At 70.8% G+C, this 226,121-nt stretch carries 202 protein-coding genes, 2 tRNA genes, 2 pseudogenes and 1 riboswitch; of the genes and pseudogenes, 112 read left to right on the top strand and 94 right to left on the bottom strand.

Annotated features, from left to right (window positions below; translation table 11 throughout):
* The first annotated feature begins 43 nt into the window (after window positions 1-43).
* Window positions 44-1,852, top strand: coding sequence for a glycoside hydrolase family 15 protein (locus ACFOYY_RS01355; protein WP_386187000.1), 1,809 nt, complete (start codon window positions 44-46; stop codon window positions 1,850-1,852).
* Between the two features lie 80 nt (window positions 1,853-1,932).
* On the top strand, window positions 1,933-2,910 hold the full coding sequence (gene bla / locus ACFOYY_RS01350) for a class A beta-lactamase (RefSeq protein ID WP_386186997.1): 978 nt from the start codon (window positions 1,933-1,935) through the stop codon (window positions 2,908-2,910).
* 152 nt (window positions 2,911-3,062) lie between these two features.
* Here the strand turns inward: bla and ACFOYY_RS01345 are convergent, their stop codons facing one another.
* The 3 genes from ACFOYY_RS01345 to ACFOYY_RS01335 all read right to left on the bottom strand — a co-directional run bounded on the left by ACFOYY_RS01345 (window position 3,063) and on the right by ACFOYY_RS01335 (window position 5,641).
* Window positions 3,063-3,701, bottom strand: coding sequence for a maleylpyruvate isomerase N-terminal domain-containing protein (locus tag ACFOYY_RS01345; protein WP_352010474.1), 639 nt, complete (start codon window positions 3,699-3,701; stop codon window positions 3,063-3,065).
* A gap of 84 nt (window positions 3,702-3,785) precedes the next feature.
* On the bottom strand, window positions 3,786-4,730 hold the full coding sequence (locus ACFOYY_RS01340) for a sugar kinase (protein ID WP_386186994.1): 945 nt from the start codon (window positions 4,728-4,730) through the stop codon (window positions 3,786-3,788).
* A 104-nt stretch (window positions 4,731-4,834) separates the two neighbouring features.
* A complete protein-coding gene (locus tag ACFOYY_RS01335) occupies window positions 4,835-5,641 on the bottom strand; it encodes an IclR family transcriptional regulator (RefSeq protein ID WP_352010476.1) in 807 nt (268 codons plus the stop codon).
* 156 nt (window positions 5,642-5,797) lie between these two features.
* Between ACFOYY_RS01335 and ACFOYY_RS01330 the strand changes: the two genes are divergently transcribed.
* The 5 genes from ACFOYY_RS01330 (at window position 5,798) to ACFOYY_RS01310 (ending at window position 11,432) form a co-directional block, all read left to right on the top strand.
* Window positions 5,798-7,060, top strand: coding sequence for an extracellular solute-binding protein (locus tag ACFOYY_RS01330; protein WP_352010477.1), 1,263 nt, complete (start codon window positions 5,798-5,800; stop codon window positions 7,058-7,060).
* Complete coding sequence (locus tag ACFOYY_RS01325; RefSeq protein ID WP_386186989.1) at window positions 7,057-8,016, top strand: carbohydrate ABC transporter permease; 960 nt, start codon at window positions 7,057-7,059, stop codon at window positions 8,014-8,016. The genes ACFOYY_RS01330 and ACFOYY_RS01325 overlap by 4 nt, the downstream gene beginning before the upstream one ends.
* On the top strand, window positions 8,013-8,852 hold the full coding sequence (locus ACFOYY_RS01320; RefSeq protein WP_362773804.1) for a carbohydrate ABC transporter permease: 840 nt from the start codon (window positions 8,013-8,015) through the stop codon (window positions 8,850-8,852). Before ACFOYY_RS01325 ends, ACFOYY_RS01320 begins: the two co-directional genes overlap by 4 nt.
* Window positions 8,849-10,423 (top strand): beta-N-acetylhexosaminidase, encoded by a 1,575-nt coding sequence (locus tag ACFOYY_RS01315; RefSeq protein ID WP_386186985.1) that lies wholly within the window; start codon window positions 8,849-8,851, stop codon window positions 10,421-10,423. Before ACFOYY_RS01320 ends, ACFOYY_RS01315 begins: the two co-directional genes overlap by 4 nt.
* A gap of 181 nt (window positions 10,424-10,604) precedes the next feature.
* Complete coding sequence (locus tag ACFOYY_RS01310; RefSeq protein ID WP_352010735.1) at window positions 10,605-11,432, top strand: DUF4253 domain-containing protein; 828 nt, start codon at window positions 10,605-10,607, stop codon at window positions 11,430-11,432.
* Between the two features lie 18 nt (window positions 11,433-11,450).
* Here ACFOYY_RS01310 and ACFOYY_RS01305 read toward each other — a convergent pair whose 3' ends face one another.
* The 4 genes from ACFOYY_RS01305 to ACFOYY_RS01290 all read right to left on the bottom strand — a co-directional run bounded on the left by ACFOYY_RS01305 (window position 11,451) and on the right by ACFOYY_RS01290 (window position 16,520).
* Window positions 11,451-12,758, bottom strand: coding sequence for an alpha/beta fold hydrolase (locus ACFOYY_RS01305; RefSeq protein WP_352010481.1), 1,308 nt, complete (start codon window positions 12,756-12,758; stop codon window positions 11,451-11,453).
* A 78-nt stretch (window positions 12,759-12,836) separates the two neighbouring features.
* Complete coding sequence (locus ACFOYY_RS01300; RefSeq protein ID WP_352010482.1) at window positions 12,837-13,490, bottom strand: response regulator transcription factor; 654 nt, start codon at window positions 13,488-13,490, stop codon at window positions 12,837-12,839.
* Window positions 13,487-15,472 (bottom strand): ATP-binding protein, encoded by a 1,986-nt coding sequence (locus tag ACFOYY_RS01295; protein ID WP_386186980.1) that lies wholly within the window; start codon window positions 15,470-15,472, stop codon window positions 13,487-13,489. The genes ACFOYY_RS01300 and ACFOYY_RS01295 overlap by 4 nt, the downstream gene beginning before the upstream one ends.
* 127 nt (window positions 15,473-15,599) lie before the next feature.
* Entirely contained in the window at window positions 15,600-16,520 is a 921-nt protein-coding gene (locus ACFOYY_RS01290; protein ID WP_386186977.1) for a lytic polysaccharide monooxygenase, read from the bottom strand.
* Window positions 16,521-16,785: 265 nt separating this feature from the next.
* A riboswitch (cyclic di-AMP (ydaO/yuaA leader) is annotated at window positions 16,786-16,936 on the top strand.
* Between the two features lie 245 nt (window positions 16,937-17,181).
* Here ACFOYY_RS01290 and ACFOYY_RS01285 point away from each other — a divergent pair.
* The gene (locus tag ACFOYY_RS01285) at window positions 17,182-17,802 is read left to right on the top strand and encodes a hypothetical protein (protein WP_362773790.1); all 621 of its coding nucleotides are present in this window, start codon (window positions 17,182-17,184) and stop codon (window positions 17,800-17,802) included.
* 275 nt (window positions 17,803-18,077) lie between these two features.
* On the opposite strand, the gene ACFOYY_RS01280 is transcribed toward ACFOYY_RS01285, so the two are convergent.
* The 4 genes from ACFOYY_RS01280 to ACFOYY_RS01265 all read right to left on the bottom strand — a co-directional run bounded on the left by ACFOYY_RS01280 (window position 18,078) and on the right by ACFOYY_RS01265 (window position 21,194).
* The gene (locus tag ACFOYY_RS01280) at window positions 18,078-18,461 is read right to left on the bottom strand and encodes a roadblock/LC7 domain-containing protein (protein ID WP_362909203.1); all 384 of its coding nucleotides are present in this window, start codon (window positions 18,459-18,461) and stop codon (window positions 18,078-18,080) included.
* 70 nt (window positions 18,462-18,531) lie between these two features.
* Window positions 18,532-19,113 (bottom strand): hypothetical protein, encoded by a 582-nt coding sequence (locus ACFOYY_RS01275; protein WP_352010487.1) that lies wholly within the window; start codon window positions 19,111-19,113, stop codon window positions 18,532-18,534.
* A gap of 151 nt (window positions 19,114-19,264) precedes the next feature.
* Window positions 19,265-20,476, bottom strand: a complete 1,212-nt coding sequence (locus ACFOYY_RS01270; RefSeq protein WP_362773784.1) for a DUF4032 domain-containing protein — start codon at window positions 20,474-20,476, stop codon at window positions 19,265-19,267.
* Window positions 20,477-20,549: 73 nt separating this feature from the next.
* A complete protein-coding gene (locus ACFOYY_RS01265) occupies window positions 20,550-21,194 on the bottom strand; it encodes a class II aldolase/adducin family protein (RefSeq protein ID WP_352010489.1) in 645 nt (214 codons plus the stop codon).
* A gap of 330 nt (window positions 21,195-21,524) precedes the next feature.
* On the opposite strand from ACFOYY_RS01265, the gene ngcE reads away from it, so the two are divergent.
* The 4 genes from ngcE (at window position 21,525) to ACFOYY_RS01245 (ending at window position 25,186) form a co-directional block, all read left to right on the top strand.
* Entirely contained in the window at window positions 21,525-22,982 is a 1,458-nt protein-coding gene (gene ngcE / locus ACFOYY_RS01260) for an N-acetylglucosamine/diacetylchitobiose ABC transporter substrate-binding protein (protein ID WP_352010490.1), read from the top strand.
* 6 nt (window positions 22,983-22,988) lie between these two features.
* Window positions 22,989-23,900 carry a carbohydrate ABC transporter permease gene (locus tag ACFOYY_RS01255; protein ID WP_362773780.1) on the top strand — a complete coding sequence of 304 codons (912 nt, stop codon included), beginning with the start codon at window positions 22,989-22,991 and terminating at the stop codon, window positions 23,898-23,900.
* Window positions 23,900-24,778 (top strand): carbohydrate ABC transporter permease, encoded by an 879-nt coding sequence (locus ACFOYY_RS01250; protein WP_362773777.1) that lies wholly within the window; start codon window positions 23,900-23,902, stop codon window positions 24,776-24,778. Before ACFOYY_RS01255 ends, ACFOYY_RS01250 begins: the two co-directional genes overlap by 1 nt.
* Before the next feature lie 117 nt (window positions 24,779-24,895).
* Window positions 24,896-25,186 (top strand): 4a-hydroxytetrahydrobiopterin dehydratase, encoded by a 291-nt coding sequence (locus ACFOYY_RS01245; RefSeq protein WP_352010493.1) that lies wholly within the window; start codon window positions 24,896-24,898, stop codon window positions 25,184-25,186.
* Between the two features lie 55 nt (window positions 25,187-25,241).
* Here the strand turns inward: ACFOYY_RS01245 and ACFOYY_RS01240 are convergent, their stop codons facing one another.
* The gene (locus ACFOYY_RS01240) at window positions 25,242-25,463 is read right to left on the bottom strand and encodes a hypothetical protein (RefSeq protein ID WP_352010494.1); all 222 of its coding nucleotides are present in this window, start codon (window positions 25,461-25,463) and stop codon (window positions 25,242-25,244) included.
* Between the two features lie 138 nt (window positions 25,464-25,601).
* Window positions 25,602-26,249, bottom strand: a complete 648-nt coding sequence (locus ACFOYY_RS01235) for a GntR family transcriptional regulator (protein WP_352010495.1) — start codon at window positions 26,247-26,249, stop codon at window positions 25,602-25,604.
* Window positions 26,250-26,359: 110 nt separating this feature from the next.
* Here ACFOYY_RS01235 and ACFOYY_RS01230 point away from each other — a divergent pair, with 110 nt between their 5' ends.
* The 9 genes from ACFOYY_RS01230 to ACFOYY_RS01190 all read left to right on the top strand — a co-directional run bounded on the left by ACFOYY_RS01230 (window position 26,360) and on the right by ACFOYY_RS01190 (window position 38,037).
* On the top strand, window positions 26,360-28,399 hold the full coding sequence (locus ACFOYY_RS01230) for a beta-galactosidase (protein WP_386186965.1): 2,040 nt from the start codon (window positions 26,360-26,362) through the stop codon (window positions 28,397-28,399).
* Window positions 28,396-29,727: an aminomethyl-transferring glycine dehydrogenase subunit GcvPA gene (gcvPA, locus tag ACFOYY_RS01225; protein WP_362773769.1), complete on the top strand. Its 1,332-nt coding sequence runs from the start codon at window positions 28,396-28,398 to the stop codon at window positions 29,725-29,727. The genes ACFOYY_RS01230 and gcvPA overlap by 4 nt, the downstream gene beginning before the upstream one ends.
* Window positions 29,724-31,283 carry an aminomethyl-transferring glycine dehydrogenase subunit GcvPB gene (gene gcvPB / locus ACFOYY_RS01220; RefSeq protein ID WP_386186961.1) on the top strand — a complete coding sequence of 520 codons (1,560 nt, stop codon included), beginning with the start codon at window positions 29,724-29,726 and terminating at the stop codon, window positions 31,281-31,283. Before gcvPA ends, gcvPB begins: the two co-directional genes overlap by 4 nt.
* Window positions 31,280-32,428 carry an ATP-NAD kinase family protein gene (locus ACFOYY_RS01215; RefSeq protein WP_386186958.1) on the top strand — a complete coding sequence of 383 codons (1,149 nt, stop codon included), beginning with the start codon at window positions 31,280-31,282 and terminating at the stop codon, window positions 32,426-32,428. The genes gcvPB and ACFOYY_RS01215 overlap by 4 nt, the downstream gene beginning before the upstream one ends.
* Window positions 32,425-33,192: an SDR family NAD(P)-dependent oxidoreductase gene (locus ACFOYY_RS01210; protein WP_352010500.1), complete on the top strand. Its 768-nt coding sequence runs from the start codon at window positions 32,425-32,427 to the stop codon at window positions 33,190-33,192. Before ACFOYY_RS01215 ends, ACFOYY_RS01210 begins: the two co-directional genes overlap by 4 nt.
* A gap of 103 nt (window positions 33,193-33,295) precedes the next feature.
* Window positions 33,296-34,612 (top strand): ABC transporter substrate-binding protein, encoded by a 1,317-nt coding sequence (locus tag ACFOYY_RS01205; protein WP_352010501.1) that lies wholly within the window; start codon window positions 33,296-33,298, stop codon window positions 34,610-34,612.
* A 2-nt stretch (window positions 34,613-34,614) separates the two neighbouring features.
* Window positions 34,615-35,556 carry a carbohydrate ABC transporter permease gene (locus ACFOYY_RS01200; RefSeq protein ID WP_386186953.1) on the top strand — a complete coding sequence of 314 codons (942 nt, stop codon included), beginning with the start codon at window positions 34,615-34,617 and terminating at the stop codon, window positions 35,554-35,556.
* A gap of 13 nt (window positions 35,557-35,569) precedes the next feature.
* On the top strand, window positions 35,570-36,424 hold the full coding sequence (locus tag ACFOYY_RS01195; protein ID WP_386186950.1) for a carbohydrate ABC transporter permease: 855 nt from the start codon (window positions 35,570-35,572) through the stop codon (window positions 36,422-36,424).
* Window positions 36,424-38,037 (top strand): amylo-alpha-1,6-glucosidase, encoded by a 1,614-nt coding sequence (locus ACFOYY_RS01190; protein WP_386186947.1) that lies wholly within the window; start codon window positions 36,424-36,426, stop codon window positions 38,035-38,037. Before ACFOYY_RS01195 ends, ACFOYY_RS01190 begins: the two co-directional genes overlap by 1 nt.
* A gap of 9 nt (window positions 38,038-38,046) precedes the next feature.
* On the opposite strand, the gene ACFOYY_RS01185 is transcribed toward ACFOYY_RS01190, so the two are convergent.
* Window positions 38,047-38,631, bottom strand: a complete 585-nt coding sequence (locus ACFOYY_RS01185; RefSeq protein WP_386186944.1) for a TetR family transcriptional regulator — start codon at window positions 38,629-38,631, stop codon at window positions 38,047-38,049.
* A 217-nt stretch (window positions 38,632-38,848) separates the two neighbouring features.
* Between ACFOYY_RS01185 and ACFOYY_RS01180 the strand changes: the two genes are divergently transcribed.
* Window positions 38,849-39,583, top strand: a complete 735-nt coding sequence (locus ACFOYY_RS01180; RefSeq protein WP_352010506.1) for an SDR family NAD(P)-dependent oxidoreductase — start codon at window positions 38,849-38,851, stop codon at window positions 39,581-39,583.
* Window positions 39,584-39,602: 19 nt separating this feature from the next.
* Here the strand turns inward: ACFOYY_RS01180 and ACFOYY_RS01175 are convergent, their stop codons facing one another.
* On the bottom strand, window positions 39,603-40,985 hold the full coding sequence (locus ACFOYY_RS01175; RefSeq protein ID WP_386186940.1) for a serine hydrolase: 1,383 nt from the start codon (window positions 40,983-40,985) through the stop codon (window positions 39,603-39,605).
* Between the two features lie 185 nt (window positions 40,986-41,170).
* On the opposite strand from ACFOYY_RS01175, the gene ACFOYY_RS01170 reads away from it, so the two are divergent.
* Complete coding sequence (locus tag ACFOYY_RS01170; RefSeq protein WP_386186937.1) at window positions 41,171-42,934, top strand: sensor histidine kinase; 1,764 nt, start codon at window positions 41,171-41,173, stop codon at window positions 42,932-42,934.
* Window positions 42,935-42,965: 31 nt separating this feature from the next.
* On the opposite strand, the gene ACFOYY_RS01165 is transcribed toward ACFOYY_RS01170, so the two are convergent.
* Window positions 42,966-43,787 carry a spermidine synthase gene (locus ACFOYY_RS01165; RefSeq protein WP_352010509.1) on the bottom strand — a complete coding sequence of 274 codons (822 nt, stop codon included), beginning with the start codon at window positions 43,785-43,787 and terminating at the stop codon, window positions 42,966-42,968.
* Window positions 43,788-43,876: 89 nt separating this feature from the next.
* Here ACFOYY_RS01165 and ACFOYY_RS01160 point away from each other — a divergent pair, with 89 nt between their 5' ends.
* Genes ACFOYY_RS01160 through ACFOYY_RS01150 form a run of 3 tightly spaced genes read left to right on the top strand, consistent with a single transcriptional unit; the run spans window position 43,877 to window position 46,574 of the window.
* Entirely contained in the window at window positions 43,877-45,454 is a 1,578-nt protein-coding gene (locus tag ACFOYY_RS01160; protein WP_386186934.1) for a penicillin-binding transpeptidase domain-containing protein, read from the top strand.
* 54 nt (window positions 45,455-45,508) lie between these two features.
* Window positions 45,509-46,183 carry a PAQR family membrane homeostasis protein TrhA gene (gene trhA / locus ACFOYY_RS01155; RefSeq protein ID WP_386186931.1) on the top strand — a complete coding sequence of 225 codons (675 nt, stop codon included), beginning with the start codon at window positions 45,509-45,511 and terminating at the stop codon, window positions 46,181-46,183.
* A 10-nt stretch (window positions 46,184-46,193) separates the two neighbouring features.
* A complete protein-coding gene (locus tag ACFOYY_RS01150) occupies window positions 46,194-46,574 on the top strand; it encodes a PPOX class F420-dependent oxidoreductase (protein ID WP_352010512.1) in 381 nt (126 codons plus the stop codon).
* A gap of 48 nt (window positions 46,575-46,622) precedes the next feature.
* On the opposite strand, the gene ACFOYY_RS01145 is transcribed toward ACFOYY_RS01150, so the two are convergent.
* The gene (locus ACFOYY_RS01145; RefSeq protein WP_386186927.1) at window positions 46,623-47,828 is read right to left on the bottom strand and encodes a M20 metallopeptidase family protein; all 1,206 of its coding nucleotides are present in this window, start codon (window positions 47,826-47,828) and stop codon (window positions 46,623-46,625) included.
* A gap of 116 nt (window positions 47,829-47,944) precedes the next feature.
* Here ACFOYY_RS01145 and ACFOYY_RS01140 point away from each other — a divergent pair, with 116 nt between their 5' ends.
* The gene (locus tag ACFOYY_RS01140; RefSeq protein WP_352010514.1) at window positions 47,945-48,511 is read left to right on the top strand and encodes an HdeD family acid-resistance protein; all 567 of its coding nucleotides are present in this window, start codon (window positions 47,945-47,947) and stop codon (window positions 48,509-48,511) included.
* Between the two features lie 113 nt (window positions 48,512-48,624).
* Window positions 48,625-49,926, top strand: a complete 1,302-nt coding sequence (gene lat, locus ACFOYY_RS01135; protein ID WP_386186923.1) for an L-lysine 6-transaminase — start codon at window positions 48,625-48,627, stop codon at window positions 49,924-49,926.
* Window positions 49,927-50,605: 679 nt separating this feature from the next.
* On the opposite strand, the gene ACFOYY_RS01130 is transcribed toward lat, so the two are convergent.
* From ACFOYY_RS01130 to ACFOYY_RS01100, 7 genes are all read right to left on the bottom strand, one after another.
* Window positions 50,606-50,845 carry a helix-turn-helix domain-containing protein gene (locus ACFOYY_RS01130; protein WP_352010516.1) on the bottom strand — a complete coding sequence of 80 codons (240 nt, stop codon included), beginning with the start codon at window positions 50,843-50,845 and terminating at the stop codon, window positions 50,606-50,608.
* Between the two features lie 158 nt (window positions 50,846-51,003).
* Window positions 51,004-51,079, bottom strand: a tRNA-His gene (locus tag ACFOYY_RS01125).
* A gap of 75 nt (window positions 51,080-51,154) precedes the next feature.
* Window positions 51,155-51,757, bottom strand: coding sequence for an oligoribonuclease (orn, locus tag ACFOYY_RS01120; RefSeq protein ID WP_386186919.1), 603 nt, complete (start codon window positions 51,755-51,757; stop codon window positions 51,155-51,157).
* Window positions 51,758-51,779: 22 nt separating this feature from the next.
* Window positions 51,780-53,093, bottom strand: coding sequence for a DUF2510 domain-containing protein (locus ACFOYY_RS01115; protein WP_386186916.1), 1,314 nt, complete (start codon window positions 53,091-53,093; stop codon window positions 51,780-51,782).
* A gap of 54 nt (window positions 53,094-53,147) precedes the next feature.
* On the bottom strand, window positions 53,148-54,527 hold the full coding sequence (locus ACFOYY_RS01110) for a hypothetical protein (RefSeq protein ID WP_386186913.1): 1,380 nt from the start codon (window positions 54,525-54,527) through the stop codon (window positions 53,148-53,150).
* Between the two features lie 18 nt (window positions 54,528-54,545).
* A complete protein-coding gene (locus ACFOYY_RS01105; RefSeq protein WP_386186910.1) occupies window positions 54,546-56,249 on the bottom strand; it encodes a serine/threonine-protein kinase in 1,704 nt (567 codons plus the stop codon).
* A gap of 152 nt (window positions 56,250-56,401) precedes the next feature.
* Complete coding sequence (locus ACFOYY_RS01100; RefSeq protein ID WP_352010521.1) at window positions 56,402-57,046, bottom strand: pyridoxamine 5'-phosphate oxidase family protein; 645 nt, start codon at window positions 57,044-57,046, stop codon at window positions 56,402-56,404.
* Window positions 57,047-57,114: 68 nt separating this feature from the next.
* Between ACFOYY_RS01100 and pdxR the strand changes: the two genes are divergently transcribed.
* Window positions 57,115-58,533: a MocR-like pyridoxine biosynthesis transcription factor PdxR gene (gene pdxR / locus ACFOYY_RS01095; RefSeq protein ID WP_362773715.1), complete on the top strand. Its 1,419-nt coding sequence runs from the start codon at window positions 57,115-57,117 to the stop codon at window positions 58,531-58,533.
* Here the strand turns inward: pdxR and ACFOYY_RS01090 are convergent.
* Window positions 58,448-59,626 carry a DegT/DnrJ/EryC1/StrS family aminotransferase gene (locus ACFOYY_RS01090; protein ID WP_386186905.1) on the bottom strand — a complete coding sequence of 393 codons (1,179 nt, stop codon included), beginning with the start codon at window positions 59,624-59,626 and terminating at the stop codon, window positions 58,448-58,450. The genes pdxR and ACFOYY_RS01090 overlap by 86 nt on opposite strands.
* Window positions 59,627-59,633: 7 nt before the next feature.
* On the bottom strand, window positions 59,634-60,716 hold the full coding sequence (locus tag ACFOYY_RS01085) for a GNAT family N-acetyltransferase (protein ID WP_352010524.1): 1,083 nt from the start codon (window positions 60,714-60,716) through the stop codon (window positions 59,634-59,636).
* 378 nt (window positions 60,717-61,094) lie between these two features.
* Between ACFOYY_RS01085 and ACFOYY_RS01080 the strand changes: the two genes are divergently transcribed.
* A complete protein-coding gene (locus ACFOYY_RS01080; RefSeq protein ID WP_352010525.1) occupies window positions 61,095-62,462 on the top strand; it encodes a GH39 family glycosyl hydrolase in 1,368 nt (455 codons plus the stop codon).
* Here the strand turns inward: ACFOYY_RS01080 and ACFOYY_RS01075 are convergent.
* From ACFOYY_RS01075 to ACFOYY_RS01030, 10 genes are all read right to left on the bottom strand, one after another.
* Window positions 62,434-63,648 (bottom strand): DUF418 domain-containing protein, encoded by a 1,215-nt coding sequence (locus ACFOYY_RS01075; RefSeq protein WP_362773710.1) that lies wholly within the window; start codon window positions 63,646-63,648, stop codon window positions 62,434-62,436. The two genes, ACFOYY_RS01080 and ACFOYY_RS01075, sit on opposite strands and share 29 nt — an antisense overlap.
* Window positions 63,649-63,759: 111 nt before the next feature.
* Entirely contained in the window at window positions 63,760-66,555 is a 2,796-nt protein-coding gene (locus ACFOYY_RS01070; RefSeq protein WP_386186900.1) for a hypothetical protein, read from the bottom strand.
* Window positions 66,556-66,595: 40 nt separating this feature from the next.
* Entirely contained in the window at window positions 66,596-67,936 is a 1,341-nt protein-coding gene (locus ACFOYY_RS01065; RefSeq protein WP_386186897.1) for a lipopolysaccharide biosynthesis protein, read from the bottom strand.
* Between the two features lie 34 nt (window positions 67,937-67,970).
* Window positions 67,971-68,765: a polysaccharide deacetylase family protein gene (locus ACFOYY_RS01060; RefSeq protein ID WP_352010529.1), complete on the bottom strand. Its 795-nt coding sequence runs from the start codon at window positions 68,763-68,765 to the stop codon at window positions 67,971-67,973.
* Window positions 68,766-68,770: 5 nt separating this feature from the next.
* Window positions 68,771-69,712 (bottom strand): glycosyltransferase family 2 protein, encoded by a 942-nt coding sequence (locus tag ACFOYY_RS01055; protein WP_362773702.1) that lies wholly within the window; start codon window positions 69,710-69,712, stop codon window positions 68,771-68,773.
* Window positions 69,713-69,714: 2 nt separating this feature from the next.
* The gene (locus tag ACFOYY_RS01050) at window positions 69,715-70,455 is read right to left on the bottom strand and encodes a glycosyltransferase family 2 protein (RefSeq protein WP_362918594.1); all 741 of its coding nucleotides are present in this window, start codon (window positions 70,453-70,455) and stop codon (window positions 69,715-69,717) included.
* A 239-nt stretch (window positions 70,456-70,694) separates the two neighbouring features.
* Complete coding sequence (locus tag ACFOYY_RS01045) at window positions 70,695-71,822, bottom strand: GNAT family N-acetyltransferase (RefSeq protein ID WP_352010532.1); 1,128 nt, start codon at window positions 71,820-71,822, stop codon at window positions 70,695-70,697.
* Entirely contained in the window at window positions 71,819-72,190 is a 372-nt protein-coding gene (locus tag ACFOYY_RS01040) for a hypothetical protein (protein WP_352010533.1), read from the bottom strand. The genes ACFOYY_RS01045 and ACFOYY_RS01040 overlap by 4 nt, the downstream gene beginning before the upstream one ends.
* Window positions 72,191-72,613: 423 nt before the next feature.
* Window positions 72,614-74,386, bottom strand: a complete 1,773-nt coding sequence (locus tag ACFOYY_RS01035) for a substrate-binding domain-containing protein (RefSeq protein WP_352010534.1) — start codon at window positions 74,384-74,386, stop codon at window positions 72,614-72,616.
* A 174-nt stretch (window positions 74,387-74,560) separates the two neighbouring features.
* Window positions 74,561-75,220: a cation transporter gene (locus ACFOYY_RS01030; protein ID WP_362773694.1), complete on the bottom strand. Its 660-nt coding sequence runs from the start codon at window positions 75,218-75,220 to the stop codon at window positions 74,561-74,563.
* Window positions 75,221-75,342: 122 nt separating this feature from the next.
* Here ACFOYY_RS01030 and ACFOYY_RS01025 point away from each other — a divergent pair, with 122 nt between their 5' ends.
* The gene (locus tag ACFOYY_RS01025) at window positions 75,343-76,113 is read left to right on the top strand and encodes a DUF4184 family protein (RefSeq protein ID WP_352010536.1); all 771 of its coding nucleotides are present in this window, start codon (window positions 75,343-75,345) and stop codon (window positions 76,111-76,113) included.
* Window positions 76,106-76,975, top strand: coding sequence for a TrmH family RNA methyltransferase (locus tag ACFOYY_RS01020; RefSeq protein ID WP_386186889.1), 870 nt, complete (start codon window positions 76,106-76,108; stop codon window positions 76,973-76,975). Before ACFOYY_RS01025 ends, ACFOYY_RS01020 begins: the two co-directional genes overlap by 8 nt.
* A gap of 157 nt (window positions 76,976-77,132) precedes the next feature.
* Here ACFOYY_RS01020 and ACFOYY_RS01015 read toward each other — a convergent pair whose 3' ends face one another.
* Both ACFOYY_RS01015 and ACFOYY_RS01010 read right to left on the bottom strand, forming a co-directional pair.
* A complete protein-coding gene (locus tag ACFOYY_RS01015; RefSeq protein ID WP_386186886.1) occupies window positions 77,133-78,029 on the bottom strand; it encodes a D-alanyl-D-alanine carboxypeptidase family protein in 897 nt (298 codons plus the stop codon).
* 114 nt (window positions 78,030-78,143) lie between these two features.
* A complete protein-coding gene (locus ACFOYY_RS01010) occupies window positions 78,144-78,677 on the bottom strand; it encodes a DedA family protein (protein WP_386186883.1) in 534 nt (177 codons plus the stop codon).
* Between the two features lie 174 nt (window positions 78,678-78,851).
* Between ACFOYY_RS01010 and ACFOYY_RS01005 the strand changes: the two genes are divergently transcribed.
* A complete protein-coding gene (locus tag ACFOYY_RS01005; protein WP_362918585.1) occupies window positions 78,852-79,394 on the top strand; it encodes a hypothetical protein in 543 nt (180 codons plus the stop codon).
* Here the strand turns inward: ACFOYY_RS01005 and ACFOYY_RS01000 are convergent.
* From ACFOYY_RS01000 to ACFOYY_RS00990, 3 genes are read right to left on the bottom strand one after another with little or no spacing between them, the layout of a single operon-like run.
* On the bottom strand, window positions 79,384-82,764 hold the full coding sequence (locus tag ACFOYY_RS01000; protein WP_386186880.1) for a BTAD domain-containing putative transcriptional regulator: 3,381 nt from the start codon (window positions 82,762-82,764) through the stop codon (window positions 79,384-79,386). The two genes, ACFOYY_RS01005 and ACFOYY_RS01000, sit on opposite strands and share 11 nt — an antisense overlap.
* A 53-nt stretch (window positions 82,765-82,817) precedes the next feature.
* Window positions 82,818-83,879, bottom strand: coding sequence for a lysylphosphatidylglycerol synthase transmembrane domain-containing protein (locus ACFOYY_RS00995; protein ID WP_362918581.1), 1,062 nt, complete (start codon window positions 83,877-83,879; stop codon window positions 82,818-82,820).
* Window positions 83,880-83,913: 34 nt separating this feature from the next.
* Window positions 83,914-84,705, bottom strand: a complete 792-nt coding sequence (locus ACFOYY_RS00990) for a PIG-L deacetylase family protein (RefSeq protein WP_362773676.1) — start codon at window positions 84,703-84,705, stop codon at window positions 83,914-83,916.
* Window positions 84,706-85,335: 630 nt separating this feature from the next.
* Between ACFOYY_RS00990 and ACFOYY_RS00985 the strand changes: the two genes are divergently transcribed.
* Window positions 85,336-86,451 (top strand): glycosyltransferase family 4 protein, encoded by a 1,116-nt coding sequence (locus tag ACFOYY_RS00985; protein ID WP_386186875.1) that lies wholly within the window; start codon window positions 85,336-85,338, stop codon window positions 86,449-86,451.
* 839 nt (window positions 86,452-87,290) lie between these two features.
* Here the strand turns inward: ACFOYY_RS00985 and ACFOYY_RS00980 are convergent.
* On the bottom strand, window positions 87,291-87,686 hold the full coding sequence (locus tag ACFOYY_RS00980; RefSeq protein ID WP_352010545.1) for a hypothetical protein: 396 nt from the start codon (window positions 87,684-87,686) through the stop codon (window positions 87,291-87,293).
* A gap of 132 nt (window positions 87,687-87,818) precedes the next feature.
* On the opposite strand from ACFOYY_RS00980, the gene ACFOYY_RS00975 reads away from it, so the two are divergent.
* Window positions 87,819-89,159: an APC family permease gene (locus tag ACFOYY_RS00975; protein WP_352010546.1), complete on the top strand. Its 1,341-nt coding sequence runs from the start codon at window positions 87,819-87,821 to the stop codon at window positions 89,157-89,159.
* Between the two features lie 304 nt (window positions 89,160-89,463).
* Here the strand turns inward: ACFOYY_RS00975 and ACFOYY_RS00970 are convergent, their stop codons facing one another.
* Window positions 89,464-90,648, bottom strand: coding sequence for a hypothetical protein (locus ACFOYY_RS00970; RefSeq protein WP_362773667.1), 1,185 nt, complete (start codon window positions 90,646-90,648; stop codon window positions 89,464-89,466).
* A gap of 246 nt (window positions 90,649-90,894) precedes the next feature.
* On the opposite strand from ACFOYY_RS00970, the gene ACFOYY_RS00965 reads away from it, so the two are divergent.
* The 3 genes from ACFOYY_RS00965 (at window position 90,895) to ACFOYY_RS00955 (ending at window position 93,786) form a co-directional block, all read left to right on the top strand.
* Window positions 90,895-91,263 carry an STAS domain-containing protein gene (locus ACFOYY_RS00965; protein ID WP_352010548.1) on the top strand — a complete coding sequence of 123 codons (369 nt, stop codon included), beginning with the start codon at window positions 90,895-90,897 and terminating at the stop codon, window positions 91,261-91,263.
* Window positions 91,264-91,350: 87 nt separating this feature from the next.
* A complete protein-coding gene (locus ACFOYY_RS00960) occupies window positions 91,351-92,319 on the top strand; it encodes a GlxA family transcriptional regulator (protein WP_352010549.1) in 969 nt (322 codons plus the stop codon).
* Window positions 92,320-92,430: 111 nt separating this feature from the next.
* Entirely contained in the window at window positions 92,431-93,786 is a 1,356-nt protein-coding gene (locus tag ACFOYY_RS00955) for a DJ-1/PfpI family protein (protein WP_386186870.1), read from the top strand.
* 14 nt (window positions 93,787-93,800) lie between these two features.
* Here the strand turns inward: ACFOYY_RS00955 and ACFOYY_RS00950 are convergent, their stop codons facing one another.
* Window positions 93,801-94,898 carry an ROK family transcriptional regulator gene (locus ACFOYY_RS00950; protein ID WP_386186867.1) on the bottom strand — a complete coding sequence of 366 codons (1,098 nt, stop codon included), beginning with the start codon at window positions 94,896-94,898 and terminating at the stop codon, window positions 93,801-93,803.
* Between the two features lie 45 nt (window positions 94,899-94,943).
* On the opposite strand from ACFOYY_RS00950, the gene ACFOYY_RS00945 reads away from it, so the two are divergent.
* Window positions 94,944-96,113, top strand: a complete 1,170-nt coding sequence (locus ACFOYY_RS00945; protein WP_386186864.1) for an MFS transporter — start codon at window positions 94,944-94,946, stop codon at window positions 96,111-96,113.
* A gap of 4 nt (window positions 96,114-96,117) precedes the next feature.
* Here ACFOYY_RS00945 and ACFOYY_RS00940 read toward each other — a convergent pair whose 3' ends face one another.
* Entirely contained in the window at window positions 96,118-96,864 is a 747-nt protein-coding gene (locus tag ACFOYY_RS00940) for a hypothetical protein (RefSeq protein WP_386186861.1), read from the bottom strand.
* Window positions 96,865-96,997: 133 nt separating this feature from the next.
* On the opposite strand from ACFOYY_RS00940, the gene ACFOYY_RS00935 reads away from it, so the two are divergent.
* Entirely contained in the window at window positions 96,998-97,675 is a 678-nt protein-coding gene (locus ACFOYY_RS00935) for a DUF427 domain-containing protein (RefSeq protein ID WP_352010554.1), read from the top strand.
* On the opposite strand, the gene ACFOYY_RS00930 is transcribed toward ACFOYY_RS00935, so the two are convergent.
* The 4 genes from ACFOYY_RS00930 to ACFOYY_RS00915 form a co-directional block, all read right to left on the bottom strand.
* Window positions 97,676-98,101, bottom strand: coding sequence for a type II toxin-antitoxin system VapC family toxin (locus tag ACFOYY_RS00930; RefSeq protein WP_362773639.1), 426 nt, complete (start codon window positions 98,099-98,101; stop codon window positions 97,676-97,678). It lies immediately after the preceding gene.
* Window positions 98,101-98,352, bottom strand: a complete 252-nt coding sequence (locus ACFOYY_RS00925) for a type II toxin-antitoxin system Phd/YefM family antitoxin (RefSeq protein ID WP_362773636.1) — start codon at window positions 98,350-98,352, stop codon at window positions 98,101-98,103. The genes ACFOYY_RS00930 and ACFOYY_RS00925 overlap by 1 nt, the downstream gene beginning before the upstream one ends.
* Window positions 98,353-98,412: 60 nt before the next feature.
* Window positions 98,413-99,132, bottom strand: a complete 720-nt coding sequence (locus ACFOYY_RS00920; protein WP_352010556.1) for a glycosyltransferase family 2 protein — start codon at window positions 99,130-99,132, stop codon at window positions 98,413-98,415.
* A gap of 355 nt (window positions 99,133-99,487) precedes the next feature.
* Window positions 99,488-99,772, bottom strand: a complete 285-nt coding sequence (locus ACFOYY_RS00915) for a hypothetical protein (RefSeq protein ID WP_352010557.1) — start codon at window positions 99,770-99,772, stop codon at window positions 99,488-99,490.
* Between the two features lie 228 nt (window positions 99,773-100,000).
* Here ACFOYY_RS00915 and ACFOYY_RS00910 point away from each other — a divergent pair, with 228 nt between their 5' ends.
* Genes ACFOYY_RS00910 through ACFOYY_RS00900 form a run of 3 tightly spaced genes read left to right on the top strand, consistent with a single transcriptional unit; the run spans window position 100,001 to window position 102,822 of the window.
* Complete coding sequence (locus ACFOYY_RS00910) at window positions 100,001-101,458, top strand: XRE family transcriptional regulator (protein ID WP_352010558.1); 1,458 nt, start codon at window positions 100,001-100,003, stop codon at window positions 101,456-101,458.
* Window positions 101,458-102,363, top strand: coding sequence for a phosphotransferase enzyme family protein (locus tag ACFOYY_RS00905; protein WP_352010559.1), 906 nt, complete (start codon window positions 101,458-101,460; stop codon window positions 102,361-102,363). The genes ACFOYY_RS00910 and ACFOYY_RS00905 overlap by 1 nt, the downstream gene beginning before the upstream one ends.
* A 24-nt stretch (window positions 102,364-102,387) precedes the next feature.
* Window positions 102,388-102,822 (top strand): SRPBCC family protein, encoded by a 435-nt coding sequence (locus ACFOYY_RS00900; protein WP_352010560.1) that lies wholly within the window; start codon window positions 102,388-102,390, stop codon window positions 102,820-102,822.
* A 128-nt stretch (window positions 102,823-102,950) separates the two neighbouring features.
* On the opposite strand, the gene ACFOYY_RS00895 is transcribed toward ACFOYY_RS00900, so the two are convergent.
* Window positions 102,951-103,199: a hypothetical protein gene (locus ACFOYY_RS00895; RefSeq protein WP_362773628.1), complete on the bottom strand. Its 249-nt coding sequence runs from the start codon at window positions 103,197-103,199 to the stop codon at window positions 102,951-102,953.
* A 450-nt stretch (window positions 103,200-103,649) separates the two neighbouring features.
* Between ACFOYY_RS00895 and ACFOYY_RS00890 the strand changes: the two genes are divergently transcribed.
* The 3 genes from ACFOYY_RS00890 to ACFOYY_RS00880 all read left to right on the top strand — a co-directional run bounded on the left by ACFOYY_RS00890 (window position 103,650) and on the right by ACFOYY_RS00880 (window position 106,270).
* Window positions 103,650-104,483 carry an SDR family oxidoreductase gene (locus tag ACFOYY_RS00890; protein ID WP_362773625.1) on the top strand — a complete coding sequence of 278 codons (834 nt, stop codon included), beginning with the start codon at window positions 103,650-103,652 and terminating at the stop codon, window positions 104,481-104,483.
* Window positions 104,484-104,565: 82 nt separating this feature from the next.
* Window positions 104,566-105,045, top strand: coding sequence for a MarR family winged helix-turn-helix transcriptional regulator (locus ACFOYY_RS00885; RefSeq protein WP_352010563.1), 480 nt, complete (start codon window positions 104,566-104,568; stop codon window positions 105,043-105,045).
* Window positions 105,046-105,055: 10 nt separating this feature from the next.
* Window positions 105,056-106,270: an epoxide hydrolase family protein gene (locus ACFOYY_RS00880; RefSeq protein ID WP_386186854.1), complete on the top strand. Its 1,215-nt coding sequence runs from the start codon at window positions 105,056-105,058 to the stop codon at window positions 106,268-106,270.
* 43 nt (window positions 106,271-106,313) lie between these two features.
* Here ACFOYY_RS00880 and ACFOYY_RS00875 read toward each other — a convergent pair whose 3' ends face one another.
* Entirely contained in the window at window positions 106,314-107,288 is a 975-nt protein-coding gene (locus ACFOYY_RS00875) for an aldo/keto reductase (protein WP_386186852.1), read from the bottom strand.
* 316 nt (window positions 107,289-107,604) lie between these two features.
* Between ACFOYY_RS00875 and ACFOYY_RS00870 the strand changes: the two genes are divergently transcribed.
* On the top strand, window positions 107,605-108,363 hold the full coding sequence (locus tag ACFOYY_RS00870; protein WP_386186850.1) for a DUF998 domain-containing protein: 759 nt from the start codon (window positions 107,605-107,607) through the stop codon (window positions 108,361-108,363).
* 109 nt (window positions 108,364-108,472) lie between these two features.
* Window positions 108,473-109,915, top strand: coding sequence for a WGR domain-containing protein (locus ACFOYY_RS00865; protein ID WP_386186846.1), 1,443 nt, complete (start codon window positions 108,473-108,475; stop codon window positions 109,913-109,915).
* 124 nt (window positions 109,916-110,039) lie between these two features.
* Here ACFOYY_RS00865 and ACFOYY_RS00860 read toward each other — a convergent pair whose 3' ends face one another.
* The gene (locus ACFOYY_RS00860) at window positions 110,040-112,376 is read right to left on the bottom strand and encodes a Tex family protein (RefSeq protein ID WP_386186844.1); all 2,337 of its coding nucleotides are present in this window, start codon (window positions 112,374-112,376) and stop codon (window positions 110,040-110,042) included.
* A gap of 86 nt (window positions 112,377-112,462) precedes the next feature.
* Window positions 112,463-114,181 (bottom strand): sialidase family protein, encoded by a 1,719-nt coding sequence (locus tag ACFOYY_RS00855; RefSeq protein WP_386186842.1) that lies wholly within the window; start codon window positions 114,179-114,181, stop codon window positions 112,463-112,465.
* A 155-nt stretch (window positions 114,182-114,336) separates the two neighbouring features.
* On the opposite strand from ACFOYY_RS00855, the pseudogene ACFOYY_RS00850 reads away from it, so the two are divergent.
* Window positions 114,337-115,815 (top strand): annotated as a pseudogene (locus ACFOYY_RS00850) (beta-N-acetylhexosaminidase); the annotation flags it as partial.
* A gap of 138 nt (window positions 115,816-115,953) precedes the next feature.
* Here ACFOYY_RS00850 and ACFOYY_RS00845 read toward each other — a convergent pair.
* Window positions 115,954-116,430 (bottom strand): GNAT family N-acetyltransferase, encoded by a 477-nt coding sequence (locus ACFOYY_RS00845; RefSeq protein ID WP_386187657.1) that lies wholly within the window; start codon window positions 116,428-116,430, stop codon window positions 115,954-115,956.
* A gap of 115 nt (window positions 116,431-116,545) precedes the next feature.
* Between ACFOYY_RS00845 and ACFOYY_RS00840 the strand changes: the two genes are divergently transcribed.
* Window positions 116,546-116,764 (top strand): EF-hand domain-containing protein, encoded by a 219-nt coding sequence (locus ACFOYY_RS00840; RefSeq protein ID WP_362773604.1) that lies wholly within the window; start codon window positions 116,546-116,548, stop codon window positions 116,762-116,764.
* Between the two features lie 185 nt (window positions 116,765-116,949).
* Window positions 116,950-117,351 carry an ATP-binding protein gene (locus ACFOYY_RS00835; protein WP_352010573.1) on the top strand — a complete coding sequence of 134 codons (402 nt, stop codon included), beginning with the start codon at window positions 116,950-116,952 and terminating at the stop codon, window positions 117,349-117,351.
* A 35-nt stretch (window positions 117,352-117,386) separates the two neighbouring features.
* Here ACFOYY_RS00835 and ACFOYY_RS00830 read toward each other — a convergent pair whose 3' ends face one another.
* The 4 genes from ACFOYY_RS00830 to ACFOYY_RS00815 form a co-directional block, all read right to left on the bottom strand.
* Entirely contained in the window at window positions 117,387-117,656 is a 270-nt protein-coding gene (locus tag ACFOYY_RS00830; protein ID WP_386186839.1) for a hypothetical protein, read from the bottom strand.
* Between the two features lie 117 nt (window positions 117,657-117,773).
* Window positions 117,774-118,142, bottom strand: coding sequence for an STAS domain-containing protein (locus tag ACFOYY_RS00825; RefSeq protein WP_352010575.1), 369 nt, complete (start codon window positions 118,140-118,142; stop codon window positions 117,774-117,776).
* Between the two features lie 128 nt (window positions 118,143-118,270).
* Window positions 118,271-119,095, bottom strand: a complete 825-nt coding sequence (locus ACFOYY_RS00820; RefSeq protein WP_386186837.1) for a hypothetical protein — start codon at window positions 119,093-119,095, stop codon at window positions 118,271-118,273.
* 134 nt (window positions 119,096-119,229) lie between these two features.
* Window positions 119,230-119,532, bottom strand: coding sequence for an isoamylase early set domain-containing protein (locus ACFOYY_RS00815; protein WP_352010577.1), 303 nt, complete (start codon window positions 119,530-119,532; stop codon window positions 119,230-119,232).
* Window positions 119,533-119,842: 310 nt separating this feature from the next.
* On the opposite strand from ACFOYY_RS00815, the gene ACFOYY_RS00810 reads away from it, so the two are divergent.
* Window positions 119,843-120,472: a uridine kinase gene (locus ACFOYY_RS00810; protein ID WP_386186834.1), complete on the top strand. Its 630-nt coding sequence runs from the start codon at window positions 119,843-119,845 to the stop codon at window positions 120,470-120,472.
* Window positions 120,473-120,538: 66 nt separating this feature from the next.
* Here the strand turns inward: ACFOYY_RS00810 and ACFOYY_RS00805 are convergent, their stop codons facing one another.
* Together ACFOYY_RS00805 and ACFOYY_RS00800 are read right to left on the bottom strand one after the other, a co-directional pair.
* On the bottom strand, window positions 120,539-120,841 hold the full coding sequence (locus tag ACFOYY_RS00805) for a hypothetical protein (RefSeq protein ID WP_386186831.1): 303 nt from the start codon (window positions 120,839-120,841) through the stop codon (window positions 120,539-120,541).
* Between the two features lie 90 nt (window positions 120,842-120,931).
* A complete protein-coding gene (locus ACFOYY_RS00800) occupies window positions 120,932-121,144 on the bottom strand; it encodes a hypothetical protein (RefSeq protein WP_352010580.1) in 213 nt (70 codons plus the stop codon).
* 115 nt (window positions 121,145-121,259) lie between these two features.
* On the opposite strand from ACFOYY_RS00800, the gene ACFOYY_RS00795 reads away from it, so the two are divergent.
* Window positions 121,260-122,216 (top strand): hypothetical protein, encoded by a 957-nt coding sequence (locus ACFOYY_RS00795; RefSeq protein ID WP_386186829.1) that lies wholly within the window; start codon window positions 121,260-121,262, stop codon window positions 122,214-122,216.
* A 159-nt stretch (window positions 122,217-122,375) separates the two neighbouring features.
* Window positions 122,376-123,287 carry a helix-turn-helix domain-containing protein gene (locus ACFOYY_RS00790; protein WP_386186827.1) on the top strand — a complete coding sequence of 304 codons (912 nt, stop codon included), beginning with the start codon at window positions 122,376-122,378 and terminating at the stop codon, window positions 123,285-123,287.
* On the opposite strand, the gene ACFOYY_RS00785 is transcribed toward ACFOYY_RS00790, so the two are convergent.
* Window positions 123,288-124,094 carry an SAM-dependent methyltransferase gene (locus ACFOYY_RS00785; RefSeq protein WP_386186825.1) on the bottom strand — a complete coding sequence of 269 codons (807 nt, stop codon included), beginning with the start codon at window positions 124,092-124,094 and terminating at the stop codon, window positions 123,288-123,290.
* A 209-nt stretch (window positions 124,095-124,303) separates the two neighbouring features.
* On the opposite strand from ACFOYY_RS00785, the gene ACFOYY_RS00780 reads away from it, so the two are divergent.
* The 7 genes and pseudogenes from ACFOYY_RS00780 to ACFOYY_RS00750 all read left to right on the top strand — a co-directional run bounded on the left by ACFOYY_RS00780 (window position 124,304) and on the right by ACFOYY_RS00750 (window position 136,843).
* A complete protein-coding gene (locus ACFOYY_RS00780) occupies window positions 124,304-125,083 on the top strand; it encodes an SGNH/GDSL hydrolase family protein (protein WP_352010583.1) in 780 nt (259 codons plus the stop codon).
* A 300-nt stretch (window positions 125,084-125,383) separates the two neighbouring features.
* Entirely contained in the window at window positions 125,384-131,407 is a 6,024-nt protein-coding gene (locus ACFOYY_RS00775) for an amino acid adenylation domain-containing protein (protein WP_386186822.1), read from the top strand.
* Window positions 131,408-131,479: 72 nt separating this feature from the next.
* Window positions 131,480-131,659 (top strand): annotated as a pseudogene (locus ACFOYY_RS00770) (MbtH family protein); the annotation flags it as partial.
* Window positions 131,656-133,326: a condensation domain-containing protein gene (locus tag ACFOYY_RS00765; protein ID WP_386186819.1), complete on the top strand. Its 1,671-nt coding sequence runs from the start codon at window positions 131,656-131,658 to the stop codon at window positions 133,324-133,326. The pseudogene ACFOYY_RS00770 and the gene ACFOYY_RS00765, both read left to right, overlap by 4 nt.
* Before the next feature lie 211 nt (window positions 133,327-133,537).
* Window positions 133,538-135,091, top strand: coding sequence for an MFS transporter (locus ACFOYY_RS00760; protein ID WP_386187654.1), 1,554 nt, complete (start codon window positions 133,538-133,540; stop codon window positions 135,089-135,091).
* 313 nt (window positions 135,092-135,404) lie between these two features.
* Window positions 135,405-136,538, top strand: a complete 1,134-nt coding sequence (locus ACFOYY_RS00755; protein ID WP_362909110.1) for an esterase-like activity of phytase family protein — start codon at window positions 135,405-135,407, stop codon at window positions 136,536-136,538.
* A gap of 62 nt (window positions 136,539-136,600) precedes the next feature.
* The gene (locus tag ACFOYY_RS00750) at window positions 136,601-136,843 is read left to right on the top strand and encodes a hypothetical protein (RefSeq protein ID WP_352010588.1); all 243 of its coding nucleotides are present in this window, start codon (window positions 136,601-136,603) and stop codon (window positions 136,841-136,843) included.
* A 39-nt stretch (window positions 136,844-136,882) separates the two neighbouring features.
* On the opposite strand, the gene ACFOYY_RS00745 is transcribed toward ACFOYY_RS00750, so the two are convergent.
* Together ACFOYY_RS00745 and ACFOYY_RS00740 are read right to left on the bottom strand one after the other, a co-directional pair.
* Window positions 136,883-138,391: a GMC family oxidoreductase gene (locus ACFOYY_RS00745; RefSeq protein ID WP_386186814.1), complete on the bottom strand. Its 1,509-nt coding sequence runs from the start codon at window positions 138,389-138,391 to the stop codon at window positions 136,883-136,885.
* Window positions 138,388-139,227, bottom strand: coding sequence for an SDR family NAD(P)-dependent oxidoreductase (locus ACFOYY_RS00740; RefSeq protein ID WP_386186811.1), 840 nt, complete (start codon window positions 139,225-139,227; stop codon window positions 138,388-138,390). Before ACFOYY_RS00740 ends, ACFOYY_RS00745 begins: the two co-directional genes overlap by 4 nt.
* Before the next feature lie 193 nt (window positions 139,228-139,420).
* On the opposite strand from ACFOYY_RS00740, the gene ACFOYY_RS00735 reads away from it, so the two are divergent.
* From ACFOYY_RS00735 to ACFOYY_RS00725, 3 genes are all read left to right on the top strand, one after another.
* Window positions 139,421-140,479 (top strand): ABC transporter permease, encoded by a 1,059-nt coding sequence (locus ACFOYY_RS00735; RefSeq protein WP_352010591.1) that lies wholly within the window; start codon window positions 139,421-139,423, stop codon window positions 140,477-140,479.
* Window positions 140,480-140,622: 143 nt separating this feature from the next.
* A complete protein-coding gene (locus ACFOYY_RS00730) occupies window positions 140,623-141,741 on the top strand; it encodes a sugar ABC transporter substrate-binding protein (protein ID WP_352010592.1) in 1,119 nt (372 codons plus the stop codon).
* Between the two features lie 105 nt (window positions 141,742-141,846).
* The gene (locus ACFOYY_RS00725) at window positions 141,847-143,349 is read left to right on the top strand and encodes a sugar ABC transporter ATP-binding protein (protein ID WP_386186808.1); all 1,503 of its coding nucleotides are present in this window, start codon (window positions 141,847-141,849) and stop codon (window positions 143,347-143,349) included.
* 459 nt (window positions 143,350-143,808) lie between these two features.
* Here ACFOYY_RS00725 and ACFOYY_RS00720 read toward each other — a convergent pair whose 3' ends face one another.
* Window positions 143,809-144,216 carry a nuclear transport factor 2 family protein gene (locus tag ACFOYY_RS00720; RefSeq protein ID WP_352010594.1) on the bottom strand — a complete coding sequence of 136 codons (408 nt, stop codon included), beginning with the start codon at window positions 144,214-144,216 and terminating at the stop codon, window positions 143,809-143,811.
* 83 nt (window positions 144,217-144,299) lie between these two features.
* Between ACFOYY_RS00720 and ACFOYY_RS00715 the strand changes: the two genes are divergently transcribed.
* The 4 genes from ACFOYY_RS00715 (at window position 144,300) to tgmC (ending at window position 147,724) form a co-directional block, all read left to right on the top strand.
* On the top strand, window positions 144,300-144,869 hold the full coding sequence (locus ACFOYY_RS00715) for a TetR/AcrR family transcriptional regulator (RefSeq protein ID WP_352010595.1): 570 nt from the start codon (window positions 144,300-144,302) through the stop codon (window positions 144,867-144,869).
* A 405-nt stretch (window positions 144,870-145,274) separates the two neighbouring features.
* Window positions 145,275-145,607: a putative ATP-grasp-modified RiPP gene (gene tgmA / locus ACFOYY_RS00710; protein WP_386186804.1), complete on the top strand. Its 333-nt coding sequence runs from the start codon at window positions 145,275-145,277 to the stop codon at window positions 145,605-145,607.
* 15 nt (window positions 145,608-145,622) lie between these two features.
* Window positions 145,623-146,597 carry an ATP-grasp ribosomal peptide maturase gene (tgmB, locus tag ACFOYY_RS00705; RefSeq protein WP_386186802.1) on the top strand — a complete coding sequence of 325 codons (975 nt, stop codon included), beginning with the start codon at window positions 145,623-145,625 and terminating at the stop codon, window positions 146,595-146,597.
* Window positions 146,594-147,724: an ATP-grasp peptide maturase system methyltransferase gene (gene tgmC / locus ACFOYY_RS00700; RefSeq protein ID WP_386186800.1), complete on the top strand. Its 1,131-nt coding sequence runs from the start codon at window positions 146,594-146,596 to the stop codon at window positions 147,722-147,724. Before tgmB ends, tgmC begins: the two co-directional genes overlap by 4 nt.
* 179 nt (window positions 147,725-147,903) lie before the next feature.
* Here tgmC and ACFOYY_RS00695 read toward each other — a convergent pair whose 3' ends face one another.
* Window positions 147,904-149,190 (bottom strand): helix-turn-helix domain-containing protein, encoded by a 1,287-nt coding sequence (locus tag ACFOYY_RS00695; protein ID WP_386186798.1) that lies wholly within the window; start codon window positions 149,188-149,190, stop codon window positions 147,904-147,906.
* A gap of 172 nt (window positions 149,191-149,362) precedes the next feature.
* On the opposite strand from ACFOYY_RS00695, the gene ACFOYY_RS00690 reads away from it, so the two are divergent.
* The 3 genes from ACFOYY_RS00690 (at window position 149,363) to ACFOYY_RS00680 (ending at window position 151,136) form a co-directional block, all read left to right on the top strand.
* A complete protein-coding gene (locus ACFOYY_RS00690) occupies window positions 149,363-149,578 on the top strand; it encodes a hypothetical protein (RefSeq protein ID WP_386186795.1) in 216 nt (71 codons plus the stop codon).
* A 1,058-nt stretch (window positions 149,579-150,636) separates the two neighbouring features.
* Complete coding sequence (locus ACFOYY_RS00685; protein WP_352010598.1) at window positions 150,637-150,882, top strand: hypothetical protein; 246 nt, start codon at window positions 150,637-150,639, stop codon at window positions 150,880-150,882.
* A gap of 32 nt (window positions 150,883-150,914) precedes the next feature.
* On the top strand, window positions 150,915-151,136 hold the full coding sequence (locus ACFOYY_RS00680; RefSeq protein ID WP_352010599.1) for a BldC family transcriptional regulator: 222 nt from the start codon (window positions 150,915-150,917) through the stop codon (window positions 151,134-151,136).
* A 401-nt stretch (window positions 151,137-151,537) separates the two neighbouring features.
* On the opposite strand, the gene ACFOYY_RS00675 is transcribed toward ACFOYY_RS00680, so the two are convergent.
* Window positions 151,538-152,527, bottom strand: a complete 990-nt coding sequence (locus ACFOYY_RS00675) for an AraC-like ligand-binding domain-containing protein (RefSeq protein WP_352010600.1) — start codon at window positions 152,525-152,527, stop codon at window positions 151,538-151,540.
* 247 nt (window positions 152,528-152,774) lie between these two features.
* On the opposite strand from ACFOYY_RS00675, the gene ACFOYY_RS00670 reads away from it, so the two are divergent.
* The 3 genes from ACFOYY_RS00670 (at window position 152,775) to soxR (ending at window position 156,663) form a co-directional block, all read left to right on the top strand.
* The gene (locus ACFOYY_RS00670; RefSeq protein WP_352010601.1) at window positions 152,775-154,274 is read left to right on the top strand and encodes an aldehyde dehydrogenase family protein; all 1,500 of its coding nucleotides are present in this window, start codon (window positions 152,775-152,777) and stop codon (window positions 154,272-154,274) included.
* Between the two features lie 450 nt (window positions 154,275-154,724).
* On the top strand, window positions 154,725-156,020 hold the full coding sequence (locus ACFOYY_RS00665; protein WP_386186791.1) for an esterase-like activity of phytase family protein: 1,296 nt from the start codon (window positions 154,725-154,727) through the stop codon (window positions 156,018-156,020).
* 151 nt (window positions 156,021-156,171) lie between these two features.
* Window positions 156,172-156,663 carry a redox-sensitive transcriptional activator SoxR gene (gene soxR, locus ACFOYY_RS00660; protein ID WP_352010603.1) on the top strand — a complete coding sequence of 164 codons (492 nt, stop codon included), beginning with the start codon at window positions 156,172-156,174 and terminating at the stop codon, window positions 156,661-156,663.
* 65 nt (window positions 156,664-156,728) lie between these two features.
* Here soxR and ACFOYY_RS00655 read toward each other — a convergent pair whose 3' ends face one another.
* On the bottom strand, window positions 156,729-158,126 hold the full coding sequence (locus ACFOYY_RS00655) for an MFS transporter (protein ID WP_386186789.1): 1,398 nt from the start codon (window positions 158,124-158,126) through the stop codon (window positions 156,729-156,731).
* 180 nt (window positions 158,127-158,306) lie between these two features.
* On the opposite strand from ACFOYY_RS00655, the gene ACFOYY_RS00650 reads away from it, so the two are divergent.
* On the top strand, window positions 158,307-159,248 hold the full coding sequence (locus ACFOYY_RS00650; RefSeq protein ID WP_386186786.1) for a serine hydrolase domain-containing protein: 942 nt from the start codon (window positions 158,307-158,309) through the stop codon (window positions 159,246-159,248).
* Window positions 159,249-159,255: 7 nt separating this feature from the next.
* On the opposite strand, the gene ACFOYY_RS00645 is transcribed toward ACFOYY_RS00650, so the two are convergent.
* The 4 genes from ACFOYY_RS00645 to ACFOYY_RS00630 all read right to left on the bottom strand — a co-directional run bounded on the left by ACFOYY_RS00645 (window position 159,256) and on the right by ACFOYY_RS00630 (window position 162,987).
* Entirely contained in the window at window positions 159,256-159,948 is a 693-nt protein-coding gene (locus ACFOYY_RS00645; protein WP_352010606.1) for an HAD family hydrolase, read from the bottom strand.
* A gap of 15 nt (window positions 159,949-159,963) precedes the next feature.
* The gene (locus ACFOYY_RS00640) at window positions 159,964-160,602 is read right to left on the bottom strand and encodes a GOLPH3/VPS74 family protein (RefSeq protein WP_386186782.1); all 639 of its coding nucleotides are present in this window, start codon (window positions 160,600-160,602) and stop codon (window positions 159,964-159,966) included.
* Between the two features lie 84 nt (window positions 160,603-160,686).
* On the bottom strand, window positions 160,687-162,096 hold the full coding sequence (locus tag ACFOYY_RS00635) for an APC family permease (RefSeq protein WP_386186779.1): 1,410 nt from the start codon (window positions 162,094-162,096) through the stop codon (window positions 160,687-160,689).
* A gap of 321 nt (window positions 162,097-162,417) precedes the next feature.
* Entirely contained in the window at window positions 162,418-162,987 is a 570-nt protein-coding gene (locus ACFOYY_RS00630; protein WP_386186776.1) for a YceI family protein, read from the bottom strand.
* Between the two features lie 181 nt (window positions 162,988-163,168).
* Here ACFOYY_RS00630 and pabB point away from each other — a divergent pair, with 181 nt between their 5' ends.
* The 6 genes from pabB to ACFOYY_RS00600 all read left to right on the top strand — a co-directional run bounded on the left by pabB (window position 163,169) and on the right by ACFOYY_RS00600 (window position 167,927).
* Window positions 163,169-165,316 (top strand): aminodeoxychorismate synthase component I, encoded by a 2,148-nt coding sequence (pabB, locus tag ACFOYY_RS00625; RefSeq protein WP_386187651.1) that lies wholly within the window; start codon window positions 163,169-163,171, stop codon window positions 165,314-165,316.
* A 141-nt stretch (window positions 165,317-165,457) separates the two neighbouring features.
* Entirely contained in the window at window positions 165,458-165,709 is a 252-nt protein-coding gene (locus ACFOYY_RS00620) for a carbohydrate-binding protein (RefSeq protein ID WP_352010611.1), read from the top strand.
* A 136-nt stretch (window positions 165,710-165,845) separates the two neighbouring features.
* Window positions 165,846-166,109: a hypothetical protein gene (locus tag ACFOYY_RS00615; protein WP_352010612.1), complete on the top strand. Its 264-nt coding sequence runs from the start codon at window positions 165,846-165,848 to the stop codon at window positions 166,107-166,109.
* Between the two features lie 204 nt (window positions 166,110-166,313).
* A complete protein-coding gene (locus tag ACFOYY_RS00610) occupies window positions 166,314-166,616 on the top strand; it encodes a hypothetical protein (RefSeq protein WP_386186772.1) in 303 nt (100 codons plus the stop codon).
* Window positions 166,617-166,710: 94 nt separating this feature from the next.
* The gene (locus tag ACFOYY_RS00605) at window positions 166,711-167,124 is read left to right on the top strand and encodes a phosphatase domain-containing protein (protein ID WP_362909077.1); all 414 of its coding nucleotides are present in this window, start codon (window positions 166,711-166,713) and stop codon (window positions 167,122-167,124) included.
* An 11-nt stretch (window positions 167,125-167,135) separates the two neighbouring features.
* Window positions 167,136-167,927 (top strand): nucleotidyltransferase domain-containing protein, encoded by a 792-nt coding sequence (locus ACFOYY_RS00600; protein WP_386187648.1) that lies wholly within the window; start codon window positions 167,136-167,138, stop codon window positions 167,925-167,927.
* 52 nt (window positions 167,928-167,979) lie between these two features.
* On the opposite strand, the gene ACFOYY_RS00595 is transcribed toward ACFOYY_RS00600, so the two are convergent.
* Window positions 167,980-168,558, bottom strand: coding sequence for a TetR/AcrR family transcriptional regulator (locus ACFOYY_RS00595; protein WP_352010616.1), 579 nt, complete (start codon window positions 168,556-168,558; stop codon window positions 167,980-167,982).
* A 79-nt stretch (window positions 168,559-168,637) separates the two neighbouring features.
* On the opposite strand from ACFOYY_RS00595, the gene ACFOYY_RS00590 reads away from it, so the two are divergent.
* Window positions 168,638-169,051 carry a VOC family protein gene (locus ACFOYY_RS00590; protein WP_362773512.1) on the top strand — a complete coding sequence of 138 codons (414 nt, stop codon included), beginning with the start codon at window positions 168,638-168,640 and terminating at the stop codon, window positions 169,049-169,051.
* Between the two features lie 77 nt (window positions 169,052-169,128).
* Here the strand turns inward: ACFOYY_RS00590 and ACFOYY_RS00585 are convergent, their stop codons facing one another.
* Window positions 169,129-169,965 (bottom strand): helix-turn-helix domain-containing protein, encoded by an 837-nt coding sequence (locus tag ACFOYY_RS00585; RefSeq protein WP_362773510.1) that lies wholly within the window; start codon window positions 169,963-169,965, stop codon window positions 169,129-169,131.
* A gap of 102 nt (window positions 169,966-170,067) precedes the next feature.
* Between ACFOYY_RS00585 and ACFOYY_RS00580 the strand changes: the two genes are divergently transcribed.
* On the top strand, window positions 170,068-171,279 hold the full coding sequence (locus tag ACFOYY_RS00580; protein WP_386186768.1) for a CynX/NimT family MFS transporter: 1,212 nt from the start codon (window positions 170,068-170,070) through the stop codon (window positions 171,277-171,279).
* 67 nt (window positions 171,280-171,346) lie between these two features.
* On the opposite strand, the gene ACFOYY_RS00575 is transcribed toward ACFOYY_RS00580, so the two are convergent.
* The 5 genes from ACFOYY_RS00575 to ACFOYY_RS00555 are packed head-to-tail and all read right to left on the bottom strand — an operon-like array spanning window position 171,347 to window position 177,906.
* The gene (locus tag ACFOYY_RS00575; protein ID WP_386186766.1) at window positions 171,347-173,971 is read right to left on the bottom strand and encodes a family 78 glycoside hydrolase catalytic domain; all 2,625 of its coding nucleotides are present in this window, start codon (window positions 173,969-173,971) and stop codon (window positions 171,347-171,349) included.
* Window positions 173,968-174,957: a serine hydrolase domain-containing protein gene (locus ACFOYY_RS00570; protein WP_362909068.1), complete on the bottom strand. Its 990-nt coding sequence runs from the start codon at window positions 174,955-174,957 to the stop codon at window positions 173,968-173,970. Before ACFOYY_RS00570 ends, ACFOYY_RS00575 begins: the two co-directional genes overlap by 4 nt.
* Window positions 174,954-175,772, bottom strand: a complete 819-nt coding sequence (locus ACFOYY_RS00565; RefSeq protein WP_352010622.1) for a carbohydrate ABC transporter permease — start codon at window positions 175,770-175,772, stop codon at window positions 174,954-174,956. Before ACFOYY_RS00565 ends, ACFOYY_RS00570 begins: the two co-directional genes overlap by 4 nt.
* Window positions 175,769-176,623: a carbohydrate ABC transporter permease gene (locus tag ACFOYY_RS00560; RefSeq protein WP_362773502.1), complete on the bottom strand. Its 855-nt coding sequence runs from the start codon at window positions 176,621-176,623 to the stop codon at window positions 175,769-175,771. Before ACFOYY_RS00560 ends, ACFOYY_RS00565 begins: the two co-directional genes overlap by 4 nt.
* Window positions 176,617-177,906 carry an ABC transporter substrate-binding protein gene (locus ACFOYY_RS00555; RefSeq protein WP_386186762.1) on the bottom strand — a complete coding sequence of 430 codons (1,290 nt, stop codon included), beginning with the start codon at window positions 177,904-177,906 and terminating at the stop codon, window positions 176,617-176,619. The genes ACFOYY_RS00560 and ACFOYY_RS00555 overlap by 7 nt, the downstream gene beginning before the upstream one ends.
* A 167-nt stretch (window positions 177,907-178,073) precedes the next feature.
* Here ACFOYY_RS00555 and ACFOYY_RS00550 point away from each other — a divergent pair, with 167 nt between their 5' ends.
* The 5 genes from ACFOYY_RS00550 (at window position 178,074) to ACFOYY_RS00530 (ending at window position 183,712) form a co-directional block, all read left to right on the top strand.
* Window positions 178,074-179,084: a LacI family DNA-binding transcriptional regulator gene (locus ACFOYY_RS00550; protein ID WP_352010625.1), complete on the top strand. Its 1,011-nt coding sequence runs from the start codon at window positions 178,074-178,076 to the stop codon at window positions 179,082-179,084.
* A gap of 71 nt (window positions 179,085-179,155) precedes the next feature.
* Entirely contained in the window at window positions 179,156-180,739 is a 1,584-nt protein-coding gene (locus ACFOYY_RS00545) for a hypothetical protein (RefSeq protein ID WP_386186760.1), read from the top strand.
* A gap of 277 nt (window positions 180,740-181,016) precedes the next feature.
* The gene (locus ACFOYY_RS00540; RefSeq protein ID WP_352010738.1) at window positions 181,017-181,874 is read left to right on the top strand and encodes a poly(ethylene terephthalate) hydrolase family protein; all 858 of its coding nucleotides are present in this window, start codon (window positions 181,017-181,019) and stop codon (window positions 181,872-181,874) included.
* A 70-nt stretch (window positions 181,875-181,944) separates the two neighbouring features.
* On the top strand, window positions 181,945-182,118 hold the full coding sequence (locus ACFOYY_RS00535; protein ID WP_386186758.1) for a hypothetical protein: 174 nt from the start codon (window positions 181,945-181,947) through the stop codon (window positions 182,116-182,118).
* 1 nt (window position 182,119) lies between these two features.
* Window positions 182,120-183,712, top strand: a complete 1,593-nt coding sequence (locus tag ACFOYY_RS00530) for an AMP-binding protein (RefSeq protein WP_362909060.1) — start codon at window positions 182,120-182,122, stop codon at window positions 183,710-183,712.
* Window positions 183,713-183,800: 88 nt separating this feature from the next.
* Here ACFOYY_RS00530 and ACFOYY_RS00525 read toward each other — a convergent pair whose 3' ends face one another.
* Entirely contained in the window at window positions 183,801-184,808 is a 1,008-nt protein-coding gene (locus ACFOYY_RS00525; protein WP_386186755.1) for a LacI family DNA-binding transcriptional regulator, read from the bottom strand.
* A gap of 206 nt (window positions 184,809-185,014) precedes the next feature.
* On the opposite strand from ACFOYY_RS00525, the gene rhaI reads away from it, so the two are divergent.
* Genes rhaI through ACFOYY_RS00510 form a run of 3 tightly spaced genes read left to right on the top strand, consistent with a single transcriptional unit; the run spans window position 185,015 to window position 189,709 of the window.
* On the top strand, window positions 185,015-186,181 hold the full coding sequence (rhaI, locus tag ACFOYY_RS00520) for an L-rhamnose isomerase (protein ID WP_386186753.1): 1,167 nt from the start codon (window positions 185,015-185,017) through the stop codon (window positions 186,179-186,181).
* Between the two features lie 49 nt (window positions 186,182-186,230).
* Window positions 186,231-188,285, top strand: coding sequence for a bifunctional aldolase/short-chain dehydrogenase (locus tag ACFOYY_RS00515; protein WP_352010631.1), 2,055 nt, complete (start codon window positions 186,231-186,233; stop codon window positions 188,283-188,285).
* A complete protein-coding gene (locus ACFOYY_RS00510; protein ID WP_386186751.1) occupies window positions 188,282-189,709 on the top strand; it encodes a rhamnulokinase in 1,428 nt (475 codons plus the stop codon). Before ACFOYY_RS00515 ends, ACFOYY_RS00510 begins: the two co-directional genes overlap by 4 nt.
* A gap of 325 nt (window positions 189,710-190,034) precedes the next feature.
* On the opposite strand, the gene ACFOYY_RS00505 is transcribed toward ACFOYY_RS00510, so the two are convergent.
* Window positions 190,035-190,727 carry a DUF6348 family protein gene (locus ACFOYY_RS00505; protein WP_362773482.1) on the bottom strand — a complete coding sequence of 231 codons (693 nt, stop codon included), beginning with the start codon at window positions 190,725-190,727 and terminating at the stop codon, window positions 190,035-190,037.
* 276 nt (window positions 190,728-191,003) lie between these two features.
* Between ACFOYY_RS00505 and ACFOYY_RS00500 the strand changes: the two genes are divergently transcribed.
* Both ACFOYY_RS00500 and ACFOYY_RS00495 read left to right on the top strand, forming a co-directional pair.
* Window positions 191,004-191,912, top strand: coding sequence for an ADP-ribosylglycohydrolase family protein (locus ACFOYY_RS00500; protein WP_386186749.1), 909 nt, complete (start codon window positions 191,004-191,006; stop codon window positions 191,910-191,912).
* A complete protein-coding gene (locus ACFOYY_RS00495) occupies window positions 191,909-192,223 on the top strand; it encodes a hypothetical protein (RefSeq protein ID WP_386186746.1) in 315 nt (104 codons plus the stop codon). Before ACFOYY_RS00500 ends, ACFOYY_RS00495 begins: the two co-directional genes overlap by 4 nt.
* Window positions 192,224-192,301: 78 nt before the next feature.
* Here ACFOYY_RS00495 and ACFOYY_RS00490 read toward each other — a convergent pair whose 3' ends face one another.
* Together ACFOYY_RS00490 and ACFOYY_RS00485 are read right to left on the bottom strand one after the other, a co-directional pair.
* Window positions 192,302-192,604 (bottom strand): hypothetical protein, encoded by a 303-nt coding sequence (locus tag ACFOYY_RS00490; RefSeq protein ID WP_352010636.1) that lies wholly within the window; start codon window positions 192,602-192,604, stop codon window positions 192,302-192,304.
* A 554-nt stretch (window positions 192,605-193,158) separates the two neighbouring features.
* Complete coding sequence (locus tag ACFOYY_RS00485; RefSeq protein WP_352010637.1) at window positions 193,159-193,476, bottom strand: hypothetical protein; 318 nt, start codon at window positions 193,474-193,476, stop codon at window positions 193,159-193,161.
* Between the two features lie 320 nt (window positions 193,477-193,796).
* Here ACFOYY_RS00485 and ACFOYY_RS00480 point away from each other — a divergent pair, with 320 nt between their 5' ends.
* From ACFOYY_RS00480 to ACFOYY_RS00470, 3 genes are all read left to right on the top strand, one after another.
* Window positions 193,797-194,174 carry a peptidase inhibitor family I36 protein gene (locus ACFOYY_RS00480; protein ID WP_352010638.1) on the top strand — a complete coding sequence of 126 codons (378 nt, stop codon included), beginning with the start codon at window positions 193,797-193,799 and terminating at the stop codon, window positions 194,172-194,174.
* A 389-nt stretch (window positions 194,175-194,563) separates the two neighbouring features.
* The gene (locus tag ACFOYY_RS00475; protein ID WP_362773471.1) at window positions 194,564-194,881 is read left to right on the top strand and encodes a hypothetical protein; all 318 of its coding nucleotides are present in this window, start codon (window positions 194,564-194,566) and stop codon (window positions 194,879-194,881) included.
* 129 nt (window positions 194,882-195,010) lie between these two features.
* On the top strand, window positions 195,011-195,304 hold the full coding sequence (locus tag ACFOYY_RS00470) for a hypothetical protein (protein ID WP_362773468.1): 294 nt from the start codon (window positions 195,011-195,013) through the stop codon (window positions 195,302-195,304).
* 620 nt (window positions 195,305-195,924) lie between these two features.
* On the opposite strand, the gene ACFOYY_RS00465 is transcribed toward ACFOYY_RS00470, so the two are convergent.
* A tRNA-Arg gene (locus ACFOYY_RS00465) sits at window positions 195,925-195,998 on the bottom strand.
* Between the two features lie 210 nt (window positions 195,999-196,208).
* Between ACFOYY_RS00465 and ACFOYY_RS00460 the strand changes: the two genes are divergently transcribed.
* The 5 genes from ACFOYY_RS00460 to ACFOYY_RS00440 all read left to right on the top strand — a co-directional run bounded on the left by ACFOYY_RS00460 (window position 196,209) and on the right by ACFOYY_RS00440 (window position 203,415).
* Window positions 196,209-197,009, top strand: coding sequence for an aminoglycoside phosphotransferase family protein (locus ACFOYY_RS00460; RefSeq protein ID WP_352010642.1), 801 nt, complete (start codon window positions 196,209-196,211; stop codon window positions 197,007-197,009).
* Window positions 196,993-197,940, top strand: a complete 948-nt coding sequence (locus tag ACFOYY_RS00455; RefSeq protein ID WP_386186742.1) for a cobalamin biosynthesis protein — start codon at window positions 196,993-196,995, stop codon at window positions 197,938-197,940. The genes ACFOYY_RS00460 and ACFOYY_RS00455 overlap by 17 nt, the downstream gene beginning before the upstream one ends.
* Before the next feature lie 230 nt (window positions 197,941-198,170).
* On the top strand, window positions 198,171-199,736 hold the full coding sequence (locus tag ACFOYY_RS00450; RefSeq protein ID WP_362773445.1) for a cobyric acid synthase: 1,566 nt from the start codon (window positions 198,171-198,173) through the stop codon (window positions 199,734-199,736).
* Window positions 199,737-199,739: 3 nt separating this feature from the next.
* Complete coding sequence (locus ACFOYY_RS00445) at window positions 199,740-199,949, top strand: SHOCT domain-containing protein (protein WP_386186739.1); 210 nt, start codon at window positions 199,740-199,742, stop codon at window positions 199,947-199,949.
* Window positions 199,950-200,031: 82 nt separating this feature from the next.
* Entirely contained in the window at window positions 200,032-203,415 is a 3,384-nt protein-coding gene (locus ACFOYY_RS00440) for an NACHT domain-containing protein (protein ID WP_386186736.1), read from the top strand.
* On the opposite strand, the gene ACFOYY_RS00435 is transcribed toward ACFOYY_RS00440, so the two are convergent.
* Both ACFOYY_RS00435 and ACFOYY_RS00430 read right to left on the bottom strand, forming a co-directional pair.
* Complete coding sequence (locus ACFOYY_RS00435) at window positions 203,412-204,449, bottom strand: 1-acyl-sn-glycerol-3-phosphate acyltransferase (protein ID WP_386186733.1); 1,038 nt, start codon at window positions 204,447-204,449, stop codon at window positions 203,412-203,414. The two genes, ACFOYY_RS00440 and ACFOYY_RS00435, sit on opposite strands and share 4 nt — an antisense overlap.
* 14 nt (window positions 204,450-204,463) lie before the next feature.
* Window positions 204,464-205,294: a patatin-like phospholipase family protein gene (locus ACFOYY_RS00430; protein WP_352010648.1), complete on the bottom strand. Its 831-nt coding sequence runs from the start codon at window positions 205,292-205,294 to the stop codon at window positions 204,464-204,466.
* A 108-nt stretch (window positions 205,295-205,402) separates the two neighbouring features.
* Between ACFOYY_RS00430 and ACFOYY_RS00425 the strand changes: the two genes are divergently transcribed.
* A complete protein-coding gene (locus tag ACFOYY_RS00425) occupies window positions 205,403-206,731 on the top strand; it encodes an FAD-dependent oxidoreductase (RefSeq protein ID WP_386186731.1) in 1,329 nt (442 codons plus the stop codon).
* Window positions 206,732-206,746: 15 nt separating this feature from the next.
* Here ACFOYY_RS00425 and ACFOYY_RS00420 read toward each other — a convergent pair whose 3' ends face one another.
* Genes ACFOYY_RS00420 through ACFOYY_RS00390 form a run of 7 tightly spaced genes read right to left on the bottom strand, consistent with a single transcriptional unit; the run spans window position 206,747 to window position 214,177 of the window.
* The gene (locus tag ACFOYY_RS00420; protein ID WP_352010650.1) at window positions 206,747-207,706 is read right to left on the bottom strand and encodes a quinone oxidoreductase family protein; all 960 of its coding nucleotides are present in this window, start codon (window positions 207,704-207,706) and stop codon (window positions 206,747-206,749) included.
* Between the two features lie 57 nt (window positions 207,707-207,763).
* Entirely contained in the window at window positions 207,764-209,509 is a 1,746-nt protein-coding gene (locus tag ACFOYY_RS00415; protein ID WP_386186728.1) for a serine/threonine-protein kinase, read from the bottom strand.
* 40 nt (window positions 209,510-209,549) lie between these two features.
* A complete protein-coding gene (locus tag ACFOYY_RS00410; protein WP_352010652.1) occupies window positions 209,550-210,221 on the bottom strand; it encodes an HAD family hydrolase in 672 nt (223 codons plus the stop codon).
* Entirely contained in the window at window positions 210,211-211,254 is a 1,044-nt protein-coding gene (locus ACFOYY_RS00405) for an ABC transporter ATP-binding protein (protein ID WP_352010653.1), read from the bottom strand. The genes ACFOYY_RS00410 and ACFOYY_RS00405 overlap by 11 nt, the downstream gene beginning before the upstream one ends.
* The gene (locus tag ACFOYY_RS00400) at window positions 211,251-212,114 is read right to left on the bottom strand and encodes an ABC transporter permease (RefSeq protein WP_352010654.1); all 864 of its coding nucleotides are present in this window, start codon (window positions 212,112-212,114) and stop codon (window positions 211,251-211,253) included. Before ACFOYY_RS00400 ends, ACFOYY_RS00405 begins: the two co-directional genes overlap by 4 nt.
* On the bottom strand, window positions 212,102-212,986 hold the full coding sequence (locus ACFOYY_RS00395; protein ID WP_386186724.1) for an ABC transporter permease: 885 nt from the start codon (window positions 212,984-212,986) through the stop codon (window positions 212,102-212,104). Before ACFOYY_RS00395 ends, ACFOYY_RS00400 begins: the two co-directional genes overlap by 13 nt.
* A 3-nt stretch (window positions 212,987-212,989) precedes the next feature.
* On the bottom strand, window positions 212,990-214,177 hold the full coding sequence (locus ACFOYY_RS00390; protein ID WP_352010656.1) for an ABC transporter substrate-binding protein: 1,188 nt from the start codon (window positions 214,175-214,177) through the stop codon (window positions 212,990-212,992).
* A 232-nt stretch (window positions 214,178-214,409) separates the two neighbouring features.
* Here ACFOYY_RS00390 and ACFOYY_RS00385 point away from each other — a divergent pair, with 232 nt between their 5' ends.
* Both ACFOYY_RS00385 and ACFOYY_RS00380 read left to right on the top strand, forming a co-directional pair.
* The gene (locus ACFOYY_RS00385) at window positions 214,410-215,204 is read left to right on the top strand and encodes a GntR family transcriptional regulator (protein ID WP_386186722.1); all 795 of its coding nucleotides are present in this window, start codon (window positions 214,410-214,412) and stop codon (window positions 215,202-215,204) included.
* 68 nt (window positions 215,205-215,272) lie between these two features.
* A complete protein-coding gene (locus ACFOYY_RS00380; protein WP_352010658.1) occupies window positions 215,273-215,539 on the top strand; it encodes a DUF6504 family protein in 267 nt (88 codons plus the stop codon).
* Here the strand turns inward: ACFOYY_RS00380 and ACFOYY_RS00375 are convergent.
* Complete coding sequence (locus ACFOYY_RS00375) at window positions 215,479-216,228, bottom strand: DUF4328 domain-containing protein (RefSeq protein WP_386186720.1); 750 nt, start codon at window positions 216,226-216,228, stop codon at window positions 215,479-215,481. The genes ACFOYY_RS00380 and ACFOYY_RS00375 overlap by 61 nt on opposite strands.
* Before the next feature lie 66 nt (window positions 216,229-216,294).
* Complete coding sequence (locus ACFOYY_RS00370) at window positions 216,295-216,945, bottom strand: response regulator transcription factor (RefSeq protein WP_352010660.1); 651 nt, start codon at window positions 216,943-216,945, stop codon at window positions 216,295-216,297.
* 115 nt (window positions 216,946-217,060) lie between these two features.
* Between ACFOYY_RS00370 and ACFOYY_RS00365 the strand changes: the two genes are divergently transcribed.
* The 8 genes from ACFOYY_RS00365 to ACFOYY_RS00330 all read left to right on the top strand — a co-directional run bounded on the left by ACFOYY_RS00365 (window position 217,061) and on the right by ACFOYY_RS00330 (window position 226,003).
* Window positions 217,061-217,753 carry an ABC transporter ATP-binding protein gene (locus ACFOYY_RS00365; protein ID WP_352010661.1) on the top strand — a complete coding sequence of 231 codons (693 nt, stop codon included), beginning with the start codon at window positions 217,061-217,063 and terminating at the stop codon, window positions 217,751-217,753.
* Complete coding sequence (locus tag ACFOYY_RS00360; RefSeq protein ID WP_386186717.1) at window positions 217,750-219,720, top strand: FtsX-like permease family protein; 1,971 nt, start codon at window positions 217,750-217,752, stop codon at window positions 219,718-219,720. The genes ACFOYY_RS00365 and ACFOYY_RS00360 overlap by 4 nt, the downstream gene beginning before the upstream one ends.
* A gap of 265 nt (window positions 219,721-219,985) precedes the next feature.
* Window positions 219,986-220,882, top strand: coding sequence for an ABC transporter substrate-binding protein (locus tag ACFOYY_RS00355; protein ID WP_386186715.1), 897 nt, complete (start codon window positions 219,986-219,988; stop codon window positions 220,880-220,882).
* A 133-nt stretch (window positions 220,883-221,015) separates the two neighbouring features.
* A complete protein-coding gene (locus tag ACFOYY_RS00350) occupies window positions 221,016-222,491 on the top strand; it encodes a sulfatase family protein (protein WP_386186713.1) in 1,476 nt (491 codons plus the stop codon).
* 63 nt (window positions 222,492-222,554) lie between these two features.
* On the top strand, window positions 222,555-223,286 hold the full coding sequence (locus ACFOYY_RS00345; RefSeq protein WP_352010665.1) for a (Fe-S)-binding protein: 732 nt from the start codon (window positions 222,555-222,557) through the stop codon (window positions 223,284-223,286).
* On the top strand, window positions 223,283-224,704 hold the full coding sequence (locus tag ACFOYY_RS00340; protein WP_386186710.1) for a lactate utilization protein B: 1,422 nt from the start codon (window positions 223,283-223,285) through the stop codon (window positions 224,702-224,704). Before ACFOYY_RS00345 ends, ACFOYY_RS00340 begins: the two co-directional genes overlap by 4 nt.
* A complete protein-coding gene (locus ACFOYY_RS00335; protein WP_386186709.1) occupies window positions 224,701-225,330 on the top strand; it encodes a LutC/YkgG family protein in 630 nt (209 codons plus the stop codon). Before ACFOYY_RS00340 ends, ACFOYY_RS00335 begins: the two co-directional genes overlap by 4 nt.
* Window positions 225,331-225,400: 70 nt before the next feature.
* Entirely contained in the window at window positions 225,401-226,003 is a 603-nt protein-coding gene (locus ACFOYY_RS00330; RefSeq protein ID WP_362773408.1) for a GNAT family N-acetyltransferase, read from the top strand.
* Window positions 226,004-226,121: the final 118 nt, after the last annotated feature.

The following is a 226,121-nucleotide window of genomic DNA, read 5'->3' as shown; positions in this document are numbered from 1 at the left end:
CGTGACCCATGATCCTCACCGGCGGTTGGCGAGGTGCACGTCCTTGAGCACACGACCGATCAGTGACCACGCCATGCTGTCCGACTGCCGTTCGGCGGCCCTCGTCACCTCGGACGGCTCGATCGACTGGCTGTGCCTGCCCCGGTTCGACAGCCCGGCCCTCTTCGCCAGGCTCCTCGACGAGGACGCGGGACACTGGTCCGTACGGCCCGCCTGCCCCGTCGGGGTCGAGCGGGGATACCTGGAACACAGCCTGGTGCTTGAGACCACCTTCCGCGGCCGGGACGGGACCGTGGTCCTGCGCGACGCGCTCGCCCTCGGCCAGGGGGAGCGCGGGCACGCGCTGGGCACCGGGTCGCCGGGCCTGCTGCTGCGCGAGGCGACGTGCGTCGAGGGACGGATGACGCTTGAGGTGGAGTACGCGCCCCGCCCCGAGTTCGGGCTCGTCCAGCCGTTGATGGAGTCCGTGCCCGGCGGCCTGGTCGCGCGGGGCGGCGCGAACGTCCTGACGCTGTCGGTCCCGGTGCCGCTGCGGGTGAGCGGTTCGACCGCGCACGGCACCGTGACGCTTGAGGCGGGCGAGCGCCTGGGCATGGCGCTGCAGGCCAGTTCGGGCTGGGCGCCGGACCCGCCGCGCAGGAGTCAGGAGCGGATCCACCGCCGTATCACGGACACCGTCGCCGGATGGCGCTCCTGGTCGGACACGCACCTGGGCTACCGGGGGCCGTGGGAGCGGGAGGTGGACCGGAGCGGGCGGGTGCTGCGCGCCCTGACCTTCGCCCCGACCGGCGCCATCGTCGCCGCGGCGACCACCTCCCTGCCGGAGAGCATCGGCGGGGAGCGTAACTGGGACTACCGCTACACCTGGGTCCGTGACACCAGCTTCACCCTCCAGGCGCTGGCGACCGCGACGTGCGACGTCGAGGAGGCGGAGTTCTTCACCTTCCTCGCCCGCGCCTCGGCCACCCAGCTTGACCAGGGCGCCGACCTGCAGATCATGTACGGCGTCGGCGGCGAACGCGACCTGAGCGAACGGTCGCTGCCCCACCTGACCGGCTGGCGCGGCAGCGCCCCGGTGCGGGTCGGCAACGACGCCTGGCGGCAGCGCCAGATCGACGTCTACGGCGAACTGCTCGACGCGGCCGGTCTGCTCCACAGGAACGCGCACCGGCCCGACCCGCTGACCCGCGCCTTCCTCGTCGGCGTCGCGGAGACGGCGGCCCGCCGCTGGCAGGAGCCCGACCAGGGGCTGTGGGAGGTGCGCGGCCCCGAGCGGCACTACCTGCACTCCAAGCTGATGTGCTGGGTCGCCATGGACAGGGCCGTGTCCCTGGCCCCGCTCCTGGGGGCGGACGAACGCGTCGCCGCCTGGAAGGAGACCGGGGAGCGCATCCGTGAGGCGATCCTGACGCACGGCTGGAACCCGGAGGTGGGTGCCTTCACCCAGGCCTTCGGTTCACGGGACCTGGACGCCGCCGCGCTCATGCTGCCCATGGTCGGCTTCCTGCCCGGTGACGACCCCAGGGTGTGCGCGACCGTCGACGCCGTCGCCACACGGCTGACCGACGGGCACGGCCTGGTGCGCCGCTACCAGGCGGCCGACGGGCTGCCCGGGGACGAGGGCACGTTCCTGCTGTGCACGTTCTGGCTGGCCCACGCCCAGGCCATGGCGGGCAGGAGCGGCCCGGCCAGGCGGACGTTCGAGACCGCGGCGTCGTACGCCAACGACGTCGGTCTGCTCGCCGAGGAGGTCGACTCGGTGACCGGGGAGCCCATCGGCAACTTCCCCCAGGCCTTCAGCCACATCGGTCTGATCAACGCCGCGGAGGCCGTACGACGCGCGGAGGGATGACCCGGGGCGACACGCCGTCGTCACCTGGAGGGCTCCGCCCCGTGCCGGGCCCGGGGGCCGGGCGGGGGTGAGAATGAGGAATGCGCAACCGCCCCCGCCGCCTCGCCGCGGCCCTGAGGACGACCGCCCCCGTGCTCGCGTTCCTGGCCGGTACCCTCCCGTACGGCCCGAGTGCCGCGTACGGCCAGGTCACCGCCGGCGGCCACCTGGTGGGTGCCTCGGTGGCACGCCCGTCCGCCGAGGCCGACGCCCACCGGAGACTGCGCGCGCTGGAGAGGTCCTTCGGGGGCCGTATCGGCGCCTACGCCCTCGACACGGGCACCGGAAGGACGATCGCCTACCGGGCCGGCGAACGCTTCCCGTTGCTGTCCACCTTCAAGGCGCTGGCGGCGGCGGCCGTACTGCACAAGGCCCGCACCACGAGTCCCGGGCTGATGGAGCGCGTCGTCCACTGGCGGCGCGGTGACCTGAAGCCGAACTCCCCGGTCACCGAGAAGCACGTGAGGGACGGGCTGACCGTCGCGGAGCTGTGCGAGGCGGCCGTCACCCGCAGCGACAACACGGCGGGCAACCTGCTGCTGAGGCGGATCGGCGGCCCGGCCGGGCTGACGGGATACCTCCGCGCGCTGGGAGACCCGGTCTCCCGCCTGGACCGCTGGGAGAGCGAGCTCAACGACTGGAGCCCCGGCGAGAGAAGGGACACCACCACTCCGGCGGCCGTGGCGGGTGACCTGCGGGCGGTCGTCCTCGGGGACGCGCTCGTCGCCGAGGACAGGGCGAGGCTGGAGGGCTGGCTGCGGGCGAACAGGACCGGTGGGGCACGCATCCGCGCCGGGCTGCCCAAGAGCTGGGTCGTCGGGGACAAGACCGGCTCCGGCGCCGCCTACGGCGCCGCCAACGACATCGCCGTCGTCCGCCCCTCCGGGTCGGCCGCGCCCCTGGTCATGGCCGTCTACACCACCCGGCGTGCCTCCGGCGCGCCGTACGAGGAGAAGGTCGTCGCCGAGACCGCCACCGTCCTCGCCCGCGCCCTCGGCAGGCTCCCCGCGTCCCGGTGACCGGCGCCGTACCCGGGCACCGGACAGGGCACCTGGGAGGCGCCCGGACAGGTGCCCGGGAAGAGCCCGGAAGGCGCCAGGAGACGCCCGGGAAGGCGGCCTGAGAAGGCGCCGGGAAGGGCCTGGGAAGCCCCTCCTGGACAGGACAGGTGTCAGAAGGCGGTGATGTTCGACGGGGCGCGTTCGGCGCGGCTGAGGGCGCGCAGGACGGCGGTCGGGCCGTGCCGTCGCGCGGCCACCTTGGACAGCAGGACGATCACCCTGTCCACGACGCTCTCCGGCAGCGGCGGCGTCGGGACGCCCACGCTGACCGCCAGGTCGTCGGAGTGGACGACCAGTTCGACCGTCCTGGTGACCAGGGCGTCGTCGAACGTCAGCGACCACGGCCCCCACCACGGGAAGCGCACCGGCCGCTCCGGTGCGGAGGGCAGCCGTACGGCCAGCTCCTCGACGACCGAGTCGACGTGTTCCGCCAGCGCCCGCGGGCCCTCGGCCGCGATCTGCTCACCGCCCAGGCGGATGGTGACGTTCACCTCGTCGTCGAGGCCGGCGTCCACCCACAGGGAGCGGCCGTAGTGATCGACGAGGGAGACGACCGGCTCCTCGGGCACGGGGTCCTCAAGGAGCCGGGGGACGAGCAGGATCTGGTTGACCATGTGCCCGGCCAGGGCACCGACGCCGAACTCCGGCAGCGCGCTCGGCTCCTCCCACGCCGCGGTGACCGCGGGGTCACGCAGCAGGGCGGCGGCGGAACGCGCCGCGGACAGGAAGTCGTCTCTGATGCCGCTCATTCACGTCCTCCAGATCGGATCTTGTTCGCGTGCCAAGCGTCCCACGGAACCGTCGGCGGGTCAGGGGGCGGGCGCCTCGGACGGTCAGCGGCTGACGGCGTCCGAGGGGGAGAGCAGGGAGAGGTCGTGGCGGCGGGGGAGGCTCTCCCAGTCGCCCTCCGAGGTGACCGCGAACGCCCCGGCCGCGCAGGCGGTGGCCAGGCGCCGTTCCGGGTCGGCCTCCTCCATGGTCTCGGCGAGCCAGGCCGCGGCGAAGGCGTCGCCCGCCCCGACCGGGTCAAGCTCGGTCACCCGGTACGGCTCGGCGTGCCGCAGCACCCCGTCGGACAGTTCGACGGCGCCGAGCGCGCCGCGTTTGACGAGCACGTGGCGGGGGCCGAGGGCGGACAGGGACTTGGCCAGGCGGACCGGGTCGTCGCCCTCGGCGAGGAGGCCGCCCTCGGCCTCGGTGGCGAACAGGACGTCGGTGGAGGCCACGACGTCCCGCAGGGCGGCCGAGGCCTCGGCGGGGCTCCACAGGGCGCGGCGGTAGTTGACGTCGAGCGAGACCGTCACCCCGGCGGCGCGGGCCTCGGCGACCGCGGCGCGCACGGTCTCGGCGGCGGAGGCGGAGATCGCGAGGGTGATGCCGGTGACGTGCAGCACCCGGGCGGAGCGCAACGTCGGCAGGTCGAGGTCGCCAGGGCGGAGCCGGGACCCGGCGCTGCCCGAGCGGTAGTAGCGCACGTCGACCAGTTCGGCGGTCCGCCTGCTCTTGACCATCAGGCCCGTCGGCGCCTCGGGGTCGACGATCATTCCCCGGACGTCCACCCCCTCGCCGGCCAGTGTCGAGCGCAGCAGCTCTCCGAACTCGTCGGCTCCCACCCGGCCGAACCAGGCTGCGCGGCGGCCCATGCGACTGACGCCGATCGCCAGGTTCGACTCGGCGCCACCCACACCGAGGCCGAAGTCGCGGGCGTGCCGGAGCAGCCCGGTACGGCGTGCGGTGAACAGCGCCATGCTCTCCCCGAGCGTCACCAGGTCGATCATCAAAGGTTGGTCCTTTTGGTCTCGTCGGACATGCGGGTGGAGGCGGTCCCCTGCCTCCACGGGCCCGGCGTCCCCCCCCGACGCCGGGCCCCGTCTGTGAACGGTCAGCGGGTCGATCCCAGCTTCCTGGAGATGCGCAGCGCCGTCTCCGCGACCAACGGTCCCAGATCGCGAACCCGGACGGCGGTGATCCTTGAGGTGAGCCCGGAGATGGAGATGGCCGAGGTCACGCTGTCGGCGTGGTTGAAGATCGGCGCCGCGACGCAGCGCACCTCGGGCTCGTTCTCGCGGTCGTCGACGGCGTAGCCCCGCTGCCGGATGCGGCCGAGTTCGGTGCGCAGGCGGTCGGCGTCCACGATGGTGTGGCGGGTCATCCGCGGCATCCCGGCGGCCACGACCCGTTCGACGTCCTCGTCCTGCTGCCAGGCGAGGATGGCCTTGCCGACGGCGGTGCGGTAGACGGGAGCCCTGCTGCCGATCCGCGAGGCCATCCGCACGGTGGCCTCGTTCTCGACCTTGTCGATGTAGACCACCTCGGGAGGGTCGTAGACCACGAGGTGGACGGTCTCCTTGACCTCGGTCATCAGCCGGTGCGACTCCTCGGCGGCGACGGTCCGCAGGTCGAGCGTGGACAGGTAGGCCTGGCCCAGGTGGAGCGAGCCGTGCCCGAGCCGGTAGGCGCCGGTCTTGCGGTCCCGGTCGAGCAGCCTGGTCTCGATGAGCGGGAGGGTCAGCCGGAGCACGGTGCTCTTGGACAGGCCGGTGGCCTCGGCGAGCCGGGTGAGTGAGAGTCCCTGGCCCGCCCCCGCGTGGTCACGGACGTGTTCCAGTACCGCCAGGGCTCGCCGCAGCGAGGCTGACTGGTTGCGTTCCGGCGCAGGTTCGTTCATCACGCCCTCACGTGTGGTCATCAGGCTGAGTCGGGCACGAACCACAAACTATGGGAATTGGAAGTCTTCTTTCCAGTTTGCGACACAAGGTTCTGCAGTGCAGAACAAAGGACATTCCCCCCTTCCGGTGACAGGCGCCCCCTTCTTAGGGTCTGCCGCCAACGGGAGGAGAGACCTGTGAAGATCCTGAACTGGGCCGCCGCGGGTGTGGCCCTGCTGGCCCTGGCCGCGTGCGCGCCGTCGACCGCCCCGGCCGCGAGCGGGGGTGACGAGAAGTCCGGGACCCTGAGGGTGTGGCTGTTCGACGAGCCCAACCGCGCCCCCAAGGAGAAGGTCGTCGGTGAGGCGATCAAGGAGTTCACCGCCGCCAACGCGGGCGTGAAGGTCGAGGTCGCCTACATCCCGACGACCCCCGCCAGACACGAGAAGTTCAAGGGCGCCTTCAACGACCCGGCGAGCGCGCCCGACGTCGCCGAGTACGGCAACACCGACCTGGCCGAGTACGCCGCCGCCGGCGGCTTCTCCGACCTGGGCCCCGACCTGTCGGCCTGGTCCGAGGGCAAGGACGTCGGCGCCGACCTGCTGAAGTCCGCGACCGTGGACGGCAAGGTCTACGGCCTGCCGTGGTACATCGGCATCCGCGCCCTCTACTACCGCACCGACGTCTTCGAGGAGCTGGGCCTCAAGCCCCCGGCCACCCTGGGCGAGCTGACCGAGACCGCCCGCGAGATCCGCAAGAAGAAGCCGGACCTGTACGGCATCGCCGTCGGCGGCGAGTACACCTTCGGCGCCATGCCGTTCGTCTGGGACGCCGGTGGCGACATCGAGAACCTCGCAGGCCCCGAGTCCCGCGCGGGCGTCAAGGCCTACACCGACCTGCTCAGCGACGACGTCTGCCCGCCGCAGGCCTGCGCGAGCCTGACCGGCGGCAAGACCGTCGAGCTGTTCGCCAGCGGCAAGGCGGCCATGGGCATCCTCGGCAACTTCAACCGCGCCGCGGTCGACGCGGGCGCCGCGGCGGGCAAGTACGCCGTGATCCCGCTGCCCGGCTCGAAGGCGGGCACCCCCGCCCCGGCCTTCTCCGGCGGCAACAACCTCGGCGTCATGAAGAACAGCCGGCACCGCACGCTGGCGGTGAAGTTCCTGCAGCTGCTCGGCGGCAAGACCTACCAGACCAAGATGTACGAGGCCATGGGCAACCTGCCCACCCTGACCTCGGCGCGTGACGAACTGGCGGCCAAGGACTCCTTCCTCAAGCCGTTCCTCGACACCGTCGCCGCGGGCACCCGTTTCGTGCCGATCGACCCGGCCTGGGTGAAGATCGACAACCAGAAGGTCATCCCGACCATGCTCCAGAAGATCGCCACCAAGCAGGCCACCGTCGAGCAGGCGACCGACGAGGCCGCGGCGGCGGTGAAGACCGCCTTCGGCCGGTCATGACCTCGGCGACCACCGCGACCGTGGCACCGGGGGCGTCCAAGACGCCGAAGGTACCCGCGGGCCCGGGACTCCGGGCCCGCGGGGGTGGCCGCCTGCGGCCGTGGCTCTACCTGCTGCCGTCCGCCGCGGTGCTGGTGCCGCTGTTCGGCTACCCGCTCTACATGCTCGGCCTGCTGTCGGTCTTCGACTACCGGCAGGCCCAGGTCAGCGGTGGGCAGCCGACCCGGTTCGTGGGGCTGGGCAACTACGCCATCCTGGCCGCCGACGGCCGTTTCTGGTCGGTGCTCGGGCAGACGCTGGTGTTCGCCGCGGCGCTGGTGGTCTCGACGCTCGCGGTCGGCGCGGCGCTGGCCGTGGTGCTCACCAGGGCGGGCAGGGTGCCCCGGCTGCTGCTCTCGCTGGCCGCGATGGCCGCGTGGGCGGCGCCCGCGATGACCGGCTCGACCGTCTGGATGTTCCTGTTCGACGCCGACCTGGGGCTGGTCAACCAGGTCCTCGGCATCGAGGGCTTCAACTGGTTCTACGACCGGTGGATCACCTTCGGCGTCGTCGGCGTCACCGTGGTCTGGCACTCCTTCCCCTTCGTCATGGTGACCCTCTACGCGGGCATCCAGGCCATCCCCGGCTCGGTGCTCGAAGCGGCCTCACTCGACGGAGCCTCGGTCTGGCAGTCCTTCTGGCGGATCATCGTGCCGATGCTGCGGCCGTTGATCACGATCGTCGTCATCCAGTCGATCATCTGGGACTTCAAGATCTTCACGCAGATCTACGTGATGACCAACGGGGGCGGCATCGCGGGCCAGAACTCGGTGCTCAACGTCTACGCCTACCAGACGGCCTTCGGCTCCTCCGAGTACGGCCTCGGCTCGGCGATCGGCGTGGTCATGACGCTGATCCTGCTGGTGGTCACCCTGTTCTACATCCGCGCCATCCACCGCAACGGGGAGAAGCTGTGAGCAGGTCCCGCCTGGTCGCCAACGTCGTGGCGGTGGTCGCGGCGTTCGTCACCTTCTTCCCGATCTACTGGATGGTCCTGTCCGCGGTGAAGCCGGCGGGGGAGATCCAGTCGCTCCAGGTGCGTCCGTGGACCCTGGCGCCGACCCTGGAGAACTTCCAGCGGGTGCTCGACGGGGAGAACTTCGGCCGCTACTTCCTCAACAGTCTCGTCGTCGCCATGTCCGTCGTCGTGCTCTCCGGCGTGGTGGCCTTCCTGGCCGCCGTCGCGGTGACCCGGTTCCGCTTCAGGTTCCGCACCACGGTGCTGATCATGTTCCTGATCGCGCAGATGGTGCCCGTCGAGGCGCTGACCATCCCGCTGTTCTTCCTGATCCGCGACCTGGGTACGGCGGTGCCCGGTGTCGGCCTCAACACACTGGGCTCGCTCGTCCTGGTACACCTGGCCTTCAGCCTGCCGTTCGCGGTCTGGATGATGCGGGGCTTCGTCGCCGCGGTCCCCGAGTCTCTTGAGGAGGCCGCGATGATCGACGGGGCGAGCAGGCCCGTCGTGCTGTGGCGCATCCTGTTCCCGCTGGTCGCGCCGGGTCTGGTGGCGACCAGTGTGTTCTCCTTCATCGCGGCCTGGAACGACTTCGTCTTCGCCAGGACCTTCATCATCTCGGCCACGGGCAACCAGACCCTGCCCGCGGCCCTGCTGGTCTTCTTCAAACCCGACGAGAACGACTGGGGGGGAATCATGGCGGCCTCGACGCTGATGACAATTCCCGTGCTGATCTTCTTCGTGGCCGTCCAGCGCAGACTGGTGGCCGGGCTCGGCGGGGCGGTGAAGGATTGAACGCCCACGGCCTGCTTCCGCGACCGTCCACGGTCAGGCCGGGCCCGGGTGCCTTCACCCTGGTCCCGGAGACCGCGCTCGACGCCCCTCGGGAGCTGGCGTCGGTCGCCGCCTGGCTGCGCGCCACGCTCGGCCCGCCGACCGGCTGCGCGCTGCTGCCGCCGCAGGGGCCCGAGCAGGGGCGCCTCACCCTGGCCCTCGACCCGGACCTGGGGGCCGAGGCGTACCGGCTGCGGGTCACCTCCTCCGGCGTGTGGATCACCGGGGGCGACGCGGCGGGGGTCTTCAACGGCGCCCAGGTGTTCCGGCAGCTGCTGCCGCCCGCCGCGCTGCGGCGCGCCCCCGTCGCGGGCGCGCCGATGACCGCCCCCGCCGTCGAGATCGAGGACCGTCCGGCGTACGGCTGGCGCGGCTGCATGCTGGACGTCGCCAGGCACTTCATGCCCAAGGCCGACCTGCTGCGCTTCGTCGACCTGCTGGCCCTGCACCGGCTGAACGTGCTCCACCTGCACCTGACCGACGACCAGGGGTGGCGTCTTGAGATCGCCAAGTATCCCCGCCTGACCTCGGTCGGCGGCTGGCGCCCGGCGAGCATGCTCGGCTCCCGCCAGCACGAGACCGTCGTCGGACGCCCGCACGGCGGCTTCTACACCGCCGACGACGTGCGGGAGATCGTCGCCTACGCGGCCGAGAGGTTCGTCACCGTCGTCCCCGAGATCGACCTGCCCGGCCACACCCAGGCCGTCGTCGCGGCCTATCCGGAACTGGGGCTGCGGCCCACTGAGGTCCGTACCGGATGGGGGGTCTCCGAGGACATCCTCGACCTCACCTCGCCGGCGGCCCTGGAGTTCTGCCGTGACGTCCTGGACGAGGTCATGGAGCTCTTCCCCTCCTCCCACATCGGCATCGGCGGGGACGAGTGCCCGGGGGACCCGGCCGCGCGCGCCGTCTTCATCGGGGCCGTCGCGGAGCACGTCGCCGCCGCCGGGCGCACGCCGTACGCGTGGGACGAGATCCTGGAGGGCGGTGCGACGCCGGGGACGACGGTGGCGGCCTGGCGCGGGCCCAAGGCGACGACGGTGGCGGCGCGGGCCGGTCACCGGGTGGTCGCCTGTCCTGACATGTCGGTCTATCTGGATTATCGGCAGTCGGAGTCGCCCGATGAGCCCATCCCGATCGGGCCGCCGCTCACCCTGCGGGACGTCCACGCCTTCGACCCCGTCCCCGCCGACATGGACGAGCGGGACCGCCCCCTGGTGATCGGCGCCCAGTGCAACGTCTGGACCGAGCACATGGAGGACGCCAGGGCCGTCGACTACATGGTCTTCCCCAGGCTGTGCGCGTTCGCCGAGGTCGTGTGGGCGGCGGAGCGCACGCCGTACGAGGAGTTCGCCGGGCGGCTGGAGGTCCACACGGCCAGGCTCGACGCGCTGGGGGTCGAGTACCGGCCGAAGGAGGGGCCGAAACCGTGGCAGAGCCGCCCCGACGCGCCCGGCTGGCCGATGAGCAGGGCCGACCGTGAGGCGGTGATCGCCGGGTTCGGCGTCGGCGAGGGGCCCGCCCACCCGTAACGCTTTCCTGTCCGTCACGCGCCCCGCCCTCTTTCGTCACGCGCAGGCGCCTGCGCGAGGGGGCGGGGCGCCCGTCCTATGAGCCCTGTACTGGGCGTTTACCGTCGGTGAGGGGGATAACTGTCGCTCGGCACGCCTGACGCGCCAAAATTGGTCCGTGGTCAGGATCGGATCGGTGGGGATGAGCGATTGCGAGCGTGGGCAACTTCCGCCGCTGCTGGGCCAGCTGTTCGCCGACGGCGGGCAGGGACGCAGCATCGCGGCCGAGTTGCCCCCGGGAGACTTGGTGTGGCCCGACCCCGACTACTCGCAGTTCTCGCTGGACCATCTCCCGGCCTTCTGGCTCAGTGACGAGGCGGTCTCCGCCGACCTGTGGACCAGGCTGCGGGCCGAACACGAGCACTCGGGGCTGTGGCCGGTGCTCCTTGAGGACTCCGTACAGCCGTGGTCGGCCGGGCAGATCGCCCCCGACGCCGCGGCCGAGATCGACAACTACCGCGCGGACGCGTTCATGGCCGAGGTGTGGTCGGACTGGGTGGAACGGGCCCGCGCCGATCAGCTGGACCTGCTGGCCCCCTACGGCCCGCAGTGCCCGGGACCCGCCCCCGCGGGCAGCCTCGTCGCCGATCCCGACGTGGTCGCCGACTGGTACGCCGGGCTGGTCGCCGAGCGCAGGGCCCCGCTCGGCCTGGTGGCCGCGGAGCGGGGCGCGGACGTGCTGGCCGTCATGGGCTGGCAGGGCGCGCTCAACCACAACGAGTGGATGGTCCCGCTGGCCGCCGTCCTGCGCAGCTGGGAGGACAGGTTCGGGGCCAGGGTCGTCGGCCTGGGGTTCAACACCCTGGACCTCAGCGTCGCCGCGCCCCCCGTCACCCCCGAGCACGCCCTGCACGTCGCCGCGGAGCACTGGACGTTCTGCCCGGACAGCGTCACCTACAGCTCGGGCACGCTGATCGACTACGCCGAGCGGATCACGGGGAGGAACGCCTGGTCGTTCTGGTGGGACTGACCGTCCGGGGCGCCCGGGTCACTTCGGAGGCTGCGCCGAGGAGTGGTCGGGCAGCGCGAGCGGCCGGTCGAGCAGGAAGTCCAGCAGCAGCGAGCGGTACACCTTCGGCTGCCCCCGCTCGACGGCATGACCCGCGCCCCGTACGTAGACCAGCCTCGACTCCGGCAGCGTGCGCCGGTAGTCGCGGGTCACCGGCCAGGCGACGTAGTCGCACTCGCCCCGCATGATGAGCGAGGGCACCCGCACTTGGCGCAGGGCGGGCCTGGGGTCGGTGATCCCGGCGAAGTCGGCGTTGGTGACCTGGTTGACGTAGAAGCCCTGCGGGTTGTCGTGCGGCTTGGTCGGCGGGCCCGCCGTGCACCCGGTCCCGTCCTTGCCGGCGAGCGCGAGCCGGTGCAGGTGGGAGTCGGCCTCGGCGTCGGGGACCAGCGCGTGCGCCGCCTCAGGGTTGATCCCCATCAGCGTGAACAGGGCCAGCACCCTCGGCTCCTCGTTCAGCTCGTCGAAACGGGCGCGGTCCTGCGGGGCGACCCGGTCCCAGGGGCTGCCGTAGTTCCCGCCGGGGAAGGCGCCCTCCCAGATCGGTCCCGGCGAGACGAAGACCGCCTTGGCCACGTTGTCCGGGTGGGCGGCCATGTACTGGGCGGTGAGCGAGCCGCCCCACGACTCCCCGACCAGGATCACCCGTTCCGCGCCGATGGTCTTCCTGATCGCGTCGAGGTCGGCGACGTGCCGGGCGACGGTGTAGCCGGAGACGTCGGCGAGCCGGGTCGACCTGCCCGCCCCGAGCTGGTCGTAGGAGTAGACGTCGAAGCCCAGCGCGGCCAGCTCCGCGCCGCTGTCGGGAAGTCCCTCGTCCGGGGTGCCGGGACCGCCGTGCAGGAAGATCACCGGGGTGGGACGGGGCTTGGCGGCCTTGAGGGAGACGTAGGCGATCCTGGAGCCGGTCGGCAGGTCCCAGAACCCGACACCGGCGGGGGCGGGGCCGTGGGCGATCACCGGCAGCGGCCGGAACACCGTGACGGTGGCCGTCCCCGCGACCACGACGGCGACCACGGCCGCGAACACGGCGGAGGCGACCGTACGGCGGCGCGCGCCGTACAGGGCGAGGCAGGGCAGGCCGAGCAGGAACGCGACGATCACGAGCGTGACCAGGCCCGCCGCGCACAGCGCCGGGACCGACGCGGTTGCGGCGGCCGTGCCGAGGAAGGCGGCCACACCGGCGGCGGAGGCGGCCAGGGCGGTGACCACGAGCAGCAGGCCCCCGGCCAGGCGCCGTACGAGCGGCGCCCTGGAGGCGGGCAGGGAAGGGGATGGTTCTGTCATGGAACTCACGCTAGGAACGTCACTCCAGGTGATCGTCCTGCCGGAGAACCGTTTCCCACCCCGCCGCGCGGCGGGGGGTCACCGCGCCCCGGGACGGACCAGACCGGCCTCGTAGGCCGCAATGGTGGCCTGCACCCGGTCGCGGACCCCGAGTTCGGCGAGGATCCGCGCGACGTGGTCCTTGACGGTCGCCGGGCTGATGCCCAGCGCCGCCGCGATCTCGGCGTTCGACAGGCCGCGGGCCACGTGGAGGAGGACCTCCGTCTCACGGGGGGTCAGGCCGGAGAGCCTGGCGGCCTCCTCGGGGCCGGGCCTGCCGGTGAAACGGTCGATCAACCTGCGGGTCACCCCGGGGTCGAGCAGCGCGTCGCCCCCGGCGACCACCCGGACCGCGTCGATGATCCGCCCGGGGTCGGCGTCCTTCAGCATGAACCCCGCCGCCCCCGCGCGCAGCGCCGCGAACACGTACTCGTCCAGGCCGAAGGTGGTCAGGACCACCACCCGCGTCGCCGGGACCTCGGCGGTGATCCTGGCCGTCGCGGCCAGCCCGTCGAGCCCGGGCATCCGGATGTCCAGCACCGCCACGTCCGGGCGCAGGGCCGTGGCCTGCGCGACCGCGGTCTCGCCGTCGGCGGCCTGGCCGACGACCGTCATGTCCGGCTCGGCGTCGAGCACCGCGGTGATGCCGATCCTGACCACCGCCTGGTCGTCGGCGACCGTCACCCGGATCACGCTGGGAACACCTCCGGCAGCCATACCCGAATCCCGTCCTTCGTCTCGGTGACCGTACCGCCCGCGGCGTCCACCATGGCACGCACCTTCCTGGCCTCCCCGGGACCGGAGAGCACCAGGCCGTCGTCGCGGTAGGTCACCGTCACCGTCACGCCGTCGGCCAGCAGCGCCTCGGCCAGACGGTAGGCGGCCACCTCGACCGTCGCGGGCAGCGGACGGCGCCGTCCCTCGTGCTCGACGAAGGCCCCGCGCCTGACGGCCAGCGCCGCGATCCCGGCGACGACCGGGGGAGGTGTGTCGTCCGCCAGGTCGCAGCCGCCGCGAAGCTCGTCGAGGAGCTCCCTGAGCGCGGTGAGCCCGGCCCTGGACTCGGTGAGGACCAGGTCGAGCCGTCCCTGTTCCGACGCCTCGACCACGGCCCGCGCCCGTGCCCCCGCCGTACGGCGCAGCCCCGCGGCGATCCGGTTCCGTTCGGCGCCCGCGGCCTCGGCCGTGCGGCGGTCGAGGCGTTCCCGGTCGAGGGCCTCGGCCCGCCACCGCCTGCGCCTGCGCCCGCCGACCAGCAGCCCCGACCCCCACGCCAGCCCCGTCGGTACGGCCATCCCCGCGCTCAGCGTGGCCCAGACGGCCAGGGGAGGGCCCGTCATGCCCGGGACGAGGGGAAAGGCGGCGAGCCCGGCGACCACGAGCGGGGCGGGCCAGCCGCGGGAGCCGTACGCGCCGACGGTGTACAGCAGCGTCAGCTCGACCCACCAGCACACGAGGACCAGCTGGGCGGAGTGCGGCACGGTCAGCCCCGCCGCGTCGCACGCCAGCCAGGCCAGTAACGTCCCCTGCGCCACGGCCAGGCTCAGCTTCGGCGCCAGCCTGCGCCCGCGCAGCGGCAGGGCGTGCAGGACGAGCAGGACCAGCAGCAGCGTGCCCGAGGCGGGGGAGACGAACGGCCGCGGCGCCTCCGTGGCCAGCAGCCCGAACCCCGCGGGCAGTGCGACCGCCAGCACCACGAGGGCCCAGTCGAGCGCGGCGGCGCCCCGCCAGCCCGCCGTACGGCGTGACCACAGGGGCCGCGGGGGCTCAGGGGACGTAGAGGACGCGGTGGGCGCAGCAGGCCCCGTGGCCGGGGAGGGCAGCGGGAGCGCCGCTCTGACGGCCCATCCGGCCCCCTCGGGGCCCGCGCTCAGCGTCCCTCCCACGGCGCGTACGGCCCTGCCGAGGGAGGCCAGGCCGGTTCCGGTGCCGAGCCCTCCGGCGGCGGGACCGCCCCCGTCGGTGACCGTGACCACCAGGTGTCCCGCGTTCTCCTCGACCCGGACGCGTACGGCGGCGCCGGTGGCGTAACGCATCGCGTTTGTCAGGCTCTCCCTGACGATGCGCAGGGCGAGCGCCGCGGTCCCGGGTGGCGCGGAGGCGGCCGTGCGCCGGTAGTCGGCCCCGGGGTGATGGCCCGCCAGGGCGTCGACGTCGGCCAGCGTCGTCTCGCCGCCGCGCCGGTCGATGCGGGCCAGGCGGTCGAGTTCGGCGACGGCCAGACGGCCCGCCTCGGCGGCGTGGGCGGTCGCCTCCGCGGTCATGACGGGGTCGGCGAGCCGCAGGGCCGCGGCCGAGGCGACCGCGATGCCGGTCAGCCGGTGCGCGGCCACGTCGTGGAGTTCGGCGGCCAGCCGGTCGCGCTCGGTGGTCGCGGCGAGTCTGGGGATGGCGGCCGAGGCGGCGCGGTAGGCGGCGAGCGAGGCCCGGCCCGTCCTGCGCCGCCGGTGGGAGCGGCCGAGGGACCACACGACGGCGGCGGCGCCCGCGGCGAGCGTGCCGAAGCCTGCGGCGTCCCTGAGGCTTCCGTTCACGACGCCGATCGTGATCGCCACCACGAGGGTGACGGCGACGGCCCCGGCCGCCGCGGTTCCCGCCGTGCCGTACAGGGCCAGCGCGTAGAGCGCCGCGACGGTCACCAGCGCGGCCAGGCAACAGCCGAGGGTCAGTGACACGCGCTCACGCTACCGGGTTCGCCCGTGATGTCCGGAAGAACGAGCCTCCCACCGGCCCCGCGCCCGGGAGCCGATGGGAGGGGTTCGCGTGCCCTACGGCCTCACGGCCCGTACGGCGGGTACCGGGTCACACGCGCTGCCAGAGCGCGGGGACGTTGGCGGGCTCCCAGCCGGGCAGGGAGGTGTGCGCCTGCAGGCACCGGTAGGCGGAGCCGCCGTAGGTCACCACGCTCCCGGCGTAGTAGGAGACACCGGCGGCCCAGGGCTGCGCGGGCGGCGTCGCGGTCGTCGTCAGCGTGGGCGTCGAGGTGTGGGAGACGGTCGGGGTGGGGGTCGGGGTGAGCGTCGGCGTCACCGTGGGTGTCGCCGTCGCGGTCGCCGTGGCGGTCGGGGTCGGGGATGGGGTCGACACGTTGCCGAAGGTCACGTCGGAGCAGGTGTAGAACGCCTCGGCGCTGTCCGAGCGCTGCCAGATCGAGTAGACGATGTGGCGGCCGGTCTTCGGGGGCAGCTGGCCCTGGATGACGTACTCGCCGTTGACCTTGGACGGGTTCCTGACCTTCGCCAGCAGGGTGGAGTCCAGGTCCGACCACTTCAGCGGCTGGAGCGGGTCGAAGCCGTCCTTCGTGATGTAGATCTCGAAGGTGCCGGGGTGGTCGGCGGTGTAGGGGTAGCGGAAGGTGTAGGCGCCGCCGCCGGTCGGCATGGCCGTGGAGGGCCAGTCGGTGCGGGCCGCGTCGTAGGCCCGGTACTTGGCGCGTCCGGCGCTGCACAGCTGCCCGTCAGGGATGATCTCCCTGTGCTTTCCGTTGGCGGTGCCGATGTTCAACTCGTCCCAGTCGTAGAGCGGCTGGGTGTCCCATTTGCCGACGGCGGCCTTGCAGGCCGGGGTGTCGGGCGACTCCGGGTTCTCCAGATAGCAGGCGTAGACCCGGCTGACGGGTGTTCCCATCGATCCATGGGCGGACGCAGAACCGGCCATGACCGTCGAGAGCAGGACGGGTACGGCCGCCGCGGCGGCGATCGCACCAAGCTTCCGATTGTTCATGAAGGGCTTCTCCTGGGGGTGTAAGGGCGGAGAACGTGCAGGTCAGGCCCATGATTACGGGTCAATTATTAGGTAAGTTTCCTAACAGTTTCACCGAACTTAACGCCATGGGCGGAGTGGGGTCAAGACCTGGCCAATGTCCCTTTCTTGGGGGTTGAAGGTAGATCTTCTGGGGTTTTCATGGCTTTTGCTTTGCTTTGTCCGTTTGTGGTGGGTAGTGTCCTAGTTGTTCTCGACCGGTGACTTGCCCCTCACGAGAAGGAGCGGTCGGTCGACGTCGAATCCCGAAGCCTCCCGAGGGCGACGGGAGCCGGGGACCCACCTTTTGGGGTGAATCCGCCGCGACAACGCGGCGGTAGGGCAACTCCACCGCCCGAACCCGTCAGCTAACCCGGTAGACGAGATGGAGAGGAGATCCCCTCATGGATCACGTCGTCGCCTACCCACCGGCACGCACCGCCTTCGCGCGGATCGACTGAGACTTCCGCCGCGCCTGACCGCGGCACCCCCGCTCCGCACCGCGCTCCGTGTACGCCCGCCTGTTTCCTGGTGCGGCCTCTCTTCCCTGTGAGCGCTCACGCCCCGTGCCCCACTGATCGCCGAACGTCTTCGGCCCGGCACGAGCGGCTGTCCTGTTCCCTCGTGAAAGAGCCCTGTCTTCATGCGTTTCTCCGCTGCCCTGCGCCATCGTCTGCTCGCCGCCACCCTCCTGAGCGCGAGCGTCCTGACCTCCGCGGGTGTCGTCTCCGCGCTGCCCGCCGCAGCCGACACCGGCACCGGAACCACCGCCACCGCCCCGGCCGCCGCTGAGCCCGTCCTGCTCAAGGGCTCGACCAAGGCCTCCTACTTCTGGGACGACTCCTCCGGCCGCGCCGGTGACACCGGTCTGCCCGCGAGCGGCAAGCCCATGCAGAAGGGCATGATCGCCAGCCCGAGCTGGCCGCTGTTCACCGAGGGCTACGTCCTCTACAACGGCAAGAAGGCCAAGTTCTTCGTCGGCGACCGCGGCCCCGGCGTGCCGTCGAGCAGCGGCGTCATGATCGACCTCGACGCCAAGACCTTCGCCGACCTGACCGGTGGCAGCTTCAACTCCGACACGCTGGGCGTGGACGGTGTCGACGGCCAGGGGCACATCAAGGTCGAGTACGTCATCACCAAGTGGGGCGACGGCGTCGGCAAGAAGAACTACCCCGTGGCCTTCTCCAGCGGAGCCTGGAAGCTCATGGACCACAACCCGGCCACGCCGCCGCAGACCGCCCTGGCCGACGCGCCGCGGCCGTAACCCCTCATCGCGAAATATCCCCCAGCCCCGAAGGCCCCCGACCCCCTTCGGATCCCCGCTTCCTGAGATCCCCGAAGGTCCCGCTCCTCTCCCGGGACCCCTCCTCCGATCCCCCTCGGAGTCCGAGACCCCCTCAGGAAGGACGAGGGCGGGCACCCCGCACAGGTGCCCGCCCTCGTTCCGTGTTCACCGGCCGTGCCGTACGGCCTGCGGGCCGGACCCTCGGTCCCTCCTCGGCGCCGCGTGGTCCCTCGCGGTCGTCCTCGCCGCTCCGGTCACCGGGGCGTCCGGGCGCGGGAGGTGATGGCGGCCAGGTTCTCCGCCGTCCTGCGTCCCTCAAGCCGCAGCAATCCGAGGTTGGACCCCGGGCGGGCGAGGATCGTGAGGACGATCTTCGGGCCCGCGGTGTAGAGGAGCGCGTAGCCGCCGGCCGCGGAGACCAGCGTCTCCTCGAAGGTTCCCCTGCCCGTCATGTCCGCCATCCGGCGGCTGAGGGCCAGCAGCGCCGAGGAGAGGGCGCCGGTCTGCTCGGCGAAACCGCCGTCCAGGTCACTGGCTATCGTCAGGCCGTCCGCGCCGCACACTACGCTTCCGTCCACATCGGGTGTCCGCTCACGTAGCCGGGTCATCTCCTGGCGTACCTCGTCGCGGATTTCCACCGGCACCCTCCTTCTGGTCCGCTTCAGCGTCCGCGGTTTCACGGGCGTCCTCGAAGGCGTCGGACCGGGCTCAGGCAAGTGCCCTCAGCGCGTTCCTCAGCCGGATGAGCAGGTCGACGTCGGCGGGGTCGCCCGCCGTCACGGTCCCCCCGGGAGCCCCGGCGGGAGGTCCCGTCGCGGGCGGGCACGGTGGCCCGGCCGTGTCGAAGCACCCTCGCGGGCCGGACCGGTGCCGTTCCTCACGCGGGAACGGCGGGGCGGTGAGACCCCCGGCACGGGCGGTCAGGTGACCCGACAGGGACTGGAGACGATGCCGCGCCAGGGCCAGATCAGCGTGATGTACATCAAGACGGACATAAATCACGAGCAGGCCGTCGAACACCGTTTCCAATGGTTTTAGTAAATGGTATCCGTCGTCGGTGGTTATGATCACTTCACGGATTCCAGTGGGCTCGCCGGGGAGGCTCACGGCGAGGCCGTCGAGCATCGCCCGTAAGGTCTCGCCGAGCCCCGCGACGGCCCTGCCCGCGCCGGTTTCGCGGGCCGCGCCGCCGCCCGCCACGGCCGTCCCGCCGGTCTGGTCGATCAGCACCGCGTCCAGCGCACCGGGGATGGCCATGGCCTCGGCCAGGCAGCCTTCGATTCCGAGCACGGGGTCCCCCTCGCCAACGACTCCACAACGCCGCCCGGTCAGCGTAGGGAAACCGCTCCGAACCCGGAGCTATTCATGAAAAGTCAGATATGGCGAGGAAAAGAATTCCGCCGGGCGGTAGAAGGTTTGTCAACCGGCGGGGGAACGTTTGCTACTCGTCGGGGAGGAGGGCTTTCTCGTCGGGTTTGTGGACAAGAACATTCTTCACATATGACTCGGTCGAGGCGGGCAGTCCGACGTCCTGCCCGGCTTTCTCGGAGATGAACCAGCGGTGGTCGAGCACCTCGTGGAAGAGCTGGGCCGGCTCCAGTTTGCGCCGCATGTTCGCCGGTACGGCCTCGATCGTCGGCTGGAACACCTCGGCCAGCCACCGGTGGGCCACGACCGCCTCGTCCTCGTGGCGCAGGCCGCGCGCGACCCGGAAGGCGTCGAGGTCGTTGAGCAGCCGCCTGGCCTGGTTCTCCTCGACGTCCAGACCGGTGAGCCTGAACAGCCTGTGCTGGTGGTGTCCCGCGTCGACCACCTTGGGGCGCACGACCAGCCGTCCCGTGCCCGCCTTGCGGCGGACCATCATCTCGGCGACGTCGAAACCGAGGTCGTTCAGCTTGCGGATCCGCTGGTCGATCCGGTGCCAGTCCACCTCCTCGATGATCTCGTCGGAGGTGAGCTCGCCCCAGAGCCTGTGGTAGCGCGCGCAGACCGAGTCGGCGACCTCCTCGGGGTCGATCGAGGAGTGCAGCAGCTCGCCCGCCTGCAGGTCGAGCATCTCGCCGAACAGGTTGACGTGCGCGACGTCGATGTCGTGCAGCCGCTGCCCCTCGCTGATCATGGGGTGCAGCTCCCCGGTCTCCGCGTCGACCAGGTAGGCGGCGAAGGAGTCGGCGTCCCTGCGGAACAGCACGTTCGACAGCGAGCAGTCACCCCAGTAGAAACCGGTCAGGTGCAGCCGCACCAGCAGTACGGCCAGCGCGTCGAGCAGCCGGGTGAGCGTCTCGGGGCGGATGGTGCCCGACATGACCGCGCGGTAGGGCAGGGAGAACTGCAGGTGCTCGGTGACCAGCGCGGAGTCGAGCGGCTCACCGTCGGCGTCGGTCCTGCCGGTCACCACGGCGACCGGCTCGACCGCCGGGGCGTCAAGCCGGTTCAGGTCCCACAGCAGGCGGTACTCGCGTTTGGCGTAGTGCTCGCTGATCTCCTTGATCGCGTAGACCTTCCCGGAGAGCCTGGCGAAGCGCACCACGTGCCGGGAGATACCCCGGGGCAGGGCGACCAGATGGTGGTCGGGCCAGTTCTCAAGAGGGATGTCCCAGGGCAGCCGGATCAGGTCCGGGTCGCTCGGGGTGCCGGTGAGCTGCAGGGGCATCGCGTCGATCCTCACGTCGACAGGGCGGGGACGTCGTCCCCGCGGGGGGCCTGGTGGGAGGCTCGCGGGAGGGTCAGTCCTCGCCGAGGGGGAAGGCGGGAGCCCGGCGGCGCCGTACGACGGCGGAGAGCTGGTCCCCGGTGAGCGTCCTCGGCTCGCCGAGGGCCCTGGCCCGCACGTAGACCTCGCAGAGCCATTCGAGCAGCCTGGCCGCCTCGAAGGCCTGCGGGAGGTCGTCGCCGAGGGTCACCCCGCCGTGGTTGGCCAGCAGTACCGCCTGCCGGTCGCCGAGGGCGGTCATGACGTTCCCGGCCAGCTCGGCGGTGCCGTACGTGGCGTAGTCCGCCACCTTGACCACGCCGCCGAGCAGTGTCGTGTTGTAGTGGACCGGAGGCAGCTCGGTCATGACCGCCGAGACCACGGTGGCGAAGGTCGAGTGGGTGTGCACCACGGCCGTCGTCCCCGTCGCCGCGTAGATCGCCAGGTGCATGGGGGTCTCGGAGGAGGGCGACAGGTCTCCCTCGACGAGGTCGCCCCCGACGCCGACGACCGGGCAGGCCTCGGGTTCGAGCCGGTCCAGGGCCAGACCGCCCGGGGTCACCGCGACCAGGTCGCCGAGACGGACGCTGAGATTGCCCGACGTCCCGAGAACGAGCCCGGTCTCCACGATCCGGCGACCGTGTTCACACAGCAGCCGACGCTGCTCCGCCAGCAACATGCCCCAAAAGTAGGGTCTTGCGGCGGTATGCGGCAAACCGTCATTATCTGGTCTAGACCGGCTCTTCCCAAAGGGTTGCTTCAGGACCTAGATTCTTTACCCACACGCATGTCGCGAGTCAATGGCGATGTGCGAAGTATCGGGTACTGTGTGCAAATCTGCCAAGGTCAGGATTGCTTTGCTGTCTCGTTGCTACCGGATTTGTCGCAGAGACATCACGGCTCGGTCTAGACCGGCTGCGAACCCTTGACGCTGTAGTCCGGGGCTACGTACCTTCAGGCAAACGTTTAGGAAACTTTCCTAATTGATCCCCCGCCCAGGAGGGTTACAATGTCCTACTCGGCCGGTACGCCCGGAGATATCACCCGGCGGCAGATGCTCCGCCGGATCGGCCTGACCGCCCTCGTCGCAGGCCCCGCCGCAGGACTGCTCAGCGCGTGCGCGACCGGGGGCAGCAACGCTCCCGCCGCCACCACCTCCGCGGCCCCCTCCTCGGGCGGTGCGGTCTCCCCGGCCAACCCGTTCGGTGTCGCCGCCAACGCCCCCCTCGAAGTCGTCATCTTCAAGGGTGGTCTCGGCGACAGCTACGCCACCGACGTCCACGAGCCGATGTACAAGAAGGCCTTCCCGCAGGCCACCGTCAAGCACGTCGCCACCCAGCAGATCGCGCAGACCCTGCAGCCGCGCTTCGCCAGCGGCGAGGTGCCCGACGTCATCGCCAACTCCGGCACCGACCTCATGGACACCGGCGCCCTGCAGCAGGAGGGCCAGCTCCTGGACCTCACCGAGCTGTGGGACGCCCCCTCGATGGACGACCCCGCCAAGAAGGTGCGCGACACCGTCGCCCCGGGCACCATCGAGTCGGGTCTCATCGACAACAAGCCGTTCCTGATGAACTACGTGTTCTCGGCCTACGGCCTGTGGTACGACTCGGCCCTGTTCGAGAAGAACGGCTGGACCGCGCCGAAGACCTTCGACGAGTTCAAGGCCCTCTGCGAGAAGATCAAGGCCGCGGGCATCACCCCGTTCGCCTACGCGGGCAAGAACGCCTCCTACTACGCGTACTGGATGATCCTCATCTCCGCTGCGAAGATCGAGGGCAACCAGGTCCTGATCGACATCGACAACCTTGAGGACGGCGTCTGGAAGCGCGACTCGGTCAAGCAGGCCGCCGCCGCCTGGGCCGAGATCGGCAAGTACATGGACAAGTCCTTCGAGGGCCTGATCCACACCGAGGTGCAGACCCGCCAGAACCAGGGCAAGGTCGCCCTCTACCCGTCGGGCTCCTGGCTGGAGAACGAGCAGAAGAGCCAGACCCCCGAGGGGTTCAAGTACGCCCTGACGCCCACCCCCAGCGTCACCGCCGCGGACAAGATGCCCTTCGAGGCCATCCGCGCCGCCGCCGGCGAGGCCTACATCGTCCCCGCCAAGGCCAAGAACCCCAAGGGCGGCCTTGAGTACCTGCGCATCATGCTCTCCAAGGAGGGCGCGCGCGGCTTCACCGAGAAGTCCGGCAACATCACCGTCGTGACCGGTGCCGCCGACGGCCTGGACCTGTCGCCCGGTAACGCGAGCCTCAGCGCCGCGCAGACCGCCGCGGGCCAGAACATCGTCACCTTCAGCGCCTTCGAGAACTGGTACAAGGAGCTGGAGACCGAGCTGCGCAAGCAGACCAACGCCCTCATGTTCGGTCGTATCTCCGCCGACGAGTTCTGCGACAAGATGCAGAAGGCCGCCGACAAGTCGAAGTCCGACTCTTCGATCACCAAGCAGAAGCGGACGGTGTAGTCCCCCATGCGGCATGGCAGGTACCGGTTCATCTTCGGCTTTCTCGCCGCGCCGGTGATCCTCTACGTGGTCTTCGTGATCAGCCCGTACCTACAGGCTTTCTACATCTCGTTGACCAACTGGAAGGGCATCTCGGCGAACCCTCAGTTCATCGGCCTGGAGAACTACACCCGGCTGCTGGACGACGAGGTCTTCTGGGCCGCGGTGCGTCACCATGGTGTTCTGTTGCTTGTCATGCCGCTGGTCACCATTGTGATCGCCCTGTTCTTCTCCTTCCTGCTCAACCTGAGCGGAGGGCAGCGGGGCGGCAAGATGAGCGGGATCTGGGGTTCGAAGGTCTATCGTGTGATCTTCTTCCTGCCCCAGGTCCTGGCGGTGGCCATCGTCGGTGTGCTCTTCCAGGCGATCTACCGTCCCGACGAGAGCGGTGTCCTCAACGGCCTGCTCGATCTGGTCGGCATCGACCCGGTCGGCTGGCTGATCGCCCCCGACCTGGCGCTGTGGTCGATCATCGGCGTGATGGTCTGGCAGGCGGTCGGCTTCTACGTGGTGCTGTTCTCCGCGGGAATGTCCTCCATCCCCAAGGACGTCTTCGAGGCCGCCGAGCTTGACGGCGCGAACCGCGCCACCCTCTTCTTCAAGATCACGCTCCCGCTGCTGTGGGACACCATGCAGGTCGCCTGGGTCTACCTGGGCATCGCGGCCTTCGACGCCTTCGCCCTGGTACAGGTGCTCTCTGTCGACCGGGGTGGTCCGGACAACTCGACCACGGTCCTGCCGCTGGAGATCTGGCGGACCGCGTTCAACTTCTCCAAGTTCGGCTACGCGTCGGCGATGGGCGTGGTGCTCTTCTTCATGACCATCACCTTCGCCGCGCTCACCCTGCGCGTGACCAGGCGCGAGAGGATCGAGTTCTGATGGTTTCCAAGCCCGCCTCCCACGGCAGGCCGAGGCGCAGGCGCAACCCCCTCGGGGCCTTCGGCGCGCTGTCCCACGTGGCGCTGCTCGTCTGGGCGATCCTGATCATCGGCCCGATCCTGTGGACGTTCCTGGGGTCCTTCAAGACCAACGCCGAGATCTTCGGCGACCCCATCACGCTTCCCTCGTCCTACCATTGGGACGCCTGGGGCCGGGCCTTCCAGAAGGCCCACATCGGCCAGTACATGCTCAACACCGTCTTCGTGGTGACCTGCAGCACGGCGCTGACCATGCTGCTCGGCTCGATGGCGGCCTACGTGCTGGCGCGCTACAGCTTCCCCGGCAACCGGGCGATCTACTTCCTGTTCGTCTCGGGCATGACCTTCCCGGTCTTCCTCGCGCTGGTGCCGCTGTTCTTCGTGGTGCGCCAGCTCGGACTGATCGACACCCACTTCGGGGTGATCCTGGTCTACGTCGCCTACTCGCTGCCCTTCACGGTGTTCTTCCTGTCGGCGTTCTTCAAGACGCTGCCCACCTCGGTGGCCGAGGCGGCGATGATGGACGGCTGTTCGCACACCAGGACGTTCTTCCAGATCATGGTGCCGATGGCCAAGCCCGGCCTGATCAGCATCACGATCTTCAACATCCTGGGCCAGTGGAACCAGTACCTCCTGCCGATCGTGCTGCTTTCCGGCAACGTCGAGGACAAGTGGCTGATCACCCAGGGCGTGGCGAACATCTCGACGAACGCGGGCTACGAGGCCGACTGGCCGGGCCTGTTCGCCGCGCTGAGCATGGCGATCATCCCCGTCATGATCGTTTACATCATCTTCCAGCGGCAGATCCAGTCGGGTCTGACCTCGGGCGCCGTCAAGTAACGAACAACAGGCGTGTCCCGCGGACCTCTCCGCGGGACACGCCTTCGGCGTTCTCCCGGCGCGCCGAAGCGCCGTGCGGGCTTGGCGTCGTGACGACCGGCGTGATCTCCTGGACCGATGGACCTGCTTGACGACTCCGCGATCGACCGGAGACTGGCCGACCTGCCCGGCTGGCGGCGCGAGGGTGACGAGATCCGCCGGACGATCACCGCGAAGGACTTCCCCTCGGCCATCCGCATCGTGGACGAGGTCGCCGTGGAGGCCGAGCGGATGAACCACCATCCCGACATCGACATCCGCTGGCGCACTCTCCACCTGGCGCTGTCCACCCACGACGCGGGCGGCCTGACCGACCTGGACCTCACCCTCGCCGCCCGGATCGACGAGATCGCCACGCCGTACAGCTGAGCCGCGGGGGGCGCGGGATGTCGGGCCGCGGGGGCCGCGCCGTCCCCGCGGCGGATCATGACGGGGCGGCGGAGGCCATCCGTTCCTGCTCCGTGAGAAGCTCGTCCAGCGCCTCGGCGTCGTCCGCGTGGACGGTCATGGAGAGGTTCGCGTCCAGCTGGACCCTGGAAAGGGCCCTGGTCAGCCGGGTCGCGTACCACCGGCCGGTGTCGCTGCGCCAGATGGACCACGTTCCGGCGTAGCGTCCGAGGACGCGCTCGACGTCCGTCTCTTTCACGGGTTCTTCCACAGAGGACCGCACTCTGTCACCACCTTCGTGCTTGCCTGTCGCATCCCATGATGGGTTCGCGTCAGATGGGCCGGTAGTGAGAGGCGCTCTCCGGGAGACTGAGAGGCGCTTTCCTGTGAGCGGCTCTCAGGGCGTCTCGGGGATGCGGGACATCATCCGCTCCATGCCGTTGACCCAGTTGTCCCGCAGGGCCGTGGCGGCCCCTTCGAGGTCGCCGGCGATCAGGCACTCGGCGATCCGGCAGTGCTCCTCGGCGGCGCGTTCCATCGGGGTGCTCTCCCCGGCGACCAGGTGTGAGTAGCGGCGCATCCCCGCCTTGACGCTGGTGATCAGGTCGAGCAGCCGCTCGTTGCCGCAGCCGCCGAGCAGCAGGTCGTGCCACTCGTCGTCGTGCCGTTCGATGTCCTGCTGTTCGGCGACGTCGTCGGAGAACCCCTGGGCGAGCCTGAGCAGTTCGGGGGCGGTCCGTCCGAGGTAGGCGGGGTCGGAGCTGTCCAGCGCCAGCGCCTCAAGGGCCGCCACGATGGCGCACAGCTCGCGGAACTCCTTACGGCTCACCGGGGCGAACCGAAAACCCCTGCCCTGGTTGCTCTCCAGCACGCCCTCACCGGCGAGCGTGATCAGCGCCTCGCGCAGCGGCGTACGGCTGACGCCCAGTTCGGCGGCCAGCGCGGCCTCGTTGATGTCCGTTCCGGCCGCGAAGTCCCCTCGGTCGAGCCTGAGCATGAGCTCGTCGCGGATCTGTTCGCGGAGGGGGCGCCGCTCGATCGGCATGGCTCTCCTCGGGATTGATCTTGACCGAAACCTACCACTTGACGCAGTACAAAATACTGCACTATGAATTCTGCATACAAAATAGTACATGGCACAGATTGGAGTTTCGGGTGGGCCTGACCAGGGTTTCCGGTCTGCTGTTCGGCGGGGACTACAACCCCGAACAGTGGCCGGAGCACGTCTGGGACGAGGACGTCCGGCTGATGGCCGAGGCGGGGGTGAACATGGCGACCGTCGCGGTCTTCTCCTGGTCACGCCTGGAACCCCGCCCCGGCGAGTACGACTTCGGCTGGCTCGACCGCGTCATGGACCTGCTCCACGCCAACGGCGTCGCCGCCGACCTGGCCACCGCCACCGCGACCCCGCCGCCCTGGCTGGTCCGCGAGCATCCCCAGGTGCTCCCCGTGGACGCCACCGGCACCCGCCTCGACTTCGGCTCCCGGCAGAGCTACTGCCCGAGCTCCCCGGTCTTCCGCACCGCGACCGTACGGCTGGCCCGCGCCATGGCCGAACGCTACGGCGACCACCCGGCGCTGGCCATGTGGCACATCAGCAACGAGTACGCCGACCACACGCTCGAATGCTTCTGCGAGGAGTCGGCCAGGCACTTCCGCCGCTGGCTGCGCAAACGCCATGGATCGGTCGACGGCCTCAACGCCGCCTGGGGCACCTCCTGCTGGGGGCAGCACTACACCGCGTTCGACCAGGTCAACCCGCCCAGGAAGGCGCCGGGGCCGGTCAACCCCGCGCAACTGCTCGACTGGCGCCGCTTCTGCTCCGACGCGCTGCTCGAATGCTTCGAACTGGAGCGGGAGGTGCTGCGGGAGGTCACCCCGGAGATCCCGGTGACCACCAACTTCATGAGCGTCCTGCACGGCCTGGACTACTGGAAGTGGGCCGGGGCCGAGGACGTCGTCAGCGACGACGCCTACCCCGACCCCGCCGACCCCACCTCGCACGTGACCGTCGCGCTCAGCTACGACCTCATGCGCTCGCTGCGGCGGCAGCCGTGGATCCTGCTCGAACAGGCCGCGAGCGCGGTGAGCTGGCGCGAGGTCAACGCGCCCAAGCCGCCGGGGATGATGCGCCTGCACAGCCTGCAGGCCGTGGCGCACGGCGCCGACGGCGCCATGTTCTTCCAGTGGCGGCAGGCGAAGTACGGGCCGGAGAAGTTCCACTCGGCGCTGCTGCCGCACGGCGGCGTCGACTCCCGGGGCTGGCGGGACACCCTCGCCCTCGGCGCCGACCTCAAACGGCTCGCCGAGGTCGCCGGAACCCCGACCACGGCGCACGTCGCCCTGGTCCTCGGCTGGGACAGCTGGTGGGGTCTTGAGGCCCCGGAGTCGATGCCGTCCAACCGGCTCAGGCTCAAGGAACTCCTGCAGGCGTGGTACGGACCGCTGCACGCCGCGGGCGTCGCGGTCGACCTGGTCCCGCCGCTGGGCGACCTGTCCGGCTACCGCGTGGTGATCGCCCCCAACCTCTACATGTGCACCGGGGAACAGGCCGCCTGGCTCGAAGCCTTCCCCGGCCACCTCGTCGTCGGCCCGTTCAGCGGCGTCGTCGACTCCGACGACCAGGTCCACGAGGGCGGCGCCCCCGGCCCGTTGCGCGCCCTGCTCGGTGTGACGGTCGACGAGTTCTGGCCGCTGCCCGAGGGAACGGTCCAACCCCTGCGGCTGGCCGGGCGGGTCGTACCGGCGCGGACCTGGGCCGAGTGGCTGCGCGTCGGGGACGCCTCCGGGGACGCCCTCGGGGGCACCGAGGTGCTCGCCCGCTACGAGGGCGGCGACCTGGACGGACAGGCCGCGATCACCCGGCGCGGCAAGGCCGTCTACCTCGGTTGCCTGCCTGAGGACGTCACCCCGGTCCTGACGGAGGTCCTGGCCGCCGCGGGAGTCGAGCCGGTGGCCGTGGTGCCCGAGGGCGTCGAGGCCACCCGCAGAGGCGACCACCTCTTCCTGCTCAACCACACGACAGACCCGGTGAAGGTGGACCTCGCCGAGCCGGGAACCGACCTGCTCACCGGCCGTGACCTCGCGGGCCCGATCGAGATCCCGGGCCGCGACGCCGTCGTGCTGCGCCTGGCGAACTCCGGCGCCCGCCGTACGGACACGGAGAGCCCGCTGACGAACGAAGGAGAACGGTGACACACCCCTACATCCCGAACGCCGAGCCCGGCGTACGGGCCGAGATGCTCGCCGCCGTCGGCGCCGCGAGCGTCGAGGACCTCTACGCGGACATCCCGGAGGGGCTGCGCCTGCGCAGGCCGCTCGACCTGCCCGCGCCGCTGGCCTCGGAACAGGAGCTGGTCGCCCACATGCGCGCCCTGCTGGCGCGCAACGTCGACACCACCCAGGTGCTCAGCTTCCTGGGGCACGGCTGCTACCCGCACCACGTGCCGGCCGTCTGCGACGAGGTCAACGGCAGGAGCGAGTTCCTCACCGCCTACGCGGGCGAGCCGTACGAGGACCACGGGCGTTTCCAGGCGATCTTCGAGTACGTCAGCATGATGGCCGAGCTGCTGGAGATGGACGTCGTCAACGTCCCCACCTACGACGGCCACCAGGCGGCCGGGACCGCGATCAGGATGGCGGCCCGCTACACGGGTCGGTCCAGGGCGCTGGTCAGCGGAGCCGTCTCCGCCGACAGGATGAGCAAGCTGCGCGACTTCCTCGGCCACGACATCGACCTGGTCGTCGCCCCCGTCGGGCCGGACGGTGAGATCGGCGAGGTCGAGATCGACGAGACCTACGCCGCGATCTACCTGGAGACCCCCAACGTCTACGGCGTCGTGGAGACCAGGGGCCGGGAGCTGGCCGACCTCGCGCACGCGGCGGGCGCCCTCCTGGTCGTCTCCGCCGACCCGATCTCGCTGGGCGTGCTCGCCCCGCCCGCCTCCTACGGCGCCGACATCGCCTGCGGCGACATCCAGTCGCTCGGCATGCACCAGAACTACGGCGGCGGCCAGGCGGGATACATCGCGACCCGCGACGAGGAGCGCCTGGTCGCGGAGTTCCCCTCGCGCCTGTTCGGCATCGCGCCGACCACGGTCCCCGGCGAGTACGGCTTCGGCGACGTCTTCTACGACCGGACCTCCTTCGCCCTGCGCGAGGAGGGCAAGGAGTGGGTGGGCACCGCGGCCGCCCTGTGGGGCATCACCGCGGGCGTCTACCTCGCGCTGATGGGCCCGCAGGGCATGCGCGAGATCGGCGAGACCATCCTGGCCCGCACCCGCTACGCCATGGACCGCCTGGCGGAGGCCGGGGCCACGGTGCCGCACTCCGGCTCCGTGCACTTCCGCGAGTTCACGATCGAGGTGCCGTCCTGCGACGCGCTCCTGGCCGTGCTCCGGGAGCACGGCATCCTCGGCGGCGTCCGCCTGGACGACCGCACGCTGCTGGTCTGCGTGACCGAACTGCACTCGAAGGACGACATCGACCGGCTGGCGGCAGCCGTACGGGAGGGGCTGGCATGAGTGGGCACGCGGGAGAGCCGTTCGCCGAGCTGCCGGTCGCGCCGAAGCCGCCGCTGCGCCGCTTCCACCAGGCCCGCTGGGACGAGCCGATCATCTTCGAGCAGTCACGGCCGGGACGCAGGGGCGTGGCCGTACCGGCCGCCGGGGTGCCCGCGGTCGAGCTGCCCGCCTCGGTACGGCGCGCCGAGCCGCCGAGGCTGCCGGAGATGTCGCAGCTGCACGTGCTGCGGCACTACGTCAGGCTCTCCCAGGAGAACCTGGGCGTCGACCAGGCCATCGCCGTCGGCCAGGGGACCTGCACGATGAAGTACAGCCCCAAGGTCAACGACCGGTTCGTCAACGACCCCAGGATCGCCGAGCTGCACCCCCTCCAGCCGGAGGACACCGTGCAGGGCGTCCTGGAGATCTACTGGCGCCTCGAACGGATGCTCGCCGAGATCTCCGGCATGCACCGGGTCTCGCTCCAGCCCGCCTCAGGGTCGGCCGCGATCTACGCCAACGTCGCGATGATCCGCGCCTACCACGCCTCCCGGGGCGAGGCGGAACAGCGCGACCAGGTCATCACCACGATGTTCTCCCACCCGTCGAACGCCGCCTGCGCCAAGGCCGCCGGGTACGAGGTCATCACGCTGCTGCCCGACGAGAACGGCTACCCGGACATCGAGGCGCTGCGCGCCGCCGCCGGGCCCAGGACCGCGGCCCTGCTGATCACCAACCCCGAGGACACGGGCATCTTCAACCCGCGTATCGAGGAGTTCGTCAGGATCGTGCACGAGGCCGGTGGCCTGGCCTGCTACGACCAGGCCAACGCCAACGGGCTGCTGGGCGTCACCCGCGCGGCCGACGCCGGGTTCGACCTGTGCCACTTCAACCTGCACAAGACTTTCTCGACCCCGCACGCCTGCGGTGGCCCGGCGGCGGGGGCCAGCTGCGTCTCCGAGGCGCTGGCGCCCTTCCTGCCGTCCCCGACCGTCGAGTTCGACGGCGAGGGCTACCGCCTCGACGACGACCGGCCGCTGTCCGTCGGCAAGATGCGGCCCTTCCTGGGCGTCACCCCCAACGTGGTGCGCGCCTACGCCTGGATCATGGCGCTGGGCGCCGACGGGCTGCGCGAGGTCGCCGAGACCGCGGTGCTCAACAACAACTACCTCATGCGCAAGGTGCTGGACATTCCCGGCGCGGGCGCTCACTGGGACAGGAACCGCCTCGAACAGGTCCGCTACTCCTGGCAGGGGCTGTTCGAGGAGACGGGCGTGCACTCGGAGGAGATCGGCGTGCGCGCCGCCGACTTCGGCGTGCACTACTGGACCAGCCACCACCCCTTCCTGGTCCCCGAGCCCTTCACCCTCGAACCCACCGAGTCCTACTCCAAGGAGGACCTCGACGAGTACGCCACGATCCTCGCCCACGTCGCCGACGAGGCCCGCCGCGACCCGGAGTTCGTCAAGGGAGCCCCCTACAACCAGACGATCCACAAGATCGACCCCGCCTCGCTCGACGACCCCAAGCAGTGGTCGCCGACCTGGCGCGCCTACACCCGCAAGCATCTGACATGACGTCCGTACGGCCCGGCGCCCCCGGCTTCACGGTCGGCCTGCTCGTCAACCCGGTCGCCGGGATCGGCGGCCCGGCCGGGCTCAAGGGCAGCGACGGCGAGCGGGCCCAGCGGCTCGCGCTGGCCAGGGGCTCCTCCCCGAAGGCGGGGGAGCGGGCGGCGCAGGCCGTACGGGCGCTGCTGGCCAGGCGGCCCGGCACGCCGATCCTGACCGTCGCGGGGCCGATGGGGGAGGACAGCGCGCGGGCCGCGGGAGCCGACCCCCGGCTGGTGCCGTTCGTTCCCGGCGCCCCCTCCGGGGGCCGGGACACCACGGCGGCCGTCGAGGCCATGCGGGAGGCGGTCGACCTGCTGCTGTTCGCCGGAGGAGACGGCACCGCGCGGGACGTGCTCGACGGGGCGCCGTCGTGCCCGGTGCTGGGCGTCCCGGCCGGGGTGAAGGTCTACTCCGGCTGCTTCGCCCTCAGCCCGGCCACCGCGGGGGCCATGGCCGCCGAGTTCGCCGGCGCCCGCGAAACGGCCGAGGCCGAGGTCGTCGACCTCGACGAGGACGCCTACCGGCGGGGCGAGGTCGGCCCCAGGCTGTACGGGGTCCTGCGCGTGCCCGCGGCCAGGGAACGCCTGTCCGGCCGCAAGCTGGGATCGGCCGCCTCCCCGGGCACGACGGAGGCCGTCGCGGCCGAGGTCGTCGCCCGCATGCGGCCCGGCGTCCGCTACGTCCTGGGCCCCGGCGCCACCACCATGGCCGTCGGCGGGCGGCTCGGCCTGGCCACCACCCTGCTGGGCGTGGACGTGGTCCAGGACGGCGCGCTGGTCGCCGCCGACGTGACAGAAGGGCAGCTCCTCGACCTCGTGGACGGGCGGGAGACCCACGCCGTCGTCTCGGTGATCGGGGGGCAGGGATTCGTGCTCGGCCGGGGAAACCAGCAGATCAGCCCGGCCGTACTGAGAAAGGTCATGGCCTCCGGCGGGCTCGTCGTCCTGGCGACCCAGCGCAAGCTCGCCGGGCTCGGCGGACGACCGCTGCTGGCCGACACCGGAGACCCCGCGACGGACGCCCTCGTCGAGGGCTACGTCCCCGTCATCACCGGGCACCGCGAGAGCGCGCTGTACCGGATTCGATCCGCCACCGAGGAGTTCCGATGACCATCATGACCAACGCACTGAGCGGCAAGGTCGCCATCGTCACCGGCGGCGCGTCCGGCATCGGCGCGGCCACCGCGCTGCTGTTCGGCCGCCAGGGCGCGGCCGTCGTCGTGGCCGACATCGACGGCCAGGGCGCGGAGCGGGTCGCGCGCGAGATCGAGGCCGCGGGTGGCAGGGCCGTCGCCGTCGAGACGGACGTGGCCGCCGAGGCCGACTGCGAGCGGGCCGTACGGACCGCCGTCGAGACCTTCGGCGGGCTGCACGTGGTGTTCAACAACGCCGGGATCATCCGCCGCGCCACCGCGCTCGAACTGACCGCCGACGAGTGGGACCGCGTCATGGCGGTCAACGTCCGCTCGGTCTTCCTCATGTGCAAGCACGCCATCCCCGCGATGAGGGACGGCGGCTCGATCGTCAACACCGGCTCGGGCTGGGGCCTCAAGGGCGGCGGCGACGCCCTGTCCTACTGCGCCTCCAAGGCCGCCGTGGTCAACATGACCCGCGCCCTGGCCATCGACCACGCCAAGGCCGGAATCCGCGTCAACTCCGTCAACCCCGGCGACACCGACACCCCGATGCTCCGCGAGGAGGCCAGGCAGCTGTCCGAGGACTGGACGGCCTTCGCCGCCGACGCCGCCGACCGCCCGATGGGCCGTGCGGGAACCCCCGACGAGATCGCCCAGGCCGTCCTGTTCCTGGCGAGCGACGCCGCCAGCTACGTCACCGGCGCGGCGCTGGTCGTCGACGGTGGCGGCCTCGCGTGACCTTCCGCAGGGCCCTTCGCGAGGCCTGATCGCCCACAAAGCCTGATTTTTCGTGAGAAAAGCACCCCCACCCCCCCGCAAGGAAAGCTCCAGGAGGCACACCGTGTCCTTTTCCCCGTCCAAGAAGTTCCTGGCCGCGGCGGCCCTCGTCGCGACCGCCGCGACCGCGGCGTGCAGCGGCAGCGGTGGCGGTGGTGGCGGCGGGGCCGCGACCGGCGGCGCCGCGGAGGGAGGGAAGGTCACCATCAGATGGTCGACCTGGGGCTCGGCCGAGGACGTCGCCCTCTTCAAGGGCTTCAACGACGACTTCATGAAGCGCCACCCGAACATCGTGCTGAAGATGGAGACCGTCCCCAAGTACGAGGACTACCACCCCAAGCTGCTGACCCAGCTCACCTCGAAGACCGCCCCCGACGTCTTCTTCGTCGGCGACGACAACGTGGGCAAGTTCGTCGCCGCCGGGGTGCTCGCCCCGCTCAACGACAAGCTCGCCGGCCCCGACAGCAAGAGCAAGCCGGAGGACTTCTTCGAGGGCATCTACGGCGGCGCCAGGAAGGACGGCCAGATCTACGGCGTCCCCAACGACACCAACCCCGAGGTCCTCTGGTACGGCAAGAAGGCCCTCAAGGACGCCGGCATCACCGAGGACCCCGCCGAGCTCAACGCCGCGGGCAAGTGGACCATGGCCAAGTACCTGGAGATGAACGCCAAGCTCAAGGCGGCGGGCAAGGCCGGGTCCATCTTCTGGAACTGGTACGGCTCCACCTACAGCGTCATCGGCGGCTTTGGCGGCAAGGTCTGGGACGGCGGGAAGTTCGTCGCCACCACCGACCCCAAGTCCCGCCAGGCCCTGGAGACCCTCGCCAAGGGCTACGCCGACAAGACCTTCCTTTCGGCCGACGTGCTGCCCGCGAGCAACGGCGCCAGCACCCAGTTCCTCAAGGGGACCGCGGGCTTCTACGCGGGCGGACGCTGGATGATCGACTCCCTGCGCAAGGGCGGTGACCTGCCCAACTACGACATCGTGCCGTTCCCGTCCGAGACGGGCCAGCCGATGCCCGGCGCGGTCGCCGCCTCCTACCTGTCGCTGAACAAGGACTCCGCCAACCCCAAGGAGGCCTTCACCTTCCTGAGCGAGTTCGTCAGCAAGGAGGGCCAGCTCCTGCGGCTCAAGGGCGGCGGCGCCGTACCGTCCGTGAAGGGGGCCGAGCAGGTCGTGCTCGAAGGCGACTACCCCGCGCACGCCCAGACCTTCCTCGACGTCCGCGACACCGGCTTCGCCAACTACCCGGAGGAGGTGGCGATCCCCGGCCTCACCAAGGACATCAACGACCACCTGCTGAAGGTCTGGACGGGCAAGGTCCCCTTCGAACAGGGCATGACCGAGCTGCAGGCACTCGTCGACGGCAAGATCGGCTAGCGGTGGCAGGCGTCGTCACCGAGACGCGCCCCACCGCGAAACCCGGCTCCGCGCGCGCGGCGGCGCGCGTGCGGAGCCGGGACGGCTGGTGGGCCGCGTTCTTCCTCGCCCCGCAGGTCGTCGGCCTGCTCGCCTTCCTGGTCCTTCCCCTCGGCTTCGCCGTCGTGCTCGCCTTCATGAAGTGGGACGGGCTCGGCGAGAAGTCCTGGGTCGGCTTCGGCAACTTCGCCGCGCAGCTGTCCGACCCCGCCTTCGGCACGGCCGTCTGGAACACCGTCGAACTCGCCTTCCTGACCGTTCCGTTCGGTCTCGGCCTCGCACTGCTCATCGCCGTCGCGCTCAACCACGTCAGGGGCAAGACCCTCTACCGGGTCGTCTACTTCATGCCGGTCGTCACCAGCTCGGTGGCGGTCGCGGTGATGTGGCAGATCATCCTGGCCGGAGGCGACTACGGCGTGCTGAACAGGACCGTCCAGGACTGGTTCGGGATCACGCCGCCCGACTGGCTCGAAGACCCGAACTGGGTGATCGTCGCCATCGCGGTCGTGACCATCTGGTCCTCGCTCGGCCTCAACGTCGTGATCTTCCTGGCCGGGCTGCAGACCATCCCGCCCTCGCTGACCGAGGCCGCCCGCATCGACGGGGCAGGGCCGATCAGGGTCTTCCGCTCGGTGACCCTGCCCATGATCTCCCCGACCCTCTTCTTCTCGACCGTGGTCGCGGTGATCAGCTCCTTCCAGGCGTTCGACCAGATCTACGTGCTGGTCGACCCCGACCACAACGACGGCGCCCGCACGATCGTCTACCAGGTCTACGACCTGGGCTTCAAACGGTTCGAGTTCGGGATGAGCAGCGCCGCCGCGCTGATCCTGCTCGCGCTGACGCTGCTGGTCACCCTCGTCCAGTTCGGAGTGCAACGGCGCTTCGTCCACTACGACTCGTGAAAGGGGGACGTCCATGTCCGTGATCCCCACGGGTGTCTCCCTGCCCCGCCGCCTGGGCGGGATCGCCCTGCACGTCGCACTCGCCGTCGGCGGGCTCGTCATGCTGTTCCCGTTCGTCTGGATGCTGCTGACGTCGTTCAAGGGCACGCACCAGATGCTCAACGCGCCCCTGGACTGGCTGCCCAACCCCTGGCGGGCGCAGAACTACCCCGACGCCTTCGGCGCGCTGCCCTTCGCCCAGGCCTACTGGAACAGCTTCTACATCGCGGTCCTCAACGTGGCGCTGACCCTGCTGACCTCGGCGATGGCCGCCTACGCCTTCGCCAGGATCCGCTTCAGGGGCTCGGGGCTGCTGTTCGGGCTCTTCCTGGCGACCCAGATGGTGCCGGCGCAGGTGACGATCGTGCCGCTGTACCTGATGCTCTCCAAGCTCGGCTGGATCGACTCCCACCTGGCGCTGATCGTGCCCGGCTACGTCAACCCGTTCGCGGTCTTCCTGCTGCGCCAGTTCATCAGGGCGGTCCCGATCGAGCTTGAGGAGGCCGCCCGTCTCGACGGGGCGGGCCGCTGGACGATCTTCTGGCGGATCGTGCTGCCCAACGTCAGGCCCGGCATGGGCGCGCTCGGCATCATCGTCTTCCTCGCAAGCTGGAACAGCTTCTTCTTCCCGCTCATCTTCCTGAACTCGCCCGAGCTGGCCACCGTCCCGCTGCTGGTCAGCCAGTTCGCCGGACAGCACGGCGCGACCGAGTACGGGCTCACCCTCGCCGCCTCGGCCATCTCGGTCGTCCCGATGATGATCGCCTTCCTGATCGGCCAGCGGCGCATCCTCAACAGCATGGCCATGTCCGGCCTGGGAGGACGCTGATGACGTTCGAGCTACGTGACCTGGGGCGGACCCCCTTCACCGACCGGGGCTCCCGGCTGCTGGTGATGCCCGCCGACGACGGCTCCCTGTGGATCGCCCGCGCCGAGTACGAGACCCGGCTGGCGGACACGACCGTGCTGACCGGCCTGCGGCTGTTCTCCGGCGCCGTCGAACTGCCCGTACGGGGGGCCCACGCCGACCGTCTCACCTTCGAGGGCGGCGTCGAGCTGGTGTTCGCCGACGCGGAGACGCTGGTGCTGACCGGCTCCGGCGCACGGGCCGTCTGGGACGGCGGCGGGGGAGCGGTCGAGGGGACGCTGGTCCTGACCGGAGCCTCCACACTCGACGGCCCCACCCTGCTCGAACGGGCCGCGTCACGGTGGCGGGAGTGGTTCGGGCGGATGCCCGCCGTACCCGATGACCTGCGGGAACGGGCCGAACAGGCGTGGTGGACGCTCGGGGTGAACCTGCTGCCCATCGCTCAGGCGCGGGGCAGGCTGGGCGTCGTCCCCTCCAAGTTCGGCTACGTCGGCGTCTGGAACTGGGACGCCTGCTTCCACGCGGTCGGCCTGCGCCACGGCGCCCCCGAACTGGCCCGTGACCAGATCCGCATCCTGCTCGGTCACCAGCGCCCCGACGGGCTCGTCCCCGACGTGGTGCACGACCTGGGCGTGCTCGCCGAGACCACCGACCTGCCCCGCTCCGACCACGCCCGCCTGGCCCAGCACGTCGGTACGGCGGTCGGCGGGCCGGACCCGGGTGAGGCCGGGCAGCCGATCGGCGGCGTCGTGCCGGTCACCAAACCACCGCTGCTTGCCTGGGCCGTCTGGAAGATCCACGAAGTGGCGCCTGACCCGGGTTTCCTCGCCGAGGTCTACGAGCCGATCGCCCGCTCCCACGAGTGGTGGCTGACCGTCTCCGACCCCGACGGGGACGGGCTGGCCGAGTATCTCCACCCCTACTCGTCCGGCCTGGACGACAGCCCGATCTGGGACCACGGCCCCAGGGCCGAACCCCCCGACCTCAACTCCTACCTCGCCCTGCAGGCGGACCGGCTCGGCGACATCGCCGAGGCGCTCGGCCGTACGGCGGAGGCGGCCGGGTGGCGGGAGCGGGCCGCCGGGCACGTCGAACTGCTCGTCGCCAGGCGCTGGAACGGCGAGCGCTTCACCACCCTGGCCAAGACCTCCCGGGAGGTCGAGGTGGCCTGCCGTACCCCGCTTGAGCTGATGCCGCTGTTCACCGGCCGCCTGCCCGAGGCGATCGCGGAGAGGCTCCTCGCCGACCTGCTCTCGCCGAGCTTCTGGGCCGAACGCCCGGTGCCGACGGTCGCCTTCGACGACCCGGACTTCGACCCCGACGCGATGTGGCGCGGGCCGGTGTGGCTCAACGTCAACCACCTGCTCGTCGAGGGGCTGCGCCGCTCCGGCTTCGCCGAGGCCGCCGACGAGCTGGCCGTACGGACGCTGCGGATGGTGAACGACGGCGGCGGCCTGTACGAGTACTGGAACCCCCTCACCGGCGGCCGGGCCTGCCGGGCCACCCAGGGCTTCGGCTGGTCCAGCGCCCTCTTCCTCGACCTGGCCACCACCCACGGCACCTCGGCGACGTGAAGGTCGCGGCTACTCCGGCAGGACGCCGGTCAGGAGGTCGTCGAGTCCAGCCTGGACGCCGTCAAGGGTGAGGTCTCGCCGGTAGGCGAGCAGGTTCGCGGCCAGCGGGGCGAGCAGGGCGTCGGCCAGGAAGGACGGGTCGCGGTCGGGCCGGGCGTCGGCGATCAGGATCGCCAGGTGGCGGTGGTAGGCGTGGTAGGCCCCGCCGAAGCGGGCGAACGGTCCGGTGGTCTCCGCCACGAGCAGCAGGTCGAGCTGGTCGACCGTACGGCGGGCCAGCGCGCGCAGGAAGGCGCGGATCCGTTCGGCGGCGGGCGCGCCGGGACCGAGCGGGGGCGGGCCGCTCAGATAGGTCGTCTGGAACTCCCGCTCCCGCCGGTCGATGAGCGCGTGGGCGAGGCCGGACCTGTCGCCGAAGCGGCGGTAGAGCGTGCCGACGCCGACACCCGCCGCGGCGGCCACGTCCGCCATCGCCAGTGCCTCGACGCCCCGGGTCGCCACGATCTCCTCCGCGGCGGCGAGGATCTTCGCACGGTTGCGCGCCGCGTCCGCGCGCCTGTCGCCCGGCCGGTCACCCGTGACCGGCCCGCCCACGGCCGAGCCGCCCGCGGACGGGGCGTCCGCAGCCGAACCACCGGCGGACGGGGTGTCCGCGGTTGAAGCGTCCGCGGCCGGGGGATCCCCGGCTGGGGGGTCCGCTGCTTGAGGTCGTCGGCTCCGAGGCACCCCCCAACCCTATCGACTTGCGATCCGGAATCGATTCCGCCTAGTCTCTGAAACGGAATCAATTCCGCATTGAGGGGGCAATGTCATGCTCAACGGACGGGTGGCGCTCGTCACCGGAGGCAGCCGCGGCATCGGTGCGGCGATCGCACGCAGGCTGGCGGCCGAGGGCGCGGACGTCGCGATCACCTACGCCCGCGCCGGGGAGAAGGCGCGGGAGGTGGTGCGGGAGATCGAGGCGGCCGGTGGCCGGGGCCTCGCCGTACCCGCCGAGGCGACCGACGCGACGGCGCTGGCGGAGGCGGTCGAGCGCACCGTCTCCACACTGGGCGGGCTGGACATCCTGGTGAACAACGCCGGGATCGCCCCCTACGGCCCGATCGAGGACTTCACCCTGGAGGAGGTGGACCGGACGCTGGCCGTCCACGCGAGGGCGTCGTTCCTGCTGGCCCAGGCGGCGGTCCGGCACATGGGGGACGGCGGGCGGATCATCAGCATCGGCAGCAGCCTGGTCGAGCGGGTGACCTCGCCCGGCTGGACGCTGTACTCGATGAGCAAGTCCGCGCTCATCGGGTTCACCAAGGGGCTGGCCCGTGACCTCGGGCCCCGGGGCATCACCGTCAACCTCGTCCACCCCGGCTCGACCGACACCGACATGAACCCGGCGGACGGGCCGGACGCGGAGGAGGAGCGCTCCTACACGGCGCTCGGCCGCTACTGCGATCCCGACGACATCGCCGCGACCGTGGCGCACCTGGCCGGGCCCGGCGCGCGCAACATCACCGGAACCTCCGTCACCGTGGACGCCGGGACCACGGCCTGACCGCGGTCCCGGCGACAGGCTACCTGGACCCGACCAGGGAGAAGGAGCCCTTGACGAGGGAGACCATCTGGGGGGCGACCCGCTCCTCGGGGAGGGCCTTCCTCTTGTCGTAGGCCAGCGCGGTGACGACGTAGGTCTTCCCCGAGGCCGAACGCCCGAGGTAGGCCAGGTCCAGCAGGCCGGGCTCCGAGCCGCCCTTGAACCAGACGGTCGGCCACTTCTTGGCGTCGAGGCCCAGGCCGTCGAAGCCGGACAGCGTCTCGTTCAGGGTCTTGGAGTTCAGCCTGCTCAGGCCCACGTAGGCGCGGCAGATGTCACGCGGGGAGCCGAACCACTCGATCGTGTCGACCTCGCGGGGCGTGGTCCACGGCTTCATGCCGGAGCCGTCCTGCTTGGCGACGACGTCACGCAGGTACTTCCGCTTCTTGGCGGTGCTGAGGCCCAGGTAGGTCCTGGCCTGCCGGGGGTGGTCGATCCCCTTGAGCAGGAAGAGCTCCCTGGTGGTCAGGAAGGGGATGTTCAGCTTGGGGTGGTCGGACCACTGGCGGACCTTGGCCTCGACGGCCCTGCGGCCGACGGTGTGGATGAGGATGTCGGCCGCGGTGTTGTCGCTGATCGAGATCATCAGCTTGGCGGCCTCGCGCACGGTGACCTTGCTGTTGTCCGGGCGCTCCCACAGGCCGCCCTCGCTGGGGCTCTTCCACTCCGGCTTGATCGTGAGCTCGGTGTCCCAGCTGAGCTTGCCGTCGCGGACCTTCTCGGCCACCGCGCCCAGCACGTAGAGCTTGAAGATCGAGCCGAGCGGCCTGGGCTTGTCCACGTTCACGCCGTGCACGACCTGGCACCGTCCCCGGGAGTCGATCTCGGCGGCGAGGAAGCCGACGTTCGGTGCGACCGAACGCATCCGGGTGTCCAGCTCCCGCCAGTTCTTCGGGCCGGGCGGCAGGGGCTGCGGCTGTTGGACCCGCAGGCTGTTGATCTTCCCGTCGTCGTCCACGGAGAGCGTGACGACGTAGTCCTCGCCGCCGAGCTTCGCCGTGCCGTACAGCGACGTGGGGTCGGCCTCGTTCAGGGTCTGCAGCGTCAGCCCCTTGAGTGCGGCGACGAACTTGTTGATCTCGGCGGGGGGGACCTCCTGCAGGAAGCCGGCCGCGAAGTGCTCCCGCAGCTCGCTCTCGGGCAGGGGGGCGCGGGACAGCGCGTCGAGGAGCCAGGTCAGCTGCCTGCCCGCCGGGGTGTCCGGGATCCGGGGGGCGGCGGCGACCGTCAGAGCGGTCTCGGAAAGGGTTACGGAAGAGGTGGCGGCCACGCTCTGCCCTCCGGCGGCCACGGTGCTCACCGGAACGACGGTCGCGGCGAGGGCGAGGGCGAGCATGCGCGTCGATCTGAACGGCGGTCTCACGAGGATCTCCTTGGTGGGAGGCGGGTTCTTCCGGCCGCACCCTCGGCGGCCTCGATTCGAAGGTAGGGACGGCGGGACCTGCGGGAACACCCGGCCGTCCTCCGTTTCCCGAGGTGAGGCAGACTGCATCGGATGTGTGGACAACCTCATGGACGGCGCCCCGTCCCGGGCGGCAGGCTGCGGTCATGACCCGTGTGATTCCGCCCGCCGCCCTCGCCGGGGCGATGGCCGCCGTGGCCGCGGGTGGCATCGTCGCCGGCGGGGTGCTGGAGACCGGCTTCCCCGTGCCGCTGAGCGTGTGGGCGTTCGTCGCCGTATGCCTGATCACGCCCACGGTCGGCTGGCTCATCGCGGCCAGACGGCCGGACAACGTCTACGGCTGGCTGCTGCTCGCCGCCGCCGACTGCCTGGGGCTCGGCGCGTTCGGGGCGGGCCTGCTGATCAGTGACCCCACGCTGCGGGGACCACTGGCCGTCGTCGCCGTCGTGCTGAGCTCGCTCTTCACCGTCTTCTACGGGCTGACCTGGGTCTTCGTCCCGCTGCTCTTCCCCGACGGCCGCCTGCCCTCACGCCGCTGGCGGGTCGGGGCGTGGATCGCGGCGGTGGCGATCACGGTCCACTGGGCGGGTCTTCTGCTGGGCGCGGACGCGGTCTACGAGTCCATTTTCGCCAGGGGCAACCCGATCGGTCTCAAGGGCACACCCGGCCTGGTCGCCGCCCTGGCGGGTGCGGTGGGGCAGGGGGTGGTCTACCTGGTCGCGCTGGCCGTGCTGGTCTCCCTGGTACTGCGCTGGTGGCGTGCCGACGTCGCGGGGCGCCGCGTGCTCCGCTGGATGATCGCCGGGCTCACGGGCACCCTGGGCGGGTTCCTGCTGATCACGTTCTTCGGGCCCAGCGATTACGGCGCCGGCCTGGGGCTGGGGTTGTTCACCTCCATCGCCGCGCTGCCCATCGTGATCACCATGACCGTGTTCAGGCACCAGCTCCTCGACATCAGGATCGGCATCAGGGGACACCGGATCTTCCTGGTCTTCGACCTCAGACCGACGGTCGACGAGCTGCTGACCGAACTCGGCCCGTCGCTTGAGGAGACCGAGCCGGTCGAGCAACTGGGCAGGCTGGCGGGGGCCGTACGGGCGGGGCTGGAGACCAGCTGGGCGGCCGTGGAGCTGGCGGACGGCACGCGGGTCGTCGCGGGCGAGGAGGACGGCGAGGCCGCGCTCACGGTTCCCGCCGGGCTCGGGCGCATCGTGTGCGGCCCGAAGACGGTGGGGCGGCTGACCTCGGAGGACCGCAGGCTGCTCGGGGCGCTGGCGGTGCCGGTCGGCCTGGCGATCCAGAGCGTGGGGCTGGCCGCCAGGCTGGTCAACGCCCAGGAGGCCGAGCGGCGGCGGATCGAGCGCAACATCCACGACGGGGTGCAGCAGCAGCTCGTTGCGCTGATCGCGGGCCTGGAGCTGGCGCGGGCGACGGGTGGGGACGCGCGGACCATGACCCTGCTGCGCGAGGAGGCCAGGCAGACCCTGACCGACCTGCGGGAGCTGGCGGCGGGCATCCATCCGTCCGTGCTCAGCCAGGGCGGGCTGGTCGAGGCGGTCGAGGAGCGCTGCTCACGGCTGCCGACGACCACCACGGTGATCGCGGACCCCGGGCTGCGCGCGCGCCGCTTCCCCGACGAGGTCGAGGGCGCGCTGTACTTCACGGTGAGCGAGTCCATCGCCAACGCGCTCAAACACGCCTCCGCCTCCAGGATCGAGGTACGGCTGTCGCTGGAGGAGGGGAGGCTGCAGGCCGTGGTCTCCGACGACGGCAGAGGGTTCGAACCGGCCACGGCGGACCGCGGGGGACTGGCCGCGCTCGCGGACCGGATGAACGCCCTCGGCGGTGGGCTGAGGCTGGCCAGCGCCCCGGGGGAGGGCACGGCGGTACGGGCCTGGGTGCCCGCCTGAGTTCTCCGGCCGGAGGCCCCGGCCGACGGTCTCAGCCGAAGACCTCGGGCGGCGGCACCGGCACGACCACCGGGTCGCCGTCACGCAACGGCCTCGCCCCGGCGACGAACCTGGTCAGCTCCTCCCCGGACAGGCAGCGGGCCACGGTCAGGCCGCTCGCGGCCCTGCGGGTCAGGTCGGCGTACGGCAACGCGACGCGGGAGGCGGCGACGATGAGGTTGCCGAAACGCCGCCCCCGCATGATGCCGGGCTCACCGAGCAGGGCGACATGACCGAAGGAACCGCCGATCGTGGCCAGCACCCTGCGCGCGAAGGCGAGCCCCTTGCCGTCGGCGACGTTGACGACCAGCGTCCCCGCGGGCCGCAGGACGCGCGCGACCTCGGCCATGTACTCGACGCTCGCCAGGTCGAGCGGCATCGTGGCGCCGCTGAACGCGTCGAGCACGAGCAGGTCGGCCGAGGCGTCGGGCAGGGCGGCGGTGGCCGTACGGCCGTCGAGGATCCTGACCTTGAGCCGGGGCACCGACTTGAGCCTGAGCTGGTCCCTGACCAGCTGGACCAGACCGGCGTCCGGTTCCACGACGATCTGCCGGGACCCGGGCCTGGTCGCCGCCACGTAGCGGGGCAGGGTGCACGCGCAACCTCCCACGTGCACGGCGTCGAGAGGTCCCTCGGGAAGCAGGTCGACCACGACGGCCATCAGCTGGACGTACTCGAAGTCGAGGTAGGTGGGGTCCTCCAGGTCGACGTAGGACTGGGGCACGCCCTCCTTGGAGACGACCCACCCCGAGGGCCTGTCCAGGTCCTCCAGCAGGTCGACCTCGCCGAAGCTCACCGGATAGCGGCCGGGCATCGGCCCCTCCGGTTTCCGCCTGATCACTTTTGCCCCACTTTCCACTTCTGTTCCTGTACAACCGAGAGGACACATCTGGGAGAAACCGTATGCGTACTCGACCGGTCCTCGTGCTCGTCGCCGTCGTGCTCATCATGATCGGCGCGGGCGTCTACGTGCTGCTGCGGCCGACCGGCGCGCAGGTGCGCGCCGTGGGCCCGGGGCCCGAGGAGACGGGCCGCGCCTACCTGGCCTCCTGGCAGGACGGCGACCTCAGCGAGATGGGCCGGATGGTCGTCTCGCCGCCCGCCGACTTCGCCCAGCGGCACCTGGACTTCGCCCAGGACCTGGACATCGAGTCGGTGAGACTCGTCCCGGGCACGCTGGTGCGCGGGGACGGCCTGCACGCGGAGTTACCCTTCCACGGCGTCAGGAAGGTCAGGAACCTCGGCGACTGGCCGTTCGAGTCGACGTTGCGGATGGTCCTGCGCGAGGGCCGCTGGAGGGTGGTGTGGCTGCCGGAGACGCTCCACCCGGCGCTGGCGGGCGGCGGCAGGATCGCCTTCAAGGAGATCCCCGCGCCGGAGACCGAACCGGTCACCGGTTCGGGGGCGCCGCTGCCGCAAGACAGCGGGGCGGAGGGCTACCGCGGGCTGTTCGGCGCGGGAGCCGAGGAGACCACCGGCTACGCCCTTGAGGCGACGGCGGCGGACGGGAGCAAGAGGGAACTGGCCGTCTTCCGGCCGACGCACGTCAAAAAGCTCAGGACGAGCCTGTCCCGCCCCGTCCAGGCCGCCGCGGCGCGGGCGCTCGACGGTGTCGACCACCCCGCCGCCATCGTCGCGGTACGGCCAGGCACCGGGGAGGTCCTGGCGGTGGCCGACCGGCTGGGCGAGGGCAACGGCGGGCAGAGCGCCTTCCGCGGGCTGTATCCCCCCGGCCCCGCGTTCAAGGTGGTCACCGCGACCGCCCTGCTCTCCGAGGGGCTCACCCCGGCGACACGGGTCGGCTGCCCGCGGACCTACACGCCCCCCAAGGGCAGGATCTTCCGCAACGCCGCCGACCACCCGGCCTCGGAGGCGGTCACCCTGACGACGGCCTTCGCGCTGTCGTGCGACACGGCCTTCGTCGAGCAGGCGGCGGCCCACCTGCCCTCGAACGGCCGGGGCCTGGTGCGGGCGGCCGAGCTGTTCGGCTTCAACGCGGAGGTGCCCGGCCTCGGCGAGTCCTGCGGCAGGATCACGCCGCCCGGCGACGTCGACGAACTGGCCTCGGACGCCATCGGGCAGGGCTCGGTCGTGGCGAGCCCGCTGTGCATGGCGCTGGTCGCGGCGGCCGTACAGGACGGTTCCTGGCACGGGCCGGTGCTGGTCCCCAGTCGGTCGTCGCGGGTGCGGCAGGTCTCCCGGCGGGCCTCGTTACCGGAGGCCACGGTCACCGCCCTGCGGTCCATGATGCGGGCGGCCGTCGCCGACACCACCGGGACCTCCGACGGCGCCGTGTCCGCCGACGGAACCCGCGGCCTCCCTCCGGGTACGGCGGGCAAGGCGGGCACCGCGCGGGCGGCGGACGGGCGGGAACACGCCTGGTTCGTCGGCTACCGGGGCGACCTGGCCTTCGCCGTCCTCGTCGAGAACGGCGGGGAGGCGGCGGTCCCCGTCGCGGCCAGGTTCCTCAGAGCCCTGTGACGATGTCGGGCAGATCACAACCTACGGAGACGTAACCTACGCTAGCGTAGGTTCATGGTCACGACCACCGCCGAGGGCCTCGCTCTCCCCGGGGCCGCCAAGCCCCGCCTGCGGGGCTGGTTGCACGCCGGAGCCCTGCCCGTCTCCCTCATCGCCGGATTCGTTCTCGTCGCCCTGGGGCCGACCCTCCAGGCCCGGCTGGCGGCGGCCGTCTACGCCGTCACCTCCGGCCTGCTCTTCGGCGTCTCGGCCACCTACCACCGGAGCACCCTCTCCCCGCGCCTGGCCGGGGTGCTGCGCCGCCTCGACCACGCCAACATCTTCCTGATCATCGCGGGCACCCACACGCCCTTCGCGATGCTCGCCCTCGACGGCCCGGCCAGGACCGCGGTCCTGGCCGTGGTCTGGACGGGAGCCCTCGCGGGCGTGCTGTTCAAGATGCTGTGGACCTCGGCCCCCCGCTGGCTGTCCACGGCGCTCTACATCGCCCTCGGCTGGACGGCCGCCCTCGTCCTCCCCCAGCTGCTCGCGGGCGCCGGGGCCGTCGCGGTCGCCCTCGTCCTGACCGGCGGCCTGCTCTACACCGCGGGCGGAGTCGTGTACGGCACACGCCGCCCCGACCCCTCGCCCCGCTGGTTCGGCTTCCACGAGGTCTTCCACGCCCTCACCGTCGCCGCCTACCTCGTGCAGTACGCCGCGGTCTTCCTGGTGGTCTACACGGCGGCGTAGGGTGCCGTACATGACGACGATCAAGGAGCTCGCGGCCGAGCGCTATGTCTCCGTGACGACCTTCAGGAGGAACGGGGCCGCGGTTCCCACCCCCGTGTGGGTCGCGCCGGACGGCGAGGGGCTGGTCGTCTGGACGGTCGCCTCCTCGGGCAAGGTCAGACGCCTGAACGCCGATCCGCGCGTCGTCCTGGCGGCCTGCGACGTGCGGGGCAACACGCGGGGCGAGCAGGTCGAGGGACGGGCCTCGGTGCTGCCCGCGGAGGAGACCGAGCGGGTGCGCCGGCTGATCCTGCGGAAGTACGGCCTGTTCGCCAGGGTCCTGATGATCGTCAGCAGGTTCCGCAGGGGCGAGCACGGAACGGTCGGTGTCCGGATCGTCGGCGAGGCCTGAACCGGTCACAAGAAGGCGGCCGGTCCAGGCCACTGTTTGAGCCGCTGCTCAGACCGTGGCACCGGCCAGGCGGCGCGCCGCGAGTTCGGCGTAGAGCGCGGCCCCGTCGGGCAGCACCGCGTCGTCGAACTCCGCGTCCGGGGCGTGGTTGTAGGCGGCCCGCTCCGGATCACGGTCGGCCGGGCACGCGCCGAGCGCGACGAACACCGAGGGGATCTGGTCGCAGACGTAGGAGAAGTCCTCGGAGCCGGTGAACGGGTTCGCCGCCTGCCGGAAGCGCTGCTCGCCGTAGACCTCCCTGACGGTCTCGGCGACGAAGCAGGCCTCGCCGGCGTCGTTGACCGTGACCGGATAGATCCCCTGGTAGTCGGCCTCGACGTCCAGCCCGTGGGCCGCGGCGATGCCCCTGACCAGAGTGACCGTCCGTTCCTGGAGCCGCTCCCGCGCGGACGGGGAGAACGACCTGATCGTCACCGCGAAGCGGGCCTCCTCGGGAATCACGTTGCTGACCGTGCCCGCGTGGAAGCTGCCGACGGTGACCACCACCGGGTCGAAGACGTCGAAGCTCCGCGTCACCATGGACTGCAGCGCCAGGACCATCTCGCACGCGGCGGGGACGGGGTCCTTGGCGCGGTGCGGCGTCGAGCCGTGACCGCCCGCGCCGCGCACGGTCACCGTCAGCTCGTCGATGGCCGACATCATCGGGCCACCCTTGGTGAGGAACGTCCCCTGCGGAAGCATCGCGCTGGTCACGTGCAGGGCGTAGGCCGCGACAGGACGTTCGCCCGCCGCGTCGAGCGTTCCCTCCTCGATCATGAGTTTGGCCCCGTCGTGCCCCTCCTCGCCGGGCTGGAACATGAAGACCACGTTCCCGGCGAGCCGGTCGCGCCCCGCGGACAGCAGGTGCGCGGCCCCGGCCAGCATGGTGGTGTGCAGGTCGTGACCGCAGGCGTGCATCCTGCCCTCGAACCGCGAGGCCGTCACCCCGCCCGCCCCGGGGCGTTCGGAGACCGGCAGGGCGTCCATGTCACCCCGCAGCAGGACGGTCGGGCCGGGAAGGGCTCCGCGCAGCACCGCGGTGACGGAGCTGAGCCGTTCGCCGAGCCGTACCTCCAGAGGGAGACCGGAGATCGCCTCCAGCACCTTCTCCTGGGTGCGCGGCAGGTCGAGGCCCAGCTCGGGCTCCCGGTGCAGGGAGCGCCTGAGGCGGACCAGCTCGTCCCGCATGTCGGCGGCGGATTCACGAAACGACATCGATCATTCCTTCTGGCGGCTCGACGAATTGATCGCACGATAACCCGATTTAACCGGCCGGTGGTCTCGTCTTGTCCTGTTGCCGGATAGGAATCCCCGAGGAACGGGGAGGTCACATGGAAGAGCTGGCACGCACCTGGTGGGTGTATCTGGTCCGTGGTGTCTGCGCGATCCTGTTCGGCGTGCTGGCGCTGATCTGGCCCGCCATCACCGTCCTCGCCCTGGTCGTCGTCTTCGGCGCCTACGCCATCGTGGACGGTGTCTTCGCCCTGTTCGGCGCGGGCAGGGGAGCGGGCCTCGGTTCCCGGGGATGGATGATCTTCTACGGCGTCGTCAGCATCCTGACGGGCGTCGCGGTCTTCGTCTGGCCGGGCATCACGGCCCTGGTCCTGCTGTTCTTCATCGCGGCCTGGGCCGTCGTCACCGGCGTCCTGGAGATCGTGGCGGGGATCAGGCTGCGCGGGACCGCGGCGAACGAGTGGATGTTCGTCATCAGCGGCGCGCTCTCGGTGCTGTTCGGCGTCCTGCTGTTCATCCGGCCGGCTCCTGGCGCGCTGGCCCTCGTCTGGCTCATCGGCATCATGGCCATCCTGTACGGCATCGCCCTGGTGGCGCTGTCCTTCCGGATCAAGGGGCTCGCCTCCCGGTGGCGAGGGCCCTCGGGAACCCCTCGCGTCGTGTGATCCAGGACAATCTCCCGAAAAATCAGCTTCTCCGCGTAATGTCTCCATATAGAAGTGTCATTTACGGGGAATAATCCCTTCGAATCGCTATGGGGGAGACCTGTGGAGGGGACATGGACGTGCACGACCGCCTCGCTCGACATCTGCTCGTGGACGGCTACCGGCTGGTCCTCGACCTCGACCGGAGCAAGGGCTCCCGGCTCGTCGACGCCCGGACGGATCGCCGCTACCTGGACTTCTACACCTTCTTCGCCTCGGCGCCACTGGGCCTGAACCCCTTCGACGACGACCCCGAGTTCCTGGCCCTGCTCGGCAGGATCGCCGCCAACAAACCCGCCAACTCCGACCTCTACACCGGCCACCTCGCCGACTTCGTCGAGACGTTCGACCGCGTGCTCGGCGACCCGGAACTCCCGCACCTGTTCTTCGTCGAAGGCGGGGCCCTGGCCGTGGAGAACGCGCTGAAGTGCGCCTTCGACTGGAAGAGCCGGCGCAACGAGGCGGCGGGCCGTCCCAGGAGCCTCGGCACCAGGGTGCTTCACCTCACCCGCGCCTTCCACGGCCGCAGCGGCTACACCCTCTCCCTGACCAACACCGACCCGGTCAAGACCGACCGCTTCCCGATGTTCGACTGGCCCAGGATCGAGGTGCCCGCCATCCACTTCGGGAACGTCGAGGCGGCCGAGGCGCGGGCGCTGGCCCAGGCGCGGGCCGCCTTCGAACGTCACCCGCACGACATCGCCTGCTTCATCGCCGAGCCCATCCAGGGCGAGGGCGGCGACAACCACATGCGCCCCGAGTTCCTGCAGGCCATGGAACGCATGTGCCACGAGTACGACGCCCTGTTCGTCATGGACGAGGTGCAGACGGGCGCCGGGGTCACCGGGACCCCGTGGGCGCACCAGCAACTCGGCCTGCGCCCCGACATCGTGGCCTTCGCCAAGAAGATCCAGGTCGGCGGGATCATGGCCGGCCGCAGGGTCGACCAGGTGCCCGACAACGTGTTCCGCGTCAGCGGCCGGATCAACTCGACCTGGGGTGGCGGCCTGGTCGACATGGTCCGTTCCCGCAGGATGCTGGAGATCATCGAACGCGACGACCTGATCACCCGCGCGGGCGAACTCGGTCAGGACCTGCTCACCTCGCTGCAGAAGATCCAGGCCCGCTTCCCCGGCCTGGTCCGCAACGCCAGGGGGCGCGGCCTCATGTGCGCCTTCGACCTGCCGGACACGACCGCCCGCGACCGCCTGGTCGCCAGGCTCAGGCGCGAGGAGGGCGTGCTGGTCCTGCCCTGCGGCGACCAGTCGGTACGGCTGCGCCCCGCCCTCTCGGTGACCGCCGAGGAACTCGCCGAGGGCACGAACGCCCTCACCAGAGCCCTGGAGGCCTCCCAGGACCTTCGCCTCTCCGCGTGATGGTGTCTCTTTGCGCCCTGCCTCTTTGCGACGCCTTCGGCGTCGCGGGCTTGGGCGCCCCGAGTCGGCGCTTTCCCTCGTCACTCCGTCGCTTCGCTCCCGCGTTCCTCAGTCCAAGCACCGACGCGCCCAAGCCGTGTCTCTTTGCGCCGCTGTGTCTCTCTGCGCCGCCTTCGGCGTCGCGGGTTCGGGCGCTTCGAGCCGACGCTTTCCCTCGTCGCTCATCCGCTTCGCTCCTTCGCTCCTCAGTCCAAGCGCCGGCGCGCCCGAACCGTGTCTCTTTGCGACGCCTTCGGCGTCGCGGGCTTGGGCGCTTTCGGGTCGGTGTCTTCCCTCGTCGTTCGTCCGCTGCGCTCCCTCACTCCTCAGTCCAGACACCGACGCGCCCAAGCCGAAACCCCTCACCCACGGCACCGGGAAAGCACAAGATCAAACCCTCACTCCGGGCGTCGGAAAGGTCGGACCGGCTCTTCGGCCCCAAGCGTGAGGAGTTTCGGCTTGGGCCTTACCGGTGCCGTGCGTGAGGAGTGTCCGGCTTGGGCGCGCCGACGCTTGGACTGAGGAGTGAGGGAGCGAAGCGGATGAGCGACGAGGGAAAGCGTTGGCTCAGGGCGCCCAAGCCCGCGACGCCGCCAGGCGTCGCAAAGAGACACAACGTCGCAAAGAGACACAGCGCGACCTAGTCCTGGGGGGTACGGCTGCGCCACAGTCCTATGGCCGTCATCCGGGAGTCGGCGCCGAGTTTGGCGTAGATCCGGTTGACGTGGTTCTTCACCGTCTTCTCGCTGAGGAACAGGTGCTGGGCGATCTGCGAGTTGGAGCAGCCGGTGGCGATCAGCTCCATGACCTCGGTCTCACGCCTGCTCAAGCTCGCCGCGACTGTGGGTTCGGCGTCGAACGGTGCGTCGTCGACTCTCATACGGCCTCCGTTGCAGCAACACGTTCAGGTCGCCGAAACCCCCCGTCTAACGGCGTAGCGATAGCAGCGAGCATAACCCGCGACATCCGTCTTTGGTGGACAAGTCCGGAGTGATGAAAAACGCAGAACGGCCGGTCCTTGGGGACCGGCCGTTCTCATGGGGTGAGCGAAGGGACTTGAACCCTCGACATCCAGGACCACAACCTGGCGCTCTGCCAACTGAGCTACGCCCACCATGTCTGCCGCAGCAGCACATGAAAAGTGTAGCGGTCTTTGGGAGTCGTTTCGCCCCTGGTTTTCGCGCGTCGCTCAGGTAGCGGTGGCCGAGATCGTCTCCGCGAGCTCACGGGCCGTCGCGGAGTCGGGTCCCGGCTGGGGCACGAAGACCGCCGCGCGGTAGTAGCGCAGCTCGCGGATGCTCTCGGTGATGTCGGCCAGCGCGCGATGACCGCCCTGCTTCTCCGGCGAGGCGAAGTAGACGCGGGGGTACCACCGCCGGGCGAGCTCCTTGATCGAGGACACGTCGATCATCCGGTAGTGCAGGAACGTGTCGACGGCCGGCATGTCGCGCGAGATGAACGAACGGTCGGTGGCGATGGAGTTGCCGCACAGCGGGGCCCGCTTGGGCTCGGGGATGTGCCCCTTGATGTAGTCAAGGACCATGGCCTCCGCCTCGGCCAGCGTGACGCCCGTGCTCAGCGTCTCCAGCAGACTTGAGGCGGTGTGCATCTCACGGACGATCTGCGACATCTGCTCCAGAGCCTCGGGCGGAGGCTTGATGACCACGTCAACGCCCTCGTCGAGCTGGTTCAGCTCACCGTCCGTGACCACACAGGCCACCTCGATCAGCGCGTCTCGGCCGAGGTCGAGCCCGGTCATCTCACAGTCGATCCAGACCAGCAGGTCACTCATAGCCTTCAGGGTAGTACTCCCGTCAGGAGACCTTGAGCGACTTGACCACCCGGTCGGCGAGGGAAGTGTCCAGATTGTCGGGGATGGAAAGGTACATAAGCGCGGGCCTCCTGCCCTCGCCCCGGTCCACGATCACGAAGGCGGCCCGTTCCTTCTTCCACTTCCAGCCGTTGGCCTTGGACTGGGCGGAGAAGTCGAGGTCGAACATGAACAGCCAGCCGTCCCGGCCGCTCACCTTGATCGCCTCGTCCTTGACGACCTTCCGATCGTGTTCGGGGCTGTAGTAGGCCGCCTCGGTCGCGTGCAGCAGTGTCGCGGCGATCCCGCGCATGCTGGGGACCCCGTCATAGCCGTATTTGTCGGGGAGCTCACCGGTGAGGATGTTGCCGAGCCACCTGCCGCCCTTGCCGTCGTAGTCGTCCTGGGCGACCGCCAGGGTCCCGCTGTTCCAGGTGAAACCGAGCGGGTCGGTGCCCGCGTTCGCGGGGATCTGCCAGGGGGAGCCGGGGAAGGCGTAGGACATGCCGCTCACCGGGTCCTGGATGCGCCCGTTCTGCGGCCGGGGGAAATCGGACGCCTCCGGCGCGGGAGTCTCCTGCGGAGGCTCGGTGGTCTCGGGCTCGGTCGGGAAGGGGGTGGGCTCCTGCGTGGGTACGGCGGGCGGCAGGGTCGGGTCGTCCGCGGTCGGCCTGGACGTGGGGTTCGCCAGGAACATGACCGCGGCCACGACGACGGCCACCAGGATCACGACTCCGCCGCCTCCGAGGATCCAGGGCCACGGGCTGCTCTTACGCGGAGTGGTCCCCGGCGGGAGGCTGTACCCCCCGGCGGGCAGCTGCATCGTGTTACCGCCCCCGGGCCCGCCGCCCCAGGAGGGCTGCCCCTGCGGTGCCTGGCTCTGCGCCCCGTTCCACTGCGCGGTCTGGCCCACCCCCTCAGGGGGTCCCGAGGGGGGTCCCGAGGGGGGTGAGAAGGAGGGCGTCTGGCCGGACGGCGCCGCGAAGGGGCTGGTCTGCGGCCCGGTGGGCCCGGCCGCGGGACCGGTGGGCCCGCCGGGAACGGGGGGACCGGCAGGCGGTCCGGCGGGCTGGGCGGGGGACTGGGCGGGCTGGGGGGCGGGTTGGGCCGGAGGCTGGGCGGCGGCGCCGGTCTGCGGGTGCGTGGGCTGGGGGAACGGGCCGGTCTGCCCCGTCGGCTGGGCGAGGGGCGCGGCCTGCCCCTGGGGAGAGGTGTCCCTGGGGTGCGTGGCGTCGGTCCACTGGTTGCCGTCCCACCACCGCAACAGCGGTGAACCGTAGGGGTCGGGGTACCAGCCGGCAGGGGTCTGCGTGGTCATGGCCGTCAGAGTAGTAAGAACCGGTTAGCAGTGCATTGCGGTGGCTTGGGAGGCTTAGGGGCACTTGTAGGTGAAACTTGCCTTGTCCTGAACCTTCTGCCCCCCGGCCAGCGGGGAGAGCAGCCGCAGCGTCGCCGTTCCACGGAAGCGGCCCTCGCCCTTGACCGTCCACTCCAGGCTCACCTCGTGCGAGGCCGCCCCGGAGGGAACGGTGTCGGTCTGCTCGATCGGGGTCTTGCGGTCGCTGCGCCGCCACTCGTAGCGGATCTCCCCGCCGGAGCCGTTCGTGGCGAAGACACCCGTGATCCTGACCGTCGCGTCGCACGCCTGCTGCTTCTTCGGCGCGCTCACCTCTACGCCGGTGACCGCGAGCGGGGTCGCCGAACCGCGCAGCAGCCAGACCGCCAGGACACCGACGACCATCAGCGCGAGGACCGCGGTGGCCAGCGCCGTACGGCGGCGCCTGCGTCTGGCGGCGGTCCCGAGCGCCCGCAACCCGTCGGAGGGCTGTTCGGTCCGTTGCCGGTCACGGCCCGCCCGCCAGATCTGCGCCGCCGTGGTCTCCGGCGGCACACCGGGACCGAAGCGCATGACGACGTTCTCCTGGGCGGCGGTCGGCACGTCGGCCCGCAGCAGCGTGACGACCTCGCCCTCGTCGGGGACGGGCATCGGCGGAACGTTCGCGGGTAGGAGGCCGGGGGCGGGGCGCAGCCGTACGGCCTGGGCGAGACCGTTCCTGGTCAGAGAGCCCGCGGGCAGCGTGTCCTGCCCGGAGAGCAGCACGTCACGGGCCCGGCCGAGCCCGTCCGTGTCGGCGACGGCCGCGGCCCGCTCGAACAGGGCGGCGGCTCCGGGGTCGGCGGCGGCCCAGTTCGCGGCCAGGCCACGGGCGAGCGCGGCCCAGGCGGCCGCGTCACGGCCGGGGTGGGCCGGGCGTCCGTGCAGCGCGTCGGCCAGCCCCCGTTCGGCGAGCAGGGCGGATCCGTCGGCGGAGATCACCACGGTGTCCGGGCGCAGCGCCCCGTGGGCGAGCCCCGCGGCGTGCAGGGCGAGCAGGGTCCGCGCGGTCTCCAGCAGCACGACGGCCGCCTCACCCGCACCGGGACCAGGAGCGCCTGCGGGCGCGACGAGCAGGTCGGCGAGGGTGGGGCTGACCGGCTCGCCGGTGAGCAGCCAGATCTCCCGCCCGGCCGAGACCAGGTCGGTGACCGGGACCAGCCCGGTCAGGCCCGCCTGGATCAGCGCGCGTTCGGCGAGCACCGCGGCGACCAGCCGTTCCCGCGCCGCCGGGTCCGAGGTGAAACGCGGGTCGAGCCTGAGCGCGCCCGCCTGCCGTCCGCCGGGCGCGGTCGCCGACGACCACGTTCCCGGTTCACCGGTACGGCTCTCGCCGGTCAGCAGGAACCCTGCGACGTTCCCCCGTTCGATGTCCATGACCTGTTCCGCCGTTCTCTAGCGCCCGCGCCGCCTCCGGTGGCGACCGGCCATCCCGCGCCTCACCGCCAGTGTGATGGGCACGGTGCCGCTCGTCACCAGGCCGAACGCCAGCAGCGTCACCGGGGAGGTCTCGGGAGGCGTCGGAGACGCGCTCAGGCTCGGAGGCGTCCCCCCGTCTGTCGAGGTCTCCGTCGGCGACGGGCTGCTCGGCGTCGGCGTCGGGGTCGGAGTCCTGGTGGGCCTGGGGGACGGCGACGACGGGGAGGCCGTCTTGGTCGGCGTGGGGGTCGGCGTCGGCGTCTTGGACGGGGCCTTGGTCGGAGTGTCCGAGGTGTCGATGGAGGAGGTCTCCTCCTCCTCCTCGGAGGTGGTCGGCGTGGGCTTCGGAGCCGGGCTCTTGGTCGGCTTCCTGGTACGGGTCGCCGACGGCTTCGGCGTGGGTTTGGGCGACTTGGACGGGACGGCCGCCTGGGTCGGCTGGACCGGTGGGGGAGGCGCGGCGGTCGTCGCGGCGGGAGTCGGAGTGGGGGCGGGGCTTGAGGCCTTGTGCGTGGGTTTCTTCGACGGCGTCGGAGTGGGGTCGTCGGGCTGGTTCTCGGGAAGCAGCGACTCGTCCGTCTCGGGGGGTGCCGAGTAGACCAGGCTCTGCGGCGTGATCGCGGTGCTGCTCGCGGAGTTGACCAGCACGGCGGTCACCCCGCCGATCACCGCGACGCACCCGACGCCGACCAGGATCTTGACGCCCATCTTGCCCAGGGACGACGACGCCCTGCGGCGCGCGCCGCCGCTTCTGAGGTTCGTCTCGGCGACGGAGGAGGAACCGGTGCCGGTCTTGGGGGCCTCGACAGGGAACAGGGCGGGCAGGAGCGCGGCGAGACCGGCCAGGCGGCGGCGCCCCTTCTCCTGCCAGTCGCTCCCGTAGGCGTCGGCGGCGACGGCCTCCAGTTCGGTGATGAAGGCGGCGGCGGTCGGCGGCCGGTCCGCGGGATGCTTGGCGAGTCCCCGCTCGACCAGGCCCTGCAGCGCGGGCGGCACCTCCTCGATCGGCGGCGGCGTGACCTGGTGCTGCCTGGCCAGCGCGGCGACGTTCGACGCCCGGAACGGCCGGGCGCCCGTCAGGCACTCGAAGAACACGGCCGTCGCGGCGTAGACGTCGGTCGAGGGGCCGGAGGGTGAGCCCGTCCACTGTTCGGGGGCCATGTAGGGAGGCGTGCCCGCGGGGGTGTCCCCGTCGCCCGAGCGGATCGCGATGCCGAAGTCGACGAGCTTGCTCGTCCCGTCCGCCTCGACCATCACGTTTTCCGGCTTGAAGTCGCGGTGCACGACGCCCGCCATGTGCGCGGTCGACAGGCCGAGGAGGGCTCCCTTGAGCACGACCAGCGCCGCCTCAGGCCCGGTCGGCCCCTCCGAGCGCAGGATCGCCCGCAGCGGGACGCCGTTGACCAGCTCCATGACGATGGCGGCGCCCTCACCGGTCTCCACGTAGTCGTAGAGCCGTACGGCGTGCGGGCTGTCCAGGGTGTTGAGCACCCTGGCCTCGTGCCGGAAACGCGCGACGAACCCGACGTCACCCCTGAGTTCGTCGGACAGGTACTTGATCGCGACCTGCATGCCGTCGACCTCGTGCCGCGCCATCACCACGCGTCCGCCGGCACCGGCTCCCAGTTCGCGTATCTCGGTGTATCCGGGGACTCGCCAGCCTGATGACGTGCCGTACATGCGGTCTCCTCAGTTGCTTGGGCCCCCACCCACAACAGGCGAACCGTAGCTTAGCCGGAGATCGCGAAAATTTACTCATGAATCACAAATCAGTCTCGGAAGGCTGGGAGGCCCGGTAGGTCGCGGCGAACGGCCCCCGTTCGCCCGCCTTCCTACCGTCCCGGCGCGGGCCGGGAGGAGACATGCTCGGGCACCTCGACCTCGGACGTCATGGCCGGATCGGTCTCCGGCGCGCCCCACGACAGGCGCAGCGGCAGCACCCCGGCCCAGACCGGCAGCGCGTAGTCCTCGGGCTCGTCGCTCGGCGGCCCCTGCCGTACCTTGACCGACGCCTCGGTCAGGGAGAGGGCCACCACGGCGGTCGCGGCGAGCTCCTTCCTGGTCGGCGTGCGAGCCGCGTCCCACTGGCCGGGGGCGAGCTGCTCGGTGATCGCGCGCAGGCCCGCGAGGCGCTCGTCCTCGTCGAGCACGAGACGCGGGCGGCCGTAGATCATCGCGGACCGGTAGTTCATCGAGTGGTTGAAGACCGACCTGGCCAGCACCACGCCGTCCACGTGCGTCACCGTCACACAGACCTCGCCGGTGCCGCGCAGGGAGACCGAACCGGTCGAGCCGTGCAGGTAGAGGGTGTCGCCGACGCGCCCGTAGCCGGTCGGCACCACCCGGGGAGCTCCGTCTACCACGACCCCCAGGTGACAGATGAGCCCGGCGTCGAGCACGGCGTAGAGATCATCGCGGGAGGTGCGGCCCCGCTCCTTGGAACGGTTGAGCGTGGTGCGTGAGGTCGTGGAGAGCATGCCCCCTACCCTAGGAAGAAGTGGATATCGAAACCACGTCCACTTCGTGTCGCCTCTGGGAGACCACTTTGCCGCGCATCCCCGTTGACCTGCCCCTGTCGGTTGACCGCCAGGCTCCCGCCGCACTCATGACCCAGCTCGGCGACCTGCTGCGCACCGCGATGCGCGACGGCACGCTCAAGTCCGGGGAGCGGCTGCCCTCCTCCCGGGCCCTGGCCCGCCAGCTCTCGGTCAGCAGGACCGTCGTGACCGAGGCCTACCAGCAGCTCTACGCGGAGGGCTGGCTCGAAGGCCGCCACGGCTCCGGAACCTACGTGGTCGATCTGGCCCCGCGCGAGCCGGAGGTCCCGGTGGACCCCTCGCCCGTCTCCGCCCCCACGCGGGAGGCCCCCGCCGGGCCCGTGATCGACCTGCGCCCGGGCAAGCCGTGGGTGCGTGACTACGACCGGGCGGCCTGGCGCAGGGCGTGGCGCGCCGCCGCCGACCTGCCGCCGGGGAGCAACCCCGACCCGTACGGCCTGCCCAGGCTCCGCCGGGCGCTGGCCGAGCATCTGCGCAGGACCAGGGCGGTCGCGGCCGGTCCCGAGAACGTCATGGTCACCCGGGGGACGGGCAACGGCCTCGACCTCGTCGCGGCGACCCTGCTGCGGCCCGGCGACCGGGCGGGCGTCGAGGACCCCGGCTACCGGGTCGCCAGGAACGTCTTCGCCGCGCGGGGCGCCGACGTCGTGTCGTGCCCGGTCGACGAGGACGGCGTCATCGTCGAGGCCCTCCCCGACGACCTGCGTGTGCTGTACACCACCCCGGCCCACCAGTACCCCCTCGGCGGTCGTCTGCCCGTCCCGCGCAGGGAACGCCTGCTCGCCTGGGCCCGCCGTACCGGGGCGGTCGTGGTCGAGGACGACTACGACGCCGAGTTCCGCTACGACGTCGCCCCGCTGCCCGCCCTGTACGGCCTCGGACCGGAGCGGGTCGTGCTGCTCGGCACGCTGTCGAAGTCCCTGGCCCCCGACGTCGGCGTCGGCTGGCTGGTCGCCTCGCCGGGCCTGCTCGCGGCGGTCGCCGAGGTCCGGGCCGACCTGGGAGACCGTACCAGCGGCCCGACCCAGCAGGCGATGGCCGTACTGCTCGAACGCGGAGACCTCGACAGGCACCTGCGCCGGATGCGGCTCGAATACGCCCGCCGCCGGGCGGAGGTCGTCGCCGGCCTCGGCACGCTGGTGACGGGCGACACCGCGGGGCTGCACGTCATGGTCGGGCTGCCCGAGCACGTGGTCGGGCCGCTGGTCGCCGCCGCGGCCGAGCGCGGGGTCCTGCTCAAGGGGATGAACCGCGACGACCACGGCGCCGCCGACAGGCACGGTCTGGTGATCGGCTACGGCTCCGCCTCGCTGCCCGAGGTCAGGCGGGGGGTAGCGGTGATCGCGGAGCTGATCGGGGAGTTGCGGCTCGCGGAGGAGGGGGCGGCGCCGGAGCGAGTTCCCTGACCACGGGCAGCGCGCGGCGGGCCTGGAGCGGATCGACGGGCAGCGCGTGCCGCCCCCACCACCGCGCGACCCCCGGATCGTCGGAGGGCTCCACGAGGCCGGGCAGATAGTCGTCGTAGGGCGGGTCGTAGAGGTAGCCGGTGGCCACCCCGCGCCGCTCCAGTGCCGCGATGGCCGCGTCCCGGTCGGCGACCAGCAGCGGCACCCGGAACAGCGGCTGGTCGAGGTGGGCGAGCACGCCCGCGGCGACCGTGGGCAACTCGGCGAGCGCGCGCACCCCGGCGATCCGCCGGGCCCGCTGCCCGGGCAGCCCGCGCAGCCGTCTCACCTGGTAGCGACGGGAGAGCGGCCCCCGTCTGGTCCGGTAGTCGTGCAGGTCGGCCCTGACCCAGGAGTCGAACGGCGGCAGGTCGGGCACCCGCTTCATGGCCTCGGCGAGTTCCTCCGGGCGCGTGGCGATCCGCAGGCCCTCGCGCTTCTCCTCCAGGCCGAGCGCGCGCATCGCCCACAGCGCGGGCCTGACCAGGCCGAGCCGGACCGTCGAGTGCCTGGCGGCCGAGGTCAGCACCGACCGCGCCTCGGCCACCGGCCGGTACGGCCGCAGCAGCAGGTCACGGGCGATCTCAAGGGGACGCAGGTCGGCCTCGTCCTCGACCGCGATCACCCCGCCGGAACCCGCCCCAGCGTGTTTGGACATGCTGAAGACCCCGGCCACCCCGAACGTGCCGAGCGGCCTGCCCCCGACCGTCGTCTCCATGGCGTGGGCGACGTCCTCGATCAGCGTCTTGCCCGCGAACGCGGCCACCCGGTCGGGCAGGCCGTACAGGTTGGTGGTCAGCACGGCGTCGACGGTGCCGAGATCGACGGAGCCGACGTCGATGTTGCCGTCACTCGGTGAGAGCGGCGCGATGACGGGACGCAGCCCGGCGGCCAGCACCAGGAAGAGGATCTCGTCGGCGGAGATCGGCGACATCAGCAGCCGCTGCCCGGGAAGGCACCAGTGCCGCAGCGCGAGATAGAGGCCGAGCCGGTTGGACGGTACGGCTAAGCAGTGACGCCCCGTTCGCGTGGCCACCAGGCCCTCGGGGGTCACCGGGCGCTCACGACGACAAGGAGGTGCGCAGGCGGCCGAAGGTCTTCAGTGCCCGGTCGGCCGTGGTCCGCAGGACCGGGTTGGCCAGGACGGTTCCCCGTGCCTTACGGACCGGCACGCTGAGCGCCCAGTGGATGCCCGCCCCGGCGCTCGGCCTGGCGATGCGGCCCTCCATCACTTCGTACTCCCCGTTCTTGAGCTTCTCCTTGTACTCCTTCTCGCCGCGTCCCAGGTCGATGACCTCGATGCCCGCGGCGGCCGCCTTCTCCGCCATGGCGAGGTGGTGGATCAGGCCGGGGGAGTACTTGGCGTAGGCGATGTCGTAGGCGGGGAACCAGCCCGCGAGGGTGGTGGCGGTGCGCAGGCCGAAGTGGCCCGCGACCGGCTGTCCGTCGACCCGTAGCACGTCGAAGACCCCCCCGAAGCGTTCGGTGTCGGTGGCGAGCAGCCGTTCGACCAGCTTGACGATCCACGGCCGGGCGAAACGGTCGGTCCTGCCGGTGCGGCGGTACTGGTCGGTCTTCCAGCCGAGCAGCGTCCGCAGCGCCGCACGGTCGGTCGTGGCGTAGTCGTGTTGGATCGCTCCATGGTCCCGTTGAAGCTTACGCGCCTTGTAGGCCGTGGAGCGGTAGGTCTTGCCCGAGTCGCGTTTCACTGTCTCGACGTAGGAGTCGTAGCCGTCGCGCAGGTCGATGATCGGTGACGGGTGACGGGTGTGCCGTCCGGACAGCAGCGGCTGCCCGGCCACCAGGTGGTCGAACTCGAAGACCCCCAGGCCGCATGACCTGATCAGCTCTCGTGGGTCGAGTTCGAGGTCCTTGACGTGGACCAGCCCCTGGGCGTCGGTCAGCCCCGCGGCGACCGGTTTGCCGATGCCCATCGCGTGGCGCTCGAAGGGGAGGAAGCCGACCGTCTCCCGGCCATCCTGCAGGACCGCCACCCGGACCTGTTCCTGCAGCTCGCCGACGATGATCGTGAACTCGGGGGACAGGAAGGGGCTGTCGAAGGCGGGATCCGCGTCCTGAAGGGTCCGCCATCGCTCGATGTCGGACTCCGCCAGTTCGCGAGGATGAACGATAGAGACGTGCATGGGCTCCTACTGGGGTTGCGACTTCCCCGATGCGCCTTCGGGCATGAATGCGCACAGGATATGCGTACTCACAGCGTGCGGCACGGTGCGTAATGTAGCGGTAAAGGATCGGGTCGTAGGTGGTTTTCCCAGGGTTCTCCCAGGATGTAACGTTCCGGGGCTCCATGGGAGAAGGCGCTCCGTACCACCCGTGATGATCACCGTGGGTTACCGGTCAGGTGCCAATCTGCGATAGAAGTTTCAAGTGTTCTGCAAGTCGCGTGGATAGCCTGACGATGCGGCCGATAACGCTTGGCTGTGAGCCGCGTCCTCTCACGGTCACGTCCGCCGTCGCTGTGGAACGCTTCATTGGACCGTGCCCAGGATCGAGGACGAGCGGTGATACCGACTGACGGACCGCGCCGGCGGATTCCGAACTGGCTGATCGCGACGGGAGCGGGAGTCGTCGCTCTCGCGCTCCTGGTCGGGATCGTCGTCATGTCGACAGGGCACGGCAAGCCGAGAGGGCGGGCCGTCGCGATCCCGCCCCCGCAGCCCGCGCCCGCCGTCGAGCAGCCCCCGGACTTCGGCGCCTGGCCTCGCTGGGGCGTCACCCACACCGAGTTCAGCGGCGACGCGGAGCGGGAGGAGGTCACCGAGACGGCCTCGCACCTCCTGGCCCGGGTCCCGCTGGTGCAGAACCAGCACATCATGGGCTGGGGCGCGGACAACCCCGAGCCCGTACGCGGCAAGTACGACTTCCGCAACCTCGACCGCCGGGTGCAGTTCATGGGCCGCTCACAGGCCCTGCCCGTCATCACCCTGTGCTGCGCCCCCGACTGGATGAAGGGCGGCACCGACGGGCGTACCGACTGGAACACCCTGGAGTCGCCGCCGAACCGCGAGAACTTCGACGACTTCGCCAAGCTCGCCGCCACGGTCGCCAGGCGTTACCCCACCGTCGAGCACTTCATGGTGTGGAACGAGTTCAAGGGATTCTGGAACTCGGCCACCAACCGCTGGGACGCCGAGGCCTACACCGAGCTGTACAACAAGGTCTACACGGCGCTGAAGGAGGTGAACGCCGACATCAAGGTCGGCGGTCCCTACATCCCGATCGTCAGCGACAAGAACGGCCGGGGCTCCGAACTCCAGGGTCCCTGGGGCGTGGTCGACCAGCGCGACCTCGACGCCGTCGAGTACTGGATCCGCAACAAGAAGGGCGCCGACTTCATCGTGGTCGACGGCGCCTCCATGACCAGGGACGCCGGGGCCCACCCCGACGACTTCGGCGCACTCGCCAAGTTCGGCGCCGTCACCACCTGGCTCAAACAGAGGAGCGGCGGCCTGCCGGTCTGGTGGGCCGAATGGTACGTCGCGCCGGACAACGCCGACTGGACGGAGGAGCGCAGAACCGCCGTGCAGACCGTCGCCATGATGGAGTTCGCCACCAGCGGCGCGTCCACCGCCCTCTACTGGAATCCGCAACGCAAACCGGGCGAGGACTGCCCCGGCTGCCTGTGGCGTCCGGGCACGGGGGAGGAGCTGCCGATGGCGGGGGTGCTGAGCGGGTTCACCAAGTGGTTCCCCGAGGGCGTCCCCCTGGTACCGCTCACCTCGGCCAATCCCGCGGTGCGGGTGCTGGCCCAGGAACGCCAGTTCGTGATGGTCAACACCACCGACGCCGCCGCGACCACGACGATCGACGGCAAACAGTTCGAGCTGGAACCGTACGAGGTCAGGTGGAGCGGGCGGGATGGAGCCTGACGGCGGGTCTGCGCCAGTTGGTGAACCAGCGCAGCAGCCATTCGACGGGACCGTACCGGTGGCTGCGCAGCCACATCCCGCTGGCGGCCGCCTGGAACGCGAAGATCGCCACGGCGATCGAGGAGACGGCGAGCGGGCTGAGCCGGTCGATCAGGGCGAACCCGTAGCCGGTGAAGATCAGCGAGCAGATCAGCGACTGGCTCAGATAGTTGGTCAGCGCCGTCCGACCCGGCGGCACCAGCACGGAGGTCAGGCGCGGGGCACGGGGAAACACCCGCAGCAGGGTCGCGACGTACGCCGCGGCCAGCAGCGGCGCGGTGATCAGGTCGACCGCCTGGCCGAGCATGTGGTGGACGCTCGTGCCGCCCGACCAGGTCGAGTGCGCGTAGAAGATCGCCCCCAGGATGCCGACCGGGAATCCCACCCACTGGATCTGGCGCAGTGTGGCGGTGTGCCGATCGGAGTCGGCGAGCAGCCGCCGCTTGCCGACGGCCAGCCCCACCAGGCAGGCGGCGAGCACCGCGGGCCCCTGGAAGAGCACCCGGAGCACCACGATCCTGCCGAGCTTGTGCAGGTGATCCGAGATGATCATGGGCACCGAGCTCTGCAGGGCCGCGTCCGACTTGGCCGCCTGCGCGGCACCCCCGGCCACGGTGCCCGAGAGGTCCGTCCCCAGCAAAGCGAGCCCGGCCATCAGGACGAACCCCGTCGCGAGCAGCAGGGTCAGCGCCACCGCGAAGAGCACCGCGGTTCGCGGCTTGATCCTCCGTACGGCCAGCAGCACCAGCCCCACCACCGCGTAGGTGGCCAGGATGTCCCCGGGGAACAGCAGTACGGCGTGGGCCAGGCCGAGCAGGAACAGCCCGGTCAGACGGCGCAGGAAACGCGGCACGAAGGCGGTCCCCGAGGCCGCGGCCGAGTCGAGCTGAAGGGTGAAGCTGTAGCCGAACAGGAACGAGAACAGCAGATAGAACTTGTTCTCGAAGAACACCGTGACGACCCAGCGCACCTCCCAGTCGAGCGGCGCGGAGAAGGCCGGTTCGGCCAGGCCCGCCATACGGTACCCCGAGGCCAGGTAGGCGATGTTGACGACCACGATGCCGAACAGCGCGAACCCGCGCAGGGCGTCCACGGCCGCGATCCTGCGATCCTGGACGGCCATGGTCATGGCCACGACAGGTTTCACCAGGCGATGATGCTCTCCCATGACCATCGAACCGTCCTTCAACGTGCCGCGCGCGTCACGCGCCCCCGGCGATAGTTGGTCGATATACCGGGGGACCCCGGAGGCTCACGCCTATTGGATCTGGTTGAACCCGATGACGATGAAGCGTTCGACAATCACCGCGACCGCCAGCAGGAATGCGGGAACCGCGACAAACAGGATGCGTCGTCCCCTCTTCGAAACACGGCCGGGATCGCGCAGCTTTTGCATCTCATAGACAAACAGTGCAATCCAGGTGACTCCGAGGGCACCGAGGCCGATCGGGGTCATAGGGGACCCACGGTCGCCGAAGCCCGTAAGAGGACGTGGCTGGGGGATCTCGGCGTTCTTCGGATACGTCTTCAGCGTGTACACGGCGGCGTCGGGGCTGTCGAAGACCCGCTTGAGCTCCGGTGACGCGTCGAGGGCGGCCCGGAAACGCTTGCTCCAGTCGGTCGGGAAGCCATGGTTGAGCTGCAGGTAGGCGGCCTGGCCACGGCTCGCGACCAGGTAGGTGTTCGGTGGGGAGACACGGAACTTGTCGATCACGGAGGACAGCTGCTCCGGGTTCTTGTCCACGAGCACCTGCTGGTACTCGATCTTGTCGAAGTCGCGCTCGCCCCACGGGATGGTCGGCGTGACCTCGGGCCCGATGATCGGGACCAGGAACAGCACCCTGCCGCTGGGCTTGTCGTGCCCGTAGACGTAGTGCATCGCCTGGACCTCGTCGCTGGAGACCCGCTCGAACTGCTCGTTGCCGTAGCGGGCGATCAGGAAGGACATCGACAGCGCCATCGCGCACGCGGCGGCGAGCAGCAGTGAGATCCTGCGGGTCAGCAACGGGTCGAGCCTGATGACGCGTCTGCGGGCCGGAACCGCCTCCTCGGGGGCGTCGGCCGTACCGGCGGGCAGGTTCGGGAAGAAGGCGTAGGCGGCGAGGATGCACGCCCCGGGCAGCGCGAACAGGTAGATGCGCAGACCGATCTCGCCGCCGTAGCTCTGCAGCGCGAGGGCGAGCACCGGAACGCACAGCAGGAGCAGGGCGGCCCGGTCGCCGACCCCCCGGCGCAGACGGCGCAGCAGGCCGACCGCGGCCAGCAGCAGGATGACCGCGCAGATGCCCAGACGGGCCAGCAGCACCAGCGTGTGCCTGCTGTCGCTGCCCTCGATCCGGTCGCCGGTGTTGCGCTGGAGGTTCTCCAGGATCCGGCCGAGACCGCCGAACAGTTCCTCGATGTGGCCGCTCCAGAAGGTGACCGTCTGGTAGCTGATCCACGACAGCACGATCAGCCCGAGGAGGAACGGCAGGGCCCAGCTCAGCGAGGAACGCCGCAGCAGGATCAGGCCGGTCAGCGCGCCGAGCATCATGAACGGCGTGATCTGGTGCGAGGCCGTCGCCGTCGCGAACAGGACGATCAGCAGGATGAGCATGATCGAGCGGTCGTAGACGCTGGTCGAGTGGGTCAGTTCGCCCGGGGCCAGCCCGTCCAGCCTGGCCAGCAGCCGCCGGATGCGGCCCTTGGGCGGCGCGGCCGCGTCACGGACCTCCACCTTGCCGAACCAGCGCAGCACGATCGCCACGAAGGCCAGGTAGATCGCGTAGGTGAAGCCCTGCGGCGAGAAGTAGTCCTGGCCGATCCACTGCACGAGGATGAACAGCAGCGCCGCGAACCAGCGGGCCCGGGTCGTCGCGACCACCTGGCGCAGGATCAGCACGAACGGCAGCAGGTAGAGCAGGTTGGACAGCAGTGGCGTCCAGCGCAGGACCAGCGTCAGGTCGGTGACTCCGGCGGCCTTCGTGACGAACGCGACCAGCGCGAAGAACCCCGGCCAGGCGAAACGGGCGTCGAGGATCGGTGAGGACGTCCCGGTGCGGTTGATGAACTCGACGAAGCCCGCGTGGACGTAGGCCGTGTGGAAGCGCGGTGTGTCCTCGATGAGCGCGGCGGCGCCGTGCAACGCGAAGGTGATCACCGCCAGCTGGAAGAGCAGTAGGAACTTGCGGTCGGTGTTCTGCGCGATCGTGACGAAGAACGCCGTGATCATCAGCAGGATCGCGACGAACGAGGTGGCGGGCAGCGCGGAGATCAGCCCGAGACCGTCGATGTGCGACAGGTCGACACCTCGCAGCGGGCCCGGCGTGGCACGCAGGGCCAGCACGTACATGATCAGGCCCTCGACGGTCAGCAGCGGCGGGAGCCACGCCATCGCCGAGCGCGCCAGCCGCTCCGTCAACGGGACGCGGGGCCGGAGCGTGGGCACCGATATGGACGCCGACACCCTGACGTTTCTGGTGGCTTCCGGGTCGGCCTTCTGGGCGGAGCCGGGGAGTCCGGCACGCCGGGCGGCGGGCAGCCGTACCTCGGCGGTCGCCTCCACGTCCTCGCCGTCGGCGCCCTCACCGTCACCGTCACCGTCTTCGCCTGACCCGGAGCCCGGCTCGGGGCCTGGTTCGGGATCCGGCTCGGGCTCGGGGTCCGCCTCGCTCTCGGGGTCGTCGTCGGCGACCCCCGGCAGGTCGACGACCGAGAAGTCGACGACGGAGGAGTCCGTGACCGAGGAACCGAGGACCGAGGTGCCCATGATCGAGGCGATCGCGTCCTCGGAGGACTCCTCGTGCGTGTGGCCGGGGATGCGGAGGACCGCGGTCGGCGAGGGGTCGTCGTCGCCGGAGGCGTCCGGCTCCTCCTGATCCCCGGGCCCCACGTTCTCCTCGGCGTCCTCCAGGCCTCCGGAGCTCCCAGAGCCCTCGGGGTCCTCGAAGTCCTTGGAGTCGCGGTCCTCAAGGCTCTCGGGAGCGGCCGGGGGAGTGGGACTGTCCTCGGGTCCGGCGTGCGTCTCCTCGGAGGCGGGGGAATGCTCCCCCGCCTCTGCGGCCTCCGATTTCACGTCATCACCTGAGCGTTGCCTCACGTCTACATCATGGGGGTTATACGGAGCCGGCCGTGACGACCGTATTTGATCTTTTCCCACCGTTGAGCATTTTGCGAAGGTCGGGGAAGATCAGCGCGGCGATCAGCAGCTCACTCAGCAGCAGCGCGTAGCCAACGGCCTCGATCCCCGCAGAGGGGAACAGCACCAGGGTGCTGGTGAGCACGAGTACGGCCAGGGAGACCTGGACGAACGCGAGCCTGCGAGCCTTCCCCAGGGCCCGCAGGCCGCTCAGATAGATCTCGATCAGCACCCTGGGCAGCACCGCCAGGGCCATCAGCTGCAGCAGCAGTGTTCCCCGGTCGGCGAAGTCCGGGCCGAAGACGCGCAGGATCAGGGGCGCCGCGAGGATCGTCACGATAACGATCGGGACAATGATCATGAAGGCCCGGCGCAGCGCCCTGCGGGAGTTCGACGCGAACCGGTCCCGGTCGAAGGATCCCTCGACGGTCAGTGAGGTGGCCATGTTCATCGCCAGCAGCTCGATCAGCGAGCCCAGCGTGTGGGCCATGGAGAAGAGGCCGAAGGTGACCTCGTCCACCCTGGCCGCGATCAGGACCGGGATCAGGTAGACGCTCGCCAGGATCGACAGCGTGCCCGGGTAGTCTCCGGCGAGGAAGCGGCCCACCTCGCCGAAGGCGAGCGGCCTGGCCGTACCCTCCGTGCGCGCGACGTGCCGGGGGATGACCTTCCTGAACAGCAGGAGGTTGATCGGGATCAGGGCCATCGCGGCCGGGATGATCCATGAGACGAAGATGCCGTCGCGGGGCAGCGCGAACGCCAGGCCCACCAGCATGGCCATCTTGACCAGGCCGTAGCACAGGCTGCTCACCGGCACCCACGTGGCCTTGCGCAGCCCGGCCAGCGTCACGTCCTCCAGCGTGAACACCGACCAGACCAGCGTCGAGGCCAGGAAGAACAGCCCGGGGCCGAGGCCGTCGAGCGAGGCGTAGGTCGGCCCCCACCACGGCAACGTGAGCAGGAACCCGAGCGCGGCGACCACGCCGGTCGCCCCGGCGACCGCGTACGCCCTGACGATGAGCGCGGGCGTGCGCCGTCCGGCCACCGGGATGAAGCGTGCCAGCGCCCCGACGAACCCCAGCGCGGTCAGCGAGGCGAACAGCCGCATGGCGGTGATCAGCGCCTGGCCCCTGCCGAAGTCCGCGGGGCCGTACAGCTGGGCGGCGAGCCACCAGTAGCCCATGCCGAGCACCGCGGTGATCGCGGTGTTGGCCATGAGCGCGTAGCCGTTGCGGAAGAGCGGGTTGCGCAGATCGCGCGTCACCCGCTGCCGCAACCCGGCGAGCCGTCCCTGCGGCTCGTCCGTCGTCGCGCTCATGTGTCGCCTCCCCCCACGTCCGAGGACGTGTTCCTCACGCCAGACCGCGCACCCGGCGCAGGCCGTAGCGGGTCCTCCTGACGACGGCGTAACCCTTCGTCAGGACACGTTGCCTCATGTAGATCAGCGGGACCTGGCTGCCCTCGACGGCCCGGCTGAACATCCCCATCGAGGTGCCCTCGGCCACGGTCAGGCGTGGCAGGGCGAGCACGTCGTGCCTGTCGGCGGCGATGGCGTTGCTCACCGCGCAGGCGGCCCAGTAGCCGGCGCGCCGCACCTCACGCCTGACCCGTCCGCTTGAGTAGCCGTACGGGTAGGCCATGGTCGCGACCGGGGCCCCGATCCTGTCTTCGAGCAGTGCCTTGTTGCGGCGCAGCTCCTGGCGGAGCCGGTCGTCGGGTAACTGGTCGAGCTGGGGGTGGCTGTGGCTGTGGCCGCCGATCTCGATGCCGCACGAGGCGGCCTCCCGGGCCTGGCTCCAGGTCAGCATCGTGTCCAGCGGCCTGCCCGCCGCGTCCTCGCCCGCGTCCCTGACCCACCCGCTGGTCAGGAAGACCGTCGCGGGGAAGCCGAGGCGTTCGAGCACCGGCAGCGCGTGGCTGTGGAAGTCGGCGTAGCCGTCGTCGAAGGTCACCACGACCGGCCGCTCGGGCAGGGAACGCCCGTTGTTCCTGTGCAGCGAGGCGACCATGTCGGCCACGGTCAACGGGGTGAAGCCGTGCTCCTTCAGGTAGGTGAGCTGGTCGGCGAACACCGAGGGCCGTACGGCCAGCGGTTTCGTCTCCGGGTTCGGCCGGTCGGAGATGGAGTGATACATCAGAATCGGCACGCGGATCACGATTTCGCCACCTTCAACCGGAGAGATCCGACGATGTAACCCCAGGTCGTCCAAGTGAGTCCGACCACGATCGCCACAGCCCTGCCGAACCCTGACAAATCGCCACGCAGTACGTCTCCCAGGCCCCGCAGCGCGCCGAGCGGCAGCGCCTTCAGCGCGTGCGCCCGCTCACTCGCCAGTCCGTCCCCGGCGCCGACGTTGTGCGTGACCAGCGCCTTCGACAGGCCCTCCGCGTAACACCTGGACCGGAAGTAGGCGAACCTGGCCCGCGCCTCGGGCACCTTGTGGCCGATCACCGCCGCGGGTTCGAACAGCATCACCGCGCCGGGCATCCGCTGGGAGAGCCGGATGCAGAACTCGGTCTCCTCGCACCCCAGGGGCCTGGGCTTGCGCCCCTGCACACTGCGGCCGATGCCGGTGTGGAACCCGCCGACCTGCCCGACGAGTTCCCTGCGGAAGGCGGCGTTGCCGCCCATGACGTTGCGGATCGGTGACCGCCGGGTGGGCATGCCCCGGTAGGAGCACCCGACGGTCCAGTCGAACTCGCGGGGGAACCAGCCGGGACGGCGTCCCGTCGCCCACAGTGGGTTGGTCAGCCCGCCGACGCCGACGACGGCCGGATCCTGGAAGCCCTCCTCCAGTGCCTCCAGCCACCCCGCCTCCGCCACCGCGTCGTCGTCGAGATAGGCCACGATGTCGCCCGAGGCCGTAGCCGCGCCGGTGTTCTTGCCCCCGGACAGCCCCTTCTCCTGCGTGTTCTCCACCACGATCACATCGGGATACTCCCGCTTGAGCCTCAGTAGCAGGTCCGCGTTGTAGTCGACCACCAGGATGATCTCGTACGGCCTGCGCCGCTGGTTCTCGACCGACGCGACGGCGGCCCGGATGTCCTCCCAGCGCTCCTCGGTGTAGACGCAGATGACGACACTGGTTCTCATGACTACGCGGCGCCCTGGTCCGCCGCCGGGGTGGTGGCCGCAGGCTCGGGAGCGGCGGTGACGGGGTTGTTCCGCCACTCCCTGATGATGGTTCTCAGCACCCGGATCCCGTCCCTTACCGCGTGCAGGTTGCTCTCGCCGTGAATACGGCAGCGCTCGTGGCTGGGAACCTCATGCACCTTGAGCCCGGCCTTGGCCGCCCTGATGTTCATCAGGGTCTCGACCTCGAAACCATCGCAGTCCAGGTTGAGCACGTCCAGGTGACGCGCCCAGAAGGCGTTGTAGCCGTAGCACAGGTCGCTGTAGCTGGTGCCGTAGATCCGGTTGACCAGGCCGGTGAGCACCTTGTTGCCGAACTTGCGGTTGAAGGTCAGGTCGTCGCTGCCCCCGCCGGATGCGTAGCGCGACCCCTTGACGAAGTCGGCCCCGGTGACCAGCGCGCCGACGAACTGGATGATCTCCCGGCCGTCGGTCGAGCCGTCGGCGTCGATCATCACGATGATGTCGCCGGTGCAGGCGGCGAACCCCGCGGCCAGGGCGTCGCCCTTGCCCTTGCCGGTCTGGGTGACGATGCGGACGTTGGGCCGCAGCCGCTTGGCGACGGCCACGGTGTCGTCGACGGAGTTGCCGTCGACGAGGACGATCTCGTCGATCCACTGGGGCAGGGTGGCGAAGACATGCGGAAGGTTCTCCGCCTCGTTCATCGCGGGGACCACGACGCTGACCGTGGGAGAGATGGCCATGTGAGGGGTGATAGGGGTGAACCGCTCAATCGGTGGCATCGCTCGCAGCGGCGGTTTGGCATTGTGCTTGACGATGTCGGGACTCATGAAACATGTCCTTCCGGTTCGGCGGTCGTCATGACGACTGACGGGAGGACCCGGAGCCAGACACAGCCTGAGAGGGCGGCGGGAATGGCGAATGCGGTGAGGGATGCATGGAAGGGTCCTGGCGGGAGTGTTCGCTGTTACCGGGGGTCGGCCTAGCCGACTCCCCATGGTTCCTTGACGACCGCGGAGGCCGATTGGTTCTGCGCTGAGGTGCGCATACGGCCGAAACCTTTCAGCACGCGATCGGCAAACCGATACAGATGGGGTCGATCGAGGACGATGGTGCGGGCCTTGTTGACCGGCGTGCGGCCCATCCAGTGGACCGCGGCCGCGGGGGAGGGGCGGGAGACCCGGCCCTCGGCGACGTACAGGTCGCCGCTCTTCAGCCAGGACTTGTACTCGCGGCCGCCCTTGCCCATGTCCACCTGGCGCAGCCCCGAGCCGGCCGCGTGCTCCGCCATGTGGAGGTGGTGCGTGATGCCCGGGGAGTAACGGGCGTACTCGGTGTCGTAGGCGGGGAACCAGCCGACCAGGGTGTGCGCCGTACGCAGGCCGAAGTGCCCGGCCACGGGGGTGTCACCGGCGTAGAACATGGTCAGCACGCCCGAGAAGCTCTCCGAGCGCATCGCGTGCATCTCGTCGAGCAACCGGACGATCCACGGCTGGGCGAAGCGGTCCACCCGCCCGGTGCGGCGGTACTGGTCCGACTTCCAGTTCAGCAGGGTGCGCAGGGTCGCGGGGTCCGTCGAGTCCCATTCGAAGCGGATCTCGCCCTGCTCACGGCCGAGCTTGCGCTCCTTGTAGCGGACGGTCTTGTAGTTCTTCGGTGAGTTCTGCTTCACCTGATCGATATAGGAGTCGAAACCCGAGCTCAGGTCCATGACCGGCGCGGGCCGTACGTCCGACTGGTGTTCGGCGAAGGTCGGCTGACCGGCGACGAGGTGGTCGAAGTCGAAGACGGAGAGCTTGCATGCGCGCAACAGCTGTTTGGCGTCCAGGACCAGGTCGGGAACCGAGATCAGGCCGTGGCAGGTGGTGAGGAAACCGCCCAGGGGTTTGCCGATGCCGAAGTTGTGGCGCTCGTAGGGAAAGAATCCGACCGTCCGGCCACCGTCCTGGATGACGGCGACCCGGACGTAGTCGCGGAGACGGCCCATGGCCAGGGCGAACTCCACGGAGAGGAAGGGGTTGTCGAGGGACGGATCGGCCCCCTGCAACTCCCGCCATCGGGATATCTCGGACTCCCCGAGGTCACCGGGGCGAACGACGACGATGTTCACCTTGACCTGGCCCCCTGTTCGGTCTGCAAGCTTGCGCTCCCCCGGTACAACACGCGTAACACGTATATGAACCCACCGAGCACCGCGATCGTCGCCACCCCGGCGCGAGGCGACCACTTGTCAAAGGACAGCATGGCCACGGCAAGGAGTACGTTCACGACCAGGCTTGCCGCCGCACCCACTGATAGTGCCGCAAGAGGGTCACGATCACGCAACAGTCCCATCGCCGCGGCACCCGGAGTGACCAAGAGGAACAGCGGAGTGAGGACGATCCGGAGAGGGGTGTCGATTCCGGCCAGCGCGATCACGGCCCCCGCCACGCACGCAAGAGTGAGTGCCCACCCGAGCACCCTGCGATTGGTCGACATCTCCTGACTCCTGGTCGTAGTGGCATGATCGATCACCTATTCATGGGATCAATCACTGCGGACGAACGTCAATGCCGACGTTTGACCTCAGTCCATGGTTTACCGGATCGCAAAGCGATGCGTTGGCGTTATCCAGCGCGGAGTCAAGTGATCATACGATATCCGGTCAGGATTCGGATGTCTCCCTTGGGCCTTTCGCCACGCCGGGAGAGTCTCACGCGCAACCACCGAAGCCCTACGGTGCAGGGCTTTTCGGCCAGATCGGGTGAGCTGGGACAGTTGTGGCAAAGGTGGCTCGGGCGTGTCGGGGGCCGCGCGAGCCGGGGGTGAGAGAAGTGACTCAAATCACGCCCTCCGCGGAGGGTCACCATCCATGCCGATCGTGTGATATGTCCGCCGTACGGCGGTGCCCTCGGAGAGGGGTCAGCAGTGCGGCGCGCAGAGGCGGCGCCGCATTCCCTCAAGGAAGAACGTGCGAACCTGTCCGATGTCCTTGGCGATGTAGGCCTCGCCGCCGGTGGCCCTGGCCAGTGCCTCCATCTGGCGCCTGCCCTTCGGCGCGTCCGGCCCGAAGGCGATGATCAGGATGCTGACCGGCCGCTCCGGGTCGTACTCCCGCTTCAGCCTCCTGAGGATCTCCCGGTCGCCGATGCCGCCCTCGGGGTCGTCGTTGCCCGCGCCGTCCGTCAGGACCACCAAGGTGTTGATCTTGTCGCCCTGGTACTCCTCGTTCATCCGCCGGTAGGCGGCGGCGAGGGTGTCGTTGAGCCCGGTGTCGCCGGTCGCCCTGGCCCTGGTCGCGGCCAGTTTCCGGTTGATCAGGTCCCGGCGCAGGACACCGTCCAGGTTCTCGGTCAGCGGGCCGACCGGGACCGTCTCGCGGTAGTCGACGCCTCGGCCGTCCAGGTTCGTGGAGAACTCCCACACCCCGATCTCGCTCTTGACCGGGAACAGCTTGATGCCCTCGGTGGCGATCCTGGTGATGGCCCGCATCCGCGTCAGGCCCGTCCCCGGCACGGGAAGCGCCATCGTGCCCGAGACGTCCAGCAGGGTGAGCAGCCTGGTGCCGAGGTTCAGCCGGGACCACGAGCGTGACAGCCCGGCGACGGTCGCGGCGTCCGGGAGCGGCAGCGACTTCGGCGCCTGGGCGCGGAAGCCGGAGACACCCAGGAGCGCGGTGCCCGCCCGGCCGTCGGGGGTGCGGAAACCCCGGTCCTGGAGGTCCTTCCCGGCGGCCTCGGTGGTGAGGTCGCGCAGGAACGCCTCGGCCGCGGCGCGCACGGCGGCGTCCCGGGTGGTGACGACCGCCGGGTAGTCGAGGTCGACCGTCCCCTCGGCCGGATACAGCGGGACGGCGGGGACCTGCGGCTTCCTGCCGGTGTCGAAGGCCCACACGCCCTGCTCCGAGGCGACGCCGATCGGGGTCCTGCGGCCCTTGACGCCGAGACTGGCCAGCAGCGCGTCCTGGTCGCGGACGGTGGAGCCGGACAGTGTCTTGAGCGCGCCGACCAGTTCCTCCTGGCCGACACCCGAGGCCGTCGCCGTACCCGAGGCGGCCAGCAGCGCGCCGAGCCCGGCCGCGTTGAGCGAGGGGTCGAGCGCGAGCACCCGCACCCTGCGGCCCGGGCCGTTGGGGTCCGTCACGTTCGCGGCGCCGAGCATGCCCTTCCAGCTCGCCTCGCCGAGGTCGTCCCGCAGTTCCTGGACCGCGGTGCCCGGAGCGGCCAGCACGACGGGGGAGCGGGCGACGGAGGCGCCGGGGGCAGGGAAGGCCGGATCCTTGGCGCGCAGGCCGTTCACCCACAGGGAGGAGTCGGGAATCCACAGGTCCATCGCACCGACCTCGCCTCCGCTGCCCCCCAGGCCGGAGGCCACGGCGGCGGAGGCGGCCCCGGTCACCGTGACGGTCGCGCATCCGCCGCCGGAGTCGCGGGAGGTCCTGGTGAAGCGCCCGGCGATCTCGGAGAGGGCGGGCTGGATGTCGGGGGAGGCGGTCACCCGCAGTGTGACGGGAGTCTGCGCACAGCCGCGGTCCCGGTTGACGATCACGAAGGCGGCGACGCCGAGCAGCACCGCGAGGGCGACGGAGCCCGCCAACGGCACGAGCACCGCGCCCCGTCCGCTTCTGCGCCGCCGCGGCAGGTTGTAGGAGGCGTAGCCGTCGTCGAGCTCATCCGTCCTGTGACGTCCGCTCACGATGCCCTCTTCGCGTTCGATGTCCGGAAACTAGCGGGTCACCTTATACGGAGGTTCTCCACAATGTTCACGGAACTGTACTGGGAACGCTTAAAGTGGCAAAACACCCTTTTTGCTGTGTAAATCCACCTGCGCGATAGAAAACGATCTCTGTGCTGTATGGGAACGGGCCGCTCAGTGGTGGCAGACGTGCCCGCGCCAGGCCTTGCGCCCCTCGTGCGCGGCCACCGCGGCCAGCAGCGTCGCCACGACCGGGTCGGCCCACCGGAACCCGAGGCCGTTCAGCGCGATCCCGGCCAGCACGCCCACGGCCTGCGAGGCGCACAGCAGGTTCTGGGTGCCCTCCCCCGAGGTCGCGGCCGAGCCGAGCCGCGCGCCCAGCCGTCGCTTGGCCACCCCGAGGAACGGCATGGCGAACAGGCTGACCGCCGTGACCACCGCGCCGAGCACGCTGGGCCTGGCCGTGTGCCCCGCCCACAGGTCGTAGACCACGTGAAGCGCCAGGTAGGGGGCCAGCAGCCAGAAACTGATCGCCACCGCCCTGCCCGCCCTGGCCTCGGCGTCCGCCGAGTGGGTCCGCGACCCGGTGAAGCGCCACACGACGATGAGACTGGCCGCGGCCTCGACCAGTGAGAACATGCCCCAGCCGATCAGCGCGACCGAGTGCGCGGCGAATCCGGCGGCGATGCCGAGAGCGCTCTCGACTCCGAGCCAGACGAGCGTCGCCAGCGAGAGGGCGCGTGCGGTACGGGCGTCGCGCAGCCAGCGTGCGCTCTCGGGCGCGGGGGGTGTGCTCCGGCAGGCCGTGGTGGTTCCTGAATCCCCAAATATCACGCCAGGTAACCTACACGCCACTCCCTGTGGTTTCGAGGCGGATTCGTGAGTCGCTCGGTGGCGGACGTGGCGCCATAGTCTCCTGGGGAAGAACGAATCACCGGATCTCAGGAGAAAGCTTCGTGCCGTTCACGCCCAGCCATGTCGCCGCAGTGCTGCCGTTCATCGCCTCGGCGCGGGCCCGCAAGGTCCTCGACCCCTGGGCGCTCGCGCTGGGCACGATGGCACCCGACCTGCCGATCTTTCTGCCCTTCCTGCCGAACTACGGGATCTGGCACTCCATACCCGGCGCCTTCACCCTCGACCTGCTCGCCGTCCTGGTGATGTTCGCCGTCTTCCACGGGCTGCTCCGTGACCCGCTGACCGCGCTGCTGCCCGCCGGTCTTGCGGGAAGGGCGGCCTCGCTGGCCCCGAAACACGACATCGGCCGGCTGCTGCCCGTGGTCGCGGGCGGCGTCGTCGGCTCCCTCACCCACCTGCTGTGGGACTCCTTCACCCACTCCTACAGCATCCGGATCTGGGGCTGGTCCTGGCTGGTCGACCCCCTCGTCGGCCAGATTCCCACCTTCCGTGCGCTGCAGTACCTCTCAAGCGTGGTCGGGCTGAGCCTGGTGCTGTGGTGGTCCTGGCGCGGCCTGGCCCGGATGACCCCGGTCGCGGTGCCCGACCGGCTGAGGCTCTCCACCCCGGTACGGCTCGGCGTGATCCTGGCGGCGGTGGCCGCGACCCTGGGGGGAGCGGCGGTGTGGCCCGTGATCTTCCCGCCGAGGGACGGCACCGAGCTGATCACCAGACTGGGTGCGGGAACACTGGCCGGACTGAGCGTGCTGCTGGTCGTCTACGCCGCGGTGTGGCAGCTCAGAAAGGCCGTGGCAGTATTCCAGGATGCCTGAAGCAGCCGATTCCCACCCCGATCTTCACCGGGACCTTCACCGGGACCCCCGCCTGGCCGACTACGCGAACCTGCGTGACGTCGAACTGCGCAAGAGCCTTGAGGCCGAACACGGCCTGTTCATCGCCGAAGGGGAGAAGGTGATCCGCAGGGCCGTCGCCGCCGGGTATCCGGTGCGCTCGGTGCTGCTGACCCGCCGCTGGGCCGACTCCCTGGCCGACCTGCTCGACGGTCTCGGCGACCGGGTCCACGTGGTCGAGGACCGGGAGATGGAGGAGATCGCCGGGTTCCCGGTCCACCGGGGCGCCCTGGCCGCCATGGACCGCAAGCCCCTGCCCACGGTCGCCGAGACGCTGCGCGGCGGCCCCCGGCGCGTCCTCGTCCTGGAGGACCTGGTGGACCACGGCAACGTGGGTGCGATCTTCCGCTGCGCCGCCGCGCTCGGCGTCCACGCCGTGATCCTGTCGCCCCGCTGCGCCGACCCGCTGTACCGCAGGGCGGTGAAGGTGTCGATGGGTGCCGTCTTCGCGATCCCGTACGCGCGGATGACCAACTGGTACGACGGCCTCGCCGAACTTCGCGAGGCGGGTTTCCTGACCCTGGCACTCACCCCCGACCAGGGCGCGACCCCGATCGACACGGCCGGTACGGCGGACCGGGTCGCCCTCCTGCTCGGCTCGGAGGGCGACGGTCTGTCCTCCCACTGGCTGCACGAGGCCGACCAGCCGGTGTGCATCCCCATGAGCTCAGCCGCGATGAGCCTGGGCGTCGACTCCCTCAACGTGGTCGCGGCGGCGGCCATCGCCTGTCACGGCCTGATGCGCGGCGTCCTCGTCACAGGAACCGGAGACACCCTGGGCTAGGACCTGTTTTGTGGATCTTTCCGCCTACTGCGGTCGTCCAGGCGGCCCCCCGCCGCGTTGTCGTCGTCGCCCATAACTCCGTTATGAGCTCCTCCTCCGCCTTGCGGGGCATCCACCTGGACGATCCTCGCCACGGCGAAGATCCACAAAACAGGTCCTAGGCGTCGCCGCTGAGGGTCCCGCCGTCCTCGCCCTGGTCGTCGCCCGTGCCGGAGACCTGCTCGCCGGCCCAGTCCAGGAGCCGGTTGGCGGTCTGGAAACGGCGCTCGGACTTCGCGTCGCCGAGAATCACCCCGACGAACCGGTGGCCGTCCCGGTCGGCGGCGAACGACAGGCAGTAGCCCGCGGCGCGGGTGTAACCCGTCTTCACACCCAGCGTGCCGGGCGTCTTGCCGAGCAGCTTGTTGCTGTTGGTCCAGGTGTGGGCCCGGTGCAGCTTGGAGGCGGCCACGGTGTAGCGCCTGGTCGAGGTGATGCCCAGCAGCACCGGGTCACCCAGCGCGATCTGGGCCAGCTTGGCCTGGTCCTGGGCGGTCGAGTAGCCGCCGGACGGCTTGGGCAGCCCGTCGGTGTTGGTGTAGCGGGTGCCGGTCAGGCCGAGCGAGCGGGCCGCGGCGTTCATCTTGGCCACGAACTTCTTCTCGCCGGGACCGTAGACGCGGGCCAGCGCGTGGGAGGCGTCCGCCCCCGAGGGGAGCATCACCCCGTGCAGCAGGTCCCGGACGGTCAGGCGTTCCCCGGCGCGCAGCGAGGCGCTGGTCGCGTCGTTCGTCGCGGCGTGCCGTACGTCGTCGGCGTTGATCCGCACGACGTCGTCGAGACCGGCCTCGCGCAGCACGACGTAGGCCGTCATGACCTTGGTCAGGCTGGCGATCGGCACCCGCTTGGTGGCCTGCTTGGCGAACAGCGGCTTGCCCGTGGTCACGTCGAGCAGGTAGGCGACCTTCGCGGCCACCGCGGGAGCGGTCGAGGCCGCGACCGTCCTCGTCGTGGCCTGTGACACGACCGGCGCGGCGTGCGCGGGCACGACGAACCCGGTTGTCACAGCGGACACCGTGGTCACGGTGGCCAGAGCGGTACAGGCGAGAAGACGAATTCCCCCGGTTTGCATGGGGAACATGGTGGCAGAAACCACGCGGAGGTGTGACACAAGCCGTACGGCGCGGCGTCACCCGACGGTGACTTCCTCCTTGGCCCGCCGCGCGTTCCTGCGGTGACGCACGAACAGCGTGACCGCCACGGCCGCCACGAGAAGAGCCGTGCCCGCGAGCAGCGGAGACTCGGCCGCGAGCTTGAGCCAGCCCCACAACAGCGAGTACAGGCCGAAGGACGCGATGGGGACCCAGGTCAGGCAGCCGAGGGCGCTGGCCACGACGTACCACGGGTAGGAGACACGCAGCACCCCCGCGGCCCAGGGCAGCGTGTGCCGCAGGCCGGGAACCCAGAAACAGCCGTAGACGGCCAGCGCGCCCCACCTGCTGACGGCGTTCTCGACCTTGCGGATGCCGTCCTGGCTGATCCGCCTGCCCACCCGGGTGGCGTAGAGCCTCGGGCCGAGCTTCCTGCCGATCCAGTAGTAGGCCTGGAAGGCGCCGAACAGCGCGACCCCTCCGATGAGCACCCAGAGCCACAGGGGCATCCCCAGCACGGAGGCCGAGGTCGGGTCGGGGATGCCTGCCGCGAACGACCGCATTGTGAACATCACCGCCCCGCTGGTTTCCCTGCCGTATGCCGATATTAGGGCAGGCTTACCTGACCTTGTCCAGGGGGTCGGGTGGGAGCCCGTTCAGCCACCGTTGACGCTGCAACCGGACGTCAAGCGGAGATCAACCATCCCGGGCTACAAGTAAGGGGCAGAAACAGGGAGGGAACAGTCATGAGTCCGCGAGGCAGTCTCACGCCGGTGGTGGCCAGTGGAACCGCGAGCGTCGTGAAACTGCTGGTCGCCACGCTCGCCTTCGTCGGAGCCTACGCCGGGATCGAGGTGCCGCGCACCCCCGCGACCACGGTGCGGGCGGTCAGCGCGGACGACGCGTCGGTGGAGACCGTGGAGTTGTCGTCCAAGTCCATGCAGGAGACCACGGCACAGGTCCAGGCGGAGACCACCCTGGCGGAGGGCACGGTCACCGTCACCCCGGCGACCGAGGGCGGCCCGTGCGACAGGCCGTACGAGGCGCGCAGCGTCATCGGCAACCCGCACCCGGAAAGAACCGTCACCTACGGCTGGCGCCTGCAGCGCTGGAGCGAGTCATCCCGCGGCTGGCGCACCTACCTGAGCGGCGGCTCCGGCTTCACCGGAGAGCGTCAGAGCGTCGAATGGCAGCCGAGGATCGCCGGCAACCCCGGCCTGTACCGCGTCACGCTCTCCGTCCCCGGCCGTCCGACCGCGCACAGCGCCAGGTTCCGCGTCAGCTGCTGAGCGAACGCTGCGCCGCCTCGACCCAGCGGGTCACCCCGACCCGCCGGGCGACGGCCAGGGCGTCCTCGTAGTGCGGGCGCACCGCGTCGGAGAAGCCCAGCCTGAGCGCCAGGTCACCCAGGGTCAGCGAGACCGGCCACAACGCGACCACACCCGTCCCCGCGCCCGCGATCCGCTCGGCGAACGGCTTGAGCGTGTCGTAGGCCTCGGTCATCCGCTCCCGGTCGTCCAGCAGCATCCCGGCCAGCGCCCGCCAGACCATCGCCAGCTCGTAGAGGAAGTCAGGGCGGACCGGAGTCTTGACCGCGATGACCGCCCTGGCGTCCCGTGTGTGCCCGGCCGAGGCCAGGGCCACGGCGTAGGCGTCGAGAGTCCACTTGGCCCCCCGCTGATGGGCCTCGGCCAGCGGCTCGACCATGTCGGCGGCCCTGCCGTTGACCAGGTGCAGGCAGAAGGTGGTGATCAGCGGAAGGTCCTGGCGGCCTTCGAGCATGCCGGCCTTCGCGGTCAGCCGCGCGGCGTCCCGGTAGGCGAGCGCCGCCCCCGAGAAGTCACCGGCGATCATCAGGCGCTGCCCGGCGTACCACGCGCCCACGGCGGCGGGGGCGGGCAGGCCGTACTGCCTGGCGAGTCGTTCGGAGGCGGCCACGTGCGCGTCGGCCTCGGCGAACGCGCCGGAGGCCGCGGCGCACTCCATCAGCACCAGATGCGCCAGGGCCTGGACCGAGACCTGGCCGGTCGTCTTGCCGACCTCAAGCAGCTCCCTGCCGATGACCTCGCGCTCCCCGACGGGGGTGATGCCGTACGACTGACGCAGCCGCCCGCTCAGCGCGGTCGCCAGCAGCGCCGGATCACCACTGCGCCTGGCCAGCTCCTCCGCCTCAAGGGAGGCCTGCTCTCCCCTGGAGGTCGCCGACCCCTCAAGTTCGAGCGCCAGGGTGGCCAGCAGGCTCGCCCGCAGCGACTGCTCACCCGCGGGCAGCTCGACCAGCGCCTGCTCGGCGACGTCCACGATCTCCCACGCCGTACGGGTGAAGTCACGGGCCATGCCCTTGTGCGGCACGGCGAGGGAGGCGGCGACCCTGGCGGTCAGCTCCAGGTTGCCCAGCGGCAGGGCGGTGTCCATCGCCTCGCGCCGCCGCCTGCGGGCCGCGGCCATGTCCCCGCACAACGCCAGCGCCTTGATCAGGTTCAGGGTCAGCAGCAGACGCTCACGGGTGCTCTCCGGAGTCGAGGCGGCACCGGACCTGTCGAAGGCGGCGATCGCCTTCTCCCACAGCGAGGCCGCCTCACGGTGGGCGAAACGCCGTTCGGCCTGCTCGGCGGCCAGCCCCGCGTAACGCACCGCCTTGGCCGCGGTCTCCGCGGTGCCCGCCGCGTCGTAGTGGTGGGCGAGCGCGGCCACGTCCCCGGGATGCCTGCGCTCGATCGCAGAGGCGACGGCGGCGTGCAGCCGGGAACGGCGCAGTCTGGAGGCGTCCGAGTAGACGGTGTCCCGGACCAGGTCGTGATCGAAACGCAGCATGCCGGGGCCCGGTTCAGTGACCAGCCCGGCCAGCAGTGCCGCCTCGACGGCGTCGACCACCGCGTCCTCGTCACCCGCGACGTCGACCAGCACGTCCACATCGACGTCACGGCCGATCACCGCCGCCTGCAACAGGATCTGCTGGGCGGTGGCGGGCAGCCTGGCGATCCGGCGCCGCAGCACGTCACGGACACCGGACGGCACACCGGAGATCACCTCGGCCGCCGTCGCGCGGTCGCTCACCGCCTCGGCGTCCAGCAGGCGTACGGTCTCACGGACGAAGAACGGGTTGCCGCCGGTCCGTTCGACGATGCTGTTGACCGCGTCCTCGTCGACCGCGCGCACACAGGTGGCCTTGACCAGCTCGGCGACCGCCTCGGCGTCCAGACCCGTCAGGCCGACCCGCACAGGACCGAGCCTGGCCAGCGCGGCGAGCACGTCCGCCTGCTGGTCGCTCAGCTCACTGTCCCTGCAGGTCACCACGAGCAGCACCCGGCTGGTCGCCAGCAGGCTCGGCAGCGCCCGCAGCAGCGCGAGCGTCTGGTCGTCGGCCCAGTGCAGGTCCTCCAGCGTCAGCAGGATCGGCCGCTCCTTGGCGACGGCCGCCAGGTAACCGCCGACCGCCCGGTGCAGCCGGAACCCGCCGGAGGCCTGGTCCTCGTCGGGCTCGGCCGCGGTGTCGTTCAGCAACGGGGCCAGCAGCGGGGCGTACTCACCCGCCCCGGTGACGTCCACCAGGGTGCGCAGGATCTCCACCCACGCCCAGACGGGCGGGGTGGCGCTGCTGTCGGGGCACGCGCCCGAGGAGGTGCCCCAGCCGTCGTCGGCGAGCTGCCTGGCGAGCCTGCGGACCAGCATCGTCTTGCCCGCGCCCGCGTCACCGCTGATCACGGCCGCGGTGAAACGGCCCGTCCTGGCCGCCGCGGTCATCAGCCTGCTCAGCTCCGCCTCCCGCCCGACGAACGGCTCGGGCTCCAGGGGCGGCAGTTCGGCGGGGGCCGCCGCCGGACGGGGCGGCCAGGTGTCGGCGGGCACCGCCGTACGCTGCCTCGCCGGTGGGACGGCGAGCTGGAGACCGGGGTCCTGGGCCAGGATGTCCGACTCAAGCTTGCGCAGCGCGGGGCCCGGGTCGATGCCCAGCTCGTCGGCGAGGATCGTGCGCGCCCTGCGCAGCGCGGCCAGCGCGTCGGCCTGCCGTCCGCACCGGTAGAGGCCGAGGGCGAGCAGCCGCCAGCCCTCCTCACGCAGCGGATGCTCGGCGGTCAACGCCTCCAGGTCGGGTACGGCCTCCGCGGGCAGCCCCAGACGCAGACTGCTGTCGGCGTGCCGCTCACGGGCCACCAGTCTCAGCTCGGTCAGGCGGTTCACCTCCGCCTCCGCCCACGGCTGGTCGGCGAAGTCGGAGTACGGCGTGCCACGCCACAACCCCAGCGCCTTCTCAAGACGCGCCCGCGCCGAGGCGGGGTCGTCGCCTTCGAGCTGCTCACCGGCGGCGCGGACCATGGCCTCGAACCGCAACGCGTCCACCTGGTCGGGCGCGACACGCAACGCGTAACCCGAGGCGACGGTCACCAGCAGCCGGTTCGGCCCCCCACGCGGACGGCCGGGTTCCAGGACCCGCCGCAGCCGGGAGATGTAGACCTGCAACCCCGACTGCGCGCCCTTGGCCGCGTCGTCATCCCACAGGTCGTAGAGCAGGGAGTCAACGGGGACGACCTGCCCCCGCGCCACCAGAAGCCGGGCGAGGACGGCACGCTGGCGTAACCCGCCCAGATCGAGCTCGTCGTCACCGGAGTGCGCCTCGACCGGGCCGAGGACCCGGAACGCTACGATTTCACCCGCCATGTCAGCCGCCACGCTATGCGGGCCTTCGAATCACGCACAAGGTTTTTCCCAATCTAGCGGCTGATCGGCTCTTTCTCGGGGGCCTGGACCGTGCTCTCACGCCTGCGCAGGAGCGCCCACGCGCCGAGTGCCAGGCCGCCGAAGGGGATTTCGACAGTGTAGGTCCAGAAGCCGAAAAGCAACGCAGCGGCCGTGGCCGAATCGAGCGGGGCCCCGAAGAAGACCAGCGCGCCGACGGTCCCGGCCTCCATGATGCCGGTCCCGCTCGGGGTGACGACGGCGGTGGTCAGCACCCTGGACAGGGCGAAGACCGCGATCGACTGCGCCAGGCCCGGATAGGAGCCGGTCGCCTGGAGACAGCAGACGAGGATCAGCCACTGCAGGCCGAGGAAGAAGATCATGCCCAGGGTGAGTCCCGGCCAGCGGTGCCGTACGACCTCGGAGGTGTCGGCGCGCAACCGGTCGAGGGAGTGGGAGGGGCCGTGACCCGTCGGACGCCACCGGCGGGGAAGCAGCCGGGCGGCTGCGTCGAGAACCCGGCCGAGCAGCGCGGCGGCGGCGTCCCAGTACAGCGCGGCGGCGACCACGACGACCAGCACCAGGATGGACAGCGCACCGATCCAGCCCGCGCTGGTCACCGCCGGGCTGAGCCGCTGCCCGCTGAGCAGCAGCGCCAGGATGCCGACCGCGGGCAGGATGAACCGGAACAGGGTGTTCCAGATGCCGCTGGCCAGCGTCGAGACCACCACGGGCCGTAGCGGGAAACCCCACCCCTTGGTCATCCCGATCGTCATCGCGACCCCGGCGGCGCCGCCGAACGGCAGCAGATTGCTCACCGCGCTGCCGGCCGCGTTCAACGTGAGAGCCTGCAGGTGGGTCAGACCGGGCAGGGAGGCCGTCAGCACGAACGTGTAGGCCAGCAGGCTCGCCAGCCAGACGACGGCCATCAGCGCGATCGTCTGCCAGCTCAACCCGGAGAACTGGGCGCCGATCTGCGACCACGAGACGTGCTTGCCGGTCATCGCCTCGACGATCTGCGGCAGGAAACGCACGAGCGTCGCGGCCAGTGCCAGCGACACGACCGACAGTCCGATCTGAACCCACTTGTTCTTCATGAAACCCCCTCGACCAAGTGTGCCGGTCCGGGGCTCATCCTTTGGGAGGAGCTTCGAACGGATGCCTCAGCCTGGCGCCCTGCGGCAGATCCCGGCGGACGTACCACTCGGTGCCGAAGATGAGCCGGTAGAGCGGCAGAGGCACCTTCAGCATCACCCCGAGCGTCCGGGTGTCCGCCCCCGTCGCCTGGGAGGCGTGCGCCGCCATGCTCGCCCGCTTCTGCCGGGCGAAACGCCGTACCCCGACCCGATGGGTGATCACCGACCCGGGGGAGTAGGCCCGCTCGAAGGAACGGACGTCGAGCTGCGGGAAGAACCGGCTGATCAGACGCAGCCCCTTCAGCAGCGGATCACGGTTGACCGTCGCCTCAAGCACGATCGGGGTGCCCGCGATCTCGGCAGCCCGCGCGCCCACCCGGTTCACCTGAACATGGTCGGGATGCCCGTAGCCCCCCGCCGGGTCGTAGGTCGTCAGCAGGTCGGCCCCCTCCTCGGTGAGGATCTCGGCCAGCCGCCCCGCGGCCTCCTCGACGTCGGCGTCGATGAAGGCGTTCCCCGCGCGCCCCTCGGCGACGCCGCCGTCCGGGGCCAGCCCCGAGTCGCCGTAGCCGAGGTTCACCACCCTGGCGCAGCCGAGCGCGGCGGCCGACCTGTACAGCTCGGCCATTCTGGCGGCCCCCAGGGCCTCACCGGGTCCGAGATCGGCCTGACCGAGCTCCCCCGAGGTCGCGACGACCAGGATCACCCGGTGCCCCTGGGCGGCGAGCATCGCCATGGTCCCCGCGGTCAGCAGGGCCTCGTCGTCGGGGTGGGCATGGAAGAACACGGCTGTGTTTCTTTTGCTCCGCCTGGCGGCGCTGTGTCTCTTTGCGCCGCCTTCGGCGTCGCGGGCTTGGGCGCTTTCGAGTCGGCGCTTTCCCTCGTCGCTCATCCGCTTCGCTCCTTCGCTCCTCAGTCCAAGCACCGACGCGCCCAAGCTGTGTTTCTTTGCGCCGCCTGGCGGCGTCGCGGGCTTGGGCGCTTCGGGTCGGTGCTTTCCCTCGTCTCTGCGTCGCTTCGCTCCTGCGTTCCTCGGTCCAAGCACCGACGCGCCCAAGCCGACACTCTTCACACACGGCACTGGGAAAGCACAAGACATGTTGTCCCGCGCCACCTTCGACGTCGCGGGGCTTGGGCGCTTCGGGTCGGTGTCTTTTCCCTTGTCACTGCGTCGCTTCGCTCCTGCGTTCCTCGGTCCAAGCACCGACGCGCCCAAGCCGTAACCCCTCGTGTGGCACCGGTACCCCCGGACAAAACCTTAGAGGGGGTGACGGGATCCGAGGCATCGGCGGGGTCTTGGGGAGTTCGTGGGGTCCGGGTCGTCGCGGGCGTGGGCGGACGGTGGCCTGAACGGGGGTTCTTCCGTGGGGTCCCGGGGGCGCGGGGTGGGGTGGGGCGGACGCTTTAGGCTGGCACGGTGAGGATCCTCCACGTCAGTGACTGTTACCTGCCGCGTCTGGGTGGGATAGAGGTGCAGGTGGCCGATCTGGTCCGGATGGAGCGGGAGGCGGGCCACGAGGTCGAGGTCGCGACCGCGACGCCGGGGGAGACACTGCGGGGCGTGTATCGGATCGTTGCGAAACTCCCCTTCGACCTGCCTGTTCACCCGTTCGGCGTCGGTCACCTGTTGCGTCTGGTGAAGGCACGACGGCCCGACGTGGTGCACGTTCACATGGGCGCGGTCTCACCGTTCGCCTGGATGGGGGTCCGCGCCGCCGTACGGGCGGGGCTGCCCGTCGTGGTGACCGTGCACAGCATGTGGGATCCGGTGACCCGTGCTCTCTACCGGGGGCTGCGGCTGCTGTTCGAATGGCACCGCTGGGGGCTGGTCGGCACCGCGGTGAGTGAGGCCGCGGCCCGGCCGATCCGCTCGGTCGCGGGGCGCAGGGTGCCGGTCCACGTGGTCTCCAACGGCCTGGACGTCTCGGCCTGGCGCCAGGCCGTTCCCGGCTCCGGCGGCGAAGCCGATCAGGACGCTCCCGTGCACGTCGTGGCGGTCGGACGGCTCGCACCCCGCAAGCAGCCGGTCAGATTGCTCAGGCTCCTCAAGGAGGCCCGCGCCCTGGTGCCCGCCGAGACGCGGATGCGGGCGACCGTCGTGGGTGACGGCCCGGCGCGCTCCCAGATGGAGCGCTATCTGCGGGTGAACGAGATGACGGAGTGGGTCTCGCTTCCCGGCCGCTACAGCCGTGAGCGAATCCGTGAGCTGCTCGCCTCCGCCGACGTCTTCGTCGCCCCCGCTCCCAGGGAGTCCTTCGGACTTGCGGCGCTTGAGGCCCGGGTGGCCGGGGTGCCGGTGGTGGCGCGGGCCCAGAGCGGAGTGGCCGACTTCGTCCGTCCCGGCAAGGAGGGACTGCTCGGCGAGAGCTTCGAGGGTCTGGTCGCCTCGGTGGCCAAGCTGGTACGCGACCGCGGTCTGCGCGAGTCGATCGCGGCCCACAACCGTGAGACGGAACCGGTGCGCTGCTCGTGGCCCGCCGTGCTTGAGGGCTTCGAGCAGTGCTACGCCGAGGCCCGTGCTCTGCGGGGCTGACAACGGGCTGACACCCGGTAAAGAACCCCCTGGATCGGCTTCACTGTCTGGCGCGCGATGCATGTTTATGGCACGCGTCGCACAGTCGGCAGGAGCCTGCCGGACGACAAAGCCCTCACCGGACGGCGGGGGCTCACAGGACACGGCATGAACTCGGCCCGGCCGAGCTCGGGTTCCCGGCCCGGTCGAACTCAGGCTGGGGAAACGCCCTGGGCGCCGACCCGGGCTCACCCGGCCCCCAGAGCCATCGGTTCGGACGCCGATCTCTCAACGGTCCCAACCCGGGTGTCCGACACCAGAGCGTCGTTCTCCGCGTGGGTGTCCCCGTAACGCGCCTCAACCCAGGGCGCCCGGTACTGGAAACGAAGAGTTCGCCCCGTCTTTCCCGGCGTCAAGCGCGAGGAACTCGGCTTTTGTGCTTCCCCGGTGCCAAGTGTGGAGAGCGCCGGTTTGGGCGCGTCCTCGGATCTGGACTGCGGAGCGAGGTGGCGTAACGGACGAACGATGAGGGAAGACGCCGACTCGAAGCGCCCAAACCCGCGCCGCCGAAGGAGCCGCAAAGCAGCACATCTTGTGCTTTACCGGCGCCAAGTGTGAGGAGTTTCGGCTTGGGCGCGTCGGTGCTTGGACTGAGGAACGCAGGAGCGAAGCGACGAAGAGACGAGGGAAAGCACCGACTCAGGGCGCCCAAGCCCGCGACGCCGTCAGGCGGAGCAAAGAGACACAGAGCAAAGGAACACAGCGCCGCCCCGCGCTGCCCCCCGCAGGCGGAGCGGCGCTGTGTCCCTCGGGTGTGCCTCCCTGGGAGCGGGAGGCACGGGGTGGAGAGGTCAATCAGATCAGGAGGAGCAGGCCTTGCCCAGCTTGACGGTGGCTTCCTGGGCGCTCTTGGCCATGTTCTGCACGGTGGCGCCGGCTCCGGCCAGGTCCTTGGGGTCGATCTTGAAGTCACCCCAGGTCTTGGCGAGGTCGTTGAGCGCGGAGGCGAGGTCTCCGTCGGTCTTGCCGGCGAGTTCCTTCAGGTCGGCCGACAGCTTCTGGCTGGCGTCGTTGAACTTGCTGAAGTCGGTGCCGGCGCTGGCGGTGGCGGTGGTGTAGTCCGTGAAGGCCTTGGTCCAGGGCGCCTGGGCGCAGAACTCGGCGTTACCGGACCCGCCACAGGCGGCGGTGAAGGAGAGAAGTGCGGCTCCCGCGACGGTGGCGGCGATACGACGGGAGGAGAGGACGGAGAACATTTCTGCCTTTCATTACTTCTTGTGACAGAGAGAACAGTAGGGGATCTCCTTGCGGCGCACTTTCATGACGCTTACAGGTGGTGCCCGAGTGACGGTGGGTGAGATCAGCCGGAGGGCGGGTAGGAGCGCGGCATGGCTGAGGCGGTGATCGATTCCGGCGCGGCCCAGCACTCGCTCAAGCGGGTGATCGGGCGCCGGGTCCTGTTGCTCTTCGTGGTCGGCGACATCCTCGGTGCGGGGATATACGCCCTGGTGGGGAAGGTCGCCGGATATGTCGGCGGCGCTCTGTGGCTGCCGTTCCTGGTGGCCTTCGTGCTGGCCGCGCTGACCGCGACGGCCTACGCCGAACTCGTCGGGAAGTATCCCCAGGCCGCCGGGGCCGCGCTGTACACGAACAAGGCGTTCAACATCCCCTTCCTGACCTTCGTCGTGGCCTTCGCGGTGCTGATGAGCGGGATCACCTCGGCGAGCGCGGCGGCGCGCGCGTTCGGCGGCAAGTACCTCGGGGAGTTCGTCACCCTGCCGGTGATGGCCGGGGCGTTCGTCTTCCTGGGGCTGGTGACGCTGGTGAACTTCGCGGGCATCTCCGAGTCCATCAAGGTCAACGTGGTCCTGACCGTCATCGAGGCGTTCGGGCTCGTGGTGATCATCGTGATCGGGATCTACGCGCTGCTGTCCGGGGAGGGCGAGCCCGCCCGGGCCCTGGAGTTCCATCCGGCGAACGGCGCCTTCCTCGGTGTCCTCGGCGGTACGGCGCTCGCCTTCTACGCGTTGCTCGGCTTCGAGGACTCGGTCAACCTGGCCGAGGAGTCGAAGGATCCGCAGCGCGACTACCCCAGGGCGCTCTTCGGTGGTCTGGCGGTCGCGGCGCTGATCTATCTGGCGGTGGCGTTCACCGCGACGATGCTGGTGGACGCCAAGACCCTGACCAGTTCGACGGGCCCGCTCCTTGAGGTCGTCAAGGTCGCGGGCCTGGCGTTCCCGCCCAAGCTGTTCGCGCTGATCGCGCTGCTGGCGGTCGGCAACACCGCGCTGATCAACATGATCATGGCCTCACGCCTGGTGTACGGCATGGCCCGAGAGGGCATCGTGCCGAAGGTCTTCGCCTCGGTGCACTCGACCAGGGCGACGCCCTGGGTGGCCGTCCTGTTCACCACCGCGATCGCGGCGGTGCTGGTCGCGACCGGCGATGTCGGCGATCTGGCCGACACGACGGTGCTGCTGCTGTTGCTGGTCTTCGCGCTGGTCAACGTGGCCGTGCTCGTGCTGCGCAAGGATCCCGTCGGCCACGACCACTACCGGGCGCCCAGTTGGATGCCGGCGCTCGGCGCGGTTGTCTGCCTTGTGCTCGCGCTGCCGATCACGGGGCGCGGCGCCGACGTCTACGTGCGGGCGGGTCTGCTGCTCGTCGTCGGGGTGGTGCTCTGGTTCGTCAACAGGTTGTTCCTGTCAGAACGGGAGCGCTCGTCCTGAGGGGGTGCGCAGGTCGAGAGAGACGGGCTGACGTGGCGGCCGAGGCCTTTGGGTGATTCTTATACGTTTCATGTCAGACTCCCTCTTTATTGGAGTTTGGGAGAGAGTACGACATTCCAAGGGCGATTTGGGGTGTCCATGGGTGATCGAATTTGTTTCGGGCCGTCCGGAGAGTGAAAACGGAGCATTCTCCGGATCGCGGGCGGGCCGGGAAGCCCGATGGGGCAGGGGATGTGCACGCCGGTCTCCGGTCTGAAGATCACGGCGAGGCGACAGGTAAAACTTGAAGTCGGAAGGAACGGGCTCAGCGTCTGAGGACGAAATCGTCCTCGTCGTCACCGACGCCGACCGAGCCGACCGCCCACAGCGTGGCCGTACCGGGCACCCGGGTGACACCCGTCCTGGTGACGTGGTCACTGTCCTCGTACTGCTGGTCGGGACGGCGGGGACGCAGGAGCGGGCCGTACTCGCGTGTCCACGCCGTGCCGTCGAAGCGGAGCATGAGCGCCTGCCCCGGATGGTCGGCGTCCACCCCGCTGATCCACACCTCGCCGGGACCGGAGGCGGTGACGCCCTGCAGGGCACCGCGGGCGACCGGCACCTCGGCCCTGGCCCACCGGGTCCCGTCCCAGTGCAGGACCAGCGGCTGCCCCTGCCTGATCCGGGCTCCGTCCCGTACGGCCCCGGCGGGCGCGACCTCGCCGACCGCCCACACGTCGGACGGGGAGACCTGCCAGACCCGCCGCAGCGTGCCACCGGGGATGGCGGGTGTCCGCGACCGCTCCCAGCGGTCGGGGGAGCCGTGCCAGACCAGCGGTGTGCCGTCCTGGGCCGCTCCGACCGCCCAGACGTGCCCCTGCCTGGCGGTGACCGCCTCGAAGGTGCCGCCGCCGGTGGGCACGTTGCGGAAGGCCGTGCCGTCCCACCGGATCAGCACCCCGCCGGACGGGCCGTTCCCGGTGAACCACGCTGTGCTCCCTGTGCCGCCCGTGGCGGCGACGTCCGTCAGCCGGTAGTCCTCCGCGACGCCGAAGGGCCGCCGCGCCGTCCAGCGCCGCCCGTCCCAGCGCGCGGCGAACGCGTTCACCCCGTTGCCCGCGACCCAGACATCCCGGGGACCGGCCACGCTGACGCCCGTCAGGTGGTTGACGTCGTGATCGTTCAGCCCGGTGACCTCGCGCCATCTCACACCGTCCCACCTGGTCACGGCGGGAGTGCCCTCCCTGTCCTCGGCGCCCCTCTGGTAGCCGACCGCCCACACCTCACGCGGCCCGGCCGCCGCCACGTCGAGCAGCGCGGAGCTCGCCGCCAGCTGGGCGGGCCTGACGGCCTTCCAGGCGGGGGAGACCGGCGACGGGTTCCGCTGTGCCGTACGGCTCGGCGGCGGTGCCTGGGACGCGGTGGGGGACGGCTCGGGGGGATGCGCGCCACAGGAGGCCATCAGGGTCACCCCGGCGAGCACGAGCGTGACAGAGCGTAGATGTCCCATGCGGGCATCCTCCCTCAGAGTGCCCTCCGGACGGTGCCGATCCTGAATAGACCTGTCAGCCCTGGGCACCCTGACAGGGCGAGCGAGGACGCGTTCCCCGCCGCCTGGGCCGGGGACGAGGCACGTCAGACGGGACGGTGGGGCAACAGGGGGGGTGCGTCCGGCGGCATGGCCGCCGGGCTCACGGAGGGACCCGTTCCGTGTGAGACAGTTACACGGCTGGGAGAGGTTCGGTACAGAAGGTTGATGATGTTCGCGGGAAAAGAGCCGGAGCCGAGTTTCAGCGCCACGTCCGGGCTGCACGGTACGACGCTCGTGGTGCGGGTGAGCGGGGAGCTGGACCACTACCACACGCCGTTGCTGCGTGCGGAGCTCGGCAGGGCGTGGGAGCTCCTGCAGTCGCCGACCCTCATCCTCGACCTGTCGGCTCTGACGTTCTGCGACTCCTCCGGCATCGGTGAACTGCTCCAGGCCCGTCACCAGGGCCAGCTCGCGGGAGTACGGCTCATCCTCACCGGTGTCCAGGGAAACCTGGCCCGCAGGCTCAACCTGGCGGGCCTGACCCAGGTCTTCGAGGTCTTCCCCTCCGTCGCCGACGCCCTTGAGGCGGCCTGACCGGAGGTTCACGGTGTCCTGATCCGTCCGGTGCGAGGCCCGTACGGCCCTGCCGGGGCCGGGGTGACGGCCGGTAGCGTCGGCGTCGTGGCTGATGAGGGGACCGGAAGTACCGGCAGGGTCGTGGTGCTGGTGCTGCCCGAGGTGAACCTGCTCGACCTGGCGGGTCCGGTGCAGGTGTTCGACACCGCCGCGTTTCTCGGCGCGGGATACCGGATCGAGCACGTCGCCGACGCCGAGCGGGTGGCGACCGCCCAGGGGGTGAGCCTCGCGGGGCTCGGCGCCCTGCCGCAGGTCGCGGCCGGTGATCTGGTGCTGGTCCCGGGCCCCAGGCTGCGTGAGCACCGCGAGCCGTACGTCTCGGAGACCGTGGTCGGCTGGCTGCGTGCGGCGGCCGCCACGGGGGCGCGGCTGGCGTCGGTCTGCACCGGCGCGGTGGCGCTGGGCGAGGCGGGCCTGCTGGACGGGCGCCGCTGCACCACGCACTGGTCGCTGGTCGAGGCGATGCGCGCCAGATACCCGGCGGCGAGGGTGCAGGAGGCGGTGCTCTACGTCCACGACGGCCCGGTCAGCACCAGCGCGGGCGTCTCGGCAGGGGTCGATCTGGCGCTCTCGCTGGTCGAGCGGGACCACGGCCCGGCCCTGACCACGGCCGTCGCCCGTGAACTGGTGGTCTACCTGCGCAGGGACGGCGCGGGGGAGCAGATCAGCCAGTTCCTGAGGCACCGGTCGCACCTGGACTCCGCCGTCCACCGGGTGCAGGACCATCTCGCGGGGAGCATCGACGCCGCGCACACCCTGGCCGAACTGGCCGAGGTGGCGAACCTGTCCCCCCGGGGGCTCAGCCGGGCCTTCACCGCGGCGACCGGGATCACCCCGCTGGAGTACCGGCAGCGGCTGCGGCTCGAACGCGCCATGTCCCTGCTGCGCGAGACCAGCCTGCCGGTCGACGCCGTGGCCGTCCGGTGTGGCTTCCGCGAGGGACGGCACTTCCGCCGCCTGTTCAAGGCCAGGTACGGCGGGCCGCCCTCGGAGTTCCGGCGGGAAACCGGCTGACCGTCCCGGTTCTTCTCGTTCCCCGTCCTTCCGCCGTCACGCGGCGTTCTCGTTCTTCTCGTTCCCGGTTCCCGATCGGGCCGGGACCCCTCACACCTCAGGAGCTTCCGCATGCCTCAACGCGCCAGACTGCTCGTACGGATAGTCCTTTTCATCGCCATCTGGGGTGTTCTCGTTGGTGGAACATGCGCGGCCGGGGTCGTGGTCTCCATGCGGGACAGCTACCCGGGGGCCCCGCGAGCCGTACCCGGGAAGCCTCCGGCGGGAGAGACGCCGCAGGGACGGATCAAGGTCGCGGTCGTGGTCGGGACGAGCGGGTCGGTGACCACCGACGTGCTCGGGCCGTACGAGGTCTTCGCCCGCTCCGATCGGTTCCTCGTCCGCACGGTGGGCGCGCGCAGGGAGCCGGTCCCGTTGTCCGGCGGCCTGCGCCTGCTGCCCGACCGCACGCTTGAGGAGGCGGAGACCGGGGACGCGGTGCCCGACGTGGTCGTGGTTCCGGCCGTGGTCGACCCCGAGGGCGAGGCCGAGGTGCCGCTGCGCGCCTGGATCGCCCGTCGGGCCGCCGCGGGCGCCCGGATCCTGGGCGTCTGCGCGGGCTCCCGGCTGGTCGCGGCCGGTGGCCTGCTCAGGGGACGCGCCGCGACCTCGCACTGGGGGGTCATCGGCGCTCTCCGGAGTGACTATCCGGACACCCGCTGGGTTCAGGGCAGACGTTACGTCGAGGACGGCCCGGTCACCACGACCGCGGGTGTGACCTCCGGCGTCGTCGGCGCGTTGCGGCTGGTCGAACTGCTGGCGGGGGAGGCCGAGGCCCGGCGTGTCGGCGCCGAGGTCGGTTATCCCGGCTGGTCGCCCGGCGCCTCGACCGTGATCCCGGCCGACGAGCCGGCTCTGGCGGACCTGCCCTACGCGCTCAACGCGGCCTTCCCCTGGTTCCGGCCGGTCGTCGGCATCGGGCTGAACCCGGGGGCCGGTGAGATCGACGTCGCCGCGGCGTTCGAGGTCTACGCGGGAGGCTCCTTCGCGGCCCACGCGGTCGCGCTCGCGGGCACCCCGGCGGTCACCACCCGGCACGGCGTGACCCTGGTGGCCGAACCGGCGGACGGTACGGCGCCGGCCCTCTCCCGGCTGGTCGTCCCCGGGGTCGGCGCGGCAGGGCAGGTCGATCCCGCGCTCACCCGTCTGGCCGCCGGGCGTGGGCTGGCCGTCGAACTGCCGCACGCGGGGCGCGCCGCCGCCGAGTCCGGCTTCGACCCGGTACTGCGCGACCTGGCCGTCCACACCGACGTGGCCACCGCCCGCGCGACCGCGAAGTACAACGAGTACCCCGTCGAGCACCTCGCGTTGACCGGTCCCGCCTGGTCGTGGCGGCCGACGCTGTTGTTCCTGCTGACCGCCCTCGGCGCCGGGCTCGTCATCTGGGTTGCCTTCCGCTCTCTCCGTCGTCGCCGTACCGGGCCCTGACCGGAGGGCGGTCGTCACATCGGGGGGTCGCCGGGGGCGTCGCCGAAGACGTCCCGCTGGGCGATGGACAGTGCCGTGAACAGGGCGCCGTTGAGGATCGCGTTGCCCTCGACGGTGCCCGCGCGGACCTGGGTGGGGACCGGCGAGAGCGTGTCGAGGTGCTCGCCGACCCGCGCGGCCAGTTCCTCACCGCCGGAGCGGCCCGTCTCCCCGCCGAGGACCACGAGTCCCGGGTCGAGGACGGCGACCGCGGTGAAGGCCATCCGGGCGATCCTGGCGGCCAGGGTGTCCTGGTCGAGCCCGGCGGCGGCCTTGGCGTCCAGCAGGTCGCAGAAGGAACCCTCGGGGAAGCCGAGCGGCGTGATCTCACCCGCGCCACCCGAGGCGCCCCTGCGCAGCCTCCCGCCGAGGGTGACCGCCGCGCCCACGGCGTCGTCGAGCCAGAGCAGCACGAAGTCCTCGCGTCCCTGCGCGGAACCGGCGCGGTGCTCGGCGACGGCGGCGAGGTTGACGTCGTTCTCCAGGTCGATCCGCGCGTCGATCCTGCGGCGCAACGTCTGGAGCAGGTGCGGCTGCCAGCCGGGCACGCCGTTGTCCACGGCCAGTTCGCCGCTGTGCGGATCGACCATCCCCGGCACGCCGAGGACGACGGCGTGCAGGCTCCGGGAACCGGCCGCCTCGGCGACGGCGTCGGCGATGACCCCGGCCAGGGGGGTGGCCGCCCTGGCGTGCTGGGGGTAGGTGGGCGAGGCGATCAGGGCTCCGTTCCCGGGGCCGATCTCGCGGCTCGCCGAGCCGACCGGGCTTCCGGTGATGTCGGAGACGGTCACGGTGACCGTGTCACGCCGTATGTCGGCTCCGGCCACGTGGGCACGGCCGGCCACGATGCCGTACAGGCGGGCGTTCGGCCCCCGGCGTTCGTCACCGCTCTTGCCGACGACCTCGATGAGCCCGTTGGTCTGCAGGCGTTCGATGAGGTCGGACACGGTCGGGCGGGACAGCCCGGTGAGCGCCCGTAGCTGCGGGGCGGTCAGCGTTCCGTGTTCGAGCAGCAGGTCCAGGGCGAGGCGGTCGTTGATCGCCCTGGCCATCTGCGGAGTCGCGGTCCTCATTTATCCCCTTTTAATCAGGAAGCCTGCCTGTTAGTTTCTCACACCATGCGCAACGACAATCAACGCGCCCGCATCGCGGTCGCGGCGGTGTTCGCCGTCCACGGGGCGGTAGCGGGAAGCATGGCGACCCGCGTCCCGTGGCTGCAAGACCATCTGAGTCTCGATCCCGCCGCACTGGGGATCGCCCTGTTCTGTCCTGCGGTGGGGGCTTTCGTGGCGATGCCGATGGCCGGCCGTCTCGTCCACCGCATCGGCGGGCGCGCCGCCACGAGGATCCTGCTCGCCCTGTGGTGCGTCGCCCTCGCGATCCCCTCCCAGGCCCCCGGGTTCGTCTGGTTGTGCGCGATCTTCCTGGCGTACGGCGCGGCGGCGGGCACGTGCGACGTCACCATGAACGCCCAGGGGGTGATCATCGAGCGGCGCCTGGGACGTTCGATCATGTCGGGGCTGCACGGCATGTGGAGTGTGGGCAGCCTGGCCGGCGCCGGGATCGGGGTCGTCGCCGCCCAGGCCGGGATCGACGCGCGCCTGCACCACGGCGCCGTCGCGCTCGTCCTGCTGGTCGTCGGTTTCGTGGCGAGCCGCGGCCTGCCGGACGTCCGCCCTGAGCCGGGCGAGCAGGCACCGCCCCGCTTCGCCGTACCCTCGCGGGCCATCCTGGCGATCGGCGCGGTCGGGTTCTGCGCGACCTTCGCCGAGGGGGCGAGCATGAACTGGTCGGCCGTCTACGTCACGGACGTCACCGGGGCGGGGCCGGGCATGGCCGCCGCGGCCTACGCGACCTTCGCCCTGGCCATGGCCGTGACCAGGCTGCTGGGAGATCTGATCGTCCAGCGCCTCGGGCCGGTCGCCACCGTACGGGCCGGTGGCCTGCTCGCGGTCGCGGGAGGGACGGTCATCGTCGCGGCGCGCGACCCGCTGCCGGGCGTCGCCGGGTTCGCGCTGTTCGGCCTGGGAATAGCCGTGATCGTGCCGCTGACCTTCGCCGCCGGAGGCAGGGCGACCGCGGCGCCGAGCCAGGGCGTCGCGGGGGTGGCGACGATCACCTATCTGTCGGGGCTGCTGGCCCCCGCGGTGACCGGCTGGGTCGCCCACCTGACGTCGCTTCCCGTCACCTTCGCCGTGCTGTCGGTGATCGTCCTGACGACCGTCGCCACCGCGGGCGCGCTACGCCCCCGGGCCCCTCTGGGAGGCCGGACGGAGGCGGGCGCCTGAGCTCTCAGTGGGCCGCCCGCTCGGCGTAGCCGTTGATCGCTCCGGTCGCCGTGCAGGTCTGGGCCCCGGCGTCGCTGTAGGGCACGATCCGGTAGGGCGCCCAGACCTTCGATCCTCCCCGCCAGACCCGCGCGTACATGCAGCCGCCGTCGGGCCCCTCCCTGAGCGCGATCCCGACCGTCCTCCCCTTCTCCGTCTCCCCCTCGGCGATCTCCCGGACGACCCGCGGGTCCAGGTCCAGCCGCTGTACGGCCTCCCGGACCTTGGCCAGGTCCGGTCTGCCGGGGAGCGTCTCCTGCAACCGCTCATACATCCGGGGAGGAAACCTGGCGTGGGCCCTGAAGCCGAGGGGAGTGGTGGCCGGGCATGTGACCTCCTTGAGGGAGACGTCCGCGAAGAAGTCGGGAAAGGCGTTGCCGGAGGCGACGGCCTCGAAGCAGCCGACGACGTCGGGAACGGCACGGAGCGTCTCACGCCTGCCCTCCCAGACCTTGATCATTCCCTTGCCGGTCACCCTGACCACGGCACGGAACGGGTCCCGCCGGGTCCGCTCGGCGACGGACAGGACCTCGACACCCTCCCGCCGGGTGATGAGGAAGCCGAGATCCTCACTCTCCTTGAACCGGGTGCCCTTCAGAGTCTCGGTCAGGGTGCCGGCCTTCGCCCAGAAGTCCGCCCGTGCGGGGTCGTTCACGCCGCACCCCGTCAGCAGGAGCGCCAGCGCGGCCAGGGGGAGGAGAAGTCGGCGCACAAGATCATGTGTATCCCACGCGGGGAAACCGGTGCGAGACCTGTGCCGGAATAGTCCCGAGACGGTCAGGGTTGGCGGTGGCATGGAACCGGTTACACGTGGGCGTGTCCGTGTGGAGCGGAGCGCGAAGAGAGTGCGGGTCCTCTTCGGGGGCAGGGTGGCCGCCGACACCACCCGGGCACTGCTGGTCTGGGAGGTGCCCTACTACCCGACCTACTACTTCCCCCGGCGGGACGTCGCCGTCGAGCTGGAGCCCAACGGCGGGAGCGCGCACTCGCCGAGCCGGGGCGAGGCGGTGCTGTACGACGTGGCGGGAGTCGCCGACGCGGCCCTCGCCTATCCGGAATCGCCCATCGAGGAACTGCGCGACCACGTGCGGTTCGAGTGGGAGGCGGCCGACGCCTGGTTCGAGGAGGACGAGGAGGTCTACGTCCATCCCCGCGACCCCTACACCCGGGTCGACGTCCTGCCGTCCTCGCGGCACGTGCGTGTCGAGGTGGACGGCGTCGTCGTCGCCGACTCCCACCACCCCAGGATCCTGTTCGAGACGGGCCTGCCGCCGCGTTACTACCTGCCGAAGACCGACGTCCGGCTCGACCTTCTCGTTCCCACCGAGACCGTGACCCGCTGCCCGTACAAGGGGGTGGCGGAGTACTGGAGCGTCAACGGCCGGCCCGACCTGGCCTGGTCCTACCGGACCCCGCTTGAGGAGAGCGGACGTGTCGCCGGGCTCGTCGCGTTCTACGACGAGAAGGTGGACGTCTACGTGGACGGCGTCCTGCAGGAACGCCCGAAGACGAAGTTCGCCTGATCAGGCGGGCGGCAGGTCGAACGGATCGACGAGCGAGACCCCCGTCCCCTCGAAGTCCTTGACGTTGCGGGTGACCAGCGTCCAGCCGTTCACCCTGGCCGTCGCGGCGATCAACCCGTCCGCCGTGGGAATCGGCCGCACGGCGTTCAGCCGCCCCCACTCCTCGGCGACCTCGGGGGTGATCGGGGCGATGCGGTCACCGAACTGCCGCAGCAGTTCGGTGAGCCAGCGTTCCAGCACGGCGGCCTGTGCGGGATCCCTGCGCCTGCGGAGTTCGACCCCGCGGCGGATCTCGCCGACGGTCAGGCTGCTGAGGTGGAGGACAGGGCCGTGCGTGGCGGCGATCCACTCTCTGACCAGGGGATTCCCGTTCCGCTTGCGCGCCTCGGAGACCACGTTCGTGTCGAGGAGGTACCCGGTGCCCATCAGTCGAGGTGAACCGTTCGGGGAAGGTCTCGGTCACGGGGGAACTCGACGTCGTCGTCCCAGTCGGGGGCCGAAAGCAGGAAGCGTCCGAAGTCGGGGGTCTCGCCCCTGAGACGACGGTACTCGGTGATGTCGATGACGACGGCGACCTCCTCCCCGTGCCGGGTGACGGTCTGAGGCCCTTCGCTCAGAGCACGCCGGATGACCTCGCTGAAACGCTGCTTGGCCTCCTGGAGTTGCCATCCGCCCATGGGTGCCTCCGCCGGGATCGACTGTCCAGTCTGTCTAGACGCACATATTAGCCGCCCGGGTCAGACGGAGGCGTGCTCGCGCCGGGGAGAGGCGGTGCGGCGGCGCTCGCGCAGGATGGTCCTGAGCACGCGCAGGCCGTCCCGTACGGCGTGCAGGTTGCTGACGCCGTGGATGCGGCTGCGCTCGTGGCTGGGCACCTCGCGGATCACGAGCCCGGCCTTGGCGGCGCGCACGTTCATCAGCGTCTCGATCTCGAAGCCGTCGCAGTCGAGGTTCAGGACCTCCAGATGACGCGCCCAGAAGGCGTTGTAGCCGTAACACAGGTCGGTGTAGCGGGTGCCGTAGAGACGGTTGGTGATCATCGTGAGGACGCGGTTGCCCAGGGAGCGGGTCCGGCTGATGTCGTCGGAGCCGCCGCCGGGGATGTAGCGGGAGCCCTTGGCGAAGTCGGCGCCCTCGGTCAGGGCGGTCACGAAGGCGACGATCTCCCGCCCGTCCGTCGAACCATCGGCGTCGATCATGACGATGATGTCGCCCTTCGCGGCGGCGAACCCCTCGGTGAGGGCGTTGCCCTTGCCCCTGCCGGTCTGCGTCACGACACGCAGCCCCGGACGGAGCCTCTCGGCGACGGCGACCGTGTCGTCGGTCGAGTTGCCGTCGACCAGTATGACCTCGTCCACCCACTCCGGCAGCGTCGCGAAGACGTGCGGCAGGTTGGCGGCCTCGTTCATGGCGGGGACCACCACGCTGACACTGACGGTGAAGAGAACGCTGCTCATGGCCGCAAGGATGGCCCGGGACCCCTGCAAAGTACTTGAAGTTACCTTGAAAGGGGGACTCAAAAAAGGAGAAATTTCCCTTGAAAGGGGCTCCTAAGGGGAGAGAGGCGACGCGCTCCGCGGCCGTGACCCGTCGCTGCGGCGCGGGGCGGCCGCCGGAGGGCGGCGGTCAGAAGGGGATGTATGGCACTGAAAGGGGTCAAAAAGGGAGGGCTCTGCCCGAGGGAGTGCGCAGGTCGAGCGGAACCGGCTCACGTGGGGGCCGGGGGCGCTGGATGAGGTGGATCCTTTTCACGTTCCCGCTCCTTTCTGGGCTTGATCATCGGGTGTTACCCATGTGGAGCCCAAGAATCACCTATCGACGTATCACATGGAGCACACTGGCCACACGCTCCGCAGCCGTCGCGACGTCCTCGGCCTGACCGATACGCCCCGCCCACGAGAGCCAGAACCACCATTCGCCGTCCTCGTCGTGGGAGGCGAGGACGTCCTCCGTCATGGTGGGGGCCATCGGGTTGACCACGTGGAGGCGGGGATAAGGTCCGTGGGACGACCTCAGGTGCACCTGGAAGGAATGGGCCTCCAGCTGGGAGGCGAGCCGGCGCAGATGGTCGACGGCCTCGCCGCGCTTTGCCGTCATGTGGATCACTCCTGGCGGACGGTGTTGGCTTTAATGTGCAGAGTGCGGTTCGGGGGCATGTGAGGCAATCGGCCTTCGGGCCGGATCGGCGCCGGATCAGTGGAATACCTGGGAAAGTTGTCGCCGTTCCGTGCGTAAACCGCGAATAAAGGGAAAGCAATGCATGAGCATGCTTACGCTGTGCTTCGCTCTCGTTAATCTTGTGTAAACAGCGACGGGGAGGGCGCCGTGGCCCGAGGTGAACATTCTCCCGCGTGTGCGCGCCGCTGGCGTGAGCAGGCCGGTTCCGAGCAGTGGACGCCCTGGCAGACGGCGCAGGCCATCCACGGTTGCTGCGGGGTCAGCCTCCTGAAGGCCCACCGGCTGGCCAGGGGGTGGTCGGCCAGGCAGGCCGTACAGGAACTTGAGGAGATGTGCCTGCGCCAGGACCTGGGGGAGGCCCGGGCCAACATCGACCTCCTCAACGCCTGGGAGAACAAGCGCGCCCGTCCCCGCCCGCAGACCATCGACCTGCTGGCCCGGCTCTACCGGGCCAACGCCGTACGGCTCGGCCTGGCGGGTGACTACTGCGACGACGAGAGCGAGGCCAGGGTCGTCGTGCTCTCCGGGGGTGAGGGGCGCCAGCCGTACCGGGCCGAGGAACGGCGCGAGGGCGACGGCGCGGCTGACGGCAGGAACGACATGGAACGGCGGGCGCTGTTCCACCACGCGCTGCTCGGCTCCCGCTTCGTGATGAACGGGCGGCTGCTGGCCGAGGTCGAACGGACCCGCCAGGAGCTCGACCGCACCCTCGCCCGCGCCACCGTCACCGAGGACCAGCTCGACGCGCTCGACGAGCAGGTGCTCCGCTACCGCCGCGAGTACATCACCAGTGCCCCGCTGCCGATGCTCTACCGGCTGATGCTCGAACTGTGCGACGTGCGCGCGCTCGTCACCGCCCGCCAGCCCGCGATGGCCCAGCGCCGCCTGCTGAGCGCGACCGTGATGCTGGCGTTGCTCTCCGCGGACGCGCTGATGAAGCTCGGCGACACCCGCCAGGCCCACGCCTGGTACGGCACGGCGCGCACCGCCTCCGACGACATGGGCGACCTGCGGCTGCGAGCCCTGGTCAGGGCGCAACAGGCGATGCTGCCCTACTACTACGGGGACCTCGCCGAGACCGTACGGCTCGCCAGGGAGGCCAGGACACTCGCGGGGAACGCGCCCAGCTCTCCGGCGGCCCTCGGGGCGGCGGCCGAGGCGCGGGCGCTGGCCAGGCTCGGCGAGCACAAGGCCGCCAGGGCAGCGCTGGCCGAGGCGGAGCGGATCTTCGCCAGGATGCCTCCCGAGGGGCACGACCACCTGGCCTTCCGCTTCTCCGAACGCCGCCTGCAGTTCTACCGGATCGGCACGCTGATTGAGCTGGGGGAGGAGGTCGACTGGACGCCGGGTCCCTCCGGGGCCTACACCATCGACCCGGTGCTGCTCCTGCTCGACCAGGCCGCGCACATGGCCCGCGGGGGCAAGGCCGACGACGCCTGCCACCTGGCGGAGAAGGCCCTGCTCCAGGTGCCGCCGGAGCACCGCACCTCCATCGTGCTCAGCCGCGCCAGGGTGGTGCTGTCGGAGGTGCCGGAGGGCAGGCGCAGAGCCGCGGCGGTGCGCCGCCTGACAGACCTGGTCGTCGATGCCCTGCCGGTGAGCTGATGGGCCCGCTCGCGGAGGGGGCGTTCCGGGTCCTGCGCGAGGTCTGCGAGGATCTCGGGATCGATCACCGGGACGCCGAACTCCTTCGTGTGCGAAGCAACGCCGTCTTCAAGCTGCGCGGCGGGATCGTGGTCAGGATCGCCACCGCGCCGAACGCGCGGACCAGGCTTCCACTGGTGCTCGCGGTCGCCCGCTGGCTCGCCCAGCAGGGCTTTCCCGCGGTGCGTCCCGCCGACGAGATCTCCGAGCAGCCGGTGACCCACGAGGGCGGCGTCGTGACCTTCTGGCACTACGTGCCCGCGAGCGGCCGTCCGACGACCACCGAGCTGGGAGAGATCCTGCGCAGCCTGCACCTGCTGCCGGTGCCCCCGGTGGCGTTGAAGCGCTTCGCCGATCCGCTGGCCGAGCTGCGGGTGACGGTCGACGGGTCGGCGGTGCTCACCCCCTGCCAGCGGGCCTGGCTGCGCGACCGCATCGCCGAGCTCTCCGAGCGCTGGGCGGGGCTGGACATGGACGGCTCGCCGGTGCTGCTGCACGGGGACGCCTGGATCGACAACCTGCTGCGCTGCACGGACGGTCACGTGGTGCTGTGCGACTGGGACGGCGTCGCGGTCGGACCCCGTGAGTGGGACCTGGTGCACACCTACCACGGTCAGCGCCGGTTCGGGCTGAGCGCGGCCGAGGTGGACGCCTTCGCCGACGCCTACGGCAGTGACCTGCGCTCCTGGCCGGGCTACTCGACGCTCATGGAGATCCGGGACATGTACGCCGTGGGCATCCACATCCGCAACGCCGGGGCCGACCCGTTCTCCCGCAGCGAGCTGCCCCGCAGGCTCGACTCCCTCACCCGAGGTGAGCAACACACCCGGTGGTACATGTCGGAACCGGCTACTGTCTCCCCCTAAAGATCATGATTTGGGGGACATGTCATGCCGAAAGTCACGCTGCACAACACCTTCCATGTGCGTAACACCCCGGCGGCGCTTCGGGCGCACCTGAGCCAGCCGCAGAGCTACGTGGGGCTCTCGCCGCTGGTGGTCGCGGTCAGGGACGTCAGCACGGTGGACGGGGAGACGCGCTACGTCTCGGTCGAGCGGCTCAGGCTGCTCGGTCTCGTCAGGTACGAGAGCCTGGTGAAGGTGACGCTCAGGAGCACTCCGGAGACCGTCGAGGGGGAGGCCGCGGGTCCCGGCGGGGTCAAACTCGGCTACCGGTTCACCCTGCGGGACCGGGACGGCGGGACCGAGGTCGAGGACAGGCTCGTGGTGCAGGCCTGGAACCGTACGCTGCTGGGTCGTGCGGTGCGGAGGGCACGCGAGGCGCAGCTCGCGCGTGCCGGGGTCCTCGTCTCACGCCTGGGCTGAGCCGGTCTCCGGGATCCTCATCGGGCCCTCATAGGGCCCTATGAGAGCCTTCGTGGAGTCGTGGGCCCTCATGGGTCTCCATGGGGTCCTCGCGGGGTCTTCCGTGGGGGCGGAGCCGGGGCGCGGGATCAGTGCGTTCCGCGCCTGCCCAGGCCCGAGGGCTTCAGGGTGTTCGTCCATGAGATGCCCGGCTCGACCTCGCCGGGATCCACCGGTTCTCCCATGCCGGAGCCGGGCCCGGTGGCGGGGGTGGCGGTGGAGACAGGGGCGGAGGCGGTGGGGCCGGCGGCGAGGGCGGGCAGGGGCGCGAGCGCCGCGAGGGCGACTCCCAGGGCGGTGACGGACAGGGCGCGGGCGGGTCTGTTCCCAGGGCGCATCATCACTCCATGAAAAATAGTCCGAAGGTGGAAAAACGCCGCGACATGCTTCCGGGCGCGAGTTCAATACTCCCCTGGTGCTCTTCTTGGTAAACGACACGCAGCCCGTATCAATGTTCGAGTAAAGTGCCACAATTGGCGTGAAAAATAATGATATTTCGTGGCTTTTCGTGGTGATGCTGCCTTTTCTGGGCGGTCCTCTGAGTTCATCGGCCATGACCCTCGCGCCCACCGGTGTGACACCGCGGCCCGGAAGGATCGGGACGTCCCCGGGGGAGGGCGGGCTCAGGAAGGCCGGAGTTGACAGCGGTATACGGCCACCCGTCAAGTGATTCGGGTGAGCGATCTAATGTCTTATGGGGCATGCCGCCGGGGATTTGTCGCTTTCCGCTGAGTCGTCCGGGGGCATGCCTGCCCGGTGGCCGTGAGGGGCGCCAGTACCTTTCAAGCATGACCACCATCGCTGTCACAGGAGTAACCGGCAGGCTCGGCGGGCGTGTCGCCGCCAGGCTCGCCGCCGCGGGGACCAGTCAGAGGCTCGTCGTCCGCGATCCCGCCCGCGCGCCCCGGCTGGACGGGGCCCAGGTCGCGCGGGCGGACTTCGCCGACGGGGAGGCCGCGCGCCAGGCCCTCGACGGGATCGAGACCCTGCTCATGGTCTCGGCCTCCGAGGCCCCCGACCGCGTCGCCCAGCACCGGGCCTTCGTGGACGCCGCGGTCGCCGCGGGCGTCGGCCACCTGGTGTACGTCTCCTTCTACGGGGCCGCCCCCGACGCCACGTTCACCCTCGCCCGCGACCACTGGGCGACCGAGGAGCACATCCGGGCCACGGGGGTGCCGTTCACGTTCCTGCGGGACAACATGTACGCCGACCTGCTGCCACTGATGGCCGGTCAGGACGGTGTGCTGCGCGGTCCCGCGGAGGACGGGCGGGTGTCGGTCGTGGCCCTCGACGACATCGCCGACGCCGCCGTCGCGGTCCTGGGCTCACCCGGCGAACACGCGGGCGCGACGTACGACCTGACCGGCCCCGAGGCGATCACCCTTGAGGAGGCCGCCGCGATCATCACCGAGGTCACCGGGCGTCCCGTCACCTACCACCGGGAGACCGTCGAGGAGGCCTACCGCTCCAGGGAGCACTACGGCGCCCCCGACTGGGAGGTCGACGCGTGGGTCTCGACCTACACGGCCATCGCCAAGGGTGAGCTGGCCGGGATCGGCGACGCCGTACCGCGGCTGACGGGGCATCCGGCGACCCCGCTGGCCACCGCGCTGGCCCGCTGAGTCCCGTGGTTCCCTCGGGAGGGGGTTCGCCCCCTCCCGAAATAGATAAGCAACTTATATAAGTCGGTGATACAGTCCTGCCGTGTCGCCGCACGAGTCATCGGACGGCCTCGACGTCGAGGCCCTCGCCCTCGCCGTGGAGAGGTTCACGGGAGTCTTCATCCGCCTCGCCTCCGTCGAGCGGATGAGCTTCACCACGCTGGGGGTGCTGCACACCCTGGCCGGCAGAGGGCCGTTGCGCCTGTCGGAGCTGAAGGAGAGCGAACAGGTCACCCAACCGGCGATCACCCAGCTCGTCACCCGTCTCGAACGCGACGGCCTGGTCAGGCGGCGGCCCGACCCGACCGACGGCCGGGCCGTGCTCGTGCACATCACCCCCGCGGGCGCCGAGATCGTCCACAGCCGCCGCGAGAACCGGATCGCCAGGCTCGCCGAACTGGCCCGGCACCTGGACGCCGGGCAGCGACGGGCGATCGCCGAGGCGCTGCCCGCGCTGTCGGAGATGTCCGCCCTCGCCGTACGGCCGCCGGACGAACCGCCGCCCGCCGCCGGTGACCGGTGAAAGGAACCGCATGATTCCCCTCGAACCGACCCCGATCCACGTGCCCGACCAGGTCCTGGACGACCTGAGGGTACGGCTGAGCCTGACCCGCCCACCGCTGGAGGAGGACGGCGACTGGTCCTACGGCGTCCCCCGCGGCTACCTGAACGAGCTGGTCACCTACTGGCGCGAGGAGTACGACTGGCGGGAGGCCGAGGCCGCGATCAACGCCTACGAGCACTACCGGGTGACCGTGGACGGCACCCCGGTGCACTTCATGTACAAGGCGGGGGCAGGACCCCGGCCGGTTCCGCTGATCCTCACCCACGGCTGGCCGTGGACGTTCTGGCACTGGTCGAAGGTCGTCGACCGGCTCGCCGACCCCGCGGCCTTCGGCGGCGACCCGGAGGACGCCTTCGACGTCATCGTGCCCTCCCTGCCCGGGTTCGGGTTCTCCGGTCCGCTCCCAGGAAGCCACGACGTCAACTTCTGGAAGGTCGCCGACCTGTGGCACAGCCTCATGACCGGCGTCCTCGGCCACTCCAGATACGCCGCAGGCGGGTGCGACATCGGCGCCCTGGTCTGCGGTCAGCTCGGCCACAAGTACGCCGCCGAGCTGTACGGCATCCACATCGGCTCCGGCCAGAAGCTCACCCTCTTCAACGGCGACCGGGCCTGGGACCTCGCCCAGGGCGCGCCCATCCCCGAAGGGGCGCCCGACTCCGTCCGCGAGCGGATCCTCGCCCTCGACCGGCGCTTCGCGGTGCACCTGGCCGTGCACATGCTCGACTCAGGCACCCTCGCCCACGCGCTGAGCGACTCACCCGCGGGCCTGCTGGCCTGGCTCCTGGAACGCTGGACGGCCTGGAGCGACAACGGCGGCGACGTCGAGACCGTCTTCGACCGGGACGACCTGATCACGCACACGATGATCTACTGGGTCAACAACGCGATCGGCGCCTCGATGCGCTACTACGCCAACGCCAACCGTCACCCCTGGGCGCCCTCCCACGACCGAGAACCCGTCGTCGAGGCCCCGACCGGCATCACCTTCGTCGGCTACGAGAACCCGCCCGGCGTCACCACCGACCGGCGGGTGCGCTCCTTCCTCGACGGCGACCGGGCGGGCTGGTACAACCACGTCAACCTCACCGCCCACGACCGGGGCGGCCACTTCATCCCCTGGGAGATCCCCGGCGCCTGGGTCGACGACCTGCGCCGCACCTTCCGCGACCGCAGGCCCTGAGGCCCGTGCCCGGCACGGGCCCGGGACCGTGCGACGGTACGGCTCAGCCCTCGATCAGTGCCATGCTCGGGTAACGATCACCCTTGACGCTGTCCGGGGGCACGGCCGCGTCGAGCGCGGCGAGCTGGTCGGCGGTCAGGGTGACGTCAACCGACGCCGCGTTCTCCTCCAGATAACGCAGCCGCTTGGTGCCGGGGATGGGGATGACGTCCTCACCCCGGCCCAGCAGCCACGCCAGGGAGAGCTGGGCCGGAGTGCAACCGGCCTCCTCGGCGATCTTGCGGACCTCGGCGGCGAGCTCCTCGTTGCGCGAGCCGTTCTCCCCGGCGAAGCGGGGAAGATACCTGCGGAAGTCGTCGTCGGGAAGCCGGTCGCCCGTGCCGAGGCCGCCGAGCAGTCCCCTGCTGATCGGAGAGTAGGCGACGAGCGCGACGCCGAGCTCCCTGGCCGCGGGCAGGATCTCCGTCTCAAGACCCCGGGTGAACAGCGAGTACTCACTCTGCAGCGCGGCGATCGGGTGCGTGGCGTGGGCCCTCCTCAGGGTGTCCGCGCTCACCTCCGACAGGCCGATCCGGCCGACCTTGCCCTGCGCGACCAGCTCGGCCATCGCCCCGACGGTGTCCTCGATCGGCACCTGCGGGTCACGGCGGTGCAGGTAGTACAGGTCGATGTGGTCCACGCCGAGCCTCCTGAGCGAGGCCTCGGCCGCCTGCCTGACGTAGGCGGGGCTGCCGTCGACCCCGCGCTCCTCGCCCTCCCCTCTGACGACGCCGAACTTGGTGGCCAGCACCACCTCGTCCCTGCGGCCCCTGATCGCCCGGCCGACCAGTTCCTCGTTGTGGCCCCTGCCGTACATGTCGGCGGTGTCGAGGAAGTCGATCCCCAAATCGAGCGCGCGACGGATGACCGCGACCGACTCGGACTCGTCGGCCTGACCGTAGAATTCCGACATCCCCATGCAGCCGAGTCCGATGGCCGAGACCTCCGGGCCGTTCTGACCAAGACGACGCCTGTTCATGTGAACTCCTGTGCCCTGTAGAAGTCGATCAAGTGATCGAGGCCCCTGTGTTCGGGGCGGCCCCGGTGTCCCACGATGTCTCTTCGAGCGCGCTCAAGGTCAAGTCCCGGGTAGCCCCAGCTCTACCCTGAGAAGGGCTACCCTGATGAGGTCTGCCCTACCCTGGGCGGTCTTCTCCCAGTTCAGCGCCCTGGGGTGACGAACGACCCCCTGAAGGTGACCCCACCCCGCCCCGGGGTTCCTCCGGGAAGGCTCAGGGATCACTGGGGACCGTCTCCGGTACTGCGGAACGAGGCCGCTCGCCAAGGTTGAACCCATGGCACGTCAGGCTTTTGCGGGATCGAAGATGCTTGTGGGCGGTTACGTGGCGATCGGCGCCGGGGCCGTGACGATGACGGGACTTCACCTGGTCACCGGGCTCGACCCGGTTCACACGGTGATCAGTGAATACGCCTTCCAGACCGACGGCTGGCTGTTGCCCGTCTCCCTGGGCCTCTTCGCCGCGGCCGCGACCACGTTCGGCGTCCTGCTCGCCCGGCGCGGTGAGGACCGGGGGGCCGCGACGCTGATCGCCGTCTGGGGGCTGTGCATGCTGCTGATCGGCGCCTTCCCCACGGACAAGCCCGGGGTGCCGCTGTCGATGTCCGGTGGCATCCACAGGTACGCGGCGTTCGTGGCCTTCCTGGCGATGCCGCTGGCGGGCCTGATCCTGGCCAGGAGGTACGCGAGCAGCCCGTACTCCCGCCCGGTCCGGCTGCTGAGCCTGGCCTCCCTGGGCGTGCTGGTCCTGGTGGTCGCCCCCTACGTCGTACGGATGTTCGGCATCGACCTGACCAACGACGACATCCCGGCCGGGGTGACCCAGCGGCTGGTCGTGCTCTTCGAGGTCGGGGTGCTCGTGATGCTCGGCCCGGTGCTGCGGGCCTGCCACAGCCGGGAGCGGGCCACCGCCGGGGACACGGTCAGGGCCACCGTCCAGGCCACCGTCCAGGCCACGGCCCCGGCCTCTCCGGCGGGCGTGGCCGTACGGGGTGGCAGGGGGCAGGGCGCGCCCGCTTCCATGGTGCTTCGATAGGCGGTTTTTGAGTGGGTGACCTGCGGTTCAGCGGAAAACATCTGTTTTGTCGCCCATCTGCCGTACGCTCCCGGAAAATCGATCGACCGAATCGACCGAGAGGTGTGGCATGGCGGCGCGGAGCACGTACCTGGAGCTGTCCGAGGACGGCGGAGGCTCCCACAAGTTCTACAAGGTCGTGCACGACGGGCTGCAGGTGACCATCAGCTACGGCCGCATCGGCGACTCGGGCCAGACCAAGATCTCCTCGTTCACGACCGAGGAGAAGGCCGCGGCCGCGGCCGCCAAGAAGATCGCGGAGAAGGTCAGGAAGGGCTACGCCCCGGCCGTGCGCGGGGTGCGGCAGCGCCGCTCGGTCACCCGGCGCAGCGTGGAGAGCGTCCGCTCGACCGCCTCCCAGGCCCCGGTGCTGTGGCGCTTCGCCAGCGGAGCCGCGGCCTTCGGCATCTTCGTCGACTCGGAGCGCTGCTGGGTCGGCAACCAGAACGGCGACGTCTACACCGTCACCCACGGCGGCACCGTCACCGGCCGTTTCCGGCTGCCCGACGGGGTGAAGTGCATCGTCGCCGACGACTTCTGGATCTACGCGGGCGCCGACGACGGCAAGGTCTACGACCTCAGCGGGAAGGTGCCCAGGGTCGCCTACGAGATCGCCGACGACGTCGACATCTACTGGCTGGACATCCACGACGGCGTGCTCGGCGTGTCGGACAGGGCGGGCCGGATCACGACGATCGACCACGAGGACGAGTTCCAGTGGGCACGCAAGGGGCGGGGCGAGTACGCCTGGATGGTCCGCTGCGACGACGACGCCGTCTACCACGGTCACTCCACCGGCGTGGCACGCTACGACGCCGCCGACGGCAAGCCGGTCTGGGAGACCGGTGTCGCGGGCGCGGTGCTGTTCGGCTGGCAGGAGGCCGACTCGGTCTACGCGGGCACCGGCCGGGGCGCCGTGCACAGGCTCGCCAAGTCGGACGGCAGGACCGAGGCGGTCTACCGCTGTGACGCCACCGTCTTCTCCTGCGCGACCGCCCCCGGCGGCCGGTACGTCTTCGCCGGCGACAACCACTCCTCGATCTACTGCTTCGACCAGAGCGGCGAGCGCCTGTGGAAGCTGGGTACGGGCTGCGGCTCGGCCTTCTCCATGCAGTACCTCGACGACCGCCTCTACATCGTGACCACCGACGGCACCCTGGCCTGCATCGACGCCACCGAGGAGGCGATCAGGGCGGCCCAGGCGGGCACCGTCCCCCAGGCGGTCGACGTCAAGGCCGCCGCGAGCCTGGCCGCGGTCGAGCCGGTCGCGACGCTGGAGACCGTGGTGTTCGACGCCGTCACGGACGCCGCGGGCGGCGTGGTCGTCGAGTGCTTCAGGGAGGGCGACCGGCTGCGGGTGCGGGTCGTCAGCGAGGGCTACGACCCGCGCTGGAACGTGCAGTTCCCCAAGGAGGTGCGCGAGGCGGGTGCCCGCTACCTCGTCGAGGGCGTCCGCCAGTCGGCGCGGGGCGGCTTCTACCGTGCCTACGGCGACATCAGGCGCCTGCTCTGACCTCACCGCCCGCGGGCCTGGCGAGGAGACGCAGCGGGCCCGCGGGAATCAAACAGCCGCGGACTCGGCGGGAAGGACACAGCGGGCCCGGCGGAAGAGCCGCCGGGCCCGCGTCGCCGTACGGCTAACGCCCTGAGTCGGAGCCGCCGAGACCGGCCCGGCGCAGGGCGTCGGCCATCGCGCCGCCCGGCGCGCTCCGCCGGTCGCCGCCGCGCTCCTGCCGCTGTCGGCCGCCGCCGTTCTCCCTGCCGCCACGCTGACGGTCGCCACCCTGCCCCCTGGGGGCGCCGCCCTTCGCGGGCCCCTGGGCGGGCTCGTCCTCAAGGCGGAGGGTGAGCGAGACGCGCTTACGCGGGATGTCGACGTCGAGCACCTTCACCCTGACGATGTCACCGGGCTTGACCACCTCGCGCGGGTCCTTGACGAAGTTGCGCGACAGCGCGGAGACGTGCACCAGACGTTCCTGGTGCACGCCGACGTCGACGAACGCCCCGAAGGCCGCCACGTTGGTGACGACGCCCTCCAGCAGCATGCCGGGCTTGAGGTCCGACAGCTTCTCCACGCCCTCCTTGAACGTCGCGGTCTTGAAGGCCGGACGCGGGTCACGGCCCGGCTTCTCAAGCTCGGACAGGATGTCGCTGACGGTCGGCAGACCGAAGGTCTCGTCAACGAAGTCCTGCGGCCGCAGCGAACGCAGCACGGTGCCGTTGCCGATCAGCCGGGTGATGTCGCCACCGGTCGCCGACAGGATGCGCCGTACGACCGGGTAGGCCTCCGGGTGCACGCTTGAGGCGTCGAGCGGGTCGTCGCCACCGGGGATGCGCAGGAAGCCCGCGCACTGCTCGAAGGCCTTGGGGCCGAGCCTGGCGACGTCCTTGAGCGCCTTGCGGGAACGGAAGGGGCCGTTGGCGTCGCGGTGCTGGACGATGTTGTCCGCCAGCGTCGAGCCGATGCCGGAGACCCGGGTCAGCAGCGGGGCCGAGGCGGTGTTGACGTCGACGCCGACCGCGTTCACGCAGTCTTCGACCACCGCGTCGAGCGAGCGGGACAGCTTGGTCTCCGCGAGGTCGTGCTGGTACTGCCCGACGCCGATCGACTTGGGGTCGATCTTGACCAGCTCGGCCAGCGGGTCCTGCAGGCGGCGCGCGATCGAGACGGCGCCGCGCAGCGAGACGTCCAGGCCGGGAAGCTCCTGGGAGGCGAAGGCGGAGGCCGAGTAGACCGAGGCCCCGGCCTCGGAGACCACGATCTTGGTGAGTCCCGGGACCAGCTTGACCAGCTCGCCGGCGAGCTTGTCGGTCTCCCGCGAGGCGGTGCCGTTGCCGATGGCGACCAGCTCGACGTCGTGCCGCTTGGCCAGTGCGGCCAGCGTGGCCAGCGACTCGTCCCAGCGCCTGCGCGGCTCGTGGGGGTAGATCGTGTCGGTGTCCAGCACCTTGCCGGTCGCGTCGACGACCGCGACCTTGACGCCGGTGCGCAGCCCCGGGTCCAGGCCCATGGTGGCGCGGCTGCCCGCGGGGGCGGCCAGCAGCAGGTCACGCAGGTTGGCGGCGAAGACGCGCACCGCCTCGTCCTCGGCCGCCTGCCACAGGCGCATCCGCAGGTCGATGCCCAGGTGCACGAGGATGCGGGTGCGCCAGGCCCAGCGGACGGTGTCGGCAAGCCACTTGTCGGCGGGCCTGCCCTGGTCGGAGACGCCGAAGCGGTGCGCGACGCGCCCCTCGTAGGTGCCGGTCGGCTCGGGCTCGGGCTCAAGGGTGAGGGTGAGCACCTCCTCCTTCTCGCCCCGGAACATCGCCAGGATGCGGTGGGAGGGAAGCTTGGTGAACGGCTCCGCGAAGTCGAAGTAGTCGGAGAACTTCGCTCCGCCCTCCTCCTTGCCCTCGCGGACCGCCGCGACCAGGCGGCCCTTGGACCACATCCGCTCACGCAGCTCGCCGACCAGGTCGGCGTCCTCGCTGAAGCGCTCGACCAGGATCGCCCGCGCCCCGTCGAGCGCGGCGGCGGTGTCGGCGACCCCCTCGCCGACGAACGCGGCGGCGGCCGCCTGCGGATCGACGGACGGGTCGTTCAGCAGGCCGTCGGCGAGCGGTTCGAGCCCGGCCTCCCTGGCGATCTGCGCCTTGGTGCGCCGCTTCGGCTTGTAAGGCAGGTAGATGTCCTCAAGGCGGGCCTTGGAGTCGGCCGCCGCGATCTGCGCCGCCAGGGCGTCGTCGAGCTTGCCCTGGGAGCGGATCGACTCCAGGATCGCGGCACGCCGTTCCTCAAGCTCACGCAGGTAACGCAGACGCTCCTCAAGCGTGCGGAGCTGCGCGTCGTCGAGCGCCCCGGTGACCTCCTTGCGGTAGCGGGCGATGAACGGCACGGTGGCCCCGCCGTCGAGCAGCTCGACCGCCGACTGCACCTGCCGCTCGCGCACCCCCAGCTCTTCGGCGATCCGCTGATGAATAGACGTCGTCACGATCTCTCTTCCCTTGTGATGGCAGCCACCAAGCTACCGCGTGACGGGCGGCGCCGACCTCGGGGAAGGCGGATCGAACGGGACGGTCAGAGCCGGGCGCGATCCCGGCGGAAAGGGGTCAGCCGTGTCCACTCGACGGTCGCCTCGGCGGCGTTCCCGCCGGGCGTCCCGGTCACCCAGTGGGCGAGCTGGGGCCGTTCCCTGCTGTCCTGGACGACCCAGGTGACCCCGATGTCCGCGCCGTCGCGGAACAGGCGGGCGACCCCGGCGCTGTCCACGTCGACCCGCCACGTCGCGAGCGCTCCCGCGCCGCCGAGGGGGTGGACCCGTTCCCAGACGGCCGAACCCTTGCGCATCGTCCAGACCCCGCCGCGCTGGACGGTCAGCATCAGCCTTCTCGCGCCGTTGGCCACCTTCGCGCCGAGGCAGACGCCGGCGCCGGTGCGCGGGTCGAGCGCGCTGTCGTCGTCGACCCGCCCCCTGAACTCCAGCGTGAAGTCGCACCCCCTGGAGACGTCGAGGGGACGCCAGGCGTGGGAGGGTACGGGGCCGGTGCTCCTGAGGCGGATCCGGCCCGCGTCGATCCGCGCCCCGCCGGTGAGCGTCCAGTCGCCGGTCGGCAGGTCGCCGTCCGGGAAGGGACGGGAGATGTCGAGTCTGGCGACCTTGATGTTCGTCTGGTTGTGCTCCCAGACGACCACGAGACGGCCGGGCTCGTACTCGTCGGCGCTGGGGTAGACGTCCCACCCCCTGGCCGCGCCCCTGGTCAGCCTGGGGCCGTCGGCGAAGAGCCGTCCTGGTTCCCACGGCTCGCCGGGGCGCCTGACCTTGTAGTGCAGGACCTCGCGGTACTGGTCGGGCTTGGCGGCCGAAGGGCCGGTGAACGGCCCGGCGAAGGTGTTGTAGATCGCGAGGTGGCGACCCTGGGAGTCGCCGCAGAAGAACGTCTTGACGTAGTAGTTGGGCAGTTCGGGGTCCGGTCTCATCGGCGACCACGTCAGCCCGCCGTCCCGGCTGACGGCCGTGGCGCAGTAGGCGGCGTTCGCGCGGTAGTGGGCGTCCCGTTCGGCGGGGGAGGTCCCGCCGGTCAGGTCGAGGGTCCTGGCCACCATCACGATCGCACCCGGCTCGTCCTGGGACGGAGCGATCTGCGGCTCCTCGACCGCGACGCCCGGCGGGTTCTCCGCCAGGCCGCCGGAGGTCCAGGTGACCAGGTCCGCCGAGCGCAGCACCCCCGCCCTGGTCGTGTTCCCCGCCCGCCGCCAGTACGGCACCAGCCACAGTCCGTCGTGTCTGAGAGGCCTGCCCGCGACGACCACACCCCTGGCGTTGCCGGGCACGTCGACGACGACGGGGAAGTCGGCCCAGGTCACGCCGCCGTCGAGGCTCCGCCTGGCGGTCATCGTGACGGGGAAGCCGTCGAGGTCGCCGGAGGGGTCACGGTCCTCGGCGACCGTGATCCGCCCGAGCAGCGCGTACAGCGCGTCCCCGTCCTTCAGGAAGATCACGTAGTGGTAGCGGTGGACGGCGGTCGCCCCGGCCAGCGTGCCGACCGTCCAGGTCGTCCCGCCGTCGGCCGACCTGGCGTACATGATGGAGCCCTGGTCGGTCGGCGCCGGGTCGCGGGGGTCGCCCACCCCGGCCCGCCAGGCGACCACCAGGCGCCGGGCGTCGAGGGCGACGACGTCGGGGACCCGGTTGCCCTCGTGCGCCAGCTCCCCGTCGGGGGTCCGTTCCGCGACGCCGTACACGATGACGGGGGTGGTGACGTCCGATCCGACGGCTTCGGTGTCCGGCCAGGCCATGGAGCACAGCGAACAGGTGCCGGATGGCCGGGGGGTTGCCGGGGGGTTACGTCCCGGTGGTCATAATGGCTTCCCCTGCGCTCCGTGTCCTGCTTGACGCCGATCGTCCCGTCGGCGAGGGTTGTCAGCCAGAGATCATCCGGTGAGGGGACGCCATGGCACCGACTCCGGCCCGCCTGTGGCGTTCCAGGCCCGCACGTCTCACCGCCGTCGCGGCTCTCGTGCTCGGCGCGGGCGTGGTGGCGCTGACCACGGGTGCCCGTACGGCCCCCGCCCCGATGGGGGAGGTCCTGCCGGTTCCCGTCTCGGTACGGCCCGCGGCGGACACCTCCTACACGCTGCCGCCGGACGCGGCCGTCCACACCGAGGCGGGCTCCGCCGAGGCGGCGAAGGTGGGCGCCTACCTCGCCGGGCTGCTGCGCCCCTCGACCGGCTACGCCCTGCCGGTCGTCCAGGACGGGGAAGGTAAGGGGATCTCGCTGCTGCTCACGGGGGCGGACCCGGTCGTCGGCTCCCAGGGGTACCGGCTCGACGTGACGGGCGAGGCCGTGGTCATCCGTGCCAGTACGGGGGCCGGGCTCTTCAACGGGGTGCAGACGCTGCGCCAGCTTCTGCCGCCGAAGGTCGAGAGCGCGACCGCCGTGCCGGGGCCGTGGACGGTACGGGGCGGGCGGATCGTGGACTACCCGCGCTTCCCCTACCGGGGCGCGATGCTGGACGTGGCCCGCCACTTCCACCCGGTCGAGACGGTCAAGCGGTACATCGACCGGATCACCCTCTACAAGATCAACCACCTGCACCTGCACCTCTCCGACGACCAGGGCTGGCGCATCGCCGTGGACAGCAGGCCGAGACTGGCCGCGTACGGCGGGCGCACCCAGGTCGGCGGCGGCCCGGGCGGCCACTACACCAAGGCGCAGTACAGGGAGATCGTCGACCACGCGGCGCGGCGGTACGTCACGGTCGTCCCCGAGATCGACCTGCCCGGCCACACCAACGCGGCGCTGGCCTCCTACGCCGAGCTGAACTGCGACGGCAGGGCCAGGCCGCCCTACACCGGGACCGACGTCGGGTTCAGTTCGCTGTGCACCACGAAGGAGGAGGTCCACACCTTCGTCAAGGACGTCCTGGGGGAGGTCGCCGCGCTGACCCCCGGCCCCTACCTGCACATCGGCGGCGACGAGGCACGGGCCACCCCGACCGCCAGGTACGCCGCGTTCATGAACCGGGTCCAGCCGATGGTCGCCGCGACGGGCAAGACGGTCGTGGGCTGGCACCAGATCGGCGAACCCGGGGTGCGCCACCAGGAGGGACGCGTCCTGCAGTACTGGGGGCGAACCGGCTCCGACCCGCTGGTGGCCGAAGCCGTGGCCCGGGGCGCCCGGGTGGTCATGTCACCGGCGAACCGGGCCTACCTCGACATGAAGTACGACCCGGAGACCGTGCCGGGCCAGAAGTGGGCGGGCTACGTCGAGGTGCGCGACGCCTACGACTGGGACCCGGGCTCCCACCTGGAGGGCGTGCCCGCCTCGGCCGTGCTCGGCGTCGAGGCGCCGCTGTGGACCGAGGCGATCTCGACGGAGAAGGAGATCGAGTACATGGCCTTCCCCCGGCTGCCCGCCGTCGCCGAACTCGGCTGGTCGCCCGGGGCCACCCACGACTGGGCGGCCTTCGCGCGCCGCCTCGGCGCGCAGGGGCCCCGGTGGGCGGTCATGGGCATCGACTTCCACCGATCACCGCAGGTCAGCTGGGACGAACAGGGCGACCGAGCCCTACCGTGCGGCGAGCTCCTCAAGCGCCTGGCCGGTGATCCGGTACGGGATCCACTCCTGCTGGGGCCCGGCGCCGAGCGAGACGTAGAACTCCGCGGCCGGGGTGTTCCAGTCGAGCACCTGCCATTCGAGCCTGCCGTACCCCCGTGCCACGCAGAGGCGGGCCAGCTCGGCCAGCAGCCGCCTGCCGTATCCCCGCCCCCTGGCGGACGGGAGGACGAAGAGGTCCTCAAGGTGGATGCCGTGCCTGCCGAGCCAGGTCGAGTAGGTGACGTACCAGATCGCGAAGCCCACGACCCGCCCCTCGCCGGGGTCCTGCGCGACGTGGCAGAACACCGCGGGCTCGGGGCGGAAGAGGGCCTCGTGCAGCTGCTCGGGCGTGGTCTCGACCTCCCGCAGGGCCTTCTCGTACTCGGCGAGGCCGCGGATCAGGTCGACGATCGCCGGGACGTCCTCCGGCGTTGCGGGACGAATCATGCCCGCAGTCTAGGGTCACGGGCCGGGCGGCCCGGCGTGGCCGTACCGGGGGTGCGTCCCGTAGGTTGTCTGGTCACACACGGGATGTCGGAAACGTCGGGAAAGGCAGGCGATCATGCGGGAAGAGCCGACCGGTGAGCGGTTGACGGAGCTCAGGCGGAGGTTCGACGCCATCGACGCCGACGGGGACGGCTTCGTCACCGAGGAGGAGTTCGGCGCGCACTTCCCCGGCCTGCCCGCGGAGGCCCTCGGTTCGCTGAACCGGGACGCGGACGCCGACGGCGACGGGCGGCTGTCCTTCGAGGAGTTCGTCAGGATCGTCGCCGGCGACTGACGGGCGGCCCTTCGAAGATCGCTTTCAGGGGGTCGGGTAGTGTGACGATACCTGGTCCACCAACGGATCTCTCGGTGAGGACATGGCCATTCGCCCGGACAGACGGACGGACCTCGACGGGTCCCCCGTCCTCGTCCCGGCCGGTGAGCCGGGGCGGACGGTCCGCGCCGCGGGGGACGACCCCCGTGGCTGAGACGACCCGTGGCGAGGCGCGCAGGACGTCCTTCCCGATCGGGGATGACCTGTCCGAGATGCGGCGCCGGACCAGGGAGTTCCTCGCGGCGGCGGCGCTCGGCGAACTGCGGGAGACCAACTTCGTCCTGGCCATCAGCGAGGCCGCGAACAACGTGCTCGACCACGCGGGCACCGAGGGCCTGGTCGTCCTGCGCTGTGACGCCGAGCGGGTCGTCGCGGAGATCATCGACGAGGCGGGACTGCTCACCGACACCGGGGCGGGACGTGTCCAGCCGCCGATCGGCTCCCGCAGGGGCTACGGGCTGTGGCTGATGCGGGAGATGTGCGACTCGGTGGAGATCCTCACCGAGCGTGGCGCCTCGACGGTACGGCTGACCATGCTGCGTTCCTGAGGGTTCCTGAAGGTTCCTGAAGGCCACCGGGAGGGTCAGTCGCGGGAGAGCGGGTCGCGTCGTTCGCTGATCAGCGTCGCGCACCTGCGCACCCGGGCCTCGTTGAACGTGCGGGCCCCCGGGATCTGCAGCAGGCTCGCGCGCAGCGTCTCGTAGACCTCCTCGACGGGGTGCCCCTCGTGTGAGGCGCCGACCCGGCGGATCACCTGGGAGGCCCGGACGTCGAAGCCCGCCTCACGCGCGGCGGCGCCGGGTACCACGTCGCACAGCGCGGCGTTGTCCATCGTGATGCGGACACGACGCATCCCTGGCTCCCCCTGTGGGCTCGGCCTACCTGGCCCGATCACCCTAGGAAGCCGTGCGGGGCCCGCGACGTCGTCGTTGCCGTGTCACGGCCCTTTCGTCGACGGGTCTTTACCCGTTCAGCGGGGGGTGGGGACGCTCTCCCCGAACACCCTCATCTGGGACTCCTGCACGTCCCGGTCGATGGGGAACGCGTCGGCCAGCCTGGTCAGTTCGAGCATCCGGCCGAGCACCCCGTGCACGCCCGCCAGACGCAGCCAGCCGTTGAGCTCGTAGGCCCGCCGCAGCGTCGTGAGCAGGGTCCAGACGCCGCTTGAGTCACAGAAGCCGAGTCTCGTCGTGTCGATGATGACGCGCGACTGTCTCCGCGTCAGCACCTCGGTGAGCGTCTCCTCAAGCCGTGGGGCCGATGTTTTGTCGAGATCGCCGTCGAGCGAGACCACGGAGAACCGTGGATGGTCGTTCACGGTGACGGAAAGCCGTGTCATGATGCCCCGCTGTCTACCTCAGCCTGAGACAGCGCCCTTATGGGAGCCGTGCGAAGACGGAAACCACTCCAACCACCGTACGCCCATGGCTGAGGACAGTTCAACGGGCGGGCAGGAACGGCGGACGGTCAGCGGACGGCCCGTCCCCGGCGGGAACCCGCGTAGGCGGCGAGCCGGGTCGCCTGCAGCCGCTCCGAGGGCCGCAGCGCGGGGTGGCTGTTCAGGACCGGGTCGAATCCCGGCAGATCACCGGCCTGGTCCGGCAGGGGGGTGTGGACGCTCAGCCGTACCAGGGGACGTCTGTCCGCGCCGTCGACGCCGAGGGTGAACTCCAGCGGCCCGTCCGCGACGGCCTCCCCGAGGAGGGCGGGGACGGCGGGCACTCCGGCGGCCGGGCCGTGCCCGACGGCGAGGAAGCGCAGCGGTTCCCCCGCGCGGTCGTAGGCCAGGATCGTCGAGTAGACCCCGGGGACGAAACGGCGCCGGGGCAGGGGCAGCAGGCCGGGCCACAGCGCCGAGCACAGCAGCAGGTCGAGGTCGCCCCCCGCCCCGCCCGCCCCGGGCAGCCGTACGGCCAGGCCGAGCACGTCGGGCAGGGGAGCGGGCAGGAGTCCGGCCCTGGACAGGCGGACCAGCGCGGGGTGGTCGCCGGGTCCGTCGAGGGCGGGGACGCCGAACATCGGATGGTCGAGCGGGCGGAGCGTGGCGTGGAAGGTGGCGCCGTCCGCGAAGACCGCGCGTTCGCCGCGCGCGGAGGCGAGCCCTCGCGCGAGGGTCCCGGCGGCGGCCCTGAGGGTGGCCCTGGCAGTGGCTCCGACGTTGGCCCCCACGTTGGCCCCGACGGTGGCCCCGACAGTGGTCCCGACGGTGGTCCCGACGGTGGCTCCGGTGACGGTTCCCGCGACGGGCCCGGTGGCGGTGCCGGCCGCCCGGCCGGTGTGGGTCGTCCGCATCCGCTCCCCCTGTCGTCGTGCCCACCGTTACGGATACCCGCCGGTCGGGCGTGAAACAGGCGGGACGTGCGGGGGGAGGCCGTCTCGCCGGAGGTGACCGTGGAGACGGCGAGATCCCGTCGTACCGTCCGTCCTTAGGCGCCGGCGAGCTGTCCGGCGGGGTGGAGGTGGCCTCCCTGCTCGTCGTGGTGGTCGGCGTCCGCGTCGTCGAACCAGACCCCGCCGTCGGCGAGGTAACGGAAGCGGATCGGCTGCTGGGACGGGACGGTGAGGGTCACCTGGTAGGTGCCGTTCTCCTTGCGCTCCATCGGGTGGGCGTAAGGGTCCCAGCCGTTGAAGTCGCCGACCAGTGAGATTCCGCCGACGGCCCGGTCGAACGGCACGGTGAAGGTGAGTCTGACCTTCCCGTTCTTGGTGGGCTTACCACGCTTGATCATCGAGTCTCTCCTGACATCACTGTCTCCGTAGGTAACCGACCGTGATCGGCCAGGCGGCACGGGCCTCGGCCGCGACCCTCACCTGTGGGCCGCGATCAGAAAGCCGACATCCGGGTCACGACTGGCGGTAACGATCCACATGGATGGTTACCGCCAGTCATCGATCGGCAACATGGGGTGGTGAGTTTTGGCCGGGTTCACGTCCGACCTTGACTGGATCGTGATGCTCGGGTGGTTCGGGTTAACCTGCCGATGCTCGTGGAGACGGTCGGCGGAGCCCACGGTGCGGGCGGTTCGATAAAGATGTCCCGTGGACATCACTCCTATCTCGCCGGCACACCTCGTCGAGGACCTCGCCGACCGGATCGCCGCAGGACCCCGTGCCTCCTGGGTGCGGGTGGCTCTCGACGGCGCGCCCGCCGCGCGCCCGGAACGGCTGGCCGAGGAACTGGTCGCCCCGCTGCGGTTGCGTGGGCGCGAGGTCATGCGGGTGTCCGCCGGTGACTTCCTGCGTCCGGCGTCGCTGCGCTTCGAGTACGGCAAGACCGACCCCGACGCCTTCTACACCGACTGGCTCGACGTCGGGGCCCTGGGCAGGGAGGTGCTCGGCCCGCTGGAGCCGGGGCGTTCGGGCAGGGTCCTGCCCACGCTGTGGGACGTCAGGACCGACCGGGCGACGCGTGCGCCGTACGTCACCGTGCCGCCGGGCGGGGTGCTGCTGCTGGACGGCGCCCTGCTGCTCGGCAGGGGGCTCGCCTTCGACCTGACCGTGCACCTGTGGCTCTCGCGGGGCGCGCTGGCCAGGCGGACGGAGGAGGGGGCGCGCTGGACGCTGCCCGCCTACGAGCGTTACGAGCGGGAGGTCGGGCCGGTCGGTGCCGCCGACGTCGTCGTCCGGATGGACGACCCCCGGCATCCCGCGCTGGTCGGACAGAGATGAGACGGCAGAGGCGAGACAGGAGTGGGGGCGGGCGGTGGTCGGCCGCCCGCCCGCCCGGCCGGGTCGTCAGACCCCGGTGCGCGAGGGCATCCTGCCCTCGGCGTAGCCCGCCTCGATGAGTTCATCGCGCGTGCCGTGCGTTTCCCTGGAGGAGATCTCCGGGCCGTGGGTCTCCTCGATGCGCAGGGCGACGCCCAGCGCGAAGAAGGTCGGTGCCCACTGGCCGACGAAGATGCCCCAGCGGTCGGCGCGGTCGACTCCGGCGTGCTCGACCGAGCGGGACGCCACCCAGGACGCCACCGACAGGCCGATCGACGCGAAACCCGCGGCGTACATGGTGCCGGACTTCACGCCCATCTTGCGAAGCATGTTGATCATTGTTCCCCCCGATGAGTGTTCGCTGGTATCGGTACCCTTTCGGGTTTTGTGTAACCAAATGTCCCGATCGGGGGGTGTGTTCTAGAGGTCGCCGACCTGTTTGAGCAGGCGCTCCCGCCGTTCCTCAAGCTCGTCCGCGAGGGCCTCCTGCTGGTCGGCCATGGAGATCAGCGCCGACCGGTCCATGGCGTCCGTCGGGCCGAGGTCTCCGACCTGTTCACGCAGCCCGGCGACCTCGGAACGCAGCCTGGCCAGGTCCTCTTCGACCTGGCGGAGTTCATCGTGGATGCTCATCCGCTGTCCATACCCCCATCTGGGGGGCCGATTCCACGCCCTACTCCACGGGGCGTAGCCGAGGGGCCCTCCCCGGTGGGATTCCCGCACCGGGGAAGCGGACGAGGCTTGGACCATGCGCCCTCATCAACGGTTCTGGTACGGCGTCGCGGCTCTGCTGCTCGCCGGGAGCGCCTTCCACCTGGCCGTCTACGCCGTGGACGGCGGCGGCTGGGCGGGGCCGGTCTCCTGGCGCAAGCCGATCCTGTTCGGCTTCTCCTTCGGTCTGACGCTGGCCTGCCTGGTCTGGGTCACCGGCAGGCTCAGGCCGCCTCCCACGCGGCCCCGGCTGCTGCTGGGCGCGCTCGGCACGGCCTGCGTGGTCGAGGTGGCGCTGATCGACCTCCAGCGCTGGCGCGGGGTGCCCTCCCATCTGAACTTCGGCACCCCGTTCGACACGGCCGTCTCGGCCGTGCTGGCCGTGACCGCGTTCGCCGGGCTGATCCCGCCGATCGTGGTCATCGCGGTCCGGGCCTTCCGGGGGCTCGACGCCTCGCCGAGCATGAGCCTGGCGATCAGGGCGGGGCTGGCCGTACTGCTGCTCAGCCAGGTCGCGGGCGGGGCGCTGATCGCCAACGGCAGGATCATCGGGCTGCCGCCGGACCGAACCGACCTGTCGATCCTCGGCGCGGCCGGCCAGCTGAAGGTCCCGCACGCGGTCACGCTGCACGCCCTGCAGGCGCTGCCCGCGCTCGCGGCGCTGCTCACCCTGACCTCCTGGGGTGAGCACGCCAGGACGCGCCTGGTCGCCCTGGCCGTCGCGGGGTACGGCGGGCTCGTCGTGGTGAGCGTGCTCCAGGCCGTCCAGGGGCTCGCGCCGGCCGACCTCACCCCGCTCTCGGGGGCCGTGCTGCTGGCGGCGGTGGCGGCCCTCGGCGTCGCGGCCGCGGTGGCACTGGTACGGCTGGACGCGCACCGGGTCAGGGCGCTGGTCAGGCCGTCGGCGGGGACATTGGTCGGACGAAACGCCCGAAATGCATATAACGCATGGAATATGCGAGGTTTGCACGACATGCGAGGCGTAGAGGATTAACGAAAAAGACGAACGCTTTCGAACACCACCTTAAGTCTCCATTAGGGAAAGATCCCATGTCATCCAGATATCCAATGTGTGGACAAGGCTGCCAAAGTTGTACTATCCGCGTCTGGAACAGAAGCCGTTGCACCGTCCTCGGGTGACAGGGAGCAAGCCATGGGCATACAGCATGCCGAAGACGGTGCGATGGGTGGTGTCCTCGCCTACTCGGGCGGGAGCAGTCCGACCATCCTGAGAATCCTCCTCGGCACGCAGCTGCGGAGACTGCGCGTGGCCAGGGGCGTCTCCAGGGAGGACGCCGGGTACGCCATCCGCGCCTCCCATGCCAAGATCAGCCGTCTTGAGCTCGGGCGGGTCGGCTTCAAGGAGCGCGACGTCGCCGACCTGCTGACCCTGTACGGCGTGATCGACCCCGCAGACCGGGACCCGCTGCTCGCGCTGGCCAGGCAGGCCAACGCCCCCGGCTGGTGGCACAAGTACGGTGACCTGCTGCCCGGCTGGTTCCAGGTCTACGTGGGCCTGGAGGAGGCCGCCTCCGTCGTCAGGAGCTACGAGGTCCAGTTCGTCCCCGGACTCCTGCAGAGCGCCGACTACGCCCGCGCGGTCATCATGCTCGTCCACGGCACCGCCTGCGCCGAGGAGATCGACCGCCGGGTCTCCCTCAGGCTGGCCAGGCAGGAACGGCTCAGTAGGCCGAACGCGCCCATCCTGTGGGCCGTGGTCGACGAGGCCGTGCTGCGCCGTCCCATCGGGGGGCCGCAGGTCATGGCCGCCCAGCTCGACCACCTGCTCCGGGTCACCGAGCTGCCCAACGTCAGGCTGCAGATCATGCCCTTCCACCGGGGCGGGCACGCGGCGGCGGGCGGCCCGTTCTCCATCCTGCGCTTCCCCGACAAGGACCTCCCCGACGTGGTCTACATGGAGCAGCTCACCAGCGCGCTCTACGTGGAGAAGCGGGAGGAGACCGACCACTACACGCAGGTCATGGACAGCCTGTGCGTGCAGGCCTACTCGATCTCCGACAGCAGGCGCTTCCTCGGCGAGCTGCGCGAGCGGCTGCCGTACTGATCAGGCCGGTTCCGCGCCGCCCTTCCTGGCCACCCCGCCGAGTACGATCATGCTCGTCGGGCGGGACGGCATCCGGGGGTGCCACGTCGTCACGTCGACCAGGCCCGGTTCGACCAGGTCGAACCCGTCGAAGAACGGCAGGATCTCCTCGTGCCTCCTGAGGGCGACGGTGACCGGACCGCCGGCGAGCGCGGCGCGGGCCCGCGCGACGGCCTCCTGGTCGCCCTCCGCGCTCGGGTGGCTGACGGCCAGGAGGCTCCCCTCGGGGAGGCGCTCACGCAACGGTCCGAGGACGCGTTCCGGCGTCTCGCCGGGGAACAGCTGGAGCACCGAGAGCAGCAGCACGCCGACCGGTTCGCCGAAGTCGATGAGCCGCAGCAGGTCGGGGTGGTCCAGCACGGTCCCGGGGCTCCCGAGGTCGGCACGGATGGAGACCAGCAGGGCGTCGGTGGCCAGGAGCACGTCGTTGTGGACCGAGACGACGGGGTCGTTGTCCACGTAGACGACCCGCGCGTCCGGGTGGGTCTCACGGGCGACCTCGTGCACGTTCGGTGAGGTGGGGATGCCCGCGCCCAGGTCGAGGAACTGCCGGATTCCCGCCCGCGCCATGTACTCGACCGCCCGGCTGAGGAAGCTCCGGTTCGCCCTGGCCAGCACGGGATAGTCGGGCATCTGGGCGACGATCCTGTCGGCGTACTCGCGGTCCGCCGCGTAGTTGTTCTTGCCGCCCAGCACGTAGTCGTACACGCGCCCCACGTGGGGGGTGCCGGCGTCGATGCCGTCGGGCGGGGACTGGTCGCGGCTCACGCGGCGAGTGTAATCACCTCATCCTTAAACGATCTAGGGCGCCTCCGGGGTCTGACCTTCCTTACCGATCCGTGAGGAAGCAGTCGTTCCGCTTGTCAGGACTCGGGAAGCGGCCCACATTCTGAGCACCGGAACCGACGAATCCGCAGCTCAGGAGGCCTGGTTTGTTCGCCCCCCGTCTTTTTCCAGCTGTCGCCCTCTCTTTTTCCGTGGTCCTCGCACCCGCCCTCGCCCCAGGTGCGGCCACCGCCCGGACTCGGGCGCCGATCACCTCGATGGCCTCGCTCGGCGACTCCATCACCCGTGGCTTCAACGCCTGCGGCTTCTACCTCGACTGCCCCTCCCGATCCTGGTCGACGGGTTCGTCCTCGTCGGTGAACAGCCTCTACCTGAGGCTGAAGGAGGACAACCCCGACATCGTCGCGCACAACGACGCCAAGACGGGGGCCAAGGTCGCCGAACTGCCCGGCCAGGCCGAGAAGGCGGTCTCCCAGCAGGCCGGATACGTCACGATCCTGATCGGGGCCAACGACGTCTGCACCGCCTCCGAGGAGGACATGACCTCGGTCGCCGACTACGAGGCCGCCTTCCGTACGGCGCTGCGGACCCTGAGCGGCGGCCTGCCCGAGGCGGAGATCCTCGTCGCCAGCATTCCCGACGTCCGGCGGCTGTGGGAGGTCGCCAAGGACAAGACGGCCGCCCGTGTGGCCTGGGCCACCCTGCACATCTGCCAGTCGCTGCTCGAACGGCCCCGCTCGAACGACCCGGAGGACGTGGCCAGGCGTGAGCGGGTGCACGCCAGAGTCGTCGACTTCAACCTGGTCGCGGAGAAGGTCTGCGCCGAGTACCCCACCTGCCGCCACGACGCCGGAGCGGTCTTCGACCGGCGTTTCGAGCTGTCCGACATCAACGCCTGGGACTACTTCCACCCCAACGCCGGCGGCCAGCGCCTGCTCGCCGAGCTGGTCCACGCGGCGGACGATCGGTGAGCCGGTGGGCCGGCCACACACCGTGACCGGCCCGGCGATCCCACCGTTCCGCGCCGAGGCGAGGGCGTTCCCGGGGGAGTCATATTCCCCGGGGGCGCCCTCGTCGCTGTCAAAAGGCGTTCTTACTTGAAAGTGTCTTTAAAGTTGGCGCCGATTCGTCAATGCGGCACACCAGCGTCGAAAGAGAAAGCCCTGCAAAAAGGGGGCTTGTAACGCTCCAGCAACGCGTGGTTCACTGTCGCCGTCTCGGCAATTGTAAGTAAACTTTCCAGTAAGTGCGTCATAGTTGGGTGGTAAGCCATGGAACAGATCCAGCCGCTCTCCTACGGGCAGGAACGGCTCTGGTTCCTTCACCGCTTCGACCCCCGCGACCACTCCTACAACACCTGCCACGCCTACCGGCTACAGGGCGAACTCGACGTCCCCGCCCTCGAAGCCGCCTTCGCGGCGGTCGTGCGCAGGCACGAGACCCTGCGCACCCGCTTCGACGAGATCGACGGCAGGCCCGCCGCCGTGGTCCTGCCCGCCGGGACCGTGACGATCGACCGGTTCGAGGCCGGCTCGGAGGAGGAGGCCAGGCGGATCGTCGCCGAACGGGCCAACGCCCCCTTCGACCTGTCCGCGGCGCCGCCGGTGCGGGCCTCGCTCGTCCGCCTCGGCGCGCGGGACCACGTCCTGGCCGTGACACTGCACCACATCATCGCCGACGGCGCCTCGGTCGTCGTGCTGCGCGACGAACTGGCCCACCACTACGCGGGCCGCGACCCCCTGCCGCCGCTGGCCCTGCAGTACGGCGAGCACGTCCGTGAACAGCGCGCCAGACAGGACGAGGCCGACGTGACCGAGTGGGCCGCGCGCCTGTCGGGCGTCCCCGCGCTCGACCTCCCCACCGACAGGAAGCGCCCCCCGCAACGCAGCGGCGACGGCGCCGAACTGGTCTTCGGCCTGCCCCCGGAGCTGGTCGCGCGGGTCTCGGAGTTCGCCCGCGCCCGGCGGGCCACGCCGTTCATGGTGCTGCTGACCGCCTACCAGGTGCTCCTGTCACGGCACAGCGGCCAGACGGACTTCTGCGTCGGCACCCCCGTCGCGGGCCGCGACAGCACCGAGCTGGAACCGATGATCGGCTTCCTGTCCAGGATGCTCATGCTGCGGGCCGACCTGTCGGACGAGCCGTCCTTCGACGAGGCGCTCAGGCGCACCCGCAGGACCGTCATCCAGGCCATGGGCGCCTCCGACGTGCCGCTCGAACGGCTGCTCGGCGAACTCGGCCTCGAACGCGACGCCAGCAGGACCCCGCTGTTCCAGACGATCTTCGCCCTGCACACCCAGAGCGGCGAGGTGAGCGAGGGCCCGCTGCCCGGCCTGCGCGAGGAGTCCTTCCCGCCCGGCTGGGCCGCCGCCAGGACCGACCTGTCCCTCGACCTGTGGCCCCTGCCCGACGGAGGCCTGTCCGGCTCCCTCGTCTACAGCACCGACCTGTTCGACCGGGAGAGCGCGGAACGGCTCGCCGCCCGGCTGCCCGTCCTGCTCGCCGCCGCGCTCGACGCGCCGCACACGCCCGTCGGCACCCTGGACATCCTGCCCGACGGGGAACGCCGGTGGCTGCTGGACAGGGCGAACCCCGCGGAACGGCCGAGCGAGACGCTGGCCGACATGTTCCTCACCCAGGTGGCCGCCCGGCCCGACGCCGTCGCCGTCACCGCGGAGAACGGCCCCGGCCTCACCTACGCCGAACTCTGCGCGAGGGCGACCGCGCTGGCCGTGCGGCTGCGCGAGGCAGGCGTCGGCAGGGGGTCGCTGGTCGCGGTCAGGGTGCGCAGGGGCCCCGGCACACTGGTCGCGCTGCTCGGTGTCACCCTGTCCGGCGCGGCCTATCTGCCCGTCGACCCCGCCTACCCGCAGGCGCGGGTGGACTACGTGACCGAGGACTCCGGCGCCGCGCTCGTCCTCACCGACGACGACCTTCTCGACCTGCCCCCGGCGGACCCGGCCGTCACCCTGCCCCGTCCCCACCTGGACGACACCGCCTACGTGCTCTACACCTCCGGCTCGACCGGCCGTCCGAAGGGCGTGGCCGTACCGCACTCCGCGCTGGCCAACACGCTGCTGGCCATCGGCTCCCTGGTCGGAGCCCGCCCCGAGCACGCCTGGCTCGCCCTCACCTCGATCGCCTTCGACATCTCCGCCATCGAGCTGTACCTCCCGCTGGTCACCGGGGGCAGGGTCGTCGTCGCCGAGGACGCCAGGGACGGCACCGCGGTCGCCGAACTGGCCCGCAGGGCCGGGGTCACCCACGTCCAGGCGACGCCGTCCGGCTGGCGCGTCCTGCTGACGGGCGACCTGCCGAAGGTCACGGGCGTGACCGCGGGGGAGCCGATCCCGCCGCAACTGGCCAGGGAACTGCGGTCCAGGACGAACCGCCTGATCAACGGCTACGGCCCGACCGAGACGGCGATCTACTCCACCACGTGGGACATCCCCGTGGAACCGTACGAGATCGTGATCGGGCGGCCGATCGCCGGGAACACCGTGCACATCCTCGACCCCGCGGGCGGCCTGGCGCCGCTCGGCGTGCCGGGCGAGCTGTTCATCGGCGGCCTCGGCGTCGCCGACGGTTACCTCGGCAGGCCCGCCCTCACCGCCGAACGCTTCGTGCCCGACCCGTACGGCGGGCCGGGGGAGCGCCTCTACCGCACCGGGGACGTGGGCCGCTGGCTGCCGGACGGGACGATCGAGTTCCTCGGCAGGACCGACAACCAGGTCAAACTACGCGGTCACCGGATCGAGCTCGGCGAGGTCGAGGCCGTCCTGGAGACCCACCCCGCCGTACGGCAGGCCGTGGCCACGGTGCACGAGGAGACCCTGGTCGCCGTCGTCGTCGCACCCGATCCGCCGGGCACCGGTGCCCTGCGCGAGCACATGGCCGCCCAGCTTCCCGGCTACCTGGTGCCGCAGTCGTTCGTCGTCCTGGAAGAACTGCCGCTGACCCCCAACGGCAAGGTCGACCGCAAGGCGCTGCCGGCGATCCTGACCGGGGCCATGCGGGAACTGACCACCGCGGACACGACGCCGCCGCGCACCCCGAACGAGCGCCTGGTCGCCGAGGTGTTCGCCGAGGTGCTGGGGCGCGAGACGGTCGGCGCGCACGACGACTTCTTCGCCCTCGGCGGCCACTCCCTGCTGGCCACCATGGTCACCGCCCGGCTGCCGGTGCGCGTCCCGGTGCGGGAGGTGTTCACCAGGCCGACGGTCGCGGCGCTCGCCGAACTGCTGGACACCGAGGGCACCGGCCTCGGCGACGTGCCCGTCCCGCGCCCCGCGGGGATGACACCGCCGCTGTCGCCCGGGCAGGAGCGGCTGTGGTTCCTCAACCGGTTCGACCCCGCGGGCAACGCCGCCTTCAACATCAACCTCGTCCTGCGGCTGACCGGTTCCCTCGACGTCGAGGCGCTCGGCAGGGCCTTCGACGGGGTCGTCGCCCGCCACGAGACCCTGCGCACCCGGTTCCCCGAGGTGGACGGCCAGCCGGTCGTGGTGATCGACCCGCCGAGGCCGGTGGAGATCGAACACCTCAAGGGAGACGCGACGACACTCGTCCCCGAGCGGGTGAACACCCCCTTCGACCTCACCGGGGAACCGGCCGTGCGGGTCACGCTCATCGAGCAGGGCCCCGACGACCACGTCCTGTGCGTGGTCGCCCACCACATCCTCGGTGACGGCTGGTCGCTGAACATCCTGCGCGACGAACTGGCCGTGCTGTACTCGGGAGGCTCGCTGCCCCCGGTGCCGCTGCAGTTCGGCGACCTGGTCGTGTGGCAGCGCGGACGGGACTCCTCGAAGCTGTTCGACTACTGGAGCGCCCAGCTGGCCGACCCGACCCCGCTGGCCCTGCCGACCGACCGGCCGCACGCGGTCGGCGGCACCAGGCACGGCGCCGTCGTGGGCTTCAGGCTCGACCCGGCGGAGGCGGACGCGCTCGTCGCGATGGGCCGCCGCAGGGGCGCGACGCTGTTCATGACCCTGCTGGCCGCCTACCAGGTCCTGCTGTCCCGGCACAGCGGCCAGGACGACATCCTGGTCGGCACCTCGAACGCGGGCAGGGACACCGTCGAGCTGGAGTCGGTCATCGGCTACATCACCGACGTCCCGGTGCTGCGCGGCGACCTGTCGGGCGACCCGACGTTCACCGAGTTCCTCGCCGCGACCCGCGCGACCGTGCTCGACGCCTTCGCCAACCAGGGGCTGCCGTTCGAGGAACTCGTCGGCTCGCTCCAGATCGAACGCGACCTGACCCGCACCCCCGTCTTCCAGACGATGGCGGTCCTGCACACGGAGAACTCCGGGCGGGTGCCCAAGCCCTTCCCCGGGCTGTCGGCGGGCCAGTTCTCCGGGGGCCGCGCGCAGGCCAAGTTCGACCTGATGCTTGAGGCCTGGCACGACGCCGGGGACCTGTACGTCGAGCTTGAGTACGACACGACGCTGTTCGAACGGGCGACCGCCGAGGCGTACGCCACCCGCCTGGAGACCCTGCTGCGCGGGATCATCGCCGACCCCGACCGGCGCCTGTCCGAGCTGCCCATGCTCACCGAGGCCGACGAGGCCTTCCTCGCCACCGCCTCGCGCGGACCGGCGCTGACCGCCCCGGTGCCGGTGCCCGAACTGCTCGCACGGGCCGTGCGGGAGCGCGGGGACGCCCCGGCCTTCGGCTGCGCCGGACGGGTCGTCACCTACCACGAGCTGGACGAACTCGCGGAGAAGGCCGCCGCGGGCTTCGAGAGGGGACGGATCGCCGTCGTCCCGGTCGACCGCACCCCGGAGGGCGTCGCGGCGCTGCTCGGGGCCTGGCGTGCGGGCGCCGCCTACCTGCCGCTCGACCCGGCGCTGCCCGAGGAGCGGCGCGCCTTCGTCGAGGAGGAGATCGAGGGCGTCGCGGCCGAGGGGGTCGCCTACGTGATCTACACCTCGGGCTCCTCGGGGACGCCGAAGGGCGTGCTCGTCGAACACGACGGCCTGGCCGCCCGGGTCGCCTGGATGACGGGGGAGTACGGCCTCGGCCCCGACGACCGGGTCGTGCAGTTCGCGACCCTGAGCTTCGACACCCACGCAGAGGAGATCTACCCGGCGCTGGCGGCGGGGGCGCGCCTCGAACTGCTGCCCGAGGGCGCGGTGACCCTGCCCGACCTGCTCGCCACGCCGGAGGGGAGCAGGGTGACCGTGCTCGACCTGCCCACGGCGTACTGGCACCACCTGGTCGGCCAGATCGACGAGATCGCCTGGCCGCCCGCGCTGCGGCTGGTCATCTTGGGCGGGGAGGAGCTGAAGGCCGACGCGGTCGCCAGGTGGCGCGAACGCTTCGGCGACCGGGTGCGCCTGGTCAACACCTACGGCCCGACCGAGGCGACGATCATCGCGACCGCCGCCGAGATCGCCGGGCCGGGCGCGCGCGTGGGGGAGGCGGGAGAGCGGCCCCCCATCGGGCGGCCCATCGGCGGCGTCCACGCCGCGATCCTCGCCGAGGACGGCTCGCTCGTGCCGCCCGGCGCCCCCGGCGAGCTGTGCCTTGGCGGCTCGGGCCTGGCCAGGGGCTACCTGCGGCGCCCCGGCCTGACCGCCGAGCGCTTCGTGCCCGACCCGTACGGCACGCCGGGTGAGCGCCTCTACCGCACCGGCGACCGCGCCCGCTGGCGTCCCGACGGGAACCTGGAGTTCCTCGGCCGGATCGACGACCAGATCAAGGTGCGCGGTTTCCGGGTCGAGCCGGGCGAGGTCGAGGCGCGCCTGCTGGCCCACCCCGCCGTACGGCAGGCCGTGGTCACCGCGGTGGAGGACACCCTCGTCGGCTACGTCGTGGTGGCTGAGGACGGAGGCGCGGACCCGGTGGCCGAGCTGCCCGGCTTCCTCGCCGGGAGCCTGCCGTCCTACCTGGTCCCCTCGGTGTGGGTGACGCTCGGCGAGCTGCCCCTGACCCGCAACGGGAAGGTGGACAGGAAGGCGCTGCCCGCGCCGTCCATCGACCGGCGCGCCCCCTCGGTGCCGCCGAGGACCGACGCCGAGCAACTGGTCGCCGAGGTCTTCTGCGAGGTGCTCGGCGCCGCGGAGGTCGGCGCGCTCGACGACTTCTTCGCCATCGGCGGTCACTCGCTCCTGGCCACCCGCGTCATCGCGCGGATCAGGGCCATCACCGACATCGACATCCCGATCCGGGCGATGTTCGAGAACAGCACGGTCGCCGGTCTGGCCGGTCTCGTCGAGGAACTGCTCCTGGCGGAGATCGCCGGGCTCTCCGACGAGGAGGTCGCCCGCCTCGCCCAAGGGGCCTCCTGACCGGCCGGGACCCCATCCACGGAAAGGCCGCCGCCCGGTCCGGCGGCGGCTTTTCCGCACAACCACAGCAAGGAGCATCCCCCCGTGACCTACCAAGTCGTGGTCAACCACGAGGAGCAGTACTCGATCTGGCCCGCCGAACGCCCCCTCCCCGGAGGCTGGCGGCCGGACGGGACCTCGGGCAGTAGACAGGAGTGCCTGGAGCACATCGAACAGGTGTGGACCGACCTGCGGCCGAAGAGCGCCCGATGAGCGCGGGCGGGCAGGTCGCCGAGGCCCTGCCCGGCAGCCCCGCCGGGCTCGTGGTCCGTTTCCAGGGCGGGCGCACGGCCAGCGGGCCGCCGACCTCCGGTCAGGCCAACATGATCCGCTGCGTGCTCACCGACCCGCCGGAACACATGAACTACGGTTTCGTGCTCACCGTCCCGCCGGGGAAGACGCTCGACGACGTGGTCGCGGCCGTGGTCCTGCTCATCTCCCGGCACGAGTCGCTGCGCACCACGTTCCGCGACGGCCTCCAGCACGTCGCGGGCGAGGGCGAACTGGTCATCGGGGTGCACGATTCACAGGGCTCCGCCGACCTCGCCGACGAGGTGGCCGCCAGGCTGCAGGCCGTACGGTTCGACCCGGAGGGGGAGCTTCCCGTGCGGGCGGCGGTGACCCTCTCCGACGGGGTGCCCGAGCGCGTCATCCTGGTGCTCACACACACCACGGTGGACGCCGTGGGGCTGAGCCTGCTGCGGGTGGAGCTGAACCGCCTGCTGTTCGGGGAGACCCCGGAGCCCGTCACCGCCCCCCAGCCGCTCGACGTGGCGTGGACGGAGCGGAGCCCGGCGAGCCTCAAGCGGGCGCAGGCCGCCATCGAGTACTGGCGGACCAACCTGGAGCGGATTCCCCGCTCGACCTTCACCGCCTCCGTGGACGACGGCGACAACGACTGGCTGATGCCCAGGTTGCAGGTGCGTTCGACGGTGGCTGCCCGGGCGCTGGGACGGATCGGGGCCCGTACCGGCGTCAGCCGCTCGGCCGCCGTGCTCGCCGCCTACACCCTGCTCGCCGGGCTGCGGTCGGGACAGCGTACGGCCGTCGCCCTGGCGATCTCGGGCAACCGGTTCCGTCCCGAACTGCGGGACTACGTCGGCCCGCTCGCCCAGGACGCCCTGGTCCCGATCGACCTTGACGAGCCCACGTTCGACGGTGTGCTGCGGCGTACCAGGGCGGCGGCGCTGGCCGCCTACCAGAACAGCCGGTTCGACTCCGACGCGCTCATCCAGGTCATGGAGGAGGTGCAGCGGTCGAGGGGGGTCTTCTTCGCCAGGGACATCGTCTTCAACGACATGAGCGTCCACGGCCAGGGGCGCCGGGCGGGCCGTACCGAGGAGTACGAGCAGGACGTGCGCTCCCACTGGCTGCCCGAGGCGACGATGCCGACCCGCGTCTCACTGTGGGTGCGCACCGTCGAGGGGGAGGTGGACTTCACCCTCTGGACCGACCCGCGCTGCCTGCCGCGCGCGGACGCCGAGGCGTTCGGCGAGGGGATCGCACGGCTGCTCATCGAGGCGGCGGACCGGGACGTGCCGCTGTCCGAGGTGTCCGGGCTGACCGGGGTCGTTCCCCTGGAACGGGGGGAGGGGTGGACGACGATCGACGCGTGCTGGGTCCACCTGCCGGAGGTCGAGCGGCTCGTCCGCGACGCGGTCGGGGACCGTCCCTTCCACGTGACCGAGGACGGCGGGCGGCTGGTGTGCCACCTCGCCGGGCCCGTCTCGCCGGTCGAGGTCCACACCGCCTGCGTGGGGAGGCTGTCGGGACGGATGGCGGCGATGGCCCCCCACCACTACGTGGTCCACGACGGCGCGCCCGCCTCCCCGGACGGCTGGGCCGCCCTGCCGGTGCTCGAAGAGGGGACGGGCCGGTGAGGCGCCGCTCCTGTGGAGGCCCCTGGTCCTCCTGGTGCTGGCCGGACCGCGACACACGCCGAAAGTCGTCCTGACGTGCGGTGACATGTCGTGATGTGAACTTCCGGCCGGTGCGGTGGCCGCGCGCCGCACCGGCCGGAAACCCCCATCGGAAGGGAGCGGGAAAGGGCGTCGATTAAGAACTCGCACGATGTGCGAGTTCTATAGTACGGTGTGCGAGAAAGGTCTCGAACACCGTACGAGTCATGGAGTAGTCATGTCGTCCCCCCACCCAAGACGGTGGTTGATCCTCGGTGTCCTCTGCCTGAGCCTGCTCGTGCTGGTCGTCGACAACGGCATCCTCAACCTCGCCATCCCCTCCCTCATGCGGGAGCTCGGCGCGACCCCGGCGGACATCCAGTGGATCATCAACGCCTACATGCTGGCCTTCGCCGGTGTGCTGCTCACGGTCGGCGCCCTGTCCGACCGCTACGGCAGGCGGCGCTTCCTGGTCATCGGCCTGGCGCTGTTCGGCGGGGCCTCACTGATCGCGACGTTCGCCCAGAACCCCGCCCAGCTCATCGCCTGCCGGGCGCTGATGGGGTTCGGCGGATCGTTCCTCATGCCGAGCACCCTGTCCATCATCATGAACGTCTTCGACCAGTCCGAGCAGCGCAAGGCCATCGCGGCCTGGAGCTCGGTGCTCATGGCCGGCGGGATCGCCGGGCCCTCGCTCGGCGGCTTCCTGCTCGACCACTACTGGTGGGGCTCGGTCTTCCTGGTCAACGTCCCGATCAGCGTGATCGCGATCGCCGCGGCGCTGCTGCTCATGCCGGAGTCCCGCGGGCAGGCCAGGCCCATCGACCTCCTCGGGGCGGTGCTGTCGACCGCGGGCATGGTCGCCCTGGTCTGGATGATCATCTCGGTGCCCGAGCGGGGCTGGACCTCGCCCGCCGTGCTGGCCTCCGGGCTGGCCGCGATCGTGCTGCTGACCGTCTTCTTCCTCTGGGAGCGGCGCAACCCGCACGCCATGCTGCCGCTCGGGCTCTGGCGTGAGCGCAACTTCAGCGGCGCCAGCTTCTCGATCGTGCTGCTGGCCTTCTCCGCGGGCGGCCTGCTGCTGATGCTCACCCAGTACCTGCAGTTCGTCCTGGGGTACGGGGTCCTCCAGGCGAGCCTGGCGCTCATCCCCTACATGATCGCGGCCATCGTCTTCAACGGCCTGGGCGCGACGCTGGGCAAGAAGCTGTCCAACCGCACCCTGGTGACGGCGGGCATGCTGGTGTTCGCGGCGGGCTTCGTGGTGCTCACCCGGCTGACGCCGGACAGCGGCTACGGCCTGTTCATCTGTGGCCTGATGGTGATGGGCGTCGGCGGCGGACTGGTCGGGCCCGCGGCCTACGCCTCACTGATGAGCGCGGTGCCGCCGGACCGGGCGGGCATCGGCTCGGCGCTCAACGACACCGTCCAGCAGACCGGTGGCGCGCTCAGCGTCGCCCTGCTCGGCAGCGTCCTGGCCGCGGCCTACTCCTCGGGCATGCCGGAGGGCGCGCCCGCTCCGGCCAAGGAGTCGATCGCCGTCGCGCTCTCCCTCGGCGACCCGTCGCTGGCGAGCGCCGCCAAGGCGGCCTTCGTCAACGCGATGTCCTCGGGCATGATCGTCGGCGCCGTCGGTTCGGTGGCCGCCGCGTTCATCGCCTGGGCCCTGTTGCGCCCGATCGCGACACCCGTCATGGAGGGGGCCGGGTCTCCGGCGGATTCCCGGGAACAGGTGGAGCAGGTCTGAGCCTCGCTCACCTTAGAAAAGGGCCGATAAATATACATTTATCGGCCCTTTTTTCTGTTCTTGAGTTTTCTTCGTATTTAAGGGGGTTGCGGCCCTTGTTGGGTCGCTGACCAGGTCAATCACGGCCTCCGCCGTCGCCGGGAAAGTGATTCGACGCGTGTTCTGCCGGGTTCTCCGTGGCCTCCTCCGGCCAGCCGTACACCCGGATTCCGATTTCCGTGGACAGTCGTCGCGTTTCGCGGTCTCATGTCTCCGCCAGTTCTGTATGAGGCATTTTCGGGATTCGGAGAAACGCATGAAGAATCGGCGAACAATGACGCGAGCCCTCCTCGCGGTCGTGATGATGGCCGGGCTGGGAACCGTCCAGGCGCAGCCCGCGGCGGCGGCGCCCGCGGACGGGATCCGCATCACCCACTTCCTCGGTGAGCGGGACCTGCCGCACAGGGCCCAGTTCCAGGGGACGGTCGTCGGTGGCCTGTCCGGCATCGACCGCGACCCGCTCACCGGAACGTGGTACTTCATCTCCGACGACCGGGCGCGCTACAACCCCGCCCGCTACTACACCGGAAAGATCGACATCAACCCGCTCACCCGGCGCTTCGAGGGCGTGAGCATCACCGGGGTCACCACCCTCCTGCGCCCCGACGGGACGCCCTACCCCGGCTACGGCCAGCCCGAGGCCGCGGACCCGGAGGCCATCCGCTTCGACCCGTGGAGCCGCAGGATCCTGTGGAGCAGCGAGGGGGACAGGCCGAGGGAGGGCACCACGGGCAACCCGGTCGTCCAGATGTCGCTGCGCTGGGTCGACCGGGGCGGCCACGACCGCGGCGGCCTGCCGATCCCCGGCAACCTCACGATGACGAACACCACCTCGGGCCCCCGCCACAACGCCGGGTTCGAGGGCCTGACCTTCACCCCCCACGGCATCGCGGCCATCGTCGAGGGACCCCGCTTCGAGGACGGCGACATCATGACGACCGAGCGCGGCGCGCTCTCCCGCATCACCGTGTGGGACAGGAACGGCAGGACCCGCGCGCAGTACGCCTACCCGATCGACCGGCTGCCCGCCGCCCCCGTCCCGGAGACCGGCAGATACGACGGCGGCGTCTCGGAGATCCTGGCCGTCGACGACGACCGGCTGCTGTCCCTCGAACGGTTCTGGATCGAGGGCGTCGGCTACCGGGTCAAGCTGTACGAGATCGACCTGCGCGGCGCGACGAACGTGCTGGGCAGGGACAGCCTGACCGGCGGCGCGCCGTACCGGGCCGTCACCAAGCGCCTGGTCCACGACTTCAACGCCGGCGGGGCGACGGTGCAGAACCTGGAGAGCCTGGGCTGGGGGCCGCGCCTGGCCTCCGGCGAACGCGTCCTGGTCGTCGGCTCCGACGACAACTTCGACGAAAGTGAGATCACCCAGTTCCTGGCCTTCGCCGTCCGGGACCACTGAGCGGTCGCCGGAGTTAGCCTGGTTGCGGGTGACATATCCCGTACCGGGTCGAGGAGGTCGCGGTGGCGCGGGAGGACGAGAACACGTGGGTTCCCGAGGCGGTCCGCAGGTCGGGTGACCACACGGACCAGAGCCACGAACACGTCGTCAAGGAGGTCAGGGACATCACCAGGGGCGGCAAGAAGGTGGTGTTCGAGATCAACCCCGGCGGAGGGGTCGACACGGCCCTGCGGCGCCTGTTCCCGGTGACCTACGACATCGACCTCGACCACGCCGAGGTCAGGGAGACCGGCGAGGACAAGTGACGCGTCCCGGCGGCGGTCGCCCGCCGCCGGGACACGCCCTCAGGAGGTCATGAACTCCGCGGCCCGCTCCGCGATCATGATGGCCGGGGCGTTCGTGTTGCCCGTCGTCACCGCGGGCATGATCGAGGCGTCCGCGACCCGCAGCCCGGTGACGCCGTGGACCCGCAGCCTCGGATCAACCACCGCCGCCTCGTCCACCCCCATCTTGCAGGTGCCCGACTGGTGGTGGTAGGTGACCACGCTCTCCCTGATGTAGGCGTACAGCCCCTCGGTGGTGTCGGCCAGCGCCCCCGGGTAGAGCTCGTAGGCCCCCAGGTCCTCCCGCAGCGCGGGAGCCGCCGCGATCTCCTGGCACAGCCGTACGGCCGCCGCCAGCGCCTCGACGTCGGCGTGCGCGGAGAGCACGTTGGGGTCGATGAGCAGCGGGTCGGCCGGTGAGGGGCCGGAGAGCCGGATGTCGCCGTGACTGGCCGGGCGGACCAGACCGGCCATGAGCGAGACGCCGTCCGGCGGCCCCTCCATCCACCGCTCGTACAACGGCGCGTCGAAGTGCAGCGGCTGCAGGTCGGGCACCGCCAGATCGGGCCTGCTACGCCAGAACAGATGGCTCTGGGTGCGCGGCAGCCCGTGTGAGACGGGAAGCTGCCGCTCCATCCCGGCGATCACCGGGACCAGCCAGTGGTCCTGGAGGTTGCGCCCGACCCCGGGCAGGTCGGCCAGTACGGCGATGCCGTGCGCGCCCAGCTCCCCGGCGTCGCCGATGCCCGAACGCAGCAGGATCTCCGGCGAGCCGATGGCCCCGGCGCTCAGCACGACCTCGTGCCCGGCCAGACCCCGTTCGAGCACGCCGTCGCGCTCCCACTCGACGCCGACACAGCGCTCGCCCTCGAACAGCAGCCGGTGGACGTGCGCGCCGGAGACCAGGGTGAACCCGTCACGCCCGGCCAGCGGCCCGAGATAGGCGTCCGCGGTCGTCAGCCTGCGGTGGTCCTGGATGGTGAACTGCATGAAGGAGACGCCGTCCTGCGACGCCCCGTTGTAGTCCGGATTGAACGGCAGCCCGGCCTGCTGGGCGGCCTCGACGATCGCCAGGTGGGCGGCCGAGGGCTCGTAGCCGGTCAGGATGTGCAGCGGGCCACGCGGCCGGCTCTGCGCCGAGTCGACGGCCTCGATCCTGGCGAAGACCGGCCGCACGTCCTCCCACGCCCACCCCGGGTTGCCCCTGGCGGCCCAGTCGTCGTAGTCGGCCGGGTTGCCCCGCACCCAGATCATGGCGTTCAGGTTGTGCGACCCGCCGACGGCCCTGCCGCGCGGCAGGTGCAGCCGGCGGCCGTGGGCGTGCCGCTGCGGGACCGTACGGTAACCCCAGTCGAGGGGGGAGTCCCACAGCTCGTGCATCCGCGTCGGGTCGTCGACCGCGGGGAAGCGTCCCTGCGGCCCGGCCTCGACGAGCAGCACGCTCGCCCCCGCGTCGGAGAGCCTGCGCGCGAGCACGGACCCGGCGGAACCGGCGCCGACCACGATCACGTCGGCCTGGAGTCGGGTCATGCGATCACCAGGCCGCCGTTGGGGCTGAGCGTCTGGCCGGTGAAGTAGCTCCCGCCCTCCCCGGCGAGGAAGGCCACCGTGTCGGCGATCTCCCTGGGCAGTCCGAACCGGCCGAGGGCGATGCGCTCCTCAAGGTCGGCGCGCATCCGCCCGCCGATGACCGACCCGAGCGGGGTCTCGATGTAGCCGGGCGCCACGCAGTTGACGCGGATGCCGTACGGCGCGACGTCGCGGGCCACGGCCCTGGTCAGGGCCTGGATGCCGCCCTTGGCCGCCGAGTAGTGCGGCAGGTGCTCGCAGCCGGTGAGGCCGCAGATCGAGGAGACGTTGACGACCACCCCGGAGCGCTGCCCGGTCATGACCCGCAGCGCGGCCCTGGTGCAGTAGAACGTGCCGTCGAGGTGTACGGCGAGCATGTCCCGCCAGGCCTCGTCGGAGATGCTCACGGTGGCGTCGACCGTGGTGGCCGCGGTGCCGTCGGTCCGCAGCTCGTCGAGACGGGTGTCGAGCCTGGCGAAGGCGTCCTCGGCCTCCTGCCCGCCGCGTACCCCGGCGTTGTTGACCAGAATGTCCAGGCGGCCGTGGGTGGCGGCCACCTCGGCGACCGCCGCGTCGACCGAGGCCGAGTCGGACACGTCGGCGACCAGCGCGTGGGACTTACGAAGCGTCCCCGCGGTCAGCTCCGCCGCCGACCTCACCCGGTCGAGCACGACCACGGTCGCCCCGTCCGCGTCGAGGCGCCTGCAGATCGCCTCACCGATGCCCGAGCCACCTCCGGTGACCAGGGCGACCCTGTCTTTCAAGGGGCCTTCCAAGGGGTTCACGAGTGTGCTCACCTCTATGTCCTTCTTGAGTCACGCCAGGCGCGATGACAGTCACGCTAACCACGGGTAAGCTCCGCGCACCTCGCCGGAGAGGGACGGGGTGAGCGAAAGACAAGGAGTGGTCACTCAGGGTCAAGTACGTTCACCTCCCTGTCCGGGAGCCTTAGCGGAAGTCCGGTACCACGACAAGAGACGGAGGGACGCCGTGAGTGTCGACGATGTCGGAACCAAGGGGACGCCCGCGCTGGACGCCCCGGATGTTCCGGGGGAGCGTCCTGGCGGTGGACTTGCCGCCCTGGCGCGCCGCGTTCCCGCGATGGAGTCCATGAGCGTGCTGGTCGCGACGATCGCGCTGGTCGTCGTCATCGGCATCCTGCACCCGGACTTCCTGTCGGCCGCGCAGCTGCTCGACACCCTGCAGGCGTCGGTCTACGTCGGCCTGCTCGCCGGAGGCATGGCCTTCCTGATCTCCATGCGGGAGATCGACCTCTCGGTCGGCTCGATGTTCGGCCTGTCACTCATCAGCATGGGCCTGCTGATCAACCAGGGGCTCTCCCCGTGGCTGGCGGGGCTGCTCGGCGTCGTGCTCGGCGGCGTCCTCGGCCTGGTGAACGCGCTCGTCGTGCAGTACATCGGCATCCCGACCATCGTGGCGACGCTGGCGACCCTGTCGGTCTACCGAGGACTGTCCCTGGCCCTGAGCGAGGGCCAGCAGGTGACCGGCATGCCGGTCGAGGACTCCTTCTTCACGATCCTGGGCGGCAAGATCTTCGGCGTCTACACGAGCGTGTGGGTGCTGATCATCTTCGCGATCGTGCTCACGGTCGTGCTGCGCTTCACCTCCTTCGGCTACCGGGTGCGCTCCATCGGCTCCAACCCCGACGCCGCCACCTTCTCCGGCATCTCGGCCAACCGGGTCAGGATGCAGGTCCTGGTGCTGGTCGGCCTGCTCGCGGGTGTGGCCGCAGCCCTCGGCCTGGCCTTCTTCACCTCCGGTGACCCCAACATCGGCACCGGGTTCGAGCTGCAGGCGATCGCGGCGGCCGTCATCGGCGGAACCCCGCTGCGCGGCGGCACGGCGACGGTGGTCGGCGCGATCTTCGGCGCGATCCTGCTGGCCGTGGTCGGCAGCGGCCTGCAGTACTTCAACATCCCGGTCAACTGGAGCTCCTTCGCCACCGGCGCGGTGATCCTGCTGGCCGTCTCGCTGGACAGCCTGCTGCGCAGGCGCCGCAGGCGCAAGGACGAGGCGCTCGGCCTGTAGGGCCTTCCGGCCTGCGGGGACCCGCGGGGAACGGCCTGTGGGGACTGTTCCATCCACCTCTAACAAAACCCGGTGAGCCGAACTCGGCTATCCGGAGAAACCTGATTTATCCCATAAAAATAGAAATTAAGAGGAGCCAACCCATGACCGCTGGACCGAGGCGCCGCCGCCGTACGTTCACCGCCCTGTCGATTCTCACCGCCTCGGCCATCGCGCTCACGGCCTGTTCCTCTGGCCCGTCCGGCTCGTCCGGTTCGCAGGAGACGGCGGGCGCGAGCGGGGGAGGGGACGCCAAGAAGCCCCTGAAGATGGGCTTCATCTACGCCACGTCCACCCAGAACCCGTTCCAGGAGATGGCGTTCGGCGCAAAGGCCGCCGCCGACCAGGACGGCAACGTCACCCTCAACCAGGCCGCCCCCGTCGGGGTCAACGGCCCCGCCCAGGTCCAGCTCTTCCAGTCCGCGATCAGGAACTCCCCCGACGGCATCGGCCTGGAGACCCTCACCCCCGACCTGTTCGTCCGGCCGATCAACCAGGCGACCGACCAGAACATCCCGATGGCCGCCGTGGACACCGCGCCCCCGCCCGGGACCAAGGTCGGCCTCTTCGTCGGCAACAGCAACACCGAGCTGGGCGTCGCGCTCGGTGAGGAGTTCATCAAGCACGTGCCCGAGGACGCCACCGGCGACGTCGTGATCGGCAACGACATCCCCGGCCTCCAGCTGCTCAACCAGCGCATCGAGGGGCTCGTCTCGGTCATCAAGGCCAAGCGTCCCAAGCTGACGATCAAGGGCCCGTTCGACGCCAAGTCCGAGCCGACCGACAACTTCAACGCCTGGCAGGGCATCGTCAAGGCCAACCCGAAGGCCATCGCCTTCCTCGGCGTCGGCGGCCAGGACGGCGTCTCGCTGCCGCTGATCAAGCAGCAGACCGGCCGCGACTTCCTCGCGGGCTCGGCGGACATCCCGCCGGAGGCGCTGCAGGCCGTCAAGAAGGGCCAGCTGTTCGCGCTCTCCTCGCCCGAGCACTGGCTCAAGGGCTACATCGCGATGCGCCTGCTCATCGACAGCAAGCGGACCGGCAAGCCGGTGCCGACCGGCTGGTGGAACCCCGGCACGCTGGTCGTGAACAAGGACAACGTGGACGAGATCATCAAGCGGCAGACCGACGAGACCAGCCGGGCCGCCTACTTCAAGGCGGTCGTGGACAAGCAGCTCGCCGACCCGAACACCTACCTCAAGCCCATCGGACAGGCCAACTGATTCCGCGGGGCGGTCGGCCACCCCGCTCTTTCGGCCCGGCCGCCCCGCCGTACCCCTCTCCCCGACAGTCAGCCCGCAGCATCCGCAGTAGGAGGAGCGCACACCATGGCGATCCTGGAGGCCAGGAACATCGGCAAGACGTACGGGGGCGTCGTCGCCCTCAAGGACGCGGGCATTCACATCGAGGCGGGCTCCGTCCACGCCCTCCTCGGTGAGAACGGCGCGGGCAAGTCGACGCTGATCAAGATCATGTCCGGTGCGGTGACCCCCGACCGGGGCGGTATCACCCTCAACGGCAAGCAGGTGCGCTTCCGCAACACCGGCGACGCCGCGCGGCACGGCGTCGCCGTCGTGTCCCAGGAGCTCAACCTCTTCCCCGACCTGGACATCCTGGCCAACCTCTACCCGGTGACCGGCCCGCGCAGAGGACCCTTCCTCGACCGCAGGGCCATGGCGGAGGCCGCCGCCCCGGTGCTCGACCAGCTCGGCCTGAACGTCCCGGTCAGGACCAGGCTCGGCGACCTCTCCCTGGCGCAGCGCCAGCTCGTCGAGATCGCCAGGGCGCTGCTGACCAAGCCGCGCGTCCTGATCCTGGACGAGCCGACCTCCGCGCTCGAACAGGCCAGCGCCGACCGGCTGCTGAACGTCGTACGGGTCCTGCGCGAGCACCAGGTCGGCGTCGTCTTCGTCTCGCACATCCTCGAAGAGGTCATGGCGCTCAGCGACGTCATCACCGTCCTGCGCAACGGCCAGGTCGTCATGGAGGCCCAGGACAGGAAGTCGCTGTCCATGGCCGAGGTGGTCACGGCCATGCTGGGGGACAAGACCGTCCAGGTCCAGGAGAAGGTGACGCTCATGGCCCCTCAGGAGACGGCCGGTGGCGAGCTGCGGATCGTGAACGCCGGATCGCAGGGCGCGCTGTCCGAGGTGTCGCTGACCGTACGGCCCGGGGAGATCCTCGGCCTGGCGGGCCTGGCCGGCTCCGGACACCAGGCGACGCTCGAACTGGTCGCGGGCCTGCGCAGAGCCGACAGCGGCGAGGTGCGGCTCCCCTCAGGACGCCGCGCCCCCAACGGGCTGCGCCGCAGCATCGCGGCGGGCGTCGCCGTCGTCTCCGGCGACCGCCGCAGGTTCGGCCTCATGCTGGACAAGCCCATCTGGGAGAACATCGCCCAGGTGCGGGCCGTGGCCCTCAACCGCGACGGACTCTTCCTGCGCCGTACGGCCCTGCGCACCCGGGCCCGTGACCACGGTGAACGGATGAGCCTGCGCTGTTCGAGCGTCGACCAGCGCACCGGCCTGCTCTCCGGCGGCAACCAGCAGAAGGTCGTGCTCGCCAAGTGGCTCGACGCCGACCCCTCCGTGCTGCTGCTCGACGATCCGACCCGGGGCGTCGACGTGGGCGCCAAGGCCGAGATGCACACGCTGATCCGTTCGGCCACCCAGACGGGGACCGTCACGATGCTCTGCTCGACGGACGTGGAGGAACTGGCCTCCCTGTGCGACCGGGTGGCGGTCTTCTACCGGGGCAGGGTGGCGGCCATCCTCGAGGGCGAATCCCTGACCCAGCACAACATCCTGGAAACCATGAACACCGGCGAATCCTGATTTTTCTGGATTTTCTGGGTGAGTGGAGACCGCGAACGCCCCGCCGGTCAACCGGCGGGGCGTCGTGCTCGTTGTGGCGGGTGAAGTTCTCGCACAGCGGCGGGAAGGCGCTTGAGCCTCTGCGAGGGTGAAGGTCGGCCGACCTTGTTTTCGCACGTGGGTCGTTCGAAGGCCGCCGGGACCGAGGTGTTCGGTGTGGACACCACCCGCCTTCAAGACCTACGTGCGGCCCCCGTCGGCTGTGGCACGACCGCGATTGACTTTCTGTGCGCCGGACGGTCGGTCATTCCCACCGGCGGACTTGTTCTCGGCGCGCCTACCTCCACGAAGATCATTCTTCGGTCGGTATCCGCCAACTTCGGCTGCTCGACCTGCTCGGCGCCGACTCCGGGAAACCCCGCTGACGGCGGAACGCGCTCGTAGAGCTTGATGGGCTGGCTCGGCGTTGGGCGGGTCGGGTCAGGAGTTCAGGGCCTCGGCCAGGCCTTGCGGGTTCCAGTAGTCGCGGAACAGCAGGATCCTGCCGTCGCGGATCCGGAACACCTGCACGGACGTGGCCTGGAACGGGGCACCTGTCGTGGTCACCACCGCCTTGGCCTCAAGTTCGACGATGAGCACTTCGGGATCGGTGGTCTGGTAAACCTGCGTGGTCCACATGTCCTCGACTCGTAGCAGCGAGATCGTGGCCGCCGCCGAGAAGTCGCGGATCGCCTCGCGGCCCTCGATCCGCCTGGGCATGCCCGGCGGTGCGAAGGGCATCTCGATCACCCCATCGGGGGCGAACAGCTCAGCGAAGCCGTCCATGTCGTGCTCCAGGACCAGGCTTCGTCTGCGCGCGATGACGTCCTGTGGGGTTGGCAGACCCATGGGGCCTCCGTTCATTGAACGCGTGTTGATTGAACGAATGTAGAACGAAATCAAGGAGCGGTCAACGCCCGTAGAATCAACCCGTGAGCGAGCCCAGACCACGCCTGTCACGGGCGGAGCAACGCCGCGCCACCGAGGCGCGGATCCTCGCTGCGGCAGGCCGCCTGTTCGCCGAGTCGGGATACGACCAGACCACCATCCGGGCGATCGCCGGCGCCGCGGAAGTGGACGGCGGCCTGGTCATGCACTATTTCGGCTCCAAGGAAGAGCTCTTCCATCGCGCCACTCAGGCCGGACCCGTCCGACCCGTCGGCGGAACCCCGGAAGAGGTCGCCGAACAGATACTCGCCCAGATCGCCGACTCGCTGGTCAACGAACCGATCGCGTCACTGGCCGTCCTGCGCTCGATGCTCACCCACGCCGGAGCCTCCGAAGCCGCGATCGAAGGAGCCGCCCGCTACCGGGCGCAACTCAGCGACGCCATCCCCGCCGACGACGCCGACGTGCGGGCCGCACTGATCAGCGCCACTCTCATCGGCGTGGCCGTCAGCCGGCATTTCCTCAAATTCGACGTCCTCCGTGACACCCCTCCGGAACAGATCATCGATCTGCTACGTCCCTGCCTGCGCTCTCTCACCCGCGCGGACGACTGATCTTGTTCGGACGGCCCCGAACTCCTAGGGGCCGAGAGTCGCATGGCACCTCTGATCAAAATCCGCATAACGGGACCGCCTTTTCGGTCCTCCGCAACCGGGCCTGATCCGTCGATGCCGAGACTGCCTCGATTTTCTCTCAGCTCGGGCTGTCCCGGTATCCCCGCCTGGTCTGATCGGTGCTCATGCGGCCTTTCGCTACCCTTGTAGAATTAAGCCGAATCTGTGCCATTAATGGCATTCAATGTCAATTGTCCCTCCCCTGGCTTGTTGCATAATTTTCAGGGGTCGCGTGAAACACCGTGGGCCTTGTCCTGCGTAACGTGTCCCTCGACCATGGCAGGAGCAAGGTGCATGTGAGGCGGAACTTCGCAGGCCATACGGGCTTACGGGGTCCTGGCCGCAGTGTCTGTGCACATCCCCGTTTTCCTTCCCCGGAAAAAGCGTGCGGGGACGCCCGGAAAGTTCACTCAACCCAACACCGAAAGGAAGGGCGCCGTGACAACAGCAGTCTCCCCCTGGGGGCTCAGTCGGATGACCGAGCCTCTGCCGGGGCTTCCACCGCTGTACGAGACGCTTCGGCTTGACCCCGAGACGCAGCTCACCCACTTCTACGGCGCGGACGGCGCGATCGTGGACATGGCCGGCAAGATCACGATCACGACGTCCAAGGGCGGCGGCAGCGACGGCTCGGCGGGAAGCGCCGCAGTGGCGGACGACTCCCAGAACGACGGATAACAGCAGATGCGGCCCATGCCACAGACCGTGCTGGTCATCACATCGGCGGAGGACCTTACCGCCAACATGGTCATCGAGGCGCTGAATGAGCGCCGGGTGCAGGTGGTTCGTGTCAATCCCGCCGACATCGGCGCCGAGTTGGTGTTCAGCGCCGTCATCGGTGACGGCCGTGAGGAATGGGCCGGGCGGCTTCGCACACCAAGCCGGGACATCGCACTGGAGAAAGTGGGGGCGGTGTACTACCGCCGCCCCCATCCGTTCTCGGCTCGGTTCACCCGCCTGTCCGTTACGGCGCAGAAGTTCTCCGCCACCGAAGCCCAGTACGGCCTCGGTGGCATTCTGAACAACCTGCACGGTGTGGTCTACGTCAACCACCCGGCTGCCAATTCCCGTGCCGACTACAAACCCGCCCAGCTTCAGGCGGCGGCCAGGCTCGGCCTGTCCATTCCGCCAACCCTGATCACCAACGATGTGGAACAGGCGCGAAGGTTCGCCGCCGAACACGGTCCTGTCATCTACAAATCGTTTCGAGGTGCCCCCTCCACCTCGGAGGGGTGCTCCGCCATATGGACGCAGCGGGTCGCCGAACACACACTTGACGACTCCCTGTCGGTGACCGCCCACCTGTTCCAGAAGGAGGTGCGCAAGTCCTCCGACGCCAGGGTGACCGTGATCGGCCGACGTGTGTTCGCCAGCAGGATCACCACCCCTGACGGCGCGCTCGACTGGCGCAGCGGCGATTGGGAGCAATTGGCCCACGAGCCCATCGACGTGCCTGAGCAGGTCAGGGAAGCGCTGTACGCCTATCTCGACCACTTCGGGCTGGTGTTCGGGTGCTTCGACTTCGCGCTTGAGGCTGTCGACGGACAGGACTCCGAAGCCTGGATTTTTATCGAGTGCAACCCCAACGGGCAGTGGGCCTGGTTGCCTGATGCCGATGCGATGGCCCACGCCTTCGCGGATGTGATCCTGAAAGGATGGTGGTCGTGAGCGACACGGCCGTGAAGCTCCGGCATGCGTTGGCCGAGGCCATCGGGTCCTCCGGCTGGCGTGCGGCGCTGGAGACGACGCCGCGCGAGCTGTTCATGGGGGAGGCCGTCTACCAAGCCGACCAGGTCCGGGGCGATCTGTGGACACCGATCCGCCGTGCCGAGATCGACGAGGGCGACTGGCTGAGCCTGGTCTACACCGACGGGACGTGGGTGACCCAGGTGGACGGGATTTTGGCCGAGGAGGCGGCCGGGCCGGTGACCGGGGCACCCGGTTCGTCGTCCACGCTCCCGAGCCTGGTCGTGCGGATGCTGGAGGCCGCCGAGATCGGCGAAGGCGACACGGTGCTGGAGATCGGCACCGGGACCGGCTACTCGACCGCGCTGATGTGCCGGCGTCTCGGCGACGACGCGGTGACCTCGATCGAGTACGACCCCGCTGTGGCCGGACGTGCAAGGAAGGCCATCGTCCGGGCGGGACACGCACCTACTCTCGTCGTGGGGGACGGCCTGCACGGCCACGCCAACGGCACCGGGTACGACCGGCTGATCTGCACCTGCTCGGTCCGGACCATCCCCACCGCCTGGTTGGAGCAGACGCGTCCCGGAGGAACCATCACCACCCCCATGTGGGGCTGGCTGGACGGCGTCGCCTCCGCCCACCTCACTCTCGACGGCGAGGGTACGGCCAGCGGACGCTTCCTGAAGCAGGGCTGGTACTTCATGCGTGCCCGCACCCACCTGCCGCCGCCCCGCCCGCCCGTGGCGACCGGCGTCGGGCAGGCACGGGAGAGCAGGATCGACCCGGCGATCCTGGACGACGAGGCCGCCCTGTTCGTCGCCCAACTGGCTGTACCGGCCGCCCAACGCTCGTCAGCGGGGGAGACAACGATCCTGTTGGACGTCTCCACCGGTTCCCGCGCCGACACCAGACCCGCCCCGGGTGGCGGGTGGATCGTCCACCAGCACGGTCCGGTTCGGCTGTGGGACGCGGTGGAGGAGGCCGTACTGCTGTGGCAGGAGGCCGGATCACCGCACCAGTCCGCCTTCGGCCTCACCGCCACCCGCGAACGCCAGTACGTATGGCTCGGCGACCCCACCGGCCCAACCTGGGATCTACCCGCATGATTGACGTGCGAGCTTTCTGAGGACCCTTCCGGACTGGAGATTTCTCCGCTCAAGGGTGTTATCGGAGTTCTCCGGGTTCACGGTTCTTGACGGTCCAGGCATTTGAGCCGTCAAGAACCGTGAACCCGGAAACGCATGCCCCACCGATCGCCGACCGGTGGGGCATTTTCGTGTGTGAGTCAGGCTGGCTTACTGGCCGTCAGCACGCGGAGTTCCTTCACGGCAGGCAGGGCTTTCGCCCTCTCGGGAAGTGTGGTGAGGACAAGCCGAGCGCTCGATGTGACTTGACGGTCACGTCGTTTGGCGGGAAGGCCGTTCAAGGTGCTCAAGGCATATTGTGCGCCCTGCTCGGGATCGGTCCGCGCCTGTGTCGCTGCTCGGTGCAGTTCGAGCACGGTGGACATGAGGTGGGCGGCGTCGTACGCCTTTCCCGCGGCGTCTCGCGCTTCCTCGGCCTTCCGGTCGTCGCCCGCGAGGGTATAGACCAGGCTCCGGCTGTACCAGTCGGGCCGGATTCCCGGTGCTTGCGCGGGAAGGGCCTCCAGCACGTTCTCGGCCCGATTGAGGGCGATGATCGCCTCTTCGGTACGGCCCTGCGTCGCGAGAGCCTGAACTTCCACGCGAAGCGCGGAGAACAGCGTCAGGCTTGGCCGATCCCCGGCCAGTCGCCGGGCTTCCTGAAGCAGTGGCAGGACGTCGTCGCCGTCATGGCGCCGATGTGACGCCTCCCAACTCCGTGTCAGGGACGACTGCGCGCTGTCCCGGGAGGCGTCGGCCAGTGTGTGAGCCCGATTCCACCACCGCAACGCCTCTCGACGGTTGTCCAGGTCGTACCAGGCCCCGGCGATCAGGGCGCTGAAACGCGCGGCGGCGTGGGAGAGGTTCCGCTCGACGGCCTCCGGCTGGGTGCGGCCGAGGTGAGGTGCGAGGTCGGCGTAGTCCACGGCAAGGGCCGCGAGGACGGCGGCGGGCGAGTCGTAGTAGCTCCGTTCCCAGTGGGCTTCGGCCGCCTCCTCCCAGTCGTCGATCATTTCCTGTGAGACGCTCGCTCCGGAGATGCGCGGTCCGTAGCTCTGCCAGGCATCGGTCAGGGTGGCCAGTACGGGTGCCACCGCCCCTCCGACAGCGACGGCGGCGGCATCTCGCATCAGTCGTCTGCGCTCCATGCTGTCATCCTCATCCCGCGTTGAGGCTTTTGCCTCGACGGTACCCTTCCGGAGCCGATTGCTATCGGCCATGGCGGCGTGCAGTCCGAGAGAAATCAGTTTCCCTTCGGTGGTGAGTGCGGAGTCGAGAGCCTCGATCGCCTCGGCCGAAGGGGTGAGGGTGCCCGACTCCCAACGGCTCACCATCGAGTCGGCCCAGCCGATCAGCTCACCGAGTTGCCGCTGGGTTATCTGATGTCCTTTTCGTGACTTTCGTAATGCCCTGCCGAATTCGTGCCACTCCTGGGATTCCGCGCTCATTGGTCCTCGCCTGTGTTTGCTACATGGCTTACATGTTTCGCTTGAAAGGCGGCGGGTCTTGTCCCGCTTACGACGTGCCTCAACTATGGCATCAGCAAGGTCTTTGTAAAGCGGAACCCCGCAGGCGGGCAGTGCCGTACGGGGTCCCTTGATCGCAAAGGAGGTGCGATCCGTGCACGATGGTAAAGCCATTGTGCCCTCGCCCACCATCCCGGGCTGGCGGCTTATTCTCAGTGACCAGGGCCGTTTCTGGGCTTTTCGCCGGAAACCTTTCTCCAATGCGGCACGAAGGGCCGGGGCCGAACCGGATGTGGACGCCGACACCTTCGACGAGATTCGGGCCGTCGTCGAACACCAGGAGGAGATCGCCCGGGGAGCCGCGTCGTGATCGGACGACCCCGGCACAGCGGGCGGCACCGGGACGGGCAACCGCTCACGCAGGTGTACCGGCGGCTGTGGGACGGCCCCGCCCGTTCCGAGGCGGAAAACATGGACCGTTCTATCCAGGGATGGAGCGTGTTCTACAGCCTGGGCCGGCGCCGCTTCTACGCCATCGCGGCCTGGCCGACCCCCGAACCACTCATCGTCTCCGACCCCGACGCAGAAGGGCTCCGGCAACAGATCCACCAGGTGGAGACCACCCTCATCCGGCGGACCCTCCCACCCATCCCCGAGCAGACACGACCTCCTGAACAGGCAGGACCTCCCGGGCAGGTACGGCCTCCCGGGCAGGCAGGGCCTTCCGGGCAGGGGCGAGCCCCCGAGCGGGCGCGGCCCCCTGAGCGGGTACGGCGACGCCCGGCCTCGGATGTCCGGCGCGACGCCGTACCGCCCTTGGCCGAACGCGGCGGAACCCGACTCCCGGCCGTTCGGCGCGGAGCCGTATCGCCCCTGGGCGAGCGTGGCGATCCTCGGTCCCGAGCGCCGGACCGTCCCCGACCGCTTTCCGAGGCGTGATCTTCCGAGCCGGTACGGCGGGCGGGGAACCCATCCCACCCCCTGCCCGCCGTACCCCGTGAACGTGCGGTCCAGGAGGAGGGGCCTGGGCCGCACACCCAACGGCGGCTCCCGAGCGCATCGGGGAAGGGGAGCCCGTCGGCGCCGGTCACCACGGAGTGACCGGCCTCCTCGGGTGCCCGGCCAGGCGGACCCGCCGGCCGGGCGCCCTCCCTGCCATCCGTCGCCATCCGTCGCGGACAGGAGTCCCGTGAAGAACCCGCTGAGCGCTCTGCTCGACCTGCTCTCCATAGCCCTCCCCGGGCTCCCGGGCGCAGAGACCAAGCCTTAACCCCCCGGAGCGCCTCTGAACCCGCCCACGCCCACAGCGCCTCCGGAGAACCGGGAGAACTCCTGACATGGCGCCGGGGTCGAGCCGACTCTGTGGATCACGGCGCGGGACTCTCTCGCATGGCCGGTGATCGCTGTCCGGCTACGAAGGGACCGTCCATGACCGACCATGATCCCGAGCGTGAGCAGCGGCTCATCGAACTGCTCGGCACCATCCATCGCGGCTGGAGATACCAGGCCCGGAACGTGCCCGGTCTGCCCCGGTGGTGGGCCTGTCGCTACCAGCCGGTCACCCCGGCCCAGCACGCCGCCGGGGCACGTGACGTCCTCGCCCGCACCACCGTCCACCGCCTGGCCCAAGCCCTCGGCCGCCAGGACGAGATCACCCACATCATCCGCGCCTGAACCCGCCCCATACGGGACCCAAGGAGAACCACATGTCCCCCCTCAAGGTCGTCACGCCCGACGGCACCTTCACCACCGGCCCGGACACCACCGAACGCCTCCTGACCCCCGGTGAGGTGGCCAGGATCTTCGGCGTGGACCCCAAAACCGTCAACCGCTGGGCCCTGACCGGCCGTATCCCCTCGGTGAGAACCCCCAGCCGCCAACGCCGCTACCGAGAAAGCGACATCAGAACCCTCCTCAACGGCGGATAGTCCCTACGGCGCCGTGAGGTCGCGTACCCGGTACTTGACCTAGATCTCCTGCGCCACATCGGCCTCCCGGCTCCCGTCCCCGACGCGGGGAACCCACCGAGAGCGTGCGCGACCCGGCAGGAAACCTGCGCGGCCCACCCTGGAGAGGCAGACGCCAAGCTCACGCTCCAGAGCAACCGCCCGAACGCATCAACCCCAAGGGGGAGGGCTTTGGATACCGGCCCCGAACGTGAGGGTTTTGATCGTGTGCTTTACCGGTGCCGTGCGTGAGGAGTGTCGGCTTGGGCGCGTCGGTGTCTGGACTGAGGAGCGAAGGAGCGCAGCGGATGAGCGACGAGGGAAGACACCGACTCGAAAGCGCCCAAGCCCGCGCCGCCGCCAGGCGGAGCAAGGAGGCAGGCCTACGCCGTTTCCCAAGCAGAAACCGCCATCCCGCCCTGGGCGTCCCGGGTGAGGCGGTATTCGCGGGGGGAGACGCCGTAGGTCGCCTTGAAGAGGCGGCTGAAGTGGGCGGCGTCGACGAAGCCCCAGTGGGCGGCGACGGTGCTGACCGAGAGCGTCCACTGGTCCGGGTCGACGAGGTCGCGGCGGCAGTGCTCCAGCCTGCGTTCCCTGATGAACCGGGAGACCGTGGTCCCCTCCATCCTGAAGAGCTTGTGCAGGTAGCCGGTCGAGATGTGCACCGCGGCGGCGACCGTGTCCGGGGTGAGGTTGCCGTCGTCGAGGTGGGCCTCGATGAAGGCCCTGATGCGCAGCAGGAGCGACTGGGGGGAGCTGGGCGGCGGGGTGCCCTGTTTGCCGAGCCGTTCGGAGAACAGGGTGGCGAGCAGGTCGAGGATGTTGTCGGCCAGCTGGAGCGACTGGTTCTCCCCGATCTCGTCCATCTTGGTGACGAGGTTCATCAGCAGCGGGGAGACCAGCGCCCCGACTCCCTGGCGTCCGGAGACGCGGTTGGCCGTCACCTGGTGCATCTCGTGCGGCCGCAGCCTCAGGAAGCGCTGGGGGAACATCAGCACCAGCATCCGGCAGGTGTTGTCGAAGGCCACGGTGTACGGCCTGCTGGTGTCGTAGACGGCCAGGTCACCGGGGGTGAGGGGGGCCTCACGGCCGTCCTGCATGACCAGGCAGTAGCCCTGCAGCGGCATGCTCAGCTTGTAGTAGTCGGTCTCCGACCTGGCGATCAGACGGCGGGTCCGTTCGGCCTTGTGGGCGTCGGCCGCGACGTCGCTGACCAGCATCACGCCGAGGCTTCTGCTGCGCATCTGGCCCCGGAACGTCTCGCCGTTGGCGAGGGTCATGTCGAGGGGCACGAACGCCTCGGAGATCGCCGAGCACCAGAAGTCGGCGCGTTCGCGGGCCGGCAGGTCGGCTGTGCGCAGTAGAGACGACATGCTTCCTCCTGCATGGGGCGGTGCGTCCAACTGCAGGAATGGTGCATCGCGTGCCGTTATTTGGCAATGGTCCCGCAGTGTCCCTGTCACATGACAGTAACCGGAAACCGCTGGAGCGTGACAGGCAAGTGCTGTGCCGTCACAGACAAGGCCGCTCGGTGCGCGACGCCGTACAACTGATCCTGACCGTCCCTACAGGCGGTCGAAGGGCGACAGCGAGCACGGGGAGGCCGTGGAGAACATGGCAGTGTCGACGTTTCTGCGACCGCAGGAGAGCGGTCCCGACTCTCCCGTCCTGGAGAAGCCCGGCAGGCTGCTCATCGGTGGTGAGTGGGGCTCCGGCAACTCAGGGCGGACCTTCACGACCTACGACCCGGCGACGGCCGCCCCGCTGGGTGAACTGGCCGAGGCCGACGCCTCCGATGTGGACGCCGCCGTCGACGCGGCCAGGAAGGCGCTGCGTAACCCCGACTGGGCGCAGATGTCGCCCGCGGCACGGGCGCGGGTGCTCTGGCGGATCGCGGACCTGATCGAGGCCAACGGCGAGGAGCTGGCGTACCTGGAGACGAGGGACCAGGGACAGCCGCTCGGGGTCGCCAGGGGCGTCTCGGTCACGGGCGCGGCCGAGCACTTCCGCTACTACGCGGGCTGGACCACCAAGATCGAGGGCGCGACCTCTCCGATCTCCCTGCCGAACACCCTGCACTACACCCGCAGGGAGCCGGTCGGGGTCTGCGCGCTGATCACGCCGTGGAACTTCCCGCTGATGATCCTCACCTGGAAGCTCGCCCCCGCGCTGGCCTGCGCCAACACGGTGATCATCAAGCCGGCCGAGCAGACCTCGCTGACCGCCCTGCGCCTGGCCGAGCTGTGCGTCGAGGCCGGGGTGCCCGAGGGCGTCGTCAACCTCCTCACCGGCGGCCCCGACGTCGGCCGCGCCCTGGTGGCGCACTCCGGGGTGGACAAGGTGTCCTTCACCGGCTCGACCGAGGTCGGCCGGGAGATCATGCGCGCCTCTGCGGGCAACCTCAAGCGGGTCACCCTGGAGCTCGGCGGCAAGACCCCCACGATCGTGGCGCACGACGCCGACCTCGACAGGGCCGTCGCCGGTTGTGTCCAGGGCGCCCTGTTCAACAGCGGCCAGGTGTGCGCCGCCTACTCCAGGTTCTACGTGGACCGCAGCCGGGTCGACGAGTTCACGGAGAAGGCCGCCGCCGCTGCCGCCGCGCTGCGGCTGGGCCCCGGCCTGTCCGACACGACCGACCTGGGCCCGCTCGTCACCGAGGAGCACCTGCGCAACGTGGACGGCTTCGTGCGTTCCGGTGTCGAGCAGGGCGCCCAGCTGGTGACCGGTGGGCAGCGTGCCGACGGGGACCTGGAGAAGGGCTTCTTCTACCGGCCGACCGTCTTCGCCGGGGTGACCGACGACATGCGGATCGCCAGGGAGGAGATCTTCGGCCCGGTCATCCCCGTCATGGCCTACGACGACCTGGACGAGATCGCGGAGCGGGCCAACGACAGCGAGTTCGGTCTGGCCGCCTCGGTGTGGACCAAGGACCTGTCGACCGCGCACACGCTGGCCGCCGCCGTACGGGCGGGCACGGTGTTCGTCAACATGCTGCACGTCCCCGACCCCGCCGCGCCCTGGGGCGGCTTCAAGGCCAGCGGGACCGGCCGGGAGATGGGGCCGTACGCGCTGGAGGCCTACACCGAGGTCAAGGGAGTCTTCGTCAACCTGGACCGGTGAGGAACCCCGGGGGTTCCCGGCCGGTGACAGGCCCGGTGACCGAGGGGTAGGGGGCCGGGTACGCCGGTGTGTCCGCGCGGTGGGCTCCGCGTGGACACACCGGCTCTCCTTTTCCGGCGTCCGGCGTCCGGCGTCCGGCGTCCGGCGTCCGGCGTCCGGCGTCCGGCGCCCGGCGCCCGGCGCCCGGACGGGGCGCGTAGGGGAGGGGCCGCGTTCGGATGGGCGCCCTGCCCTGCGAGGAGGTCCCTGCCCCGCGAGGAGCCATCCGGGAGGCCGTGGCCGTACGGAAATCCCGCCCGTGGATGAGCAAGATCGCAGGTGGGAGGCGGCTCGGTGTGTCCGGTGTCACCGTACGCCTTCTCTTCGTGTTCACCCGGGCTTAGGGTTCAGGTCGCCCGGCGTCGATAGCTTCCGGATCTCGTCACAGACCAGGTCGTAAAGGAAAGCTCCATGTCACGTCCCCTCCTCGCCGCCCTCGCCACCGCGGCGGCGTTCACCGTCGCCCTCACCGGCGCGGCCGTGGCTCCCGCCGCCGCCGCTCCCAAGGAGAAGGCTCCGCGGGTCACCTCCGACGTGACGCTGCCCGCCCCCGCCCTGGCGGAGTTCGAGAGCGGTCTCGTCAAGGACGACCGCGGTGTGAAGCTGGGCGGTGTCGGCAGCGGCCTCTACCCGGCGGGCCGTCCCGGCGAGTACTGGATGGTCACCGACCGGGGCCCGAACGGCGAGCCGAAGATCAACGGTGAGAAGCGGCGCACCTTCCCGGTGCCGGAGTTCGCGCCCGCCATCGTGCGCGTCGCCGTACGGAACGGCAAGGCGAAGATCGCCGAGACGATCACGCTGAAGACGTCCGACGGCACGCCCATCACCGGTGTGTCGAACCAGGAGGGCCACGACGAGGTTCCCTACACCTGGGACGGCACGGCCGAGCTGCTTTACGACCCGAACGGCCTGGACACCGAGGACATCGTCGCCGACGGGCGCGGCGGCTTCTGGCTGGTCGAGGAGTACTCGCCCTCCCTGGTGCACGTGGCGGCCGACGGGCGGATCCTGGCCAGGTACGTGCCCAAGGGCCTCAACCTGACCGGGACGGGTTATCCGGTCCGCGAGACGCTGCCCGCGATCTTCGCCAACCGCCAGCAGAACCGCGGCTTCGAGGCGCTGGGCATCTCGCCCTCCGAGCGCGCCCTCTACGTCGCCGTGCAGAGCCCGCTGGGCAACCCCGACAAGAAGACGGGCAAGGCGTCGAGCGTCACCCGCATCCTGCGCGTCGACCTGCGTACCGGGCGGCCGACCGCCGAGTGGGCCTACAGCATGGAGAACGTCGCGACCTTCGACCCCAAGGCCGAGCAGGGCGACATGAAGATCTCCGCCCTCAACGTGCTGAGCCCCGGCCGTCTGCTGCTCCAGGAGCGCACCGACGCGGTCGCCCGCCTGTACACCGTCGACGTGCGCCGGGCGACGAACCTCCTCGGCGGCGCGCAGGACGACCCGGCGACCAAGCCCTCCCTTGAGGCCTCGCTGCCCAAGAACGTCACCGTCGCCACCAAGTCCCTGGCCGTCGACCTGGCCGCGATCCCCGGCCTGCCCGGCAAGATCGAGGGCGTCACCGTCCTCGGCCCCAAGACCATCGCGATCGCCAACGACAACGACTTCGGCCTCGGCTCCTTCGGTTCGGACGGCCGTCTGGTCGACTCCGGCGTCACCAGCCGCATCCTGACCATCAGCCTGCCCCGCCCGCTGAGGTAACCCCGCAATCCCCTCTCCCGACGACCCCCGTGGGCCGCCGCCTCCTCGGCGCCCACGGGGGTCGTTCTTTCTCCCCGGAAAACCCGGCCGTCGGCTGGAGTAATATTCGCGCGAGAACCTCAATATTTATTGATGCCTGGGAGGGGGGAGGATGGGTGACCTTCCGGCTGAACTCAGTGTCGGGGAACTCTCCACGCGCAGCGGTGTCGCGATATCCGCTCTGCATTTCTACGAACGGCAGGGGCTCATAACGAGCCGCCGCACGGAGGGCAACCAGCGGCGCTACCGGCGTGACACACTGCGGCGGGTGGCGTTGATCCGCGTCGCGCAGCGGGTGGGGATACCGCTGGCCGAGATCGGCACCGCCCTGGAGGACCTGCCGAGCGCGCGTCCTCCCACACGGCAGGACTGGGAGCGCATGTCCACGCGGTGGCGTGACCAGCTCGACGCCCGGATCCGCGAGCTCCAGAAGCTGCGTGACGACTTCACCGACTGCGTCGGCTGTGGATGCCTGTCGATCGACCGCTGCCCGATGGCCAACCCGGACGACACGCTCGGCAGGCTGGGCTCCGGCCCGCGGCGCCTGCTGGAAGGGGTGGGAGAGGCCAAACGGGCGGAGGCGAATACGGCGTGCTGCCGGTGAACGGCCGCCCTTTCCCGGCCATAATTTCATGGAGGTTTTAGGGGTAATTCGCGGCCTTCCGTAAATCACACGGAGACGCCTTTCCCCGCCGCCTGCCGTACGGCGGAGCCACCGCGCAGCAGGAACGCGCACAGCAGCACGGAAAGCAGTGTGAGGCCCGCCATCGCCCAGAGCGTCAGCCGCAGCCCCTCGGTGAAGCCGGGCCCGGCCAGCCGTCCTCCGGTGGTCGCGGCCAGTACGGCACCGCACACCGCGATGGCGATGGTCTCGCTGCCCAGCCGCGCGGTGTTGAGCATGCCCGCGGCGGTGCCCGCCCGGTCGGCGGGGGCGCTGCCGATCGCCACCCCGTCGATCAGCCCGATCGAGGCGCCGACGCCGAGCCCGATCGTCAGCAGCGGTCCCGCGAGACCGGGTGTCCCGGCCTCCGGCCCGGCCAGGGCCAGCCAGGCGGCCCCGGCGCCGACCAGGACCAGCGACAGCACGACGACGGCCGCCGGTGACACCCATCTGGTGACCGGCCCGATCAGCGAGGGCAGGACGAGCGTCGGGGCGGTGAGCATGATCAACGTGGCGCCCGCCCGCTGCGGGCTCATCTCCAGCACCTCGGTGAAGTAGGACGGCAGGTAGACCAGCAGCGGCACGAGCACGCAGACGATCGTCGCCGCCGCCGTGGAGAAGGCCAGGAAACGCGGGCCGGTGAACAGCCCGAAGTCGAACATCGGGTCCGGCCTGCGCCGTTCGATCCCGGCGAACACCGCGAGGCACACCAGGGAGGCGGCGAAGGCCGCCAGCGGCAGCGGCGAGGTCCACCCGAGGTCGGGCCCCTCGACGAAGCCGGTGATCAGCAGGAGCAGGAACAGGGTGAACGTGACGGCCCCGCCGGTGTCGACGCGGCGGGGCGCCGGGTCCCGGGACTCGGGCAGCAGGGGCACCACGCAGAGTACGGCGAGCGCCACCGCGGCGGGCAGGCCGAACACCATGCGCCAGCCGAACGCGCCGATCAGGGCTCCGGCGACGGTGGGACCGAAGGCGAGGCCGACCCCGAGCGCGGTGCCGAACAGGCCGAAGACACGGGTCCTGGCCCGCCCCTCGAAGGAGGTGGCGAGCAGCGCGCCCCCGCTCGCCCCCGCGGCGGCCGCGCCCGCTCCCGCGACGGCGCGGACCACGTCGAGCAGCACGATGTCGGTGGCGAGGGTGCTCAGCAGGCCGGTGACGGCGAAAACCGCGACCCCGGCCGCGTAGACACGGCGTCTGCCGACCAGGTCGGCCAGCGAACCGGAGACCAGCATGAAACTGGCGAAGGTGGCGTTGTAGCCGTTCACCACCCACTGGACGGGGGCGAGCCGCGCGCCCAGGTCCGCGGCGATGTCCGGCAGGGCGACGGAGGCGCCGGTCAGGGTGATCGGCAGGGAGACGGTGGACAGCAGGACGGCCACAAGGACGAGGATTTGTTTTTTTCGCATATCTCTCCTGTTCAACGGGAAATTTCGGGATTTCTTAAGCGTGGGACGTCAACAAACGTTGAGGTCAAGGGGGTTTTCCGGGGTCCGCGCTCAGGCCGCCCTCACGACGGGCCCTTCCCTGACGGCCACCGGCCGCTGGACCCTGACACCGTGTCAGGCCGTACAAGGGGAGGCATGCCGATGGACATGGAAGCCGCGCTGGCCGAGATCGTACGTGAGGGCAGGGCGCCGGATCTGCACGGCGTCGTCGTGACACGCGGGCGGGACCTGATCTTCGAATACTACGGGGAGGGGCCGGACGTCGCCTGGAACGCCCCCCTCGGCACCGTCACGTTCGGGCCGGACACGCTCCACGACCTCAGGTCGGTCACCAAGAGCGTCGTCGGCCTGCTGTACGGCATGGCCCTGGAGGGAGGCCATGTCCCCGACCCCGCCGAACCGCTGTACGCGTGTTTCCCAGAATATCCTGATCTAGCGGGCCGTACCGGACTGACGGTGGGACACGCGCTGACGATGACGCTGGGCCTGGAGTGGGACGAGAGCGTCCCCTACACCAGCCCGGCCAACAGCGAGATCGCGATGGAGACGGCGCCCGACCGTTACCGGTACGTCCTGGAACGTCCGTCCGTCGAGGAGCCGGGCACGACCTGGCGGTACTGCGGCGGCGCCTCCACCCTCCTCGGCGGCCTCATCGCCAGGGGAACCGGCGTGCCGCTTGAGGAGTTCGCGCGTACGGCGCTGTTCGAACCGCTCGGCATCACGGCCTTCGAGTGGGCCAGGGGCGGCGACGGCGTCGCGGCGGCGGCCTCCGGGCTCAGGCTGACCCCCAGGGACCTGGCCGGGATCGGTCGGTACGTCCTGGAGTCGGACTCCCCGTGGATCTCCCGCATGCTCACGCCGTACGTGGCGATCGGGGAGGGGCTCGACTACGGCTACCAGTGGTTTCTCGGGCCAGGCTGGGTCGCGGGGGTCGGCAACGGGGGGCAGCGGCTGTACGTACGGCCCGACCTCGGGCTCGTCGTCGTGGTGACCTCGGGCCGGTACAACCTGCCCGACGCCCAGGAGACCCCGGTCTTCGTCATCGAGGAGGTGGTGCTGCCCGCCCTGCTTCCCGGCGGATGAACCGTGCTCAGGCCGCGCCGAGGACGTCGAGCACCGCCGACAGGCGGGACAGGCGGGGACCGGCCCAGTCGTGCTCCCTCGGCTGGGCGTCCGCGCTCTCCCAGTCGTCGGCGTAGAGCATGAACGCCGTCATGCCGCAGGCCGTGGCCCCGGTGAGCTCACGGCCGCCGCCGTCGCCCACGTATAGGCACTCCCCGGGCGTCACCCCGAGCCGCCGCGCGGCCAGCAGGAACAGCTCGGGATCGGGCTTGCGCCTGCCGATCTCACACGACAGGACCGCCGCGTCCACCAGGGAGGCGAGCGGCAGCTCCGGCCACGCCCGCACCAGCTCGGCCGTGCAGTCGCTCAGGACGCCGACGGCCAGCCCACGCTCCCGGATCGCGCCCAGCGTGCCGAGCGCGTCGTCGCGCAGGGTGAACAGCTCCCGCTGGGCCTCGGCGCGGGCGGAGCACGCGGCGGTGAGGGCGGTCTCGCCCGGATCGACGCCGCAGCGGCGGGCGAGGGTCAGGATGGTGCTCCTGAGGTCACCGAGGGAGCCGGTGGCCCGTTCCTCGAAGGAGGAGTCGAGGGCGGCCCGCCAGACCGGGACGGGGATGCCCAGTGGGGCGGCGCTGCGGGCCGCGTGGTCGTCCCAGACATGCGCCGGGGTGGACGGCGTGAGCGTCCCGAAGAAGTCGAAGATCACTGCGGTGAACGGCACCGGGTCTCCTGGGGGTCAGCGGTAGATGGCGACGGCGGCATCGCGGATGAGGGTCTCGACGATGCCGATGACCTCCCTGATCATGGGGGAGTGCTCGGCGGCGATGGCGCGCAGGCGGACGACGAGCTGGTTCGACGGCTGGCCGAGATAGAGCGCCGCGTCCACCTCCAGCACGCCGACCAGGCCGCACAGCGCGGCGCAACGCGCGTCGGGCGGCTCCCTGCCCTCCGCCGCGGCGCGCACCCCGGAGCAGGCCCGCACCACCCACGCCATGTCGGTGATCTCGTGGCGGGTCTGCGAGAGCAGGCCCATGCGGCGCCTGGTCACCTGGGCGAGGGCGCCCGCGGTGACCAGGCTCGCCTGGGTGTGCCGGCAGACCTCCCCGGCGGCCTGCCTGATCCAGGACCTGACGTCCCCGCCCGAGCGGTCCCGCCGTACCAGGGACAGCAGGCCGTCCACGACCGCGTCACCGAGAGGGGTGTCGTCGGCCAGGGCGCCCCTGCCGCCGGAGACGGTGACACGTTCGCCGACGACCAGTTCGAGCAGCGCGGCCCCGGCCAGCCCGATGGCCATCGACGAGGGATGGACCAGGGGTCTGCCCGACTGGTCGTGGGCGATGAGGTACAGCTCCTGGGGGAGCGGCAGCCCGTTCATGCGTGGTCGTCCTTCGCTACGGTCGTCTTTCGCCTTCGCCGAGGTCGTCCTTAGCAGCGGCCGGTCCGGGACAGGGCGGGGCCCCTACCGGCCGTGTACGGCCTTGCTCTCCCCTGCCTCGTGGGAACCCGGCAGGTCGGGCAGGGACGGCCTGCGGCCCATGGCGTACAGGGCGGCCAGGACCAGGGCGCCCAGGGCGAGCCAGAGCAGGCCGACCGTCTGGGCCATGACGTTGGCGTTGATCACGACGAAGATCAGGATCGCCATCCCGACCAGCGGCACGACGAGATGCGACCAGAAGGCGGCCGAGCGCATGCGGACCACGTAGTGCACGATGACCGAGACGTGCAGCACGACGAAGGCGACCAGCGCGCCCATGTTGATCAGGCTGCCGAGCAGGCTGACGCCGTCCTCCCTGGCGGACATGAACAGCCCGAGCGCGACGGAGAGCCCGGCGACGAGCAGGATGGCGTTGGTCGGCACCGAGTGCCGCACCGAGACCTTGGCCAGGAAGGACGGCAGCTGCCTGTCCCGCGCCATCGCGTAGAGCAGGCGGGAGACGGCGACCTGGGCGACCAGGGTGTTGGCCAGCCCCCAGGAGATCGCGGTCGCGGTCGCGGCGATGTGGGAGAGCGTCTCGCCGCCCGCGACGGCCGCGGCGTCGTAGAAGGCGGTGTCCGAGGCCTGCTTCAGCAGCCCCTCGGGGTCGGGCACCAGCAGGGCGGCGACCCAGACCTGGGCGACGAACAGCACGCCCGCCAGGATCAGGGCCAGCCGCATGGCCCTGCCGACCTGGGCGGATCCGCCGGTCGACTCCTCGACCAGCATGCTGATCCCGTCGAAGCCGAGGAAGGACAGGACGGCGATGGACACCGCGCCGAACACGACCGGCCAGGAGAAGGTCTCCGGGTTGAACAGCGGGGAGAGGCTGAAGTCCCTGCCCCTGCCCTCAAGCAGGGCCCAGAAGCCGATCACCAGGAACAGCGCCAGCACGGCCAGCTCGGCGATGATCATCACCTTGGTGAGGTTCATCGTCATCCGGATGCCCCGCAGGTTGATCACGGTGTTGACGGCCACGAAGAAGAGCAGCCACAGCCACACCGGGATCTGCGGCACGGTCGAGTGCATCGCGATCGAGGCGACGAGGTACAGCAGGCACGGGGCGAGTACGTAGTCGAGCAGGATCGCCCATCCGGTCATGAAGCCGACCGGCGCGGAGATGCCACGGCCCGCGTAGTTGTAGACCGAACCGGACAGCGGGAACGCCTTGACCATCTGCGCGTAGGAGGCCGCGGTGAACAGCAGCGCGATCATTCCCACCAGGTAGGTCAGGACCGGCATGCCGCCCGAGGTGAAGTAGACCGAACCGAAGATCGCGAACGGGGCTATGGGAACCATGAAGATCAGGCCGTAGAACACCAGGTCGACCAGGCCGATCCCACGGCGCAGCTCCTGCCGGTATCCGAACCGCTCGATGCTCTCCTGCGGCTGCACGACAGCCTCCTGTGGCGTCATCTGTCAATGTGCGGGCGCGTCCGCCCGCCCGGGGGGTGATGACGGACGGTGGCGGAGCGTGTCCGGTGATCCTTCCGCAGTGCACGGAATGCCGCAAGCGCGTACCATATATCGTCATATTTTCCCCTAAAACAGGGGTTATCTGGCGGCCTGGGAAGTCTGATGGCGCGCCGGGTCAAGCGCCCTGCGGGAGAGGCGGCTCACGGGGTGAGGAGCCGGACGGGCGCGGTGTGAGGCGCTCCGTGAGAGGTTCGGGGCGAGCGGGCGGGGTGTCAAGAGCCCTGTGAGGGGCGGGATCCGTCAGGCGTCCCGCGAAGGGACGTCCGGCGCGAGAACCAGGTCGAACCAGACGCCGACCTCGTCGCTCAGGCGCAGCGCGCCGAACAGGGCGGAGTAGGGCTTGATGCCCCACCGGCTCTGTGTGAGCGTGACGGAGCCGCGCACGCGCCCGTCCGCCAGCAGGGCGTCGATCGTGACGGGCCGGGTGACCCCGGCGAGGGTGAGGTCGCCCTCGACGCGGAACGCCTCCGGGGCGCCCGCTACCAGGGAGGACCGGAACGCGATCACCGGATGCCGGGCCGTGCCCAGGACCTTCTCCCCGATGTTGCGCAGGATGTCCCGCCGGTCGGCGTCGCTCAGGGGCCTGACCCCGCCGACCCCCTTGCGCACCTGGAACGAGGTCGCGTCCACCTCGACGGACACCGAGGAACGGGCCGGGTCCTCGGCGTCCACGACCGCCTCGCCGTGCCAGCGGGCCGCCTCAAGCGTCAGGTCGTGCCCGGCCTTGGCGCCCAGCCCGGTGCGGGTCGTGCGCACCAGCAGCGGACCGTTGCCCGGGCCCAGCGGGTAGGTGCCGGTGACGATGTCCACCCCCTCAGGCTAACTCCGGTCGCGGTCTCCGCCGTCCGGGGGAACCTCCGGGGTGACCGTAGACTTGGCGGCGCCGTGCGGGGGCGAAAGGGACAAACGGCCGCGCCGAATCGTCTCACGGGCCGACGAGCTCCAGGCGGCGTTCCGTTCCCGGCGGCAGGCCGTTGACCCTGGAGGCGTCGTGCGGGTGCTGCTCATCGACAACTACGACTCGTACACCTTCAATCTGGCGCAGCTCATGGCCCAGGTCTACGGGCGGACGCCGGTCGTGGTCCGCAACGACTCGGCCGCGCTGCGGGAGGCCGACCAGGCGGGCTACGACGCGATCGTGGTCTCGCCCGGCCCGGGAAGACCGCAGGAGCCACGCGATCTCGGACTGGCCGCCGACCTGCTGCGCACGACCCGGCTGCCCGTGCTCGGCGTCTGCCTCGGCCACCAGGCCCTCGGCTGGCTGGCCGGTGGCGAGGTCGTGCCCGCCCCGGAGCCGCGTCACGGCTACGTCGACCGGGTCAGGCACCTGGGGACGGACCTGTTCACCGGGATCCCGCAGGACTTCGCCGCGGTGCGCTACCACTCGCTGTGCGTCGAACCCGGCGGGGCGCCCGACCTCGTCACGACCGCCTGGACCGGGGACGGGGTGACGATGGCGCTGCGGCACCGTACGCGCCCCTGGTGGGGGGTGCAGTTCCACCCCGAGTCCGTCGGCACCCGGTACGGCGCCCGCCTGGTGGAGAACTTCGCCGTCCTCGCCCGCGAGCGGATCACCCTCACCCGGGGCGGCGCCGTACCCTCACGGGAGCACGAGCCTGAGGCCGTGCCCTCACGGGACCGAGATCCCCTGGTGGAGCACGGCCCGGTGGCACCGGGGGAGCGCGGGCCGGGCGGTGGATGGCGCCTCAGGGTGCGCACCGCCGCCTTCGAGGCCGACGCCGAGCGGACCTTCCGCCGCTGGTTCGCCGAGAGCCCCTCGGCCTTCTGGCTCGACAGCAGCCGGGTCGAACCCGGTCTGTCCAGGTTCTCCTTCGTCGGCGACGGAGGCGGCCGCCACGGCGAGACGCTGCGCTACCGGGTCGGCGACGGGAAGGTCACCTCGACGGCCGCCGACGGCACGACGTCCTCCCTGCCCGGCTCCGTCTACGACGTTCTCGCCAGGCGGCTGGCCGAACGCGCGCTCGGCGACGACCCCGGCCTGCCCTTCGACCTCGACGGCGGATACGTCGGCTACCTGGGCTACGAGATGAAGGCCGAGTCGTTCGGCTCGTCCGGAGCCGCCGCCCACCGCTCCGATCTGCCGGACGCCGTGTGGATCTCGGCCACCCGTTTCGTCGCGATCGACCACCTGGCGGGCCGCACCTACGTGGTCGCCCTGGCCGGGCCCGGCCCCGAGGACGCGCTGGAGGCCGACCGCTGGGCCGACCTGGTCGCCGCGGACCTGCCCGCCGGGGGAACCCCCGGGGAACCCGCCGCCCGACCCGCCGCCCAGGAGGAGTTCGACGTCGAACCATGGCTGGCCCGCTCCCGCGACGGCTACCTGGCCGACATCGCCGAATGCCACCGCCTGCTGCGGGCGGGGGAGAGCTACGAGATCTGCCTGACCACCACGGCGCGGCTGCCGTACACCGGGGACCCGCTGGACTTCTACACGCGCCAGCGCCTGCTCAACGCCGCGCCGTACGCGGCCTTCCTGCGGTGGGACCGGCACCGGGTCGCGTGCTCCTCACCGGAACGCTTCCTGCGGGTCACCCGTGACCGCACCGTGGAGTCGAAACCGATCAAGGGTACGGCCCCGCGCAACCCCGACCCCGTCCTCGACCGTCTCGTCCGCGACGGCCTGGCGGGGGACCCCAAGACCCGCGCGGAGAACCTGATGATCGTGGACCTGCTCCGCAACGACCTGGGGCGGATCTGCGAGGTCGGCACGGTCGAGGTGCCTAACTTCATGGCGGTCGAGTCGTACACGACCGTGCACCAGCTGGTCTCCACCGTACGGGGCAGGCTGCGCGCGGACGTGGACGCGCTGACCGCCACCCGGCACTGCTTCCCCGGCGGCTCGATGACGGGCGCGCCGAAGATCAGGACCATGGAGATCATCGACAGGCTCGAAGGCGCCCCGAGGGGGATCTACTCCGGGACGCTCGGCTACTTCGCGCTCAGCGGCGCGAGCGACCTCAACATCGTGATCCGCACCGCGGTGATCGGCGACGGCCACCTCACCGTGGGCGCGGGAGGGGCCGTCGTGCTGGACTCGGACCCGGCCGCCGAGTACGAGGAGATGCTGCTGAAGGCCCGTGCCCCCCTGCGCCCGCTCCAGGCCGTACGGCCACACTGACGACCGGGCCTCCCGGAGAACGGGGAGGGCGGATCAGGGCACGGTCCGGCCGGAGGTATAGCGGCGGGGCATGGAAAAACGTTGGCTATCGGTTCCCGCCGAGTACGGACATTGTGGGAGGAACCCCCTGAAGGGGGCACCATGAAGCGCAGTGTCATCGCCGCCCTTCTCACCGCCGCCGCGCTGGGCGCCATCCCGTACGGCGCGCAGCCCGCGACGGCCGAGGTCGCCCACCACGCGGTGGGGATCCAGGCCTGGCAGGTCGGACGTTCCTGCAACGTGGGCGACCTGTACTACTACGAAGGCCACATCTACCGCTGCCTGGCGAGTCACACGTGCAACCTGAGCTGGGCGCCGCCCAACACCCCGGGCCTGTGGCAGCTCGTGCAGTGACGGCCCGCGTCCGGCCGCCCCCGGTTCCCCCGCCGGCCGGACGCGGTTCGGTGGTCTTCTCGTCCCGAGGCACGGAGTTCGTGCCGGTCGTGCGCGGTGGCATGCTGGAGGGCCGGCGACCACGAGGAGCACAGCGATGACCCTTCCCCCCAGCACACGGCGCACCCCCCTCGACCAGGAGGAGAGAGTCCGGGCGGAGGCGGGCTTCGTCCCCCTCGTCGTCCACCACCTCACCACCGACGGGAGCTTCCGGGTGTCCGCCGACACCCCGGAGATGGTCGAACTGTTCCAGTCGGTGGCCCGCAGGGCGGGAGAGCTGCTCCAGCGCCCCGTGACCAGTTACGCCAACGGCAGATACATCGTCATCGCCTTCGCCCAGGAATCCCTCCCACGGGCCTGACCGTCGGCACGGAGTTTCAGACGCCTTTCCCCTGAACGAGGACGGCTTCCTTTCCCGCGCCCGTGAACCCAACCGGTCGGCGTCCCGCACGCGGCCCTGCGCGCCGCCTCCCCGTGGGGGTGGAACGAGCGGGCACGCCGGTGGTGGTCCCGGTCCGGGAGAGGGTCAAATGGACCTCTCCGGACCGGAAGCGAGGAAACAGCAGTGACCACTCTGCGGATCACGGTCACCGACGTGACCGATGACCAGTACGGCGCCGTCGTCCAGGCGCTTCGCGACGCCGGTCTGCCACCGAGCCAGTGGAGTGTCAGGACCCAGGCCGAGGTGACGCCTTCCGGCCCCGCCATGTGGCTGGCGCTCGCCCTGTTCGCCATGGCGGTGGCGATGCTGCTCGCCTGGATCTGGGCGGGGGAGTGGCGCTGGGGCGCCACGGCCGTCTTTCCCCTCCTGGCCGGAGTCGTCAGCCTCGGGGTGTCGCTCTCAAGGGGAAATCCGAAGAGGAAATAGCGATCTCACTGTTAGCCTCTTTCCTCCGTTCCCTCCACAGAGGAAGAAGAGTGAGCGAAATGCCGGTCTTCGGGGTTGAAAGGTGCGATGTCCGGTGAGTCCCGTGTGGATCGTGGACATCGACGGCACTCTCGCTCTGCGCGGAGACCGGCGTCCGTACGACTGGCACCGGGTGGGGGAGGACACTCCCAACCCTCCCGTCGTCGCCGTCGTCCAGGCCCTTCTCCTCGCCGGACACCCCGTCGCGTTCGTCTCGGGACGCAAGGAGCAGTGCCGCCGCCAGACCGAGATGTGGCTCGCCACCCACGTCACCAGCCTCGGCGACACCGAGGTGTGGATGCGTGGTGACCACGACGACCGGCCCGACACGGTCGTGAAGCGCGAGATCTACACCAGGCGCTTCGCCCACCGTCCCGTCGCCGGGGTCATCGACGACCGGGCCTCCGTCACCGCCATGTGGCGCTCGCTGGGCCTGACCGTGCTCCAGGTCGCCGAGGGGAACTACTGATGGTCGGGTGGATGAAGCACGGCGGCCCCGAGTTTCAGGAGATCGCCGACAAGCACACGATCTTCCGCTTCCAGGTCGGGTCCGGGCTGCACGGCACGGCCATCGCGGGCACCGACGACCGCGACGAGATGGGCATCTGCGTCGAGCCCGCCGCCTACGTCGTGGGGCTGCGCAGGTTCGACCAGTACGTCTATCGCACCCAGCCCGAAGGCGTCCGCTCCGGCCACGGTGATCTCGATCTGACCGTCTACAGTCTCCGCAAGTGGATGCGGCTGGCTCTGGACGGCAACCCCACGGTCCTGCTGGGGCTCTTCGTGCCCGAGTCCGAGATCGTCTCCATCACCGACCTCGGCCGTGACCTTCTCGCGGAGGGGCCCGATTTCATCCTGTCCCGCCAGGCGGGCCACCGCTTCCTCGGCTATCTCCGGTCCCAGCGGGACCGCATGGTGGGGCACCCCAACGGGAAACGCACCAACCGGCCCGAGCTGATCGCCCTGCACGGGTACGACACGAAGTTCGCGGGGCACATGGTCCGCCTCGGCGCGCAGGGGGTCGAACTCATGGAAAACGGCACGATCACCCTCCCCATGCCCGAACCGTGGCGGTCCTTGATCATCGGCATCAGGAAAGGCGAGTACACCAGGGAGGAGACCCTCGCCGTCGCCGCCGACCTCGAAGCGCGCCTCGAAAAGCTGCTGTCCACCTCGCCGCTGCCCGAGACCCCCGACGGGGACCGCGCCGACCGGTGGCTGATCGACGCCTACACCCGCACCTGGTCCGCCGAAGGAGACCAGCGGCCCTGAGAGCCTGATCCTTTCTTTGGGGGCTGGGGTCACGGTCGTCCTCAGATGAGGGTCAGGAGCGCAGGGACTCCAGCATGCGGGTGAGGGCGGCTTCGGTCTCGGCGAGGTCGCCGGGGTCGGCCGAGTCGGCGAGCCACAGGGCGGCCTCGTTCATGGCGCCGGAGAGCAGGTGGGTCAGGGGGGCGACCGGTCGCTCGGGGATGACACCGGTCTCCATCAGCAGGGTCAGCGCGTCGGCGAGATGACGCGCCGAGGCGGCCTCGTCGAGGGCGCGCCACTCTCTCCAGCCGAGTACGGCGGGGCCGTCGATCAGCATGATCCGCCGGACGTCCGGGCCGGTGCTCGCGGTGAGGAAGGCGTGGCATCCGGCGACGAGCCGGTCCCAGGGGTCCGGCTCGGCGTCGGCGGTCGCGGCCACGTGCCGGCCGACCTCCTCCTGCACCTGGGCGAGGACGGCGCGAAACAGCGCCGTCTTGCCGTCGAAGTGGTGGTAGAGGGCACCCTTGGTGACGCCGGCGGCGTCGACGATCTGGGTCAGGCCCACGGCTCCGTACCCCTCGGCCGCGAACAGCCGCCTGCTCTCCCGCAGCAGTGCGCGCCTGGTCTGCTCGCGTTGCTCTGCTCTGCCCATGTCCCTCCTCGCGCTTTTGACATACCGATGGTACGCCAACTAGCTTTCGCATACCAACGGTATGTGAAAGGGGTTCGCCATGGTCCTGACCAGCTTCTATCCGGTCGTCTGCACCGAGCACCTGGCCGAGAGCCGGGACTTCTACGTCGAGTTGTTCGGTTTCGAACCGACCTTCGAGGCGGACTGGTACGTGAGCCTGCGGCGTCCCGGCGCGCAGCCGTACGAGCTGGCTCTGCTCGACCACCGGCACCCGTCGCTGCCCGAGGCCTACCGGGCGCCGGTGCGGGGACTGCTGCTCAACTTCGAGGTGGAGGACGTCGACGCGGAGTGGGAGCGGCTGGTCGTACGGCACGGCCTGCGGCCCGAACTGGAGCTGCGCAGCGAGGACTTCGGGCAGCGGCACTTCATCGTCGCCGACCCCAACGGGGTGCTGATCGACGTGATCACACCGATCGAGCCCTCCGCCGAGTACGCCGAGCAGTTCAGGGAGTGATCTGTGTCCGCGGCCGGCGCCACTGCCCGGCTTGAGAGGCCTGCCCGGCCCGATCGAAGCCCGTCTCCTGAGATCCCTCAGGAGATGGACCGGAGACGGCCGTGGGAGCGGCGCCGGAGATGGTCGACGGCCTCGGCCGTCCGGTCGTCGGCGGGGAGGAAGACGACGAGCTGCTGCGCCTCGGCGGGCAGTTCGAACGTCTCGCGAAGCAGGCGAAGCCGGTGTCCTTCCGGGTGGTCGAGCCGGAGAACACCACGTCGCGGCACCGCGTGACGTCTCAGGCGGCGGGTGAGGTCAGGCCCGGCGACGGGGGTGAGCTCGGCGGTGAGCCACTCCAGGTTCTCAAGGGACGGCGCCTGCCACAGGTCGAAGGCCTGCTCGTCCGCGACGTCGTCCCAGTCGACGAAGAACGTCCGGGCGCGGGGGTCGGTGAACAGGTAGCGGTTGAGGTTCGGACGGGCGGCGTCGAGCAGGCCGGTTCCCTCGGTGATCGACCGGTAGCCGCTGGTGTGGGCGAGGACGTCACCCAGCCGGTTGGTCACGATGGCGACACCGGGTTCGAGGAGACTCAGTGTCCGCAGGACGGACGGCCGCACGTGCCGGGACGGCGGCACGGGCCGGATGTGGACCGAGCACCCCTCGCCGGTGATCTTCGCGAGGTAGCGCAGGTGGTTGCGTTCGGAGGGGCTGAGACGGAGCGCGTCGGCGAGGGCGTTGACGACCGCCGGAGACGGGTTGCGGTCGCGGCCCTGCTCGATACGGGTCAGATACTCGACGCTGACACCGGCCTGCGCGGCGAGGTCCTGCCGCCGCAGACCGGGTGACCGGCGGCGGTCACGGTCCGGCAGCCCGCAGGACTCCGGCTGGATGCTGTCACGTCTGGCCCGGATGAAATCCCCCAGTGGCGTTCCCACTCCGAAAAGGTATCCGGTCGTGCGCCCAGGAGGGTGGCCCTCCTGGGGCCAGCCTGGGTTCGGTCTGGCCGCCGGACACCGTGTGGCGTGATCGTGGTGCGCATGGAGAATGTGTCGACACGACGTTCCGGTCAGGCGTTGCTGGTGTGGGGGCTGCTCGTGGTGGCGGCGAACCTGCGGGCGAGTCTGACCGGTGTCGGGCCGTTGCTGGATCAGGTGCAGGCCGATCTGGGGTTGGTCCCGGCCGTGGCGGGCCTGCTGAACACACTGCCGCTGCTGACGTTCGCGGCGCTGTCCCCGCTGGTGCCCCGGCTGGCCGCGCGGTGGGGGGCCGAGCGGCTCCTCGGGGGCGCGCTCATGGTGCTGACGCTGGGGATCGCACTGCGGTGGGTGCCGGTGGCGGCCGGCCTGTTCACGGGAACCGTACTGATCGGGGCGGGCATCGCCGTGGGCAACGTGCTGCTGCCGAGTCTCATAAAGCGCGACTTCCCGACCAGGGTGGGGATGCTGACCAGCGCCTACGCCACGGTGATGGGCGGCGTCGCCGCGGTCGCGTCCGGGGTGGCGGTGCCGATCAGCGAGGTCGCTCCCGGCGGCTGGTACACCGCGCTGGGCTGCTGGGTCCTGTTCGCGCTGGTGGCCGTCCTGCTGTGGCTTCCGCAGATGCGGGCTCCACGGCGTGCCGTACAGGCCGTTCGAGGGCACCGGTTGCCGTGGGGCTCCGGGCTGGCGTGGGCGGTCACGGCGTTCATGGGGCTGCAGTCGCTGGGTTTCTACGTCGTCGTGACGTGGCTGCCCCGGTTCCTTCAGGACAACGGCACGAGCGCGGCCACCGCGGGATGGCTGCTGTTCCTGTTCCAGGCGGTCGCGGTGCTGACCAGCCTGGCGGTACCCGGTGTGATGCGCCGGGCGGGTGACCAACGCGTGCTGGCGGCGATCTGCTCGGCGGTCATGTTCCTCGGCTACCTCGGGCTTCTCGTGGCGCCGGGGGCGGCGCCGCTGTGGAGCGTCGTCCTGGGGCTGGGCGGCGGAGCCTGCCTCGTGCTCGCGCTGGCCTTCATCGGCCTGCGCGCCCAGGACGCGAACGTGGCGGGGGCGTTGTCGGCGATGGCGCAGTCGATCGGTTACCTGCTGGCCGCGGCGGGGCCGGTGGTCTTCGGGCTGCTGCACACGGTGAGCGCCGGGTGGCGGGTGCCGATCGTGGTGATGTGCGCCGCCGCGGCAGGCCAGACGATCGTCGCGCTGGCGGCGGGCGGGGGTACGGTGCGCCCGGCCACGGGCGAGGTTCCCGACCGCGTTCCGGCGCCCCGGTAGCGCCGGAACCGTACCGCCGAAGGACGTCCCTCCAGCCGGTGAGCCGGAGAGACGTCCGCGCGGAGGTTCACCGGGCCAGGTCGTCCCACTCCTGGAGGAGGTGGGCCGTGGCCGCGGCGGGGGCCGTGAACGACCAGCGGCCCGGCGGCAGGTTCAGGGCGCAGCCCCCGTCGGCCAGCCTGGTGGTCGGCAGCTGTTCGTTGAGGCCCATGAGGAAGGTGCCGTTGACGGTCATCCCGTCCCACGCGCCCCGCACGGGCAGCACCGCGCGGGCGGTCACGCCCTCCGGGACGGAGAAGGTGAACTGGACCCCGTCGGGCCCGGCCCGCCAGCCCGACTCGACGGTCCCCGACGCGCTCTCGTAGCGGGCGTGCGCCTGGCGCAGCAGCGGGACGGGGCCGGGGCGCAGCAGCAGCTCGCCGAAGCCGCCACCCGTCCCGCGCGGGTCGTCGCCCAGGCCCGCCACGTGCCGGAACAGCCAGTCGCCCACGCAGCCGTAGGCGTAGTGGTTGAAGGAGTTCATGGCCGGGGTCTGCAGGCCGTGCCGGTGGTGCCAGGCGTCCCAGCGCTCCCACATGGTCGTCGCCCCGGCGCGGAGCTGGTAGCGCCAGGACGGGTAGCCCTCCTGGTTGAAGATCCGGCCCGCCAGGTCGTGGTGGCCGGTCTCCGACAGCACGGGCAGCAGCAGGGCGGTGCCGACGAAGCCCGTCATGAGCCGGTGCCCGTCGGCGCGGACCAGGTCGGCCAGCGCCTGCGCCGCCGCGGTCCGGTCCTCGGGCGGGACCAGGTCCCAGGCGAGGGCGACGGCGTAGCCGGTCTGCGTCTCGGTGTGCAGCCTCGGCCCGCTGAGGAAGGCCCGCTGGAAGGCGCCCGACACGCGGGTGAACGCCTCGCCGTACTCCGGCGCGTGCGGCTCGCCGAGCACGTCGGCCACGTTCGCGACCAGGCGGAGGCTGCGGGCGAGGGCGGCGGTGGAGATGAGGCTCTTGGGCGTCTCGACCGTGCCGGGGGCCAGCCAGTCGCCCAGGGCCCTGCCCGGCCTGATGCCGTCCTCGGCCTGGGCCAGGCAGTAGTCGACCCACCGCCGCATCGGGTCGTACGCGCGGCGCAGCGTGCGGTCGTCGCCGTAGCGCCGCCACAGCAGCCACGGCACCTCGACCAGCGCGTCGGACCACACGGGGGAGTCGTATCCGTACTCGGGCAGGACCGGCGCGACGTGCGGGATCGCGCCGTCGGCCCGCTGCCCGTCGATCAGCGTCGTCACCCAGCCGGACAGGAACGCCTGCGTGTGCCGCAGGAAGCTGAGCGTCGAGCCGAACACCGAGATGTCGGCCGTCCAGCCGGTCCGCTCGTCGCGCTGTGGGCAGTCGGTCGGCACGCTCACCAGGTTGCCGTCCGCCGACGCGCCGATGTTGGCGACGAGCTGCCGTACGGCGGGGTCGCTCACGGTCAGCGAGCCGGTGACGGCGAGCGCGGAGGACAGCAGCACCGCCTCCAGGTCGTCCGGCGTCAGCGCGCCCGGCCAGCCGGTGACCTCCGCGTAGCGGAACCCGTGCAGGGTGAACGCGGGCTCAACGACGTGCGAGCCGGGGCCGAGGACGAACTCGTCACGCTGGTCCGCGGTGCGCAGGTTGTCGGTGTAGAGCCGCCCGGTCGCGGTCAGCTCCTCCCCGTGCCGCACCACGATCCGTACCGGGCCCGGCGCGTCGACGCGCAGCCGTACCCGTCCGACGACGTTGCGCCCGAAGTCGGCCACCTGGACGCCCGGCGCGGGTTCGGTCACGGAGACGGCCGGCACCGTGCCGATCACCCGCACCGGGGGAGCGGGGTCGGCCTCGACCAGGATCTCCGGGACGGCCGTCGTCTCGGCGGGTTCGGCGGTCCGCTGGGAGGGGGCCTGGACGGTCTCGCCCATCACCAGGTCGGCGCGTGGGCGGCCGAGGTCCCGCCGGGTCCAGGCCACGTCGGTGGCGAGCACGCGGCGGACCCCGTCGTCGTCGCGCACGAGCACCTGGGCGCTGGCGGCGGGCCGGTCGCCGTAGCGGCGCGGGCCTCCGCCGGCGACGTGGCCCGCGTACCAGCCGGGGGCGAGCCACAGCTCCAGCTCGTTCTCCCCGGGCACGAGCAGCTCAGTGAGCTCCAGCAGCCGGTAACGCGTCCGGTGGGCGTAGTCGGTCCAGCCGGGGGCCAGTTCCTCCTCGCTCAGCCGTACCCCGTTGAGCAGCGCCCGGTAGACGCCCAGCGCGGTGACGGCCAGCCAGGCGCGCCCGGGAGCGGGACGCCAGGTGAACGACCCGCGCAGGCTCACCGCCGCCTGGGGGTCACCCGCCAGCCAGGGGGCGTCCCACGCGCCGCGCGCCCGCAGGCCCGTGGTGAACGCGCCGGTCGCGTGCCCCTCCACGCTCCACGTGTACGGCGTCAGCGGCTCCAGCCGCCCATCCGGCACGTCCACGTCGTGCGACCCCGCGGGTACGGACGACCGCCACACCTCGCGCCCGTCCGAGGACACCACCACGGAGGCCTCCCCGGACAGCCGGGCGTTCCACGACAGCCGGGGCGACGGCTCGTCCACGCCGACCGGATCCGCCAGGCCGCACGTCAGGCCCGCCGGTGACCGGGGCGGGGCCGAACGGATGAACGGCGTCTGCGCGCCTGAGACCTGCACCTCCAGCACCCCCGAATCCCGGTTCACGCATCTAGCCCGGTGGTGAAGGCGTTGTGCAGGCCGTCGATGTCCACACCGGACAGGTGCGGCGCCAGCACGTTGATCAGCAGCACGAAACACGCGTCCTGCTCCGGGTACATCCACCACTGGCACCCCGAGGCGCCACCGTGCCCGTACAGCCGCCGTTCGAGCAGCCCGGGAGCCGAGTGGCGCAGGTTCCAGGTGAGGCCCCAGTCCTGCCCGGCGTTGACCGGGTCGGGCTGCAGCTTGACCAGGCCCGTCGTCTGCGGGGTCGTCATGGCGGCCAGGGTGGTCGGGTGGATCAGCCCGCGGTCGCCGCGCAGCAGCGCCCCGCCCAGCGCCAGGAGGTCCTCGGCGCGGGAGAACAGCGCCCCCGCCGGATGGCGGAGCCGTACGAACTTGTCGAAGTCGAAGCCGGGCCCGAGCAGTTCGACACCGTGGACCTCGGCCGCGTCGCACGCCGGGTCGAACGTGATGCGCCCGCCGCCCGGCACCAGCGTGTTCAGATCGGAGTCGATCAGGTCGGCCAGGTCGCGCCCGGTGACGTCGCGGACCATCTCCGCGATGCCGGCGAAGGCCAGGTTGGAGTAGTGGCTGAGCGTGCCCGCCTCGAACATCGACGGCGCGGTGGCGAGGTGTTCCAGCAGGTCGTCGGGCGTGAGCGTCTGCTCGGCGATGCCGCCGGTGTGGGTGAGCAGGTGCCAGAGCGTCACGTCGGGCCGCGCGAAGTTCGGCAGCGCGTCCCGCAGCGGGCGGCGCAGTGACAGCAGCCCGCGTTCGACCTGACGCATGGCGACCAGCCCCGTCAGCGGCTTGGTCACCGAGAACAATGCGAAGTGGTCCTCGATCCGGGTCGCCCGGCCGTCGTGCTCGCCGAAGGCCTCCAGCACCTGGATCCCGTCGGAGGTGGCGGCGCCGAACACCGCACAGGGCAGCCGCCCCTCCTTGATCTCGCGCCTGACCCAGTCGAGCGCGATGTCGTGAGTGGTCATCCTTTCAGGGAACCTTCCGTGAGGCCGGCCAGGACGCGCTTCTGCGCGGCGACGTACACCGCCACGAGGGGCAGCGTGGTGAGCAGGACGTGGGCGAAGACGAGGTTCCAGTTCAGGCTCTGCAGGGTGCCCGAGGCGAACTGGAACAGGCTCAGCGGCAGCGTGGCGTTCGCGCTGCCCTGGAGCAGGAAGAGGGCGAAGAAGAAGTCGTTCCAGACGTTGATGATCAGGATCACGCCGCCGACGAACAGCACCGGCCGCAGCAGGGGCAGCAGGATGCGGAAGAAGACCTGCGGGCGGGAGGCGCCGTCGATGGAGGCGGCGTGCTCCAGGTCGGGGGGGAACGCGCGGACGAACCCGGTCGCCAGGAAGATCACGACGCCCAGGCGGCAGCCGGTCATGGTCAGCACGTAGCCGAGCGTGCCGCCGTCCAGCGACAGGGCGCGCAGCAGGTAGACGGTCGGGATGATCGACGGCGGCAGCAGGATCGACAGCCCCATCACGAAGTAGGCCGCCTGCAGCCACCGCGACCGGCTGCGTCCGAACGCCCACGCCGCCGCCGCGCCGAGGAGCACCACGGCCACCACGATCGGCACGGTCACCTTGAGGCTGTTGAACAACCCCGTCAGGTAGCCGCCCCGGTCGAGCACGATGCCGTAGTTCTCGGCGACCGCCCACGTCCTGGGCAGTCCGAGGCCCAGTTCCGCGGCCTCACCCGCGGGTTTGAACGAGTTGACGACCACGAGCCAGACGGGTACGAGCACCCACGGGATCGCGAAGAGCGTCAGCGCCGTGTACTTGAGGACCGCCCTCATCCCGTCACCTCCCTACGCCGCAGCCACCACACGAGGGGCACGGCGGTGGCGATCACCAGCAGTGTCACGGTGAAGCCCAGCGCGCTGGCGGAGCCGAAGAAGCCCTGCCCCCACTGCTGGCGCATCACCACGTTCAGGGCCCGGGTGTGGTCGCCGGGCCCGCCGCCGGTGGTGGCGGCGATCACGTCGTAGGCGCTGAGCGCGCCCACCAGCGTGACCGCCACGTTGAAGGTCAGCGCCGGGGCGAGCATCGGGAACACCACCCGCCGGAACCGGGTCCACGGCCCGGCCCCGTCGACGGTCGCCGACTCCAGCAGCGACTTCGGGATGGAGTTGAGGCCCGCGATGTAGACGAGGGTGATCAGCCCGCTCCACTTCCACGCGTCGATGAACGCGACCGTCACCAGCGCGGTCGACGGTTCGCCAAGCCACGCCCACTCGATGCCGAGGAAGGAGTTGATCGCCCCGTCGGGGGCCAGCAGCCCGCGCCAGATGTATCCGGCGGCCAGCGGCGAGATGAGCGTCGGCAGGAAGAAGGCCGAACGGAAGACGGTGTTGACCCCGCTGGTCCGCTGGAGGGCCATGGCCAGCGAGAGGCTGACCGTGTTCTGGATCGCCATGCACATGATCGCGTACAGCACGGTCACGGTGACCGCGTTGGCCAGCAGGTCCTGCTCGATCAGGGTGCGGACGTTCTCCAGCCCGTTCCAGGTGATCTCGGCTCGAAAACTCGTCCAGGAGGAGAACGCGAACCGGACGTTGAGCAGGAACGGGGCGACGAAGAAGACCGTGACCAGCACGATCGCGGGCAGTGCCCACGGCAGCCAGGCCGCCCTGTTCCGCATCACCATCCGGGCAGCCCTGCCGCCTTGGCCGCCTGCTCGACCTGGCCCTGCAGCTGGGTCGCCGCCTTCTGCGGGTCCTTCTGTCCGGCGATCAGCTCGGACATGAGCTGCGCCAGGCCGCCCATGCCGGGGATGTCGGAGTTGAAGGCGATGACCGCGCCGGTGTCGTAGGCCTTCTTGACGTCCTGCAGCACCGACGAGACGCCCTGCGGGTTGGGCACGTCCTTGAAGACGGGGAAGGTCTTGGACGCGGTGATGTACTCGTTGTAGGCCGGGCCGGTCATGAAGCGCACGAAGTCGAGCGAGGCCTTCTCCCGCGCCGCGTCACCGGTCTTGGGCAGATAGAACGTGCCAATCGGGCCGGGCGCGTAGGTCGCGAGCGGCTTCTCGCTCGACAGGCCGACGAAGCCGACGGACTCGTCGACGGTCTTCTGGTCGCCGCCCGCGGCCGCGAGGAGGGCCGGGAGCATGTCGGAGTGCTGGGCGACCATGGCGGCCTTGCCGGTCACGAGGGCCTTCATGGAGTCCTCGAACTTGGCGGTGACGATGTCCTTGTTGAAGCAGCCGTCGGCCTGCAGCTTGGCGTAGGCGGTCAGGCCGGCGACGAAGGGCGAGCCCGGGTCGGCCAGGGTGCTGGTGTGGCCCGAGATGGCCTTGCCGTACGCGTTGGACTGGTTGGCGCTCGCCAGGTAGAGGATGGGCAGGATCTGCACCGGCCAGATGGACCCGCCCGACTCGAAGACCGGGGTGACCCCGGCGGCCTTGAGCTTGGGACAGGCGGCGGAGAGCTCGCTGAAGTTCGTGGGCGGGGTCAGCCCGGCCGAGGTGAAGACCTTCTTGTTGTAGTAGAGGCCGAAGACCTGGGGGAAGCCGGTGATGGCGGCGTAGACCTTGCCGTTGACGGCTCCGGCGCTCTGGTAGAGGTCACCGGACCTGGCGATGTACGCCTCGCCTGTCAGGTCGCGCAGGTTCTCGGCCGGGTTGAGGGCGAGCAGGCCGCTCGCCGTCGCGTGGTACTCCAGGATGTCCGGGCGCTCGCCGGTGGCCCACTTGGTCTGGGTGGTGTCCTCGAAGCCGTCGGACGGGATCGACACGAGCTCGATCTTGTGGCCGGACTGCTTCTCGAACTTCTTGTACATCTCCAGCAGGGGCGCCGGGTCCGCGCTGTTGTGCCAGAGGGTCAGCTTCACCTGACCGGTCCCCTCCGGGGCGGAGGATCCGCAGCCGGAGAGGGACAGGGCGAGGACGGCGCCGATCGCCGCGCTGAGCATACGGGATGGTGCGTTCACGCCCGTGCTCCTGTTCGTTTGGGAGGTATCGTGTAGAACGTTCTCCATTGGTAGGGCACGAGAGAATCGTCCGTCAAGAGGTAGACCTGAGGATCAATGACGGGCTAGCCTCCCTCCACAAGAAAAGTGTGTAGTTCGTTCTACGAAAACTCTGCGAAGGATGACGCGTGACGAGCCGACGGGTGACGATCGCCGACGTGGCCAGGCGGGCCGGGGTTTCCACGGCCGCCGTGTCCAAGGTGGTACGCGGGGCCTACGGCGTGAGCGCGGAGATGCAGGCCAAGGTGACACAGGCCATCGACGAGCTGGGTTACCGCCCGCACGCCGCGGCCCGTGCCCTGCGTGGACGCACCTACACCCTCGGTGTCATGCTCTCGGACACCCGTAACCCGTTCTTCCCCGACATCATCGAGGGCGTCACCGGCCGGCTGGGCGACACCGAGTACCAGGTGCTGCTCGGGCCCGGCGGGATCGAGCCCAAGACGCAGGCCAGGATGACCGACGCCATGATCGACCGGAGCATGGGCGGGCTCATCCTGATCTCACCGGTCATGACGGACGCGGAACTCGCCGCCATCGCGACGGCCATCCCGGTCGTCGTGGTCGGCAGGCACGGCGGGGCCACGACCTACGACGCGGTCGTCAACGACGACGTGATGGGGGCGGGGCTCGTGGTCGACCACCTGGTCGGGCTCGGGCACACCCGGATCGCGCACATCACCCACCTGGAGCGGGCCCACGCCCAGGGACTGCCGCACACGGTGCGCGCCGAAGGCTACCGCCAGGCGATGCGCGCCCACGGACTCGCCGACGACGTGCTGGCCACCTCCTTCACCGAGGAGGGCGGCTTCGAGGGCGCGCGGGAGTTACTCGCGCGCGACGACCGGCCCACCGCGATCTTCGCCGGGGCCGACATCGCGGCGCTCGGCGTGTTACGCGCCGCCGACGAGGCGGGCCTGTCGGTGCCGGAGGACCTCTCCGTCGCCGGATACGACAACATCGGCATCGCCTCGCTCAAGCGCATCTCACTCACCAGTGTCGACCAGGACGGGCACGTGATCGGGGCCACCGCCGCGCAACTGCTCGTCGAACGCATCGAGGGACGCTCACGATCGGTGACGTCGTCGGTGTCACCCACGCTGATCGTCCGCGGAACCACAGGACCGCCTCGCCCCTGAGAACCGACCGCACGTCGGGGGGACTGTCGCGGATCAAGTGTTGAAACGATTCAATGGAAGGACCCCCCCACGTGAGACGACTCTCCCTCCTCGCCCTTCTCCTCCCACTGGTGGCCGTGCCCGCGCAACCGGCCATCGCCCAGACGTCCGCCGTGACCTGCCCGGTCAGGGTCGACCCCGCGGCGTTCGCCTCAGAGGCCCGCCTGAGCGCCCTGGCCGACAAGCAGGCGACGTTCGGCGCCAGGCCGACCGGTTCGCCCGCGCACGCCGACTACGTCGACTGGCTGGAGGAGGAGATGTCGGCCATCCCCGGCATCCAGCTCTCCGCCCTGCCCTACACCATCGACCGCTGGGACAACCTCGGCACCGGCCTGACCGTCGGCGGTACGGCCGTGCAGGTCGCGGCCCCCGTGCCGTTCTCCTCCTCGACCGGATCGGGCGGCGTCTCGGCCCCGCTCGTCCACCTGGCGGCGGGGACGAACATCACCGCGGCCAACGCCGCCGGGAAGATCGTGGTCCGGGACCTGCCGTGGACCAACGTGCCCAACCTGCTGTTCTATCCGCCCACCCTCGGCTACTCCATGTACGACCCGGGCCTCACGATCAACCTGCTCGGCTCGGAGTCGATGGAGGCCCCGGCCGCGGCCGACGCCGACCTCAAGGCCGCCGCGGCGGCGGGCGCGCTGGGCGTGATCGAGATCAGCCAGCTCCCGCACGCGCAGATCAAGGACATGTACGCCCCCTACGAGGGCCTGCCGTACGGCGTGCCGGGCGCGTACGTCGGCGCCGACCAGGGCAAGCAGATCAAGGACGCGCTGGCCGCCGGGCAGCCGGTCCAGGCCGCGCTGACCGTGAACGCCGCCTGGACGCCGACGCCGACCCGCACCCTGCTCGCGACGCTTCCCGGCGGGAACGCCCAGAAGATCGTCGTGGAGAGCCACACCGACGGCATGAGCCCGGTGTGGGACAACGGCCCGCTCACCATGATCGAGATGGCCCGCTACCTGTCGTCGCTGCCGGTGGAGTGCCGCCCGCGCACCGTGCAGTTCGCGTTCGTGACCGGCCACCTCTACCAGCACCTGACCGGCCCCAACGTCCGTGAGGGCGGCGCGGGCCAGCTCGCCGCCCAGCTCGACGCCGAGTACGACCAGGGCAAGGTCTCCTCCGTCGTCGTGCTCGAACACCTCGGCGCCAAGCGCTACGACGCGGTCGCCAGGCCGAACGGCCTGCCGGGCAAGCAGCTCGTCGCCAGCCCCAACCTCACCGAACTGCTGCTGGTCCCCGTCAGCGAGAGCACGCCGCTGCGCGAGCTGGTCAAGGGCCACATCGAGTACTGGGACGTCAGGCGCACCGCGATCCTCAAGGGCCTGTCGGCGGCAGACCTCGGCACGGTGCCGCGCCACTGCAGCTTCGGTGGCGAGGGCACGCCGTACAACCAGCACCTGCTGCCCGTCATCTCGCCCATCGCCGCGCCCAAGACGCTGTTCTCGCCGCAGTTCGGTCCCGAGGCGATCGACCTGCAGGTGATGCGCAAGGCGTCGCTCGCCTTCACCGACGTCGTGCTCGACCTCGGCCCGATGGCCCAGACGGCCGTCGCGGGCGACGTGACCGCCATGCGCCAGCAGCGCGCCTCCGGCACGCCGGGATGCGCGTGAGTGTGGACGACAGGACGCCCGTGCGTCGGCGCACCGCCGCCGGCGCCGGGTGTCCGCCCACCGCCGGTGACGGCGGTACCCGAACAGATCCGACAGACACCACGCACGCGCACGCCGTACGGCTCACGCCGCGACCCCACCTGAGTCCGCGCACATGTCCTCGCCCGTGTCCTGGACGTGACCGGCACCGGGCGTGTTCGTTCCTTGACACCACTCACCGATCGCATTTCCCTCTCCTTGGAGGCGTTCGCGTCTCCGGACAATCCACGAGGTGACCATGGAGAACTTCACCCGTCGGCAGGCCCTGCGGGCAGGGGCGCTCGGCCTCATGTCGGCCGGATTCCTGTCGTGGACCGCCGAGGCCAACGCCGCCTCGACCATCGAGACGATCTACAAGGCGGCGGGTCCGTGGCCGGTCGCCACCGGCACCTCGGGCGGCCACCGGCTCTACTACCCCTCGACCCTGGGCGCGGGCGGCGTCGTCCATCCGATCGTCACCTGGGGCAACGGCTCGTGGGCCACCCCCGACAACTATCCGGGACTGCTCAACCACCTCGCCTCGTGGGGCTTCGCCGTGGTCGCCTCGACCGACACGACCACGGGCACCGGCGCCGAGATCATCGACGCCGCCCAGCACCTCGTCGGCCTCAACACCGACCCCGCCAGCGTCTTCCACGGCAAGCTGGACACCGCCCAGGTCGCCGCCGTCGGCCACTCCCAGGGCGCGGGCGGGTCCATCAACGCGGCCAACAAGTCGGCCGGGCTGATCAAGACCGTCGTGCCGATCGCCGTGCCCGCGCAGTGGATGGCCGGCCCCGGAGACGAGTTCTCCGTCGCCGCCCTGACCTGCCCGGTGCTCTTCCTCAGCGGCGCGGACGACTGGCTGATCTCCTCGGCCGGGACCCTGCAGGGCTACTACGACCAGGCGGGCGCCGGAGCGGGTAAGGCACTGCTCAAGGGCGCGGGACACAACGACATCCAGAACACCGGCGGGGCCTTCCTCGGCTACGTGACCGCCTGGCTGCGCTACCGCCTCCAGGCCGACACCCAGGCCCGCGGGGCGTTCGTCGGCGCCACCGCCGAACTCCCCACCAACACCGCCTGGCAGAACCAGGCCCTCAAGAACCTCACCTAGGAGAACCACCGTGGCGGATCACGCGCGGCGCGGACCCGCTCGCCGGGGCGGCGGCCGGACGGCGCCGCGCGTGATCACGCGGACCACCGCCGGGCCGGTCCTCCCCGGTACGCCGCCCTTCGTCTCCGAGGCGCCGGGCGCCGGACACGCCGCGGGCCGTGGCCCACGCGACGCGCACCGGCGCCCCCGGCCGTCCGGGCACACCATGATCTTCAACGCACCCACCGACGACCGGAGGTTGTGACATGCAGTCCTACTCGAACGCGGCGGCGCCGACCCCGCTGCTGGGCGAGACCATCGGCGACAACTTCGAGCGGACCGTACGGCGCTTCGGCGACCGCGAGGCGCTCGTCGATGTGCCCTCCGGTCGCCGCTGGACCTACACCGAGCTCGACGCCGACGTGAACCGGCTGGCCCTCGCGCTCCTGGCCTCCGGGATCGCCAAGGGGGACCGGATCGGCATCTGGGCGCCCAACTGCGCCGAATGGGTGATCGTCCAGTACGCCACCGCGAAGATCGGCGCGATCCTGGTCAACGTCAACCCCGCCTACCGCAGTCACGAGCTCGACTACGTCGTCAGGCAGTCGGGACTACGCCTGCTCGTCAGCGCGCTCACGCACAAGGGCAGCGACTACCGCGCGATGGTCGAGGAGATCGGGTTCACCGACGTCGTCTACCTCGGCGACCCCGGCTGGGACCGGCTGCTGGCGCTGACCGCCCCCGAGGAGCGGCTGCGCGAGCGCATGGCCTCGCTGGGCGCCGACGACGCGATCAACATCCAGTACACCTCCGGCACGACCGGCTTCCCCAAGGGCGCGACGCTCTCGCACCACAACATCCTCAACAACGGGTTCTTCGTCGGCGAGCTCCTCCACTACGACGAGCACGACAGGGTGTGCCTGCCGGTGCCCTTCTACCACTGCTTCGGCATGGTGATGGGCAACCTCGGCGCCACCTCCCACGGCGCGTGCGTGGTCATCCCCGCGCCCGGCTTCGACCCCGAGGCGACGCTGCGGGCCGTACAGCAGGAACGATGCACCTCCCTGTACGGCGTGCCGACCATGTTCATCGCCGAACTCGCCCTCGCGGGGCGGTACGACCTGTCCAGCCTGCGCACCGGCATCATGGCGGGCTCGCCCTGCCCCGTCGAGGTGATGAAGCGCGTCGTCACCGAGATGAACATGGCCGAGGTCGCCATCTGCTACGGCATGACCGAGACCTCGCCCGTCTCGACCATGACCAGGTTCGACGACAGCCTGGAGCGCCGCACCGAGACCGTCGGACAGGTGATGCCGCACGTCGAAGTCAAGATCACAAGCCCGGAGAGCGGGCTGACCGTGCCGCGCGGCGAGCCGGGTGAGCTGTGCACGCGCGGCTACTCGGTGATGCTCGGCTACTGGAACGAGCCGGAGCGTACGGCCGAGGTCATCGACGACGCCCGCTGGATGCACACCGGCGACCTGGCCACCATGGACGCCGACGGCTACGTCAACGTGGTCGGCCGGATCAAGGACATGGTCATCAGGGGCGGCGAGAACGTCTACCCGCGCGAGATCGAGGAGTTCCTCTACCGCCACCCCGACATCGCCGACGTGCAGGTGATCGGCGTGCCCGACGAGAAGTACGGCGAGGAGCTCATGGCCTGGATCGTCATCCGCGAGGGCGGTACCCCCCTGACCGCCGAGGCCGTCAGGGAGTTCTGCGCGGGCAAACTCGCCCACTACAAGATCCCGCGCTACGTCCACGTCGTCGACGCGTTCCCGATGACGGTCACCGGCAAGATCCGAAAGGTCGAGATGCGCGAGGAGGGGGTGCGCCTGCTCGGGCTCGACCGGTGAGCCGGTCATGAGGCCCGCGGTCACCACTCGTCTCGGGTGGTGACCACGGGTGCCCTGCCCGCGTGGCGCCGTCGGAGCGGGGACGGAGTCAGGCCCGCGTCGAGGCCCGCTCCACGAGTTCGGGTCGGAAGACGACCTGCCTGGGCTCCTCCGTTCCCCGGCCCGACGCCTCCTGGAGCAGCAGGTCGACCGCCGTCCGGCCGAGCAGGGCCGCCGGCTGCCTGATCGAGGAGAACGGCACGATCGCCGTGGCGGCGAAGTCGATGTCGTCGTACCCGATCAGCGCCATGTCCTCGGGAACCCGGAGCCTTCCCCGCAGCATGAGCGCCTGCAGCAGTCCCATCGCGAGCAGGTCGTTGGCGGCGAACACCGCGTCGGGGCGCTCGGCGGGGGAGCGCTCCTGCAGGGCCTCGCCGACGGCACAGCCCTCCGGCACGGTCAGGCTCCCGGTCGGGACCACCTCGATCGCGGCGCCCGCGACCTCGGCGACGGCGCGGCGGGCGCCCTCAAGACGGTCGGAGACCTGCCGGATGCCCAGCGGCCCGCCCACGAAGGCGATCCTGCGGCGGCCCCGCCCAAGCAGGTGCCGTGCGGCGAGGAACCCGCCTGCGACGTCGTCGACCGCCACCGAGGAGAAGCTGCGAGGGGGAGCCTGCCTGTCGACGAGCACGACCGGGGTGCCGCCGCGGCGCAACCGTTCGAGCCTGGCGAGATCCTCGTTGAGCGGCGTGATCAGCAGGCCGTGAACCCGCTGCTCCTCGAAGAGATCGAGATACGCCGCCTCGCGGGTGCCGTTCGCGCCGCTGTTGCCGAGCAGCACGGTCAGGCTCTCCGCGGCGGCCCGATCCTCGGCGCCGCGCGCGACCTCGGTGAAGAAGGGGTTGCGCACGTCGAGCACGACCAGGCCGATCGAACGGCTCCTCCCGGCCCGTAACTGCCGGGCCGCGTCGTTGCGGACGAAGCCCAGTTCCTCGATCGCGGAGAGCACGCGTTCGACGGTCGCCGGGGCGACCTTGTCCGGATGGTTCAGGACATTGGAGACGGTGCCCACCGAGACCGACGCCGCGGCTGCGACGTCGCGGACGCTCACCGTCATGGGTTCTCCCTCGCTGCGTCGGTCCGGCCCCGGATCGCCGGGACTCTTCGAGAAGATAGCGCGCCGCGGCCGACGTGACTTGCCCGCGCCGGGTCGTTGTAACTACAGTTTGAAACGTTTCAATTCTACCCTTCACGCTCTCGGCCAAGCCCCGCCACCGCGAAGCCCGTTCGACGGCGGCATCCGACCGGCAGAAAGAGACGACCGTGACCACGCTCTCCCCCGACATCCTGGCCGAGCTCGAACGGCAGGCCATCGAGTTGCCGAGCTGGGCGTTCGGCAACTCGGGTACCCGCTTCAAGGTCTTCTCGACGCCGGGCACACCGCGCGATCCGTACGAGAAGATCGCCGACGCCGCACAGGTGCACGCGTACACGGCCCTCGCGCCGACCGTGGCCCTGCACATCCCGTGGGACAGGGTCGACTCCTACGACGACCTGCGCCGGCACGCCGAAGGGCTCGGCGTCGCCCTCGGCACGATCAACTCGAACACCTTCCAGGACGACGACTACAGGTTCGGCGCCCTCACCCACGAGGACCCGAGGATCCGGCGCAAGGCGATCGACCACCACTTCGAGTGCATCGACGTCATGCACGCCACCGGCAGCCGCGACCTGAAGATCTGGCTCGCCGAGGGCTCGAACTACCCGGGCCAGGCCGACCTGCGCGGCCGCCAGGACCGCCTGCACGAGTCGTTGAGGACGATCTACGACCGGCTCGGCGACGGGCAGCGCCTCGTGCTTGAGTACAAGTTCTTCGAGCCGGCGTTCTACCACACCGACGTGCCCGACTGGGGAACGAGCTACGTCCAGGTCGCCGCGCTCGGCGACAGGGCCGTGGTCTGCCTCGACACCGGCCACCACGCGCCCGGCACCAACATCGAGTTCATCGTCATGCAGCTGCTGCGCCTCGGCAAACTCGGCTCCTTCGACTTCAACTCGCGCTTCTACGCCGACGACGACCTCATCGTCGGCGCGGCCGACCCGTTCCAGCTGTTCCGCATCCTCTTCGAGGTCATCCGCGGCGGCGGCCTCAACCACCCCGACGTCGCGTTCATGCTCGACCAGTGCCACAACGTCGAGGACAAGATCCCCGGCCAGATCCGCTCGGTGCTCAACGTGCAGGAGATGACCGCGCGCGCCCTGCTGGTCGACCGTGCGGCCCTGGCCGCCGCCCAGCGCGGCGGCGACGTGCTGGAGGCCAACCGCGTCCTCATGGACGCCTTCCACACCGACGTGCGCCCGGCCCTCGCGGAGTGGCGCGAGTCGCGGGGCCTGCCCGCCGACCCGATGAGGGCCTTCGCCGCGTCGGGCTACCTCGCCGGGACCGCCGAGGAACGCGTCGGCGGCACACAGGCGGGCTGGGGCGCGTGAACCCGTACGGCCCTGTGACCACCATCCGCCACACCGAAGGACTCCACTCATGACGAACCAGGCAGCCGCCGACCTCATCGCGCGGTCGAACCGCCTCGGCGCCGACCCGAAGAACACGAACTACGCAGGAGGCAACACCTCGGCGAAGGGCACCGAGACCGACCCGGTCACGGGCGAGCCCGTCGAACTGCTCTGGGTGAAGGGCTCAGGAGGTGACCTCGGCACCCTCACCGAGGCCGGACTCGCGGTGCTGCGCCTCGACCGGCTCCGCGACCTCGTGAAGGTGTACCCCGGCGTCGAGCGCGAGGACGAGATGGTCGCCGCGTTCGACCACTGCCTGTTCGGCCTTGGCGGGCCGTACGGCGGAGCCGGCGCCGCGCCGTCGATCGACACGGCCATGCACGGCCTCGTCGACGCCGCGCACGTCGACCACCTGCACCCGGACTCGGGCATCGCCGTCGCGACCTCCGCCGCGGGCGAGGAGCTCACGAAGAGGATCTTCGGGGACCGGGTCGTGTGGGTGCCGTGGCGCCGCCCGGGTTTCCAGCTCGGCCTCGACATCGCGGAGATCAAGGCGAAGAACCCGCAGGCGGTCGGCTGTGTCCTCGGCGGCCACGGCATCACCGCGTGGGGCGAGACCTCCGAGGAGAGCGAGCGGAACTCGCTCTGGATCATCGACACCGCCGCGGCGTACATCGCCGAGCACGGCAGGCCGGAACCGTTCGGCGCGGTCGTACCGGGCTACGAGCCGCTGCCCGAGGCCGAACGGCGCGCGAAGGCCGCCGCGCTCGCGCCGACGATCCGCGGCCTCGCGTCGCACGACAGGCCGCAGCTCGGCCACTTCACCGACGGTGAGGCGGTGCTCGACTTCCTCTCCCGAGAGAAGCTGCGGCCGCTCGCGGAGCTCGGCACGAGCTGCCCCGACCACTTCCTGCGCACGAAGGTGAAGCCACTCGTGCTCGACCTTCCGGCGTCGGCGAGCGTCGAGGAGAGCATCACGCGCCTCAGGGAACTGCACGAGCGCTACCGCGCCGACTACCAGGCGTACTACGACGCCTACGCGACCGAGGACTCTCCCGCGATCCGCGGCGCCGACCCGGCGATCGTGCTCGTGCCCGGCGTCGGCATGTTCTCCTTCGGCAAGGACAAGCAGACCGCGCGCGTGGCCGGGGAGTTCTACGTCAACGCGATCAACGTGATGCGCGGCGCCGAGGCGCTGTCGACCTACGCCCCCATCTCCGACGAGGAGAAGTTCCGCATCGAGTACTGGGCGCTTGAGGAGGCCAAGCTGCGGCGGATGCCGAAGCCCAGGACGCACGCCACGCGCGTCGCGCTCGTCACCGGCGCGGCCTCCGGCATCGGCAAGGCCGTCGCCACCCGGCTCGCGGCCGAGGGCGCCTGCGTCGTCGTCGCCGACCTCGACCTGGAGAAGGCGCGGGCGGTCGCGGCCGAACTCGGCGGCACGGACGTCGCGATCGGCGTGTCGGCGAACGTGACGGACGCCGCCCAGGTGAAGGCCGCGATCGACGAGGCGGTGCTCGCCTTCGGCGGCCTCGACCTCGTGGTGAACAACGCAGGTCTCTCGCTCTCGAAGCCGCTCCTTGAGACGACCGAGGCCGACTGGGACCTGCAGCACGACGTCATGGCCAAGGGCTCGTTCCTCGTGTCGAAGGCCGCCGCGCGGGTGCTCATCGAGCAGGGACTCGGCGGTGACATCGTCTACATCTCCTCGAAGAACTCGGTGTTCGCCGGCCCGAACAACATCGCCTACTCGGCGGCGAAGGCCGACCAGGCCCACCAGGTGCGTCTGCTCGCGGTCGAACTGGGGGAGTACGGCGTCAGGGTCAACGGCGTCAACCCGGACGGCGTCGTGCGCGGCTCGGGCATCTTCGCCTCAGGCTGGGGCGCCAACCGGGCGAAGACCTACGGCATCCCCGAGGAGGACCTGGGCAGGTTCTACGCCCAGCGCACGATCCTGAAGCGCGAGGTGCTGCCGGAACACGTCGCGAACGCGGTGTTCGTGCTCACCGGCCCCGAACTCGGCCACACCACCGGCCTGCACATCCCGGTCGACGCGGGGGTCGCCACCGCGTTCCTGCGATGACCGCCGGGTCGGTCGCCGCGGTCGACCTCGGGGCCACCAGCGGCCGGGTCGTCGTCGGGCACGTCGACCAGGCGGCGGGCGCGCTCGGGCTCGACCACGTCGCGAGGTTCCCGAACGGGCCCGTGCGCCTGGCGTCGGGCCTGCACTGGAACCTCACCGGCCTGTACCGGGACCTCACACACGGGCTCGCGGACGCCTTCCGCCGCGAGCCCGGCGTCACGTCGATCGGCGTGGACTCCTGGGCCGTCGACTACGCGCTGCTGCGCGGCGACCGCGTCCTCGGCGAGCCGTTCCACTACCGCGACGAACGCAACGAGGCCGCGGTCGAGGCGGTGCACGCGCGGGTGCCGTTCGAGGAGCTCTACCGCCGCAACGGCCTGCAGTTCCTGCCCTTCAACACCGTGTACCAGCTCGCGGCCGAACGGGCCGGCGGATGCCTCGGCCTCGCCGACTCGCTCCTGCTCATCCCCGACCTCGTCGGCTTCCAGCTCACGGGCGAGAAGGCCGCCGAGCGCACCAACGCCTCGACGACCGGACTGCTGGAGGTCAGGACGGGCGAGTGGGACCGCGAACTCGCCGACCGGCTCGGGCTCGACGCGTCCGTACTGCCCCGCCTCGTCTCGCCGGGCGCCTCGCTCGGCGGCCTGCGGCCCGAGGTCGCCGCGGAACTCGGCGCTCCCGCCGGGACGCGGGTCGTGGCCGTCGGCTCGCACGACACGGCCTCGGCGGTCGTCGCCGTGCCGATGCGCCCCGAGGCCGCGGCCTACATCTCCTGCGGCACCTGGGGCCTCGTCGGCGTCGAACTCGAACGGCCGGTGACCACGGACGCCGCGCGCGAGGCGAACTTCACGAACGAGGGCGGCGTCGACGGCCGGGTGCGCTTCCTGCACAACGTCATGGGGCTCTGGCTGCTGTCGGAGTCGGTGCGCTGGTGGGAACGCGACGGGTCGCCGATCGACCTGCCCGGGCTTCTCGCGCAGGCGGCCGCGGTCACGACCGCGGTGCCCGTGTTCGACGCGAACGACCCGCGCTTCCTCGCCCCGGGCGACCTGCCGGGGCGCATCGCGCGGTGGTGCGCGGAACACGGGGTCGCCGCGCCGCGAAGCCGTGCGGAGTTCGCCCGCTCGATCGTCGAAAGCCTGGCCGAGGCGTTCGCGAACGCCGTGCGCACGGCGTCGGCCCTCTCGGGCGTCGGCGTCGAGACGATCCACGTCGTGGGCGGCGGCGCGCTCAACACGCTGCTCTGCCAACGTACGGCCGACCGCTCGGGCCTGCCGGTACTGGCGGGCCCCGTGGAGGCCACGGCCATCGGCAACGTCCTGATCCAGGCCCGCTCCGCGGGCTTCGCCAACGGCGACCTGGAAACCCTCCGCTCCCTCGTCGCCCACGCCTTCACCCCGACCCGCCACGACCCGGCCTGCTGAACACCGGGCACCGGCGGGGGCGTGGACACGCTGGAGGGGCACGGCAGGACGTGGGTCCGTCCGCCGGAGACGCGGGCGAGGGCCTCGGGATGCCAGGCCTCGTGAACCGCGGCCTGGCCGTGTTCGCAGCGGTTCCGCCTGGGTCATCCGGCCAGGGATGTGGTTTCGGTGAGGACGCGGGCGAACCGGACGCGGATGCCGTGCCGTACGGCGTGGCGGCGGGCGCGAAGGATCTACGGTACGGCGAAGCAGGCCGAGCGTGGAAAGCCGGGGCGTCCCACCTGTTTCGCCGGCCTTCTCGTTCGAGAACCGCGGTGTCCCGCTCTCACCCGGTCTCGTTGTGCACGAGCAGCACGAACGTCCGAGCGTAGGACAGACCTTCGGCCGGTCGAGGCCAGTCCAGATCGGCCAGCATTTCCGAGGCCGCCTCGTGACGGACGCCGTTGACCCGGATTTCGGTGGTCTCGGTGTCCTTGCCGCCGCCGAAGAACGCCTTGATGCCGATCAGGTGGTCACGCTCGAACGTGCTCCCCAGCACCGGGGCCAGCCGGGGCAGAAGCGGGTTGTCCACCGCCCAGTGCTGGACGGCCAGGAAGTCGTCGCCCGTGCCCCACCCGGTGATACCGCCGTGGATGGCATGCCAGCCGGGGAACCCGTCGGGCGCGTCGGCGGCGAAGTGCCCGGCGAAGGAGCCGTCCTGGCTGAGAAGTTCGAAGAGGGCGCTGCCGGTGGTGCCCAGCCAGAGCTGGATCGCACGATCCACGGCCTCCTCGGTGGTGCCGCCGTACCCCGCGACGCAGTCGCTGATCGTGGTGTCGTCCGGCCGGTCGACGTTGAGAACGAAATCAAGGTCAAGGTGGCCGGGACTGCCGGTGTGATCCTCGCCGAGCACGACGGCGACCGAGCCGGACCCTCTGACCATGCCGTCCGTGACGTGCCAGGGCTTGTCCGTGGCCTCGGTCAACCGCCGGGCGACCATATCCAACACGACCTCGTCCGGCAGCCGGTCATCGTCCATGACGACTCCTTCCTCACGTTTCACCATGATCGTTACGGGCCGGAGCAGACCGTACCGCACCGCAGGCAACCGCCACCGTTGCGGTTGATCACCGCCGTACGGCGTGAGGTCACCGAGGATCCTCCGGCCGCAGGCAGCCGCATGGGCCGGAGGTTCCGGTCGGTACGCCAACCGCATCGTCAGCCGGGACGAGGTGGCCGAACCCTCCTGGGGAGTGCCGAAGGCGGTTCGCAGGCGCTCCCACGGTCGGACACATCCGGCCTGTCACCCCTCACAATGAAGGGGATGCCATCCACTCCCTTCGCGCGCGCCACGGCCTCTCTGCACGGACTGGCCCTCGGCGACGCCTTCGGTTCCCAGTTCTTCGTTCCGGCCAGTCGTCACGCTCTCTCCGGCCGTCTGCTTCCGCCCGACCCGTGGCAGTGGACCGACGACACCGAGATGGCGTGCTCCATCTACCGCGTCCTGGCTGATCACGGTGTCGCCGACCAGGACAGGCTCGCCGCGAGCTTCGCGGCCCGTCACGATTTCGACCGCGGGTACGGCCCGGCCACCAACCGGATGCTTCGCCTTGTCCGTGAAGGCGGCGACTGGCGGGCGCTTTCGGCTGAGTTGTTCGACGGCAAGGGCTCATGGGGCAACGGCGCCGCGATGCGAGTGGCACCGCTCGGTGCCTGGCTCGCCGATGACCTCGCGGAGGTCGTCCGACAGGCGGCCCTGTCGGCGCAGGTCACCCACACACACCCGGAAGCGGTGGCCGGAGCCGTCGCCGTAGCCGTGGCTTCGGCGACGGTGGTCAGGGAACCCGACCTCTCCCCAGGGCGGTTTCTCGACAGGGTCAGGGAACACGTGCCCGCGAGCCTGGTCCGGGAAGGCATCGACGAAGCCCGCAGGCTCCTCACCATCGGTGATCCCGTGCTCGCCGCTCAGACCCTGGGGAACGGGCGACAGGTCAGCGCCCACGACACGGTTCCCTTCACGCTCTGGGTGGCGGCCCGCGAACGTCGTGACTTCGAAGCGGCCATGTGGACCACCGCGACAGCCGGCGGCGACGTCGACACCACCTGCGCCATCGTCGGCGGCATCGTCGCGGCTTCGGGCACCACCGGTTTCCTCCCTCCGGAGTGGGCAAGCAGATGCGAACCACTGCCGAACTGGGCGGGAGCCCCACCACTCACCCCATGAGCCGGACGTCTTCGTCAAGGACCAACCGCGGACAGCCGTATGAGCGGATCACGATGCCGATGCGCACCCACGCCTGGGAACTGGACGCGAACGGAGAGTTCGACGGCGAGCGGGCCGACGCCGCGTCGCGTGCGCACGCCGCCGCCCTCCCTGCCGCTTACAAGAAAGCCGACCCCGGCACCGAGACTCTGTCGCGGCTGGACGCCTCCGCGCTGACCGGTCCCGTCCCGTTGCCCGCCCTGGACGCTCCGGAACTCTCGAACGACGTTCCAGGCTCCTGCGGCTGTGCCAAGGATGTCGGCATGTGGTGACCGCGCCCGTGGCCTGACGAACGGTGCGCCCCCGTCCTCCGTGGAGGCGGGGGCGCCGTCATGCCGTTCAGTGCCGCGTCAGTCGAGCAGGATGATCCTGTAGCCGAGGAGGGTGCCCGAGATGTACGCGGACGAGATCTCGCCCACCCCTACTGGGTCGCCATCGCGGTAGATGTACCCCACCTGGGGGTTTACGTGCAGGCCCTCGGCGTGGATCGCCTGCCGGCCCGTGCCGCCCGTGCACTGGCTGTAGGCGGTGTTACCCGAGTGCCACGCGGTGCAGCCTGTCAGGGTGGCGTGGGCGGGGGATGCGGAGCCCACCAGCAGGGAGGCGGTGAGCAGGGCGGTGGCGGACGCGGCCGTAACCCGGTTTCTTCTCATGTGCGCTTCCTCCGGTTCCGAAGGTAAATGGCACTTCCAGTAAGAAACTTTCCTAAGCGGACGATACGCACCAGGAAGAACGAGGCAAGCGCTTTCCGCGCCTTCGCCAAGCCGGGAACGCCTCCGTCCAGAAGGACCGGGTGTCCTCATGTGAGGAAGTCTCGCTGCAGGCCACAGACGGCTCCTGCTCGGACGTGTTGCGACCCCTCGTGGGGGCGATGAGGACACGGCGTCCCGCACGGGACGTGAACGGCGTCTGCGCGCTGTGACCCCTCACGGGGTGATGAGGCGAGTACCAGAACGGCGGCGTCTGGCCTTACATGTCGCGAACCCTCACAAGGGTGATGAGGCAAGGTCGGGGAGTCGCCGGTTCCGGTGTTCTTGCTGCGACCCCTCTGAGGATGATGAGCCCCCTCAGTCTGCTCCGCGACGTCGACGACCGCAAGCGACAGCGCCCCCGCCTCCATGCTGGAGGCGGGGCGCCGGCCCCTCACAGGGGCGATGAGGATGATGAGGAAGGCCGGGCAGGGGGCCGCGCCGGGCGAGACTCCCGGCTAGCCGGCGAATTCGCAGTCATAGCCCGTCACATTGGGCTGCCCTACTCCGGCCATCGTCACACGGCAGACGAAGACATAGCCCCAAGACGTGACCGCGATCCGAGCGGGCCCGTTGACCGGTCCGGGCCCGTCACAGCCATTGGCGTCCAGGAACGGCGTCGGCCTCCCGGACCAGGTCAGGCTGCCGCCGTCCCACCACCTCGCCGTCGCGCAGACGAACTCCGGCAGAGGATCGGAGAAAGCGGCCGCAACGGCCATCGGCGGGGCGGCGAGCACCGCAGCCGCGGCGGTGACGGCGAAGCGCTTGAAGGACATGGGGGCGCCCTTTCACGGAGGGGGCCGGCGAGACCGTTCGGGGGAGCGCCTCGAAGGTAACCCGGGAGAGCGGTCTCGCCCCTTGGCCAGAAGTGGACATTAAAGAGTTCGGTAAGCGCTTTCTGTGCCTTCGCCAAGTCGAGAGCGCCACCGATCGCCCGCGCCTGAGCGAAATTAATAAGGAAGCTTCGGAAAGTGTTTTCGGGCTACCGTAAACACCATTGCGCGGCTCCCGAAGAAATGCCACCCTATGTCTGTCGCGGCCGCGGCATCCAGCAGGGTCTAAGTAAATGAAATCCCCATGAAGAAAGGGCGCTCTCATGCGCAAGGAATCCGCGCGTCTCGCCGCGCGTACGTTGACCGCCTTGGCCGTGGCGGTGATCGCAGGGATGGGCGCGCTTCCAGCCTCGGCAGCCCAAACGGCCCCTCAGGCCGGATTGTTCTGCACCTACCAGCACAAGGACTTCGGCGGCGCGCGCGAGTGCTTCTCGGCGCCCGGCGGGGCTCTCACATACAACGACAACCAGGTCAGTTCGGTGTACAACGACACCGGATACCTGCTGTGCGCACGAGACACCGCGGGCGCAAGCTTCGAGTTGGCCGTTGACCACGGCCACTACTACAAGAACCTCACGAAGGACACCTATCCGGGCGGCGGCTCCTGGAACGACCGCATTTCCGTGATCGAACCCTGCTGACCCCTCCGGCATTCATCACCCGCAGCGAATGCCCCGGATAAAACAGGAAACCGATCCTCTTTGCCGTGTCTGAAATATCAAATGTCCTGTCAGTCGAAGGCTGGCAGGACATTGTGATGTCGCGCGAAGGCGTCCCGCCGTCCACCGGGCCGCCTCGGTGACGGGTCCAGAGGCACCGGCTGCGTGAACCTCGCTGTTTCACGAACGCCGCCGAGGCCGGGCACGAGGGCGGAGTGACAGCCGACCGGGTAAGCGACTGATTCGGGCCCGGTCCGGCAGTCGCGGAACGGCACCATGCGACCGAAATATGAGAAAGCGTTAGCTCCTCGACCCGGGCATTCGATGGTCATCTTGAGGCGATCATTCCTGCCTTGCAGAGGAGCCATGTGGTGAAGATCCGCATCCTGCGCGCCGTAGCGGTGCTCGTGCTCGTCTCGGGAGTCAGCGCCCTGTCCGGCGCCCTGTCCGGTGCGATGACCGCGACCGCCGCCGACACCGCCACAACGTCCGCTGCTGAGGCCCGTTCCTCTGTGTCCCTACCGCCGGACTGGTACCGGCAGGGACCTTTCTCCTCCCAGGAGGCATGCCGGACGGCCCGGCAGGAGGGCGCCGACCGGGGCGACTACACCTCGGCGAGCGGCTGCTACCACTACGACGGCGGCCAGGGCTGGCCGACGGGCTGGTACTTCGACGTGTACCTCCCATGACCCTCAGCACGGCACAAACCGGCCCGTTCATCGGACCATGCCGCCGAAATACGGGAAACCGGGAACTCCCCGCCCCGGCCGATCGGTGCTCATCTGAAGGCGTCCCCCCGCCGGCCGCAAGGAGACCTCGTGAAAATCCGTCGACTGTCCACCGCAGCCGTACTGGTGGCGATGAGCGCCGGCGTCCTGGCCGGCGCGACACCCGCCGTCGCCTCCAGCCGGGCGAGCGCCACCACCGCCTCTGCCGGTGAGCACCCCTCCCTGATGGAGCAGTGGTATCGAAGAGGCCCCTACCCGACCCTGGCCGCCTGCAATGCGGCGCTGCTGGAGGTGTTCACCGACCTGCCGATAACCGACTGCTACTACTACAACGGCGATCCGCGCCCAGGGATGCGGGGGTACTACTACGACATATACCTGTGACGAACGGGACATATCCCGTCCGCCTGTCCCATGGCCGGCGCGGTTGGCGCCCCCGCAGTCTCCGGCCGGAGGCGGGGGCATCCTGCTGTTCGCCTGCGCACGATCACCCTGCCCATGCAACCCGTCAGGCGGCTTCTGCGCCTCACCCAGGTACGAAGAGCCACCACCCGATCGAGGAACACCACTACCCGCGACGCTCTCGAAGCCGCCATGACCATGACGCCGAAGACGGAGGCACCGCCGACGCGGGTCTTCGCATCGACCGTGAGGAGCGCGTGCCGCTCCATCTTGACGGCTCTCACGGCCGTGGCCGTTGTCGCTGTTCTTCACAGGGCTGGGCCGCAGCTGAACGGAGCGGGGCAGGAGCTCGACGCCGAAACCGAAACCGAAGTCCTGCTCAGGATCTATGCCAAGTGCATCGCCAAGCCAGGACGAGGCCGCCAAGCGCCGAATCGCCAAGCGCTCGGGAGGAGACGGCGCGTGATCCGCGGCAGGCCTGGAAACTTGCGCACGCATTAGGCACAGCCAGCCGCAGTCGCCCGCCCCCAACCGCACACGTCAAGAGAGCCTCCGCCCGGCGTCGCCGCTGGTCAGAGGCTCTTTTGGCTGGTCATGCGAAGCGCGCCCTGCAGGATTCGAACCTGCGACCGTCGGATTAGAAGTCCGGTGCTCTATCCAGCTGAGCTAAGGGCGCTCCCGCTTAATTGTGCATGATCCGGGGAGTGCGTACGCATCGGTTTCCCGTCTGTGTCGCGAGGATCACTCCGCAGGCCGGGGGCCGGGGAGCGTACCCAGGGGACATCTGCCCGGCGGAGTGGTCGTAGGGGCGGTGATCTGCGGCGCGTTGGGCGTTTCACCGGAAATCGTTCTCCTCGAAGGGAAAGGCGGTCTACGCTCGTATGCCATGTTCGCCGTCACGTTCCAGAAGGAGATTCCCCTGCTGGGCGGTGACGTGACCGACGGTGTCGTGCGGGTCGGCGACACCGTCCGCAGACCGGTCCGCACCTCGACGCGGTCGGTGCACGCGCTGTTGCGGCACCTGGAGAGCGCCGGATTCGACGGGGCACCGAGGACCATGGGGTTCGACGAGGAGGGCAGGGAGATCCTGACCTACGTCGTGGGGGAGTCGGCCCCCAGGCCGCTGCCCGCCTACGCGCTCACCGACGAGTCACTGGTCGCCCTGGCGGAGTTGCTGCGGCGCTTCCACGACGCCTGCGCCGGGTTCGTCCCGCCCCGGGGCGCCTGCTGGGAGACGGGGTCCAACGACGACGCGCCCGCCGAACTGGTCGGCCACTGCGACGTCAACCTCGACAATGTGATCTTCAGGGACGGGCTGCCCGCCGCGTTGATCGACTTCGACATGGCCAGGCCGACGACCCGGTTGTTCGACGTGGTGACGACGTTGCGGCACTGGGCGCCGATCGCCGACCCCGTCGACCTGGAGCCGCTCCAGGCCGATCTCGCGGTCGGGCCGAGGCTGCGACTGTTCTGCGACGCGTACGGCCTGGCGGCCCGGGACCGTCGCCGCCTGCTCGACCTGTCCAGGCTTCGCTTCAACCGCTCCTACGTCGCCATGCGCGCCAGGGCGGAGTCCCTGGGCGGTGGCTGGGCCCGGATGTGGGAGGGTGGCGCCGGGGCACGCATCCGTCGGGCGTGCGCCTGGCTTGAGAGGAACCAGGACCGGCTTCATGGCCATCTCATCTGAAACCCGGGCAGAGGCTCTGGGGATGCTCGCCGGGGTCGTCGCGGACGCCGTACTGGGTGATCCGAGGCGTGGACATCCGGTCGCGTTGTTCGGCCGGGCCGCGGCGGCGCTGGAGAGCCGTCTGTACGGCGACGCCCGCCCCGCCGGGGTCGTCCATGTCGCACTGTGCGTCGGCCCGGCGGCGTTGCTCGGGGTGGCCGTGGCCAGGACGGGCAATCCGGTGCTGCGGGGCGCGCTGAGCGCGGTGGCCACCTGGGCGGTGCTCGGCGGCACGACGCTGGGGCGCGAGGGCGTGGCGATGGCGGAGTTCCTTGAGGCGGACGACCTCGCGGGCGCACGCGGCAGGCTCTCGCACCTGTGCGGGCGCGATCCCTCCCGGCTTGAGGCGGCGGAACTGGCCAGGGCGACGGTCGAGTCGGTCGCGGAGAACACCTCGGACGCCGTGGTCGCGCCGCTGTTCTGGGGGGCGGTGGCCGGGGTTCCCGGGCTGCTGGCCTACCGGGCGGTCAACACCCTGGACGCCATGGTCGGCCACCGCAGCGCCCGCTACGAGCGGTTCGGCTGGGCCGCCGCCCGGCTCGACGACGTCGCCAACCTCGCCCCGGCACGGATCACCGGCCTGCTCACGGCCGTGTGCGCGCCCGTGGTCGGCGGCTCGGCCCGGCGTTCTGCACGGATGCTGCGCAGGGACGGTCACCGCCATCCCAGCCCGAACTCGGGTCGCTGCGAGGCGGCCTTCGCCGGGGCGCTCGACGTCACGCTCGGCGGTGTCAACGTGTACGGCGACCGCGTGGAGCACCGCCCGGAGATGGGGGACGGCCCCAAGCCCTCGGTGCCGGACATCCGCCGCGCCGTACGGCTGGCCAGGGCGGTCGGGTTCACCGCGGCGGGCGTGGCGGTGCTGGCGACGCTTCTGCGCCGACGGCGGTAGGGGCCTCTGAGTTCACGGCGCCGGAAAGAGCCTCCTGTGCCGGCGGCGCCGGGAGCGATCCTTTGCGCCTGCGGCGGCAAGAGAGGCGAGAGCGGTCCCCGGCGGTGCGAGCGAGCCCCAGGCCCCGGCTCCCGGGCCTGCATCGACGAAGGCGGCGTTTTTCGGACCCACGCCGACAGGGTCCGCCCACGCCGCCAAGCCGACATGGGCGGTACGGCATGCTGTGAGGTATGACGAGCCTTCCCCCACATGATGCTCCGGCCCCGGTCAAAGGGGCGTTGCTGGTCGCCGGGACCACCTCGGACGCGGGCAAGAGCGTCGTCACCGCCGGGATCTGCCGCTGGCTGGCCAGGCAGGGGGTGCGGGTGGCGCCGTACAAGGCGCAGAACATGTCGCTGAACTCCTTCGTCACCGCCGACGGCGCCGAGATCGGCAGGGCGCAGGCGATGCAGGCCGCCGCGTGCGGCCTTGAGCCCTCCGCGGACATGAACCCGATCCTCCTCAAGCCGGGCAGCGACCGGCGCAGCCAGGTCGTGGTCATGGGCAGACCGCTGGCCGAGGTGGACGCCATGGAGTACTGGGACGTCAAGGAACGGCTGCGCCAGGTGGCCGTGGACGCGCTCGGGCGGCTGCGGGAACGCTACGACGTGGTGGTCTGCGAGGGGGCGGGCAGTCCCGCCGAGATCAACCTGCGCAGGGGCGACATCGCGAACATGGGCCTGGCCAGGGCGGCGGACCTGCCGGTGGTCGTGGTCGGGGACATCGACAGGGGCGGCGTCTTCGCCTCGCTGTACGGCACGGTCGCCCTTCTCGATCCGGACGACCAGGCGCTGGTGGCCGGGTTCGTGATCAACAAGTTCAGGGGGGCACCGGAGATCCTCGCCCCCGGCCTCGACATGATCAGGGGACTGACGGGCCGCGAGGTGTACGGCGTGCTGCCCTGGCTGGACGGCCTGTGGCTGGACGTGGAGGACTCCCTGGCCCTGAACGGCAGGCCCACGGCCGCCCGCCCGCCGTACGGCCGGCAGACCCTGAGGGTCGCGGTGGTGAGACTGCCGAGGGTGTCCAACTTCACCGACTTCGACGCGCTGGCCGCGGAGCCCGGGGTGACGGTCAGGTTCGTGACCTCGCCCGCCGAACTCGACGACGTCGACCTGGTGGTGCTGCCAGGGTCCAGGGCCACGGTCTCCGACCTGGCGTGGCTGCGCGCGAGCGGACTGGCCGGCGCGCTGCCGGGGCGGGCGGTGCTGGGCATCTGCGGCGGTTACCAGATGCTCGCCGGGGCGATCCACGACGACGTCGAGTCGGGGGAGGGGACGGTCGAGGGGCTGGGGCTGCTGCCGGCGACGGTGGAGTTCGCCGCGGAGAAGACGCTGGGGCGGCCCTCGGGGGTCGCCTACGGCTGCCGGGTCGAGGCCTACGAGATCCACCACGGCGTGGTGACCGCGCACGGGGGAGAGCCCTTCCTCGACGGCTGCCGATCCGGCTCGGTCTGGGGCACCACCTGGCACGGGGCGCTGGAGAACGACGACTTCCGCAGGGCTTTCCTCGCCGACGTCGCGGCCGTCAGCGGGCGTGACTTCGTCCCGGCTCCGGACGTCTCCTTCGCCGCGTTGCGGCAGGAGAGGCTGGACGCCCTGGGCGACATGGTCGAGCGGCACCTGGACACCGGCGCCCTGCTCCGGCTGCTCGACGGCGGTGCCCCCCGGGGTCTGCCGGTGCTGCCGCCGGGCGGGTCCTTGCGTGAAGCGCCGGACTTCTCGCAGAATTTCGCACAACAGAAGCATGGGAGGTGAGTGATGCTCCGGCTCGTACTGCCCCTGCTCGTCATCGCGGTGATCGTCCTGGTGGTCGTCCGCCCGGGGCCGTTCGTGCGCATGCTGCGGGGGAAGCCGCGGCCCGCGCTCGAAGAAGACCCTCGTGAGATCCTCAAGCGCCGTTACGCGGCGGGAGAGATCGACGAGGACGAGTATTTCCGTCGCATGTCGGGGCTCTCCCAGGACTGGTAGCTCCGTGGTTATCCGGATTTTTCAGTAACCGGCGTCTTTTTGGTTGATCATTGGAGGGGATCACCGCGCGCCGAGGAGCAGCATGTCCGGACTGGAAGCCGTCGTCGCCGCAGCGGGCAGAGCCGTCGCCGAACGCGCCCTGCGGGAGGGCCTGGCCGCCCGCGCCGCCAAGGCCGAACGCGACGCCGACCTGTCCGAGCTGATCCGGGCCGGCTTCCCCGACCGGTTCGTACGGCGCAGCCTGGAACGCCAGCTCGCCGCCATCGCGGACGGCGTCGAACGGCGGATCGCGGTCCTCGCCGAGCAGGAGTACGGCGGCCTCACCGAGAACGACAGGACGGCTGTGCTGCACGAGGTCGTCGCCGCCCTCGAATCGGCCGACCTGTCGGACAGGGCCCTCATGGCCGCCGACATGGACCCCGTCAAGCTCGCCAAAGATCTCAGGAAGGGCCTCGGCGACCCCGCGCGCCAGCTCGGCGAGGCCGGGGCCAGGCTGTACGACGTGCTGCTCGACGAGTGCCTCGACTGCCTGCTCAGGATCGTCAGGCAGCTGCCGCAGTATCTCCCCAGGGCCGCCACCGAGGCCCTGAGCCGCCTGTCCGCCGTGGAGGAGCGGATCGCCGCCCTCGGCCAGCAGGTCGCCTCAGGACTGGCCAGGCTGCCCGCCCGCTCGCTCGACGCGCCGACCGGCACCCAGGACGACGCGGAGTTCGAACGCCGCTATCTCGAGCACCTCGGCACCACCCTCGACGAGGTCGAGCTGTTCGGCGTCCGGGTGGAGAACTACCGCCCCCGCGCGACGCTGAGCGTCGCCTACATCAGCCTCAACGTCTCGCTGGAGGACCGCTCGCGCGAGCGCGTCCCCGAGCGGATGCGCTTCGCCGACCTGACCGACCTGCCCGGTGCGGGCGGTGGGTACGAGGCGGCGACCCTGCGGGTGGAGAGCGCTCTCGGCCGTTCCCGCCGGGTGCTGCTGCGGGGCGACGCGGGCTCGGGCAAGAGCACGCTGCTGCGCTGGCTGTCGGTGACCGCCGCGCGGAACGGCTTCTTCGGGGACCTGGCCCCCTGGAAGGGCCGTGTCCCGCTCTTCGTCAAGCTCCGCAGCCACCCCTCGGGCAGGCTGCCGGGCCCCGAGGACGTCCTCGCCGACGTCGCGGCGCCGCTCGCGGGCCGGATGCCCGAGGGCTGGGCGCACCGGATTCTCGACGCGGGACGCGCCCTGCTGCTCGTGGACGGGGTGGACGAGCTGGCCGTACGGCACCGGCCCGCGGTCAGGCAGTGGCTCGGCGGGCTGCTGGCCGCCTACCCGGGGACCGTGACCGTGGTGACCTCCCGGCCCGCGGCGGCCGACGCGCGCTGGCTGGCGGAGGAGGGCTTCTCCCCGGTCCTGCTGGAGCCCATGACCCCCGCCGACCTGCGCGAGCTGGTACGGCAGTGGCACGTCGCGATGCGGGGCTCCCGGAGCCTGCCGTGCGCGCCGGAGCGGCTCGACGAGTACGAGGGCGCGCTGCTGGCCAGGTTCGAGAGCAGCCCGCACCTGCGGGCGCTGGCCTCGACGCCGTTGCTCGCGGCGATGCTGTGCGCGCTCAACCTCGACCGGGGCAAACAGCTGCCGCGTAACCGGATGGGCCTGTACGAGGCCGCCCTGGAACTGCTGCTCGAACGCCGGGACGCAGAACGCGGCATCGCCGTCGAGGTCACCCTCGAACCCGAGCAGAAGGTTCGCATCCTCCAGGACCTGGCCTGGCGGCTCACGATGCTGGGCCGCTCCGAACTTTCCTCGGCCACGGCGCTCAAACGGGTCGAGGAGCGCATCGGGACCATGCCCAGGGTCGAGGCACCCGCGCGGGCCGTACTCGACCATCTGCTGCAGCGCAGCGGGGTGATCAGGGAGCCGGTTCCCGGGCGGATCGACTTCGTGCACCGGACGGTCCAGGAGTATCTCGCGGCCAAGCAGGCGGCCGACGACGCCGACGTCGAACCGCTGGTCGAGCGGGCCCACCTGGACCAGTGGCGCGAGACGGTGGTGATGGCCGCCGGGCACGCCAACGCCCCGGTACGGCGGGAGCTGCTCGGCGGCCTGCTCGACCGGATCGACGGCCGGGACAGGCACGCGCGCAGGCTGCGGCTGCTGGTCGCCGGCTGTCTGGAGACGATCCAGGAACTCCCGCGCGACCTGGAGGAACGGGTCGAGGCGTGCCTGGCCGAGGTGATCCCGCCCAGGAACGCGGCCGAGGCGAGGGTGCTCGCGCTCGCGGGAGAGGAGGTCCTACGCCGTCTTCCCGACGACCTGGGCGGCCTGTCGCAGGCGCGGGCGGTGGCGACGGTGCGGACCTGCTGGCTGGTCAACGGCCCGCGCGCGCTGCGCAGGCTCGCCGGGTACCGGGACGACCCCCGGGGGAAGGTCCAGGAGGAACTCGTCGCCGGGTGGGACTACTTCGACCCCGACCACTACGCCACCGAGGTCCTCGCGGACGCGCCACTGCTCGATGAAAGGCTGGAGGTCGACAACCCGCGTCTGCTGGGCAGCCTCCACCGTCTGGAGCGGCTGCGCAGCCTCCACGTGTCCTGTCCCGTTTCCGGTGGGCTGGACTTCCTGCGCGGCCTGCCGAGGTTACGCGGGCTGACCGTGTACTCCATGGACTCCATGGACTCCATGGACGAGGCCGACCTCGGCGCCGTGGGGACTCTGACGGGCCTGGAGTGGCTGTCGATCGACGTGGAGTCGTCACTTCCCGCCGACCTGGAGCCCCTCACCCGGTTGTCCGCGCTGGAGGATCTGATCCTGCAGGGCCGTGGCTTCACCGGAGATCTCGCCTTCCTCGACCGGATGCCCCGTCTCGACATATTGACCCTCGCGGGTCTGGCGCTGATCGACGACTTCGGTCCGATCGCCAGGCAGACCGAGCTGAGGAGTCTGCACCTCCATCAGGCTCCCCACCTGAAGGACCTGAGATTCCTCGCGGATCTTCCGCGGCTGGGGAGCTTCGCTCTCTCCGGCGGCGACGTCGCCGGCGGGCTACGCGTCCTGGCCGATCACTGTCCGCGGCTTCGTTCGGTGAGCCTGTGGGACACCACCGTCGACGACCTGGACGCGCTCGACGCCTTCGACGACCTCTTCCTGCTGCGTCTCGGGACGTGCCCGGTGCGGGACCTGTCACCCTTGGCTCGTCGGCGCGGCCTCGAAAGCCTGACCCTCTACGAGACCCCGGCCTCCGACCTCGGTCCGCTGGCCGAGCTGTCGAAACTTGAGTTTCTCTCCCTTGAGAGATCCTCCCAGGTGACGGATCTGTCGCCGCTCGCTTCTCTGACCGAGCTGCGGTCGGTCAGTGTGCGAGGCATGACATCCGACCTCGACCTGGCCCCGCTGGCCGGGAAGCCGGGGCTTCGCGTGATCGCTGACCCAACTCAGAAGTTCCGCAACGCCCACCTGCTGCACCGCAGCGCGAAGATCGAGAGGTCCTAACCCTCGGCCCCGGCGACCGGGGCCGAGCGGTGTTCGGTGATCCAGGCGTCTATCCTGTCCCACTGGTCGAACAGCCAGGTGATCCGTTCCTCCCTGCCTGTGGGCACCTCCTCCGCCCGCACCCGCCACCACCCCGCCCTGACCTCCGCGCGCACCGGCAGTCTGCGCCAGACGTCGCCGAGGGTGACCAGGTCGTCCAGGCCGGTGTGGGCCACGAAGACCACGTCGGCGGACGGGCAGGCCTCGATGGCGGCCAGGGCCCCGTTGGGGCGGGGCGGCAGCAGGTGTTCGAGGCGCCGGGCGCGGGCGGCCTCCTCACGCAGTCCCCGGTCCTCCAGGCGCAGGATCGCCCGTCCCCGGCGTTTCGGGGTGAAGTTGCCCCCCTCGGGGAAGATCACCAGGGCGTCGTCGGCCTCCATGTCCGAGGCCAGGCGGCGGATCTCGGTGACGACGCCGCCCGTCTCCACGTCGGGCGGGACGAAGGCGTTCGGCAGCCGGTTGACCACGACGTCCAGGGACGGGTCGAGCTGCAGCGCCGCCTTCATCACGATCCTGGGGCGCCTGCCGTACCGGGTGAGCAGGTGGTGGACGAGCAGGACGGAGTCGCCGGGACCCGCGTGCCGGGACAGGACGATCACCGGACGGGTCAGGCGGCGGGACAGCTCCTCGGGGGTCGCCCTCGGCTCGTCGATCTCGACGCTCAGCCCGAAGATCCGTACGGCGGCGCCGTACACGCTGGACAGCAGCCATCTGACCAGGGCGTAGTGCCGCTCCTCACGTTCGTCGTGGCTCAGCCTGCCGCCCAGGTCGATGATCCACAGCCACAGGCAGGCGATCAGCGCCATGGACTCCAGCGTCAGCCACGCCACCGCGAACCAGACGAGCCGGGTGCCGCGCCGTTGCGGGGGCGGCAGGCGCAGTGAGGCCGCGGTGACCACCAGCAGCCAGACAGGCAGGGTGACCACCGCGGCCACGGTGAGCACGATGACGAGGGGGGCGAGGACCAACCGGCGGATGATGCGCGGAGGAAGCATGGCCACCCCCTCTTCTATCGGGCCAGTTCGGCGAGGTAGCGGGAGGAGGCCTCGTAGGCCCGCCGGATGTGTCCGGAGATCTGCGAGGAGTCCCGGTAACGCAGCTGGGAGAGGTCGACGCCCGGCCTGTTCTCCGAGCCGGAGGGCATGACGTGCACCTCGACCCCTCCGGGCAGGGCGGCCATCTCCTCGGCGAAACGGTGCCTGCGGGCGATCTCGAAGGCGATCAGGCCGACCTCCCAGGGACGGCGCGGGACGGTCAGCGGCCGTTCGATCCGGCCGACGTGCAGGACGTAGACGCGGCGGGCGCCCAGGGCGACCGCCCGACCGACCGGGATGCTGTGCACCAGGCCGCCGTCGAGGAAGTGGTCGTCGCCGACCCGGATCGGCGGCAGCAGGCCGGGCACCGCGCACGAGGCCAGGACCGCCTCGACCAGCGGGCCCTCGGTGAACCAGTGGGCGCGGGCGTGCTCGACGGAGGCGGCGACGCACTGGAACGGCACCGCCAGCTCCTCGATGCGGGACACGGGCAGCGTCCGGGTCAGCAGTTCGCGCAGCGGCTCCGGGGAGTGCAGGTGGGTGCCGCTCCTGGCCAGCGTGGACAGGCGGGTGACCCACGATCCGGCGAAGGCCGTACGGACGACCTCGGAGCGCCACAGCGAGGTGAGGTGCCTGACCGCGTCACCGGGGTGGGCCGCGAGCACCACGCCGTTCAGCGCTCCGACGGAGGTGCCGACGACCACGTCCGGTTTGACGCCTGCCTCGTCGAGCGCGCGCAGCATGCCCACCTCGTGGGCCCCGAGCACGCCTCCGCCGCCGAGCACGAAAGCGGTGTCCACGTCCATGGCTTCACGATAGACGGCTTCGTCCCGGCTGTTTCCTGACGTCAAGTCTCGATCTTCGGTGATCTTTCCGGCAGATTCGAACCGTTGGTACGGCGACGGGAGGCGATGATGATCCGCAGGGCTGGGAAACACGCGGTTGTGCTGGGGGCGGGGATGGGCGGACTGCTCACCGCGCGGGCGCTGGCCGACTTCTACGACCGGGTGACGCTCGTCGAGCGGGACGACCTGTCGGGGGAGGGGCCGGACGGGCCGCGCAGGGGTGTGCCGCAGGGCTTCCACGCCCACGCCCTGCTGCCCAGGGGGTTACGGATCATCGAGGAGCTGTTCCCCGGCGTCACGGAGGAGATGGTCGCGGCCGGGGCGGTGTCGTACGAGATGATCGTGCACTTACGGATGATCATGGGGGGTCACGAGTTCGCGCGGACGCCGACCGGGGAGCGGGGCATCTCGGCGACCAGGCCCTTCCTCGAACGGCACGTGCTGGGCAGGGTACGGGCGTTGCCGACGGTGACGGTACGGGACCGTAGCCAGGTCACCGGCCTCATGACGGACGACTCCTCCGGGACGGCACGGGTCGCCGGGGTGCGGATCGCCACCGCCGGACGGGTCGGTGCCGACGAGGAACTGCCCGCCGACCTCGTCGTGGACGTCATGGGCAGGGGAGGGCGGACGCTCGCCTGGCTGGAGACGATGGGGTTCGAGCGGCCCGAGGAGGAGGTCGTCAAGGTCGAGGTGTCCTACGCGACGTGGTACCTGCGCCTTCCCGAGGGGTCGATGAAGGACAGGCTGGTCCTCGTCGGCACCTACCCGGGCCAGCCGAAGGGGGTGGCGCTGTGCCAGGTCGAGGGGGACCGCTGGCTGGCGACGCTCGGCGGCAACGCGGGCGCGCCCGCGCCCGCGGACCCCGCCGACTTCTTCGCCTGGGTCGATGAGGTCGTCCCCGCCGAGGTGGCCGCGGCGGTGCGCGCCGCCGAACCGCTCGGCGAGATCGGGCTGGCCAGGATTCCGGCCAGCGTACGGCGCCACTACGAGCGGTTGACACGCTTCCCGGAGGGGCTGCTGGTCGCCGGGGACGCGTTGTGCAACTTCAACCCGATCTACGGGCAGGGGATGTCGGTCGCCGCGCTTGAGGCGTCCGCGATGCGCGAGTGCCTGCGCGAGGGCACCGAGGGCCTGGCCCGCCGCTACTTCACCGCGGCGGCCAAGGCCCTCGACCCCGCCTGGCAGCTGTCGACGGGCGCCGACCTGGCCGCGCGCGACACGGGGGTGCCCATGACCCCGCAGGCCAGGTTCATGGACGCCTACGTCCGCAGGCTGCAGCGGGCCGCCTCGCACGACGCCGAGGCCGCGGTCGCCTTCACCCGGGTGACCGGCCTGCTCGACCCTCCGTCCGCCCTCATGCGCCCGTCCGTCATGTGGCGGGTCCTGCGGGGCTGAACCCTCGCAGGGTCCCTACGGGAGCAGGAGGAGCTTGCCGGTGGTACGGCGGGCCTCCAGGTCCCTGTGGGCCTGGGCGGCCTCGGACAGGGGGTAGCGGGCGGAGATGTGGACCCTGAGGTCGCCGGAGGCCACCCAGCCGAAGATGTTCGAGGCCCGCCAGGCCAGCTCGTCGCGGGTGGCGACGTAGGGACCGAGGCTGGGGCGGGTCAGGAACAGGGAGCCACCCCTGGCCAGGACCTGCGGGTCGACGGGCGGGACCGGGCCGCTGGCCTGGCCGTACAGGGCCATCATGCCGCGCGGGCGCAGCGAGGCGACGCTGTCGTCGAAGGTGGCCGCGCCGACGCCGTCGTAGACGACGTGCACGCCGGAACCGGTCAGGTCGCGCACCGCCTCGGCGAAGCCGTCGTAGCGCAGCACCTCGTCCGCGCCCGCCTGGCGGGCCAGTGTCTCCTTCTCCTCGGTCGAGACCGTGCCGATCACCCGGGCGCCGCGCAGCTTCGCGATCTGGACGAGCAGCAGGCCGACGCCCCCGGCCGCCGCGTGCACCAGCACGTCGTCGCCGGGCTTCACCTCGTAGGTGGAGTGGGTCAGGTAGTGGGCGGTCAGTCCCTGCAGGGTCACCGCCGCCGCCTGCTCGGCGTCGATCCCCTCGGGTACGGCCAGCAGTTGCGAGGCGGGCACCACCGCGCGGGCGGCGTAGCTGCCCATCACCCCGGCCCAGGCCACGGTGTCACCGACGGACAGACCGGTCACGTCCTCACCGACGGCGGCCACGGTGCCCGCGCCCTCGTTGCCGGGGACGAAGGGCAGCGAGAGCGGGTAGCGGCCGATCCGGTGGTAGACGTCGATGAAGTTCACCCCGCTGGCGGCGACGTCGACGAGCACCTCACCGGGATTCGGCTCCGGGTCCGGGTGGTCGGTGTAGGCGAGGACCTCGGGACCGCCGGTCGCGGAGACGACTATGGCACGCATCGTGCTGGCTCCTTCGCTCGTTGGATGGTTCGATCATCGTCCCCAACCCCGTGGGGGTCACTCGCTGTTCCCGCCGGAGGGCGTGGGGGAGTCGTCCTCGCGGGGGACGCCGCGCATGGTGAAGTTGTCGAAGGACGCCCTGAGTGTCGCGCTGCTCTTCTCCCCGACCCGGGCGAGCACGCCGACCTGGCCGCTGGGCAGCGGGTTGGCGTCGAGGACGGTCCCGACCTGCTCGCCGTCCACCCACATGGTCAGCCGCACGCCGTCGGGGCCGCCGGCGCACTCGGCCTGGATGCGCACCGGGCCCTTCTCCGGCAGGTCGACCGGGACGGCCTTGATCAGCTCGCCGCCGCCGCTCTTGACGGCCTTGCGGATGCGGGCCGTGCCGAGGGTGTCGACCAGGAACTCGTAGCGGGTCGCCTCGTAGCTCTCCTCGCCGCGGCAGAACAGGCCGTACTCGCCGGGCCCCTCGGTTCCTGGGCGGGTCCCTGCGTCGACGCCCAGCAGGAACCGGTCGGGAATGACCGGGGTCGGGCTGGCCAGGAGGTTGGGGACCACGGGCGGGGCGGTCAGGAAGCCGATCGGCGCCTTCTGCCGTCCCACCGGGTAGCCGCCGTCCACGTCCACGGCGTAGAAGCCGTCGGGGGAGTAGCCGTACCGGTCGGACGTGCCGTCGTAGACGCCGCCGCTCCAGCCGTTGCCGCTCTGGGTGAAGTCCTCCTGGTAGAGCAGGGGGAGGTTCTCCGGCGGCCCTCCCGAGGCCAGGCTGAGCAACAGCCCGGCTCCCGCGACCACCACGGCCAGGGCGGAGACCGCCCCGACCACGACCGTCCTCGTGGTACGGCGTCGCCGCGGAGGAGGCGTGCCCGGCAGGACCGTCGTCCCGAGCGGCTCCTGGCCGGTCCACACGGCCGTCCCGCCCGCCTCGACGAAGTCGGGCACCGCGGGGCCGCGCTGCCAGGCGGCCTGGACCGAGTCCGCGGCCTGCTCGTGCGGGGCCGAGCGGCCGACCAGGTGGTCGAGGATCTGCTGGGAGGTCGGTCTGCGCAGGGGGTCCTTGGCGATGGCGTGGGTCACCAGCTCGCGCAGCGACCCCTCAAGGCCGTCGAGGGAGGGTTCGGTGTTGAGCACCTGGTAGAGCACCGACGGCAGGCTCTCCCCGCCGAAGGGGGCCTTGCCGCTGGCGGCGAAGGCGACCAGGCAGCCCCAGGAGAAGACGTCGCACGCCGCCGACAGCGGTTCGCCGCGCAGGGCCTCGGGCGCCATGTAGCGGGGGGTGCCGAGGATCTCTCCGGTCCCGGTGATCCCGCCGAGCGTGTCGAGCGCGCGGGCGATGCCGAAGTCGATCACCCGGGGGCCCACCGGGGAGAGCAGCACGTTGGAGGGCTTGAGGTCGCGGTGGACCACCCCGGCGGAGTGGATGGCGGCCAGCGCGGTCGCCACGCCGACCGCGAGCGAGTCGAGGCTGGAGCCGCGCAGCGGCCCGCCGTTCTGTACGGCCTCCTCCAGGTTGGGGCCGGGGACGTACTCGGTGACGACGTAGAGCTGGTCGCCGTCGAGCGCGGTCTCGATCACGGCGGCCGTGCAGAACCTGCGTACCCGCTGGGCGGCGTCGGCCTCGCGGCGGAAGCGCATCCTGAACTGGTCGTGGCGGCTGTACTCGGGGTTGATGACCTTGATGGCGACTCGCTGCCCGTCGGGTGCCTCACCGAGGTAGACGGTGCCCATTCCCCCTCTGCCGAGCCGGCCGACCACCCGGTACTGCCCTATTTGGAAGGAATCACCCGCATCCAGATCGTCCACCGCCACACCTAACCACCGCATCCGCCATTGCACGAACGGCTCAGCCTATCGAGATCTCCCCCGCCACCAGCCTCCGCAGCAGCGTGACGTCGATCTTTTCCAGGCTGTTCACGGAGAGCACGCCGTACGGCACGGCGCGCGCCCCCGCGACGGCGACCGCCCTGCACCCCGCGGCCAGGGCGGAGGCCAGGCCGACGGGGCTGTCCTCGACGGCCACGCACACGGCGGGGTCGAGGCCGAGACCGGCTGCGGCCAGCAGGTAGGGGTCGGGCGCGGGCTTGCCGCGCGGGGCGTCCTCCGCGGCGACCACCAGACGGAAGCGCTCCGCCCCGACCGTACGGAGCACCGGTTCGACGATCCGCCGGGAGGAGGCGGTGACCAGGGCGGTCGGCACCCCGGCCGAGGCCAGGCCGTCCAGCAGCGCGAGCGCGCCGGGCAGCGGGGTCACCCCGAGGGCGATCAGGCGGGCGAACTCCCCGGTGAGCCGCTCGCTGATCCACCCGAGGGGAACGCCGGGCCGTTGGAGGTGGGCGGCGGTGTGCTCGGCGGGGCGGCCGTGCACGTGTTCGGGGTCGACCTCACCGGGCCGCAGGCCGAGTTCGGCGGCCACCGCCGCGCACGCCCGCCGCCACAGCCCCTCGGTGTCCACGACGGTGCCGTCCATGTCGAACAGGACGGCGCCCAGTTCAGGGGGCGGCGGTTCAGGGAGCATCGGCGCGGCCCGCGACGAGGACGGGCCGCCGTACGAGACCGACGCCGACCCTGGTGCCGGGCGCCAGCCGGGCCGTGTCGTGGCCGGGCACGTCGCTGAGCATCTCCAGGTCGCCGAGCCGTACCCGCAGCCTGGCCGAGGAACCGCGGAAGGAGGAGGCGACGACGAGTCCCTCCCCCTCCGGGTCGGGGGACAGGAGCACGGCCTCGGGGCGGGCCAGCACGTCCACCTCGGGTGTGGCGGGCAGCGGGCCCTCCACGGGCAGCCTCAGGCCGAGGACCGTGACCTCCCTGCCGGAGAGGCGGCCCGGCAGGTGGTTCATCGTGCCGACGAACTCGGCAACGAACGGCGTGGCGGGCCTGTCGTAGACCTCGGCGGGCGGGGCGCACTGTTCGAGCCGTCCCTCCCGCATCACCGCGACCCGGTCGGCGACCGAGAGCGCCTCCTCCTGGTCGTGGGTGACGAAGACGGTGGTGATGCCCAGGTCGAGCTGCAGCCGCCGGATCTCCTCCCGCAGGGTGAGGCGCACCTTGGCGTCGAGCGCGGACAGCGGCTCGTCCAGCAGGAGTACCCGGGGCTCGGGTGCCAGCGCCCTGGCCAGCGCGACGCGCTGCTGCTGGCCGCCGGACAGCTCGTGCGGGTAGCGCTCGCCGTGCGTGGGAAGCCCGACCAGTTCGAGCAGTTCGGCCGCCCTGGCGTGCCGTTTCGCGGCGGGCACCTTGCGGACCCGCAGGCCGAAGGCCACGTTGTCGCGGACGTTCAGGTTGGGGAACAGGCTGTAGGACTGGAAGACCATGCCCGTGTCCCTGCGGTTGGCCGGCCTGCGGGTGACGTCCTCGCCGTCGACGATCACGGCGCCCTCGTCGGGGTGCTCAAAGCCCGCGACACAGCGCAGCGCCGTGGTCTTGCCGCAGCCGGACGGCCCGAGCAGCGCCATCAGCTCACCGGGCCGGACGGTCAGGTCGAGGCCGTCCAGGGCGACCGTACGGCCGAACACCCGCCGCAGCCCGCGGAACTCGACACCGGCGGTCACGACGACCTCCTTCGTTCGACGCCCGCGCCGGACAGGGCGAGCGAGAGCAACCAGATGATCAACAGGCTCAGCAGCGAGACGGCGACGGACAACTGCCCCTCGGAGCCCGCGACCGTCACGATCCAGACGGGGAAGGTCCGGTAGCCGAGCAGCGCGGCGACGGTGTACTCGCCGAACACCAGCGCCAGGGTGAGGAACGCGGCGCCGGTGATGGCCGAACGCAGGTTGGGGACGATCACGCGCAGCAGCACGTACGGCCACGAGGCCCCCAGGCCGCGGGCCGCCTCGACGAGGGTGCGCACGTCGATCGCCCGCAGCCCCGCGTCCAGCGACCGGTGGGCGAACGGCAGCGCCAGCACCACGTAGGCCAGCACCAGCACCACGGGGAACCGCTCGTCCTGGATCGCCATCAGCGTCCCCCAGAACGGCGTCGCGGCCAGCGCGTCCGGCCCGAACCGCAGCACCGTGCCGATCCCGGAGACGAACGTGATCGGCGGCACCACCAGCGGGAGCGTGCAGACCACCTCCAGCACCGGCCGCAGCCGGGGCGCGCCGAGCCGTACGGCCAGCGTCGCGGGCAGGGTGAGCCCGAGCGTGACCACGATCGTCGCCACGGCCAGGCCGAGCGACAGCAGCATGCTGGCCCCGAAGCCCTCGGCGGACACGATCCTCGGGTAGGGGGCCAGGGAGAACCCCTGACGCTCGTTGTAGGCGGTGAACCAGAACGAGGTGGCCAGCGGGAGCAGGAAGTAGACCGCCGCGAGTCCCAGTGCCAGGCCGCGCCACAGGCGGACCCGCCGCCTCCCGGCGGGGGCGAGGCTCCGGGGGGCGGCCTCAAGGACGGGGGTCACCGCAGCCATCGGCCGCTCCTTCTCTGCAGCGGCAGGTGCACCGCCATGACCAGGCCCGCCACGACGACCATGTCGAGGCTGAGCGCGAGCGCGACGTTCTCGTGCCCGACGAGCACGTCACCGGTGAGGGCGTCGGCGATCTGCAGGGTCACCAGGGGGACCGTGCTGCCGGTGATCGCCGCCGCGGTCGCGTACGCGGCGAACGCGCCGCCGAACAGCAGCACGAAACCGCCGAGCAGCGAGGGGGCGAGCACCGGGACGCCGACGTGTCGCCAGTACTGCCAGGCACTGGCCCCGCTGCTGTCGGCCGCCTCCCGCCACTGCGGTCTCAGGCCCTCAAGGGCGGGCGCCATGACCAGCACCATCAACGGCACGGAGAAGTACATGTAGACCAGGACCAGGCCCCAGAAGCCGTACAGGCTCCAGCCCGACTCGCCGAGCCCGAAGGCCGTGGTGACCACCCCGGAGTTGCCCAGGGTCGCCACCCACAGGAACGCCAGCGGCACCCCGCCGAAGTTGGCCAGCACGCCCGAGGCGGACAGCACCGCCCCGCGCAGCGCCGCCGAGGAGGAGGTGACCACCGCCTGGGCGAGGAGGGCGCCCAGGAGCGCGCCGAGCGCCGCGACCACCGCCGACAGGCGCACGCTGCCCAGCAGGGTCGTGAGGTAGTTGCCCCGCAGGCTCTCGGCCAGGTTGGCGGTGCCGAGGAAGGTCCGGCCGCTCGCCGGGTCGGTGACGGTGAAGGCGCCCGACAGCAGCGCCACCGCGGGAATCCCGAACGCGAACGCCATGAAGGCCAGCAGGGGCACGGCGGCGGGCCAGGCGCGCCCGGTACGGCGTCCCGCGGCGGCCGTACCGGGAGGGGACATGGTTTCGGCCATGGGTCAGCCGCCGACTGCGGCGCCCCAACCGGTGGCCAGGACTTCCTTCGCCTTGGCGACCTGGGCGTCGGTCGGGAAGGTCGGCTCGCCCTCGACGGGAGGCAGGTTGGCCTCGGCCGCCTTGTCCACCGAGCCGTCGGCCTGCATCGCGGGCAGCAGCACCGGGCGGGCGAAGCCGCCGAGGTAGAGGTTCTGGCCCTCGGTGCTGTAGAGGAACTCCTGCCACAGGCGGGCGGCGGCCGGGTGCGGGGCGTCCTTGTTGATGGCCTGCGCGTAGAGCTGGAAGTACTTGCCGTCGGAGGGGATGACGGTCTTCCAGTCGAGGCCCTTGTCGACGAGCTTGGGGGCGTAGGCGGCGTTGTTGTAGTCCCAGTCGACGCTGATCTGGGTCTCGCCCTTCTCGATGGTCGCCGGGGTGGTCTCGACGGGGTTGAAGTTGCCCGCGGCCTTGAGCTTCTTGAAGAAGTCCAGGCCCGGCTGGATGTCGTCGAAGGAACCGCCGTTGGCCAGGGCCGCCGCGTAGACGCCCGCGAACGCCGAACCCGACTTGGTGGGGTTGCCGTTCATCGCGACCTTGCCCTTGTACTCGGGCTTGAGCAGGTCGGCGAAGGACTCGGGGCACTTGGCGATCTTCTTGGCGTCACAGCCGATCGAGACGTAGCCGCCGTAGTCGTTGAACCACAGGCCGGTCGGCTCCTTCTGGTTGTCCGGGATCTTGTCCCACGTCTGCACCTTGTAGGGCGCGAACAGGCCTTCGGCGGCGCCGCTGATGGCGAAGGACTGGCCGAGGTCGAGCACGTCGGGGGCGCGGTCCTGGCCCTTGCGGGTCTTCACCGCGTTGATCTCGTCGGCGCTCGCGGCGTCCGGGGTCTCGCTCTCGATCTCGATGCCGTACTTGGCGGTGAACGCCTCGATGATCTTGCCGTAGTTGGCCCAGTCCGGGGGCAGCGCGATGACGTGCAGCCTGCCCTCCTTCTTGGCGGCCTCGACGAGCTTGTCCAGCCCGCCGAGGTCGGCCGCCGAGGTGGCGGTGGCCGCCGCGCCCGCCGCCGGGGCCTGCCCCGCGGCGCCGGAGGCCGCGTCCGAGGAGGACGCGGCGGGGGACGCGGTCGTCGGGGCCGCGCCGCACGCCGTGACGCCCGCGGCGAGGAGGGCGGCCAGGCCCGCGAGGCGGACGCGAGATGAGATCACGTTCTCTCCCAGAGGGGATGTCGTGCACTAAGCACAGAAATTCACGAACTTGTCCAAACAAGCTAGCCTTGGCGGGTCGGCTCCCGGTTGCCCCTCGATGAACGCTCGAAGTACGTCAGGGGAACGCATGAGCTGTGGCTTCATGAGTCATTCACCCTTGTCTAGGGTGAGGAAGGCGAAGCACCCGATGCGCCCGATGCGCGCAGCGCGGGCACGAGGAATGGACGGGGCCTTGGTTGACACGGGAAACGGGGCGGAGCCCGGCGGCCGGGCCGCGGCGCGCTACGTGGGGATCGCCGCCGAGCTGAGGGAGGCGATCATGTGCGGCGAGTACGCCGTGGGCTCCCAGCTCCCCTCGGAGACGACGCTCGCCACCCGCTTCGACGTCTCGCGCGGCACCGTCCGCCAGGCCGTCGCCCTGCTCGCGGCCGAGGGCCTGGTCGGCTCCCGGCAGGGGGCCAGGCGCATCGTGGTCGGCCGCGAGCGCAGCCAGAGCTTCGCCGAGCTGAACAGCTTCGCGCAGTGGGCGCAGGCGATGGGCTACCGGGTCAGCGGCCAGGTGCTCGAACAGCGCCGCCGGGACGCGGACGCGGCCGAGGCCGTACGGCTGGCGCTCCAGCCGGGTGACCAGGTGCTCTCCGTGCTGCGGTTGCGCTCCCTCGAAGGCGAACCGGTGATGCTCGAACGCACCGTCTACGCGGGCTGGATCGCCCCGGCCGTCGAACGGATCCCCCCGGACTGCGAGTCGATCACCCAGGCCCTCTACGAGGACGTCGGCCTGGTCTTCGCCTACGGGGAGCACCTCATCGACGCGGTCTCCGCCGGCGTCGAGGACTCCCGCCTCCTGGTCGTACGGCGTGGCAGCCCGCTGCTGCGTCAGCGCCGGGTCACCACGACCCACGAGGGCCGTCCCGTGGAGTGGTCCGACGACCGCTACCGTGCGGGCAGCGTGACCTTCAGCATCCGCAACTCGGTTGACGCCAACCCACTGGTGAGACAGATGGGGGACTTGCGCCTCATGTCATGAGAACGTATGTTCGACGGGCCAGGCCCGTCTTCCCCCGGGCGCGGACGCGAACCGCGGGGAGATGTGCCGTGAGCAGACTCTACGGTGATCCGATCGAGGTCTGGACCCGTGACGGCCAGCCGGTCCAGTTCGTCTGGCGCGACCGGCTCTACGCCGTGCGCCAGGTGCTCGACCGGTGGGTGGTCGCACGCGAGTGGTGGAAGACCTCGGAGGGCGACCCGGGAGAGCGCCGTTTCTGGCGGGTCGAGGCCGACCCCGGAGACGGGCGGGGCACCTACGAACTGCGCTTCGACACCGCAGGTGAGGGCTGGCTGCTGATGCGGGCCTGGGACTGACGCCGTCCGCCGGCCGCCACGTGGAACGGCCCCGCCTGCGCGGCCAGGGTGAGGGCGTGCGCCGAGGCCCGCGCGCCCGCCGTCTGGATCGCGGTGACCTGCCGCACCGTCGCCGCGCACAGCAGCGCGCCGAGCGCGACGACCGTCAGGTCGGCGAGGCCGAGGCCGGTGAGGTCGGAGTTCCCGTGCGGGGCGCCGAAGGGCAGCCGGATCACGGCGACGGCGAGCGTGGCCAGCCAGCTCAGCCACCAGGCGGCCAGCAGCGCGACCCAGCGCGGGCGCCGGTCGGCGGGCGGGCGGGAGGCCCGCCACAGGCGGTGGACCAGCAGCGGAGGCAGGACCAGGTTGACCCCGGGGACGAGCCAGGCGGCCAGTACGGGCAGGGCGGGCGTCCAGGAGAGGGCGGCGTTCTGCCTGGCCTGGACCAGCCAGGTCAGATAGGCCGCCGCGCCCGCGACCGTGGCGACCGCGACCAGCATGACCAGGACGGCGAAGACGGTCACCGCGCCGACGACGGCCTGCGCGCCGGGGGCGTGCGGGTCACCGCCGAGCGCCGATATCTCCCGGGCGAGCCGCCTGCCCCGCACGTGCTCGAAGACCACCAGGGCGGCGACCGTGAGCACCTGGGCGGCGAGGGTCACGTGGACGACGAGGGCCGATCTCCTGGGCACCGGCGGGACGAAGCGCATGTGTCTCTCCCCCCGGGACGCGCTGAAGGACCTGCCCTTCTTGTATCCCGTCGGCCGCCCGGCTAATCAGCCCACAACGCCAGATTCCCAGGCCCAGGCCGCGACCTCCACCCGGTTGCGCGCGCCGAGTTTCGCCTGGATGCTCCCCAGGTGCGTCTTGACCGTCGAGAGCGAGACGAACAGCTCCGCGGCGATCTCCTGGTTGGTCCTTCCCCTGGCCACCAGGCGGACGACGTCGAACTCGCGTTCGGTGAGCGGCTCGCTCGGCGGCCTGCCGCCGCCGTGGCGGGGACGCGCCAGGTGTTCGAGCAGCCGTACGGTCACCGAGGGCGAGACGAGGGCGTCCCCGGCCGCGGCGGCCCTGATCGCCTCGATGAGCAGGGTGGGCCCGCTGTCCTTGAGCAGGAACCCGGTCGCCCCGGCGCGCAGCGCGCCGTAGACGTACTCGTCCAGGTCGAAGGTGGTGACGATGACCACCCGCATCGGGTCCCTGGCCCCGGGCCCGGCCAGCAGCCTGGTGGCCTCAAGGCCGTCCAGCTTCGGCATCCGGATGTCCAGCAGGCACACGTCGGGCCGGAGCCTGCGCGCGTGCTCGACCGCCTCGGCGCCGTTCGCGGCGGTCGCCACGACCTCCATGTCCGGCTGGGCGTCCAGGATCATCTGGAAGCCGGTCCGCACGAGTTCCTGGTCGTCGGCGATGAGTACCCGAATCGTCACGCGATCGATTCTGCCAGCCCAACGCCGATGTCGGTCTTTCGGCTGATAAGGGAGTCCGGTTGTCGGGCCGGTCGGCCGATCCGCCGTACGGCCCCGCCGGGAGAGGGTCTTGGCCATGAGTGTTGTTCTTGAGGGAATCGGCCTGGTCAAGCGGTTCGGCCCGACCGTGGCGCTGGGCGGGGTCGGCCTCGCCCTGGCCGGAGGGGAGGCGCTGGCCATCATGGGGCCTTCAGGGTCGGGGAAGTCGACCCTGCTGCACTGCCTCGCCGGGATCATGAAGCCGGACGCGGGCGAGGTCAGGCTGCTCGGTGAGCGCATCGACGCGCTGGGGGAGCGCCGCCGCAGTGAGCTGCGCCGTACCCGCTTCGGGTTCGTCTTCCAGTTCGGGCAGCTCCTGCCCGAACTGCCCGCGGAGGAGAACGTCGCGCTGCCGCTGATGCTCGGCGGCGTGTCCAGGGGCGACGCCGTACGGCGGGCCCGCGAGTGGTTCGGCCCGCTCGGCCTGGGCGGCATGGAGGGGCGCAGGCCGGGTGAGCTGTCGGGAGGCCAGGCCCAGCGGGTCGCCATCGCCCGCGCGCTGGTCACCGGGCCCGCGGTGATCTTCGCCGACGAGCCGACCGGCGCCCTCGACCAGGGCACCGGACACGACACGATGAGCCTGCTGGTCGAGGCGACCAAGCACAACGGCGCCTCCCTGGTCGTCGTCACCCACGACCTCCAGGTGGCCCGCTGGTGCGACCGCGTCGTCGAGGTCCGCGACGGGCAGGTCATCCCCGGCTCCACCCAGGCGATCGGGGTCGGGGGATGAACGGGGTCGTCGGACTCGCCTGGCGGTTGCTGCGCGGCGGCGGTCGCAGAGGACTGCTCGGCTCCGCGCTGACCGTGGTCGCGGTGGCCGTGTCCACCGGGCTGCTGCTGTTCGCCGTGACCGCCAACCTCGCCTTCCAGGGCAGGGCGGACCGGGGGGCGTGGCGCAACCCGGTCGAGGCCACCCGGGACGCCGTCGCGATCCAGGCCGTGCACCTGGACCACGTGGAGAACCGGCCGATCACCGTCGTCGACGTGGCGGCCCTCGAACCGGGGGCGCCCGCGCCCCCGGGCCTCGACCGCTTCCCCGCGCCCGGCGAGGTGTGGCTCTCCCCGGCGCTGGCCGAGCTGGTGAAGCGGCTGCCCGAGGACCGGCTCGCCGGACGGTTCACGGGGAAGGGCGGCGGCAGGGTCGGTGACGCGGCCCTGGTCCATCCGGACGAGCTGGTCGCCGTCCGGGGGCAGGCCCCCGGCTCCCCGGCCATGACCGCGGGACCCGCCGTCGACGGGCACGACGACATCGCCCCCACGAGGATCTCCGGCTTCACCGGCACCAGGACGGACAACGCGATCGGCTACCAGATCCTGGCGCTGATCGCGAGCGTGCTGATGGTCGTGCCGCTGCTGGTCTTCGGCGGGGCGGCGGCCAGGCTCACCGTGGCCCGCAGGGACCAGCGCCTGGCCGCGCTGCGGCTGGTCGGGGCCACTCCCGGGCAGGTCGTCACGATGACCGTCGCCGAGGCGATGATCACGGCGTTCGCCGGGGCGGTGCTCGGCGCCGTGCTCTACTTCCTGATGACCCCGCTGCTCACCAGGATCTCGATCGACGGAGGCCCCTGGTTCGTCGCCGACACCTGGCCGGGGGTGCTCCCCGTGCTCGGGGTGCTGGCCGTGGTGCCGCTGCTCGTCGGCCTGTCCGCCGTCGTCGGCCTGCGCCGGGTCGTGGTCAGCCCGCTCGGCGTCGCCAAGAGGGAGACGCCGCCCGCGATGCGCTTCGTCCGGGTCCTGGCGCTGCTGGCCGTCCTGGCCGTGGTGCCCACCCTCGGGATGGGGGCGAGCGTCGGCGTGGTCACGGTCGTCCTGAGTCTGGCCTTCCTGGCGGTCAACCTGGTCGGCCCGTGGGTGGTCGGCCTGCTGGGCAGGATCGTCGCGGCCTCGGCCAGACGCCCCGCGGGGCTCCTCGCCGGGCGCCGCATGATCGACGACCCCCGAGCCGCCTGGCGGACCGTGAGCGGTGTCGCGCTGACCGGGTTCGTGGCCGGGTTCATCGGCCTGCTCACCCCGGGGGCCGGGCTGCTCGGTCACGCCGACGCCGAGAACCTGCGCCTGTCCGTGCCGCCCGCCAAGGCGGCCGAGCTCTCGGCGGAGGCCAGGGAACGGCTGTCGGCCGCGGGGGTGCGGGCCACGGTCACCGTCAAGGCAGGCGGCGGACGCGGTAAAGGGCAGGGCAGGGTGCTGGTCGCGGCCCTCGGCACCTCCGACGTCGCCGTCGCGGACCGGGCGCGCACCGCCCTGGACGGCCTGGTGCCGGGCCGCAGCGCGACCACCGCGGCCGACGACGACCGCTCCGGCTTCCGCGTCCTGGACGACATCCGCACCGGCACGGTCACCGTGCTCGCCGTGTCGTTCCTGGTGGCCGTCGCCAGCGCGGGCATCACCGCGGCCTCCTCGATCCTGGACCGCAGGCAGACCTACGCGCTGCTGCACCTGGCGGGCACCCCGATGAAGGTGCTCGACGCGGCCCGCCGTACCGAGACGCTCCTGCCGCTGGCCGTCATGGGAGGCGGGGCGATCGCGGTCGGCATGTTCTGCGCGCTGCCGTTCGCGCTGTCCACGATGAACGTCTCCGGCCTGGTCACGCTGCTCGTCTGCGTCGGGCTCGGCTTCGCGGGGGTCGCCGCGGCGGGGGCGGCGAGCGCGCCGCTGCTGCGCTCGGTCACGGCCAACCCGGCGCCCAGACCCGACTAGTATCCCTATTCAACTGGTAGGGAAAGTTGTAAATATGCCGACGGGTCGTTACGGTAGGACCCACGGAGACCCCGGCAGGTGAAGGTGCCGCGGCGGGCGCTGACCTTCCCGCCGGGATCTCTCCGAAGACGGGGACGGCGCCTCACGGCCACGGGCGCCGCCCGCGGGACGGAGCCGGCGGCTCGCCTCGTTCGCCGGCTCCGGTTCGGGGCCCTGCGGGAAAAGACCGTTCGGGCCCTCCGGGAAAAGATCAAGGAGCGATTCGATGGCGATCCGTGTCGGGGTGCACGTCGACAATCCCTCGCTGTTCTTCCTGTCCCACCTCGACCACCTGCTCGAAGGCATCGAGATCCACCGCTACTCCGACGCGGGCAGGACCGGGGAACTGCTGGCCGGCGGGGTCATCGACCTGGGCGGGACCGGCTCGACGCTCCCGCTCGCCGCCCAGGCGGCGCACCTGCCCGTCGCCTACGTGGCCGCCTCCGCGCCGCGCCACGGCCACGGCGCCCTGCTGGTGGCGAAGAACGGGCCGGTCATGACCGTGACCGACCTGCGGGACCAGCCGGTCTCACTGCGCGTCGGCTCCTGGCAGACCCACTTCCTGGCCAAGGTCCTCGCCGACGCCGGGCTGTCCTACCAGGACATCGAGCCCAGGCCCGCCGCCTCGGAGGCCAGGCTCTGGCTGCGTGACGGGGTGGTGGCCGGCTGGGTCGCCGAGGGCGCCGACCTGGTCGAGGCCGAACGCGCGGGGCACTTCACCAGGCTCTCCGGCACCGCCGGGGTCGTCGCGGACCGCTCGGTCCTGTTCACCCGCAGGAGCCTGGCCGAGTCGGCGCCGCAGGAACTGGCCGCGGTCGTCTCGGCGCTGCGCGAGGCGGACAGGTGGGCGGCGGAGCATCCCGTCGAGGCCGCCAAACTGGTCGTCGAGGCCGTCGGCGGCTCCGTCGACTCCTGGACGACCGCGCTCAGACGGCTCCCCTGGCGGCTTGAACCGGTGAGCGGGACGTTCGTCGCCGAGCAGCAGGACGCCGCCGACGTGCTCTACGACGCCGGGTTCCTGACCGGCCGCGTCGACGCGCGGGCGGCGGTCGTGCCCGCCCTCGACCAGGTCGTGGCCGCGCGGCTTGGGGAGCCCCGGCGGGTCCAGGGCGTCGCGGCCTGACCGCCGGTCTCCGCAGATCTCCGGCTGTGGCGTGCCCGCCGCGGCCGGGCCGTCTCTCCCCCCGGAAGCAGAGCTCGTTCCGTACCGGTGCCCCTTCGGTGAGGTGTCGGGATTCGGCCTTCTGGGAAGCGTGATGTGTGTGCTCAATGCTGTCCGCAAGCTCATGTGCCTGGTCCTGTTGTCCGGCCTCGGAGCCTCGGGACTCGGTCCCGCGGTGGCGCGGACGGTCGCCCAGCCCAACATCGTGTTCATCCTCGTCGACGACCAGGAGGCGGGGGACCTGCAGAAGTTCCCGAACATCTGGAACGAGCTCGTCCGGGGCGGCACCTCCTTCGAGCACTTCTTCGTCTCCAACTCCTGGTGCTGCCCCTCCCGGTCGTCGATCCTGCGCTCGCAGTACGTGCACAGTCACGGGGTGCTGACCAACACGGCCCCCGAGGGCGGCTTCACCAAGTTCCACGACTCCGATCTGGAACGTTCCACGATCGGCACCTGGATGAAGGCGGCCGGCTACCGCACCGGCCTGATGGGCAAATACCTCAACCACTATCCCGGCGGCGCCGCCGAACCCACCTACGTGCCGCCGGGCTGGGACGAGTGGGACGTGCCGGTGCGCAAGCTCTACAACGAGTACGGCTACACGCTCAACGAGAACGGCACGCTCAGGCCGTACGGCTCCGCGGACGCCGACTACCTGCCCGACGTGCTCTCCCGCAAGGCCAACGCCTTCGTCTCGCAGGCGGGGGAGAGGCCGTTCTTCCTGTACCTCGCCCCCATCGCGCCGCACAACCCGTCCAACTTCGCCGCCAGGCACCGCGACGCCTTCGCCGGGGCGACCGCCCCCCGGACCCCGTCCTTCGACCAGGAGGACGTCAGCGCCGAACCGCACTGGCTGAGTTCGCGCGAGCGGTTCGGCGACAGGACGATCGCGGGCATCGACGAGCGCTACCGCCGCAGGCTCAGGGCCATGCTCGGCGTGGACGACCTCGTCGGCTCCCTGGTCGAGACCCTGCGCGTCGCCGGGAAGCTGGACGACACCTACCTCTTCTTCGCCTCGGACAACGGCTTCCACCTGGGGCAGCACCGGCTGGCCCAGGGCAAGACGACCCCCTTCGACGAGTCGATCAGGGTGCCGCTGGTGGTCAGGGGGCCCGGCGTCAGGGCGGGCGGCTCCGTCGGCGCGATGGCCGCCAACGTCGACCTCGCCCCGACCTTCGCCCAGCTCGGAGGCGCGACACCGGCGCCCTTCGTCGAGGGCCGCTCGCTGCTGCCGCTGCTGCGCGGCCAGACCCCGGCCCCGTGGCGGCAGAACGTCCTGCTTGAGTTCTACCGGCCGACGAACAGCAGCTCGGCCCGCCAGACCCCGGTCCCCGCCTACCAGGGCATGCGCACGGCCCGCTACACCTTCGTGCGCTACTCGACCGGCGAGTACCAGCTCTACGACGACGGCAGGGACCCCTACCAGCTCTACAACCTCGCCGCGCGGGTTCCCCCCTCGGTGATCACGGACTTCAACCGGCAGCTCGACGCCCTGGCCTCATGCTCGGGAGCCACCTGCCGTACGGCCGACTCCGTCGAACCGCCCTCCCTCACTCCCGGTCATTCGTAACGAAAAGTGGGCGGATCGGGCATCATGGCGGTTGATCGCGACCTTTACCGGAAGGAGCGCGCCTTGCGCGTCGCCCTCTTCGTCACCTGTGTGAACGACACGATGTTCCCCGGAACCGGCCGGGCCACGGTGACGCTGCTGCGCCGCCTCGGCTGCGACGTCGTCTTCCCCATGGGGCAGACCTGCTGCGGCCAGATGCACCTCAACACCGGATACCCCGAGGAGGGCGGACGTCTGGCGCGGCACTTCACCGACGTCTTCGCCGGACACGACGCGGTCGTCGTGCCCTCCGGGTCGTGCGCGGCGATGATCCGCGAGCAGTACGCGAGACTCGCCCCCGCCGCCACGGCCTTCGCCGAACGGGTCGCCGAGACGGTGCCGAAGGTCCACGAGCTCTCGGAGTTCCTGGTGGACGTCCTCGGGGTCACCGACGTCGGGGCCTACTTCCCGCACCGGGTGACCTACCACCCGACCTGCCACTCGCTGCGCGGCCTGCGCCTGGGCGACCGTCCGGTACGGCTGCTCGAACAGGTCAGGGGTCTCGAACTGGTCCCGCTGCCCGCCGCGGACGAGTGCTGCGGCTTCGGCGGCACCTTCGCGGTGAAGAACCCCGCCGTCTCCGCCGCCATGTGCGCCGACAAGGCCCGCAACGTCACCGCGACCGGCGCCGAGGTGCTCTGCGCCGCGGACAACTCCTGCCTGATGCACATCGGCGGCACCCTCGGCCGCCAGCGCACCGGCGTCAGGACCATGCACCTGGCCGAGATCCTCGCCTCGACGGAGGCCGCCCGATGAGGCCGGCGACGGGGCCGGTGACCTTCCTCGGCATGCCGACCTTCCCGGCGAACGCGGCGGCGGCCGTAGGGAACTCCCAGCTCAGGTTCAACCTGCGCAAGGCCACCCACACGATCCGCGAGAAGCGGGCCTCCGTGGTCGACGAGCTTCCCGACTGGGCGCGGCTCAGGCAGGCGGGCAAGCAGATCAAGGACCACACGCTGCGGAACCTGGAGCGCTACCTCCTCCAGCTTGAGGAGGCGGTCACCGCGGCCGGCGGCCACGTCCACTGGGCGGCCGACGCGCGGGAGGCCAACCGCATCGTCACCCGGCTCGTCAAGGAGACCGGGGAGAGCGACGTGGTGAAGGTCAAGTCGATGGCCACCCAGGAGATCGGGCTCAACGAGGCCCTCGCCGAGGCCGGGATCACCGCCTACGAGACCGACCTGGCCGAACTGATCGTGCAACTCGGCGACGACCTGCCCTCGCACATCCTGGTGCCCGCGATCCACCGCAGCCGCGCGGAGATCCGCGAGATCTTCCTGGAGAGGATGGCCGCCTGGGGACGTCCTGCCCCCGAGGAGCTCACCGACGACCCGCGCGCCCTGGCCGAGGCCGCCCGCCGCCACCTGCGCGAGCGCTTCCTGTCCACCAAGGTCGCGATCTCGGGCGCCAATTTCATGATCGCCGAGACCGGGACACTCGTCGTGCTCGAATCCGAGGGCAACGGCCGGATGTGCCTGACCCTTCCGGAGAGGCTGATCAGCGTGGTCGGCATCGAGAAGCTGCTGCCGACCTGGCGGGACCTTGAGGTCTTCATGCAGCTGCTGCCCAGGAGCTCGACCGGCGAGCGGATGAACCCCTACACCTCGACCTGGACGGGCGCGACCGAGGGCCAGGAGTTCCACCTGGTCCTGCTCGACAACGGCCGCACCCGGGTCCTGGCCGACGAGGTCGGCAGGCAGGCGCTGCGCTGCATCCGCTGCTCGGCCTGCCTGAACGTCTGCCCCGTCTACGAACGCGCGGGCGGGCACGCCTACGGCTCCGTCTACCCGGGTCCCATCGGGGCGATCCTCACCCCGCAGCTTCGCGGCATGTCCTCACCCCTGGACGCCTCGCTGCCCTACGCCTCGACGCTCTGCGGCGCCTGTTTCGACGTCTGCCCGGTCGCGATCGACATCCCCGAGGTCCTGGTCAGCCTGCGTGGCAGGGCCCCGCACCCGCGCGCGGAAAGGTTCGGCATGCGCGCGGCCGGCTGGGTCCTCGACCGCCCGGAACGGATGGCACGCGCCGAGCGCATGGCCGGACGGCTGCGCCGTTTCGTCCCCCGGCGCATGCCCGGCCCGCTGTCGGCGTGGACCGACACCCGAGACCTGCCCGAGATCCCCGCCGAGTCCTTCCGCGACTGGTGGCTGCGCACCGACGGAGGAAGCCGGTGAACGACAGGGAACTGATCCTGGCCAGAATCCGCGCGGCCGTCACCCCGGGAGGCCCCGGGGACCCCGGGGAGCCCGGGGAGATCGTCCGTGACTACCTGACCTCCGCCGGGCCACATGACGAGGCCGGGCTGACCGAGCTGCTGGCCGAACGCGTCGCCGACTACCGGGCCGTCGTGCACGTGACCGGCGAGGACGAGGTGGCCGCGACGATCGCCTCCGCGCTGGCCGTACAGGGTCTGACGAGGCCGGTCGTCCCGGGTGGACTGCCCGCGCAATGGGTGCCCGAGGGGGCCGTCCAGGACGATCCGGAGCTGTCGGCCGAGGAACTCGAAGCCGCCGGAGGCGTGGTCACCGGCTGCGCCGTGGCGATCGCCGAGACCGGGACGATCGTGCTGGACGCCGGACCGGGTCAGGGCAGGCGGGCGCTTACCCTGCTGCCCGACTACCACCTGTGCGTGGTGCGGGCCGGGCAGATCGTCGCGGGGGTGCCGCAGGCGCTGGCCGTACTCGACCCCTCCCGCCCGCTGACCTGGATCAGCGGGCCCTCCGCGACCAGCGACATCGAGCTGAACCGCGTCGAGGGCGTGCACGGACCGCGCACCCTTGAGGTGGTGATCGTCCGCTGACCGCGGGGTTGCGCGGAGGCGGTCCCGTGAGATGGGCTTGGCGGCGTCCACCGCCCGACTGGGAGGGTGATTGACCGCCTTCGCACCCGGTCTGTCCGTCACGACGCGACGGCTTCTGCTGCGTCCCTTCGACCCCTCGGACGCGCGCCGGATTCGCGTCGTGATCGAGACACGCGCCCCCTTCCTGCCGCCGGGCGCGCCGGGCCGTCCCTCGGGCGTGGCCGCCTGGCTGGCCAGGGGCGCGCACGAGCTGCGCCGCTCCGGCCAGGGCGCGCACCTGGCGATCGAGGCCGACGGGCTCATCGTGGGGGCGATCAGCCTGTTCGGGACCCGGTGGGAGGCGGGGACGACGGAGATCGGCTACGGCGTGCACCCCCTGCACCGGGGACGCGGCTACGCCTCGGAGGCCGTACTGGGCCTGGCCCGCTGGACGTTCGGGAACACCTCCCTGCGCCGGATCGAGCTGCGCGCCGACGCCGACAACCACGCCTCCCTGCGGGTGGCGGAGAAGGCCGGGTTCGTCAGGGAGGGGACGCTGCGCGCCGCCGCGATGCGGCCGGACGGCCCACGTGACGTCGTGGTGTTCGGCCTGCTCGGAAGCGACCTCTCCCGAGGGGAGAACGGCCCCGGAGACGGGTCGGGCGGGACGGGGGAGACCGTTCGGTGGAGGTGAGAAAGATGGGGTCATATCCGATGCGTTTTATGGTTTCGTTACCTGTCCATGTCGAGCCGTTATCGGATATCCTCGCCAGTCGCTGCCGCGTATTCCCAGGTCAAGGTCATTGGAGTCC

This window comes from Streptosporangium jomthongense, from assembly GCF_042650425.1.
In the GTDB taxonomy this organism is placed as follows: domain Bacteria; phylum Actinomycetota; class Actinomycetes; order Streptosporangiales; family Streptosporangiaceae; genus Streptosporangium.
Note: the sequence above shows the minus strand (reverse complement) of the source record. Positions and strands in the feature narration are given on the sequence as shown.

What these genes read in the sequence shown, in the direction of transcription:
- bla (WP_386186997.1), top strand. Translation starts at nt 1,933, where the DNA reads ATGCGCAACCGCCCCCGCCGCCTCGCCGCGGCCCTGAGGACGACCGCC.
- ACFOYY_RS01345 (WP_352010474.1), bottom strand. Translation starts at nt 3,701, where the DNA reads ATGAGCGGCATCAGAGACGACTTCCTGTCCGCGGCGCGTTCCGCCGCC.
- ACFOYY_RS01340 (WP_386186994.1), bottom strand. Translation starts at nt 4,730, where the DNA reads ATGATCGACCTGGTGACGCTCGGGGAGAGCATGGCGCTGTTCACCGCA.
- ACFOYY_RS01335 (WP_352010476.1), bottom strand. Translation starts at nt 5,641, where the DNA reads ATGACCACACGTGAGGGCGTGATGAACGAACCTGCGCCGGAACGCAAC.
- ACFOYY_RS01325 (WP_386186989.1), top strand. Translation starts at nt 7,057, where the DNA reads ATGACCTCGGCGACCACCGCGACCGTGGCACCGGGGGCGTCCAAGACG.
- ACFOYY_RS01310 (WP_352010735.1), top strand. Translation starts at nt 10,605, where the DNA reads ATGAGCGATTGCGAGCGTGGGCAACTTCCGCCGCTGCTGGGCCAGCTG.
- ACFOYY_RS01305 (WP_352010481.1), bottom strand. Translation starts at nt 12,758, where the DNA reads ATGACAGAACCATCCCCTTCCCTGCCCGCCTCCAGGGCGCCGCTCGTA.
- ACFOYY_RS01290 (WP_386186977.1), bottom strand. Translation starts at nt 16,520, where the DNA reads ATGAACAATCGGAAGCTTGGTGCGATCGCCGCCGCGGCGGCCGTACCC.
- ACFOYY_RS01285 (WP_362773790.1), top strand. Translation starts at nt 17,182, where the DNA reads ATGCGTTTCTCCGCTGCCCTGCGCCATCGTCTGCTCGCCGCCACCCTC.
- ACFOYY_RS01270 (WP_362773784.1), bottom strand. Translation starts at nt 20,476, where the DNA reads ATGCCCCTGCAGCTCACCGGCACCCCGAGCGACCCGGACCTGATCCGG.
- ACFOYY_RS01265 (WP_352010489.1), bottom strand. Translation starts at nt 21,194, where the DNA reads ATGTTGCTGGCGGAGCAGCGTCGGCTGCTGTGTGAACACGGTCGCCGG.
- ngcE (WP_352010490.1), top strand. Translation starts at nt 21,525, where the DNA reads ATGTCCTACTCGGCCGGTACGCCCGGAGATATCACCCGGCGGCAGATG.
- ACFOYY_RS01255 (WP_362773780.1), top strand. Translation starts at nt 22,989, where the DNA reads ATGCGGCATGGCAGGTACCGGTTCATCTTCGGCTTTCTCGCCGCGCCG.
- ACFOYY_RS01250 (WP_362773777.1), top strand. Translation starts at nt 23,900, where the DNA reads ATGGTTTCCAAGCCCGCCTCCCACGGCAGGCCGAGGCGCAGGCGCAAC.
- ACFOYY_RS01245 (WP_352010493.1), top strand. Translation starts at nt 24,896, where the DNA reads ATGGACCTGCTTGACGACTCCGCGATCGACCGGAGACTGGCCGACCTG.
- ACFOYY_RS01235 (WP_352010495.1), bottom strand. Translation starts at nt 26,249, where the DNA reads ATGCCGATCGAGCGGCGCCCCCTCCGCGAACAGATCCGCGACGAGCTC.
- gcvPB (WP_386186961.1), top strand. Translation starts at nt 29,724, where the DNA reads ATGAGTGGGCACGCGGGAGAGCCGTTCGCCGAGCTGCCGGTCGCGCCG.
- ACFOYY_RS01215 (WP_386186958.1), top strand. Translation starts at nt 31,280, where the DNA reads ATGACGTCCGTACGGCCCGGCGCCCCCGGCTTCACGGTCGGCCTGCTC.
- ACFOYY_RS01210 (WP_352010500.1), top strand. Translation starts at nt 32,425, where the DNA reads ATGACCATCATGACCAACGCACTGAGCGGCAAGGTCGCCATCGTCACC.
- ACFOYY_RS01195 (WP_386186950.1), top strand. Translation starts at nt 35,570, where the DNA reads ATGTCCGTGATCCCCACGGGTGTCTCCCTGCCCCGCCGCCTGGGCGGG.
- ACFOYY_RS01190 (WP_386186947.1), top strand. Translation starts at nt 36,424, where the DNA reads ATGACGTTCGAGCTACGTGACCTGGGGCGGACCCCCTTCACCGACCGG.
- ACFOYY_RS01180 (WP_352010506.1), top strand. Translation starts at nt 38,849, where the DNA reads ATGCTCAACGGACGGGTGGCGCTCGTCACCGGAGGCAGCCGCGGCATC.
- ACFOYY_RS01170 (WP_386186937.1), top strand. Translation starts at nt 41,171, where the DNA reads ATGACCCGTGTGATTCCGCCCGCCGCCCTCGCCGGGGCGATGGCCGCC.
- ACFOYY_RS01165 (WP_352010509.1), bottom strand. Translation starts at nt 43,787, where the DNA reads ATGCCCGGCCGCTATCCGGTGAGCTTCGGCGAGGTCGACCTGCTGGAG.
- ACFOYY_RS01160 (WP_386186934.1), top strand. Translation starts at nt 43,877, where the DNA reads ATGCGTACTCGACCGGTCCTCGTGCTCGTCGCCGTCGTGCTCATCATG.
- trhA (WP_386186931.1), top strand. Translation starts at nt 45,509, where the DNA reads ATGGTCACGACCACCGCCGAGGGCCTCGCTCTCCCCGGGGCCGCCAAG.
- ACFOYY_RS01150 (WP_352010512.1), top strand. Translation starts at nt 46,194, where the DNA reads ATGACGACGATCAAGGAGCTCGCGGCCGAGCGCTATGTCTCCGTGACG.
- ACFOYY_RS01145 (WP_386186927.1), bottom strand. Translation starts at nt 47,828, where the DNA reads ATGTCGTTTCGTGAATCCGCCGCCGACATGCGGGACGAGCTGGTCCGC.
- ACFOYY_RS01140 (WP_352010514.1), top strand. Translation starts at nt 47,945, where the DNA reads ATGGAAGAGCTGGCACGCACCTGGTGGGTGTATCTGGTCCGTGGTGTC.
- lat (WP_386186923.1), top strand. Translation starts at nt 48,625, where the DNA reads ATGGACGTGCACGACCGCCTCGCTCGACATCTGCTCGTGGACGGCTAC.
- ACFOYY_RS01130 (WP_352010516.1), bottom strand. Translation starts at nt 50,845, where the DNA reads ATGAGAGTCGACGACGCACCGTTCGACGCCGAACCCACAGTCGCGGCG.
- orn (WP_386186919.1), bottom strand. Translation starts at nt 51,757, where the DNA reads ATGAGTGACCTGCTGGTCTGGATCGACTGTGAGATGACCGGGCTCGAC.
- ACFOYY_RS01115 (WP_386186916.1), bottom strand. Translation starts at nt 53,093, where the DNA reads ATGACCACGCAGACCCCTGCCGGCTGGTACCCCGACCCCTACGGTTCA.
- ACFOYY_RS01110 (WP_386186913.1), bottom strand. Translation starts at nt 54,527, where the DNA reads ATGGACATCGAACGGGGGAACGTCGCAGGGTTCCTGCTGACCGGCGAG.
- ACFOYY_RS01105 (WP_386186910.1), bottom strand. Translation starts at nt 56,249, where the DNA reads ATGTACGGCACGTCATCAGGCTGGCGAGTCCCCGGATACACCGAGATA.
- ACFOYY_RS01100 (WP_352010521.1), bottom strand. Translation starts at nt 57,046, where the DNA reads ATGCTCTCCACGACCTCACGCACCACGCTCAACCGTTCCAAGGAGCGG.
- ACFOYY_RS01085 (WP_352010524.1), bottom strand. Translation starts at nt 60,716, where the DNA reads ATGCACGTCTCTATCGTTCATCCTCGCGAACTGGCGGAGTCCGACATC.
- ACFOYY_RS01065 (WP_386186897.1), bottom strand. Translation starts at nt 67,936, where the DNA reads ATGAGCGCGACGACGGACGAGCCGCAGGGACGGCTCGCCGGGTTGCGG.
- ACFOYY_RS01055 (WP_362773702.1), bottom strand. Translation starts at nt 69,712, where the DNA reads ATGAGAACCAGTGTCGTCATCTGCGTCTACACCGAGGAGCGCTGGGAG.
- ACFOYY_RS01050 (WP_362918594.1), bottom strand. Translation starts at nt 70,455, where the DNA reads ATGGCCATCTCTCCCACGGTCAGCGTCGTGGTCCCCGCGATGAACGAG.
- ACFOYY_RS01040 (WP_352010533.1), bottom strand. Translation starts at nt 72,190, where the DNA reads ATGTCGACCAATCGCAGGGTGCTCGGGTGGGCACTCACTCTTGCGTGC.
- ACFOYY_RS01020 (WP_386186889.1), top strand. Translation starts at nt 76,106, where the DNA reads ATGCCTGAAGCAGCCGATTCCCACCCCGATCTTCACCGGGACCTTCAC.
- ACFOYY_RS01010 (WP_386186883.1), bottom strand. Translation starts at nt 78,677, where the DNA reads ATGTTCACAATGCGGTCGTTCGCGGCAGGCATCCCCGACCCGACCTCG.
- ACFOYY_RS01005 (WP_362918585.1), top strand. Translation starts at nt 78,852, where the DNA reads ATGAGTCCGCGAGGCAGTCTCACGCCGGTGGTGGCCAGTGGAACCGCG.
- ACFOYY_RS01000 (WP_386186880.1), bottom strand. Translation starts at nt 82,764, where the DNA reads ATGGCGGGTGAAATCGTAGCGTTCCGGGTCCTCGGCCCGGTCGAGGCG.
- ACFOYY_RS00995 (WP_362918581.1), bottom strand. Translation starts at nt 83,879, where the DNA reads ATGAAGAACAAGTGGGTTCAGATCGGACTGTCGGTCGTGTCGCTGGCA.
- ACFOYY_RS00980 (WP_352010545.1), bottom strand. Translation starts at nt 87,686, where the DNA reads ATGTTCTCCGTCCTCTCCTCCCGTCGTATCGCCGCCACCGTCGCGGGA.
- ACFOYY_RS00975 (WP_352010546.1), top strand. Translation starts at nt 87,819, where the DNA reads ATGGCTGAGGCGGTGATCGATTCCGGCGCGGCCCAGCACTCGCTCAAG.
- ACFOYY_RS00970 (WP_362773667.1), bottom strand. Translation starts at nt 90,648, where the DNA reads ATGGGACATCTACGCTCTGTCACGCTCGTGCTCGCCGGGGTGACCCTG.
- ACFOYY_RS00965 (WP_352010548.1), top strand. Translation starts at nt 90,895, where the DNA reads ATGATGTTCGCGGGAAAAGAGCCGGAGCCGAGTTTCAGCGCCACGTCC.
- ACFOYY_RS00955 (WP_386186870.1), top strand. Translation starts at nt 92,431, where the DNA reads ATGCCTCAACGCGCCAGACTGCTCGTACGGATAGTCCTTTTCATCGCC.
- ACFOYY_RS00950 (WP_386186867.1), bottom strand. Translation starts at nt 94,898, where the DNA reads ATGAGGACCGCGACTCCGCAGATGGCCAGGGCGATCAACGACCGCCTC.
- ACFOYY_RS00945 (WP_386186864.1), top strand. Translation starts at nt 94,944, where the DNA reads ATGCGCAACGACAATCAACGCGCCCGCATCGCGGTCGCGGCGGTGTTC.
- ACFOYY_RS00930 (WP_362773639.1), bottom strand. Translation starts at nt 98,101, where the DNA reads ATGGGCACCGGGTACCTCCTCGACACGAACGTGGTCTCCGAGGCGCGC.
- ACFOYY_RS00925 (WP_362773636.1), bottom strand. Translation starts at nt 98,352, where the DNA reads ATGGGCGGATGGCAACTCCAGGAGGCCAAGCAGCGTTTCAGCGAGGTC.
- ACFOYY_RS00920 (WP_352010556.1), bottom strand. Translation starts at nt 99,132, where the DNA reads ATGAGCAGCGTTCTCTTCACCGTCAGTGTCAGCGTGGTGGTCCCCGCC.
- ACFOYY_RS00915 (WP_352010557.1), bottom strand. Translation starts at nt 99,772, where the DNA reads ATGACGGCAAAGCGCGGCGAGGCCGTCGACCATCTGCGCCGGCTCGCC.
- ACFOYY_RS00905 (WP_352010559.1), top strand. Translation starts at nt 101,458, where the DNA reads ATGGGCCCGCTCGCGGAGGGGGCGTTCCGGGTCCTGCGCGAGGTCTGC.
- ACFOYY_RS00900 (WP_352010560.1), top strand. Translation starts at nt 102,388, where the DNA reads ATGCCGAAAGTCACGCTGCACAACACCTTCCATGTGCGTAACACCCCG.
- ACFOYY_RS00895 (WP_362773628.1), bottom strand. Translation starts at nt 103,199, where the DNA reads ATGCGCCCTGGGAACAGACCCGCCCGCGCCCTGTCCGTCACCGCCCTG.
- ACFOYY_RS00890 (WP_362773625.1), top strand. Translation starts at nt 103,650, where the DNA reads ATGACCACCATCGCTGTCACAGGAGTAACCGGCAGGCTCGGCGGGCGT.
- ACFOYY_RS00880 (WP_386186854.1), top strand. Translation starts at nt 105,056, where the DNA reads ATGATTCCCCTCGAACCGACCCCGATCCACGTGCCCGACCAGGTCCTG.
- ACFOYY_RS00875 (WP_386186852.1), bottom strand. Translation starts at nt 107,288, where the DNA reads ATGAACAGGCGTCGTCTTGGTCAGAACGGCCCGGAGGTCTCGGCCATC.
- ACFOYY_RS00870 (WP_386186850.1), top strand. Translation starts at nt 107,605, where the DNA reads ATGGCACGTCAGGCTTTTGCGGGATCGAAGATGCTTGTGGGCGGTTAC.
- ACFOYY_RS00865 (WP_386186846.1), top strand. Translation starts at nt 108,473, where the DNA reads ATGGCGGCGCGGAGCACGTACCTGGAGCTGTCCGAGGACGGCGGAGGC.
- ACFOYY_RS00855 (WP_386186842.1), bottom strand. Translation starts at nt 114,181, where the DNA reads ATGGCCTGGCCGGACACCGAAGCCGTCGGATCGGACGTCACCACCCCC.
- ACFOYY_RS00845 (WP_386187657.1), bottom strand. Translation starts at nt 116,430, where the DNA reads ATGATTCGTCCCGCAACGCCGGAGGACGTCCCGGCGATCGTCGACCTG.
- ACFOYY_RS00840 (WP_362773604.1), top strand. Translation starts at nt 116,546, where the DNA reads ATGCGGGAAGAGCCGACCGGTGAGCGGTTGACGGAGCTCAGGCGGAGG.
- ACFOYY_RS00830 (WP_386186839.1), bottom strand. Translation starts at nt 117,656, where the DNA reads ATGCGTCGTGTCCGCATCACGATGGACAACGCCGCGCTGTGCGACGTG.
- ACFOYY_RS00825 (WP_352010575.1), bottom strand. Translation starts at nt 118,142, where the DNA reads ATGACACGGCTTTCCGTCACCGTGAACGACCATCCACGGTTCTCCGTG.
- ACFOYY_RS00820 (WP_386186837.1), bottom strand. Translation starts at nt 119,095, where the DNA reads ATGCGGACGACCCACACCGGCCGGGCGGCCGGCACCGCCACCGGGCCC.
- ACFOYY_RS00815 (WP_352010577.1), bottom strand. Translation starts at nt 119,532, where the DNA reads ATGATCAAGCGTGGTAAGCCCACCAAGAACGGGAAGGTCAGACTCACC.
- ACFOYY_RS00805 (WP_386186831.1), bottom strand. Translation starts at nt 120,841, where the DNA reads ATGCTTCGCAAGATGGGCGTGAAGTCCGGCACCATGTACGCCGCGGGT.
- ACFOYY_RS00800 (WP_352010580.1), bottom strand. Translation starts at nt 121,144, where the DNA reads ATGAGCATCCACGATGAACTCCGCCAGGTCGAAGAGGACCTGGCCAGG.
- ACFOYY_RS00795 (WP_386186829.1), top strand. Translation starts at nt 121,260, where the DNA reads ATGCGCCCTCATCAACGGTTCTGGTACGGCGTCGCGGCTCTGCTGCTC.
- ACFOYY_RS00790 (WP_386186827.1), top strand. Translation starts at nt 122,376, where the DNA reads ATGGGCATACAGCATGCCGAAGACGGTGCGATGGGTGGTGTCCTCGCC.
- ACFOYY_RS00775 (WP_386186822.1), top strand. Translation starts at nt 125,384, where the DNA reads ATGGAACAGATCCAGCCGCTCTCCTACGGGCAGGAACGGCTCTGGTTC.
- ACFOYY_RS00765 (WP_386186819.1), top strand. Translation starts at nt 131,656, where the DNA reads ATGAGCGCGGGCGGGCAGGTCGCCGAGGCCCTGCCCGGCAGCCCCGCC.
- ACFOYY_RS00755 (WP_362909110.1), top strand. Translation starts at nt 135,405, where the DNA reads ATGACGCGAGCCCTCCTCGCGGTCGTGATGATGGCCGGGCTGGGAACC.
- ACFOYY_RS00745 (WP_386186814.1), bottom strand. Translation starts at nt 138,391, where the DNA reads ATGACCCGACTCCAGGCCGACGTGATCGTGGTCGGCGCCGGTTCCGCC.
- ACFOYY_RS00730 (WP_352010592.1), top strand. Translation starts at nt 140,623, where the DNA reads ATGACCGCTGGACCGAGGCGCCGCCGCCGTACGTTCACCGCCCTGTCG.
- ACFOYY_RS00725 (WP_386186808.1), top strand. Translation starts at nt 141,847, where the DNA reads ATGGCGATCCTGGAGGCCAGGAACATCGGCAAGACGTACGGGGGCGTC.
- ACFOYY_RS00720 (WP_352010594.1), bottom strand. Translation starts at nt 144,216, where the DNA reads ATGGGTCTGCCAACCCCACAGGACGTCATCGCGCGCAGACGAAGCCTG.
- tgmB (WP_386186802.1), top strand. Translation starts at nt 145,623, where the DNA reads ATGCCACAGACCGTGCTGGTCATCACATCGGCGGAGGACCTTACCGCC.
- ACFOYY_RS00695 (WP_386186798.1), bottom strand. Translation starts at nt 149,190, where the DNA reads ATGAGCGCGGAATCCCAGGAGTGGCACGAATTCGGCAGGGCATTACGA.
- ACFOYY_RS00685 (WP_352010598.1), top strand. Translation starts at nt 150,637, where the DNA reads ATGACCGACCATGATCCCGAGCGTGAGCAGCGGCTCATCGAACTGCTC.
- ACFOYY_RS00680 (WP_352010599.1), top strand. Translation starts at nt 150,915, where the DNA reads ATGTCCCCCCTCAAGGTCGTCACGCCCGACGGCACCTTCACCACCGGC.
- ACFOYY_RS00675 (WP_352010600.1), bottom strand. Translation starts at nt 152,527, where the DNA reads ATGTCGTCTCTACTGCGCACAGCCGACCTGCCGGCCCGCGAACGCGCC.
- ACFOYY_RS00665 (WP_386186791.1), top strand. Translation starts at nt 154,725, where the DNA reads ATGTCACGTCCCCTCCTCGCCGCCCTCGCCACCGCGGCGGCGTTCACC.
- soxR (WP_352010603.1), top strand. Translation starts at nt 156,172, where the DNA reads ATGGGTGACCTTCCGGCTGAACTCAGTGTCGGGGAACTCTCCACGCGC.
- ACFOYY_RS00655 (WP_386186789.1), bottom strand. Translation starts at nt 158,126, where the DNA reads ATGCGAAAAAAACAAATCCTCGTCCTTGTGGCCGTCCTGCTGTCCACC.
- ACFOYY_RS00650 (WP_386186786.1), top strand. Translation starts at nt 158,307, where the DNA reads ATGGACATGGAAGCCGCGCTGGCCGAGATCGTACGTGAGGGCAGGGCG.
- ACFOYY_RS00640 (WP_386186782.1), bottom strand. Translation starts at nt 160,602, where the DNA reads ATGAACGGGCTGCCGCTCCCCCAGGAGCTGTACCTCATCGCCCACGAC.
- ACFOYY_RS00620 (WP_352010611.1), top strand. Translation starts at nt 165,458, where the DNA reads ATGAAGCGCAGTGTCATCGCCGCCCTTCTCACCGCCGCCGCGCTGGGC.
- ACFOYY_RS00615 (WP_352010612.1), top strand. Translation starts at nt 165,846, where the DNA reads ATGACCCTTCCCCCCAGCACACGGCGCACCCCCCTCGACCAGGAGGAG.
- ACFOYY_RS00600 (WP_386187648.1), top strand. Translation starts at nt 167,136, where the DNA reads ATGAAGCACGGCGGCCCCGAGTTTCAGGAGATCGCCGACAAGCACACG.
- ACFOYY_RS00595 (WP_352010616.1), bottom strand. Translation starts at nt 168,558, where the DNA reads ATGGGCAGAGCAGAGCAACGCGAGCAGACCAGGCGCGCACTGCTGCGG.
- ACFOYY_RS00590 (WP_362773512.1), top strand. Translation starts at nt 168,638, where the DNA reads ATGGTCCTGACCAGCTTCTATCCGGTCGTCTGCACCGAGCACCTGGCC.
- ACFOYY_RS00580 (WP_386186768.1), top strand. Translation starts at nt 170,068, where the DNA reads ATGGAGAATGTGTCGACACGACGTTCCGGTCAGGCGTTGCTGGTGTGG.
- ACFOYY_RS00570 (WP_362909068.1), bottom strand. Translation starts at nt 174,957, where the DNA reads ATGACCACTCACGACATCGCGCTCGACTGGGTCAGGCGCGAGATCAAG.
- ACFOYY_RS00565 (WP_352010622.1), bottom strand. Translation starts at nt 175,772, where the DNA reads ATGAGGGCGGTCCTCAAGTACACGGCGCTGACGCTCTTCGCGATCCCG.
- ACFOYY_RS00560 (WP_362773502.1), bottom strand. Translation starts at nt 176,623, where the DNA reads ATGGTGATGCGGAACAGGGCGGCCTGGCTGCCGTGGGCACTGCCCGCG.
- ACFOYY_RS00540 (WP_352010738.1), top strand. Translation starts at nt 181,017, where the DNA reads ATGGAGAACTTCACCCGTCGGCAGGCCCTGCGGGCAGGGGCGCTCGGC.
- ACFOYY_RS00530 (WP_362909060.1), top strand. Translation starts at nt 182,120, where the DNA reads ATGCAGTCCTACTCGAACGCGGCGGCGCCGACCCCGCTGCTGGGCGAG.
- ACFOYY_RS00525 (WP_386186755.1), bottom strand. Translation starts at nt 184,808, where the DNA reads ATGACGGTGAGCGTCCGCGACGTCGCAGCCGCGGCGTCGGTCTCGGTG.
- ACFOYY_RS00515 (WP_352010631.1), top strand. Translation starts at nt 186,231, where the DNA reads ATGACGAACCAGGCAGCCGCCGACCTCATCGCGCGGTCGAACCGCCTC.
- ACFOYY_RS00510 (WP_386186751.1), top strand. Translation starts at nt 188,282, where the DNA reads ATGACCGCCGGGTCGGTCGCCGCGGTCGACCTCGGGGCCACCAGCGGC.
- ACFOYY_RS00505 (WP_362773482.1), bottom strand. Translation starts at nt 190,727, where the DNA reads ATGGACGATGACCGGCTGCCGGACGAGGTCGTGTTGGATATGGTCGCC.
- ACFOYY_RS00500 (WP_386186749.1), top strand. Translation starts at nt 191,004, where the DNA reads ATGAAGGGGATGCCATCCACTCCCTTCGCGCGCGCCACGGCCTCTCTG.
- ACFOYY_RS00495 (WP_386186746.1), top strand. Translation starts at nt 191,909, where the DNA reads ATGAGCCGGACGTCTTCGTCAAGGACCAACCGCGGACAGCCGTATGAG.
- ACFOYY_RS00490 (WP_352010636.1), bottom strand. Translation starts at nt 192,604, where the DNA reads ATGAGAAGAAACCGGGTTACGGCCGCGTCCGCCACCGCCCTGCTCACC.
- ACFOYY_RS00485 (WP_352010637.1), bottom strand. Translation starts at nt 193,476, where the DNA reads ATGTCCTTCAAGCGCTTCGCCGTCACCGCCGCGGCTGCGGTGCTCGCC.
- ACFOYY_RS00480 (WP_352010638.1), top strand. Translation starts at nt 193,797, where the DNA reads ATGCGCAAGGAATCCGCGCGTCTCGCCGCGCGTACGTTGACCGCCTTG.
- ACFOYY_RS00460 (WP_352010642.1), top strand. Translation starts at nt 196,209, where the DNA reads ATGTTCGCCGTCACGTTCCAGAAGGAGATTCCCCTGCTGGGCGGTGAC.
- ACFOYY_RS00455 (WP_386186742.1), top strand. Translation starts at nt 196,993, where the DNA reads ATGGCCATCTCATCTGAAACCCGGGCAGAGGCTCTGGGGATGCTCGCC.
- ACFOYY_RS00450 (WP_362773445.1), top strand. Translation starts at nt 198,171, where the DNA reads ATGACGAGCCTTCCCCCACATGATGCTCCGGCCCCGGTCAAAGGGGCG.
- ACFOYY_RS00445 (WP_386186739.1), top strand. Translation starts at nt 199,740, where the DNA reads ATGCTCCGGCTCGTACTGCCCCTGCTCGTCATCGCGGTGATCGTCCTG.
- ACFOYY_RS00440 (WP_386186736.1), top strand. Translation starts at nt 200,032, where the DNA reads ATGTCCGGACTGGAAGCCGTCGTCGCCGCAGCGGGCAGAGCCGTCGCC.
- ACFOYY_RS00435 (WP_386186733.1), bottom strand. Translation starts at nt 204,449, where the DNA reads ATGCTTCCTCCGCGCATCATCCGCCGGTTGGTCCTCGCCCCCCTCGTC.
- ACFOYY_RS00430 (WP_352010648.1), bottom strand. Translation starts at nt 205,294, where the DNA reads ATGGACGTGGACACCGCTTTCGTGCTCGGCGGCGGAGGCGTGCTCGGG.
- ACFOYY_RS00425 (WP_386186731.1), top strand. Translation starts at nt 205,403, where the DNA reads ATGATCCGCAGGGCTGGGAAACACGCGGTTGTGCTGGGGGCGGGGATG.
- ACFOYY_RS00420 (WP_352010650.1), bottom strand. Translation starts at nt 207,706, where the DNA reads ATGCGTGCCATAGTCGTCTCCGCGACCGGCGGTCCCGAGGTCCTCGCC.
- ACFOYY_RS00410 (WP_352010652.1), bottom strand. Translation starts at nt 210,221, where the DNA reads ATGCTCCCTGAACCGCCGCCCCCTGAACTGGGCGCCGTCCTGTTCGAC.
- ACFOYY_RS00400 (WP_352010654.1), bottom strand. Translation starts at nt 212,114, where the DNA reads ATGGCTGCGGTGACCCCCGTCCTTGAGGCCGCCCCCCGGAGCCTCGCC.
- ACFOYY_RS00395 (WP_386186724.1), bottom strand. Translation starts at nt 212,986, where the DNA reads ATGGCCGAAACCATGTCCCCTCCCGGTACGGCCGCCGCGGGACGCCGT.
- ACFOYY_RS00375 (WP_386186720.1), bottom strand. Translation starts at nt 216,228, where the DNA reads ATGCGCTTCGTCCCGCCGGTGCCCAGGAGATCGGCCCTCGTCGTCCAC.
- ACFOYY_RS00365 (WP_352010661.1), top strand. Translation starts at nt 217,061, where the DNA reads ATGAGTGTTGTTCTTGAGGGAATCGGCCTGGTCAAGCGGTTCGGCCCG.
- ACFOYY_RS00360 (WP_386186717.1), top strand. Translation starts at nt 217,750, where the DNA reads ATGAACGGGGTCGTCGGACTCGCCTGGCGGTTGCTGCGCGGCGGCGGT.
- ACFOYY_RS00355 (WP_386186715.1), top strand. Translation starts at nt 219,986, where the DNA reads ATGGCGATCCGTGTCGGGGTGCACGTCGACAATCCCTCGCTGTTCTTC.
- ACFOYY_RS00350 (WP_386186713.1), top strand. Translation starts at nt 221,016, where the DNA reads ATGTGTGTGCTCAATGCTGTCCGCAAGCTCATGTGCCTGGTCCTGTTG.
- ACFOYY_RS00340 (WP_386186710.1), top strand. Translation starts at nt 223,283, where the DNA reads ATGAGGCCGGCGACGGGGCCGGTGACCTTCCTCGGCATGCCGACCTTC.